Origin of the sequence: Pseudomonas sp. BJP69, from assembly GCF_007633355.1 — a bacterium.
GTDB lineage: Bacteria > Pseudomonadota > Gammaproteobacteria > Pseudomonadales > Pseudomonadaceae > Aquipseudomonas > Aquipseudomonas juntendi.
This window is the reverse complement of the sequence record NZ_CP041933.1, coordinates 3,025,335-3,251,837: the sequence shown is the minus strand read 5'-3', so window position 1 is coordinate 3,251,837 and position 226,503 is coordinate 3,025,335. Positions and strand designations below refer to the sequence as shown.

Below are 226,503 nucleotides of genomic sequence, written 5' to 3'. Positions count from 1 at the left end.
GTTACGGCCATGCAGGTGGTAAGCCGGGCGCTCGCTCAGGCGCTCGTAGTAGTCGCGCACAGCCGGTAGGTGTGGGTGCTCGAACGGCGTTTCGAACCAGCGGTTGACCGACAGGCCGATAGGAATATCGGCCAGGGTGAACTGGGCACCGGCCACGTAGGCGCCGGTAGCGGCCAGTTGCCGGTCGAGGATGTGCATGTAACGCGCCCAGTCCGCGCAACTCGCCGCCAGCGCCACAGGGTCCTGGTGGGCGGGCGAATGCCTGACCAGCGACATGAAGGCGTAGCTCCAGGCGCGGTTCAAGTCTGACGCCTGCCAATCTATCCACTGGTCGATCCTGGCCCGTGCCTGTGCTTCGCCGGGGTAGAACGCGGTGGCGCCATAGCGGTTGGCCAGGTAGCGGATGATGCTGTTGGACTCCCACAGGGTGAAGTCGCCATCCTGGATCACCGGAACCATGGCGTTGGGGTTCAGCGCCAGGAATTGCGCGGTGTCGGTGGCCTTGAAGCCCGTACCCCAGTCTTCGCGTTCGAAAGCGACCTCGAATTCGGCACAGGCCCACAGGACTTTTCGCACGTTGATGGAAGAAGCTCTGCCCAATATCCGTAGCATGATGTTCGTCCTGAATGGGGGGTGGTTGATCGTCCGCCACTGCCCGGTCTCGGTCAAGGGGCAGGGTGCAAGGGGGTTCTGCACGGTAACTTTGTAGGGCATTTCCGAAAATGAGCCGTTCCAGGCCCAAGTCATTGTGGTGGCCCAGGCCGCCGCCTAGTCTCGGCACGCTCACCCCCCCGAGGAATGAACATGGAAAACGACACCCCCGAAGACAACAACACGCTCAATGTGGTGGCGGCGGCCAGCCGTTTCGGCCACCCCGATGCCGAACTGGTGCACATGCGGCCGCAGTTGCCGATACGAACCGCGCTAACGGAAGCCTCGGCGATCATGGGCTGCATTACTGAAATCACGCGCAAGGCCATCGACCGGCCAAGTGACCGCAAGGTGATGATCAAGGCCACGTTCTACCTGGCGGGCATGGCCAAGGCACTGGTCGATGGCCAGCTGCTGCAGATGCGCCAGGCGCGCGAGAAGGAGGGCATCGAGTAGACAGGGTTGCCTGGGGGCCATGAACTTGGCACCCTTGGGCGATTTGAATCGTCTGCATCACCTCAAAAGGAGGTTCGCATTGAGTTGGGACAAGGTGGGGAAGCTCCTGGTCGCGGTGCTGGTTGGCCTGATGGTCCTGTCGGCCGCCTACGCGTTGTTCAGGGGCAACCCGCGGCTGGAAGCGTCACTGACGTATGCCTACCTCACCTATCCTGGCCAGTTCAGCGAGCGCATCAGCAAAGCCAGCGACCAGCTCAAGTATGAGCAGTTGCAGGGGCGTATCAACAGCATCAGCCAGGGGCAGTTGAGCCACGATCAGGTCGAGCGCCTGGTCGAACTGGCTCAGTTGCCGTACGCCCAGCTGTTCGCCAAACCGTTCGAGGCGGGGTTGGTGGACCACCGTACCGGCTTGCTCATCGAGCTGCACAACAGTGGCGATGCGCCGGTGCGCCAGGTCAAAGTGCGCCTGCCAGGCAAGGGCCTGGTGCAGGTGCGCGATGCTGCTGGCAACGACACACTGCTGGAGCAGGCTACCGCGCAAGTCGACATCCCTGTCATCGAGCCGGGTAGCCGGTGCAAGGTGTGGGTGTATTTCGACGCCGATTATTCCCAGATCCGCCAGGGCGGCGTCAGCATTACCCATGCCGACGGCGCAGCCAATGTGCAGGTGTATCACGAAGTGATCGGCTTCCCGGCAACCGTGGCCCGCTACAGCCGCGAGCTCATGGGGCTGCTGGTGGTACTGGCGCTGGGCGTGCTGGGCCTGGGTTACGCGCTGCTGGCCCGCAGCGCAGCGCAGCGTTAGGCGCTGCGCCGCAGCGCCCAGGCGCCTGCCTTACTGTTGAACCTCGCGGCTGGCCGTCTGCTGCTCGCCCGCGGCCTTGCCCCCAGGCAGCTGATCGAACGGGTGCAAGCCGTCTTTGCGGTAGGGGTCGCCGATCCAGCGCGGCGCGGCCAGGAACTGCGCGCTCACCAGGCTCTTGGCCGGCTCGAAGCCGTCGTAGCTCAAACCGGCAAGGTCCGACAGCGTATGGATCAGGTGCGAGCTGCTGTACGGGCGCTTGGCCATCGCCTGCAGGTCCCGCGGGTGCTGGGCCTGCCAGCTGGGTGAGGTCCACACCAGGAACGGAATGGTGTACATCGGCCGGGTCGGCGCGCTTTCGTTGCGCCCCAGCCGGTCGTGGTTGCCAGAACTGTATACGTCCTCACCATGGTCGGACAGGTAGACCAGGAAGCCATTCGGGCTGCCGGCAGCGTAGCGCTTGATCAGGCTCGACACCACGAAGTCGTTGTAGCGCACTGCGTTGTCGTAGAAATTGTAGGTTTGCACCTGGTCATCGGTCAGCGCACTCGGTGCGCCCTGCTTGTCGGTGAAGTGGGCATAGGCGTCCGGGTAGCGGTAGCGGTAGTCCATGTGGGTGCCCAGCAGGTGCACGATGATGAACTTGTTGGGGGCCGGGTCTTGCAGGGCCTTCTCGAACGGCGCGAGCACCACGTCATCGTACTGGCTGGCATTCTGGTTGCGCTGGTTGTTCAGGTACACCGGCACGTCCGTCTGCTGCGAGAAGGTGGTGAGCATGGTGTTGCGCTTGGTCATGGTTTGCTGGTTGGTGATCCAGAAGGTCTTGTAGCCTGCCTGTTTCATCAGGTTGATCAGCGAGGGGTCGGTGAGGAACCGGTCCGGGGCCTGCTCATCGCCGAAGGTCAGAATCTGCTGCATCACTTCGATGGTGTAGGGGCGGGGTGACACCACATCGCGGAATACGGTCAGCCCTTTTTCATTGGCAGCCAGCGCGTCGAGGTTGGGGGTGGTGTCACGGTTGTAGCCATACAGGTGCATGTGCTCGCGGGTGGTCGATTCACCCAGCACCAGAACCAGCGTGCGCGGTGCCGAACCGCTGTGGTCACGCAGGTTCTGCAGGGGCGGCAGGGCAGCATTCTGCGCCAGTAGCGCCTGCATGTTGTCCAGTTGCTGGCGGTACTGGCGGTAGCCGACCAGCAATTGCCAAGGCACAGCAGGTTCCATGCGCTGCTGTACCTTCTCCAGCGCATCGGCAAAATTGCGCTCCTGGGTGACCATTTGCTTGTAGAACGGCAGCACCAGGTTGGCTGCCAGCAACAGCACCACCACTGGTAGGCGGCTGCGCAGCGGCAGGTAGACCGGGCGCACGCGGCGCCACAGCAATACTGCCCCCACGGTGTACAGCAGCAACGCCAGGCCCAGCCAGGCACTGAAGTACTGGCTGAAGTACTCACCGGCCTCGGCGGTGTTGGACTCGAACATCACGAAGATGACGCTCTGCGAGAACTCCTGGCGATAAATGCCGAAATAGCTCAGGCCAACCAGCGAAGCAGCCCACAGCAGCAGGCCGATGAGCGCCGCAGTGGCGCGGGTAAGGCGGGGCAGCAGCAGCACTGGGGCCAGCCACAGGCTACTGAGGAAAAACGCATCACGGAAACCCGAGAAACCGGTAGTGCCACTGAACAGCAGCAATGCCTGGGTGATGCCAGAGAAATACCAGAAGAACAGCAAGAGCCAGCCCAGGCCGGCCCAGTCCACGCGGGAAGGGGAAGTGGTGTGTGACACGTGTGCCTCGTCGTACCTTGGTAGCCCGCAACTGTGTGCGTGGCCGGAAAGGGCGTGACGCTAATCTGTGGACTGTGAAAATAACGTCAAGGCGAGCAGCCATCGGGCCTTGGTCGTAGCCCGCTGCGCAGCAGCCGTGCGCAGCGGGTTGCTTGCACGGGTATGATGGCGGCAGCTAAACCGTACTCAAAGGCCGTGTGGACCATGAACCGTCGTAAGAAGATCAAGCAGCTGTTGCAGGCGCACCAGAAGAAAGCCAGCGCCAAACTCGCGCCGCGCAAGCCCAGGTACATCTGCAAGGCTGACCGTTTGAAGCTGGAAACAGAAGGGGTGGAGGCGGCCCCACCCCAGGCTGACTGAAGCGCCAGCAGCCGGTGTGTCGGCTTCAGCGGCGGTAGTGCCGGTGTTCGTCATAGTGGCGTTGGTGCATCGCCCGCTCATGGCGGCGCTCCCAATCCCGGCGGCGTTCCCAGTCACGTCGCCGCTCCCAGTCGCGCCGGGCCTGCTCGCGACGCCACTGCTCGCGGCGCCAGTCGCCCCTGTGGTCGTGCCAGCGGTGGTCATCATGGGCCAGCAGGGGCGCCGGCTGAACAGCGGCGGCATTGGCCACGCTCGACCAAGGGTTGCTGGCCGCAGGCAACGCTGGCTGAACGGCCGGTTTCAGTGGCAGGGCCGAAGCCGTGCCCGCTGCTGCAAGCGAGAACAGACCGAACAGCATCCACCTGGCGACTTGTATTTTCATGAGCGAAGCCCACCTCTGATCACAATTGAGCTATCAGGCCAGCGGTGAGGCAAGCTGCTTCGCCTGCCGTGACCGTTCTGTGCCACCCTCATAGACCAGCAACCAGGAAAAAGTTCGCTGCAGCAATAACTTGTACAATTATGCGGCAAGCAACCCGCGCGGCCCAAACCGGATCAGCGTTCGGCAAACACTGCGCGCAGGTGGCTGCGGTAATGCTCGAACGCAGCGATTGCGCCGGTGATCGCCTCGGCCTCTTGCTGTTCATCCAGCGCCAGGGCGTCCACACGGGCCACAAACTCACGCCAATGCAGCGCACGGCCATCAGGGTGCGGGGCCAGGTGGCTGGCGCCCTGGTCTTCACCCAGGCCCAGGCGTTGGGTGTACTTGAACAGAAACGCAGCCCCCAGGTTCGACCCCTCGCTGCAATACAGCCAGCCCAACGCCTGCGCCGGGCTGGCGCACACCGAAGGTGGTGGCGGTGGCGCGGGCAGGCCCAGGTCCAGCAGGTCGGCCTGCACCGCGGCAAACCGTGACAAAGCCGACAGCCCCGGTAGTTGCCGGTTGAGCTGCGGGTCCTGATACAACGCCAGCAAGCTGCCATGAAAACCATGCTGCACCTGCAGGAACCGGCCGTAGCGCTCGCGGCTCTCAAACGGCCGTGCCGCCATGACCAGCTGATCGACGCTGTCATGGTCGCGGCTGCTGGCCGCTTTCAAGCGTTGGCAGCGGCCTGGCTGCGAAACAGAGGGGGGGGCTGCGGTCATCGGCATATCCGTGGCATGAACGTAATGCGCCCATCATGCTTGCCACCCCGGCCAGCAGCAAGCGTTGCGCGGTTTCAGGAAGCGTTGCGCGGTGTCAGGCGCCTGCCCGGCTGGAGCCCTTGCGCGAGCCGGCTGAGCCGTCGCGGGCGAACAGCCCATGGACCACTGCGCGCAACCAGCGGTTACCCCCGTCCTGGTGGTAGCGGGCGTGCCAGTGCTGCTTGACCGTGAAACCCTCGACCGCGAACGGGCAGTCGTGCACCTGCAAATCATGCATGTCGGCCAACGTCTGGCCGATATGGCGGGGCAGGGTGGCGATCAGGTCGGTGCTCCCGAGGATCATGCCCAGGCCCAGGAACGCGGGTAGCTCCAGCACGATGCGGCGCTCGATGCCGGCCCGCGCCAGTGCCGTTTCCAGCAGCTTCTGGCCGGTCCCGGCGCTGATCTGCACATGGCCTTCGGCGTGGTAGCAGGCCATGCTCAGGCCGCCGGCCAGGCGCGGGTGCCCGCGCGCGCTCAGGCACACCCAGTCCTGGTCGAACAGCACTTGCTGGTACATGCCACCGCCCAGCCACGGTACGAAGCCGATCGCCAGGTCAGCTTCACCCGACCCCAGCGCGCTTTCGCTGTTGCCATCGATGCGTACCGCCTCCAGGCGAATGCCGGGCGCGTGGCTGCGCACGTGGTTGAGGATGCTGGGCAGCAAGGTGATGTGGCTGGCATCGCTCACACACAGGCGAAAGCGCCGTTGTGCGGTAGCGGGTTGGAACTGCGGTTCCCAGGCCGCGAGCCGGCGCAGTGATTCGAGGACTTCGCGGCACGGCCCGATCAACTGGTCGGCGCGCGGGGTAGGCGCCATGCCCCCAGGGGTGCGCACGAACAGCGGGTCGTTCAGTTGTTCGCGCAGGCGGCCCAGCCAGATGCTGATGGTCGGCTGGCTCTGCCCCATCTGTTCAGCGGCGCGGGTAACGCTACGGCAGTGGTAGAGCACATCGAACAGTTGCAGCAGCTTGGGTTCGGGCAGTACCGGGGCAGTGGTCATTATTGCGAATCTCAATGGGGCTATTTGCTGCATTGTATAGCGCTAATAAGCGCGGCTGCATAAGGTGATCGCAAACCACGGAGGTCAGCGATTTGAAAATCTGCATTCTGGGCGCCGGCGCCCTGGGCTGCGCCATCGGCGCGGCATTGAGCGAAGCCGGGCATGAAACCTGGCTGCTCAACCGAGGCCGTGCGCATGTCGAGGCCATCAACCAGCACGGCCTGCAGGTGCAGGATGAACGCGGCCAGCGCCAGGTCCGCGTGCATGCGGCGACGTGCGCCGATGAGGTGGGGGTGGCCGACCTGGTGGTGGTCCTGGTGAAGTCGTTCCACACCGCCGAGGCGATCGCCGGGGCCACGGCGCTTCTGGGCCCGCAAACGCTGCTGCTGTCACTGCAGAACGGCCTGGGGCACGAAGATATCCTGGCGCAGGCGGTCGGGCGCGAGCGGGTACTGGCTGGCAAGACCTATGTCGGCGGCGTGCTGCTGGCCCCGGGGGCGATCCGCGCCGGGGTGGCCGGCAAGCAGACCTACATCGGTGAACTGGACGGCCAGCGCAGCGCCCGCGTGCAGGCTATCGCCGAGGTATTCAACGGTGCCGGCCTGGCCACCACGGTCAGCGACAACATCCTCGGCACCATGTGGGACAAGCTGCTGGTCAACGTCGCCACCGGTGCGCTCAGCGCCATCACCAGGCTCAGCTATGGCCAGCTGTACAGCGAGCCGCTGCTGGCGAGCACCGCCAAGGCGGCCGTTGCCGAAGCGATCGCGGTGGCCGAGCGCGCCGGTATCCGCCTGAACCTGACCAGCCCCGAGGCAGCCTGGCAACTGGCCGCCGAAGGCCTGCCGGCGAGCTTTCGCACCTCGATGCTGCAGAGCCTGGAAAAAGGCTCGATCACTGAAATTGACTTCATCAACGGTTCCGTCGTGCGCTGGGGCCAGCGCCACGGCGTCGCCACCCCCGTCAACGCCACCCTGGTGGCGTGTATCAAAGGCATCGAACGCGCGATGGCCGACCAGCAGAACAAGGACAACCCATGAGCCAGCCGAAAGCCTACCTCGAACACGTCGCCTTCTGGGTGCGTGACATCAACTGGCATATCCGCTTTTTCAGCGAGGTGTGCGGCATGACCCTGCGCGAGTCGCAGGGTGACCCCGAGCAGCCGACCCAGTATTGGACCCTCGGCGGCCTGCAGTTCATCCACCAGCCCGACTTTGCAGGGCCTGAAGGGCGCATGGCGCACCTGGGGATCATGTGCGAAGACCTGGAGGCGGTGCTGGCGGCAGCACAGCGTTTCGGCGTCAGTGCAATGCCGCAGGGCCGCAACTGGCTGCGCTTGCCCGACGGCCTGGCCGTGGAGTTCATCCAGGCATTGCCCAAGGCGACGGTCGCCCAGGCACTGGCTATCAACCCACGTGCGCAGGTGCAGCCATGAGCGTGACTGAAAAGTACTGGGACGACGCCCGCGAGGGCGATGAATGCATCAGCCCGAGCTACACCGTCACCCGCGAACGCATCCTGGCCTATGCCGACCTGACCGGTGACCATACCCCGGTGCATGTCGATGAGGCGTATGCCAATGCCAGCCACTTTGGCTGCCTGGTTGCCCACGGCCTGTTCGGCCTGTCGATCGCCGATGGCTTGAAGACCCAATGCGATTACCGCTTCGTGCCGGGCATGTCACTGGGCTGGACCTGGGACTTCGTGTTGCCGATCAAGGTCGACGATGTGCTGCATGTGCGCATGCGCGTTGGCGCGATGCGCCTGAGTAAAAGCCGCCCGGGTTGGGGCATCGTGGTCCTGCCGTCGGAGCTGATCAACCAGCACGGCCAGGTCGTGCAACGCGGCGAGCACCGGCTGATGGTGCCGTGCAAGGGGGCAGCATGAGCCAGGCGTTGCCATTGGCGGGTATCCGCGTCATCGACTACAGCCATTTTCTTGCCGGGCCTTATGTAGGGCGTTGCCTGGCGGCGCTGGGCGCCGAGGTGATCAAGGTTGAACGGCCAGGCAGCGGCGACGCCGGTCGCCAGCACGCGTTCACCCTGGATGACCAGCAAAGCGGTTACTTCCTGCAACTGAACATGGGCAAGCAGGGCGTCAGCGTCAACATGAAGGACCCACGGGGCAAGGCCTTCATGCAGCGCCTGACCGATTCGGCCGACGTGTTCATCGAAAACTACCGGCCGGGCGCGCTGGACAAGCTGGGGTTGGGCTATGCCGAGCTGGCGGCGCGCAACCCGCGGTTGGTGTACTGCTCGATTTCCGCCTATGGCCACACGGGGCCGGATGCACACCGTGCCGGCTTCGGGCTGATTGCCGAGGCCAAGAGCGGGATCATGCAGATGGTTGGCGTACCGGGCGAAGCACCGCCGTTGCTACGCATTTCGCTGGGCGACATGTACACCGGCATCCACGCCGTGGCAGCCATCAATGCCGCCTTGCTGGGGCGCGTCAGCAGTGGCCGTGGCCAGCACATCGACATGGCCTTGTACGACACGCTGGTGTCGATGCATGAGTACGCGGTGCAGTGCTTCACGCTGTCCAACGGCACCGTACTGCCCGAGCAGACCGGCCATGACATGCCCACCTCGACGTTGTATGGGGTGTTCCGTGCCGCCGACGGCGACCTGGTGATCGCTGCCCAGGTCGATGACGCCTGGCGGCGCTTTGCCGCCATGCTTGAAGCCAATGGTGGCCCGGCAGGTTTTGCCAGCGACAGCCGCTACCACAGCGTGAATGGCCGCAATGCCCACCGCGAGGCAATTCTGGCGGTGGTGCGCGATTGGGTGGGCGCGCGGCCAGTGGCGGCTATCCTGGCCTTGCTCGATGCCATCGACGTGCCCAGCGCCAAGGTACAGCGCATCGACGAGGTGCTGGCCGACCCGCAGATTCAGGTGCGCAACATGGTCGTCGAACAGCATCACCCGCGCTATGGCACGCTGCGCCTGCCCAACCTGCCGTTCCGTTTTTCCGACTGCGACACCACCATCCACCAGGTGGCACCGGACCTGGGCCAGCACAACGCCGAAGTCGCCGCCGGGCTTGGCTTCAGCGCCGAAGAAATCACCGCCATGCAGGCAGACGGGGTGCTGTTCACCCATGGAGAGGCACGATGAGCGACCGCTATGCAGTGATCGGCCGACCGATCAACCACACCAAGTCTCCGCTGATCCACGGGCTGTTCGCCCAAGCCTGTGGCCAGCAGCTGGAATATGGCGCAATCGAGGGGGCGCTGGAGGGCTTCGAGGCCCAGGTGCTGGCGTTCCGCGGTGAGGGTGGGCTGGGCATGAACATCACGGCACCGTTCAAGCTGCGCGCCTTTGAACTGGCCGAGCGCTGCAGCGAACGAGCGCAACTGGCCCGGGCAGCCAACGCCCTGAAGTTCGAGAACGGCGGCATCGTGGCAGAGAACTTCGATGGTATTGGCCTGCTGCGCGATATCGAGGTCAACCTCGGGGAGCCGCTGCATGCGCGTCGTGTGCTGGTACTGGGGGCGGGTGGCGCGGTGCGTGGGGCGCTGCTGCCGTTCCTGCACGCCGGCCCTGCCGAGGTGGTGATCGCCAACCGCGACATGGCCAAGGCGGTGGCGCTGCGCAATGAGCTGAATCACCCGCGGCTGCGAATCAGCCGGTACGAAGAACTGCCGGGGCAGGCTTTCGATATCGTGGTCAACGCCACCTCTGCCAGCCTGGTCGGTGAGTTGCCACCGCTGCCGGCCGGGGCCCTGGCCGAGGCCCGGCTGGCCTACGAGCTGGCTTACGGCAAAGGCCTCACGCCATTCCTGCGCCTGGCCCGTGACCAAGGTGTGGCGCGCCTGGCCGATGGTGTGGGCATGCTGGTCGAGCAGGCGGCAGAGGCGTTTGCCTGGTGGCGCGGGGTGCGCCCCGAAACCGGTGCCGTGATCGATCGCCTGACCATCCCGCTGGAGTAGGCCTATGGTTGCCAACGTGCCCGTGCAGAACCGCGCCCACGAACGGCGGCTCGGTTGCCCATGACCGGGCAGCCAACGCAACGCCCTGGCACCCTGGCCCACACGGCAGCCGCCCAGCGCTCGCGCCAGACCACCTGCATTGCCTTGCTGGTGGCCATCACGTTCTTCATGGAGAACCTGGACGCCACCGTCATTGCCACCGCGCTGCCGCAAATGGCCAGCGACTTCGGCCAGAGCGCGGTCAGCCTGAACATCGGTATCAGTGCCTACCTGCTGGCCGTGGCGGTGTTCATCCCGCTCAGTGGCTGGCTCGCCGAGCGCTTAGGCCCGCGCCAGGTGTTCGCCGGGGCTATCGCCTTGTTCACTGCCGCTTCGTTGCTGTGTGGGCTGGCCGCCAGCCTGGAAACCTTCGTGGCTGCACGGGTGTTGCAGGGCATCGGCGGCGCCCTGATGGTTCCGGTGGGGCGGTTGGTGGTGTTGCGCACCACCGAGAAAAAAGACCTGGTGAAGCAGCTCGCGGTCATCACCTGGCCGGGCCTTGTGGCACCGGTACTGGGCCCGCCGCTCGGTGGCCTGATCGTCACGCACGGGTCGTGGCCGTGGATCTTCTACCTGAACATTCCCCTCGGTTTGCTGGCCCTTGCCGCCGCCTGGCTGTTGATACCCGACACCCGCTGCGAGGCGCCGCGCCGCTTCGACACGCTGGGCTTCGTCTGGTTGGGCTCGGCCTGTGCGGCCTGGCTGGTGGGCCTGGAGCTGCTCGGGTCACTGGCCGGCGACAGCCTGGGGGCAGGGCTGGCACTGGTAGTGCTTGGGGCTGTGCTGACCGGGTTGGCCATCCGTCACGGTCGGCGCCACCCGGCCCCCCTGTTGCCCCTGCACACCCTGGCCATCCGAACCTTCAGGGTCAGCATCGTGGGCGGCACCCTGTTCCGCCTGTCGATCAGCGCGTTACCGTTTCTGATCCCTTTGCTGTTGCAGGTCGGCTTCGGCCTGCCACCGTTGGACGCCGGCCTTTTGGTGCTGGCGATCTTTGCCGGCAACCTGGCGATGAAGCCCTTCACCAGCGGGTTGTTGCGGCGCTTTGGTTTTCGCCGCGTGTTGCTGGGCAACGGCCTGGTCGGCGTGGCCTGCATCCTGGCCTGCCTGGGGTTGCAGCAGGGCATGGCGTGGTACTGGATGGCGCTGGTGCTGTTCATGGGCGGGCTGTCACGGTCGATGCAGTTCACCACCTACAACGCGGTGGGGTTTGCCGATGTGCCGCAGCAGCAGATGGCCGAAGCATCGACGCTGTTCAGCATGTGCTTCCAGCTGGCCATGGCGTTGGGGGTGGCGGTGGTAGCGCTGCTGTTGCGCGTGGCCATGCAGCTGCGTGGCGGCGAGAGCGGGTTGACCGTTGCCGACTTCCACTGGGCGTTGCTTGGCCTTGCACTGATTGCCGGTGTGGCCCTGCTGGACGCCCTGCGTTTGCCGGCCAATGCCGGCGACCAGGTGTTGCGCAACTGAGGCAACGGGCTGCGTTGCAGCCCATCGCCGGCGAGCCCACAGCACGCGGGTGCAGCGCAAACGGCTGGCTTGCCGTCGCGTTCAGGCGCCGCTGACCAATTGCAGGGCCAGCTGGTTGTGGCGTTCCAGCACCCGCGGCAGGTCGACCGTGGCCAACTGGCCGTCCTTGACCACCACGCGGCCATTGATGACGCTGGTGTGGACCTGGGTCGGGGTGCAGAACACCAGCGCGGCCAACGGGTCGTGGTGGCCGCCGGCGTAAGCCACATGGCCGAGGTCGAACGCGACGAAGTCGGCGACCATGCCCGGTGCCAGGGCGCCGATGTCGTTGCGGTTGAGCACTTTGGCGCCGCCCAGGGTCGCGATTTCCAGCGCTTCACGGGCGGTCATGGCGTCGGGGCCGAAGCCAACCCGCTGCAGCAGCAGGGCCTGGCGCACTTCGCCGATCATGCTGGCGCCGTCATTGGAGGCCGAACCGTCGACGCCCAGGCCAACCGCAACGCCGTGGTCACGCATCTTGCGCACCGGGGCGATGCCGGAGGCCAGGCGCATGTTCGAGCAAGGGCAGTGGGCAACCCCGGTACCGGTACGGGCGAACAGCTCGATGCCATGCTGGTCGAGCTGTACGCAGTGGGCGTGCCAGACGTCGTGGCCGACCCAGCCGAGGTCTTCGGCATACTCGGCGGGCGTCATGCCGAATTTTTCACGGCTGTAGGCGATGTCGTTGACGTTCTCGGCGAGGTGGGTGTGCAGCGAAACGCCATACTGGCGCGCCAACACCGCAGCTTCGCGCATCAGGTCGCGGCTGACCGAGAACGGCGAGCAGGGCGCCACGACGATACGGCGCATCGACCCGTGACTGGCATCGTGGTAGTCCTCGATCAGGCGCTGCGACTCCTTGAGAATGTCGGCTTCCTTCTCGACCACTGCATCTGGCGGCAGGCCGCCCTGGCTTTGCCCTACGCTCATGCTGCCGCGCGCGGCATGGAAGCGCATGCCGATCTCGCTGGCGGCATGAATGCTGTCGTCGAGCTTGCAGCCGTTGGGGTAGATGTACAGGTGGTCGCTGGAGGTGGTACAGCCGGACAGCATCAGCTCGGCCATGGCGGTCTGGGTCGACACCGCGATCATTTCCGGGGTCAGCCGAGCCCAGATCGGGTACAGGTTGGTCAGCCAGTTGAACAGCTCACCGTCCTGAGCCGCCGGCACCACGCGGGTCAGGCTCTGGTACATATGGTGGTGGGTGTTGACCAGGCCCGGGATGACCACCTTGCCGGCCATGTCCAGCACCACGTCGGCGTGCTGCGGCAGGCTATCGCTGGGGCCCACTTGCTTGATCAGGTTGTCTTCGATGTACAGGCCGCCGTTTTTGATTTCGCGGCGTTCGCTGTCCATGGTGACCAGCAATTGGGCGTTTTTGACGAGAAGGGTTTTCTTGGTAGCGGTAAATGACATGGCTTAAGCCCGTCGCAATACGCCTGGGCGATTACCGAGGTCGTAGGCGAACGCGTATGTAATCAGGAATCCTGAAAGTTGTATACATCAACGCTCGATTGATGAAATCTAGTCATCCGATTAGTGAAATAACACCAGAAATACGAATTAAGTTTACCAATAGACTGGTGACCTTATTTCTGGAGCCTGTCTTGATGTCCGCTTTCGAACCAAGCCCTGGGGTCGCCACCCCCAGCCGGCACGCTGCAATCAGCATTGCCATTCTGGCGTTTTCAGCCTTTTTGATCGTGACCACCGAATTTCTGATCGTTGGCTTGTTGCCCGCGCTTAGCCAGGACCTGGGTATTTCCATATCGCTGGCGGGGCAGTTGGTCACCCTGTTCGCATTCACCGTGATGCTGGCCGGCCCGCTATTGACGGCGGCGTTGGCGCACCTGGACCGCAAGCGCCTGTTCATCGGCATTTTGCTGGTCTTCGCCGCAGCCAATGCGCTGGCTGCTGCCTCCGGCAGTTTCTGGGTGCTGGCCGTCGCCAGGGTGATACCGGCACTGGCGCTGCCGGTGTTTTGGGGCACCGCCAGTGAAACCGCCGGCCACCTGGCTGGGCGCGACAGGGCCGGGCAGGCCATTGCCAAGGTCTACCTGGGTATCTCGGCGGCGATGTTGCTGGGTATCCCGTTGGGGACCGTGGCAGCAACGGCGGTGGGGTGGCGCGGTGCATTCTGGATCCTGGCTGCGTTGTCGCTGCTGATGGCGCTGGCGATGTGGGTATGGATGCCGCACGTGGCGCGCACGGCGAAAGTCGACTTCATGCAGCAGGCGCGCATTTTCAAAGAGCGTTTTTTCCTGGCCAATGTGCTGCTGTCGGTGGTGGTGTTCACGGCCATGTTCACGGGCTACACCTACCTGGCCGACCTGCTGCAGCGGGTAGCGGGCGTGGCCCCGGCGCATACCGGCTGGTGGCTGATGGGCTTTGGCGCGGTCGGCTTGCTCGGCAACTGGATCGGCGGACGGGCCGTGGACCGCTCACCGCTCAGGGCCAGCGCGCTGTTCCTGGTGCTGTTGGCCATTGGCATGGCGGCGCTGGTGCCGCTGGCCCAGGGGGCCGTGCTGTTCTGCCTGGCGCTGGGGCTGTGGGGCGTTGCCAACACGGCACTGTACCCGGTGAGCCAGGTGCGGGTGATGAGTTCGGTCACCCATGCCCAAGCCCTGGCGGGTACCACCAATGTGTCGGCGGCCAACGCCGGTATCGGCCTGGGGGCCGTGCTGGGTGGCATGACCATCTCCCACCTGGGGGTCGGCTACGTGGGCTACGTGGCGGCTGGCATCGCCTTGCTGGCGCTGGCGTTGGTGCCCGTGGTGGGCCGGCTCGCGCCTCAGCCCGGTGCGCAGGCCCGGCTGCCGTGAGGCGCCAGGCGCGGTAGCAGGTAGTCGAGCAAGGCGCGAACCTTGGGTAGCCCTTCGCGGCTTTTCAGCCACACCAGGTTCATTGGCAAGCCGTCGGTGGCCAGCGCCGGCAATACTTCGACCAGGCGCCCCTGGTCGAGGTACTGCTGGGTCAGCCAGGTGGGTAGCTGGCCGATGCCATGGCCGGCCAGCACCGCTGCCACTTCGCCTTCGCCATCGCCCACGGCAATGCGCGGCTGCACGGTACGCCGCTCCATTTCGCCCGGGTGGCGGCCTTTGAAATACCACGGGCTGACAAGGCCGTCGGTGTGGCCATAACCCACGCAGTGGTGGTGCTCCAGGTCGCGCTCGTGTTGCGGCACGCCATGCTTTTCCAGGTAGCCAGGCGCGGCACAGAACATCAGGCGCTGGGCACCGAAGTATTGGTGGCCCAGCGCCGCCGGCCAGGCATCTGGGCCACCGATGCGCACCACGATATCGATGCCCTCGTGCACCGGGTCGACGAAACGGTCGGAGAACGACACATGCGGCTGCAGCAACGGGTGCAGGCGGATGAAGTCGAGGATCAGCGGCAGCACATGCAGGCGACCGTAAGAGGCGGGCAGTTCGATCCGCACTTTGCCATGGGGTTGGTCATCGCTGGCCGCCAGGGTGTGCTCGACTTCTTCCAGGTCGGCCAGGACCGAGGTGCAAGTGCGATAGAACACCACGCCCGCCTCACTCAGCGACAGGCTGCGCGTGGTGCGGTTGAACAGCCGTGCGCCCAGGCGGGCCTCCAGCCGGGCCACGCTCTTGCTGATGGCCGAGCTGGTCAGGTTGAGCCGCTCGGCAGCTGCCGTGAAACTGCCCAAGTCAGCGACGGCGACGAAAACGTCAATGCCTTTGAGGCGTTCGGAAGAGTACATGGGTGGCTTCTTTGATGAACTGGGTTCCCGGTTCGGGTGTGCCTATTGAAGCCTCGCACGTGGATTTCATCAATGAGTTTCGCCTGGCCTGGCCGGCAACGTGACCCGAAACGCCCGGGTAAGCCCCAGCAGTACCAGCAGGCCCATGCCCATCCAGCACAGGCCAATGCTGAACGACAGGCTGGTCAGGCTACTCCACAGCCACAGCGTGCTGAGAAAACCCAGCCCCGGTATGGCGCCGTACAGCACCACATTACCGGCACCGCGCAGCTTGCGGTCGATGAGGTAGTGCTTGACCACCGCCAGGTTCACCGCCGAAAAGGCGAACAGTGCGCCGAAACTGATCATATTGGCCACGGTGTCGAGGGTAATGACCAGGGCAATCAGCGACAGCAGGCTGACCACCAGGATGGCGGTGGCCGGTACGCGCTTTTTCGTTGCGAGCTGGCCAAACGCCCGCGGCAGCACGCCGTCTCGGCCCATCGCGAACAGCACCCGTGACACGCTGGCTTGCGACACCATGGCCGAGGCGAAGCAGCCGGCCACGTAAGTGGCGGTGAATGCGCTGACCAGCAGTTCGCCGCCTACCCGGCGCATGACGTCCACCGAGGCCGAGTCCGGGTCGGCAAAGCTGCCCCAATCGGGGAAGACCAGTTGTGCGCAGTACGACACCACCAGGAACAGCAAGCCGCCGATCAGGGACACAGCAAGGATCGCCAGCGGAATACGGTAGGTCGGGTTGCTGGTTTCCTCGGCCATGGTCGAGACCGCATCGAAGCCCAGGAATGACAGGCACAGTACGGCCGCGCCGGTCATCACCAACGGCACGCTGAAACCGTCGTGGTGGAACGGCGCCAGCAGCGAAACGGGTTCGGCCTGGCCGCTCAGCCTGAGCACGGCCAGGCCGACGAAAACCACGATGAACACCAGTTGCGTCACCACCAGGATCCAGTTGACCCGGGTGATCGACTCGATGCCGATCAGGTTGAGGAAGGTGACCAGCGCGATGGACCCCGCCACCCACACCCAGGCATGAATGGCCGGGAAGTATTCCGACATGTAGATGCCGATCAGCAGGTAGCTCAGCAGTGGCAGGAAAATGTAGTCGAGCAGCAGGGTCCAGCCGGTGATGAAACCGATGTGGCTGCCAAAGGCCTTGCGGGTATAGGTGTAGACCGAGCCGGAGTAGGGGTGGGCCTGGACCATGCGGCCGTAGCTGTAGGCGGTGAGCAGCATGGCGGCGAGGGTCAGCAGGTAGGCAGTGGGCAGGTGCCCCTTGGTCATCTGGGTGACCAGCCCATAGGTGGTGAAGACCGCCAGCGGCACCATGTATGCCAGGCCGAACAGCACCAGGGCGGTCATGCTCATGGACTGGCGCAAACGCCCGCTGCTGGCGGCAAGTTGCGCGGTGGCGGGCGGGGTGGTGGCGGGCGGGGTGGTGGGGTGAGCTGTACTTGTTGTTGTATGCATTGCTAACTCCTGGAAAGGGATGCAGGCCACCGCGGTAGGCGAGCAGGCTCGTTACCGGGGGTGTCGTGCAAGGAGGTCGAGCGCAAGGCTCGCAGCGCTGGGGCGGGTTGATGCTCCCACACCCCGCCAGCACCCGGAATCACCCTTTGGGGTGAGCCCAGGCAGCGGCCAGCCGGCTCACCCCAAAGGGTGATTCCGCAGGTTCCCCTGCCATGGGAGTATCTGCCCAACCACGCACCGCACTGGCGGCGGTGCCTTACTCCATATGGCAGGCCGACTGTGACTATCCAATTGCTTTCAGAACAGTGGTTCGAGCACCAGGCCAAGGTCACCGAGGCAATCGGCCGGCCTGGCTTTGCCGCCAACCTGTTTGCAGCACTGGGCGTGATCCGGCCGATCCAGGCCACCACGGTGTACCTGTACCCGCACTACGGCATGCCCTGCGCGCTGTTCGAGCAGGACGACAAGGCGCCCTGGCAGCCCGAGGGCAACGTCAGCCGCTACCTGTCGGGTTTCTACCTGCTCGACCCGTTCTACGGTGCTTGCGTGGAGCAGCTGGGGTCTGGCTGCTACGGCCTGTTCGAGGTGGCCCCCGACCATTTTGAGGTCAGCGAGTACTACCAGTCGTTCTACCGCCACTCGCACCTGGCAGACGAACTCAACTACATCCTGCAGCTGGCCCCCGGCCAGAGCCTGGCCGTGTCGCTGGCCTTCACCGACAAGCTCGACCCGCAAACCCGGGCGCTGTTCGGGCACATCACGCCCTGGGTGCTGGCGCTACTCGGCAAGCATTTCGCCGGCGTCGACAGCCGTGCCGGGCGCTTCGAGAACATCCTTGAGCAGCGTATTCACGCTGCGCTGAACAACTTCGGCAGCTCGTTGCTGACCGAGCGCGAATGCCGCATTGCCCAGCTGATCTTGCGCGGCCATTCGACCAAGTCGCTGGCCGAGCGCCTGGGCGTGTCGGAAGACACCATCAAGTCGCACCGCAAGAACGTCTACGCCAAGCTCGATATCGGCACCCAGTCCGAGCTGTTTTCCCTGTTCATCGACGCGCTGGCCAATGCCCAGGGCGTGCTGGGCAAGGACCCGCTGGAAAGCTATATGGGCAAGCGGCGCTGAGCGCCGCTGCCGTGCACCCCACCGCAAAGGAAAACCAACAATGAATGCGCCTTTCGCCCCGCAACGCCAGACCCGTGACTACCAGGCAGCCGACGCCGCGCACCACATCCATGCCTTCCTTGACCAGAAGGCGCTGAACGCCGAAGGGCCGCGGGTGATCGTCGGTGGCGAGCGCCTGCACCTGTGGGACAGCGAGGGCAAGCGATACCTGGATGGCATGTCCGGGCTGTGGTGCACCCAGCTCGGTTACGGCCGCCGCGACCTGACCGCCGCTGCCGCCAGGCAGATGGACCAGCTGGCGTACTACAACATGTTCTTCCACACCACCCACCCGGCGGTGATCGAGCTTTCGGAGTTGCTGTTCAGCCTGCTGCCCGGGCACTACAGCCACGCGATCTACACCAACTCCGGCTCCGAGGCCAACGAGGTGTTGATCCGCACCGTGCGCCGCTACTGGCAGGTGGTCGGCCAGCCAAGCAAGACGATCATGATCGGCCGCTGGAACGGCTACCACGGCTCGACCCTGGCGGCCACGGCGCTGGGTGGCATGAAGTTCATGCACGAAATGGGCGGGCTGATCCCGGATGTGGCGCACATCGACGAGCCTTACTGGTACGCCGAAGGCGGTGAGCTGAGCCCGGCCGAGTTCGGCCGCCGCTGTGCCTTGCAGCTGGAAGAAAAAATCCTGGAGCTGGGCGCCGAAAACGTTGCTGGCTTCATTGCCGAGCCGTTCCAGGGCGCAGGCGGCATGATCTTCCCGCCCGAAAGCTACTGGCCGGAAATCCAGCGCATCTGCCGCCAGTACGATGTGCTGCTGTGTGCCGACGAGGTGATTGGTGGCTTTGGTCGTACCGGCGAATGGTTTGCCCACGAATACTTCGGCTTCCAGCCCGATACCCTGTCCATAGCCAAAGGCCTGACCAGCGGCTACGTGCCCATGGGCGGGCTGGTGCTGAGCAAGCGCATAGCCGAAGCCCTGGTGGAGCGGGGCGGGGTGTTCGCCCACGGCCTGACCTATTCCGGCCACCCGGTGGCAGCGGCGGTGGCCATCGCCAACCTGAAAGCCCTGCGTGACGAAGGCATCGTGCGCCAGGTGAAGGACGACACCGGCCCCTACCTGCAGCGCATCCTGCGTGAGGTGTTTGCCGACCACCCGCTGATTGGCCAGGTGCAGGGCGCAGGCCTGGTGGCGGCGCTGCAACTGGCAGAGCACAAGCCTACCCGCAAGCGCTTTGCCAATGAAAACGACCTGGCCTGGCAGTGCCGGACCTTCGGCTTCGAGGAGGGGGTGATCATTCGCTCCACCCTGGGGCGGATGATCATGGCGCCGGCCTTGATCGCCAACCACAGCGAGCTGGATGAGCTGGTGGAGAAAACCCGCATCGCCGTTGACCGCACGGCGCGCCTGGTTGGCAAGCTCTGACAGTCCGTCAGCACAACCGCTTGAAAGGAGTACAAATGTACACCCTCGAATTCTGGCAACAACGCGCGGCGGACCTCTACTTGCCGGCCAGCGCCCTGATCGCTGGCAAAGCCGTGAAGGCCCAAAGTGGCGCGACCTTTGCCGCCATCAATCCCGCCACCAACCAGGTGCTGGCGCAGGTCGCCGCCTGCGCCCAGGCCGACGTCGACCTGGCCGTGGCCAGCGCACGGCAGGCCTTCGAGCAGGGCCCGTGGGCACGCATGGCCCCCGGGCAGCGCAAGCAAGTGCTGCAGCGCCTGGCCGAACTGATCATGGCCCACCGCGAAGAGCTGGCATTGCTGGACTCGCTGAACATGGGCAAACCGGTCATGGACGCCTACAACATCGACGTGCCCGGGTCGTCGCAGGTATTTGCCTGGTACGGCGAGGCGCTGGACAAGCTCTATGACCAGGTGGCGCCGACCGCCGCCAATGCATTGGCCACCATCACCCGTGAGGCCCTGGGCGTGGTGGCGGCGGTGGTGCCGTGGAACTTCCCGCTGGACATGGCCGCCTGGAAGCTGGCCCCGGCCTTGGCCGCGGGCAACAGCGTGGTGCTCAAGCCGGCCGAACAGTCGCCGTTCTCGGCCTTGCGCCTGGCTGAACTGGCCCTGCAAGCCGGTTTGCCCGAAGGCGTGCTGAACGTGGTGCCGGGCCTGGGCGAGCAGGCCGGGCAGGCCCTGGGCCTGCACCCAGACGTGGATTGCCTGGTGTTCACAGGCTCCACCCAGGTGGGCAAGTACTTCATGCAATACGCGGCGCAGTCCAACCTCAAGCAGGTATGGCTGGAGTGCGGTGGCAAGAGCCCCAACCTGGTGTTCGAGCACTGCCAGGACCTGGACCTGGCTGCGGAAAAGGCGGCCTTTGGTATTTTCTTCAATCAGGGTGAGGTCTGTTCCGCCAACTCGCGGCTGTATGTGCAGCGTTCCATCCACGATGAGTTCATCGAGCGCCTGCAGGCCAAGGCCCGGCAATGGCAGCCTGGCAACCCGCTGGACCCGGCCAGCCGCGCCGGGGCGATTGTCGATGCCGGCCAGGCAGCGCGTATCCAGGCCGCCATCGACCGCGCGCGGCAAGAGGGCGCGCGGCTGGTGTGTGGCGGTCGGCGGTTGCATATCGGCGGTTCGGACAACTACATCGAGCCGACCATCTTCGCCGAGGTCGATGCCAGCATGAGCCTGGCGCAAGAAGAAGTGTTCGGGCCGGTACTGGCAGTGAGTGCCTTCGACAGTGAAGAGGAGGCGGTGCGCCTGGCCAATGACAGCATCTATGGCCTGGCGGCTTCGGTGTGGAGCGACGACTTCAACCAGGTGCACCGCGTGGCACGGGCGCTGAAAGTCGGTACCGTGTCGGTGAACACGGTCGATGCACTGGATGTCACGGTGCCTTTCGGTGGCGGCAAACAGTCGGGGTTTGGCCGCGACCTGTCGCTGCATGCGTTCGACAAGTACACGCAGCTCAAGACCACCTGGTACCAGCTGCGCGGCTGAACCCGGGCCGGCGGCAAGCACGACCTGCCGCCGGCCGCTCACTCATACGCCTGCACCCCGGCAATATGCCGCCCGGCCACGTAGCCGAAGGTCAACGCGGGCCCCAGGTTGATGCCGCCAGACGGGTACCAGCCACCGAACACACTGGCCATGTCGGTACCTGCCGCGTACAGCCCGGTGATCGGTTGGCCGCTGGCATCCAGTACCCGTGCCTGGCCATCGGTGCGCAACCCGGCAAAGGTGCCAAAGCAACCCGGCTTCACCTTCACCGCGTAGAACGGGCCCTGTTCGATCGGCGCCACACACGGGTTGGGGCCTGGGTGTTGCGGGTCGCCCTGCTTGCGGTTGAATGCGGTGGAGCCGCGGCCGAAGGCCGGGTCCTGGCCGTGGCGTGCAGGGCTGTTGAAGGCCTCGACGGTGGCGCGCAACCCGGCCGCATCGATGCCGCAGGCAACCGCCAACGCTTCGAGTGTGGCGCCACGTTTCAGGTAGCCACTGCGCACATGCGGCCACACCGGCAGTGGCGCCGGGCGGGCATGGCCCAGGCCATAACGGCGCAGGAAACGGTGGTCACACACAAGCCACGAACACACCTCCTGGTCTGCTGGCACTGCCGCGACCATGGCTGCCACATAGTCATAGTAACCGTGCGCTTCATTGACGAAGCGCTTGCCGTTGGCCAGCACCCCGATGATGCCCGGTTTGCCCCGTTCGATGATGTGCGGGAAATGGCCGACAGTGCCATCGCCATGCGGCACCTGCGAAACCGGCGCCCAGGCCACCGGTGACTGCAGGTCGGTGGCCACCACGCCACCTGCTGCCTCGCCCAGGCGCAGGCCATCGCCAGAGCAGCCCTTTGGCGGCAGGGCCAGGGTGTCGTGGCCGCTGGCGTCGCGGGGGAACAGCTGCCGGCGCCGGGCAGCGTCGTGAGGGAAGCCGCCCGCTGCCAGTACCACTGCCTTGGCGCGGATACGCTGCTCGCCCTGCGGGGTCGTCACCAGCGCGCCGCACACCTGGCCCGCTTCGACTAGCAAATGCTTGGCCGGCGCCGACACCTGCAGCTGCACGCCCAGGTCCTGCGCCGACTTGGCCAGCCGCGCTACCAGTGCCACGCCGTTGACCAGGTGCATGGCCCGGCCATGGCGCGCCAGGTGGTACAGGTGCCGGCCGAAGCGCTTGCACACGTGCAGCAAGGCCTTGGGCGAACGGGTCATGTTGAGGAACGCGGCAAGGTCGGCGCCGGCCATGATCGGCATGCCCATGAACGAGGTTTCGCGCAGGGTCTGGCGCAGGCGTGGCAGCAGTGCACCCACCTCGCGGGCATCGTACGGTGCGGCAATCACCTGATGCCCACCTTCGGCGGCGCCAGAGGTGTGGCCGTGCATGTCCGGTATCGCATTGCCGTCGGCAAACTGCAGCGCCGTATGCTTCTCGAAAAACGCCACCATGTGCGGGCAGGCTTCAAGGAAAGCGTCCACCCGTTCGGCATCGTAATGGGCACCCAGCTCATTGCGCAGGTAGGTCCGTGGCTGCTCGATGTCTTCATCGATGCCGGCGCGGCGCGCCAACGGGTTGCGCGGGACCCATGCCCAGCCACCGGACCAGGCCGTGGCGCCGCCCAGCACTGGCTCCTTTTCTACCAGAATCACCTTTTGCCCATGCCAGGCAGCTGTTACAGCGGCGGCCAGCCCGGCGGCGCCTGAACCTATCACCAGTACATCGCATTCGGTTTCGAAGGGGGCAGGGGGCATCGCACAAATCCTGTATTGTTATTGGAACGTGGTTCTATATTCTTATTTGGCCCGTGTCGATCCGCAAGGGCAGGGCTGACCGCCCGCGCAACAAGCGGGCGATAATCGAACAATTGGCAGGAGCTGGCATGTGTACCCTGTCGGCAATGTGGAATCATCTTCTAGAATTCGCAAAACGTAGCAAGGACCTGTGTCATGGCTGGTAGTCAGATCGAACGCGCCTTCAATCTTGTTGAGAGCCTTGCCGGTGAGCCCCAGGGCCTGGCATTGCAAACCCTGGCCGAGCGCCTGGATATCCCTAAAAGCGCCGCGCACCGCATGCTGGCCGAGCTGATGCGGCTGGGCTACGTACGGCAGAACCGTGACAACAGCCGCTATCAGCTGTCGGCCAAGCTGGTCGCCCAAGGCTTCCGTTACCTGGCCAGCAGTGGTGCCGATGTCATTCAGCCGATTCTCGACCGCCTGGCCCAGGACAGCGGTGAGCTGGTGCGCCTTGGTGTCATCGATGGGGGGCGGCAGACCTGGATCGCCAAGTCCCAGGGCGCGCGCTCCGGGTTGCGTTACGACCCGGACATGGGGCGCGACGCGCCGCTGTTCTACACCGCTTCCGGGCACGCCTGGCTGGCCAGCCTGGACGATGAGCAGGCGCTGCAGATGGTGCTGCGCCAAGGCATCGCCGACCCGGGCCAGTTCGGCCCGAATGCGCCGCGCACCACCGATGAGTTGCTCGCCTACCTGCACCGCGCCCGCGAGCGGGGTTATGCCTGGGTCGAGCAAACCTCGGCGGTGGGCACCTCGGCGCTGGCTGCGGTGGTACGGCGCCCGCAAAGCGGCGAGGTGACTGGCGTGCTGAGCATTGCGGGGCCCAGTGCACGCCTGGCGCCAAGCCGTTTGGCCGAGCTGGCCCCTCTATTGCTGGCGGCCACCGAGGAACTGTCTGCCGCCAGCCACGCCAGCGAACTGTTTGCCTGAGGGATATTCCGGTCGATTACCGCACAGTCTGTTCAGCAGGCTCTTCTGAAAAGTTGAACCTGGTTCTAAATTGCTGAGGGTGAATTGTGGAACGCTGTTTCATATTCGCACCACAACAATGACAAGAGGACAGGCTGTTGAACGCACCCCTTCGTATCGCCCTGGTCGGCGCTGGCATCATGGGCCGCCAGCATTACCAGCACTTGCGCAATGTACCCCAGGCCCAGTTGTGCGCGGTGGCCGACCCCGGCCCGCAGGCCGAAGCCTTCGCCGTCGACTGTGGCGTGCCGTACTTTGCCGACCATCGGCAGATGCTGCAACGCGTGCAGCCCGAAGCGGTGATCATCGCCAACCCGAACAACCAGCACGTGGCCACTGCGCTGGATTGCGTCGAAGCCGGCGTGCCGGTACTGGTGGAAAAACCGGTGGGCGTGCAACTGCAGGAGGTGCGGGCGCTGGTCGAGGCGTCACGGCGCTGCAAGGTACCGGTATTGGTCGGCCACCATCGTCGGCACAATCCATTGATCGCCAAGGCGCACCAGGTGATCAGCGAAGGCAAGTTGGGCCGGCTGATCAATGTCACCGCACTGTGGCAGTTGCAAAAGCCCGACAGCTACTTCGACACCGCCTGGCGCCGCGAGCCGGGGGCGGGTTTTTTGCTGACCAACCTGATCCATGACCTCGACCTGCTGCGCTACTTGTGCGGCGAGGTGGTACAGGTGCAGGCCTTCACCCGCAACGACGTGCGGGGGTTCGCCAACGAAGACAGTGCCGCCGTGCTGTTGCAGTTCGCCAATGGCGCCTTGGGTAGCCTGACCGGCTCGGACGCCGTAGCGGCGCCCTGGAGCTGGGAGCTCGACTCGGGTGAAAGCCCGGTCTACCCGCGCCAGGATGGCCAGCCGTGTTATCTGCTGGCCGGCACCCAGGGCTCGCTGAGCATTCCTCAGCTCAAGCACTGGCACTACGCCGAGCCGGGTTCGGGGTGGCACACACCGTTGTTGCAGCACCAGCACAGCATACTCGCCGGTGAAGCATTGACCCTGCAGTTGCAGCACTTCGTGCGGGTCGCCCGCGGTGAACAGCCGCCTTTGGTCGATGCCGCCGACGCTGGCCGCACCCTGGCACTGATCGAAGCGATCCGCCAGGCTGCCGCCAGCGGCCGCGCCTGTGCGCCCGAGCACATTGCCTGATACCCTCTTTCTGGTGACGACGAATGACTGATCGAATATTTTCCCTCGCGGCCCTGACGGTACTCGAACTGTCCCCGCCAGACATGGTCGAGGCTGCTGCCCGCGCTGGCTACAGCCATGTCGGCCTGCGCCTGGTGCCGGCCACCGAGCAGGAACAGCACTACCCGCTGGTGGCCGATGCCGATCTGCGCAGGCAGACCCAGGCACGCCTGCGCGATACCGGCATCAAGGTGCTGGACCTGGAGATCCTGCGCCTTAAGCCGGACACCTGCGTGGCGGATTTCGAAGCCATCCTGGCGGTGGGTGCCGAGCTGGGGGGCACCGAACTGCTGGTGGCCGGCAACGACCCGGACGAAGCACGGCTCACCGAGCGCTTTGCCGCGTTGTGCGAACTGGCGGCGGTCCATGGCATCCACCCGCACCTGGAGTTCATGCCCTGGACCGACGTACGTGACTTGCGCCAGGCCATGCGCGTGGTAGCCAACGCCGATCAGGCCAATGGTTGCGTGCTGGTGGACGCGTTCCATTTCAACCGCTCCGGCTCTGCGCTGAGCGACCTGGCGCAGTTGGCACCGCAGCGCATGCGCTATGCCCAATTGTGCGACGTGGCGGGGCCAGTGCCGGCCGACATGGACGAAATCCTGCGCCAGGCGCGTAACGAACGGCGCTTCCCGGGTGATGGCGATGCCGATCTGGTCGGGCTGCTGCGCGCGCTACCGGCCACCCTCCCGCTGAGCCTGGAAATACCTACCCGGCAGTTGCTGGAACAAGGGATCAGCGGCGAACAGCGTGCGCGCATGGCGCTGGCCCACGCCAGGGCGGTATTGGCCAAGGTCTGACAGTGGCCAGTGCGGCGCGGCGCCTTCGTTGACCGGTGGCGCAAAAAAAGGGCCCGCAAGGGCCCCGTAGAGGTAACTGAGCAGCGCCTCAGGCGCTTTCGACCTGGCGCGGCGCCATGAAGTACATCCATACCAGCGCCAGGAAGTACATGGCCGGGATCATGGTGAACAGCACGGCATAGTTATTGTGGGTAGCCGTCAGCACGCTGCCGACGATCTGCGTCATGAACATCCCGCCAATGGCTGCGCACATGCTGCCGAAGCCGAACACGGTACTCACCAGGTGCTTGGGCGTGTAGTCCATCACCAGGCTCCAGATGTTCGCCGTCCAGGCCTGGTGCGCCCCCACCGCCAGCGAAATGGCCGCCACCGCGACCCAGAGGCCGCTGGCGTTGGCAGCCAACACCACGCTGACCATGGTGCAGGCGAAGACCAGCATGGACAGCAACCGCGCCGTCGTGGCGCGCACGCCGCGGCCGATCAACCATGACGACAGAATGCCACCGCCGATGCTGCCAAAATCTGCCGTCAGCCAGATGATGATCAGTGGGATACCCATCTGGGTCACATTGATGCCCAGGCTGTACTGTTGGTTGAGGAAGGGCGGCAACCAGTACAGGTAGAACCAGAACACCGGTGCGGTGATCGCATAGGCCATCGCGAACGCCCAGGTCCCGCGCAGGCGCAGTATGCGGCTGAACGGCACCCGGGTCGGCTCGGGCTCGACAGCTTGCTGGATGTACTGCACCTCGCTCTGCCGCACTGTCGGGTGGTCTTCAGGGTTGTAGTACTTGAGCAGCCATAGCGCTACCCACACCAGGCCCAGGCAGCCCATGGCGATGAATGCGGCCTGCCAGCCCCACACGGCCAGAATCAGTGGCAGCAGCGCTGGGGTTACCATGGCGCCGACATTGGTACCGGCGTTGAACAAACCGGTGGCGATAGCCCGCTCGCCGGCCGGAAACCACAGGCGCACGGTTTTCACGCAAGCCGGGTAGTTGGCGGCTTCGGTCAGGCCAAGGATAAAGCGGCAAACCATGAAACCGGCAGCCGAGGTGGCCAGGCCATGGGCGCCGGTGGCCAGGCTCCAGAGCAGCACGGCAAAGAAAAAGGCCCGTTTGACGCCGACCTTGTCGATCAGCCGGCCTTGCAACAGAAAGCCGATGGCGTAACCGACCTGGAACCAGAAGTTGATGTTGGCGTAGTCCATCGCCGTCCAGCTCATTTCCTTGGCCAAGACAGGCTGCATGATGCCAAGGGCGGCGCGGTCGATGTAGTTGAGGGTGGTGGCGAAGAACACCAGGGCCAGCATGCCCCAGCGGGTCTTGCCAACGCCGAAGGCGGCGCGAAGCTTGTCGCCGATCGAACCCTGGGGCATCCGGAGCGCGGCGGGGTGAGTCTTGGAGTTGTTCATGACGGCTCGTTTCTTGAAATTGTATTCAACTGCGGTGCTGCGGGTGCGTGACCATTTCCCAGGCAAGGGTGCACGCAAGGCCGCTGCATGGTGAGCAGTGCGGGCGGCAGCGTCAATTCAAGAGGCGGTCTAATGTTCGGTTACCGAACGCTTGCGAGTGCTGGCGAGGCGTCAGGGCGAGCGCTGAGCCGGCGCTGGTTATTCGCGCAGGCTGCGTGGTAGCAGGGCACCTGGTATTACCCATCTTTCCACTTCGGCGCGGCTGTACTGCCTGATCCACTGGCGCAAGGTCTTGTGCAAAGTGCTCTTGGCTTCGACAACTTCACCGGTATAGGGGTTTTGATAAAACTTGCTGAGCCGCGCCCGGAAACCGGTCGGTGAAACCAGTGCGTGGGGTTGCCGGGTGAACAGGTCGAACGTGTGGCGCTGCTCAGGTGCCATGATGCTCAGCACCTGCCTTAAACCGAATTGATATTCGGCCAGCAGGTCGTGCAGTTTGCTTTCGAATTCCAGCTCGCGGCGAAGCTGGGGGTCAACCTTGATGAACTGAAGTTCGTCTTTCTTGTTGGCGAGTAGCCATTCGAGGGCGCGGAACTGGGCAAGATGAGACATGGGGCTTCCTCCAGTGCGTGATGGCACCAGTGTTAGCGCGCCGGTCAGAGCAACGCAAGTGGGGAAATAATTTGAGATTTTTGCAGGGCATTGTTCGTTGTTGGGTTGTACGAAAGTTCAGTTCTAAGTTGGGTTGTCAGTAACTTCCTACAGCGGCGCCTTCAACAACTTCAATAAATGAATGTCTGAATGCTTTGACTGTTATGGCATCTGCTGAGGCCCTGCTGGTTGCTTGAGCCCAATGGTGTGCACGCAGGGGATCGGTTCTTACAAGATGTTTCATTGCAGCGAAGCGGTGAACTATCGGCGATGCGCAGGGCTCCTTTGCTAGGCGCACCCTGCGCACGGCTGATGGCACCCCCCATCAGCCTGGGTCACTGAATGAAAAGGAGGCACCGTGACCACATCCGACCACACCCTTTACCGGCGCACCCCCAGCCCGCTGCACGCCCTGTTGTTGGCCGGCAGTGTGCCGTTGTTCCTGGGCGCGCTGCTGAGCGATATCGCCTACTACAACAGCTACCAGATCCAGTGGAGCAACTTCGCCGCCTGGCTGATCGCCGGGGCTTTGCTGTTCTGCGGGCTGGCGCTGCTGTTTGCCTTGGCCAACCTGATCCGCGCTGAGCGCAAAGGTGGGCGCCCGACGCTGTATTTCGTGCTGCTGCTGGTGACCTGGGTGCTTGGCCTGATCAATGCCTTCGAGCATGCCAAGGACGCCTGGGCGGTGATGCCGGCAGGGCTGGTGCTGTCGGCGGTCGTGAGCGTACTGGCGTTGGCCGCAGCCTGGACCGGCCTGAGCAACCTGCGTTCTGGAGGTGAAGCATGAAGCCCTTGCACGCGTTGAGTGTATTGAGTGTGGCGCTGCTGTTGAGTGCCTGTGGTGGCGATGGCGAGCCTACGCAGGCCCATGGCCCGGACCCGCGCTTGCCCGAGCCACAACGTGGCTTGTTGCCGAGCATGAAGATCGCTCAGCCGGTGGCCTGGGGTGAGCAGAAACCGACCGTTCCCGAAGGCTACAGTGTCACGGCCATTGCCACCGACCTGAAGATCCCGCGCCAGAGCCTGGTATTGCCCAATGGCGACATCCTGGTGGCCGAAGGCAGGGGCGGCAGCGCGGCCAAGCTCAAGCCCAAGGATGTGATTGCCAGCCAGATCAAGGCCAAGGGCAACACCCAAGTCAAAGGCGGTAACCGCCTGACCTTGCTGCGCGATGCCGACGGCGACGGCAAGTACGAGGTGCAGACGGTATTCGCGGAAAACCTCAACGCGCCGTATGGCCTGGCTTTTGCCGACGGCAAGTTGTACGTGGCCAACCAGGACGCCCTGGTGCGCTTCAACTACACCGAAGGCCAGACCAAGGCCGACGGCCCGCCGACCAAGGTCACCGACCTGCCATCGCAGATCAACCACCACTGGACCAAGGCGCTGACGATCAGCCCCGATGGGCGCTACCTGTATGTGGGCATCGGCTCGAACAGCAATATCACCGAGCGCGGCCTGGAAGTGGAGATCGACCGCGCCATGGTCTGGCAGGTGGATGCCGAAACCGGCGCGCACCGGCCTTACGCCACAGGCCTGCGCAACCCCACCGCACTGACCATTGAGCCGCAGACCGGGCAGTTGTGGACAGTGGTCAACGAGCGCGATGAGTTGGGGCCTGATTTGGTGCCTGACTACCTCACCTCGGTGCGTGACGGCGGCTTCTACGGCTGGCCCTACAGCTACTGGGGGCAGAACGTCGATGAGCGGGTAAGGCCGCAGGCCCCGGAAAAGGTCGCCGCGGCGATCAAACCCGACTACAGCCTGGGCTCGCACGTGGCGGCACTGGGTGTTGACTTCTCCATCCCGGCCATGGGGGAGGGTTTTGCCGACGGGGTATTCGTGGGCGAGCACGGCAGTTGGAACCGGCCGAACCCGGTGGGCTACAAGGTCATCTTCGTGCCGTTCAGCAATGGCAAACCAGCTGGGGAGCCGATTGACTTCGCGACGGGTTTCCGGGGTGAAGATGGCAAGACCCGCGGTCGCCCGGTGGGGGTGACGGTGGACCCACGCGGTGCTTTGATCATTGCGGATGACCTGGCCAATACCGTGTGGCGGGTTACGCGCAATCGGTGAAGGTGGCCGGCTTCGCGTGCGGCCACTCATCGCGAAAGGCGGGGGCCGCGTTGCGGCCCATCGCCGGCAAGCCAGCTCCCACAGGGATCGCCTTAGGGCTGACAGGTGTTTGCCACAAGGTATGGCAGCGCCTGTGAGATCGAGCGCCGCCCGCGCGGCGCAATCGCGAGCTGCGCTCGCTCCTACGTTTGTTTCGGGCCAATTATTCCTATGGGATTCGCGCGCGAACCCCTTGGTGCATGCCTCAATATCGCGCCGTACAAACAAGGCGGCCGCGCGCGCCTGTCACAGGCGTTACTGGCCCTAAACAAACGTAGGAGCGAGCGCAGCTCGCGATTGCGCCGCGCGGGCGGCGCTCGATCTCACAGGCGCTGAAGATGCTCCGGCTACCCTTGCCAGGAACCATAGAATCTCTCACAAGTACGGCGCATGAAATGCTTTAGCTTTAATCCATAACCGCTTGAAACAAAACACCTATCTCTTCGCAACTGCATGGTGCACGCACTGCTCGTAATAGGTCTGCCGGATTGCCGCAGGCTTGAGCCTGGAGCGGCTGTTATAGGTTTGTTCAGTAATGCCGAAGGCGGTCATGCGCATCCACGGTTTGGCGAACTTTCGCACCTGAAGCTTCTTGCGCGTAGCGTACAGGGTGACCCCGGCAAGCTTGGCCTGCTGGGCTTCACCGGCTATTTGCGCACCCCACTGGCAGGTGTGGCGATCATTCTGGCTGAGCGCCCTGGCCTGGGCGCCGAAAGCGAATGTGGCGAGCAGGCAGCCGGCCATCGTAGCTAGAAGTACTCGCATATTGCTGTCCTAAGCAATTGAAGGGGAACGAAGTTTGCCCTCACTTGCAAAGGTAGGGGGCCAGCAAATTGCCGTCAGCGGGCGGGCCTGTGCAATGATCCAGCAGCCGGGTTGCGCAGGCTAGCCCAGGCAAGGCAGGCGATCCACAGTACCGACACCCCGTAGTTGAGGCGCTGGTACAGGCCGAACAGCTGCCCGGTTTGTGCCGCCTGGGCCATGAGTGCGATGGTGACGATGGCCAGTATCAGGCTGGTGGCGGACAGCAGCGCGACGGCCTGGCTGCCGGCCAGACGCGTCCCGAGCCACGCCCACAGGGCGCTCGCCAGGGTCAGTGAAAGGAACATCAGCAACCCCGACAGGTTGTGCAGCAGCTGTGAGCTGGAAGGTTGCGCCGGAGCGCAGCCTGGGTCGCAAGCGAACCAGCCTGTGCCCAGGCTACCGAGGCCGTGCACCAATACCAGAGCTGCACTCGACAACGCTACCTTCGAGCCGTGCCAGCGCCGCGCCAGGCCCAAGGCAAACAAGATGAACAAGACCGCGAGAGGATAATTGTTGACCCATGGCGACCAGCGCTGCACGGGCGAGCCAACCGCGCCGAGCTGGCTCATGGCTTGTTGGAAATGGTCGTAGCCGGGGTACGCCAGTGCAGTGAGCCAGACCCCGCCCAACAGCCACAACGGGATCAGTAAGCCGCAGCCGAGCAAAAGGCGGTCATAGGTTTTCATACGGGCAGTTCCTTCCATGGATGCGTGAGGTGGAAACGCACAGTATCTTGCAGCGCAGGCTCTGTGCCAGCACTTCCAGGTGTTGTCGGGTAGGTGCAGCCCCAGGCAGGCAATGAAATCCGCACGCGGCATATGTGATCGTACAACTGCTTGCGCTATGATAAGCGCTGTCTTTCAAGGTGAAACACAGGGCGATGACAGAGCAGCAGGTACAGGCAAGGACCCGGCGCAAGCCACGCAGTCTGGCCCAGGAACTGGTTACGGTGCTGACCGAGCGTATTCGCAGCGGCCAGCTCAAGCGCGGCGACAAGCTGCCGACCGAATCGCAGATCATGGTTGAAGAGGGCGTCAGCCGCACGGTGGTGCGTGAGGCCATTTCGCGGCTGCAAGCCGCCGGGCAGGTGGAAACCCGCCACGGCATCGGTACGTTCGTGCTGGATGCGCCGGCGACCGGGGGCTTCCGGATCGACCCGGCTACCGTCGTTACCCTGCGTGAGGTGCTGGCGGTGCTGGAGTTGCGCATTGCGCTGGAGATCGAATCGGCAGGGCTTGCCGCACAACGCCGCAGCGATGACGAGCTGGCCGGCATGCGCGCGGCGCTGGATGAGCTGAACGAGGGGGCGGCCCACGCCACCGATGCGGTGTCGGCCGACTTCCAGTTTCACCTGCGCATTGCCCAGGCCAGTGGCAACCATTACTTCGCCGACATCCTCAACCACCTGGGCACCAGCATCATCCCCCGGACCCGGTTGAATTCAGCGCGGTTGGCGCGTGATGACCAGGCCCATTACATGAGCCGGCTGCGCCATGAGCATGAAGCCATCTATGAAGCCATTGCACGGCGAGACAGCGAAGGGGCCAAAATGGCCATGCGCATGCACCTGAGCAATAGCCGTGAGCGTTTGCGTCAGGTGCATGAAGAGGCTGAGGCGCAAGGGGCCTGAGGCCCGTGCCGCAAAGGGGCGTCAGATCGCCCCGTCGCGCCACTGCCCATTCACCAACCGCCGCAGCCCCAGCGGGTTGCTGTCACGCAGGGCCTCGGGCAACAGCGCCTGCGGATAGTTCTGGTAGCACACGGGGCGCAGGAAGCGGTCGATAGCCAGGGTGCCGACCGAGGTTCCGCGGGCGTCGGAAGTTGCCGGGTACGGCCCGCCGTGGACCATGGCGTCGCATACCTCGACACCTGTCGGGTAACCATTGAGCAGAATCCGCCCGACTTTCTCTTCCAGCAGTGGTACCAGCCAGGCAAAGGCTTCAAAGTCCTCAGGCTCGCCGATCAGTGTGGCGGTCAGCTGGCCGCGCAGGCCAAGCACGGCAGCGCGCAACTGGTCGTTATCCTGAACTTCCACGGCCACGGTGGTGGGGCCGAACACTTCCTCCTGCAGCAATGGGTCGGACTCGACCAGCAACCGGGCATCGGCCTTGAACAGCTGGGCGTGGGCCTGGCTGCCGTGCTGTGCCTGGCCGGCCAGGTGCTCGATACCGGCATGGGCGTGCAGGTGCTCCAGGCCAGCGACATAACTGCGCAGGCCGCCGGCGTTGAGCATGACCTGGCCGGCCTGCTGGCCCAGGTGCTGACCCAGCTCAGCCAACAGCTGGCTGTACGGTGGCGATTGCAGCCCGATGACCAGGCCCGGGTTGGTGCAGAACTGCCCTGCGCCCAGGCACACCGAACCGGCCAGCTCACGGGCGATGGCGTCGCCACGCTTGGCCAGGGCGCCCGGCAGGATGATCACCGGGTTGATGCTGGACATCTCGGCGAACACCGGAATCGGCCGGGGGCGCTCTGCGGCCATGCGGCACAGGGCGTCGCCGCCTTTCAGCGAACCGGTGAAACCCACGGCCTGGATGGCCGGGTGCTTGACCAGCCACTCGCCCACGCCGCCACCGAACACCATGTTGAACACCCCATTGGGCATGCCGGTACGCTCGGCTGCCCGGGTGATGGCGCAGCCGACCAGGTCGGCGGTTGCCATGTGGCCGCTGTGCGCCTTGAACACCACCGGGCAGCCGGCGGCCAGCGCCGCGGCGGTGTCGCCACCTGCGGTGGAGAACGCCAGCGGGAAGTTACTGGCGCCGAACACCGCGACCGGGCCAACGCCAATGCGCATCTGGCGCAGGTCCACGCGTGGCAGTGGCTGGCGTTCGGGCAGAGCGAGGTCGATGCGTGCGCCAAGGTAGTCGCCACGGCGCAACACCTGGGCGAACAGGCGCATTTGGCCGCTGGTACGGCCGCGCTCACCCTGGATACGTGCGGCGGGCAGTGCGGTTTCGCGGCAGACGATAGCGATGAAGGCATCGTCCAGCTCGTCCAGTTCGGCAGCGATGGCATCCAGAAATTCGGCGCGGCGCGCCGGGGCTAGTTGGCGGAATTCGGCGAAAGCGGCGGCCGCGGCTTTGGCGGCTTGGTCGACTTCGCCCTCGGTAGCCTGGGCAAAGTTGTACGGCAGGGCTTCGCCAGTGCTGGCGTCCAGGCTCTGCAGGCGCTGTGCGCCAGCGGCGCTGCGCTGGCCGGCGATGAAGTTGTGGCCGAGGATTTCAGGCATGGGGTGCTCCTGTGAGGGTGGCTGAATGAAGAGTGCTGGGCGAGCCTGCCCAGGGCATCAGGTAATTGGCGCCGGATTGAACAGGGTGATGTCGTTGTGCAAGCGGTGCTGCTCGGCCCAGGTCTGCTTGCGGCCACTGGCGACGTCGAGGTAGTAGTGGAACAGCTCCCAGCCCAATTCCTCGATGGTCGCGCGGCCGCTGGCGATGCGTCCGGCGTCGATGTCGATCAAGTCGGGCCAGCGCTGCGCCAGCTCGCTGCGGGTGCACACCTTGACCACGGGCGCCATGGCCAGGCCATACGGCGTGCCGCGGCCCGTGGTGAAGACATGAAGGTTCATGCCTGCGGCCAGTTGCAGGGTGCCACAGACAAAGTCGCTGGCCGGGGTGGCGCAAAAGATCAGCCCCTTGCCCTTGACCCGCTCGCCTGGGCCAAGCACGCCCTGGATGGCCCCGCTGCCGGACTTGACGATCGAACCCAGCGACTTTTCGACGATGTTCGACAGGCCGCCTTTCTTGTTGCCCGGTGTGGTATTGGCGCTGCGGTCGGCGGCGCCTTGCTGCAGGTAGCGGTCATACCAGTCCATTTCGCTGACCAGCGCGTCGGCCACCGCCTGGTTTTGCGCGCGCGAAGTCAGCATGTAGATGGCGTCGCGAACCTCGGTCACTTCCGAGAACAGCACGGTGGCACCGGCACGTACCAGCAGGTCGGCGGCATAACCCAGCGCCGGGTTGGCGGTAATGCCCGAAAAGGCGTCGCTGCCACCGCACTGCATGCCGAGGATCAGCTCGCTGGCCGGTACGCTTTCGCGTCGACGCTGGTCGAGTTTCTTCAGGCGGGTTTCGGCCAGCGCCATGATCTGCTCGATCATTTCCACAAAGCCCAGGCTGGCGTCCTGCAGGCGGTACAGCCACGGGTCGCTGAGATCTACCGACGGGTCGTTGTCGTGCATCACCTGGCCGGCCTGCAGCTTTTCGCAGCCCAGGCTGATGACCAGCGCTTCGCCGCCCAGGTTGGGGTTGCGCGCCAGGTTGCGCACGGTGCGGATCGGGATATAGGCGTCGCGGGCGTTGATGGCCACGCCGCAGCCGTAGCTGTGGGTGATGGCTACCACGTCATCGACGTTGGGGTATTTGGGCAGCAGTTCGCTGCGGATGCGCTTGACCGCGTGCTCCAGCACGCCGGTCACGCACTGCACGGTGGTGGTGATGCCAAGGATATTGCGCGTGCCGACCGTGCCGTCGGCGTTGCGGTAGCCTTCGAAGGTGAAACCTTCCAGTGGCGGCAGCGGCTGTGGCACGGCATCGCAGCGTGGCAGGCTGTCCAGTTCCGGGGCAGCGGGCATGGCCAGCTGGCTTTCCTGTACCCAGCTGCCCTGGCGCAGGTCTTCCAGCGCATAACCGATGATTTGCCCGTAGCGGCGCACCGGCTCGCCCTTGGCGATGGTCACGGTGGCAACCTTGTGGCTTTGCGGTACGCCCTCGACCAGGGTCAGGCCGTCGGCAAAACGGGCACCTTCGCCCAGGCCGCCGTCATTGACCACGACCACGACGTTGTCATCGTCGTGCAGGCGCACGTAGCGGGGCGAGTCGGAATGTTCGATCAACTGCATGTTTGGGCCCTACTTGTCAGGTTCTCAGGCTTTTTTTGTACATCCGCCCGCACCGAAAGAGCCGGGGCGGGCGTGTCACTCAATGGCGCGAGCTGGCCAGTTCGCCGTTGGCAGCAGGCTCAGCCTGTGGCCTCGGCGCGTCGTCGCGCAGTTCGATACGCTTGATCGGGCCAACGATCACCAGGTAGCTGAACACCGCTACCAGGGCGTTGGCGCCTACGTAGACCAGGGCCCACTTGAACGAACCCGTGGCGCTGATGATGTAGCCGATGACGATAGGCGTAGTGATCGAGGCGATGTTGCCGAAGGTGTTGAACAGGCCGCCCGACAGGCCGGCGATCTGCTTCGGCGAGGTGTCTGCCACTACCGCCCAGCCCAGCGCGCCGATGCCTTTGCCAAAGAAAGCCAGGGTCATGAAACCGACGACCATCCACTCGGCGTCTACGTAGTTGCAGAACACCATGGTGGTCGACAACATCAGGCCGCAGACGATCGGCAGCTTGCGCGAGAAGGTCAACGAGTTGCCACGGCGCAGCAGCCAGTCCGAGATCACCCCACCCAGCACACCGCCGATAAAGCCGCATACCGCCGGCAGCGAGGCGATGAAGCCGGCCTTGAGGATGGTCATGCCGCGTTCCTGCACCAGGTACACCGGGAACCAGGTCAGGAAGAAATAGGTGATGGCGTTGATGCAATACTGGCCCAGGTACACGCCCAGCAGCATGCGGCTGGTCAGCAGCTGCTTGATGTAACCCCATTTCGGGCCATCGTTGCCGCGCTTGTGGTCCATGTCGACCAGGCCGCCGTTCTGCTCGATGTGTTCGAGCTCGGCCGGGCTGATGCGTGGATGCTGGCGCGGGTTGTAGATGGTCTTCAGCCACACCATCGAGAAGATGATGCCCAGCGCCCCCATCACCACGAACACGTGCTCCCAGCCGAAGCTGAACACGATCCAACCCATAATCGGTGCGAACAGGGCGGTGGCGAAGTACTGCGCGGAGTTGAAGATGGCCGAGGCGGTACCGCGTTCCTGGGTCGGGAACCAGGCCGCGACGATACGGGCGTTACCCGGGAACGACGGGGCTTCGGCAAAGCCGACGAGGAAGCGCAAGGTGAACAGGGTCACGACTGCCCAGGCAACCGGAAGGCCGCCGACAAAGCCCTGCAACAGGGTGAACAGCGACCAGGTGAAGATGCTGAAGGCGTAGACGTTCTTGGAACCGAAGCGGTCGAGCAGCCAGCCACCCGGAATCTGGCCAGCCACGTAAGCCCATCCGAAGGCGGAGAAGATATAACCGAGGGTTACGGCGTCAATGCCGAGGTCTTTCTGCAGGCTGGAGCCTGCGATTGCAATGGTCGCGCGGTCGGCATAGTTGATCGTGGTCACCAGGAACAGCATGAACAGGATCAGGTAGCGCACATGCGTCTTTTTAGTCGCTTGCATGCTGGTTGTACTCCCACTAGTTATTTTTGTGCGGGCTCACGAATGGTAACCGGAGCGGGGCAGGCCCACTCCGGGCGCGGCATATGGCAGGCCGCAGGCAGCGCTTACTGCGGGCCCATCTTGTCCATCAGCGCGGCGAGCATTTCGTACTCTTCGGCGGTGAGGTCGGTCAGCGGGGTACGCACCGGGCCTGCGTCGTAACCGGCCAGCTTGGCGCCGGCCTTGACGATGCTCACGGCGTAGCCAGCCTTGCGGTTGCGGATGTCCAGGTAGGGCAGGAAGAAATCATCGATCAGCTTGGCCACGGCAGCGTGGTCGTCGCGGGCGATGGCGTTGTAGAAGTCCATCGCTGTCTTCGGCACAAAGTTGAACACTGCCGAGGAGTAGACCGGCACGCCAAGGGCCTTGTAGGCAGCAGCATACACTTCGGCGGTTGGCAGGCCACCCAGGTAGCTGAAGCGATCACCCAGGCGGCGGCGGATCGACACCATCAGCTCGATATCACCCAGGCCGTCCTTGTAGCCGATCAGGTTAGGGCAGCGTTCGGCCAGTTTTTCCAGCAGGTTGGCGTTGAGGCGGCAGACATTGCGGTTGTACACCACCACGCCGATCTTCACCGACTTGCACACGGCTTCCACGTGGGCGGCAACACCGTCCTGGCTGGCTTCGGTCAGGTAGTGCGGCAGCAGCAGCAGGCCCTTGGCGCCCAGGCGCTCGGCTTCTTGCGCATATTCGATGGCCTGGCGGGTGGAGCCACCCACGCCGGCGAGGATCGGTACCGAAGTGGCGCAGGTATCGACTGCGGTCTTGATGACCTGGCTGTATTCGCTGGCAGCCAGGGAGAAGAACTCACCCGTACCACCGGCGGCGAACAGGGCACTGGCGCCATAGGGGGCCAGCCACTCCAGGCGCTTGATGTAGCCCGCCGGGTTGAAGTCGCCCTGGGCGTTGAAGTCGGTGACCGGGAAAGACAGCAGGCCGTGGGAGAGGATGGATTTGAGTTCTTGTGGGTTCATTGTTGTTGGCATCCTGTGGCGCTTGGGTGGAGGTGTTGTTTTACGTTGGAGGTAAGTTATCGTACAACCTCAGGGATGACCAGTGCTTTCTTGGAATTTTGTTTTCCGCGAGGGTGTACGCGTCGGGGTGCCCGCCTCGATATGTGTGGTGGGTTGCAGATCGAGCGCAGCTCGCGATGCGCCGCGCGGGCGGCGCTCGATCTCACAGGCGCTGAAAAACCGACGACTACCACCCGGTAGTCATCGTATCTCTCAAGACCAAAGAAAAAAAACGATCGCAAAGACAGGCACAAACCCGCCGCCCGATTCCACGGCAGATATTCTGGGACCAGCAGAGGGTGACCGGGGGAGGCGGGGGCGGCCTTGCGCCGCCCCGCGATCAAAGCAGGGGAAACTGTAGGTCAGGCAGCGCGCTTGACCTGCGCCTTGCGAACCTGGGCGCGGCACGCGTCACCGAACGCCTGGAAGATCTTGATCGAGTCGGGGTTCTGCGCAGCTTGCCATTCTGGGTGCCATTGCACGGCGAACAGGAACGGCGAAATGCTTGGCGCATGAATGGCCTCGACCAGGCCGTCTTCCGCATGCGCGATGGCCTCGATGCCGGCGCCGAGCGTGTGCAGGCCCTGGCCGTGCAGCGAGTTGACGCGGATTTCGTCGCAACCCAAAGTGTCGCGCAGCCAGCTGCCTGGCTTGATCTTTACGCTGTGAACCTGGGCGTACTGCACTTCGACCGGGTCTTCCGGGTTTTCCCGGTGGTCATTGAAACCCGGTTCGGCGTACACCTTCTGGTAGATGTCGCCACCCAGCGCCACGTTGATTTCCTGCATGCCCCGGCAGATGCCGAAGATGGGCAGGCCACGCTTGATCGCCGCCTTGACCAGCGGAATGTCGAACAGGTCGCGGTTCTGGTCCTGGCCTTTGCCTGGGGTCTGGTTTTCCTGGCCGTACAACGCCGGGTCGATGTTGCTGCCAGCGCCGGTCAGGTAAACGCCGTCGGCCATGTCCAGATAGGTCTCGAGGTCGTCAATGCCGCAGCAGGTGGGCACCAGCACCGGGACACAATCGGCGAACTCGACCAGCGGGGTGATGTATTTGTGGGTCATGACCTGGTAGTCATGGCCTTTGCGCTCTTGGCTGCCCATGGTCATCAGGACGACGGGTTTGCGCAGGGAAGGTTGCTTGTTGCCAATGTTGCTGTTGGACATATGTCACCTTGGGACAGGTTCGACCTGTCGTTGTTGTGCAGGCGCACGGCGCGGGGCTCTGAGTGGCGCCTGGAGCCCCGAGCACTGCCGGCTCGTCGAGCTGACGATGCCGGTCGGGGCCTGTAGATAGCTTGCCAGAGCCGTTCGATATGTCAAACGACTGAAAGGGGCTGCAAGGCGGGAAATGCGCCGGTTTTGGGTGGGTTGAACCGATGCGGGCCTGTGGCGGCGTGGGTTTGGCGGGAGGTTCGGTCAATAATATTTAACGACGCAGTCGGGTCTTTGCAGCCGTGCAATGAAATAGGTGGCTTGAAGCCAACGCGGTCGTTGTGGGAGCGGCCTTGTGTCGCGAAAGGGCCGCATAGCGGCCCCCGGATTTCAGCACTGGTGCATACATTGCCGGGGCTGCTGTGCAGCCCTTTCGCGACACAAGGCCGCTCCTACAAGTTCAGTGACAGGTCTGCACTCAGTGCAGGATCTGCGCCAGGAACCCCTTGGCCCGCTCGGTGCGCGGGTGGTTGAAGAACACCTGCGGCGGGCTGTCCTCGATGATCTGCCCACCCTCCAGGAACAGCACCCGCTCGGCCACCTGCCGGGCAAAGCCCATTTCGTGGGTGACGCAAAGCATGGTCATCCCCGTGCCGGCCAGTTGCACCAGCACATCCAGCACTTCAGCGACCATTTCAGGGTCCAGTGCCGACGTAGGCTCGTCGAACAGCATGATCCGCGGTTTCATGCACAGCGCGCGGGCAATTGCCACGCGCTGCTGCTGCCCGCCGGACAACTGGCTGGGGTACTTGTGCGCTTGGCTTGCGATGCCCACTTTGGTCAGGTACATGCGCGCCCGCTCCTCGGCATCCTTGCGCGATAGCCCACGCACGCTCGTGGGGGCGAGCAGGCAGTTGTCGAGCACGCTCATGTGCGGGAACAGGTTGAAGTGCTGGAACACCATGCCAATGTCGCTGCGTACCTGCGCCGCCTCCCGGGTGTTGGTCGCAAGGTCGACGCCGGCGACCTCGATAGCGCCCTGCTGGGCGATTTCCAGGCGGTTGATGCAGCGGATCAGCGTCGACTTGCCCGAGCCGGAAGGCCCGCACAGGACGATACGTTCGCCTTCGCGTACCTGCAGGTCGATGTCGCGCAAGACATGGAACGCCCCGTAGTGCTTGTTCAAGCCTTCGATGCGGATCAGCACCGGGCGCGGGTCGGTTTCAGGGGTTGCGGTGGCATGGCTCAAGAGTGCGGTCATCGTGTTGTGCTCCCGCGGGGGTCAGTCGAAACGGGTTGCGCTGTAAGGCGCGGGGTCGGTGAAGGGGCGTTCCCCTGTCACCAGTTCGGCCAGCAGGCGGCCGCTGACCGGGCCAAGGGTGAGGCCATGGTGGGCGTGACCAAAGTTGAACCACAGCCCCGGGTGGCGTGGCGCCGGGCCAATGACCGGGCGCATGTCGGGCAGGCACGGGCGCCGCCCCAGCCACGGTGCGTCGTCCAGGCGCTCGCCCAGCGCGGGGAACAGCTTGCGCGCCAAGGCTTCGCAACGGTCCAGCTGGATCTGGTTGGCGGGCGCATTGGAGGCATCGAACTCGATACCGGTGGTCAAGCGCACGCCGCGCGCCATCGGTGCCAGCACATAACCGCCCTGGGTGTCGCAGATCGCGTGCTCCAGTTGCGCGCCGCCACGGGTGCCGTAGTGCATGTGATAGCCGCGCTTGATCGCCAGCGGTATCTGGTAGCCCAGGCCCCTGAACAGGTCGGCCGACTGGGGGCCCAGGCAGGCGACAACCTCGTCGGCAGTGATCGGGCCACGGCGGCTGTCGACCTGCCACTTGCCGTGGTGCTGACGCAGGCTGCGCGCATCGCCATGCAGGAACTGCCCGCCGCGTTGCTGGAACAAGGCTGCATAACCACGGGTGAGTGCGCCGGGGTTGATGACGGTTTTTGGGTCAAGCCAGTGGATACCGCCGACCACGGTGGCATCCAGCTGGTGTTCGCGGGCCTGCAACTGGCCGCATTCCAGTATTTCGAACTGCAGGCCGTAACGGCTCAGGCCTTTGGCATCGGCCTTGGCCTGGCTGAACAGCGTCGGATCGCGGAACACCTCGATCCAGCCTTTGGCCTGCACCAGCCCTTGCAGGCCGGCAGCTGCGATCAGCACGTCGTGTTCCTCCACGCAGCGCTGCACCAATGGCAGCATATCGGCGGCGGCACCTGCCAGGCGCCCGGGGGCGGACTGGCGCCAGTAGCGCCACAGCCACGGTGCCGCCTTGGGCAGATGCGCCAGGCTGTAGCGAACGTCGGGCTGGCGGTTCAGGCCATAGCGCAGCAGGGCGCCCAGTTGCCGTGGGAAGGCATAGGGGATGACGCTGGAGCGCTCGATCAGCCCGGCGTTGCCGTGGCTGGTACCGCTGCCCGGTTCGTCGCGGTCGAGCAGTACCACCTGGCGCCCGCGGGCTTGCAAGTGCAGGGCGGTGCTGACGCCGACGATGCCGGCGCCCAGGACTAAGGTCTGGCAATGCATGGAACGTATCCTTCGGTCAGTTCAGGTGGCGGCCCAGGCGGGCTTCCAGGTGTTTCAGCAGGCGCCGCACCACCTCGACGATCACCAGGTAGAGCACTGCGGCCCACAGGTAGATCTGGAAGTCGAAGCTGCGCGAAAAGGCCAGTTTGGTCACGCCCATCAGGTCGTAGATGGTCACCAGCGAGGCAATGGCGCTGGCTTTGATCATCAGGATCAATTCGTTGCCCAGCGGGCCGATGGCAACCAGCAGCGACTGCGGCAGGATCACCTTGAAGAAGGTCGTCGAGCGCTTCAGGTTCAAGGCCCGCGCCGCCTCATACTGGCCCGGGGCGACGGCCATCAGGCTGCCGCGGAAGATCTCGGCCTGGTAGGCGGCGGTGTTCAAGGTGAACGCCAGCAAGGTGCAGAACCACGCCTCGCGGAAGAACCACCACAGGCCCACTCCCTGCCAGAAGCTCTTGAACGAGCCCAGGCCGTAGTACAGCAGGAACAACTGGGCCAGCAATGGCGAGCCGCGGAAGAAGTACACATAACCTGCCGCCAGGCGTTGCAACAGCAGGTTGTGCGACAGGCGCGCCAGCGCCAGCAGCAGGCCCAGCAGCGCGCCCAGGCTGAAGGAAATGGCGACCAGCTTGGCAGTGACCAGCAGGCCGTCGACAAAGCGCGGGCCGTAACGCTCCAGCAGGTCAGGGTCGAGCACCAGCGCCAGCAATTGGTCGAGGCTCATGCGCGCGCTCCTTGCAGGTGGCGGTTGCTCCGCCGCTCGATGTAGGCGAACACGCGCCCGGACAATGCCGCGAACAGCAAGTAGCCCAGGCACGCCACGCCATAGAAGAACATGGGCTCTTTGGTCACGCTGACGGCCAGGTTGGTCTGGCGCATCAGGTCGACCAGCGAGATGGTCGACACCAGCGAGGTGTCCTTGAGCAACGACAGCCAGTTGTTGGACAAGCCGGGCAGGGCAATGCGGGTCAACTGCGGCAGCAGCACCTTGAAGAACCCGGTGCGTTTGCTCAGCCCCAAGGCCGAACAGGCCTCCCACTGGCCTTTGGGCAAGGTCTTGAAAGCGGCCAGCCAGATCTCGCTGGAAAATGCGGCAAACACCAGGCTGAACGCGATCATGGCGGCCACGAAGGTATTGATCAGGAACTCACCTTCATAGCCCAGGGCGGCAAGGACCTTCTGCGCGGCGATCTGGCAGCCGTAATAAATGATCAGCAGTGTCAGCAGCTCGGGCAAGCCGCGGAACACGGTGGAAAACGTGGTGGCCCAGGCCCGTGGCAGGCGTTTGCGCGAGCGGGCCGCCAGGGCGACTACCAGGCCCAGCGGCAGGCCGATGGGCAGGCAGGCCAGGGCCAGTGACACAGTGACCAGCGCGCCGGCCAGCAGCGCCTGGCCCCAGCCACCGCTGGCCAAGGACAGCAAGGACAATTGATCGAGCATGACGAACACCTTGTGTTGACCTCACCGGCCTCATCGCCGGCAAGCCAGCTCGCACAGGTAAACCGCTGTTCTTCAGGTCCGTGGGCAACCTGTGGGAGCTGGCTTGCCGGCGACAGGGGCCGGTCAGGCAATGAGGGCTTGAAGATCAGTTGTAGATATCGAATGCAAAGTACTTGCTGGCGATCTTCTGATAGGTGCCGTTGGCCACGATCTGTTGCAACGCGGTGTTCAGGCGTTGGCGCAAGGCTTCATCATCCTTGCGCACGGCAATGGCGGCATCGGCCTTGGTGTTGGCTACATCACCCAGAATCTTGCAGCAGTCACCGCCGTTCTTGCTGATCCATTCCTGAAGCGGAAATTTGTCGGCAATCACCCCGTCGAGGCGGCCGGCGGCCAGGTCCGCGTTGGCTTCGTCCATGGTCGGGTACAGCTTCACGTCAGCGCCGGCCTTGGCGTAAACGTCCTCGGCATAAATGGCCTGGGTAGACGACGACTGGGCGCCAACCGTGTAGCCGTCGAAGTGGGTTTGGGCATCGGTGATCTTGCTGTCCTTGGCCACGGCCACGGTCAACGGGGTACGGTAGTAATGGTCGGTGAAGGCAATTTTCTTGCGCCGTTCCTCGGTGTCGATCATCGAGGCCACCACAGCGTCGTACTTGCGCGCCATCAGCGCCGGGATGATGCCTTCCCAGTCCTGAGCCACCAGCGTGCACTCGACCTTCATCTGTTCGCACAGGGCATGGGTAATGTCGACGTCGAAGCCATGCAACTGGTTATCGGCGTCGACATAGTTGAACGGCGGGTAGGCACCCTCGGTGGCGAAGCGCAGGGTTTCGGCACTGGCAGCACCCGCCAGCAGCAGGGCGCACGCACCCAGCAAGGCCATGGACTTGTTCATCTCGCACCTCATTGCACTCTTGCTATTGTTGTTTGCCCGCCGACCACGTGGTGTAGCCGACGAACTCGTTATGTAGAGCGGCAGTTGCTTCCAAGCGCTTTTCAACATCCGGCCCGAGTTTCTTGCAGACCTCGTTGACCATCAGGTGTACCCACGACAGCATGGCCGAGGTGGATTCCCAGAACAGATTGAATTCGGTGGGTATGCGGAACACCTCGTCGGCGTTGGCATCGGCCCAGTCACAGAAAGTGTCGGTCACCAAGGTGACCGCAATGCCCGCCTCGCGCGCCTTTTGACACAGCAACAGGGCATGGCGGGAATAACGGCGCGCCTCGAACACCACCAGGGCGCTGTCTGCGGCGTTACCGAGCAGCACGTCGGCAAAGTGCCCGGCACTGAGGTCGACCAGTTGCACCCCATCGCGCAGGTATTGCAGCAAGTGGCCCATGCACATGGCCAGGCCGCGCTCGGTCTGAAAACCTGCAACAAAGACCCGGCGCTTGCTCGCCAGGCGTTGGGCCACGTTGTGCCAGGCCGGGCCTTGGCGGTACTCATGCACGCGCACCAGGGCGGCCATTTCCAGTTCCAGGCTGCCGCCGTTGTCGGTGGCGTCCTGGCGCTGGCGGTAATCGTGCAAGCGGTCGCCCACCAGCCACGGGCCATCGCCCAGGTCGCTCTGCAGGTCTTGCTTAAGTGCCTTGAGGTGGGCATAACCCAGGGAGCGGCAAAACCGCCCGACACTGGATTCGCTGACGCCCAGCTTGGCGGCGATGCTGGCCGAGGTCTGGAACGGCAGTTCGTGCAGGTTGGCGAGCATGTAGGTGGCGATCTTGCGGCCTGACGCTGCGGCCCCGTCGAGGCTGGCTTCCAGGCGTTGCTTGATCGGTTGGCTCATGCTGGGGCTCCAGAAGGTAAGGCTTGGGAAGAAAATGAATGTTTTCTGCCACTAAGTCAACATTTGACAGATAGCTGTCACTCGCGGGAAAGTTTTGCCGTTGCAACGCTGTAGCCACTCCAAAATCAACAAGGAGCTTCAGATGTCCGCACCGTCCACCGGCACCGTCGTGCGCGTGCCGTTTACCGAGCTGCAAGGCCTGCTGCAGGCTATCTTCCAGCGCCATGGCTGCAGCGACAGCGTGGCCAGGGTGCTGGCCCACAATTGTGCGAGCGCCCAGCGCGATGGTGCCCATAGCCATGGGGTGTTCCGCATGCCGGGGTACGTGTCCACGCTGAACAGCGGCTGGGTCGATGGGCGGGCCGTGGCCAAGGTCAGTGACCTTGCCGCCGGCTATGTCAGCGTCGATGCCGCTGGCGGGTTCGCCCAGCCCGCACTGGCGGCGGCCCGCGACCTGTTGGTGGCCAAGGCGCGCAACGCCGGCATTGCCGTGCTGGCGATCCACAACTCGCACCATTTCGCCGCCTTGTGGCCAGACGTGGAGCCGTTCGCTGAAGAGGGCCTGGTGGCCCTCAGCGTGGTCAACAGCATGACCTGCGTGGTGCCGCATGGGGCCCGCAAGCCTCTGTTCGGCACCAACCCTATCGCCTTTGCAGCACCCTGCGCCGGGCATGACCCGATCGTCTTCGACATGGCCACCAGCGCCATGGCCCACGGCGACGTTCAGATTGCCGCGCGTGCCGGCCAGCCGCTTCCCGAAGGCATGGGTGTCGATGCCAATGGCGAACCAACCACCGAGCCCAAGGCGATTCTCGAGGGCGGTGCCTTGCTGCCATTTGGCGGGCACAAGGGTTCGGCGCTGTCGATGATGGTCGAATTGCTGGCGGCGGCGCTGACAGGCGGGCACTTCTCCTGGGAATTCGACTGGGCGGAGCACCCGGGGGCGAAAACGCCATGGACCGGGCAACTGATCATCGTCATCGACCCGAGCAAGGCCGAGGGCGAGCGTTTTGCCCAGCGCAGCCGCGATCTGGTGGAGCAGATGCAGGCGGCAGGGTTGACGCGCATGCCGGGTGAACGGCGTTACCGCGAGCGCGAGGTGGCAGACGAGGAGGGGGTGGCGCTGACCGAGCAGGAATTGCAAGACCTGAAAGCGTTGCTTGGTTGATCCGGCCTAATCGCCGGCAGGCCAGCTCCCGCAGTGGGAGATTCTAGGGTTTGTGGCAAGGGTAGCCGTAGCATCTTCAACGCCAGTGAGATCGAGCGCCGCCCGCGCGGCGCAATCGCGAGCTGCGCTCGCTCCTACGTTTGTTTCGGGCCAGTAACGCCTGTGACAGGCGCGCGCGGCCGCCTTGTTTGTACGGCGCGATATTGAGGCATGCACCAAGGCGTTCGCGCGCAAATCCCACAGGAATAATTGGCCCGAAACAAACGTAGGAGCGAGCGCAGCTCGCGATTGCGCCGCGCGGGCGGCGCTCGCTCTAACAGGCGCTGCCATACCTTGTGGCAAACACCTGCCAGCCCTGATGCGATCCCTGTGGGAGATTCCATGGTTCCTGGCAAGGGTAGCCGCTGCATCTTCAGTGCCTGTGAGATCGAGCGCCGCCCGCGCGGCGCATCGCGAGCTGCGCTCGCTCCTACGTTTGTTTCGGGCCAGTAACCCCTGTGCCAGATGCGCGCGGCCGCCTTGTTCGTACGACGCGATTTTGAGGCATGCGCCAAGGCGTTCGCGCGCAAATCCCACAGGAATAATTGGCCCGAAACAAACGTAGGAGCGAGCGCAGCTCGCGATGCGCCGCGCGGGCGGCGCTCGCTCTAACAGGCGCTGCATACCTTGTGGCAAACACCTGTCAGCCCTGATGCGATCCCTGTGGGAGATTCTATGGTTCCTGGCAAGGGTAGCCGTAGCATCTTCAACGCCAGTGAGATCGAGCGCCGCCCGCGCGGCGCAATCGCGAGCTGCGCTCGCTCCTACGTTTGTTTCGGGCCAGTAACGCCTGTGACAGGCGCGCGCGGCCGCCTTGTTTGTACGGCGCGATATTGAGGCATGCACCAAGGCGTTCGCGCGCGAATCCCACAGGAATAATTGGCCCGAAACAAACGTAGGAGCGAGCGCAGCTCGCGATGCGCCGCGCGGGCGGCGCTCGCTCTAACAGGCGCTGCATATCTTCTGACAAACACCTGCCAGCCCTGATGCGATCCCTGTGGCTGGCTTGCCGGCGATTAGGCCATCACTGCCAGCATAAAACCCTGGCCATGCAATGTTGCATAGACAACCTTGCACATTAGTGGATGTTCCTGAGCCGTATGTGCGGGTATGCTCAGGGCTGACTTTTCGTACTGTCCTGATCCAAGGAGCTGCACGCTGTGTTCAAACATGTCGATGCCTATGCCGGCGACCCGATCCTCTCGTTGATGGAAACTTTCAAGGCCGACCCGCGCGCCGACAAGGTCAACCTGAGCATCGGCCTGTATTACGATGAGGCCGGCGTGGTGCCGCAATTGGCGGCGGTGGATGCGGTGGAAAAGCGCATCGCCGGCCAGGACCATGAAGCGTCCCTGTACCTGCCTATGGAAGGCCTGGCCAGCTACCGTCAGGCGATTCAGGCGCTGCTGTTCGGCGCCGATCACCCGGCCGTGACGGGTGGGCGCGTGGCCACGGTGCAGACCGTAGGTGGCTCTGGGGCGTTGAAGGTCGGCGCCGACTTCCTCAAGCGCTACTTCCCGCAGTCGGAAGTCTGGGTCAGCAACCCGACCTGGGACAACCACCGTGCCATCTTCGAGGGTGCCGGTTTCAAGGTGCACACCTACCCGTACTTCGATCAGGCCACCCGCGGCGTCGACTTCGACGGCATGCTGGCCACCCTGCAAGCGCTGCCGGCCAATAGCGTGGTCCTGCTGCACCCGTGCTGCCATAACCCGACCGGTGCCGACCTGGCCCAGAACCAGTGGCAGCAGGTGGTCGAAGTGGTCAAGGCCCGCCAGTTGATCCCGTTCCTCGACATCGCCTACCAGGGCTTTGCCGAGGGCCTGGTCGAAGACGCCTACGCCATCCGCGAAATGGCCCGTGCCGGCGTACCGTGCCTGGTCAGCAACTCGTTCTCGAAAATCTTCTCGCTGTATGGCGAGCGGGTCGGTGGCTTGTCAGTGGTGTGCGACGACGCGGCCACCGCACAGAGCGTGCTGGGCCAGCTCAAGGCCACCGTGCGCCGCAACTATTCCAGCCCGCCCAACTTCGGTGCCCAACTGGTGGCTGGGGTGCTCGGCGATGCCGGCCTGAATGCCCAGTGGGCCGAGGAAGTCGAAGTGATGCGCAAGCGCATTCTGGATATGCGCCAGGCGCTGGTCGATGCCCTGGCCGTGCTGCTTCCAGGCCAGGACTTCCAGTTCTTCCTGCGACAGCGTGGCATGTTCAGCTACACCGGCTTCAGCGTCGAGCAGGTCCGCCGCCTGCGCGACGAATTTGGCGTGTACCTGATCGATAGCGGCCGCGTGTGCATGTCCGGCCTGCGCCCAGCCAACCTTCAACGGGTAGCCGAGGCGTTTGCTGCCGTGCAGAAGTAACCCTGCATCGGGGTGCTGAGCACCCCGTTCGCGCTGCAAGGCAGCTCCTGCATCCACCGCGCAACACCCGCGATGCCTGCCACTTGTAAAGACAAGTGCAACCGCCCCTCGGAAAAGGGCTTCGCAAGTGCAACCTTTCCGTGCACAATCGCGCCCCTCTTTTCCGGTTGAGTTGGGCGAACGCACTGTTTCGCCATTCTCAGCCTGTTGCAGTCTTGCGAGTGGAGCTTCACCCGGAATGAATGAGCAGGCCCCAAGCGTTGAACAACGCTTTGCAGAATCGACCCCCGCCACCCTCGGTAACTGGGCGCGGCACGACACCACCTGGATGCTGGGCCTGTTCGGCACCGCCATCGGTGCTGGCACCCTTTTCCTGCCGATCAACGCCGGCCTTGGCGGCTTCTGGCCGCTGCTGGTCCTGGCCGTGCTGGCATTCCCGATGACCTATTTCGCCCACCGTGGGTTGACCCGTTTCGTGCTTTCCGGGCGCACCGGTGGTGATATCACCGAGGTGGTCAAGGAGCATTTCGGCAGCACTGCGGGCACCTCGATCACCGTGCTGTACTTCTTCGCCATCTTCCCGATCCTGCTGATCTACAGCGTGGCGCTGACCAACACCGTGTCCAGCTTCATCGAGCACCAGTTGCACCTGCAGCCACCGCCACGGGCCATGCTGTCGTTCGTGCTGATTCTTGGCCTGCTGGCCATCGTGCGCTGCGGCGAGCAGGCCACGGTCAAGGTCATGAGCCTGCTGGTATACCCGTTCATCGTTGCCCTGGCGCTGCTGGGCCTGTATCTGGTGCCGCACTGGACTGGCGGTATCCTCGATAGCGCCACCCAGGTGCCACCGGCCTCGGCCTTCCTGCACACCTTGTGGCTGGCCATTCCGGTGATGGTGTTTTCCTTCAACCACTCGCCGATCATTTCGGCCTTCGCCGTGGACCAGAAACGCCGCTACGGCGACCACGCCGATGAGCGCAGCGGGCAGATTCTGCGCCGTGCCCACCTGTTGATGGTGGTGATGGTGCTGTTCTTCGTGTTCAGTTGCGTGCTGACCCTGAGCAGCGCGCAGCTGGCTGAAGCCAAGGCGCAGAACCTATCGATCCTGTCGTACCTGGCCAACCACTTCAGCAACCCGACCATCGCGTTCGCCGCGCCGCTGATTGCCTTCGTAGCCATCGCCAAGTCGTTCCTCGGCCACTACATCGGTGCCAGTGAAGGCCTCAAGGGCATTATCGCCAAGACCGGCGCACGCCCGGGCGCCAAGGCCCTGGACCGGGTGGTTGCAGGGTTGATGCTGGTAGTGTGCTGGGTCGTCGCCACCCTCAACCCGAGCATCCTCGGCATGATCGAATCGCTCGGCGGCCCGATCCTTGCGGTGCTGCTGTTCCTGATGCCGATGTACGCCATTCGCCGTGTACCGTCCATGCGCAAGTACAGCGGCGCGGCGTCCAACGTATTCGTGGTGGTGGTTGGTCTGGTTGCGCTGACTTCGGTGGTGTACGGCCTGCTGGGTTGAGTCACGGCTGACTATGAAACAAGCCCGGGTTGGCTGGCGCCGCCCGGGTTTTTTTGCGCGTTAAACTCACCCGGCAAGCGGCGAGAAAGCCGGAAGTTTGTTCACAAACATTATCCGGGAATAGAACAAATTCACCCGCCCCCATAGGCACTCGGCCGCCTTCATGCTTAACTCGGTGTCCTTTTCAAACCCCGCATAAGGATTTCGTCATGGCTCAAGTGACTCTCAAAGGCAACCCGGTTCAGGTCAACGGCAACCTGCCACAGGCCGGCGCCCAGGCTCCGGCTTTTTCCCTGGTGGGTGAAGGCCTGGCTGACAAGTCGCTGAAAGACTACGCCGGCAAGCGCAAGGTGCTGAACATCTTCCCGAGCGTCGACACCCCAACCTGTGCCACTTCGGTGCGCAAGTTCAACGCCCAGGCCAACGATGTAGCCAACACCGTGGTGCTGTGCATCTCCGCCGACCTGCCGTTTGCGCAGGCACGTTTCTGCGGCGCCGAGGGCCTGGAGAACGTGAAGAACCTGTCGACCCTGCGTGGCCGCGAGTTCCTCGAAAACTACGGCGTGGCCATCGCCGATGGCCCGCTGGCTGGCCTGGCCGCCCGCGCCGTGGTGGTGCTGGACGAGAACGATAAAGTGCTGCACAGCGAGCTGGTCGGCGAAATCGCTGAAGAACCGGACTACGAGGCTGCACTGGCGGTACTGAAGTAAGCAGCGCGCCTGTCGCGGAGCGCTTTGATGTTGTGATAGCCCTGTAGGAAAGAGTGCAGCTCTGCTCTGCAGGGTTGTCAGTGCTCGCCGTGGCATCTTTAGCGCTTGTGAGATCGAGCGCCGCCCGCGCGGCGCATCGCGAGCTGCGCTCGCTCCTACGTTTGTTTCGCGCCAATTATGCCTGTGTGATTTGCGCGCGAACGCCTTGGGGCATGGCTCGATATAGCGCCGTGCGAACAAGGCGGTCGCGCGCGCCTGGCCCAGGCAATACTGGCCCGAAACAAACGTAGGAGCGAGCGCAGCTCGCGATGCGCCGCGCGGGCGGCGCTCGTTCTGTGGAGCCCCGCAGCCCTCAGCGCGCTCCAAGCAACACCCTGTAACGGCCTGGAACACGTTCCGGGCCGTTTTCATTTAAAATTCCGCATCTTGGCAACGTCAGCCAAAGGTAAACCTCTGGTAAAGGCCCTTTGCTAAAACGATGCCAGTGCTTATCGTTCACCCTCCCCAAGCCGTCATTCCGAACAAGGTTCGTTCAACCCATGCAAGCGTCCAATTCCCGTTCCCCTCGTCGCTGGCTGCTCGGCCTGCTGATCCTGCTGCTGGTGGCTGCGCTGGCCTGGTGGCTGTGGCCTGCAGCAACGCCTGGGCATAAGGACGCCAGCGGCGGGCGTGGTGGCAAAGGCATGGGCATGGGCGGCCGCCCGGGCTTCGGTGGTTCAACCGATCCGGTGCCTGTGCGCGTCGAACCCGTGACCGTGGGTGACTTCCCGCTGTATTACAAGGCGCTGGGTACAGTGACTGCGACCAACACCGTCAACGTGCGCAGCCGCGTGGCAGGCGAGCTGGTCAAAATCCACTTCAAGGAAGGCCAGCAGGTCAAGGCCGGCGACCTGCTCGCCGAAATCGACCCGCGCACCTACCGGATCGCGCTGCAGCAGGCCGAAGGCACGCTGGCACAGAACCAGGCGCAGTTGAAGAACGCCCAGGTCGACCTGGCCCGCTACAAAGGCTTGTACGCCGAAGACAGTATCGCCAAGCAGACCCTCGACACGGCCGAGGCCCAGGTGGCGCAGTTTCAGGGCCTGGTCAAGACCAACCAGGCGCAAGTCAACGATGCCCGGCTGAACCTGGAGTTCACCCAGATCCGCGCCCCGATCAACGGCCGGGTGGGCCTGCGCCAGCTCGATCTGGGGAACCTGGTAGCGGCCAACGACACCAATGCCCTGGTGGTCATCACCCAGACCGAGCCCATCAGCGTTGCCTTCACCTTGCCGGAAACCGAACTGGACACCGTGCTGCAGCGTTACCGCAGCGGCGCCAGCCTGCCGGTCGAGGCCTGGGACCGCAGTGACAGCAAGCTGCAGTCCAAGGGGGTACTGGCCAGTATCGACAACCAGATCGACACCACCACCGGCACCCTGAAATTCAAGGGCCGCTTCGAGAACAAGGACCTGGCCCTGTTCCCCAACCAGTTCGTCAACGTGCGTCTGCTGGCCGACACCCTCAAGCAGGTGGTCATGGCCCCGGCGGCAGCCATTCAGTTCGGTAACGACGGCACGTTCGCCTACGTCGTCAACGACCAGAGCACGGTCAATGTACGCAAGCTCAAGGTCGGTGCCAGTGATGGCGAGCACAGCGTCATCCTCGATGGCCTGAAGGCCGGCGACCGCCTGGTACTGGAAGGTACTGACCGCCTGCGCGAGGGCACCAAGGTCGAGGTGGTCGAAAACAGCTCGCAGGTGCCGACGACCCCAGGCCAGAAACTGCAGGGCCAGGATGCCAAAGGGTCGGCAGATGCCGGTGAGGGCCAGCCAGGGCAAGCGCAGCCTGGTGCCGCAGCAGGCAAGGCGGGCGCATGAACCTCTCGCGCCTGTTCATCCTGCGGCCGGTCGCCACCACGCTGAGCATGCTGGCCATCGTGCTGGCCGGCCTGATCGCCTACAAGCTGCTGCCGGTTTCTGCCTTGCCGCAGGTGGACTACCCGACCATCCGCGTCATGACCCTGTACCCCGGCGCCAGCCCGGAGGTCATGACCAGCGCGGTGACCGCGCCGCTGGAGCGCCAGTTCGGCCAGATGCCCGGGCTTGAGCAAATGGCCTCGACCAGCTCCGGCGGCGCATCGGTGCTCACCCTGCGTTTCAACCTGGACATGAACATGGACGTTGCCGAGCAGCAGGTACAGGCCGCGATCAACGCCGCCAGCAACCTGCTGCCCAGCGACCTGCCGGCGCCGCCGGTGTACAACAAGGTCAACCCGGCCGACACGCCGGTACTGACCTTGGCCATTTCCAGCAAGACCATGCCGCTGCCCAAGCTCAACGACCTGGTCGATACCCGGGTGGCGCAGAAGCTTGCGCAGATCAGCGGCGTGGGCATGGTGAGCATCGCCGGGGGCCAGCGCCAGGCGGTGCGGATCAAGGTCAATGTCGATGCCTTGGCGGCCAATGGCCTGAACCTTGAAGATGTCCGCACGCTGATCGGCGCGTCCAACGTCAACCAGCCCAAGGGCAACTTCGACGGGCCCACCCGCGTGTCGATGCTCGACGCCAACGACCAGCTGCGCTCCCCCGAGGAATACGCCAACCTGATCCTGGCCTATAACAACGGTGCGCCGCTGCGCCTGAAGGACGTGGCCGAAATCGTCGACGGTGCCGAGAACGAGCGCCTGGCAGCCTGGGCCAACGAAAACCATGCGGTACTGCTGAACATCCAGCGCCAGCCGGGTGCCAACGTGATCGAAGTGGTAGACCGCATCAAGGCGCTGCTGCCGTCGATCACCGACAACCTGCCTGCGGGCCTGGATGTGTCGGTGCTCACCGATCGCACCCAGACCATTCGTGCCGCGGTCAAGGATGTCCAGCACGAACTGCTGATCGCCATCGTGCTGGTGGTCATGGTCACGTTCGTCTTCCTGCGCCGGGCCAGCGCCACCCTCATTCCGTCCATCGCGGTACCGCTGTCGCTGATCGGCACCTTCGGCGTGATGTACCTGGCCGGCTTCTCGGTCAACAACCTCACGCTGATGGCGCTGACCATCGCCACCGGCTTCGTGGTCGACGACGCCATCGTCATGCTGGAGAACATTTCCCGCCATATCGAAGAGGGCGAAACGCCCATGCAGGCCGCGCTCAAGGGCGCCCGGCAAATTGGCTTCACCCTGATATCGCTGACGTTCTCGCTGATTGCGGTACTGATCCCGCTGCTGTTCATGGCCGACGTGGTCGGCCGCCTGTTCCGCGAGTTCGCCATCACCCTGGCGGTGGCCATCCTGATTTCCCTGGTGGTGTCGCTGACCCTGACGCCAATGATGTGCGCGCGCCTGCTCAAACGTGAACCCAAGGAAGAAGAGCAGGGCCGGTTCTACCGTGCCAGTGGCGCCTGGATCGACTGGCTGATCAAACACTACGGCAGTGCCCTGCAATGGGTGCTCAGGCACCAGCCGCTGACCTTGCTGGTGGCGGTGGCAAGCCTGGTGTTGACGGTGTTCCTCTACATGGTGGTGCCCAAGGGCTTCTTCCCGGTGCAGGACACCGGGGTCATTCAGGGCATCTCCGAAGCGCCGCAGTCCACTTCGTTCGCCGCCATGAGCGAGCGCCAGCAGGCCTTGAGCAAGGTGATCCTGCAGGACCCGGCCGTACAAAGCCTGTCGTCCTATATTGGTGTCGATGGTGACAACGCCACGCTCAACAGCGGCCGCTTGCTGATCAACCTCAAGCCCCACGGCGAACGCGACGTCACGGCCAGCGAAGTGATCAGCCGGCTGCAGCCGCAAGTCGACCGCCTGGTGGGTATTCGCCTGTTCATGCAACCGGTGCAGGACCTGAGCATCGAAGACCGCGTCAGCCGCACCCAATACCAGTTCAGCCTGTCGTCGCCCGATGCCGACCTGTTGGCGCAATGGAGCGGCACACTGGTGCAGGCGCTGCAGCAGCGCCCCGAGCTGGCCGATGTGGCCAGTGACCTGCAGGATAAAGGCCTGCAGGTGTACCTGGTCATCGACCGCGACATGGCCAGCCGTTTGGGCATCACCGTGTCGCAGGTCACCAACGCCTTGTACGACGCGTTTGGCCAGCGGCAGATCTCGACCATCTACACCCAGGCCAGCCAGTACCGTGTGGTGCTGCAGGCCAAAGATGCCGCGGTCATCGGCCCGCAGGCGCTGGAGTCGGTCCACGTCAAGGCTGCCGATGGCGGCCAGGTACGCCTGTCGGCATTGGCGCGCATCGAGCAGCGCCAGGCCCAGTTGGCGATCTCGCACATTGGCCAGTTCCCGGCCGTGACCCTGTCTTTCAACCTGGCCCATGGCGCGTCACTGGGTGAAGCGGTGCAGGTGATCGAGCAGGTACAGCAGGACATCGGCATGCCGCTGGGGGTGCAAACCCGCTTCCAGGGGGCGGCGGAGGCCTTCCAGGCCTCGCTTTCGAGCACCTTGCTGCTGATTCTGGCAGCGGTGGTCACCATGTACATCGTGCTGGGCGTGCTGTACGAGAGCTACATCCACCCGGTGACCATCCTCTCGACGCTGCCGTCGGCGGCCGTCGGTGCCTTGCTGGCCTTGCTCATCAGCGGCAACGACCTGGGCATGATCGCGATCATCGGCATCATCCTGCTGATCGGTATCGTCAAGAAGAACGCGATCATGATGATCGACTTCGCCCTCGAAGCCGAACGGCATCAAGGCATGAGCCCCCGGGACGCCATCTACCAGGCGGCGCTGTTGCGCTTCCGGCCAATCCTGATGACCACCCTGGCGGCGCTGTTCGGGGCCGTGCCACTGATGCTGGCCACAGGCTCCGGCGCCGAGCTGCGACAGCCGCTGGGCCTGGTGATGGTCGGTGGCTTGCTGGTCAGCCAGGTGCTGACGTTGTTCACCACGCCGGTCATCTACCTGTACTTCGACCGCCTGGCGCGCCGCTGGCGCCCGGCCGATAGCGCGAAGCAGGCCGAAGCATGAATCTGTCGGGGCCGTTCATTCGTCGCCCGGTGGCGACGATGCTTCTGAGCCTGGCGATCATGCTGCTGGGTGGGGTCAGCTTCAAGCTGCTGCCGGTTGCGCCACTGCCGGAAATGGATTTCCCGGTGATCGTGGTGTCGGCCAACCTGGCCGGTGCCAGCCCCGAGGTCATGGCCTCTACCGTGGCCACGCCACTGGAGCGCAAGCTGGGCAGCATCGCCGGCGTGACCACCCTGACCAGCAGCTCCAACCAGGGCTCGACGCGGGTGATCATCGGTTTCGAGATAGGCCGTGATATCGACGGTGCGGCGCGTGAAGTGCAGGCGGCCATCAATGCCACCCGCAACCTGCTGCCCAGCGGCATGCGCAGCATGCCTACCTACAAGAAGATCAATCCATCGCAGGCGCCGGTCATGGTGCTTTCGCTGACCTCGGACGTGTTGCAGAAGGGGCAGCTGTACGACCTGGCCGACACCATTCTGGCGCAGAGCCTGGCCCAGGTGTCCGGGGTAGGGGAGGTGCAGATCGGCGGTAGTTCGTTGCCGGCGGTGCGCATTGCCGTCGAACCGCAATTGCTCAACCAGTACGGCCTGTCACTGGATGAAGTGCGCACCGCGGTGGCCAACGCCAACCAGCGCCGGCCCATGGGCTTTGTCGAAGACGCCGAGCGCAACTGGCAGGTGCGCGCCAATGACCAGTTGGAGAAGGCCAAGGACTACGAGCCCATCGTCATTCGCCAGCAGAACGGGACCATTCTGCGTCTGTCCGACGTGGCTGCGATTACCGACGGGGTCGAAAACCGCTACAACAGTGGCTTCTTCAATGACCAGTCGGCAGTGCTGCTGGTGGTCAACCGCCAGGCTGGCGCCAACATCATCGAGACGGTCGGGCAGATCAAGGCGCAGCTGCCGGCCCTGCAGTCGCTGCTGCCCGCCAGCGTGCAACTGAACGTGGCCATGGACCGGTCGCCGGTCATCAATGCCAGCCTCAAGGAGGCCGAGCACACCCTGCTGATCGCGGTGGTGCTGGTGATCCTGGTGGTCTACCTGTTCCTCGGCAGCCTGCGCGCCTCGTTGATCCCCAGCCTGGCGGTGCCGGTATCGCTGGTGGGTACTTTCGCTGTCATGTACCTGTGTGGTTTTTCGCTCAACAACCTGTCATTGATGGCGCTGATCCTTGCCACCGGCCTGGTGGTGGACGATGCCATCGTGGTGCTGGAGAACATTTCCCGGCACATCGAAGACGGCCAGCCACCCATGAAGGCGGCCTTCCTGGGTGCCAAGGAAGTCGGCTTCACCTTGCTGTCGATGAACGTCTCGCTGGTGGCGGTGTTCGTTTCCATCCTGTTCATGGGCGGCATCGTGCGCAACCTGTTCCAGGAATTTTCCATCACTTTGGCGGCGGCCATCATCGTGTCGCTGGTGGTGTCGTTGACCCTTACGCCGATGCTCTGCGCGCGCTGGCTCAGGCCGCACAACGCCGAGCAGACGCGCCTGCAACGCTGGAGCGACAAGCTCCACCTGCGCATGGTCGACGCCTATGACCGCAGCCTGGGTTGGGCCCTGCGCCACAAGCGCCTGACCCTGTTCAGTCTGCTGGCGACCATTGGCCTGAATATCGCGTTGTACGTGGTGGTGCCCAAGACGCTGATGCCCCAGCAGGACACCGGCCAACTGATGGGCTTTATCCGCGGTGACGATGGCCTGTCGTTCAGCGTGATGCAGCCGAAGATGGAAACCTACCGTCGCGCCTTGCTCGCCGACCCTGCGGTGCAGAGCGTTGCCGGCTTCATCGGCGGCAACAGCGGTACCAACAACGCCATGATACTGGTGCGCCTGAAGCCGATCAGCGAGCGCAAGCTGGACGCGCAAAAAGTGATCGAGCGCCTGCGCAAAGAGATGCCCAAGGTGCCGGGTGGGCGGCTGTTCCTGATGGCCGACCAGGACCTGCAATTGGGGGGTGGCGGGCGTGACCAGACCTCGTCGCAGTACCTGTACACCCTGCAAAGCGGCGACCTGGCGGCGTTGCGCGAGTGGTTCCCGAAGGTGGTCGCGGCGCTGCGCGCGCTGCCGCAGCTGACTGCCATCGACGCCCGCGATGGGGGTGGCACCCAGCAGGTGACGCTGGTGGTGGACCGCGACCAGGCCAAGCGGCTGGGGATCGACATGGACATGGTCACCACGGTGCTGAACAACGCCTACAGCCAGCGCCAGATTTCCACCATCTACGACAGCCTCAACCAGTACCAGGTGGTGCTGGAAATCAACCCGAAATACGCCTGGGACCCCAGCACCCTCGAACAAGTGCAGGTGATCACCGCGGACGGTGCCCGGGTGCCGTTGTCGACCATCGCCCACTACGAAAATACCCTGGCCAACGACAGGGTCAGCCACGAAGGCCAGTTCGCTGCCGAAGACATCGCCTTCGACATTGCCGAAGGCTATAGCCCCGACCAGGCCCTGGCCGCGGTAGAGCGGGCAGTGGCGACCCTGGGCCTGCCGGAGGGGGTGATCGCCAAGCTCGGCGGCAGCGCCGATGCCTTTGCCAAGACCCAGCAGGGCCAGCCGTTCATGATCCTGGGTGCATTGCTGCTGGTGTACCTGGTGCTGGGTATTCTGTATGAAAGCTACATTCACCCGCTGACCATTCTCTCCACGTTGCCGTCGGCCGGCGTCGGTGCCTTGCTGGCGCTGTACCTGACCGGTGGCGAGTTCAGCCTGATTTCGCTGCTGGGGTTGTTCCTGCTGATTGGCGTGGTGAAGAAGAACGCCATCCTGATGATCGACCTGGCCCTGCAGCTTGAGCGTCATCAGGGGCTGTCTCCGGAGGAGTCGATTCGCCGCGCGTGCCTGCTGCGCCTGCGGCCCATCCTGATGACCACCTTGGCGGCCATCCTCGGTGCCTTGCCGCTGCTGCTGAGCCAGGCCGAAGGCGCCGAAATGCGCCAGCCGCTGGGCCTGACCATCATCGGTGGCCTGGTGTTCAGCCAGATCCTGACCCTTTACACGACGCCGGTGGTCTATCTGTACCTCGACCGCCTGCGCCACCGCTTCAACCGTTGGCGCGGTGTGCGCACCGACGCCGCCATGGAAACCCCGCTATGACATTTGCCCACTCCCCACTGCATCGTGGCCTGCAGGCGTTGACCCGCGGGCGTGGCTCGCGCCTGCTCAGCGCCGGGTTGTGCGTGGCCATGCTCAGTGCCTGCACCCTGAGCCCGGACTACCAGCGCCCGGCGCTGGACAGCACGGCGGCGCAGTTCAAACACGCCGAGGGCTGGACCCAGGCCACACCGTCCGATGCCATCGCCCGTGGCGCCTGGTGGGAAATCTATGGCGACGCCGGGCTCAATGCGCTGGTCGAGGAATTGAACCGCAGCAACCAGACCGTGGCGCAGTCCGAAGCCCAGTACCGCCAGGCCCAGGCGCTGGTGCGCAGCAGCCGTGCGTCGCTGTTCCCCAGCCTTGACCTTAGCGCCAGCAAGAACCGCTCGGCGCAGGGTACTGGCAGCTCCAGCTCCAGCCTGTCCAACAACAGCAGCGGCATACGCGACACCTACAATGCGCAGTTGGGCGTGAGCTGGGAAATCGACCTGTGGGGCAAGTTGCGGGAAACCCTGAGTGCCAACCAGGCCAGTGCCCAAGCCAGCCTCGCCGACCTCGCCTCGATCCGCTTGAGCCAGCAGTCGGAACTGGTGCAGAACTACCTGCAACTGCGGGTGCTCGACGAGCAGAAGCGCTTGCTCGAGGCGACCGTGGCCGCTTACCAGCGTTCGTTGCGGATGAATGAAAACCAGTACCGCGCCGGCGTTGCCGGCCCCGATGCGGTTGCCCAGGCGCGCACCCAGCTGAAAAGCACCCAGGCTGACCTGATCGACCTGATCTGGCAGCGTGCGCAGTTCGAGAACGCCATTGCGGTGTTGCTGGGCAAGCCTCCGGCCGACTTCAACCTGGCCGACAGCAAGGCTATCCCCGCGCTGCCGCGCATTCCGGTGTCACTGCCTTCGCAATTGCTCGAGCGTCGGCCAGACATTGCTGCGGCCGAGCGCAATGTAATGGCTGCCAACGCCAATATCGGCGTGGCGCGGGCGGCGTACTTCCCGGACCTCAGCCTGAGCATGAATGGGGGGTATTCCAGCAGCAGTTTCAACAACTGGATCGAATTGCCCAACCGCTACTGGTCGGTGGGGCCGCAACTGGCGCTGACCCTGTTCGACGCCGGCAAGCGCAGCGCCGAGGTTGACCGCACCGTGGCAGTTTATGACCAGACCGTGGCGCAGTACCGGCAGACCGTGCTGGACAGCTTCAAGGAAGTGGAAAACCTGCTGGTGCAGTTGAAGGTCTACGGTGATGAAGCGGTGGTGCGCCAGGAGGCGCTGGATGCCGCCCGTGAGTCGCTGCGCCTGACCGAAAACCAGTACCGCGCAGGCTTGATCGGTTACCTGGACGTTGTCAACGTGCAGGCCACGGCGCTGAGTAACGAGCGCAGTGTGCTGAACCTGCTGCAAGGGCGCCTGGTGGCCAGTGTGCAACTGGTGGCCGCGCTAGGCGGTGGCTGGGATGCCGGGCAGGCGTTTGCCGAGCAGGATTGACGGCACCGCCCAGTGCGGGCCATTGACCTGGCAGACGAGCCCGCATTGCTCAATTACCTGGTGAGTGGCGCCCGGCACTGAGCGCCACCGGCGCGGCCCCCGGTCAGCTATTCCAGTCCGGGGCAAAGGGCGGGCTGACCACTCGCTGGTCTTTCGGTAGTTCGGCAATCGCAGCGCGGTCCTCGTCATCCAGTTGCACGTTCAGCGCCGCCAGGTTGGCCAACTGGTTTTCGCGGCTGCTGGCCTTGGGGATCGCCGCCACACCGTCCTGGTCCAGTAACCATTTGAGCGCCACCTGGCTGGGCAGTACGCCGTGCTTGCCGGCAATCGCCTGGATCACCGGGTGCGCCGCCGCCTGGCCGCGGGCCAGCGGGGTATAGGCGGTGAGCAGCAGATCATGGCTACGGGCGTAATCGAGCAGCGGCTGCTGGCCGAGCAGCACGTGGTACTCCACCTGGATCGCCGACAACGGCGCCCCGTGCTGTTCCACGACCTCGCGTAGCAAGCCCAAGGGGAAGTTGGCCACACCAATGTGGCGTGCCTTGCCTTCTTCACGCAGGGCCACCAAGGTCTCGATACTGCGGGCCAGGTCTTCATGCTGGCCGGGCCAGTGAATATGGAACAGGTCCACCTGCTCGGTACCCAGTGCCCGCAGGCTGGCTTCCAGCGACGCGCGCATGGCCTTGGGTTGCAGCCGGTCCCACCAGACTTTGGTGGTCAGGTGGACCTGCTCGCGCGGGACGTCGCTGTCGCGCAGGGCCTGGCCGACGGCGGCTTCGTTCTCGTAGGCGGTGGCGGTGTCGATGTGCCGGTACCCTAACTCCAGTGCCTGGCGCACGGCCTGGGTGCACGCGCTGCCGGTCATTGGCCAGGTGCCCAGGCCCAGGGCAGGCAGTTTCAGGCCGTTACAGGTTGTGAGCCTTTGCATGTCGATTCCTTGTACAGTGTGCCGGGTGAGGCTCCATGGTCGATGATCACTGCGGCACGGGCCATGCGCGCGGCGCGCAAAGTGGTCGATCAGCGAACGGAAAATGCGTTCGGCCCCGGCCTGGGGCAAATGAACTTCCTTATGTTGCGGCATCTCTTCTAGAATCCCAGCTGTTGCATCCGCCAGGCTCCGCCTGCGCGGTCATCCCCCTGGCGCGGCCTATGGCGGCGTCGTCATCGAGAGAGCCATGAGTTCCAGTACACCGTTGTCCGGCGTCAACAAACCCTTGCGTGGCATCGCCCTGGTGGTGGTTGCGACGTTCCTGTTCGCCAGCCACGATGCCTTGTCCAAATTCCTCGGCGGCCTGTACCCGATCGTGATGGTGGTATGGGCGCGCTATGTGGTGCATACCCTGCTGATGGCCGGCATTTTCCTGCCCAAGGCCGGCCTGAACGTCCTGCGTACCCGCCGCCCGCTGTTGCAGACCCTGCGTGCCCTGAGCCTGCTGAGCACCAGCCTGCTGTTCACCACGGGCTTGCAGTACCTGCCTCTGGCCGAGGCAACGGCGGTCAACTTCCTGGCCCCGGTGCTGGTCACCGCACTGTCGGCGCCATTGCTCAAAGAGCGGGTTACCGTGGCGCAGTGGGTGGCGGTGGTGCTGGGTTTCATCGGCGTGCTGGTGGTGGTGCACCCGGGTGGGGCCATGTTTACCCCGGCGATTCTGTACCCGTTCGGCTCGGCGTTGGGCTTCTGCTTCTATCAGTTGCTGACGCGTATTCTGGCCGCGCATGACAGCCCCACCACCAGCAACTTCTATGCGGGGCTGTGCAATACGCTGGCGATGAGTGCGCTGGTGCCGTTCTTCTGGCAAGTGCCGCGCTGGGACCATGCCTTGCTGATGTTGGCGCTGGGCGGTTTCGGCATGACCGCGCACCTGTTGCTGACCCAGGCATTCCGCCATGCGGCACCCGCGTTGCTGGCACCGTTCAGCTATTGCCAGATCGTGTTCGCCGGCTTGCTTGGCTTGGTGGTGTACAGCCAGGTACCGGATACCTTGAGCCTGGTGGGTATCGCGGTGATCTGCCTCAGCGGCCTGGGGGCGGCGTGGATGCAGCGGGGCAAGTAAGCCTGGCCATCGTCAAGGCTGGCTGGCCATGAACTGCATGATGCGCTCGCGCAGCCAGCGCTCGGCCGGGTCGTTGTCCTGGGCGCCACTCCAGACCATCGACAGCTCGGCCTCGGTGATCTCGAACGGTGCAGGGTCGGCGCGTAGACAACTGTCTTCGACCAGTGCACAGGCAGCGTAGTCAGGTACCGTGGCGATCAGTTCGGTGTTGCGCAGCAGGGTGCGCAGGCTGCCGAACTGCGGCACGGCCAGCACCACTTTGCGGGATCGACCGATCCGCGCCAGGTCGAGGTCGATGTTGCCGCTCATGTCACCGGAAAACGATACCATCACATGCGGCCGGGCACAGTATTCGTCGAGTGTCAGCGGCCCCGGCCGATCGTCGGCGCGCAGCACCCGCACGCCGATATCGCGCAGCTTGCGGCGCTTGGCGGTTGCCGGCAGGTCGGTGGTGTAACTTACCCCCACCGAGATCTCGCCGCTGGCCAGCAAGCCCGGCATCAACAGAAAGTTGGCCCGCCGGACCACCACGCTGATGTCCGGCGCTTCTTCACGCAGGGCCTGCAGCAAGGCCGGAAACAGGCCGAACTCGGCATCGTCCGACAGCCCCAGGCGGAAGACGTTGCAACTGCTGGCCGGGTCGAACTCGCGGGCGCGGCTGATGGCCGCGGAAATCACATCCATGGCCGGGCCCAGCTCCGCGAAGATCTGCATCGCCCGTGGCGTGGGCTCCATGGCGCGCCCGCTGCGGATCAGCAGGGGGTCGTCGAACAGTTCGCGCAGGCGGGCGAGGGCGGCGCTGACGGTGGACTGGGTGATGAACAGCTTTTCACCGACGCGGGTGAGGTTGCGTTCGATCATCAAGGCTTCGAACAGCACCAGCAGGTTCATGTCGACGCGGCGCAGGTCGTTGCGGTTCATGAGGCTTGGGTTCCGGAGCTAAGGGTTTTGCGCTGTATTGAAGCATGGGCCGCCGCGTCGTGCCTTGTATGGATGTGCCGGCGGCCTGGTCTGAAGCTGCGGCGCTGAAAGAGCCAACCTATCGCGGCCAAACAGCCCCTCTATTAGACCTGCGCTCAGGCTCGGCTAGTCTTTCTCCTGGCCCCGCGAATTCCGCGCACCGGTGGGGGCAGCACGCCTGTGCAAGACCGCACCCACCCGTTGTGACAGCTTCGCGAGCCCCCGTTTACACCTGATCAGGCATGGCACGCGCGCCTGCTCGGCTGAGCGAACATCTGGCACAGACCGGAAATCTGGATAATCGACCTAAAGGTACCCGCAGATGTCGAATGAATCGAAATGCCCGTTCCATCAAACCGCAGGTGGCGGCACCACCAACCGTGACTGGTGGCCTGACCAGCTCAACCTCAGAATCCTGCACCAGCACTCGTCCAAGTCTGACCCGATGGACCCGGACTTCGACTATGCCAAGGCCTTCAAAAGCTTGGATTTCCAGGCCCTGAAGCAAGACCTGACCGCGTTGATGACCGATTCGCAGGACTGGTGGCCGGCCGATTTCGGCCACTACGGCCCGCTGTTCATCCGCATGGCCTGGCACAGCGCCGGCACCTACCGCATTGCCGATGGTCGCGGTGGCGCAGGCTCTGGCCAGCAACGATTCGCACCGCTCAACAGCTGGCCAGACAACGTCAGCCTGGACAAGGCCCGGCGCCTGCTGTGGCCGATCAAGCAAAAGTATGGCAACAAGATTTCCTGGGCCGACCTGATCGTGCTCACGGGCAATGTGGCGCTGGAGTCGATGGGCTTCAAGACCTTCGGCTTCTCTGGCGGCCGCGCCGATGTGTGGGAGCCGGACGAAGATGTCTACTGGGGCTCGGAAAAGGTCTGGCTGGGTGGCGATACCCGCTATGGCAAGGAGCAGGTCAAAGCCCAGCCGCCAGGGCAAGGGGACCTGGTGGCAGAGCCCGCCAAGCACCCGCAGGAACAAAGCCGAGACCTCGGTGGCGAGCGTAACCTAGAGAACCCGCTGGCGGCCGTGCAGATGGGCCTGATCTACGTGAACCCGGAAGGGCCGGAGGGCAACCCCGACCCGGTCGCCTCGGGCAGGGACATCCGTGAAACCTTTGGCCGCATGGCCATGAACGATGAAGAAACCGTGGCGCTGATCGCCGGCGGCCATGCCTTCGGCAAGACCCACGGTGCCGGCCCGGCCGACAATGTCGGCCCCGAGCCGGAAGCCGCTGGGCTGGAACTGCAGGGCCTGGGCTGGGCCAACAGGTTGGGTACCGGCAAGGGCGGCGACACCATCACCAGCGGCCTTGAAGTGACCTGGACTTCGACGCCGACGAAGTGGAGCAACGAGTACCTGAACAACCTGTTCGACTTCGAGTGGGAGCTGACCAAAAGCCCCGCTGGTGCCCACCAGTGGACACCGAAAGAAGGCAAAGGCGCGGGCACCGTACCGGATGCCCACGACCCGGCCAAACGCCACGCGCCGTCGATGCTCACGTCCGACCTGGCGCTGCGCTTCGACCCGGTCTATGGGCCTATCGCCAAGCGCTTCAAGGACAACCCTGAGCAACTGGCAGATGCTTTCGCCCGCGCCTGGTACAAGCTGATCCACCGCGACATGGGCCCGCTGGCGCGCTACTTGGGCCCGGAAATGCCCAATGAAGAGCTGCTGTGGCAAGACCCGATCCCGCCAGTCGACCACCCGCTGGTGGGCGAGCAGGACATTTCCGCGCTCAAGGCCAAGGTGCTGGCCACGGGCCTGAGCGTGGGCGAGCTGGTGGCCACGGCCTGGGCTGCAGCATCGACCTTCCGGGGCTCTGACAAGCGCGGCGGTGCCAACGGTGGTCGCCTGCGCCTGGCACCGCAAAAAGACTGGGTGGCCAACCAGGGCACCGGCAAGGTCGTTGCCGCGCTTGAGCACATCCAGGCCGAGTTCGCTGCCAGCGGCAAGCACATTTCCCTGGCCGACTTGATCGTGCTGGCCGGTGCCGCTGCCGTGGAGAAGGCCGCCAAGGACGCCGGTCATGACCTGAGCGTGGCGTTTCACCCGGGCCGTGCCGATGCTACGCAGGCACAGACCGACGTGGAATCGTTCGCCGTGCTGGAGCCGCTGGCGGATGGTTTCCGAAATTTCAGCAAGGGCCGCTACAGCGTCAAAGCCGAGAAGTTGTTGCTGGACAAGGCGCAGCTGTTGACCTTGACCGCGCCGGAAATGACCGTACTGATCGGCGGGCTGCGCGTGTTGGGTGCCAACCATGCGGGGAGTCAACAGGGCGTGTTCACCGACAAGGTTGGCACCCTGAGCAACGATTTCTTCCGCAACCTGCTGGACATGGGCGTGGAGTGGAAGCCGACTTCGGCAGACAACGAAGCGTTCGAAGGCCGCGACCGCAAGAGCGGGCAGGTGAAATGGAGCGCGAGCCGCGTCGACCTGGTGTTTGGGTCGCATGCGCAATTGCGGGCGTTGAGCGAGGTGTACGGCAGCAGTGATGGCGGCGCTAAGTTCGCGCGCGATTTCGTTGCCGCCTGGGAGAAGGTCATGGAACTGGACCGTTTTGACCTGAAGTGAGGAACCTGCGGGGGCTGCTGGGCAGCCCCCTTTGCCATTGGCGATCCCGCCAATTCCAGGTCGGATAGATACAAAAGTGCCCTTGTCGGTTCTGTTGCAATGCTTCTCAGGCGGCCGGCCTGAACAGCGTGCTCACAACGACAAGGAAACCCGACCATGCAAATGCCCAAGACCCTGAAAATCCGCAACGGCAACAAGGTGCAGCCGACCTTTTCTGCCCAGGAATATGCCGCCCGCCACGCCCGGCTGCGGGCGTACATGGCGGAACACGACATCGAAGCGGCCATTTTCACCTCGTACCACAACGTCAACTACTACAGCGACTTCCTCTATTGCTCGTTCGGCCGCCCCTATGCGCTGGTCGTTACCCAGGACAAGGTCGTCTCGGTCAGCGCCAATATCGATGGCGGGCAACCGTGGCGGCGTACGGTAGGTACCGACAACATCGTCTACACCGACTGGCAACGTGACAACTACTTCGTCGCGATCCAGCAGGCGTTGCCCCTGGCCTCGCGCATCGGGGTGGAGTACGACCACCTCAACCTGCAGAACCACGCCAAGTTCGCGGCCTGCTATCCGAAAGCCGAACTGGTGGATATTGGCGCGCCCTGCATGCGCATGCGCATGATCAAGTCGGCCGAGGAACAGGCGCTGATCCGCCACGGTGCACAGGTAGCCGATATCGGCGGGGCTGCGGTGGTGGAGGCACTGCGTGACCAGGTGCCAGAGTACGAGGTGGCGCTGCATGCGACCCAGGCGATGGTGCGCGAAATTGCCCGACGCTTCCCGGATGCCGAACTGATGGACACCTGGACCTGGTTCCAGTCCGGGCTCAACACCGACGGTGCACACAACCCGGTCACCAGCCGCCGGGTCGGCAAGGGGGAGATCCTGAGCCTCAACTGCTTCCCGATGATCGCCGGCTACTACACCGCACTGGAGCGTACGCTGTTCCTCGACCACTGCCCGGAGGCGCACCTGCGGTTATGGCAGGCCAACGTCGAGGTGCACGAAGCCGGACTGAAACTGGTGCGCCCAGGCATGCGCTGCAGCGACATTGCCCGTGAACTGAATGACATTTTCCTGCGCCATGACCTGCTGCAATACCGCACCTTCGGCTATGGCCACTCATTCGGCACCTTGAGCCATTACTACGGCCGCGAGGCCGGGCTTGAACTGCGTGAAGACATCGACACAGTGCTGGAGCCGGGGATGGTAGTGTCGATCGAGCCGATGATCATGCTGCCCGAAGGGCGGCCTGGGGCCGGTGGCTATCGCGAGCATGACATCCTGATCGTCAACGACAGCGGTGCCGAAAACATCACCCGGTTCCCGTATGGGCCGGAGCACAACATCATTCGCAAATAAGACTGATGCCGGCTTTGGCGCCGGCACGCCAGCGCCCTGTGGGCGCCGGTGAGTCGGCGCCAAGGCCACTACACACAACAACAATATCCCGTATGACCACCACACCCTGCCTCCAATTAGAACAACCATGGGGTACCCGTCATGTCCAGCACCACCCTTGACCCATCCGCCGTCGCTGGCGTTTCGCACAGCGCCGAACGCCAAGCCCTGTGCAGGGCTGCCCGGGCCAGTTTCATGGGTAACTTCGTCGAATGGTTCGACTACGCAGCCTATGGCTACCTGGCCACCATCATCGCCGCCACCTTCTTCCCGCAGGCCGACAAGGCCACCAGCCTGTTGGCAACCTTTGCAGTGTTCGCCCTTTCATTTCTGGTACGCCCATTGGGCGGCATCGTCTGGGGCCATTTCGGCGACCGGTATGGCCGGCGCACGGCGCTGTCGTGGTCGATCCTGATCATGTCGCTGTCCACCTTCTGCATCGGCTTGCTACCCGGTTACGCCCAGATCGGTCTATGGGCGCCGGCGCTGCTGTTGTTGATTCGCCTGGTGCAGGGGTTTTCCGCTTCGGGTGAGTATGCCGGTGCAGCAGCGTTCCTGGCCGAGTACGCGCCGCCGGGCCGGCGTGGCTTGTACACCAGCATTGTGCCGGCCAGTACCGCGGCGGGCCTGTTGTTTGGGGCAGCGTTCGTCGCGCTGTTGCATGAAGGGCTCAGCAGTGAAGCCTTGCACACCTGGGGCTGGCGCCTGCCGTTCCTGCTGGCGGCGCCATTTGGCCTGGTGGGGCGCTATATCCGCATCAGCTTGCAGGACACGCCCAAGTTCCTGGAAATGGAGCAGCGCCTGGAAAACAAGGCCGGCATGGCTCCGGCGCCCTTGCGCGAACTGCTCGGCCAGCATCGCCGCAGCCTGGCTATCGGCATGGGGGTTACGTGCCTGAACGCGGTGGCGTTCTATTTGCTGCTCAGCTACATGCCGACCTATCTGTCCACTGAAATGGGCATGAGCGAGCGGGATTCATTCATTGCGTCGACGGTGTCGCTGGCCACCTATATCGGCCTGGTTTTCCTGATGGGGCGGCTGTCTGACCTGTTTGGACGCAAAACCATGCTGGTGGTGGCATCGCTGTTGTTCCTTGGCCTGACAGTGCCGCTGTTCAGACTGCTGGACGGGCAGCCGCTGCTGGTGATCCTGGCGATACAAATTCTGTTCGGTGCGATGCTGGCGATGAACGACGGGACCTTGCCGTGCCTGCTGGCAGAGCTGTTTCCCACGCGGGTGCGCTTCAGCGGTTTTGCTTTGAGCTTCAATGCGGCCAATGCGCTTTTTGGCGGCACTGCACCGTTCATTGCCACTTGGCTGATCCAGTTGACCGGCAGCAAACTGGCGCCGGCGGGTTACTTGCTGGCAGCGGCACTGGTGGCGCTGGTGGCCATGCTGATGTGCCGGGAAACAGCCCACGCTGCGCTGGAAGATTGAATCACCTGGCCCCCACATCGCGCAAAGGGGGCGAACCTGACCTAGCCCATGACCCCGGTCAGTGCAACGAGGCCTGCCGCCGCTCGCCCAGTGGTGACAAGCCGAAGAATCGGCTGTAGCTCTTGGAAAAATGCGCTGGCGAACTGAACCCGCACGCCAGCGCCACTTCGCGCACCTGCACATCGCTGCGCAGCAGCAGCTCCCGTGCGTGTGACAGGCGCAGTTCCAGGTAGTACTGGCTGGGGGTGCGTTGCAGGTATTTGTGGAACAGCCTTTCGAGCTGGCGCACGGTCACCTCGTTGAGGCTGGCCAGCTCTTCGAGGGTCAGCGGTTCCTCGAGGTTGGCCTCCATGATCGCCACCACCTGGCTGAGTTTGGGCTGGGCACTGCCGAGCAGGGTGCGCAACGGCACCCGTTGGCGGTCGCGCTCGCCACGCACGCGATCACACAGCAGCAGTTCGGCGGCCTTGGCGGCGATAGCCTGGCCACCGGGCTCGCGGGCTACCAGTTGCAGCATCATGTCCATCGCCGCCACCCCGCCCGAGCAGGTATAACGGTCGCGGTCCAGTTCGAACAGCTGGCTGGAGATGACAATGCCGGGAAAATGCGCTTGCAGGGTTGGCAGGTCTTCCCAGTGGATGGTACAGCGGTAGCCGGTGAGCAGCTCGGCCCTGGCCAGCAGGTAACTGCCGGTGCAGATACCGCCCAGGGGCAGGTGTTGCCGTGCCAGGTGGCGCAGCCATTCGATCAGCGGGCGGTTGCCGCGGCCACGGTCGATCGGGTTGGCGCCTACCACCAGCAGCGTGTCCAGGGCAGGGGCGTTGGCGATGCTGTAGTCGGGCAGTACGCGCATGCCGTTGCTGGCCACGACCGGTGCCTCATCCGCCGCAATCAACACACTGCGAAACAAGGTTTGATGTGCGGCCAGGTTGGCCATGCGCAGGGTTTCGACGGCCGATGCCAGGCCGATCGTGGTGAAATTGGGCAAAATCAGAAAGCCGAAGGTCTTGACCGAACAACGCTTTACACTTGAAAGCGGCGGGTTTGCAGAAACGGGGTGGACCATTGCGCTGTACCTGTGCAAGCTGAGCCGTGGTTTATCAGGGGCAGTGAAAAACAGGGCCTCGCGTGGTGCTTGTTGTTATAGGTCGTTGCCGGGTCGATCTTACACCCAGGGCGCAGCGGCCAGGAATGGCCATGCCCGTTGGCAGGGCCGACAGTGATCGCATAGAGAAGGTGATTGTCAGTGAACCCCGAAACCTTGCTGGCAAGCCTGCCAGGCTACGCTATCGCACCTGAGTCGATTCAGGTGCTGCCCGATGCCAAGGCCTACCGTGCCTGCCTGCTCGAGCGTATCGGCATGGCCACCCGGCGCATTGTCATTGTGGCCCTGTACCTGCAGGAAGACGAGGCAGGCCAGGAAGTACTGGACGCCTTGTACAAGGCCAAGGCCGCGCGCCCAGGCCTGCAAATCACCGTCGTGGTCGACTGGTTCCGCGCCCGCCGCGGGCTGCTGGGGGCCGGGCATCAACCGGGCAATGCGGCCTGGTACCAGGCCCAGCGCCAGTTGCACGGGCTGGAGATCGCCATCCATGGGGTGCCGGTGCAGACCCGCGAGCTGTTTGGGGTGTTGCACCTCAAGGGCAGCATCATCGACGACTGTGTGATCTATACCGGTGCCAGCCTGAACAACGTGTACCTGCACCGTTTCGATCGCTACCGCCTGGACCGCTATCACCTGTTCCAGTCACCGGCACTGGCGGACGCCATGGCCGACCTGGTGCAGCGCCTGCTGCATCCGGCCGCCACGCCGCGTCTCGATCTGCCGGCGCCACCTTCTACCCGTAGCCTGCGCGGTGACATCCGGCGCTTGCGCGCGCGGTTGCGGCGCATGGCCTATCAGGCCCCGGCCCCTGAGCCAGGGCAGGGCCTGCGGGTCATACCGCTGCTGGGCGTGGGCCGAGGCAACCGGTTGAACCGGGCCGTGTGCGCATTACTGGCGGCGGCGCAGGCGCAGATCATCATCAGTACGCCGTATTTCAACCCGCCACGTGTCGTGATGCGCGAGCTTGACCAGGCGTTGGCGCGTGGGGTGCGGGTTGAGTTGATTGTCGGCGACCGCACAGCGAACGACTTCTATATCCCCCCAGGCGAACCGTTCAGCGCCAGTGGCGCGCTGCCTTACCTGTACGAGGACACCTTGCGCGCCTTCGTTCGGCGCCGCCAGGCGGCGATAGCCGGCGGGCAGCTACAAGTGCGCATCTGGAACGACCCGGGGCATACGTTCCATGCCAAGGGGGTGTGGGTCGATCAGCGTTATTCGCTGCTGACCGGCAACAACCTGAACCCGCGGGGGTTCAACCTGGACCTGGAGAACGGCTTGCTGATCGACGACCCGCATGGGCAATGGTTGGCGCCGCGTGAAGCGGAGCTCGACGGGTTGCGCCATTTCGCGCCGCCGATCGATTCGCTGGAGGCCCTGGGGGTGAAGGCCGAACACCCCAAGGAAGTGCGCCGGTTCCTGCGGCGTTTGCGCTACAGCCGCCTGGAACCGTTGATCAAGCGGGTGTTGTGACACCGGCTGAAGCACGGCGCGGTAGCGCAACGATCTGGCGCAAGGAAATGGCTGCCTGGGCCTGACCGAGGGCTTCATGAAGGGAAGCTGACTGATCGTCAGGTCAGCTATTCAGTCTGCGATGATATCAATATGATATCGGTGCTGCCGCAGGCGTTCCTGCGGTTGAGCTATGATTTACGGGCTCCCGACCAGGGCCCCTCTGAAAAGTCATCACAAGCGCATACAATCGCGCCCTTTTCCTTATTAACCAGATAGGCCAAAGCGTATATGGCGCTAGATCCACCTACGATGCTGACCATTTCGGTTGCCCTGGCAGCGGCGGCTGCCCTGTATTTGGCAATTGAATGGCGCAGTGTTCGCGAGTCCTCGCTACTGTTCTGGAGCGCAGGCTTCGCCACCATCACGGTCGGTTGCATGCTGGCCTTGTTGCGCGGGATCGGTTTGCTGTTCATCGGCATCTGGTTCGCCAATGGCTTGCTGGTAGTGGCCCATGGGTTCTTCTTGTGGGGTGTGCTGCGCTTTACCCAGGAGCGTTTGTCACGGGCCTGGCTGGTCATCGTGCTGGTCTGGTTCGCCCTGCTGCTGTTGCCCGTGGGGCCGCAGTGGTCGAAGGTGATGTTGATGGTCAACTCGTTGCTGGTAGCGGCGCTGACCCTCAAGGCGAGCTTCCTGTTGCGGCCGCATGGCAAGTCGTTGAGCGTTGGCGCGGTGCAGCTGCGCTACGTGCTGTTGCTCCATGGTGTGTTCTACGTGGTCAAGGCAATCATTGCGATTGCACCGGGTACCTTGATCGACCTGGCCACGTTTGGCGGGCTGATCATTCAGGTTTCGCTGGTGGAGGGGGCGATGGCGATCATGCTGATTGCCTTGTCGATGACTGGCACCGTGCGTTACCGACGCGAGGAGCGGATTGCCCGGTTGGCGGCACGCGACCCGCTGACCGCGCTGTACAACCGGCGGGCCCTGGAAGTGCGGGCAGCCCCTTTTTTCAAGGACGTCAGCCCAACCCAGCCTGGTGCATTGCTGCTGATCGATATCGACAATTTCAAGCTGGTCAATGACCTGCATGGGCATATTGCCGGGGATCGGTTGCTGGTCGCCCTGAGCGAGATGATCCGTACGGTGCTGCCGGAGCGCTCGCTGGCGGCGCGTTTGGGCGGGGACGAGTTTGTCATATTGCTCAGTGGCACCAGCAATGAGCGGGTATTGGACCTGGGTGGGATCTTGCGGGAACAGTTCCAGCTGTATGCGGGCAAGACGGCGCCGACGCCGGAGGCGGTAACGCTCAGTATTGGCGCCAACCTGTTCGACCAGCCGCCGGCGAGTCTGGCGGCACTGATCGAGCAGGGTGATGTGGCGTTGTATCAGTCCAAGCGGGGTGGGCGGGACAGTATTCGTTTTGTCGAGCGGTCGATGGTGGGGGTTGGCCAGTGAGGCTTCAGCCTTGGTCAGCCCTGATACGATCCCTGTGGGAGATTCTATGGTTTCTGGCAAGGGTAGCCGGAGCATCTTCAGCGCCTGTGAGATCGAGCGCCGCCCGCGCGGCGCAATCGCGAGCTGCGCTCGCTCCTACGTTTGTTTCGGGCCAGTAACGCCTGTGACAGGCGCGCGCGGCCGCCTTGTTTGTACGGCGCGATATTGAGGCATGCACCAAGGCGTTCGCGCGCAAATCCCACAGGAATAATTGGCCCGAAACAAACGTAGGAGCGAGCGCAGCTCGCGATGCGCCGCGCGGGCGGCGCTCGCTCTAACAGGCGCTGCATATCTTCTGACAAACACCTGCCAGCCCTGATGCGATCCCTGTGGCTGGCTTGCCGGCGATGGGCCGCAACGCGGCCCCAAGTTGCATGACTGACGCGCATTAGCGCAAGGCGCTGTCAGGTCACGACCTGATAGCACGGTACATACGCCGCCCCGCCCGGCAACTTCATCCGGTGCTGGTCGACGAACGCCTGCAGCAACCGCCCCAGCGGATCGAGCACAGCGCTGTCGCCACGAATCTGATAAGGGCCGTGCTCCTCGATCAGGCGGATACCCTTGTCCTTGACGTTGCCGGCCACGATGCCGGAAAACGCCCGGCGCAGGTTGGCCGCCAGTTCGTGCGGTGGCAGATCGCGGCGCAGGTCCAGTTCTGCCATGGCCTGATGCGTAGGGTCGAAGGGGCGCTGGAAGCTCTCCTCAATCTTCAGCAACCAGTTGAAGTGGAAGGCGTCGTTGCGCTCGCGGCGGAACTGCTTAACCGCCTTGAGCCCGTCGACCATGTGCCGGGCAACTTCTGCCGGGTCGTCGATGATGATCTCGTACAAGCGGTGTGCCGCCTCGCCCAGCGTGGCACCGACAAAGGCATGCAACTGCTGCAGGTAGGGTTCGGCACTGCGTGGGCCGGTGAGCACCACCGGGAACGGCAGGTCGTGGTTGTCCGGGTGCATGAGGATACCCAGCAGGTAGAGGAATTCCTCTGCCGTACCGGCGCCACCGGGGAAGATGATGATGCCGTGGCCGACACGCACGAAGGCTTCCAGACGCTTCTCGATGTCCGGCAGGATCACCAGTTCGTTGACAATCGGGTTGGGCGCCTCGGCAGCGATGATGCCCGGCTCTGTCAGGCCCAGGTAGCGGCTGCCATGCATGCGCTGCTTGGCATGGGCAATGGTCGCGCCCTTCATCGGGCCCTTCATCACGCCCGGGCCGCAACCGGTGCACACGTCCAGCTTGCGCAGCCCCAGTTCGTGCCCGACCTTCTTGGTGTACTGGTATTCCTCGCTGCTGATCGAGTGGCCGCCCCAACACACCACCATCTTCGGCTCCACACCCGGGCGCAGGGTGCGGGCGTTGCGCAGCAGGTGGAACACGTAATCAGTGATGCCCTGGGAGCTTTCCAGGTCGATGCGCTGGCTGGCCAGTTCGCTTTCGGTGTAGACAATGTCGCGCAGGGCGCTGAACAGCATTTCGCGGGTGCTGGCGATCATCTCGCCATCGACAAAGGCGTCGGCCGGGGCATTCTGCAGCTCCAGGCGCACGCCACGGTCCTGTTGGTGGATACGCACCTCGAAGTCCCGGTAAGCCTCGAGGATGGTCTTGGCGTTGTCGACATGGGCGCCGGTGTTGAGGATGGCCAGGGCGCACTGGCGGAACAAGGTGTAAAGGCTACCGGTACCGACTTCACTCAGTTGCTGCACTTCACGTTGTGACAGCGTCTCCAGGCTGCCTTTGGGGCTGACGGATGCATTGATGACATGGCGTTGAGGCATCTAAGTCTTTCCTGTGCGGGTAAAACATCCTTCTTGGACAACACCATACCGAGAAATGTGGGCGGCCACGAGGGGGGCGGTGAAAAACCTTTGCAGCGCTACGCCTGCTTCGCCGCCCGGTTGCCGATCAGCTCAACAACTTCTGCACCCCGAGGGTGATTGCCAGGCCGCCGCCAACCAGCCACAGGTTGAGCAGCGCCCCGGTCGCCAGCGCCCGTGGCCCGGCCTGACGAATCTGGCTCAAGCGCGTCTCCATGCCCAGCGCGGTCATCGCCATGGTCAGGGCGAAGGTGTCCAGGCCGTTGAGCGCCTGGGTCACGCTGCCGGGCAGCACCTGCAGCGAGTTCACCAGCACCAGGCCGAGGAAGCCGAAGGCGAACCAGGGCATGGCGATGCGGCCGTTGCCTTTGCCCTGGCCAGCCTGGCGCGAACGGCTGATCCACAGGCCGACCACCAGCAGCACGGGTACCAGCAGCATGACCCGGGTCATCTTGACGATGGTCGCGATGTGGGTGACTTCCGGGCTGACGTTGCTGGCGGCGCCGACCACCTGGGCCACTTCGTGGATGGTGCCGCCCAGCAGCAGGCCGGCACCCAAGGTGTCCAGGTGCAGCCAGCCAGCGTTGATCGCCAAGGGGTAGACGAACATCAACAAGGTGCCGAACAGCACCACACTGCCCACCGCCATGGCGCTCTTGTGCGGGGCGCTGCGCAGCGCCGATTCGAATGCCAGCACGGCGGCTGCCCCGCAGATGGCGCTACCGGCGGCCGTCAGCAGCGCGGTGTCGCGGTCGAGCTTGAAGACTTTCATGCCGCACCACAGGCCGATCAGCAATGTGCTGCCAACCACCAGCAGCGAGACGATTAGCCCCGACCAGCCTACCTCGGCAATTTCCTGCAGGCTCACCCGCAGGCCGAAGAACGCCACGGCAATGCGTAACAAGCCGCGAGCGGAAAAATTGATACCCCCGGCCCAGCTTGCCGGCACGCCGTCACGCAGCGCGTTGCCATACAGCGCACCGGCGACGATGCCGACAATCAGCGGGCTGATGCCAAGCCTGGCGATGGCGGGTATGGCCGCCAGTTGCGTGACAGCCAGCGCGAACAGCGCGACGAACAGGATGCCATTGAGCCGCCCTTTGGTAGAAAGGGTAGGGGTGTAGGCAGGATGGGACGGTACCGTGGCCATTTGAGTCCTCCGGGCAATGATTCGACGAGGCCTACGTTAATCCGGTTATAAGCTTATAAAAAATCGTAATTTGGGATGGCAAATATCCGCTTTACTGATATTTTTGGGTTCATGACCCCAGAACAGCTGATAACATTCGCCACCGTTGCCGAGCATGGCAACATCAGCCATGCGGCCCAGGCCCTGCACCTGTCGCAGCCTGCGGTTTCCGGGCAGCTCAAGCTGCTGCAGGAGGCGTTCGGCGAACCCCTCTACCAACGGGCCGGTCGTGGCGTGCGCCTGACAGCGGCTGGCGAGCAACTGCTCGCACACGCCGAGCGCCTGCGCGATACCTTCCGCCAGGCCCAAGCCCTGCGCGAGGCCATGCGCGGGTTGGAGCGCGGCACCTTGCGCATTGGCGCCAGCACTACGCCCGCCAGTTACCTGTTGCCTTACCTGATTGCCGATTTTCATCGGCAGTACCCGGACGTGCTGGTGACGACCTCGCATGGCAACACGGCGGAGATCGTGGCGGCACTGGACAGCGTTGATATCGCCCTGATCGAGGGGCCGCCCGGCCATGAGTTGCCCCTGGGCACGCACACCACGCCGTGGCACGAGGACGAAATCGTGGCGATCGTGCCGCGCGGGCACCCCCTGGCAGGTACGCACAAGCAGCCATTGGCGGCGCTGGGGGCCTATCCGTTGGTGTTGCGTGAAAGCGGCTCGGGGGTGCGGCAGGTCGTTGAGCGGGCATTCGCCCGTGATGGCGTAGCCATGCGTGTGGCGCTGGAAATCGCCGGTGTGGAGGGGGTCAAGGAAGCAGTGCGTGCCGGCATGGGCATCGGCTTTGTTTCAGCCATGTCCATACGCCACGAGGACGGTGCTTTGCAACGCTTGCAGGTGCATTCCCAGGCATTGGTGCGTCGTTTTTCCATATTGATGCCGCACGCCGCTACGCCCTCGCGGGCGGCGGCGCGGTTTCTGGCGTTGTGCATGGCCATGCCACAGGTGGCGTGACGGTGCCGGCCTAGTGGGCGCAAGCTAACCCGCGATGAAGCCGGCACAGCCGCCATCAATTCACCTTGAAAACGTGTTTCATATAGGCCACGAAATTCTCGTCCCGGCACTGGGTCTTGCCAGGGCTATCGGAAATTTTCGCCACCGGCGCCCCATTGCACGCGGTCATCTTGATAACCATGTTCATCGGCGCTACCCCCGGGATATCGCACGTCAACTGGGTACCAATGCCGAAGCTCACATTGATCCGTTCATGCAACGCCCGGTACAGCCCCAGCGCCTTGGCAAAATCCAGCCCATCGGAGAAGATCAGGGTCTTGCTCTTTGGGTCGATCCCCAGCCGCTCATAATGGGCAATGGCTTTTTCCGCCCACGCCAGTGGATCGCCAGAGTCGTGCCGCAAGCCATCGAATAGCTTGGCGAAATACAGATCGAAATCGCCGAGGAAGGCATCCATGGTGATGCAGTCGGTCAACGCTATGCCGAGCAGCCCTCGGTACTCCCTGACCCAGCACTCCAGTGCGGCGGCCTGGCTGTCGACCAGGCGCGGGCCCAACTGCTGGTGTGCCATAAACCATTCGTGGGCCATGGTGCCCAGCGGCTTGAGCTCGAACTCACGCGCCAGGTGCACGTTGCTGGTGCCAACGAAGCGCCCCGGGAAATCATGCTTGAGGATATGCACGACTTCTTCCTGCACCCGGTAGGAGAAGCGCCGGCGCGTGCCGAAGTCCGCCAACTGGAAACCGGCCAGCTCTTCGGCACTGGCCTCGGCCTTCAGCCAGTCGAGCTTCTGGTACAGGCGCTCGCCGACCTGTTCGATCACCACGTCACGGTAGCGGTAGCGGTTGCGCACCTCGCTGATGATCGCCAGCAGCGGGATCTCGTAGAGAATCACATGCAACCAAGGCCCGCGTACGCGCACTGCCAGTTGCCCGGCGGCGTCCAGGCCCACCTGTACATAGCGCAGGTTGAAACGGAACAGGCTTAGAAAGCGAATGAAATCCGGTTTGAGGAAGGGGATTTTCTCCAGATAGGCCAACTGGTCGTGGGTCACCGTGACCTCGGCCAGTTGTTCTACCTGGTAGCGGATTTCAGCCAGGTAGGGAGACAAGTCTTCGTCGTTGCGGCAACGAAACTCCCATTCCACCTCGGCGTTGGGGTAGTTGTGCAGCACTGCCTGCATCATGGTGATCTTGTAGAAGTCGGTGTCCAGCAGGTTCTGGATGATGCGTGGGCCGAAAACACTTTCGCTCATGGGCGTTGTTCCTTGATCAGGGCAAGCTGGTGGTCGAGCGCGGCTTCGTCGCCGCAGAGGATGACCCCTTCGGCGGCCAAGGCGCCGCACGCCTCGATAGCGCCTGCCTGAGTCAGCGCACGGCAGGCCGGCAGGTACAGCAGCACCTCGAAGCCGGCCTGGCGCAGTTGCCGGGCGGTGGTCTTGACGCAGTAGTCCAGGGCCAGGCCGCCGACGATCACCGCGCCGACCTGCTGCACCTTGAGGTATTCGATGACCCCTGTGGAACGGCGTTCGGCGAGGTCGTGATAGCAGGCGCCGTAGGGGTGCAGGTCGGGTTCGACACCCTTCCACACGAAGTAGTCGTAATCGATGGGCGCCGGCAGGCCAGGCAGCAGCTCGAACCCTGGGGTGCCGGGGACGCAGTGGCTGACCCAGGTCAGGTCGGCGTTGGCCATTTGCAGGGGCTGCAGCATGTGCGCCGGGTCGGCGACAACCCAGGCGGCATTGGCCGGGTGGGCATCTTTGCTGCCCAGGCGCAGGTCGGCGCGCAGGGCCATGGTGTTGAGGTCAACCGCAATTTCATGGCCTTCGGGAACCGGGAGTTCCTGCGGCGCGTTGCCGGTGAAGCCGTTCTGCGCATCGACATCGAAACTGGCGATTTTCATGGCAGTTCTCCTTGCTGGACTGGCTACATAATCTACCTGGTGATCTAAGTCTGTCAAGCGTATATCCCTATGGATTTGCTTGTTGATTTACTTAGTGTCTCTGGTGGATTATTAGGCCAGTGAACGAGGAGCAACCCGGTGAGTACAGTTGAAGTCCTGGCCAGTGTCGATATCGTGACCCTGCGCCTGGCCCCCGATGCGCAGCATCTGCAAGTGTTGTTGCACCGCCGTGAGCGCGAACCGCACGCCGGCCAGTGGGCGTTGCCGGGGGTGATCGTCAATGGTCGAACCCCTGACATCAGCCTGGAGGCCGCGGCCGAGCGCGCGTTACGCGAAAAAACCCGGCTGGTGCCGTGCTACATGGAGCAGGTGGGTACCGAGGGCAATGCGTTTCGCGATCCGCGGGGCTGGTCGCTGAGCACCTATTACCTCGCCTTGATCGGCCCTGGGCAGGCAGCCTTGGGTGAGCAGTTGGCGTTTTTCGACCTGGACAGTGTGTTGGCGCGCAAGGTGCTCTTGCCTTTCGACCACACGTTGCTGGTGGAGCGGGCCCGCGAGCGGCTGGCGGCAAAGACCGTGTACAGCAGCCTGCCGCTGTACCTGCTGGCGGAGAAATTCACCGTGCTCGATGCCCTGGGGGCGGTTCAGGCATGCCTGGGGCAGACGGTGAACAGCACCTCGCTGCGTAAACGCCTGGAGCGCTTGCGTGAGCTGGGGTGGGTGAAGGACACCGGGGAGAAGAACCAGCCCAGGCTGGGCCGGCCGCAACAGTTGTATCAGCACACGCCGCTGGGTGGGCGGGTGTTCATGTTTGATCGCAGCCTGTTGCCGGAGGGAGGGTAGAGTTCTGCTTGAGGGGCAGGGGGCGCTGCGACCGAGCGCCCCACCTGCGGTGCTCGGTCATGTATGGGTCAGCTTCCGGCATCGGAGCTCCCAGCGATGGTGCACAACCATCTGCTGGGATTTGCCGGCGCAGCAAACTCAGTGCCCCATGGCCAGCTTGGCACTCAGCTGCCGGCGCCGGTAAGCACTGTCACGGCTGGCCAGCCACCAGTACAGCGGCGAAGTCACCGCCAGCCCTACCAGCCACGACAGGTCGGCGCCGTTGATGTGCTCGGAAATCGGCCCCACGTACAGCGGCGTGTTCATGAACGGGATCTGCACCACGATACCCACCGCATAAGCGAGCAGAGCCTGCGGGTTGTAACGGCCATAGATACCGCCATCGACCTGGAAGATCGACTGGATGTCGTAGTCGCCCTTGTGGATGGCATAGAAGTCGATGAGGTTGATCGCCGTCCACGGCACCAGCACCACCAGCAACACCAGCACCATGTCGACGAAGTGGCCAATGAAGTCCGCCGAAGCGAACACGGCGACCACGCAGCACGCCGACAGCACGATCAGCGACAGTACCGCGCGGCTCTTGGCGGTAGGGATCCAGCGGTAGGCGAAGGTTTGCACCAGGGTGATGATCGACAGCACCGCGCCATACAGGTTGAGGGCGTTGTGGCTGATGACGCTGAGCAGGAACAGCACCAGCATGACGGGGCCGAGGGTCCCGGTGGCCAGTTTGACCGCATCCATGGTGTCCATGCCGGCCGGAATGGCCAGCACCGCCACGGCGCCGAAGATGAACGACAGGCTCGAACCCAGGGCCGAGCCCAGGTAGGTGGCCCAGAAGGTCGAGCTGACTTTCACGTCTGCCGGCAGGTAGCGTGAGTAGTCCGACACGTAGGGCGCAAAGGCGATCTGCCACAGCGCCGCCAGCGACACGGTGGCCAGCCAGCCGGCCAGGTTGAAGCTGCCGCGGCTGAGGAAGTCGTCGCTCTGCACATGGGTAAAGATATAGCCGAAGCCGACCACGATGCCGATACCCAGCACCCAGGTGCCGATGCGGTTGAGGACGTGGATGAAGCGGTAGCCGATGATGCCGATGATGCCCGAACCCAGCGCGCCGATGACGATGCCGACCGGCACCGGTACGGCGTCGACCACACCGTGCAAAGACTTGCCGGCGAGCACGATGTTGGAGGCGAAGAAGCCGATGTACATGACCCCGGCAATCACTACTACCAGCAGCGCGCCCAAGGTACCGAACTGGGCACGGCTCTGGATCATCTGCGGGATGCCCATTTGCGGGCCCTGGGCCGAGTGCAGGGCCATCAGCACGCCACCTAGCAGGTGGCCCACCAGGATGGCGACGATGCCCCATACCAGGTTCAGGTGAAACAGCTGCACGCCCAACGCGCCGGTGACGATGGGCAGCGGCGCAATGTTGCCGCCGAACCACAGCGTGAACAGATCCCTTACCTTTCCATGGCGGTCTTGCGGTGGCACATAGCCGATCGTGTGTTTTTCTATGAGGGGTGCCGAATTGGCTGCACTGGTCATGACTGACTCCAAGGCAAGGTAGGTCATTGGCAACTGCCCGGGTGCGTGCCGGCGATGGGCAACGCGTTCTTGTTGGAGCGATGATGCGGGCCGCTGGGGGAACGGGAAATTAGTAAATATGTACCTATAAGCCTTAAAAAACCTAAGGCTGACAAAAGCTTAAGCGGATGACGGTAGCAAGGAGGGTGCCAGTTGGCTGAGGGGCTTGGGGTAGAGGGGTTGCGCGTTATGTGCGCGGTGATGGGTGAGCTTTGTTGGTGCGACCCGGGCATTTTTGGAGCACAGGGCCAGCACCGGCTAACGCATGAAGTGCACCTTGCCGGTGTCGTCATTGCCCATGTACATGCCATACACCCCAGCCTGCCGCTCCAGGATGTAACGTTCGAGAATCTGCCGGATCGCCGGGTAGTAGATCTGATCCCAAGGGATCTCATCCGGTGCGAAGAACTTGTACGCCAGCGTTTCCGACCCGTATTGCCCGGTTTCTTCGGTCACGATGGCGCGGAAGATGATGTAGACCTCGCTGATTTTCGGCACGCTGAAAATCGAGTACGGCGAAATGATGTCGGCCCGCACGCCGCTTTCTTCCCACACCTCGCGCAGCGCCGCCTGCTCGGTGGTCTCGCCAGCCTCCATGAAGCCCGCCGGCAAGGTCCAAGTGCCGGGGCGTGGCGGGATGGCACGCTGGCACAGCAGGTACTTGCCGTCACGCTCGATGATGCAGCCGGCGATGACCTTCGGGTTGATGTAGTGGATGTAGCCGCAGCCGCCACAATGCAGGCGTTCGTGGGTGTCACCTGCAGGAACGCCCCGGGCCAGTTCCTTGGTACAGTGCGGGCAGTAGCGCGGGGCGTTGGGCATGATCAGCGGCCTGTGGGTGGCGTTAAATACGTGGATCCTTCAGCGCCAGGGGCTCGACGATGTCGCGCACCTTGACGTGGTCTTCCTGCTTCTGGCGCAGGTAATCCAGGGCTACCTTGGCAGCCGCACGCACATGGTCGACCGAGGCCTGGTGGGCAACCAGCGGGTCGCCACCCTTGATTGCCTCGACCATCTTTTCCATCTCGCGGTTGCTGGCGCCGCGGCGGTTTTCCTGCGACACCGAGGTGGCGCGCAGGTAGCTGATGCGTGCCTGCAACTGGCGCAACTGCTGCGCCGCCACCTGGTTGCCGGAGCCTTCCAGCAGCACGTCGTAGAAGCCTTGAACCGAGTCCAGCACCTGCTGCAACTCGCCTTCTTCCAAGGCTTCGCGGTTGACCTCCAGCGCGCGTTCCAGGGCACGGATGTCCTTGGCCTTGGCGTTGAGGGTGAACAACTGCACGATCAGGCCTTCGAGTACGCAACGCAGCTCGTAGATGTCGCGGGCGTCTTCCAGGGTGATGATGGCCACCCGTGGGCCCTTGGCGTCGGCGAATTCCACCAGGCCTTCGGATTCCAGGTGACGCAGCGCTTCGCGTACCGAGGTACGGCTGACCCCAAGGCGGTCGCAGAGGTCGCGTTCGACCAGGCGGTCGCCAGGCAGCAGGTGGAAGTTCATGATCGCCGCGCGCAGCTTGTCTAGCACGATTTCGCGCAGGGTAACGGGGTTGCGGTTGACCTTGAAGCTGTCGTCGAGTGGCTGGCGTTTCATCAAGTGCGCTCTTAAAGAGGCTGCCCGGCCGCAACCGCAATAGCACCACGAACCTTGGGTGCTCCTTGCGTGGGTTCGAACAGCCCGGTGTTAACGGGTTGGCTCCGCATCGGCTTCAGCGAACGCTTCGCGGGCCAGGCGGAAGCTGTCCACCGCCGCGGGCACGCCGCAATAAATGCCGACCTGGAGCAGGATCTCGCGAATCTGTTCACGGCTCAGGCCATTACGCAATGCGCCGCGAATGTGCAGCTTGAGCTCGTGGGGCCGGTTGAGCGCGGAAATCATGGCCAAGTTTATCATGCTGCGCTCTTTGAGCGAGAGGCCTTCACGGCCCCAGACGTGGCCCCAGCAGTATTCGGTGACCAGTTCCTGCAACGGCTTGGTGAAGTCGTCGGCGTTCTGGATCGAGCGGTTGACGTAGTCTTCGCCCAGTACCTGGGTGCGGATTTGCAGGCCTTTCTCGTACTTATCATTGCTCATGCGCAGTGCTCCGGAATGAAACAGGGACATCGGCGGTGGCTTGTTCGCGGGCTTGCCCGCTCCCACAGGTAATGCGCAGGTCTCGGGAACTGCGCCGCCCCTGTGGGAGCGGGCAAGCCCGCGAAGAAGCCAACACCGGCTTAAAGGTCTATCAGCCCAAAGGCGGCAGGGCGCCCAGCTTGCCCTTGTGGTACACCATCGGCGTGACCGGCTGCTCGGGCAGCACCAGGTTCTTCACCGCACCCACGATGATCGCATGGTCCCCGCCGTCATACTCGCGCCACAGTTCGCACTCGATGATCGCCGTGGCCTTCGCCAGCAGCGGGTTGCCCAGCTCGCTCAGGTGCCACTCGATGCCCTTGGCCTTGTCCTTGCCCTTGCCGGCAAACGCATAGGCCTCGGCGGTTTGCTCGGCCGACAGCAGGTGGATCGCGAACTGCTTGCTGTCGCGCAGGATCGGGTAGGTGTCAGAGGCGTAGTTGGGGCAGAACAGCACCAGCGCCGGGTCGATCGACAGGGCGCTGAAGGCACTGGCGGTGATGCCGACGATGCCACCGTCGGCGTCAAGGGTGGTGACAACCGTGACGCCGGACGGGAAGGAGCCCATCACGTCTTTGTAGATGCCAGGTTCCATCATCTCGTGCTACCTCTTAGCGCATCACAAACGGGTCGGGCATGGGCGCGGTGGACAGGTTGATCCACACGGTCTTCAGCTCGGTATAGGCCAGCACCGAATCGATGCCACTCTCACGGCCGTAGCCGCTGTTCTTGAAACCGCCGATCGGGGCCATGGCCGACACGGCGCGGTAGGTGTTGACCCAGATGATGCCCGAGCGCACGTCACGGGCCAGGCGGTGGGCGCGGCCCAAGTCGCGGGTCCAGATACCGGCCGCCAGGCCGAACTGCGAGTCGTTGGCGATTTCCAGCGCCTGCTCCTCGGTCTTGAAGCGGATGACCGCCGCGACCGGGCCGAACACTTCTTCCTGCATGATGGTCATCGAGTTGCTGTCGCACTCGAACAGGGTCGGTTCGTAGAACCAGCCTTCGCCTTCGACCTCGGCCCGCTTGCCACCCATGTGCAGCTTGGCGCCTTCAGCCTTGGCCGCAGCGACCAGGCCTTCGACCACGGCCAACTGCTGAGCGGTCGCCATCGGGCCCATTTCGCTGGCATCGTCCTGCGGGTTGCCGATGCGGATGCGCTTGGCGCGGGCAATCAGGCGCTCGACGAACTCGTCGAAAATCTCGTCCTGCACCAGCAGGCGCGATCCGGCGACGCAGCTTTGCCCTGAGGCGGCATAGATGCCGGCCACGGCGCCGTTGATGGCGCTGTCCAGGTCGGCATCGGCGAAGATGATGTTCGGCGATTTGCCGCCCAGCTCCAGCGACAGCTTGGCGAAGTTCTCGGCACTGCTGCGCACCACGTGGCGGGCAGTGGCTGCACCGCCGGTGAAGGCGATCTTGCGCACCAGCGGGTGGCGGGTCAGCGCCGCGCCGGTGCTTGGACCGTAACCGGTGACCACGTTGACGACACCCGGCGGGAAGCCGGCTTCCAGGGCCAGGCGGGCCAGCTCCAGGATGGTCGCCGAAGCGTGCTCGGACGGCTTGAGCACGATGGTGTTGCCGGCCGCCAGGGCCGGGGCCAGTTTGATCGCGGTAAGGTACAGCGGGCTGTTCCACGGGATGATGCCGGCGACCACGCCGATCGGCTCGTGCACGGTGTAGGCGAACAGGTCGGGCTTGTCCAGCGGCAGGGTGCCACCTTCGAGCTTGTCGGCCAGGCCGGCGGTGTAGTGGAAGAACTCGGGCAGGTAACCGACCTGGCCGCGGGTTTCGCGAATCAGCTTGCCGTTGTCACGGCTCTCCAGCTGCGCCAGGTGCTCTTTGTTCTCGGCAATCAGGTCACCCAGGCGACGCAGCAGCTTGCCGCGCGCGGTGGCCGTGATGCTGCGCCACTGCTTGCTGTCGAAGGCACGCTGGGCGGCCTGCACGGCCAGCTCCACATCGGCCTCGTCGGCATCGGGCAACTGTGCCCAGGCCTGGGCGGTGGCCGGGTTGAGGCTGTCGAAGGTCTTGCCGCTCTGGGCATCGCGCCATTGGCCGTCGATGCACATCTGGAAACGAACGAGGGTCATGCAACAATCCCCTTGGCGGATTCGGTAAGGGTGCGGGCTTGCGCGAGGAAGTCCAGCAGCATCTTGTTGACTTCACGCGGTGCTTCCACCGCCATCATATGCCGTTGCTCGGCCAGCACCACACTGTGCGCACCTGGGATGCGCGCCGCGAGCTGGCGGGTCATGGCCGGTGTGGAGCCCGAGTCGAGCTCGCCGGTGGCGATCAGTGTCGGCACCTGGATGCTGCCCAGGTCGCTGGCGCGGTACATGTCCTGGGTGGCGAACAGCGAATAAGTGGTGTGGTAGCCCTGCGGGTCATTGCTCGCCAGGACCTGGCGGATAGCGGCGACCTGGGCCGGGTTGGCGGCCTTGTATTCACGGCTGAACCAGCGTTCGAGGGCGGCGTCGACGTTGGCGTCGGGGCCCAGTTCTGCGGCCTGGGCTGCGCGGGCGATAACGCCGGCGCTCTGCTCGGGGCTGCGGTTGAACACACTGTTGAGAACCACCAGTGCCGCCAGGCGCTGCGGGTAGTTGAGGGCAAAGGCCCGGGCAACCAGGCCGCCCATGGAAAAGCCGATCACCGTGGCCTGGGCGATTTGCAGGTGGTCAAGCAGTTCGGCGAGCTGGTCGGCATAGCTTTCCAGCGGCGTATCGGCAGCCGGCACGCGGCTTTGCCCGTGGCCGAGCATGTCATAGGCGATGACGCGGTAGTCGTTGGCCAGGCCAACGAACTGACCGCCCCACATTTCCTTGTTCAGGCCCACGCCGTGGATCAGTACCACGGGTTGGCCTTGGCCGACGGACAGGTAGCTGGTGCCGGCAGGTGTGCGTTCAGCGACAGGCTGAATCATGGAGGGCGCTCCTTGAAGGTCGGGCGCGGCGGGTAAGCACGCCACGCCCCGGCCCGTCTTGGTTGTTGTTATTGAGCGCTGGCTTTTTCGGCAGCCAGTTCTTCCAGGTCGATGTAGCGGTTGCCGATGCGCGGGTGCAGGCGGCCGCCGTCGGCAGCGCCCAGCACCACGACGATTTCATCGGCACGCGGTGCGTCTTCGATCTGCATCTCCAGGGTGATGTAGTGCGAGCGCAGGCCCTCGTCGTCTTTCTGCATCATCGGGATCTGGATCGAGGTGCCTGGGCCACCACGTTTGTTGGTGAAGCTCAGGTAGCTCTTGGCCTGTACCGCTTCGCGGTAGTGGTTGCCAAAGCGCAGGGTGTGGATCACCGCCGAGGCATGCTCGATTTCGCCATCGGCACCCACCACGGCGGCCTTGCCGTAGGCCTCGATCTTGTCGGCCCCACCAATGGCGGCAGTCAGGCGCTCGACCATCAGCGCGCCCAGCTCCGAGCAGTTGGCGCGGATTTCCGGCTTCAGATCTTCAACGAAACCGCGACCGGCCCATGGGTTCTTGATCACCACGGCCAGGCCGACCATGGTCACCGGCTTGTCGGTGGCCTTGCCGCCTTCGATGCGGGTCTCTTCGGAGTAGGTGACGATCTTGCGGATTTCGAAACTCATGGGTGGCTCCTGGTGAGGGTTATCAGCTCTTGTTGTCTGATGGTATACCATAATATTTGTTGTGCAAGAGGGGGGTGGAAATTTCTCTTGCGGGGGGACGGGAGGCTGCAAGTCGTAAGCTGCAAGTCGAAAGTCGAAAGTCGAAAGCAGATCTGCTTTTGCTTGCAGCTTGCAGCTTGCAGCTTGCCGCTAAAAAAGCCCGCTCGCGCAAGCCGCATGGGCCTACGGGAGCGGGCTGTGTCCCGCAATGTTTCAGGCAATGGGAATTCAGGCGAACGCCGGTACCACTTCCTTGATGAACAGTTCGAGGGACTTCTTCTTCTCGGCGTGGGGCAGGCTGTTGTCGCACCAGAAGCTGAACTCGTCGACACCCAGCTCCTGGTAATAGCGGATGCGCGCGATGATCTCTTCCGGGGTGCCGATCATGGTGTTCTTGCGGATGTTCTCCAGCTGGAACGCCGGCACTTCGGCAAACTTGGACTCCGGGCTTGGCTCCAGGAAGCCGTTGACCGGGGTGGTCTTGTTGCCGAACCAGGCATCGAAGGTGCGGTAGAAGCGTGAAATGGCCTGGGCCCCGACCTTCCAGCCGTCCGGCTCGGCCGGGCTGTGCACGTGGGTGTGGCGCAGCACCATCAATTGCGGGCGCGGTACGTCGGGGTTGTTGTCCAGGGCGGCCTGGAACTTGTTCTTCAGGTCGAGTACTTCCTCGTCGCCCTTCATCAGCGGCGTGACCATGACGTTGCAGCCGTTGGCCACGGCAAAGTTGTGCGAGTCCGGGTCGCGGGCGGCGATCCACATGGGCGGCGTAGCGTTGAACGGCTTCGGTACGCTGGTGGAAGTGGGGAATTTGTAGACTTCGCCGTCATGGGCATAGTCACCTTCCCAGAGCTTGCGCACCACCGGCACCATCTCGCGCAGGGCCTTGCCGCCGTCGGTGGCCGGCATGCCACCGGCCATGCGGTCGAATTCGAACTGGTACGCGCCACGGGCCAGGCCCACTTCCATGCGGCCGTTGCTGATCACGTCGAGCAGGGCACATTCACCTGCCACGCGAATCGGGTTCCAGAACGGCGCGATGATGGTGCCGGCACCCAGGCGGATCTTTTCGGTGCGTGCCGCCAGGTACGCCAGCAATGGCATCGGGCTTGGCGAAATGGTGTATTCCATGGCGTGGTGTTCGCCGATCCACACGGTGCTGAAACCGCCGTCTTCGGCCATCAGGGTCAGTTCGGTCAGGTCTTCGAACAACTGGCGGTGGCTGACCTGTTCATCCCAACGTTCCATGTGTACGAACAACGAAAATTTCATGGGGCTTTCCTCAACGCTTGAAAGGGGCTGGCGCCAGGCAGGGGGGGCGCCAGCTGTCTCGATTCACAATGGGCTTCAGGCCAAGGCCGGCAGGCTGGCCATCTTGCCGCGGCAGTACACCATCGGCCGCGGCGCCTGGGCTGGAACGATCAGGTTGTGCACCTTGCCGACCATGATGGCGTGGTCGCCACCTTCGTATTCGCGCCACAGCTCGCACTCGATGACCGCCGTGGCGCCGGCCAGGATCGGGTTGCCCAGCTCGCTGAGGGTCCACTCGATACCGTTGGCCTTGTCTTTGCCTTTCTTGGCGAACGCATAGGCGTGTGCCTGCTGCTCACCCGAGAGCAGGTGAATGGCGAAGCGCTTCTGCTTGATCAGTACCGGGTAGGAGTCGGAGCTGTAGTTGGGGCAGAACAGCACCAGCGGCGGCTCCATCGACAGGGAGGAAAATGCGCTGGCGGTCAGGCCGACGACCGAGCCGTCGTCGTCCAGGGTGGTGATGACGGTAACGCCGGACGGGAAGGAGCCCAGGACGTTCTTGTAGACGGTTGCGTCGATCATCGGGTTTACCTCTAAAAGGCTGCGGTGGTCCGCGGTTTTTATCGTTGATGTGTCTGATGGTATACCGTAATACCTATTTTGCAAGCAGAATTTTCAGCCGCACATTTTCACGATGAGCGGCGAAAAGCCACGGAATACGGGGCTTTGCTCGGTGTGGTGGTTTGTCGAAGGGGTTTTTCAAGCAGAACAGAGGCCGCTTTTTCGTGCGGATCAGTGTTGTCAAAAGTCTGGAATACCATAATATGGTCCGCAGCTGAGAGGCCGCCTAGATGCGGTTTCCTTACAACGATAAAAACGACCTTTCGAGCTGAAAACCATGTCCCAACCGTCGTCGCAACACCAGTTTGTCGAGAATCACACGGTCGATTATGTGCCACCTGCCGAGCGCCATGGGAAGGCGCGCGACCTGTTCACCCTCTGGTTCAGCACCAACATTGCGCCACTGCCGATCGTCACCGGTGCCATGGTGGTACAGGTGTTCCACCTGAACCTGTTGTGGGGGCTGGTGGCCATCGTGCTGGGCCATCTTGTCGGGGGCGTGGTCATCGCCTTGGCCTCTGCGCAGGGACCGCAGCTGGGCATTCCGCAGATGGTGCAGAGCCGTGGCCAGTTCGGCCGCTATGGCGCCTTGCTGATCGTGTTCTTCACGGCGTTGATCTATGTTGGCTTCTTCATTTCCAACATCGTGTTGGCCGGCAAGACCATCCACGGCATCAGCCCGAGCGTGCCGATGCCAGGGGCGATCGTGATCGGCGCCTTGAGCGCCACCGCCATCGGCGTGGTCGGCTACCGTTTCATCCACATCCTCAACCGTATCGGCACCTGGGTGATGGGCTCGGCACTGCTGGCCGGCTTCATCATGATGTTCATCCAGGACCTGCCTGCCGATTTCTTCAGCCGCGGCGCCTTCAACCTGTCGGGCTTCATCGCCACCGTCTCGCTGGGTGTGATCTGGCAGATCAGCTTCTCGCCGTATACCTCCGACTACTCACGCTACCTGCCGCGTGAAGTCGGCATTGCCAAGCCGTTCTGGGCGACTTATTTCGGCGCTACCCTGGGCACCATCTTGTGCTTCAGCTTTGGTGCGGTGGCGGTGCTGTGCGTGCCGCAAGGCACCGATGCGATGGACGCGGTGAAGCAGGCCACCGGCTGGCTGGGGCCGATCCTGATGGTGCTGTTCCTGCTCAACATCATCAGCCACAACGCCCTCAACCTGTATGGCGCGGTGTTGTCGATCGTGACTGCAATCCAGACCTTCGTTGCCCAGTGGACCCCCAGCGTGAAGGTTCGGGTGATCCTGGCCTCGGTCATACTGCTGGGCTGCGGTATGGTCGCGCTGAACGCCTCGGCAGATTTCATCGGCCAGTTCATCGGCCTGATCCTGGCGCTGCTGTTGGTGCTGGTGCCGTGGGCCTCGATCAACCTGATCGACTTCTACCTGATCAAGAAGGGCCAGTACGACATCGCCTCGATCTTCAGTGCCGACGGCGGCATCTATGGCCGCTTCAATCACCATGCAATCGTTGCCTATGCCTGCGGCATCCTGGTGCAGCTGCCGTTTGCCAATACCTCGTTGTATGTCGGGCCGTACTCCAACCTGGTCGAAGGCGCCGACTTGTCCTGGCTGTTCGGCTTGCTGGTGACGGTGCCGCTGTACTACTGCCTGGCCACGCGCAGCAAGGCTGGCGAGAAGGCGGGGCGGGTTTTGAGTGTGAACGACTGATAGTCACGTGTGGCTGCAACAGGGGCTGCTTCGCAGCCCATCGCAGGCAAGCCAGCTCCCACAGGGGACGCATCAGGGCTGATAGGTGTTTGTCACAAGATATGCAGTGCCTGTGAGATCGAGCGCCGCCCGCGCGGCGCAATCGCGAGCTGCGCTCGCTCCTACGTTTGTTTCGGGCCAATTATTCCTGTGGGGTTCGCGCGCGAACGCCTTGGTGCATGCCTCGATATCGCGCCGTACAAACAAGGCGGCCGCGCGCGCCTGTCACAGGCGTTACTGGCCCGAAACAAACGTAGGAGCGAGCGCAGCTCGCGATTGCGCCGCGCGGGCGGCGCTCGCTCTAACAGGCGCTGCCATACCTTGTGGCAAAAACCTGTCAGCCCTAAGGCGATCCCTGTGGGAGCTGGCTTGCCTGCGATGGGCCGCGATGCGGCCCCGGCTATCTCAGATCAGACCTTGAACTGTGCCACCATGCCATTCAGGTCCACGGCAAGGCGCGACAGGTCCTGCGCTGCCGCACTGGTCTGGTTGGCCCCCGCCGAGGTCTGCATGGCCAGGTCACGGATATTCACCAGGTTGCGGTCCACCTCACGGGCCACCTGCGCCTGTTGTTCCGAGGCACTGGCTATCACCAGGTTACGCTGGTTGATCGAGGCCATCGCTTCGGCAATCACCTCCAGCGCCTGCCCGGCGCCCTCGGCCACTTCCAGCGTGCCCGTGGCACGCCCCTGGCTGCTGTGCATCGCGGTCACCGCGCGCTCGGTGCCGTTCTGGATCCCGGCAATCATCTGCTCGATTTCGGCCGTCGACTGCTGGGTACGGTGGGCGAGGGCACGAACTTCGTCCGCCACCACCGCAAAGCCACGGCCTGCCTCACCGGCGCGGGCGGCTTCGATGGCGGCGTTGAGCGCCAGCAGGTTGGTCTGCCCGGCAATTGCACCGATCACATCCAGCACCCGGCTGATCTCGTTGGCATTGCTGGCCAGCTGTTCGATTTCGCTGGAAGTGCCGGTCACGTCCGCCACCAGGTGCTGGATGGAGGCCAGCGCCTGGTTGACCCGGTCGCGGCCATCGCGGGTAGTCTGGTCGGCACCTCTGGAGGCGTCTGCGGTGCTCACCGCATTGTTGGCCACTTCTTCGACCGCCGCGGTCATCTGGTTGACGGCCGTTGCCGCCTGGTCGATTTCGGCACTTTGCTGGTGCAAGCCGCGGCTGGTGTCTTCGGTGACGGTGTGCAGCTCTTCGGACGCCGAGGCCAGTTGGTCGGACGAGGCGGCTATCTGCCGAATGGTGTCGCGCAGGCTGGTCTGCATGCGGCTCAACGCGCGCAGTAGCAAGGCCGGCTCGTCGCGGCCCACCACCTGGATTTCGCGAGTCAGGTCGCCGGTGGCCACGCGTTCAGCCACGGCCACGGCCTCGGCCAACGGCCGCACGATACTGCGGGTGAGCAGGGTGGCGATGGCGGCAAGCGCCAGAACAATCACCAACAGCGCGCCTATCAGCGCCTGGAACGCTTCGTCAGCCACATCGCTGCTGCGCTGCGAGGCTTGCTCGGCACTTGTGCCGTTGTAGGCAATCAGCGCGGTCATGGCCTGCATCATGCTATCGGCGCTTTGGGTCAGCGGCCCGCTGATCAGTTGCCTGGCGTCGTCCATCCGCCCGCTGGTGAGCCCCTGCAGCACACGCCCCTGTACGTCGGAATACTGCTGATGGGCAGTCATGAAAGCGTTGAACAGGTTTTGGTCATCGGTGGCAGCCACCATGCCAGCGTAATGCTTCAAGCCCTTGGAAAGCTCGATGTTGATGCTGTCCAGCATCTGCAGGTTGCGCTTGCGATCATCGCTGTTGTCGTCGAGCGCGGCACGTAACGTAAGGGCGCGGGCGCGGCCCAGGTCGGTGCTGATTCCACTGAGGGCTACCACTGCCGGCATCCAGGTCACCCGGATCTCGTCCGTAGCGCTGTCCATCTGCCGGGTTTCGTAAAGTGCGATCAGGCCCATCACCAGCACCAGAACGCCCAACAGGGTGAATGCGCTTGCTGCGCGAATGCCGATCTTCAAATTCCTTAACTGCATGAAGTACTCCTTGATGGTGGCGTGCAGGCCTCGAGAACGCAGGCGGCTACCGGTGTAAACGCAGTGGCGCCAGGCTCGGGATGCACCGCAAAGTCGTTTGTAGGTCTCACCCTCTTTACTGTTTTTGGATGCGATGATGCCATATGGCCATCATCCTTGAACAGACATTCAAGTTACGGGATCTGCTGATAAAACCAAGGAAAATTGTCAGTTTTATCCGGGAAGTCAGCTTCAACGTGGCGCCTCGCAAGTCGGCTTTCGGCGCAGTAGAGCTGCTTAACGCCCTTCGTGGCCCCGCCGGTAGGCCCCTGGCTGTATGCCCACTGCCTTGGCGAAGGCCCGGGTAAAAGCGGCCACCGATTGGTACCCCACCTGTGCACCCACTTGCTCCACCGTGTTGCCCGCCTGCAGCAACCGGCAAGCATGGCGCATGCGCAACGCCAGCAGCACTTGGCCTGGCGACTGCCCGGCCAGCTCGCTGAAGCGTTTGAAGAAAGCCGAGCGCGACAACCCGGTGCAGGCCGCCATGCTCTCCAGTGTCCAGGCTTTGCCGGGTTGCTCGATCAGTTGCTCGAGCAACCCGGCGAACGCCGGCTGCCGAGCAAGCGCGATCAGCCCGCCCAGGGGCTGCCCGGCATCCACTTGCTGGCGCAGTGCATACAGAAAGAGCAAGTGCGTCAGGCGCTCCAGAAAGGTTTGCGAAGGCCCGGTTTGGCGTTGGCATTCGTCCAGGATCAGCCCGAACAACGCCCCCGCCGCGCTCCCGGCGGGGTCTTCGGCACGCAGCAGGATCCAGTCGGCCAGGCCCTCGACAATCAGCGAAGACAAACCCGACTGGAAACGGAAGAAGCCACAGACCAGGCCGACCCCATCGCTGGCGTCGCCGTCCAGCGCCTGCATGGTTTGACGCGGTTGCGCACAGGCGCCTGCCGCGTCCTGGTCGCTGGACAGGCGATAACCCAGGTCGCGCAACAGGAATACGGCGTCGCCTTTTCTCAGGCACACCGGCTGCGCCTGGCCGTCGAGGTGCAGCCAGCAATCGCCCTGCACCACCAAGTGGAAGCTGGCACGGCCCATACCCTGGGTGCTGGCGTGCCAGCCGCCACAGTAGCGGCCGACATGAAACAGGCTGGCATCCAGCTCCAGACCTTCTAATAACCAATCGACGAGCGCGGCGGACGAAATCATCTAATGCAAAGACTCAGGAGCAAGGAAAGGCGACTGATGAATATGGAGGGTACTTCTTATAACCACCAGACTGTAGTGACATCCATCAGGGAGACCACTCCATGTCCTCGCGCATTACCTTACACACCCTGGAAAGCGCCCCGGAAGCAGCGCGCCCGTTCCTTGAGAACGCGCAGAAGAATTCGGGCTTCATCCCCAACCTGCTCGGGGTGCTGGCCAACGCGCCAGCGGCACTGGAAACCTACGTGACCGTTTCGGCATTGAATGGCAAGTCCGACCTGAGCCTGGCCGACCGCGAAGTGGTGCAACTGATTGCCGCCACCCAACATGGCTGTGATTTCTGTGTGGCGGGGCACACCGCCGTGGCGTTGAACAAGGCCAAGCTGCCGCAGGAGGTGGTCGATGCCCTGCGGGCCCGCGGCGAGCTGCCCAATGCCCGTTACGAAGCCTTGGCCGCCTTCGCCCGCGAAGTGATCGCGACCCGCGGCAATGTGAGCCAGGCCACGTACCAGGCATTCCGGGATGCCGGCTTCAGCGAAGGCAATGCGCTGGAAGTGATTCTTGGCGTGAGCCTCGCAACCCTGTGCAACTTTGCTAATGTGTTCGCCCAAACGCCGCTCAATGACGAGCTTGGCAAGTACCGCTGGCAGCCCACTGCATGATCTGCCTCTGCTAGCGGCGGTACAGCGGTAGTTGTAGGAGCGGCCATGTGCCGCAAAGGGGCCGCCAGGCGGCCCGGCGTTCTCAAAGGAGCAAGACCATGCAGGATTGTGCATTTCGACAGTGGCTGGATGCCAATGCCGAGGCCATAGATCGGGGCCTGTGCGAGCCGCAGCACGTGCTGGCGCAAATCGCCGAATCGCAACTGCTGCGCGTGGGCGTCGACCCTGCCCTGGGCGGTACGGGCGGGCAGGTGACCGACGCCGTCGAGGCCATCGCTGCCATTGCCAGCCGCTCGCTGGCTGCCGCTTTCGTGTGTTGGGGCCAGCGCGCCTTTATCGAGTACCTGTTGCAAAGCCCCAACCAGCCGCTGCGCGCGCGCTTGCTGCCACAGCTGTTGGCCGGCGAGCTGGCCGGTGCCACCGGCCTGTCCAATGCCATGAAGTTCCTCTCTGGCATCGAAGCCCTGCAAGTGCGCGGCCGCCCGGCGGGCGATGGCTGGCACCTGGAGGGCCGCCTGCACTGGGTGACCAACCTGCGCAAGAGTGGGTTCGTGGTAGCGGCGGCCATCGAGGACGACGCGGGCGGTGCTCCGTTCGTACTGGCCATTCCTTCGGATGCCCAAGGCCTGCAACGTTCTGACGACTTGCAACTGATGGGCTTGCAGTCGAGCAACACCGCTGCCTTGGCCTTCCACCAGGTGCCGCTGGCACGTGACTGGTTGCTGCACGACAATGCCCGCGCTTTCCTGCCGCAGGTCCGCCCGGCCTTCCTGGCGTTGCAGTGCGGCATGGCCATTGGCCTGGCGCGCCGGGCACTGGACGAAGTGCAGGCCCACCTGCAGGGGCGTGCCTCATTCCTGGACGAAGCCCGCCAGGTGCTCAGCGAGCGCCTGGAGAATACCGTCAGCGAGCTCAAGCAAGGTTTGCTCGATGGCCGCTTCCTGCAACAACCGGCGGCCTTGTTCAAGCTGCGCATCACCCTGGCCGAAAGCGCCGCCGACGCGGTGCAACTGGAATTGCAGGCCAGTGGTGGCAAAGCCTACCTCAGCGAGTATGGCGAAGGTTTTGCCCGCCGCTGGCGCGAATCAGCGTTCGTGCCGATCGTCACGCCCAGCCTGGTGCAGCTGCGGGCCGAGCTGCACCGCCAGGCAGCCGGGGCATGAGTGCAATGTTGCTCGAAGCCCGTGACATCAGCCTGGGCTACCCGGGCGAGGGCGGCTGGCAGCAAGTGCTGGCGCAGTTCGACCTGCAGCTGGGGCGCGGCGAGGTGGTGAGCATTCTGGGCCCCAGCGGTGTTGGCAAGTCCAGCCTGTTGCGGGTATTGGCCGGCCTGCAGCAGCCGGGTGGTGGCAGCGTGCGGCTGCATGGCCAGCCGCTGCAGGGCCCACACCCGCGCCTGGCGGTAGCCTTCCAGGACCCCAGCCTGCTGCCTTGGCTGAGCCTGGAGAAAAACGTCGCCTTCGGCCTGGACTTCGCCCGCCAGCCCAAGCTGGCGGCTGCCGAACGCCGTGCACGTATCGACCACGCTATCGCCGCCGTGGGCCTGGGCCACGCCCGCAGCCACTACCCGGCGCAGCTGTCTGGCGGCATGGCCCAGCGGACCGCGCTGGCCCGTTGCCTGGCACGGCAGCCCGAAGTGCTGTTGCTCGACGAACCGTTCGGCGCGCTGGATGAAGTCACCCGTGCCGACATGCAGCAATTGCTGCTGCAATTGATCGCCACCCACAACACGGCGGCGGTGCTGATCACCCACGATATCGACGAAGCCCTGTTGCTGTCCGACCGTGTGCTGCTGCTGGGCGACCATCCAGCGCACATCCTCGGCCAGTGGCACATCGGCCTGCCGCAGCCGCGCACGCAGCGGGTAGAAGAACTGGGCGCCCTGCGCATTGAAATTCTCAAGACGCTCCGGCGAGCAAGCCGCACGGTCGAACCCACCCCAATCCCCCAGGCCTCGGAGGCTGCCCATGTGCATGGATGACTGCTGTTCCTCGTCTTCACGACGTGATTTTCTCAAGCTGGGCGCCATGCTCACCGCCGCCGGTGCACTGCCGTTGCTGTCGAGCCTGCAGGCCCGCGCCGCTGCCGAGCCGGACGCGCCGGTACGTATCGGCTACCTGCCGATCACCGACGCAACGCCCTTGCTGGTGGCGCACAACAACGGCCTGTTCGAAGCCGAGGGTATCAAGGCCGAACGCCCGGTATTGCTGCGCAGTTGGGCACAGGTGATCGAGGCGTTCATCTCTGGCCAGGTGAACGTGATTCACCTGCTGTCGCCGATGACCGTGTGGGCGCGCTATGCCAGCAAGGTGCCGGCCAAGGTGGTGGCGTGGAACCACGTGGGCGGTTCGGGCCTGACCGTCGCCCCCGACATCACAGACATGAAGCAGTTGGGTGGCAAGACCGTGGCCATACCCTTCTGGTACTCGATCCATAACGTCGTGCTGCAGCAGATGCTCAACGACAACGGCCTGACACCGGTGTCGAAGCCGGCCAATGCGGCATTGGCAGACAATGAAGTGAACCTGCTGGTGTTGCCGCCCTCCGACATGCCACCGGCCCTGGCCAGCAAGCGCATAGCCGGTTACATCGTCGCCGAGCCGTTCAACGCCCTGGCCGAGAACCTCAAGGTTGGCCGCGTGCAGCGCTTCACGGGCGATGTCTGGCGCAACCATGCCTGCTGCGTGGTGTTCATGCACGAACACGACCTCGACAACCGCCCCGAGTGGTCGCAGAAGGTGGTCAATGCCATCGTCAAGGCCCAGCACTGGACCCGCGACCACCGCGCCGAAGCAGCAGCCTTGCTGTCGCGTGCTGGCGCCAACAAGTACACGCCCCATGACCCGGCGGTGCTGGCCAAGGTCCTTGCCCCGGCGGCCGAGGACCGTGCCGGCTACATCGCCAGCGGCGCTATTCGCCACCAGCAGTGGGACGAAAAGCGCATCGATTTCCAGCCTTACCCGTTCCCGAGCTACACCGAAGCACTGGTCCAGCGCTTGCAGCACACCCTGATCGAAGGTGACCACGCGTTCCTCGCCGGCCTGGACCCGGCGCAGACTGCCCGCGACCTGGTGGATGACCGCTTCGTGCGTAACGCCATTGCCGCCGTGGGCGGGCCGTCGGTGTTCGGCATAGCCGACAACTACGAGCGCAGCGAGGAGTTCGCCGTCTGATGCGTACGCACGTGGTACATGCCGGGCTTGGCCTGGCCGGCTTGCTGGGCTTGCTGGCACTGTGGTGGGCCGGGGTCGCCGTGTTCGGCCAGGCCGATGGCCTGTCGGCCCGGTTTGCACCGCAGGCCACGTTGGCCAGCCTGGTCGAGCTGTTGGGGCAGGGCGAGGTCTACGGGCATATCTGGGTCAGCCTCAAGCGCATCCTGGTGGGTTTGTTGCTGGCGTTGCTGATTGGTGTGCCGTTGGGGTTGCTGGTAGGTAGCTACCGGCACCTGGAGGCGGCGACCACGCCGGCATTCCAGTTCCTGCGCATGATCTCGCCGTTGTCGTGGATGCCGGTGGTGGTGATGCTGATGGGCGTGGGTGACCAGCCGATCTACTTTTTGCTGGCGTTCGCCGCGTTGTGGCCGATCCTGCTCAACACCGCCGCCGGGGTGCGGCAACTGGACCCGCGCTGGCTGCAGTTGAGCCGCAGCCTGAGTGCCACGCGCTGGGAAACCTTGTGCAAGGTGATCGTGCCGGGGGTGATTGGCCACGTGCTGACGGGTGTGCGCCTGGCCATCGGGATCCTGTGGATCGTGCTGGTGCCCTGCGAAATGCTGGGGGTCAGTGCAGGGCTGGGCTATTTCATTCTCGATACCCGCGACCGCCTGGCGTACTCCGAGCTGATGGCCATGGTGCTGTTGATCGGTGTGCTGGGCTTTCTGCTCGATGCCCTGGCGCGCGGGCTGCACCGGCGCTGGGTGCATGGCTGAGCCGCCGGGCCGCGCCGAGCTTGAGCGGTGCGGCCCTGAGCGTTGTGCTTGACGGTGCGATCAGTGCACGTGCTGGCGCTGGCGCACACACTCCTGCGCCTGTGCGGTCAGCGCGTCCAGCCGCTCGTCGCGCATCTGCTCCGCTTCGATCATCGCATCTTCGCCTTGCTGGTTGAGCAGGTAGGTATGAATCTGCAGCACCTCGGCGGTCTGGTAGATGGGGGCGATGTCCAGGCGGCCGATCAGTGCTCCGCTGGCCTGGCCGGTGCTGCTCATCAGCACCTGCGGACCCTTGGCGGCCACCACCTGCATACCCATGGCTTCGAACCACGGTACCTGGTTGGCGAAGGCGTTCAGCTCGACGCAGGCATGGCGCGCCTGCAGGTCGCCCAGCAGCGCCCGGGCGATGCCCTGGCGCCGATGGCTGGCGCGTACGGCCATGAATGCCAGGGCACAGGCCTGCTCATCGTCCTCGGCGGGTAGCGACAAGGCAAAGCCCAACAACTGGTCAGGCGCTTCGGCATCCAGTGCCAGGGTCAGCGCCACGGCCAGCCCGCGAGTGCCGTCCAGGGCTTGCAGGTACTGGTGCACCTCCATGCCGACGCCGTACTGGTACAGCGGGTACAGCGGGTTGTCTGCACTGATCGCGACACTGCTCAATTCACCGACGTTGTGAATCACCAGCTCGCGGATCTGGTTCTGGAAAGACTCGGGCGGCACGCTGTCAAGGCGGCTCAGGATGAACATCGGGGGGCAGGCTCCGGCGGTTGGACTGTACAGCCCGCACCGGGAGGGCGCGGGCTGTACAGTCTAACCGGTTTTGACCCATCAGCCGCGTGCCTGTAGTGCGCCGAGCATCAAGTCCAGGTTTTGCACCGCCGCGCCCGACGCGCCTTTGCCCAGGTTGTCGAAGATGGCGGTGAGCAGCACCTGGCCGTGTTCAGGGTTGGCGTACAGCGCCAGGCGCAGGTCGTTGCTGTCGTTCAAGGCTTCAGGGTCGAGGTTGGCCGCGCCACCTTGTTGGTGCAGGGGCATTACCTGAACATGGCGAGCCCCCTGATAGTGCTGTTCCAGGCAGGCTTGCAGCTGTTCGGCGGTGACCTGCCCGGGCAGCAGGCGTAATTGCAGCGGGATGCTCAAAACGATGCCCTGGCGGTAGGCGCCGTAGCCAGGCATGAACAGGGGCCGTGCCGAGAGCCCGGCGTGCTGCTGGATCTCGGGCACATGCTTGTGCGCCAGGTCCAGGCCGTACAGCTGCAAGGCCGGAGCTTTGTCGGCAGCGGGCTGTTCATGCCGTTCTACCGCCGCGCGGCCGCCGCCGGAGTAGCCGGAAATGGCGTGGATGTTCAGCGGGTAATCGGCAGGCAGCAGGCCGGCCTTGACCAGCGGGCGCAGCAACGCGATGGCGCCCGTGGGGTAGCAGCCGGGGTTGCTGACGCGCTTGCTTTGGGCAATGCGTTCGGCTTGGTGCGGGTCCAGTTCGGGCAGGCCATACACCCAGCCTGGGCTGGTGCGGTGTGCCGAGCTGGCGTCGATCACCCGCACCTGCGGGTTGTGGATGGCGGCCACCGCTTCGCGCGCGGCGGCATCGGGCAGGCACAGCAGGGCGATGTCGGCGCTGTTGATCGCCTCGCCACGCCGTTGAGGGTCTTTGCGTTCGGCTTCGGGCAGGGTCAGCAGGCGCAAGTCGCTGCGGCCTTGCAGGCGAGCGTGGATCTGCAGGCCGGTGGTGCCTTGGTCGCCGTCGATGAAGACAACAGGGGTATGCATGGTCGGGGTCCGGGTTGGGGAGGGGATGGCCTATGTTCGCGGGTGGCGTTTATAAAGAAAATTTGAATATCATGACCACCGCATTCAGATTCTCTGAACGATGTGCTGGCCTTTTGGCGGTGAACCTGCCCCTGAAAGCTGCCTTGGCATTCAGCCGTCAGTCTTTGTTTTGTGAGGAAGCCGCAGCGACCATGCGCGAAATCAGCCTCGACCGCCTGCGTACGCTGGTGGTCATCAGCGACCTGGGTTCATTTGCCGAGGCGGCTCGCCAGCTCAACCTGGCGCCGCCCACCATCAGCCTGCACGTGGCCGAGCTGGAGGCGCGCGTCGGCGCCCCGTTACTCAACCGTACCCGCGGCCAGGTACGGCCCACGGCCATCGGTGAAACGCTGCTGGCCCGCGCCCGCCGCTTGCTGGCCGACGCGGACCTGGCGTTGGACGAAGTTCGCCGCCAGGTGCAGGGCCTTAGCGGCCGGGTACGCCTGGGGGCCTCGACCGGGGCCATCGCCCACCTGCTGCCACAGGCGTTGGCCGCCTTGCGGGTGGAGCATCCGGGGATCGATGTGCAAGTGCAGGTGCTCACTTCGCAAGCGTCGCTGGCGCGTTTGCGCGAGGGCACGCTGGATGTCGCGCTGGTGGCGTTGCCGCAGGTGGCGGTCAAGGGGCTGGCCGTAACACCCTGGCGGCGCGACCCGATCCTGGCCTACGTCCCGGCCGACTGGCAGCCCCCGGCCAAGATCGCGCCGGCGTGGCTGGCGCAACGGGCGCTGATCCTGAATGACAGCACTACCCAGCTGTCGCGGGTGACAAACGAGTGGTTTGCGGCGGCGGGGTTGCACCCGGAGCCGCGTATCGAGCTGAACTACAACGATGCCATCAAGAAGCTGGTCGGTGCCGGGTATGGCGCGACGTTGCTGCCGCAAGAGGGGGAGGCCGCCGAGCTTGATCAGCGCATTGCCCACCGGCCGCTGCGGCCCGGGCTGTGGCGGCAGTTGGGTATCGCCTGCCGGGAAGGGCAGGTGGAGCGCGCTACCGCGTTCGTGCTGCAGGCGCTGGAGCGGCTGCGCCAGTAGCGCCCGCCAACGGTTTCAACCAACCGTTTCGTGCAGGGCCAGGCTCTGGCGCAATTGCGCCAGCATGGCCAGGCGCAGCGCTTTGGGGGCCTGCACGCGGATAGCGCCGGCCTGGGACAGTAGCCAGCTCATCAGCGCCCGGTTGTCGTCTACCGTGGCCACCAGCACAGCGCCACCGTCGGCTTGCGCGGTCAGTTGCATGTCGGCCGACAGCGGCGCCTGCTCCAGGCGCCGGGCAAGGGCGTCATCGACCCAGGCGCGCAGCTCCACCTGGGCCGCCGGGCATAGCGCGTCGGGTTGCAACTGGTGCGCTTGCTCCAGGCTCAGGCCCGGTTGCCAGTACCAGCCATAGGGCATGCCCTTACTGTTGCATTGCAGCGGGAACAGGGCGGCCAGTTCGACCAGGTCGCGCTCTACGGTACGCTTGCTGGTGGTGTGGCCCACGCCGCTCAGGGCACGTTGCAACTGGGTGGAGCTCACGCCCGGGTGGCGCCCTGGCAGCAGCTTGAGCAATTGCCACTGGCGGGCAATGGTATGGCGGGTAGGGTGGCTGGGCAAAGGGTTCGTCCTTGAAGGCAGGCATCGCGCCGGCCTGGGTGATGGCATTTAGCTATGTATCAGCATACCCTTTCCCCTGATCGGATCCAAGTTGCACTACAAGGCGGCCAAGGCCACCGGCGCGATGCGCGCTTGGCAGCGCCGGTAGTGGCGCTGCAGGTCAGTCAAGGCGCTGTTGCAGCCCCTCGATGAACACCTGTTCGGCCCGGCTGAAGCGCTGCTCCCGGTTCCACAACAGGTGAATGTCCACATCGGCAATGCCCTCCTGCGGGTGCAGCTTCCACAGCAGCCCAGCTGCAACATCCGGCGCTACCACGTGCTCGGGCAGGCAGCCGATGCCAAACCCGGCAATTACCAGGCGGCGCACTTCCTCAAGGCTGGGTGACGAGGCCACGATGCGCCCGGCAAAGCCCTGCTGGTCGCGGAAAATGGTCAGTGGCGACAACATGCCGCCAATCTGGTCACTGGTGAAGCTGACGAAGTTCTCCCGCTGCAAGTCGCCCTCAGCCTGGCCGAACAGTGCATGGTGCTTGCCACAGAAAAACGCGTAACGCTGGCGCAGGAACAGCCGTTGCTCCAGCCTGGGCTGGGCGCGCCGGTTCAAGCTCAAGCCTGCGCTGGCAGTTTTCTCTTGCAAGGCTGCGACGATGTCGGAGCTGCGCATCACGTCGATTTCCAGGTCCACCCGTGGGTGCTGGCGATGGAAGTCGGCCAGGAAGTCGTCGAAGCGGTCGCTGACGATGCGGCTGATCATCAGCAAGCGCACCTTGCCCACCAGTTCGTCGGTGGGCTGCGCCAGCAGGCTGCCGATCTGCGACATCTGCCCGTACACCTCGCCGGCCAGCTGGAACAGCTGTTCGCCCATTTCGGTCAGCACGAAACGCGGCCCACGGCGGGCGATGAGTTGGCGGCCAAGCTGTTCTTCCAGGCGCTTCAAGGCCTGGCTGACTGCCGGCTGGGTGAGATGCAGGCGGGCAGCGGCGCGGCTGATGGACAGTTCCTGGCCAATGACGCGGAAGGTACGCAGGAGGTTCCAGTCGAGGCGGTCGTTGAGCAGGCGGTCAGACATGGCAAGGCTCTATGATAAGCAGGGTTAATAGTTGGAATAATAAATAGAAAATTGACTAATCATAGCCCTGGCCCGATAAATCACAGGCATCGAGGCCCGCAAGCCAAGCGCCGCCAGAGCGCGACCGTGAATTCCCGTCACTCCTGCCAGAACAACAAGCAAAGGAGCCCCCATGAAGCCCGCCACTTGCGCCCAGCCACGCCGTGCCGCTGCCGCCGCTTTCATCGGTACCATGATCGAATGGTACGACTTTTACATCTATGCCACCGCCGCGGCCCTGGTGTTCGGTGCCGTGTTCTTCCCCTCCGATGACAGCCTGTTCAGCACCATGGCAGCGTTTGGTACCTTCGCCGTGGGCTTCTTCGCCCGGCCGCTGGGCGGAATCGTCTTCGGCCATGTGGGCGACCGTATCGGCCGCAAAAAATCGCTGGTCATCACCTTGCTGATGATGGGCATCGTCACGGTGTGCATCGGCCTGTTGCCGACCTATGCGCAAATCGGCGCCAGCGCGCCGGTGCTGCTGGTGCTGCTGCGCATCGTCCAGGGCATTGCGGTGGGCGGCGAGTGGGGCGGGGCCGTGCTGATGGCCGGCGAGCATGCCCCTAAAGGGCGGCGCAACTTCTTCGCCTCGTTCGCCCAACTCGGCAGCCCGGCGGGCCTGATTCTGTCACTGCTGGCTTTTGGCGCGGTCACCCGCCTTCCGGAAGAAGACCTGATGAGCTGGGGTTGGCGCGTGCCGTTCCTGGCCAGCGCCTTGCTGCTGTTGGTCGGCCTGGCCATTCGCCTGGGGGTGAACGAGTCGCCCGAGTTCATCGCCAGCCGCGAGCAGGCAGAAACGGCCCGGCGCAAGGAGCAGGCCCCGGTCTTCGAGGTGCTGCGCAGCGCCTGGCGCCCGCTGTTGCTGTGCATCGGTGCCAACACCCTGGGCATTGCCGGGGTCTACTTCACCAATACCTTCATGATCAGCTACACCACCCAGCAGCTGCACCTGGAGCGCTCGCTGATCCTGGAGTGCCTGTTCTTCGTGGCGATCATCCAGTTTTGCGTACAGCCCTTGGCTGCCTGGCTGTCGGAAAAGCTCGGCGCCACTCGCTTCCTGGCCTTGGTGGCCGTGCTGGCCATGGCCTCGCCTTACCCCATGTTCACCCTGGTCAGCTCGGGCCAAGGCCCGTTGATCGTGCTCGGCATCGCCTTGGCCGCTGCCTGCATGGCCTCGTTCTACGCGGTCATCGCAGGCTACGTCAGCGGCATGTTCGACACCCGTGTGCGCTATACCGCCATTTCCCTGGCCTACCAGGTGTGTGGCGCCATCGCCGGGGGCCTGACCCCGTTGATCGGCACCTGGCTGGCCTACCATTTCACAGGGCAGTGGTGGCCGATGGCAGTGTTCTACACGCTGATCGCCACCCTTTCGCTGGTCTGCGTGCTTGCCCTGGCGCGCCAGTACGCGCGCAGCCAGCAGCTTGAGCTGGCCTGAGCGAACCAATTCATTCTGGAGTACCTGCACATGTTGAAAAGCAATGGCGAACGCCTCTGGGCGAGCTTGATGGCCATGGCCGAAATCGGCGCCACCGCACGCGGTGGCAGCTGCCGCCTGGCCCTCAGCGACGAAGACAAGGCTGGCCGTGAGCTGTTCAGCCACTGGTGCCGCGAAGCGGGCCTGACGCTGAGCGTGGATGCCATTGGCAACCTGTTCGCGCGCCGCCCTGGCACCGACCCCGATGCCGCCCCGGTGATGATCGGCAGCCACCTGGATACCCAGCCGGAGGGCGGCCGTTTCGACGGTGTCTACGGCGTGCTGGCGGGGCTGGAGGTGGTGCGCCGCCTCGACGAGTTGGGCATCAGCACCCGCAAGCCGCTGGAGCTCGCGGTGTGGACCAACGAGGAAGGCGCCCGGTTTACCCCGGCGATGTTCGGTTCGGCCGTGTTCACCGGCACCCTGGCGCTGGAGCAAGCCTTGGCCATACGCGATGCGCAAGGCATCAGCGTCGCCGACGCGTTGCAGCGTACCGGTTACGCTGGCCAGCGGCCGCTGGGCGGGCCGGTGGATGCCTATTTTGAAGCGCATATCGAGCAAGGCCCGATCCTTGAAGATAACGCCAAGGCCATTGGTGTGGTCAGCGGCGGTCAGGCTATTCGTTGGCTGGATGTGACCGTCGAAGGCATGGCCGCGCACGCCGGCACCACGCCGATGCCGTTGCGCAAGGACGCCTTGTACGGTGCGGCGCAGATGATTCAGGCGCTCGAGCGGCTGGCGGCAGACTATGCCCCCGAGGCGCTGACCACTGTCGGCGAGCTGACCATCGCCAAGTCGTCACGCAACACCATTCCCGGTGTATTGCAATTCACGGTGGACCTGCGCCACCACCGCGATGAAACCATCGAGGCCATGGAACGCGACCTGACCCTGGCGCTGCAGGCCATCGCCCGCCAGCGCGGTTTGCAGGTGCGCATCGAGCGGCACTGGGTCAGCCCGGCCACGCCGTTTGACGTGGACTGTGTGGCCGCTGTTCAGCAAGCGGTGGATGCCCTGGGTTATGCGCAGCAGTCGATCGTCAGTGGCGCTGGGCACGATGCCATCCTGTTGGCCCGCTATTGCCCGACGGCGATGGTGTTCATTCCCTGCATCGGCGGCCTCAGCCACAACGAAGCCGAGGATGTGCTGCCCGACGATGCCCGCCAGGGTGCCGATGTATTGCTCAATGCCGTGCTGGCCCGCGCCGGCCGTGTCGAACCAGGAGAAGCCTGATGCGTTGCTACTTCCACCCTGAACAATTGCTGCATCACCCGCGCAGCTACTACTCGCGTGGCGCCATGCGCACCCCCCAGGAAGTGCCCGAGCGCGCCCAGCGCCTGTTGCAGGCTGCCAAGGACCTTGGCTTCGACATCCGCCAGCCAGAGGATGCTGGCCTGCAGCCGCTGGCGGCGGTGCATGGCGAGGCCTACCTGGCCTTTCTCGAAGAAGCCCATGCGCGCTGGAAGGAAGTGCCCGAGGACTGGGGCGACGAGGTCATGTCCAATATCTTCGTGCGTGAGCCCAACGCCTTGCGTGGCATTCTCGCCCAGGCCGCGCGCTACCTGGCCGATGGCAGTTGTCCGGTAGGCGAGCGTACCTGGCATTCGGCCTACTGGTCCGCGCAGAGCGCGGTCGCTGGCGCCAAGGCCATTGCCGAGGGTGAGCCCGCGGCTTACGCGCTGTGCCGGCCTCCGGGGCACCATGCGCGGTTCGATGCGGCGGGTGGCTTCTGTTACATCAACAACGCTGCCGTCGCTGCCCAGGCCTTGCGCGGCCGCTACAGCCGGGTGGCGGTGCTCGACACCGACATGCACCACGGGCAAGGCATCCAGGAAATCTTCTACGACCGGCGCGATGTGCTGTATGTGTCGGTGCACGGCGACCCGACCAACTTCTACCCAGGCGTGGCCGGGTTCGAGGACGAGCGCGGCCGTGGTGAGGGGGAGGGGTACAACCTGAACCTGCCGATGCCCCACGGCGCCAGCGAAGCGGACTTCCTGAGCCGGCTGGACACGGCACTGGCTGCGGTGAAGGATTTTGGTGCGCAAGTGTTGGTGTTGTCGCTGGGCTTCGACATTTATGAGCTGGACCCCCAGAGCAAGGTGGCGGTGACGACCGAGGGCTTTGCCGTGTTGGGCGAGCGTATCCGCGCATTGCGCTTGCCATGCCTGATCGTTCAGGAGGGCGGGTACCATCTGCAGAGCCTGGAGGCGAATGCTCGGGCGTTTTTTGCTGACAAAGCGGATTGGCGGTGAGTGCTACCAGGCTGTTTATTTCGGGGATGAACCCCACAGGGATCGCATCAGGGCTGACAGGTGGTTCCCACAAGATATGCAGTGCCTGTTAGATCGAGCGCCGCCCGCGCGGCGCATCGCGAGCTGCGCTCGCTCCTACGTTTGTTTCGGGCCAGTGAGGTCTGGGAGAGGCGCGCGCGACCGCCATGTTTGTACGGCGCGATATTGAGGCATGCGCCAAATGGTTCGCGCGCAAACCCCACAGGAATAATTGGCCCGAAACAAACGTAGGAGCGAGCGCAGCTCGCGATGCGCCGCGCGGGCGGCGCTCGATCTCAAGTTCACACGACCGGTATGGCTTAAAGCCCAGCCCGACGCACATGCTTGACCAACACTTTCTCCAGCAACTCCCACATCGCCGGGTCGGTGCTGAACGCCACGTTGAAGCGCATCCAGCCGGTGGCTTTGGCATCGACCATGAACAACTGCCCAGGCCCGAGCATGATGCCTTTCTCCAGCGCGTCGTCCAGCAATGCCGCGCTGTCCGGGAGCGCCGGATGGCGGGTCCAGATGTACATGCCTTCGTCGGATTCGATGAACAATTCGAAGCCCAATCGATGCAGATGCCGGCCAACTTCCTGATGCGCCTCCGCCAGGCGCTGGCGCAGACGCTTGAGGTGCTTGCGCCAGCGGCCGTCGATGACCGCGGCATAGACCACACGCTCCATCACCTGCGATGTGGTTAGGCCCGAACGCATTTTCAGCTGCAGCAGCTTCTGCATCAGCTCGGGGTTGGCCAGCATGTAGCCGACGCGCACATTGGGCGAAATGCTCTTTGAGTAGCTGCCTACGTACACCACCTGCTGCAGGTGGTCGAGGCTGGCCAGGCAGGGCTGCGGCTCGGCGACCATGTCGGCGTACAGGTTGTTCTCGACCAGGCGGAAGCCGTGCTGGCTGGCCAGCTGCAACAGCCGGTGCAGCTGCGGCAGCGGGGTGCGCGAGCAGGTCGGGCTGTGCAAATGCGGCTGGGTGAAGAACGCCGTCGGGCGGTGATGGGCGAGCAACTGCTCCAACTGGTTCAGGTCGTAGCCCGCCGGGGTACGCGGGACGCCGACCAGCGTCGCGCCCTGGGTACGCAAGATGCTCATCAGGTTCGGGTAGCCCGGGTCGTCCACCAGTACCACGTCCCCCGGCCGGACCAGCGTGCGTGCGGCCAGGTCCAGCGCCTGGCTGGCGCCGTGGGTCAGCATCAGCTGTGCCGGGTTGGCCACTATCGACAATTCCTGCTGCAGGTTCTGCGCGGTCAGTGCACGCAGCTCCGGCAGGCCCATGGGGTCGCCATACCCCGACAGTTCCAGCGGGCTGCCAGCCACCTGGCGCAGGCCACGGCGCAGGCCCTCTTCGTACATCCAGTCGTTGGGCAGCCAGCCACATCCGGGTTTGTAGGGCAACTGACGGATCTCGAAGATCTGTTGCAGGTACCACTCGGAGTTGAACGTTGGTCGACTGGTGTCGGCCTCGGCGTTGTGCTGATCCAGCAGCTCGGCTGCCGCGCGGTTGACGAAAAAACCTGCATTGCCCCGGCTCACCAGCAAGCCCTGGGCCACCAGGCGATCGTATGCCTCGACCACGGTGAAGGTACTCACCGAGTAGCTCGCGGCAAAGGCGCGAATCGAGGGCACCTTGGCGCCAGGCTTGAGGGTCTGGTTATCGATCAGCTCGCGCAGCGCGTCGATGATCTGGTTCACCAACGGGGTCGAGGAGTCTGGATGTAGTTCGAGCATTCGGGGCCTTCAGGGTGCGTATCGCCAGGCAATTGCAGGGTGTACTGCATAGGCGACCTGTACAGTGCAGTGCGAGTTTGATGCCACTGTGCATGGCTCTCTGCGTCGGACATTTTTACATTAGGTGTCAGATATCGCCACCAATAGCATGTTCAGTTCGCGCCAGGCGCCAGCCCTGGGGCGCGTCAGCAGGCCGCCATGGAAGGCCTGCGTGTGTTCGCGCACACCATCCTGCCCGCATTAGCACTGATGTACAGGTGAAACCGCCAGCCATCGGGGTTTCACGGTTTTCCTTGGATAAAAAGAAGCACGGGGTACACAACTGATGGACGCAACATCCACTACCACCACCGCGAAAAGCGGGCACGAGAGCAAGCTCAGTGCCTCGCTGAAGTCGCGCCACCTGACGATGATGTCGATCGCCGGGGTTATTGGCGGCGCCTTGTTCGTCGGTTCCGGCAGCGTGATCCACAGCGCCGGCCCAGCCGCTGTCCTGGCCTATCTGGCAGGCGGCATCCTGGTGGTGCTGATCATGCGCATGCTCGGTGAAATGGCGACTTCCTCGCCTGATACCGGCTCGTTCTCCACTTACGCCGACCGCGCCATCGGCCGCTGGGCCGGCTTCACCATTGGCTGGCTGTACTGGTGGTACTGGGTCATTCTGATGGCCTGGGAAGCTTACGTAGCCGGTAAGATCCTCCATGGGTTCTTCCCGGATGTGAGCGTCAACGTGTTCGTGCTGGCCACGACCCTGTTGCTGATCACCGTCAACTTCTTCAACGTCAAGCACTACGGTGAGTTCGAGTTCTGGTTCGCCCTGATCAAGGTGATCGCGATCGTCTGCTTCCTGATCGTGTGTACCGCTGCGGTAACCAACGTCTGGCAATTCGGTGAAGTGCGCGGCATCAGCCACCTCACCGCCGAAGGGTTCATGCCCAACGGCATTACCACGGTCATTGGCGCCTTGCTGGGGGTGATGTTCGCCTTCCTCGGCGCAGAAATCGTCACCATTGCCGCTTCCGAAGCCAAAGACCCGGCCGCACAGATCGTCAAGGCGACCAACTCGGTGGTGTGGCGGGTGTGCCTGTTCTACGTCGGTTCGATCTTCCTGATCGTCTGCCTGGTACCGTGGAACGACCCGCACCTGGGGGTTTCCGGCTACGGCGCCTACCGCCGTACCCTGGAGCTGCTGGGCGTGCCGTACGCCGAACTGCTGATGAACTTCGTGGTACTGACCTCGGTCAGCAGCTGCCTGATCTCTGGCCATTACACCGCTTCGCGCATGCTGTTCTCGCTGGCCCAGCGGGGCGATGCACCGTCGTTCTTCAAGATCACCCGCGCCGGCACCGGTGTACCGGTGTACGCGATCATGGGTTCGTGCGCGGTGGCCGTGGTCTGCGCGCTGATCAACTTCAGCGAGACCCTGCGCCCCAAAGACGTGCTGGAAACCCTGATGAACACCACTGGCATGATTGCCCTGCTGGTGTACCTGGTGATCGCTTTCTCGCAGCTGCGCATGCGCCGCAAGCTGATCGCCGAGGGCAAGGAAGTGCGCCTGAAGATGTGGTTGTTCCCTTGGCTGACCTACCTGGTCATCGCCTTCATCGTGGCGGCACTGGTCACCATGGCCTTCATGCCTGACTACCAGATCCTGGTGATCTCCACCGGTGTGGCGGCGGCCATCGTGGTGGCCATGGGTGTGGTGCACCAGATCCGCTCTGGCAGCAAGCAGCACTAAGCGTCACTCGCGCTTGGAAACGGCCGGCTCCCGTGGGGACCCGGCCGTTTCGCGTTGTTGGGCCTGGGTTTTTTCGGCGGGCAAGTGAAAGCCCTGGTTCATCCACGGTGAGCCGAGCAGGGCGGCGGCCGCGATCAGGGCCAGGATGGCAATGGCGATATAGGTTTTCAGGTGGCTGCGCATACAGCAGATGACCCTGCACCCAGCCAGACAGTTCATTGCGTGTGCCGCAACGAACGCGCCGGCCGCCACATGGCGTATGCTCCACTTATCACCCGCCTGGAGGAGCTGCACATGGCCTGGTCCGCCACCCAGTATTCGCTGTTCGAAGACGAACGTACCCGCGCCGTGCGCGACCTGCTGGCCGCCGTGCCGTCACGCCCGGTACGCCACGCCACCGACCTGGGTTGCGGCCCTGGCAACTCCACCGAGGTACTGCTGCAACGTTACCCCGATGCCCAGGTAATGGCGCTGGACAGCGACCCGGACATGATCGCCAAGGCCCGGGAACGCAAACGCCTGTGCATCCCCCGGGTGCGCACGGTGGTTGCCGACATCAGCGGCTGGTCGGCCCCGGAGCCGCAGGACCTGATCCTTGCCAATGCCTCGCTGCAGTGGGTGCCCGAGCATGCCAAGCTGTACCCGCACCTGGTGCGCCAGTTGAGCGAAGGCGCCAGCCTGGCGGTGCAGACCCCGGACAACCTCGATGAGCCGGCCCACCGGCAATTGCGCGAGATTGCCAGCCAGGGCCCGTGGGCCGCGAAGTTCGCCGACCTGCAACTGCCACCCCGGCACGGGGCGGCCTTTTACTACGACCTGCTCAGCCCGCTGTGCGCGCGGGTCGATGTGTGGCGCACCACCTATCACCACCCGCTGGTGGGCGGCGCCGAGGCGGTGGTGGAGTGGTTCAAAGGTTCGGCTTTGCGCCCTTACCTGGCCAGGCTCGATGAGCGGGCGCAGGGTGATTTCCTGCAGATGTACCTGCAGGCCATGCAGCGCGACTATCCGCCGGCCACCGATGGCAAGGTGCTTTTGCCGTTCCCGAGGCTGTTCGTGATCGCTACCCGCTAGGGGCAGTTCAGTGCCAGGCGGCTGCCAGGGCGGCAGGCAAGCGGATCGAGGCTGATGAGATTTCTTGTCGAACCCATGCGCGAGGGCGTATAAACTGCACCCACTTTTGGCCGGTCGCTTCCTGAACCGGCCGCTGAAACAAAGAGAGTCGACATGGGCGCACAGTGGAAAGCCAAGCATAGAGAAACAGCTGCCAATGCCAAGGGCAAGATCATGGGCAAGCTGGCCAAGGAAATTCAGATTGCGGCCAAATCTGGCGCCGACCCGGACATGAACCCGCGCCTGCGTCTGGCCATCGTCCAGGCCAAGAAAGCCTCGATGACCCGTGAAACCCTGGAACGCGCCATCAAGAAAGGCGCTGGCCTGGACGGCGAGGCCGTGCAGTACCATGCCGTCAGCTACGAAGGGTTTGCCCCGCACCAGGTGCCGCTGATCGTCGAGTGCCTCACCGACAACGTCAACCGCACCGTTGCGCAGATCCGCGTGCTGTTCCGCAAGGGCCAGCTGGGCGCAAGCGGTTCGGTGACCTGGGACTTCAACCATGTCGGCCTGATCGAAGCCACCCCCGAAGGCGATGCCGACCCGGAAATGGCCGCGATCGAAGCCGGTGCCCAGGACTTCGAAGAAGGTGAAGAAGAGGGCTCGACCCTGTTCATTACCGACACTACCGACCTGGACGCGGTGCAGAAGGCCCTGCCCGAGCATGGCTTCACCGTGACCTCGGCGAAAATCGGCTATACCCCGAAAAACCCGGTGAGCGCGGCCAGCCTGAGCGCCGAAGCGCTGGCTGAGGTTGAAGCGTTCCTCGAAGCGATCGACGAGAACGATGATGTGCAGAATGTTTATGTTGGTCTGACCGACTGATCTGTGCAATTGGGGCCGCTTTGCGGCCCATCGCGTCGCAAGACCGCTTCTGTAGGCGCGGCCTTGTATCGCGAAACGAGGGCGAAGCCCTCGCAGCGGTCCGGAGCCGAACCCGATGAACCCCACCTTCGCCTCCCTCAGCCTCGCCCACCTGCGCACCCTCGACCACCTGCTGCAGCTGAAGAACCTCAGCCACGCTGCCGAGCGCCTCGGCGTCAGCCAGCCGGCCCTGAGCCGCCAGCTGGCCCTGCTGCGCGAAGCGTTCGGCGACCCCTTGCTGGTCCGCCAAGGCCGTGGCTACGTGCTCAGCGAACACGCCGAAACCCTGGTCGAGCCCCTGCGGCAAGTGCTTGAAGAGCTGCAGGCCCTGCGTCAGCCTGCAGTCTTCGACCCGGCCCGCTGCGAACGGCGCTTCTGCCTGGCTGCCTCGGACTACGTGGCCGAACACATGCTGCCGTTGCTGGTGGCTGCGCTGGAACAGGAAGCGCCTGGGGTTTCCCTGGAATACCGCACCTGGCAGGCCGGCCAGTACGCCTTGCTGGCCAGCGGCGAGATCGACCTGGCGACCACGCTGTTCGACGAGTCGCCACCCAACCTGCACGGGCGCCTGCTGGGTGAGGACCGCGCGGTGTGCCTGATGCGCCGCGACCATCCGCTGACGGCGCAAGCCACCCTCAGCCAGGCGGACTACCTGGCGCACAAGCACGTGCGGATTTCCGGTGGCGGCGACAAGGACAGCTTCATCGACCGCCACCTGCGCGCCCAGGGCCTGCAGCGGCGGGTCAGCCTGGAGGTGCCGTTCTTCTGTGCCACGGTCAAGGTGGTTGCCGGCAGCCAGGCCGTGGCGACCGTCCCCGAGCACATCGCCCGGCAACTGAGCCGCTTGCATGGCCTGGCTTGGCGGCCGCTGGGCTTTATCGACCATAGCCAGCGCTACTGGGTGGTGTGGCACCAGCGTTTGCAGGCCTCGGCCGAGCACCGCTGGTTACGCAACCGGGTATTCGAGTTGTGGCGCCAGTCGCAGTTCGGCGTGCAGGGTGGGCATGCGCGTTTGCCATAGCAACTATGCGTGACATGGGGTTATTCGTCTGGGCATAGGCGCCTAGACTGGGGGCATTGTGTTGCCTGCGCTGGCCCTGTCCAAGCCAGCGTCCTGTTCTGTGGGCGCTGGCTTGCCTGCGATAGGGCCATAACAGGCTACGGATGACCCAAAGGAGAGCCCGCGTGACCCCCGAACAATTCCGCCAATACGGCCACCAGTTGATCGACCTGATCGCCGACTACCGCCAGACCGTGGGCGAGCGCCCGGTCATGGCCCAGGTCGAACCCGGTTACCTCAAGGCCGCCTTGCCAGGGCAAGCCCCCCAGCAAGGTGAACCCTTCGAGGCCATTCTCGACGACGTCAACGCACTGCTCATGCCTGGCCTGTCCCACTGGCAGCACCCTGACTTCTATGGCTACTTCCCCTCCAATGGCACCTTGTCCTCGGTACTGGGTGACTTCCTCAGTACCGGCCTGGGTGTGCTTGGCCTGTCATGGCAGTCCAGCCCGGCCTTGAGCGAACTGGAAGAAACCACCCTCGACTGGCTGCGCCAGTTGCTGGGTTTGTCCAGCCAATGGAGCGGGGTCATCCAGGACACCGCCTCGACCAGCACCCTGGTGGCGTTGATCAGCGCGCGCGAACGCGCCACCGATTACGCTTTGGTGCGGGGTGGCCTGCAGGCCGAAGCCAAGCCATTGATCGTGTATGTCAGTGCCCACGCCCACAGCTCGGTGGACAAGGCCGCGCTGCTGGCCGGCTTCGGGCGTGACAACATTCGCCTGATCCCCACCGACGAACACTACGCGCTGCGCCCGCAGGCCTTGCAGGCGGCCATCGAGCAGGACCTGGCTGCCGGCAACCAGCCCTGCGCCGTCGTGGCCACCACCGGCACCACCACCACCACAGCGCTGGACCCGCTGCGCCCGATCGGCGAAATTGCCCAGGCCCATGGCCTGTGGCTGCACGTCGACTCGGCCATGGCCGGTTCGGCGATGATCCTGCCGGAATGCCGCTGGATGTGGGACGGCATCGAGCTGGCCGACTCTGTGGTGGTCAACGCGCACAAGTGGCTGGGCGTGGCGTTCGACTGCTCGATCTATTACGTGCGTGACCCGCAGCACCTGATCCGAGTGATGAGCACCAACCCCAGCTACCTGCAGTCGGCAGTGGATGGCGAGGTGAAGAACCTGCGCGACTGGGGCATCCCGCTGGGGCGCCGGTTCCGCGCGTTGAAACTGTGGTTCATGTTGCGCAGCGAGGGCGTGGAAGCGTTGCAGGCGCGGCTGCGACGCGACCTGGACAATGCCCGCTGGCTGGCAGGGCAGGTCAGCGCTGCGCAAGGTTGGGAGCTGTTGGCGCCCGTGCAGTTGCAGACCTTGTGCATTCGTCATCGGCCGCAGGGGCTGGAGGGCGAGGCGTTGGACACGTACACCCAGGCTTGGGCGCAGCGGCTCAACGCCAGCGGCGATGCCTACGTGACCCCGGCGACGCTGGATGGCCGCTGGATGGTACGGGTGTCGATCGGCGCCTTGCCGACCGAGCGGGGCGATGTGGAGCGGCTGTGGGCGCGCTTGCAGGGCGTGGTTCAGGGCTGAAATGGCTGGGGCCGCTTTGCGGCCCCGCGCCTGTCAGTGGCTTACCGCCTGGACGCTGCCTTTGCGGCTGGCTTCATAGGCTTCCTTTTCCATCGGCTTGGCCTGCGGGTTACCCAGGTCTTCCATCGCCAGGCGATGGGTTTCCGGGGCAATGTAGGCCGCCAGGGCACACACGCAAGTGATGAAGAACGCCAGCCCACCGATCACCAGCGGGATGTTGTCCGAGCCGGGTGGCGCAACCAGGGCGAACAGCGCCGGCAACATGGCGGTCAGCATGGTGCCGATGTTCTGCGCAATGGCCATGGCCGAAACGCGGTAGCGGGTTTGGAACAACTCAGGGTAGAAGCTTGGGAATACCGCGTTGTAACCCTGGTAGACCATGCCCCACATGACGATCGAGGTGATGAATGCCAGTGGCACGTTCTGAATGCTGATCGCATACAGGTAGACGAACGCCAGCAAGCCCGAGCCCAGGCAGCCGGCAATCATGGTCGGACGGCGGCCGATCTTGTCCGACAGGTTGCCGACGAACGGAATCACCAGTACCGCGACGATGTTGCCGACCACGGGGATCCACAGGTAGACGCTCTTGTCGAAGCCGATGCCATAGGCCGGCTGCACCGCGTAGGCCGCACCGAAGATGGTGGCGACTACCGGAATCACGTTCATCAGGGCCATGAACATCACCAGCACCATGTGCTTCCAGCTGTGGCGGAACGCTTCGCTGATCGGCGACTTGGCCACTTTGTCCTGTTTCTCTTCCTTCACAAATGCCGGGGTTTCATGCACTTCCTTGCGGATGATGAAACCGGCGATCAGCACGATGGCGCTCATCAGGAAGGGAATGCGCCAGCCCCAGTCATTGAAGGCCTCGCTGGGCATGAAGTACGCCAGTGGCAGGAAGACCGCCGCTGCCATGACCTGGCCCGCCTGTACACCCTGCAGGGTGAAGCTGGCGTAGTAGCCCCTTCTGCCGAAGGGCGCGTGCTCCATGATCATCGAACTGGCGCCGGAGATTTCCCCGGCTACGGCGAAGCCCTGGATCAGGCGCAGCACTACCAGCAAGGCCGGTGCCAGGAAGCCGATGTCGTGGTAGGTGGGCAGCAGGCCCACGGCCATGGTCGACAGGCCCATCAGGAACATGCACAGCAGCAACACGTTCTTGCGGCCACGGGTATCACCCCAGTGGCCCAGAACGAAGGCGCCCACTGGGCGGGCCAGGTAACCCACGCCATAGGTGGCCAGCGAAGCGATGATGGCCATTTTCGGGTCGGTATTGGGGAAGAAGATCTGCGGGAAAATCAGTGCAGCGGCCTGGGCATAGATGAAAAAGTCGTAGTACTCGAGTGCCGAGCCTATCCATCCACTGGCGGTCGCTTTTTTTGCTTGCGAGCTGGAGTGAGCCATCGTTGTCTCCGTTGTTATTGTTGTTTGCGCAGGTTCCGCCAGGGGTGTTTGCCAAGGCAGGAGGCAGCGGTCGGTGTGCCTGCGTCTGTGGATCATGTTGACCATGGGCCAGTTGACTGGCAATTCGCTAAAACGGGTTTTGTGCGATAATCGAACGCAAAACTAACCATTCCGTACAAAGAGATTGAAGCAGCGACTCTACCTGCGAATAATCGATCGTGCCATAAACTGTGACAGGTCTTTCTGCCTGTCTGGCACTGTATACCTTCCAAACAACAAGGAACTCCCGCCATGCAGCGTTCGATCGCTACCGTGTCCTTGAGCGGCACCCTGCCGGAAAAGCTCGAAGCCATCGCCGCCGCCGGTTTCGACGGCGTCGAGATCTTCGAAAATGACTTGCTCTACTATGCCGGCAGCCCCCGCCAGGTGCGGCAGATGTGCGCCGACCTGGGTATTGCCATTACCTTGTTCCAGCCGTTTCGTGATTTCGAAGGCTGCCGCCGCGACCGCCTGCAGAAAAACCTGGACCGCGCCGAGCGCAAGTTCGACCTGATGCAGGAGCTGGGTACTGACCTGGTGCTGGTGTGCAGCAACGTCCAGGCCGATGCCCTGGGCGATGAACAGGTGCTGGTCGACGACCTGCGGCTGCTTGCCGAACATGCTGGCAAGCGTGGCCTGCGTATCGGTTACGAAGCGCTGGCCTGGGGCCGCCACGTCAACACCTACCAGCAGGTCTGGAACCTGGTGCGCCAGGCTGACCACCCGGCCCTCGGGGTGATCCTCGACAGTTTCCATACCTTGTCGCTGAAGGGCGACCCGCGCGCGATCCGCGACATCCCTGGCGACAAGATTTTCTTCGTACAGATGGCTGACGCACCGATCCTGGCGATGGACGTGCTGGAGTGGAGCCGCCACTTCCGCTGCTTCCCGGGGCAAGGCGAAATGGACATGGCCGGCTTCCTCGCGCCGATCCTGGCCACCGGCTACCGTGGCCCGCTGTCGCTGGAAATCTTCAATGACGGGTTCCGTGCAGCGCCCACCCGGCAGAATGCCGCCGACGGCCTGCGCTCGTTGTTGTACCTGGAAGAGCAAACCCGGCTGCGCCTGGAACAGGAAAATACCCCGATCGAGCCTGGGGTACTGTTCACCCCGCCCGCGGCCAGTGGCTATGACGGCGTCGAGTTCCTGGAATTTGCGGTCGACGAGGCCGTTGGCGCGCGCCTGGGCAGTTGGCTGAAACGGCTGGGCTTTGCCGAAGCGGGCAAGCACCGCAGCAAGGAAGTGCAACTGCTGCGCCAGGGCGATATCAACATCGTGCTGAACGCAGAGCCTTACTCCTTTGGCCACAACTTCTTCGAAGCCCATGGCCCGTCATTGTGCGCCACAGCGCTGCGGGTCAAGGACCAGCAGGCTGCGCTCAAGCGTGCCACTGCCTACCGTGGCCAGCCGTTCCGCGGCCTGGTCGGCCCCAACGAGTGCGAGGTGCCAGCGGTACGCGCACCCGATGGCAGCCTGTTGTACCTGGTAGAGCAGGGCACCGCCGGGCATACCCTGTATGACACCGACTTCAGCCTGGACCCGAGCGTGACCGCCACCGGTGGCCTGCGCCGCATCGACCACATGGCCCTGGCGCTGCCAGCCGAGTCGCTGGACAGCTGGGTGTTGTTCTACAAGAGCCTGTTCGATTTCGCCGCCGACGACGAGGTGGTGCTGCCCGACCCGTACGGTCTGGTCAAGAGCCGCGCCCTGCGCAGCCAGTGCGGCACCTTGCGCCTGCCGTTGAACATTTCGGAAAACCGCAACACCGCCATTGCCCATGCGCTGTCCAGCTACCGCGGTTCCGGGGTGCACCATATTGCCTTCGATTGCGACGACATCTTCAGCGAAGTGGCGCGCGCCAAGCTGGCCGGTGTGCCGTTGCTGGAAATTCCGCTGAACTACTATGACGACCTGGCGGCCCGCTTCGATTTCGACGACGAGTTCCTCAGCGAGTTGGCTTACTACAACGTGCTTTATGACCGCGACGCCCAGGGTGGCGAGCTGTTCCATGTGTACACAGAGCCCTTCGAAGAGCGCTTTTTCTTCGAGATCATCCAGCGCAAGGGGGGTTATAGCGGCTACGGTGCGGCTAACGTCGCGGTGCGCCTGGCGGCCATGGCCAAAGCGCGGAGCGGCGCGGTGCGCAAGCCGGTGCTCTGACTACACGGTGGCCTGGAGCCTGGGGCGTCATGCGCCCCATGGCGACACCAGGCCGCGCCAGTTTCAACGGCGCTCGGCTACCAGGAGCAGCGACTGCGGCACCGCGCGTTGCGGGTGCTGCGGTTCCTGCAGGCCAACCAGGCGCAACCCGGCCATCTCCAGCGCGTTCAGCCAACTGCCAAGGGTGCGGAAATACCATGGCATCGCCTGCCAGTGCCCGGCGAACCCGGCAAACGATTCCTCACGCCAGCCGTCCTGATAGTCGCCCTCAGCGACGCTCCAGGGGTGCAGGGTCTGCATCACCAGTGCACCACCCGGCACCAGCAACTCACCCATCGCGGCCAGCAACGGGATGATGTCCTGGTGCAGCAAGGCGAAGTTGGCGCAGACCAGGTCATAGTCCTTGCCCACCTGCACCTGTGCAGCAGCCAGCTGCGCATAACTGGCCACGTGCACCTGCGCGGCGCCTTCAGCCCGCGCAGCCGCCACCAGCGCCGGATCACCATCGACACCCACCGCCTCGATACCCCGGGCATGCAGCGCGCGCAGCAACCAGCCTTCTCCGCAGCCAACGTCGAGTACGCGGCTGGGCTGGCGGCCTAATATCGCCAGTAGGATGGCGGCGTCAGTCACCTCGCGGCGGCTCTCGATGGCGCCGCTGCGTACCGCGTCAATCCAGGCCTGGGCATTGTGCTGCCAGCTGACGAGCAAAGCGTCTTCAGGGTCGCGCCTGTTCATCTGTGTTCAGCCTGCCGCGGTGCGTTGCCGTTTGACCCGGTACATGTGGCCGTCAGCATGGCGCAGCAGCATGTCGGCATCGGCGCCGTCTTCGGGGAAGCGCGCGATGCCGATGCTGCAGGAAGGTGCCTGGAGCCCGGCCAACTCGGCATCCAGCGGCTCGGCCATGACGGCCAGGATATGCTGCACCTGTGCGGCCACGACCTCGGCTGACGGGCAATCGGGCAACAGCACGGTGAACTCGTCACCGCCCATCCGCGCCACCGTCGCGCTGCCCGCTACGCAACTTTCCAGGCGCCGGGCCAGTGTGCACAGTACCCGGTCGCCCACGCTATGGCCGTGGTTATCGTTGATCTGCTTGAAATCGTTGATATCGATAAACAGCAATGCCAATGGGCGGTCATGGCGCCGGGCGCTGGCCAGGGCGGCGTCCAGCCGTTGGTTGAACATGGCCCGGTTGGCCAGCCGGGTCAGCGGGTCGTGATGCGCCAGAAAGCGCAGCTCGGCTTCGGCCTGGTGCTGGGCGGTAATGTCACGCGCTACGCCGATGCGGGCCTGAGCCTCATCTGACCAGCAGGCTGCCCAGAGTATATGCACCACGCCACCGTCCTTGCGGATGTAACGGTTGTGGAAGTCGTAATGCGGTTGGCCATTCATGACCCGCAGGATCGAAGCGCGAGTGGTTGCCAGGTCTTCGGGGTGCATGTAGTCGGTAATTGCGGTACCGACCAGCTCGCATGCCCGGTAGCCCAGCAGCGCTTCGCAGGCATCGCTGACAAAGATGATCTGGTTGTCCCGGTCGACCACGAAGACCGTGTCGAGCATCAGGTGGATCAGCCTGGGGTACAACGCGTGCAGGTCTACGGGCATGGTTCACGGCGTCCTCGGCGGGATGCCCGATCATAGCTGAAACAGCGCCGGATGTGACCGGGGGCAAGCCTCTGCAGGGTGGTTTGGCCGTGCCTGAGCGCCAGCCAGGCGTGGGCAGCCACCGCGGCCGTGCAGGCGCGGTATACTCCGCGCTTTTGCCCGTGCCGGAATTCGCCCATGCGCCAGGTGTTGTTAATCGTCGATGTCCAGTCCACCTTCAGCCCACCAGAGTGGCTGGTCGATGGGCTGCGGCGGTTGTCAGCCAATATTCCTACCGTAGCCTCGGTCGAATTGCACGACGAGCGGGTCACGCCGTTTGCCCGCCAGCTCGGCTGGCACCCGGCGGCAGAGGACGAAAGCCTGGTGGAGGCTGACCAGGTGTTCGTCAAGCATGGTTACGGGCAAAGCGCCGAAGCGATCGCGTACATCCGGCAAATGGGCGTGGAGCGCGTGCTGGTGTGTGGCCTGCAGACCGAAACCTGTGTGCTGGCCGCCGGCTTTGCCCTGTTCGATGCTGGGCTGATGCCTACACTGGTCACCGACATGACGGTCGGCTCCTCGCTGGACCGTTCCGGCAAGCTTGGCATCGAGCTATGGCAGCACCACTTCCGCCAGGTCACCACGTCGGCTGAAGTCCTGGCTGAACTGGCGGGCTAGGTCACGCGTTGCACCCCGTCATCATCCCCGCGCGTTTTTCGGCCAGCCCGCCAGCGGCTGAGCAGCCAGCGCGTGCTCGTATTCCACGCGACACTCACGGCCACGCCCCCGGCGATGGCCAAGGCAACCTCGAACAGCAGGTAGGGGGCGATACGGTCCGCCACCGACTGGAACTGGAAGTGCGTCAGGTAGATGAACAGGGTGGCCGAAGCAATCACCGCACCCGCACGTGCCAGCCAGGCCGGTACGGGGACTGCGCGCAGCCAGATCAGCGCCAGCATCGCCGGCAAGGCAATATCGACATAGAGGGTGACGGCCTGCCAGCCAATACCGGCCACCGCCATCAGGTCCAGTTCTGCGACCACCAGCACCGCTACCGCGCTGGCCACCGCTTTGCGGGCGGGGGTATCGGCATGGTGCACGGCCATGCCCAGCACCATCACCGCCAGGAAGTGTTGCGGCACCCGGTGCAGCAGGCCACTGGCGTCGAACACCCAGCGGTCGAGTAACACATCCACCGCTACCAGCGTACAGGCAGCCAGGATCAGCCAGCGGAACGGGGCGGCGTTGACGGCCTGGCGTACCCGCTTGCTCGACAGCACCAGGCCAATGATCACGATCATCTGCACCAGCACTTCGATATACCAGTAGTTGAACAGGCCAACCTCGCCGGTCGCAAACCAGTTGGACACCAACAGCAGCGATTGCCAGTGCACCCGGTCGAACACCAGTTGCAGCAGCGCGGTATACAGCACGGTCGGCACCACGATGGCGGCCAGGGACGGCAGCAGTGTGCGTGCATCCCCCCGGGTTTCAATGGCCTTGAGCTGGAAACGCGCCAGGCTGATGCCAGAGACCAGGAACAGTACCGACGTTTCGCCCACGATGGGCCAAGGGGTCATGCCGCTGAGGTGGCCGACCACGATCAGGATGATGGCGAGCATACGCACGAACACCGGCATTTCCATGACCCGCCACCCGCCTTCATGCGGTGCGCTGAGCTCGGCCAGCCGGTTGACCGGCAGGCTTTCCCAACGGTCTGGCAGGTGGCCGATCAACCGCTCGAGCACCCTCGAGGCCTGTACGAATGAAAGCGAGTCACCGCCCAGCTCGACAAAGCTCAAGCGTGGGTCCAGGCGCGGCACCCGCAGTATTCGTGCCCACTCGCTGCACAGCTTCTCGGCCAGCGCTGACGAGGGTTGGCTGGTCGGCGCTTGAACCGGGGCGGGCAGGGCGCGTTTGTCGACCTTGCCGTTCGGGGTGAGCGGTATGGCCTGCACGAAGATGAACAGTGCCGGCACCATGTAGTCCGGCAATTGGCGGGCGATAGCCAGGCGCAGGTCGTCGGCGCTGCCGGGCTGATGCAACACGCAGTAGGCAATCAGGCGGGGCAATGGGTGGTCATGGTTGGCCAGTACTACGCACTGCCGGACGGCAGGCAGGCGGCTGATGGTGTTTTCTATCTCCGCCAGTTCCACGCGGTGCCCCCGCACTTTCACCTGGCCGTCAGCCCGGCCGAGGAAACAGGCACTGCCATCGGCCAGGTAAGTGCCCAGGTCGCCAGTGCGGTAGCAGCGGTCGCTGGCCAGCCCGGTGAACGGGTTGGTGATGAACCTGGCTTCGGTCAGCGCCGGGTCGCCCCAATAGCCAAGGGACAGATAGGGGCTGCGGATCAGGATTTCGCCGGTTTCACCTTCGCCCACCAGTTGCCCGGCCGCGTTCACGACCAGCAGTTGCGCATCGGCGATGCCTTTGCCCAGGGGCACCCGGGCCTGTTCCGCGGTCGGGTCGAGCGTGTGGTACGCCATGGCTTGCGGGGTTTCGGTGGTGCCATAGAAATTTACGTTGACGGCATTCGGCGCCACGGCACGCATTTGCTGGTACAGCGCCGGGCTGAGTGCATCGCCGCCCCAGAACAGGTAACGCAGTTGCCTGAACAGCTGGCCCTGCAGCTGCGCGCCGGTCTCGATCAGCTTGCCCAGCGGTGGGGTGAGGTGAACGACGCTGACGCGGTGCAACGCAATCCAGCTGGCCAGCTGTGCAGGGTCGGTAAGGCTGGCCTGGGCCGGGCAGGCAATGCTGGCGCCCAGCGACAGTGGCGTGAACACATCGCGGTAAACCGGGTCGTGGCCGAGGCCGGACAGTAGCGAGAACGTATCCGCCTGGGTCAGCCCGTGCTGGTGCACATGCCAGTCGATGAAGTGCACCAGCGGCGCGTGATGGGTAACGATCGCCTTGGGCTCGCCGGTGCTGCCCGAGGTGAAGGTGATGTAGGCCGGTTGCCCTGCGCTGACCGCGGGCAGTTGCGCCGTTGGCCGGTCAAACGCATGCAGTGCCTCGACCGGGTCCTGAGGCACAGTTACCACACAGGCGTCTGCGGCTTCGACGTGTGCCTGGCCACAGCGCAGGACTACCCGAGGTGCCAAGCTGCTGGCGAGCTGCTGCAGGCGGGCGGCAGGGTACGCCGCATCGGCCACGCTGAACGCCCGCCCGGCGCGCAGGCAGCCAAGCATGGCGTAGACCAGTGCCGCGCCCCGCTCGGCAACAATCAGCACACGGTCGTCGCTATTGACGGTTTTTTCCAGCAAATACGCAGCGATACCTTGGCTGATCTGCGCCAGCTGGGCGTATGTGCAAAGCCTGTGCGCGGTGATGATTGCAGGGGCTTCGGGACAACGCTCAGCCTGTTGCAGGAAGGCTTGGTGAATAGGCTGCTCGGCACGGTACTGCAGGCACAGCGTCGGGTTCGGGCGCAGGTCCGGCATGATGGGTTGGGGCTCCGCATGAACGTTTTGCCTGGCTGGTAGCACAACGCTAGTGCAGGCTGGCCCATGGCGCCAATGGGTGCGAACAACAGGCGATGTTCAGCGTTCGCGCATGAAGAACCCGGCAACGAACTTGCGGAAGGTTTCCGGGCTCTTGAAATCGGCGTAGCGCTTGAAGTTCTCCGCGTCCGGCTCGGGGCCCAGCGGTTGCTCCAGGAGCGATATCGACAATACCCGGTCCTGATCCGAGGTCATCACCAACTCGTCTGCCAGCGCGCCGCCGATCACCGGCCGGCGCATCTGCACTTTCACACCCTTGCTGGCCATCCAGTCGACCAGCGACACCAACGCCTTGAGCGGCTCGCGCTCCTCGTCGCGGTACACGGGGAACAGGTGGGCGCGGGACAGCACGGGTACGCTGGCCACATGGATCAGCTCGTAGTAGTGGCTGCCGGCACTGGTCGGCGAGTACAGCATCAGTGCCAGCAGCGGTCCGCTGGTGCGGCTGCCGCCCCAGTACAAGTGATGCCCCTGGAAATCGAACCCGTCTTCGTTGCGGTTGTTGAACAGCTTGCGACCCTTGATCTTATCGACGCAGTCAAGCAACAGGCCGTGCCGGCGGTGGTTGCCGAACACCTTGGCTTCGCGCAACCGCGCCTTGAGCATCATCATGTGCTTCATGTCCAGGCGGGTTTCCAGGTAGTTGCTGGCCGGCACCCGCTCCAGCAGCGGGTAGCGGCTTGCCACGCTGCGCAGTTCGGCAAACTGCCCGGTCAGGTCCTTCTTCAGGTGCGTGGCATACAGGTTCAGGCCACTGGTCTCAATCCAGGTCAGCAACAGCGCCAGCAGGCGCTGCTGTGCGCGTCGCTCGCTGCCTTCGCCACCCTCGCCAGGGCCGCCGGCACGGAAGTCGCCAATCAGGCGCAGGGGCGTGTCGGGTGGCAGCCAGGCGGCGGGTGGCGCGGGGTCGTTTTCGCGCTCGGCGGCTTCGCGCTCGTCTTTGCTGAAGGGGCAACCGGGCGCATGCTCGGCGGTCCCCGGGTTGTTCTTCAGGAACAACGTGCCGGTGTTGCCATTGAGCGTGACATTGAGCACCGGCAAGGCGTCGTTACGGCAATCGCAGGCCAGCCACTGGTTGGCATTGCGCACGTTCATCAGCAGCTGGTTGGCCTGCAGCAGGCGCGGGCCGCCCAGGGTGCCGGTGGCAAAGCCGACCAGCAGCTCTTCTTCGGCGGGGGTCAGGCTGCGCACCTGGGTCGCGGTTTTGTCGATGATTCGCATGAAGCAGCTCCAAGCTACGAGCCTCAAGCTTCAAGCAAAGCGCTGCCGCTTTCAACTGGCCGCTCGGTTACCGCCGAGTCGATGCTCCTGGGCAATGGGCACCGGTGCGGTGCCCTGTTGCCGGGAATCGGTCATGCAGGCGCAAAAGCGAGCGGTCAGAAGATGTAGTCCGTGGTCAGGAAACTGGACTGGCGATTGCGAATGATGTCGCTGATCAGTTCCTTGTTGGCGTCCTGGAAGCGTGTGGCGACCAAGGTACGGATCGAGAATACCCGCAAGGCATCATCCACCGACAACGTGCCTTCGGCGCTGTTCTTGCGGCCGTTGAACGGGTAGGTGTCAGGGCCACGCTGGCATTGCGCGTTGATGTTGATGCGCCCGACCTGGTTGGCGAATATATCGACCAGGCTGCCGATGGTCTGCGGGTCGTTGCCGAACAGGCTCAGTTGCTGGCCGTAGTCAGAGTCCAGCACATAGTCGATCACCGTTTGCAGGTCGCGGTAGGGCACCACCGGTACCAGCGGGCCGAACTGTTCTTCGTGGTACACCCGCATGCTGTGGTTGACCGGGTACAACAGCGCCGGGAAGAAGAACGAGCCGCGGCTGTGGCCGCCGCCTTCGTTGAGTACCTGGGCGCCCTTGGCCCTGGCATCGGCGACCAGGCCATCGAGGTAGTCGACCTTGCCGGGTTCGGGCAGGGGTGTCAGGGCCACCCCAGGTTCCCACGGCATGCCGGGCTTGAGCGCGGCCAGCTTGCGCTGGAACATGTCGAGGAAGGCCTCGACCACGTCCTCGTGCACAAACAGGATCTTCAGTGCCGTGCAGCGCTGGCCGTTGAATGACAGCGCACCGGTCACCGCTTCTTCGACCGCGTTGTCGAGGTCGACCTGCGGCAGCACGATGCCCGGGTTCTTGGCATCCAGGCCCAGGGCCGCGCGCAGGCGGTGCGGGCGTGGGTGCAGTTTTTTCAGGTCGCTGGCAGCCTTGTGCGTGCCGATGAAGGCGAACACGTCGACCTTGCCACTGGCCATCAGTGCGCTGACCGTTTCGCGGCCGCGCCCGTAGATGACGTTGATCACCCCAGGCGGGAAGCTGTCGCGGAACGCTTCGAGCAGTGGGCGGATCAGCAGCACGCCGAACTTGGCCGGTTTGAACACCACGGTGTTACCCATGATCAGCGCCGGGATCAACGTGGTGAAGGTTTCGTTCAGCGGGTAGTTGTAGGGGCCCATGCACAGCGCCACGCCAAGCGGGGCCCGGCGGATCTGGCCCAGCGTGCCTTGTTCCAGTTCGAAGCGGCTGGAGCGGCGGTCGAGGTCTTTGAGGGCGTTGATGGTATCGACGATGTAGTCGCAGGTACGGTCGAATTCCTTTTCCGAGTCCTTGAGGTTCTTGCCGATCTCCCACATCAGCAACTTGACCACCGCCTGGCGCTGTTCGCGCATACGGGCGAGGAAGGTCTCCACGTGCTGGATACGCTCGGCCACCCGCATGTTCGGCCAGGCGCCACGGCCCTTGTCGTAGGCCTGCACGGCGGCATCGAGGGCGGTGAGGGCGGTATCGGCATCGAGCAAGGGTGCGCTGCCCAGTATGACCTGCTGTTCCTCGTCACCCTGCTTGAGCCACACGGGGCTGCGCACCGTGGCCAGGGGGCCTTCCCAGCGTCGCAGTTGCCCGTTGACCAGGTATTCGCGTTGTTCCAGTGGGCCCCCCAGGCGCCAGGTTTCCGGGATGCTATCAGCGGTGGGGAAGAGTGAATCGAGCAGACGGTCCATGGTTACTGCACCTCACGTTACAGGGCGGATTTCAAGCCAGGTGAATCGCTTCAGCACTGAGCATGCACCGGCGCCGGTAAAAACACCAGTGTGGTACACCCGTGAGCGCAGCGCCTGGCAGTTCGACCAGGCGCTGCGGATTGCTCAGAGCGCCAGGGTGAACAGTGCCTGGGCCGGGCGCATCAGGCCTTGCTGGCGCAGCGCCGGATCGGCGTCGAGCACGGCCAGCCGTCGCCAGAACTCCACGCGTGCATGCTGCGGTTGAGACTGGAATGGCTCCATGTCCAGCAACGCTCTGAGGTCACGGCGGTACGGCAGCGGCAGGCGCTGCCACAGCGCCGCTTCGTCGGGGCCTGTTTCGTCGAAGAAATCCAGGTAGTCGCTTTCGCTGACCAGCAGGTCGACCTGGTGCGCGGCGTTGTAGGCGTCGATCTGAGCCCGCACGGGCGTGCCCAGCCACTCGCTTTCAAGGCGCAAGGCATCGGCGACAGGCCGGGTGACCGCGAAGTTTGCAGGCAGGTGCTGGAACTGGTTGGAAGCCAGGTCCAGCACGAACGGTTCGCTGATCTGGTCCAGGCCTTGCGGCAGTTCGACGAGGCTGCAACCGGACAGGAACAAGGTTTTCAGTTGCGCAAGATTGCGCAGGTCCGGTGCGCTGATCAGCGGGTTGTCCGACAGGTCCAGTTGCACCAGCCGCGTGTAGCGGTCCAGTGTTCGCTGGGCATTGGCATCCCAGGTAATGCGGTTGCTGTCCAGGTCCAGCCAGTGCAATTGCCACGGCTGGGGCAGGCGCGGTACACGGTCGAAGCGGCAATCCGACAGCATCAGGCGCCTGAGGTTGGGGAAGCCCCAGGGCAATGGCACTTTCGGGTGTGAAGGTTTCATCATCGGCGAAGTTCTGCAGGGCAGCCTGCAGCAGGCTATCGCGACGATGGCTGTAAAGATGACGCAGCCCCAGCCAATGCCAATCATGCTCGACCCGCAGTAGTTGGGTATGGAGCAAGGGCGTGTCCAGCCCATGTTCTGCCAGGCGGCCTTTTAGCAGTGGTTCGGCAAACTCACTGATCTGCTTGAGCCCTTTAAGCGCCTTTGCCAAGGCCGCTTGCGCATGCAGCAACTGGTTCTGGCTGGCGCAAACCGCCTCGCGCAGGTCTGGTGCGGCATTGTCGAACCAGTCCTGCAACTGCCAGGGGCATTTTGACTGGCCTGTAAAGCGCCCCATTGCCCGGGGCTGGCACAGCGTGCCCAATGCGGCAGTTGTGCCGCGAGCAGGGCGTGGTGTGGATTGTTGCCTATCATGATGATGCACCTCTTTATGCAAAGAAGGCATCAAACGCCAGTTATCAATAGCGAAGTGGTAACCGCTTCTCGTGATGTCGGCACGCTTATAGCAATCTGTTGCAACTAAACGCAGTGGCGGCAGGAAATTTGACGCCAGAATAATTCAGACAAATACCAGCCAAGTGCCACTTGCCAAAGTGATTTCGCCCACCTTAAATTGTTACTGAATGTGAAGTTAATGTGCGGCCTAACCTCTGAATATCAATGCGTTAGATGTTTTTCCGCTGTTTATCTGTCTTGTTCTGATACACCCTGGCACTTCAAAGGACGTGGAAGAAGAAATGAAAGCGACCTTGACCGCAGCGGCGCGAAAATTCATATCGCCCTCCACCCGTTACGAAATCAGACAGTTGGGCAGCCAAGTGCGTGAGGTAATGGCGCGCGCCTGTTTGTGGCGCTGGGAAGTTGCCAGGTTTCGGCTGCAACAGGAAAGCCCTTACGAGATCCTTTACATCGGCCGCAAGCACCAACGGGAAATGGCCAAGCTGCTGATTGGCGGCAAGGGGCAGGGCAGTGCGGCGATCGTGGAAAGCGCCAGTGCCAGCGCACCTGCCGACCATGTGGTGCTGATCAGCGAAATGCCCACTACTGGCGCGCTGTTGGTGCCGCACTATCTGAGCGCCGTGGTGCCACTGGGGCGCCCCCTGGAAGACATCACCGCGCGCTACGACAGTGAACTGCGGCGCAGCATTCGCAAGAACCGCCCGCTTTACCAGATGCGTCAGGCACTTGCCGATGACGAAATTGCCATGGCCGACCGTGAGCTGTTGCGGCCGTACGCGACTGCCAGGCAGGGCATCCATGCGGCGCAGTTTCCCACCGACGAAGTGTTCCGCATTGCCCAGAGTGTCGGGCGGCTCGACCTGATTACCTGCGGCGATGAGGTTATCGGCTGCCACCTCGGTTGCGAGGTGGTGCGCGATGGCAAGCGTTACTGGAGCACCTTGCGCTTCGGCTATTGCGAAGCGGTGTTTTCAGACGCCAGGAAGTTGCGCGAAGTGAACTCGATCACCACCTTCATGGCCCTGGAATGGGCGCTGGAACACGGCTTCGATTATTACGACATCGGCCTGTGCCTGGCGCGCCCGGACGACGGCTTGCTGAAGTGGAAGCGGCGGCGTGGGGGCGACATCGATTCGTTGGGCAACCATGCTTACCTGTTCGTGCGGCTGCCAAAGACCGGTACGGCGAAGTTTCTGTGGGACACGCCCATGTTTGCAATGGAAGGCGACAAACTGACCCTGCACCTGGGCCTGCCAGCAGGCCCCAGCGATGACGAAGTTGCCAGCCGTTACCATGAGATGGTGTTCGGCGGCCTGCACAAGATCTACCTCTACGGCGACAACGCCACTGGCGAAACCTTCGTGCAAGCCCTGCGCAACCGCTACGCCAACCAGCAGTCACCCCCCATCATGCAGCGCGTCATGTGCAGTTGAAGGGGCGCATGGATGCGTTGAGTCATCCTATTGCGCCATGCGCTGAACCTCGCCATCAAGGGGGACGCTTCATGACAAGCGATATCTCGCAGTTCAATGCTTCGCCGGCCGCTGCGCCACGCAGCTGGACCCTGGCTGCCTACCGTTACATCGCCCGCAAACGGTTGGGCAGAACCCCGCCAATCGACGTCAAGAGCCTTGCCAGCAAAAGTTGGGACATCGCCCCGGGCGAGACCACGGTGTCGCCACCGGCCATTTACCTGCCGGGGCAGTTGGAGCGGGTCACCGGATGGGAAGGCAAGCGGTTCTACCCCTACGTGCACCCGGCGCGCACCATGGAGGGTGGCATCAGTGCGCTGCAAGGGCCGACCCGTGGCTACCTGATCAAGGATGTATGGCTGGTCGACGGGGCGTTGTACAAGGGTAAGGCCAGCCACTGGCTGTCGCAGAAGCCGAACACCTTTCCGCGCATTGCGGTGGACCATGAAATCGACCGCGCTGCCATCTACTGCACGCAGAATGGCAATTCATGGTTCGGCACCTGGCTGATGGAGGATTGCCCCACGTATGCGCTGGCCTGCAACGAGGGCGTGCCGGTGACCACGGCACCGTCGGCCAGGTACCCCTTGTTCACCCAGGCACCGGCCTACGAAGACTGGTTGGACATGCAGCCGCTGCGCCTGCGCAGTGCGTTTTTCCGGGAGCTGGTGCTGTTCGACGATCAGAGCAACAACCGCAGCCGGCATGCCCGCTACCGTGCCATGGGCGACAAGCTGTTGGCGCATGTCGCCCATGCGCCGCACCCGGGTGTGTTCCTGCTGCGCGGCGGTGATGGTGACCTGCGCCTGCTGCGCAACGAGCTGGCGCTTGCCGAGCACCTGCGGGTTACTCGGGGTTTTCGCATCGTCAACCCGCTCAAGTCGGATGTGCCGAGCATCATCGCCGCCTGCGCCGGGGCCAAGGTGGTGATTGGCGTGGAGGGCAGCCAACTGGTGCATGGCGTGAATGTGCTGCAGCCCGGCGGCTGCCTGCTGACGCTGCAGCCGCCGAACCGCTTCGTCAGCTACTACAAGTACCTGACCGACCGTGATCAGCAGCACTTCGGCTTCGTGGTCGGTCTGCCGGAGGGCGACGGGTTCAGGGTCGATATCGGTGAAGTGGAACGCACTCTGGACCTGTTCCCGCAATAACTGTGTAGTATCCAGGCACACGGCAACTGGGGATGGCAATGATCGAGGTATCACGGTTCTGGCGCGACCCTGCGCTACCCTTTGTCGAGGCCCGCAAGGTAGGCGACGGGCGCCAGGTGTGCTACGCCGCGCATTCTCATGAAAGCTTTTCCATTGGGGTGATCACCGGTGGGCGTAGCACCTACCTCAATGGCGATCAGCGCCATGAGGTTGCGGCGGGCACTACCGTCCTGATGAACCCTGGCGTCGTGCATACCTGCAACCCGATTGCAGGGGAGCCGTGGTCCTATCTGATGCTGTTCGTCGACTGGCCGTGGCTGCAGGCGCTGGGGTTCACCTTGCCGGTGCAGACACTCAGCACCTCTGCCGTGCTGTACCAGCGGCTGTTGCAGGCTTTTGCCGAGCTGTTCGATGCCAGTGTGCCGGACCGCGAGGCGCGCCTGGCCACGCTGTTCCGCGAATTGCCCGCCCTGCTGCAGGGCAGTGCGCAGGCCGCCGAAGTGCGTAACCCACGGCTGGAGGCCGCAGCCGCGTTCATCCGTGCCCATCGCTGCGATGCACTGCGGCTTGAGGATATCTGTGCTGCCTGTGGCCTTTCGCGTTCCTACCTGATCCGGGCGTTTGGCCAGCATTTCGGGCTGACCCCCCACGGCTATCTGCTCGACCAGCGCGTGCAACTGGCGCGGGCGCAGCTGCGCCAAGGGCGGGCTATCGCCGAGGTGGCACAAGCAGCCGGTTTCGCCGACCAGGCGCACCTGCAGCGCGCCTTCAAGCAGCACCTGGCGGCAACACCGGGGCATTACCGCAATGCTGGCACCCGCGCGCGCACGCCTGCATAGGCCAGCGTCTGCCGCCAAAGGCGGGGCCGGGTCGGTCTCAGATCACCAGGTAAAGCGCACTTCCGACCAGCAGCACGGCCAACCCTCGGTTGAGCAGGCGCATATGCCGCGGGTTGCCCAGGTACTGGCGGATAACGCTGCCGGCCCAGGCCCAGCACGCTACCGAAACGAAACAGATAGGCCCGTAGATCCAGGTGAACAGCCACAGCAGCTGCTGCTCGCCGCCCGTGTAGGCGCCAACCCCGGCCACCGCTGCCAACCAGGCCTTGGGGTTGAGCCACTGCATGGCGGCGCCGTGCCAGGCCGACGGTGCCTGCTCGGGGTGCGTGCTGCCCAGCTCGCCGCTGTCACTGGCCAGTTTCCATGCCATGTACAGCAGAAACGCCACACCGCCCCAGTGCAACAGCAGCCCCAGCACCGGCCAGCGCACCAGCAGTTGGTGCAGGCCCAGGCCGACCAGCACCAGCAACACACAGAAGCCCAGCGTGGCGCCGGTCACATGGCCCAGGCTGGCCCGCAGGCCATGACGGGCACCGCTGCCAAGCGCGACGATGTTGACCGGGCCGGGGGAGATGGAGGCCGCCAGTGCGAAGGCGGCCATGGAGAGGGACAAGCTCATGAAGGAGATCCATTTTGTTGTGAGGCGGCTATGCTGGCCGGTCACGGGGTGGGGTGTATTGAACAAAAGTACCCGCACCAGGCGACCCGTCGAAATGCGCGCCCAGCGGCCGGCCTCATTCCGCCCGCCGGCCTGTTACAGGTTTTGTAATAGTTTTACGCTGTCAGACAATCCTGATGTCCTTGTAGCATCATTCTCCCTAATTGTTATCAAGGTCTATATGAGCACCTTCGCGGAGCCCCCCAGTTCGTGGCCGTCCTGGCCAAACCTTCCCCGTCCTCGTGACGCTGCCCTCGTGAGTACCCGCTAATGGAATGGCTAGCCGATCCTACGGCCTGGCTAGGCCTGTTGACGCTTATCGTCCTCGAGCTGGTGCTGGGTATCGACAACCTGGTGTTCATCGCCATCCTGGCGGACAAGCTGCCCCCGCATCAACGCGACCGTGCCCGGGTCATTGGTCTGAGCCTGGCGCTGATCATGCGTCTGGGCCTGCTGGCCAGCATTTCCTGGATGGTCACCCTCACGGCACCGCTGTTCGAGGTGTTCGGCAAGAGCTTCTCTGGCCGTGACCTGATCATGCTGTTCGGTGGTGTGTTCCTGTTGTTCAAGGCCACCATGGAGTTGCATGAACGCCTGGAAGGGCATGTGACCCAAGCCAGCGGCACCTTGCGTCATGCTGCGTTCTGGCCAATCGTCGCGCAAATCGTGGTGCTGGATGCGGTGTTCTCGCTGGACGCCGTGATCACTGCGGTGGGTATGGTCGAGCACCTGTCGGTGATGATGATCGCGGTGATTTTCTCGATCGGCATCATGATCGTTGCCAGCAAGCCGCTGACCCGCTTCGTCAACGCCCACCCCACGGTCATCATGCTGTGCCTGGGCTTCCTGATGATGATCGGTTTCAGCCTGACCGCCGAAGGCCTGGGCTTCCACATACCCAAAGGCTATCTGTACGCGGCCATTGGCTTCTCGATCCTGATCGAGCTGTTCAACCAGCTGGCGCGTGCCCGGCGCAAGCGCAGCCTGCAGCAGCACAAGCCGCTGCGTGAGCGCACTGCGCATGCCGTGCTGCGCCTGCTGGGCGGCCGCCGCGTCGAAGCTGACGAGGTGGGTGAGGAAATCGCCGACTTGGTCGAGGGTGGCGAAGAACAGGTGCTGTTCGACCGCCGTGAGCGGGTGATGATCAGCGGCGTGCTGAACCTGGCCGAGCGGCCGATTCGCACGGTGATGACCGCGCGTACCGAGGTCGACGTGATTGACCTGGCGCAGCCGCCCGAGGCCATTGCCCAGGCCCTGGCCAACTCGCCGTATTCGCGCCTGCCGCTGATACGCGGCGGCCGAATCGACGAGCCTTTGGGCTTCGTGCACAAGAAAGAGCTGCTCAAGGAGGTGCTGTCGGGTAACCAGCCCGACCTGGAAGGCATGGCCCGGGTACCGCTGAACCTGCTGGAAAGCTTCAGTATCCTCAACGCCCTGGAGCAGATGCGCGCCCAGTCCACGCACATTGCCTTCGTGGTCAACGAGTTCGGTGACTTCACCGGCCTGCTGACCATGACCGACATCCTGGAGTCGATTGCTGGCGAACTGCCGGATGCCAGCGAGGTTGACGGCCCTGGCATCGTGCAGGAAGGTGAGGGTTTCGTGGTCAGTGGTGCCTTGAACCTCAGCCAGGTGCAGGCGCGTACCGGCTTCAGCGCCCGGGCCACCGAGGACTATCAGACCCTCGCCGGGCTGGTGATGAGCCTGCTCGACCGCCTGCCAATGGTGGGTGATCAGTTGCGCTGGAATGGCTGGACGCTGACCGTGGAGGCGATCGAAGAACGGCGGGTAAGGCAGGTGCGCCTTACACCGAACGGCGACGCTGACGCAGCAGGTGCTTGAAGCCTTCGAGCACCAGCACCAGCACGGCGGCCCAGATCGGCAGGTATGTCAACCACTGGTCTGGGCCGATGGTTTCGCCCAGCAGCAACGCCACGCCCACCAGCAGTACGGGCTCGACGTAGCTGAGCAGGCCGAACAGGCTGAACGGCAACAAGCGGCTGGCCAGCACGTAGGCGATCAGGGCGCAGGCGCTGATCGCCCCCAGCAGCGGAATCAGCGCATACAACCCTGGGTGCGCCTGTAGGTCAGCGCTGGAAAGCGGCCCCTGCATCACGAAATACAGCGCCCAGGGCAGCAGCAGGCACATGTCGCACCATAGGCCACCGAGGTGGTCGGTGCCGCAGCGCCGGCGCAGTACGAAGTAGACGGGGTAGCCGGTCACCACCACCAGGGTTTCCCAGGCGAAACTGCCATGCTGGTAGAGTTCGTGGCCCACACCCAGTGCGGCGCAGGCCACGGCTACTGCCTGCAGGCGTGACAGGCGCTCGCCGTACACCAGCCGCCCGGTCAGGACCATGGCCAGTGGCAGCAGGAAGTAGCCCATCGACACTTCCAGGCTGCGCCCGTGCAGGGGCGCCCACAGGAACAGCCACAATTGCACCCCCATCAGCCACGAAGTGCCGAGCATGCCGAGCAGTAGCATCGGCGTGCGGCGCACGCGCCCCAGCAATTGGCCGACGCGTTTCCAGTCTTTCGAAACCACCATGAACAAGGTCAGGCAGGGCAAGGTCAGCAGCGTGCGCCAGCCGAATATCTCTTCGCCATCGAGTGGCCTGAGCAACGAGGTATAGAAGTACATCACGGCGAACATGCAGGACGCCACGACGGATGAAACAATGCCTTTTGACACGAATGCCTCGAATACAGGAGTGGAGCGGTTAGGTCAGCCGCCAATGATCTCAGGGGGCGCGGCTTGCGGCAACCGCGAGGCGCCGGGGCGGGTGGCCAGCGCTTCGAGAAACTGCTGTGCAGGCATGGGCCTGGCGAACAGGTAGCCTTGCTGATAGTCCACGCCATGGCTAGCCAGGTAATCGCGCTGCGTTTCGGTTTCCACGCCTTCGGCGACAATGCCCAGGCCCAGTTTGGCTGACAATTCGATGATGGTTTCCAGGATATGCACCGACAGCGCATCGGCACCGATCATGGCCACGAAGCGCTGGTCGATCTTCAGGTAATCGACCTTGAACTGAAGCAGGTAGTTGAGGCTGGACTGGCCGGTACCAAAGTCGTCCAGTGCGATCTTCACCCCCATGGCATCGAGCTTTTCGAACAGCTCGAGCGCCACGGGCGTGGGTTCGATGAGCTTGCGCTCGGTCAGCTCCAGGGTCAGCACTACCCGGCCTGGGGGAAAGTGCTGCAGGAACGTGCGGCAGTCCTCCAGCAAAGTCAGGTCGCGGCAGTGGTCGGCCGTGATGTTGATGCCGACGTGGAAGCCGTCCTCCAGCAGCGTTGCATAGGGCGCCAGGGCTTGCGCAGTGTGCATCATCAGTGCCTGGGTCATGGCCACGATCTGCCCGCTGTGCTCTGCGTAGGGGATGAACAGGTCTGGGCGTACCAGCCCCTCTTGAGGGTGGTTCCAGCGCATCAACACTTCGACGCCGGCCCAACGGTAATCACCCTTGCGCACCACCGGCTGGAAGTACGGCAGGAATTCGTCGGCCTCCAGCGCCCGCCTCAGCTCGGCGCGGGGTGAGTTGGCGCGGCGCACCTGCCAGTGGCTTACCAGGCCGGCGATCACGCCCAGCACCAGCAGCATGCCGAGCAGGGCAGGGTAATGGCTGCGCCACAGCCGGCTTTGCTCGGCGGCGCTGTACCCGCCCTGTACGCTCAGCGGATAACGCGTGGAGGCCAGCTGCACATTGGCGTGATCAGCGACCGGCGGCTGGCCATGGTGCACGATGCCGTCCTTGCCCATCCAGGCGTCGCCGACGCGGATGTACAGCGCTTCGTCGGCGCCTATCAGGCGCAGCGCCGTCAGCAGGTGATCGCCGTCGACCGTGCTGATCGCACCGTGGTCCCCTTGGCTGGCCCTGTACACCAACAGTGGGTGACCGGGGGTGACCGAGTTGCCATCCATCAGCCACAGTTTGCCATCGACATAGTCGGCGGGGTTGACTGGCTCATCGAATGCGCCGAACAGCGACGTGCAATAAATGCTGTTGTGCCTGAACAGGTTGGTGGAGCGCACGAAGGCGTTGCGCGTGACCTGGGTGCGTAGCAGCAACTGGGCTTGCTCGCAGGGGACATCGGTGTGCGCCAGCAAGCTGTCGGCGGCGCTCGACAGGTTGTCGAGGATATGTTCGATATGGCCGAGCACCTGCTGCGTGGTGGTGTGGCTGCTGGCCTTCATTTCCCGTTCGATCTGCCAGTGCATGATCGCCAGGCCGCTCACTACCGGCACCATACCGACCACCAGCGGTAACAGGGTGCGCCAGCTGAAGACGCTGCGGCGTTTGGCTGTAAGGGGCATGCTGGGTGGCTACGTTGAAAGGCTACGCTGAAGGGTTAACAGAGCATAGCCGTTAGTCGGGCAGGGGCCTTAACAAAAACGCGACAAAGGCATTTACGCAATGTAGAATCGGTTTACGAATAAAACAATAAGGTCCTTCAGTGCCGAAGGATCAAGCCCGCCGAGAATGGGTCCATATGACATACCATGGGTTCAAGCTGATCATTGGTGACTTCCTCGCCCGCAGCGTGCGAGGTATCCCGTGTGCCCCGCCATTTCTGTTCCGCATCCCACGCAATCATTAATTTTTAGCTGCAGATGAGGACACGAACATGGCTGATATCTTCGAAAATCCAATGGGCCTGATGGGCTTCGAATTCATCGAACTGGCGGCCCCGGCCCCTGGCGTACTGGAGCCGGTATTCCAGATGCTGGGCTTCACCAAGGTCGCGACCCACCGCTCCAAGAATGTGCACCTGTATCGGCAGGGTGGCATCAACCTGATTCTGAACAACGAACCCAAAAGCCTCGCGTCGTATTTTGCCGCGGAGCATGGCCCATCGGTATGTGGCATGGCCTTCCGTGTGCGCAATGCCCATGAGGCCTATGCCCGTGCGCTGGAGCTGGGCGCGCAGCCGGTAGAAATCGAAACTGGCCCGATGGAACTGCGCCTGCCGGCGATCAAGGGCATTGGCGGTGCGCCGCTGTACCTGATCGACCGTTTCGAGGAAGGCAGCTCGATCTACGACATCGACTTCAACTTCATCGAGGGTGTCGACCGCCACCCGGTCGGTGCCGGCCTCAAGGTCATCGACCACCTCACCCACAACGTTTACCGTGGGCGCATGGCCTACTGGGCGGGCTTCTACGAGAAGCTGTTCAACTTCCGTGAAATCCGCTACTTCGACATCAAGGGTGAGTACACCGGCCTGACCTCCAAGGCGATGACCGCCCCGGATGGCATGATCCGCATTCCGCTCAACGAAGAGTCGTCCAAGGGCGCCGGGCAGATCGAGGAGTTCCTGATGCAGTTCAACGGTGAGGGCATCCAGCACGTTGCCTTCCTGACCGATGACCTGCTCAAGACCTGGGACGCGCTGAAGGGGTTCGGCATGCGCTTCATGACGGCGCCGCCACAAACCTATTACGAAATGCTCGAAGAGCGCCTGCCCGGCCATGGTGAGCCGGTCGATCAGTTGCAGGCGCGGGGTATCCTGCTCGATGGTGCCTCGCAGCCGGAAGACAAGCGCCTGCTGCTGCAGATCTTCTCGGAAACCCTGCTCGGGCCGGTGTTCTTCGAGTTCATCCAGCGTAAAGGCGACGACGGGTTTGGTGAAGGCAACTTCAAGGCCCTGTTCGAATCCATCGAGCGTGACCAGGTGCGTCGCGGCGTGCTGAGCACCGACTGACACGCTGGTAGTGGCGCCGCCGTCATGTCCCTTCGGCGGCGCGGCTACGCCTGTTCGCGCGCCCTTTCATCAGCGCCAGGAAAACCACCGAGGCGGTCAGAACCCCCACCAGTAGCAAGGAGGGCAGGGTCTGGCGCATCGACTGGCGAATCTCCCGCGCGGTGAAACTTTCGGCATAGCCGCCTACGACCCGGTAGCCGTATTTCTGCGAAAGCATGCTGGTCGAAAACTCGTCCTGCGAGGGGCGGGCGCCGGCGCGGCTGTCGCCGCCACTCCACAGGTAGCGGTCGTCGAATTCCAGCAGCAGCGTCAACCCGTCCTGGAAAGCGTCCAGCTCGCTGCGAAGCTGCGAGGCATACGCCGTGACAATGACACCCTGACTATTGTCGGCCGTATACAGGTTCACCAGCAGTTTGCGGCGGGTGTCGGCGAGCCCATAGGAAATCTCCACCTGGCGGCCAGACGTGGCAAATGCGGTCAAATCCTCCAGCGGGTCCGGCGTGGTACTGCAATAGGCCTGCTCGCCCTCTACCAGCGTGAGGGACCTGAGCATGGACAGGCTGGTGACATGATCCTGCAAGGTGTTCAGGGCGCTGGCACAAGGCTGCCCGGCCAGCGGCAGTGAACGCAACGCGGTTTCCTGCATGCGGTTGAATGCCTGATCGACACTGTAAACCGCTTCCTTCACGGAAACAGCCGCATTCTCCGCAAGTTTCGTTTGCAGTTGCAGGATCATCACCAGCAACCCGGATACCACGGGTACCAGCCCCACCACGATGAGCAACAGCAACTCCAGCATGCTACGCCCGGCGTTGACGATGTACGACATAGACCTATTGCGCTCCGCTGCAACGCTGTTCCAGTTGAACAGCCGAGCCCAAAGCCTAGGTCTTCGATGGTCGTTCGGCTGTAGGCCGAAGAAAGCGCGCGTGACAGTAATTGCGCAAACCTGCGTAAGCCCTATCGGCCTGCCGGCCGGGCCAGCACCTTGAACTCCGCCATGGTGGGCCGAACGTGCTGTGCTAACTTCAATAGCATTACCCGCAGTCCCCTTGGCCATGCTGGAGCCATGACATTGGTCGCCAAAAAATCATCACTTGGCCTTGAGCCACAGATCCGCCTTCACCCGCCTGCTGCCGCAGCCCGCAGGCCGGTTGACGACCGGATCGTGCAGCTGGACTGGAGCCGCACCTCGCTAGGGCCGCTGCCGCGCTGGCCGGCTTCGTTGCGCATCGCGGTGGATATGATGCACCTGTCGCCGTTCCCCTGTGCCGTGGTCTGGGGGCCAGACCTGACGGTGGTGCACAATGATGCCTACCATGCATTGCGCGGCGGCGCTGCGGATGGGCTCGGCCAGGCGTTCGATACACTGTGGCGCGAAATCTGGCCGACAGTGGGGCCGTGGGTTTTCAAGGCCCTGGAAGGGCAGTCGAGCTTTGTCGAGGACCCTCCCTTGCGCATCGGCAGTGACCCATGCGGCGAGCCCCTCTGGTGCGCATTCGGTTACGCGCCCCTGCACGATGAGCAAGGCAATGTCGCGGGCTTTCTGCACACGGTGATCGAGACCACTGCCAGCGTCGAGGCACACCGGCATTGGCGCGAGCAGGCGCAAGGCTTCGAGCAGCAGATCGAGCGGCATGTGCTGGAGCGCGAGCAGATCTGGCAGATGTCACGCGATGCGATGATGAGGGTAACCCCGGAGCTGAAGGTGCATGCCGCCAACCCCGCCTGGCACCGGGTTCTGGGTTGGGACGAACAGCAGATCCAGGGGGTGTCGGTACTGGAACTGGTGCACCCGGCAGATCGGACCGAGGTGCAGGTGGTGGTGTCGGCGTTACTGCAAGCCAGCAGCGCAGACCCGATCGAGACCCGCTTGCGGCACCGCGATGGGCATTACCATACCTTCCGCTGGAGCGCGCGCTTCGATGGGCGCTTGCTCACCGTAGTCGGCCAGGATATCAGCGAGGACCGCGAAGAGGCGGCGCGCCAGTCCGAAGCGCTGATGCGCAACACTGAACGGATGGAAGTCGTGGGGCAACTGGCCGGGGGCATGGGCCATGAGTTGAATAACCTGCTTTCTGGTATCGGCGGTAGCCTTGAGCTGCTCCAGCGCCGCCTCCAGGAGGGGCGCCCGGAGCGGATCGGTGCTTATGTGGATGTTGCCCGCGATTCGGTGATGCGGGCCATGGAGCTGACCCACCGTTTGCTGGCCTTTTCCCGCCACCAACCCTTGGCGCCAAAGCCGCTGGATTTCAACCGGCAGTTGCGCCTGTGCGAGCCGTTGTTGCGCAGGACCTTGGGTCCGGAGTTGTGCTTGCACTGGCAACTGGACGTCGCCCCGTGGGTGGTCAACCTGGATGTCACCCAGCTCGAAAATGCATTGATCAACCTGTGTACCAACGCCCGCGAGGCGTGCCTGGAGCGGGGCAACGTCACGATCCGCAGCGTCAACGAACGCTTGATCGCGGCGTTCCCGGACGAGAACGGGCTGCCGCCGGGTGACTATGTGGCCTTGCATGTTGAGGACGATGGCCACGGCATGGCGGCTGCGGAAATCGCCAAGGCGTTCGAGCCTTTTTTCACCACCAAGCCCATCGGCCGTGGCTCCGGCCTGGGGCTGTCGATGGTCTACGGTTTTGTCGGCCAGTCGGGGGGCTATGCGTGGATCGAGTCTGCGCCGAACCAGGGGACCAAGGTGTCGATGTTGTTCCCCAGAACGTTCGAGCCGCTTCCTGATGAGTGCAAACCGGTGCAAAGGACGCAACGCATGGCCCAGGGTGAGCGGCTGCTGCTGGTGGATGACGAACTCAATCTGCGCGCGGTGATGCGTGAATACCTGGTTGAGCGCGGTTTCCAGGTGGTTGACGCAAGCGACGCCAATACCGCATTGGAGCGGTTTCGCCATGACGGTCCGTTCGACCTGGTGATCACCGATATCGGTTTGCCGGGCGGCTTCAGCGGGCGCCAGGTGGCCAAGGCCATGCGCATGCAACTGCCACAGCAGAACATCCTGTTCATCACAGGCTATGCGGGGCAACCGGTGGAGCCCCAGTTGCTCGAACAGCCTGGCACTGCGTTGATGAACAAGCCGTTTTCGCTGGCAGACCTGGCAGACCAGGCGTTGCGCATGCTTGAACAGTGAGCCCCTCAGGGTTGGCCAAGGATCACGGCCACCTGTTCCTGCAGCTGTCGCAGTTCGAATGGCTTGCAGATCAGGTGCATATCGCACCCCAGAAATCCCTCGCGCGCCATCGCGGTTTCCGCATAGCCGGTAATGAACAGCACCGGTAACCGGGGGCGCAAGCTACGTGCAATCTCCGCCAGTTGCCGACCGTTCATGCCGGGTAAACCTACGTCGCTGATCAGCAGGTCGATGGGTTGCGAGGCGCGTAGCACCTCAAGCCCCTCCTCGGCGTTGGCCGCACTCAGGCACGTGAAGCCATTGTCACGCAGGGCCTGGCACAGCAGTTCGCGAACATGCAGGTCGTCCTCGACCAACAGCACCCGGTAGCCGTGTGTCGCTTGCGCAGGTACCAGCGGTTGGGCGGGCGAGGGTGCCTGGTCGATGTGACGCGGCAGGTACAGGTCTACCCGCGTGCCCTTGCCAATTTGGCTGTGCAGGGTGACATGGCCATGGGATTGCTTGCTGAACCCGTACACCATCGACAAGCCCAGGCCGATGCCTTGGCTGGTCGCTTTGGTGCTGAAGAAGGGTTCGAATGCGTGCTCCAGTGTGCTTGGCGCCATGCCCTGGCCGTCATCGATCACGCTCAGGCGCAGGTAATCGCCAGCGGTCAGGGGGCCGTCGGCCATGGGGCTGCTGTAGATAGGATGGTTGGTTGCCTCGATTCGCAGCAGGCCACCGCTGGGCATGGCTTCACAGGCATTGAGGATCAGATTGTCGAGGGCCTCGCGCAATTGCTGGTCGTCAGCTTCCGCGTTCCACAGGCCTTTGGCGATGCTCACCTGCAGCTTTATCCCAGGCTTGAGTTGAGCCTTCAGCTGCTTGGTCTGCAACAGGGTGTGCAGGTTGACGCATCGGCTGTGCAACGACTGCCTGCATGAGAAGGCCAGTAGACGGTGGGTCAGGCGGGCGGCGCGTGACACTGCTTCGCGGCCCAGGCGCAATACACTGTCCAGGCCGTCGGCGCGGCCTTGCTTGAGGCGCCGGTCGATCAGCTCGAAACTGCCGCCAATACTGGTGAGCAGGTTGTTGAAATCGTGGGCCACGCCGCCAGCGAGTTGGCCGATAGCTTCCATCTTGCGCGCCTGGAAGCGGGCCTGGGCGTAGCGCTCCGTCGGCTCATCAGGCTGGGCGAGCCCGTTATCCAGCCGCTGCTGCAGGTTTTTGAGCTGGTCGCGGGTCAGGTATTGCCGACGCCTGTGGCGCAGCGCGGACTGGGTCATGTGCAGCAGTTGGTCGTCGCCGAAAGGGGGCACCAGCAGGGTAAGGTTGCCGACCGGGTGATTGTGCACGCGGCTGGCCGACCATGCACCCTGGGTCACCAGCACGATGGGCAGATCCGACCAGTGCGGTTGCTGGTCGATAAAGGCCTGCAGCAGGGCACTAGGGCCTGCGTTGAACACCTGCTCGGCGATGATCGCCAGGCCGGCGCCTTCTGCCAGGCGCGCATGCAGGTGCCCCAAGTCGGTGGCACACAGGCAATCGATGCCGGCCGCCGACAGCAGGTGCGAGGTTTGCGCCGCCAACGGCGGTGGGGCGAGGATCAACGCACGTTCATCCAGCGCCAACGAACTGGCCAAGGCAATTCTCCTGCAGAGTGGCCTGATAACCACTGGACCCTGGGCACAGGCTCAGGGTTCAACAGGTTTCAGGCAGGCCTAGAGGCCTTGCTGCAGGGCGGGGTCATCCGGGTTTTGCTGCTCCAGCTCGGCCAGCAGCACCTGCACGTTCTGAAGTTGGCCGGATTCTTTCCAGTACTGGATCAGCAACACCCGCGCGCGACGGTTGGCCGGTTGCTGGCTGAGCACGGTTTCCAGCTGCTTCTGCGCCGCATCAACTTGCTCCAGCGCATGCAGGGTCACCGCCAGGGTATAGCGGTAATCGACGTTGTCCGGGTCCAGTTCAACCGCGCGGGACAGTGCCAGCAAGGCGTACTCACGTTGCTGGTGGCGGATCAGCCAGCGCCCCAGCTGGTATTGCAGGAAGGCCGAGTCCGGGCTCAGGGCCAATGCCTTGCCGAGCACCTGGCGTGAGGCATCGTGCTGGCCTTGACGTTCCAGCAGGCGCACCTGGGTGGCCAGCGCATCGAGGTTGCCTGGGGCGACGGTCAATGCACGTTGCAGGGCTACCGCAGCTTGGGTGTAGTCATTTTCGTGCATATACAAGCGCGCCAGGTGCACTTGCGCGTCTGCTTCCTCGGGTTGTTGCGCCAGCGCTTGCTGGTATTGCTCCAGGGCCGCCTGCAGCGGGCCGAAATACAGGCCTATGTCATCCGGGGAAAGGCCAAGCAAGGCGTCCACGGCAGCGAAGCGCACACTTTGGTCGTCATCGTCCAGCAGCGGGCCAAGCACAAGGCTGCGCTGCGCCGCAGGCAGCAGCCGGCGGATACCTGCGATGGCGGCACGGCGCACCAGTGGCTCGGCGTGTTCCAGGTCTTGCCGGGCGATTTTCAAGGCCAGTGGCGAAGGGTAGTTGGGCAGCTCGGCGTACAGGGCTGCGCGCCGGATGGCGGGCAAGTCGGTGCGTTGCAACTGCTGATAAAGCACCCTGGCCGCGCCAGGCCGACCGTCGTGGGCCTGGCGCAGGGCCTTGGCATAGCTATGCGCCGGCAAGGCCGGCTGGGCTGGCGGAGTATCGCGCCACAGGTACCCGAACAGGGCCGATACCAGGATCAACAGCAGCACGGCGATCAGGTAGCGGTTGCGTCTGGGCATCGGGGGGTCCATGGCGGCAAGAAGGGCTGAGCTTGGGCCAGGCGGTAGATAAAAGCAACGGCTTGGCTATCGACCGTTCGGTTTCCGGGCGTTTGTTCAGCCGGCTTCAGATTCCCTTCAGATTCGTCACTGATACTTCGCCCAACCCATTAATCAGGGGGGAGTCCCATGACCCATACCCTTTGGAGCCACCTGCTCCCATTGCCGATAGGCACCCATGCAGCGCATCACGGCTGTTTGTCCCTGCACCTGCCGGACGACCCTGACCGGGAGGCGCTCGAGCAGTTCATTCATCGCTGTTTCGCTGAAGTTCACCACGCCGATGTACACCATTACCTGCCCGAGTTGCTGGCCTTGCGTGATAGCCACGGGCACTTGATCGCGGCGGCGGGTCTGCGCCCGGCCAGCAGTGGGCCGCTGTTTCTCGAGCGTTACCTGGACGTGCCCCTGGAAACCGCGGTTTCGCGCCTGACCAGCCTGCCCGTTGCCCGCGAGTGCATGGTCGAGGTCGGCAACCTGGCGTCGCTGAGCGCTGGCAGCGCACGCATCATGATCACCGCCGTGACCTGGCTGCTTGCTACCCGTGGGTTGAAGTGGGTGGCGTTCACCGGTGCCTCCACCTTGATCAACAGTTTCCAGCGCCTGGGCCTGGCACCTACCGTGCTGGCGCAGGCCGACCCGGCACGCCTGGACGAGCCCGTTGCGCAATGGGGCAGCTATTACGCGCAGCATCCGCAGGTGTACGCGGGCGAAATCGGCCAAGGCTTCGACTTGCTGCGTAGCGCTGGTGTGTTTCGCCGCCTGGGCTTTCCGGTGCTGGACGAGGAGACCGGCCATGCCGCTTGAACTTGAACGTTTCTGGCAGGCATTGCTGGCCCATGGTGACGCGCCCGCGCTGGAAGGGGCCAGTGCACGCTACACCTACAAGCAGCTGCTTGCCGAGGTGCTACAGCGTGCCGAGGCCCTGCGCCAGCGTCAGGCCGGTGTGCTGGTGCTGGGGCTGGATAACGGTCCCGAACTGCTGTTGTGGGACCTGGCCGCGTTGGTCTCGGGGCGCGCCTGCGTGACGGTGCCCACCTTCTTCAGCCCAACCCAGTTGGAGCACTGCCTGCAACAGAGCGGCGCCAGCCTGGTGCTCGGCCCGCCCGCCTGGGAGAGCTTGCTCGGGCGGCTGGGTTTCGTCGACCAGCACGGCTTCTGGTCGCGGCCAGCGCTGCCTGCGGTGGCCCTGCCTGAAGGCACCGCCAAGGTCACCTACACCTCTGGCAGTACCGGCAACCCCAAAGGCGTGTGCCTGAGCGCGCAGGCCATGTTGCGGGTCGCACACGAACTGGAACAGGCCAGCCGCCCTACGCAGCCTCGGCGCTACCTCGCTGTGCTTCCGCTGGGCGTGTTGCTGGAGAACCTGGGCGTTTACGCCGCCTTGCTGGCAGGCGCCAGTGTCATGCTGTACCCACAGGCCCAGCTGGGCATGGGGGGGGCCAGCCAAGTCGATTTCAAGCGGCTGCTCGGGGCCATCGCCTTGAGCGGCGCACAAAGCCTGATTCTGGTTCCGCAACTGCTGCTGGGGCTGGTCACGGCAATCGAGCGCGGGCTGATGGGGGTTGGCATGCTGCGTTTCGTTGCGGTGGGTGGCGCCCGTGTGGCGCCCAGCCTGCTGGCGCGGGCCGAGGCCGTAGGCTTGCCGGTATTCGAGGGTTACGGGCTGTCGGAATGTGCCTCTGTGGTGGCGCTGAACCGCCCCGGTGCGGTGCGCCCGGGCAGTGTCGGCCGGCCATTGCCGCATGTGCAGGTGCGTATCGCCGAAGACGGTGAGGTGCTGGTTGCCGGGACCCTGCTGCTTGGCTATCTGGGCGACACGCCCAGCCAAACCGCGTGGTGGGCTACCGGCGACCTGGGCTTTTTCGATGATGAAGGCTACCTGCACCTGAACGGGCGCAAGAAACACCAGTTCATCACCAGCTTCGGGCGCAACGTCAACCCTGAATGGGTAGAAGCCGAGCTGACCCAGAGCGGTGTGATCGCCCAGGCGTTCGTTCATGGCGAGGGCATGCCGCGCAACGTGGCCTTGCTCTGGCCGCTCGACCCGGGCACCACGGACGCGGCTATCGAGCAGGCCGTGCAGCACAGTAATGCCAGTTTGCCCGACTACGCCAGGGTGCATGCCTGGCGGCGTTTGCCAGCGCCATTCTCGGTCGCCGAGCACACCCTGACCGCCAATGGCCGCCCACGCCGTGAGGCGATCCTGCAGCGTTATCAATCTTTGTTGTCCGACATTCCTTCATGAGGTCTACCATGTCATTTTTCGACACCCTGCAGCTGCAAACCAGCTACGAACGTCAGGCTTTGTTCGCCGTGCCGGTCATTCGCGAGGCGCTGGCCGGCCAGGTCAGCCGGGCCAGCTACATCGCCTTCCTCACCCAGGCCTATTACCACGTGCGCCATACCGTACCGCTGATGATGGCGTGCGGCGCGCGGCTGCCGGCGCGGCTGGAGTGGTTGCGCGGCGCGGTGTGCGAGTACATCCAGGAGGAGTACGGCCACGAGCAGTGGATCCTCAACGATATCAAGGCCTGTGGCGGTGACTGGGAGGCGGTACGCGACGGCCGGCCTGCCTTGCCCATCGAGTTGATGGTTGCCTATCTGTACGACCTTATCGCACGGGGCAACCCGGTGGGGTTGTTCGGCATGGTCAACGTGCTGGAGGGCACCAGCATCGCCCTGGCCACCCATGCTGCCGGGGCGATCCAGAGCACCCTCGGGTTGCCCAACCAGGCCTTCAGCTACCTCAGTTCCCACGGCGCGCTGGACCAGGACCACATGGTCACCTACAAAAGCCTGATGGACCGGCTGGACGACGTGGCCGACCAGCAGGCGGTGCTGCACGCCGCCAAGGTGGTGTACCAGCTGTATACCGCCATGTTCGAAGGTTTGCCACGCACTGAGCATGCCGAGGTGCAGCATGCGCTTGCATGAGTCGGTGGTGGTGCTGACCGGGGCCAGTGGCGGCATCGGCCTGGAACTGGCCGAGCAATTGTGTGCAGCCGGTGCCCGGGTCCTGGCGGTAAGCCGGCACATGGGCAAGCTGGCGGGGCTGATGAACCGCTACCCTGAGCGCCTGCGTTGGCAAACGGCCGACCTGCGTACGCCGACCGGGCGTGAACAGGTGGTCAGCCGCGCCCGTGAAATGGGCGGGGTCAATGTGCTGATCAATGCCGCCGGTGTAAACCGTTTTGCCTTGCTGGACCAGTTGGACGAGTACGCGCTGGATGAATTGCTCGACATCAACATCAAGGCGCCCCTGCAGCTGACCCGTGCCTGCCTGCCCCTGCTGCGCGAGCAACCCAAGGCGCTGGTGGTGAATGTCGGTTCCACTTACGGCTCGATCGGCTACCCCGGCTACGCCACCTACTGTGCCAGCAAGTTCGCCCTGCGCGGTTTTTCCGAGGCGTTGCGCCGTGAGTTGGCCGATACCTCGGTGAATGTGCTGTATGCCGCCCCGCGTGCCACCCGCACCACCATGAACAGCAGCGCCGCCACCGCGCTCAACCAGGCGCTGAAGGTCGGCATGGACGACCCGGCCGATGTCGCCCGCGCCGTGCTCGTAGCCGTCCAGTCGGAGCGCAGCGAGCTGTACCTGGGGTGGCCGGAAAAGCTCTTCGTACGCATCAACGGCATGTTGCCAGGGGTGGTCGACCGTGCCCTGCGCAAGCAATTGCCTGTCATTCGCCGCTACATTGGCGGCCATATCAAGGAGTCGAGCAAATGAAGCGACTGGCCTTCGTCAGCCTGCTGGCGTTCACCCCGTTCACCTGGGCACTGGACCCAGCCGGAAACCAGCAGCTCAGCGCGCTGCAACAGCGTTGGGCACAAATCCAGTATCAGACGCCCAAGGCCCAGCGTGCCGATGCTTTCGAGAAGTTGTCCGGTGAGGCGGCGGCATTCGTCAGGCAGCACCCCGGCACCCCCGAGCCGCTGATCTGGGAAGGCATCATCAACAGCAGCTGGGCTGGCGCCGTGGGTGGGCTCGGTGCGCTGGGCAAGGTCAAGTCAGCCAAGGCCAGCCTGGAGCAGGCCATGAAGCTGGACCCTGATGCCCTGCAGGGCTCGGCCTATACCAGCCTTGGCACGCTTTACGACCAGGTGCCGGGCTGGCCGATAGGGTTCGGTGACGGCGACAAGGCGGACCAGCTGTTGCGCGAAGCCCTGAAGATCAACCCCAACGGCATCGACAGCAACTATTTCTGGGCCGACCACTTGTACCGGCAAAAGCGCTACGCTGAAGCCACTGCTGCCTTGCACAAGGCCATGCAGGCGCCGCCGCGGCCGGGGCGTGAGCTGGCGGACCAAGGCCGGCGGGCGGATATCGCGGCTTTACTCAAGGCAATCAAGGACAAACAGGACTGAACATGCGGCTACTGCTGGTTGAGGACGATACCGCACTGGGGGAGGGGATCTGCGATGGCTTGCGCCAGGAGGGTTATACGCTCGACTGGTTGCGCGACGGCCAGAATGGCGTGCACGCGCTGCTGCATGAAACATTCGACCTGGCCATCCTGGACCTGGGCTTGCCGCGCCTGGATGGCATCGAGGTACTGCGGCGCGTGAGAGGCGCTGGCAATAGCTTGCCGGTACTGATCCTCACCGCGCGGGACGCCCTGGATGATCGCATCGCCGGGCTGGATGCTGGCGCTGACGACTACCTGATCAAGCCGTTCGACCTCAACGAGCTGAAGGCCCGCTTGCGGGCATTGCTCAGGCGCAGCGCCGGGCGTGCCAAGGTATTGATCGAGCATGCCGGGGTCATGCTCGACCCCGCTACCCAGCAGGTACATTACCAAGGGCTGGAAGTGATACTGACCCCCAAGGAGTACCGCTTGCTGCATGAATTGCTGGCGCAGCCGGGCAAGGTGTTCACCCGCGAACGCCTGACCCAGCTGCTGTATGGCTGGGATGAAGAGCCCGAGAGCAATACCCTGGAAGTGCACATCTACCACCTGCGCAAAAAGCTCAACAACGGCCTGATCCGCACGGTGCGGGGCATTGGCTACCTGGTCGAGGGCAAGGCATGACCTCGTTGCGGCGAAGGACGTTGTGGCGGGTCATGCTGCTGTTGCTGCTGGGGACCGGCCTGCTGACACTGTACAACTATCATGACAGTCGCCATGAGATCAACGAAGTGTACGACGCCCACCTGGCGCAGAATGCCCGCCTGCTGCAGGGGGTCATGAGCCTGCCGGTCCAGGGCGGCTCGCGCGAGGCCATGTACCAGGCGTTCAACGACGCCTTGGCCCAGGCCGGCCACCATCGGGTTGGCCACCCCTACGAAAGCAAGCTGGCATTCCAGGTATGGGGTGAGGGGGGCGTATTGCTGGTGCATACACCCAGTGCCCCGCAGCTGTCGCTGCCGCCGTCCGAACCTGGGTTTTACGACTTTTCCAGTGGTGACCGGCAATGGCGCGGCTTCGTGTTACCGGTGCCGGAAAAGCACTGGGTCATCTGGGTGGGTGAACGTGATGATGTGCGCTACGACCTGATCGACCGGATCGTGCGCCATACCTTGTTCCCCTTCCTGCTCGGCAGCCTGGCCCTGGTGTTGCTGGTCTGGGTCGCGATCGGCTGGGGGCTGCGCCCCTTGCAGAACATGGCCACGGTCATTCGCGCACGCCACGCCGATTCACTCGAACCCTTGCGCCTGGCGCCATTGCCCTCGGAGCTGGAACCCATGCAAGCGGCCATCAACCGCCTGCTGGCGCAGATCGAAGACATGTTGCGGCGCGAACACCGCTTCATTGCCGACGCGGCCCATGAGATGCGCACGCCGCTGGCGGTGTTGCGCCTGCATGCCCAGAACGCACTCGAGGCCGCGAGCGAGGCCGAACGGCGCAAGGCGCTGGGCTTTCTGATTGGCGGTGTGGACCGGCTGACCCGGGTGGTCAACCAGTTGCTGACCCTGGCCCGTGTCGAGCCGCGCCTGGGCCAGCACGCCGCGGTCAAGGTCGACCTGGGTGAGGTGGTCACCGACACCATGGCCGAGCTGACTCCCTGGATACTCGACCGCGGCCTGGAGCCATCGCTGGATATTGGTGAGGGTGATCACCACCTGGGCATCGACGCCGGTGCGTTGACCATCGCGTTCCAGAACCTGGTTTCCAACGCCGTCGAGCACTCGCCCCCGGGAGGGCGCATCAGCGTACTGCTCAGGCGCCTGGAAAACCGTTTCGAGCTGATCGTGGAGGATGAAGGGCCAGGTATCGAGCCGGCTGACATAGCGCGCGTGTTCGAGCGCTTCTACAGCCGTAACAGCCCCAACGGTGCCGGGCTGGGGCTGTCCATTGTCGCCACCATCATTGACCGCCTGGGCGGGCATGTTCACCTTGAGAACCGACCGAGCGGGGGCTTGGCAGCAACCCTGCGGCTGCCTTTTAACTGATGCAAAAAGCTGTACATTGAGGGTGACAAACCTGTACAAGGTGCTATGTTTGTACAATATTGGTCATGGCAGCCGAGGCCAGCATGGCAGTCCCAGCCCGATTCACATCCCTGTGTCTGTTGCTGACCGCTCTGGCCACGGCGGCTGTGGCGGACTGGCGCTCGGATGTGCCGGCCGCACAACGGCTGGGTGAAGGCGATTTCAGCTGGTGGGGCCTGCGTTTGTACAGTGCGCAGCTGTGGGCGGCCGGCCCCGTGCAGCGCTGGGATGAGCCGTTCGCGCTGGAGCTGCGTTACCACCGCTCGCTGTCCAGAGACACTTTGGTCGAAGCCAGCCTTGCAGAAATGCGCAGGCTCGACGGGGGCAGCATGACGGCGCAACGCAGCGCGCAACTGACCGCGCTGCTGCAACAGGCATTCGTCGACGTACGCCCTGGCATGCGCATAACAGGTGTTTACCTGCCGGGCCAAGGCTGCCGTTTTTACGTTGACGGCAAACTCAGCCGCGAAATCACCGACCCTGTCTTTGCCCGGGCATTCTTCGCCATCTGGCTCGGCCCGAATGCCAGGGACCCACAATTACGGCAGCGCTTGCTCGGGCTGGCCGGCACCGATGGAGAGCCGTGACATGAACGTTGGCAAAGCGCTGTTACTGGTTGGCTGCCTGCTGTTGGGCAGTTGCGGCAACGTGGGGGTCGAGCATTATGCCGGTGAGCAACCCAAGCTCGACCTGGCGGCGTTCTTCTCCCGGCCGGTTCAGGCCTGGGGCATGTTCCAGAAGCGTTCCGGCGAGGTGGTCAAGCGGTTTCATGTGCGCATCGACAGCCGCCGGGAAGGTGAGCGGCTGATTCTCGACGAGCACTTCGTGTACAGCGACGGCACGCGCCAACAGCGCACTTGGACCTTGGTGCCGGACGGGCCTGGGCGCTGGCGGGGCACGGCCGGCGACGTGATCGGCGAGGCCCGTGGCGAAGTGGCGGGCAATGCGCTGCGCTGGCGCTACCGGCTGGACTTGGCGGTGGACGGCAAGCACTGGGAGGTGGACCTGGACGACTGGATGTACCTGATGGATGACGACACGCTGATCAACCGCTCGAGCATGAGCAAACTAGGTGTGGAGATCGGCCAGATCACGCTGTTCTTCCGCCGCCTGCCGGAGGCTACGCCATGAACCTGAATGCATTGGCCCAGCACGTGGATGCTGGCGAAATCGAAGAGCTTGAAGTGCTGTCGCTGGAAGGTGGTTTCTACGTTTTGCGTGCAATTACCGCAACCGGCCCGGTTACCTTGAGCGATGCGCAGGGGCAGCCTGTGCGCCTGCGCTCCACTACCGAACTGCGCGACTTGCTGGCTGACATGGCGGAGGTGCCATGCGTGCTGGTGCAGCAATCGGTGCATGATGAGATGTGCGGGCAACGTGACGGCCCCATTGCACCGTTGCGCGTGCCGATTACCCTGGCCAGCCAGTGGTAGGCCGCCCCGTGCGCCTGGGCCTGGTGCTGGGTGACCAGTTATCGCTGGAGCTGCCAAGCCTCAAGGCACTGGACCCTGCCCACGACGCTATCCTGATGGCAGAGGTGGAGGGCGAGGCGCGCTATGTGCCCCATCACCCGCAAAAGATCGTGCTCGTTTTCAGCGCCATGCGCCACTTTGCCCAGGCGCTGCGCGAGCGCGGCTGGCAAGTGCACTACGTACCGATCGATGACAGCGACAACAGCGGCACCATCGTCGGTGAGCTGCGCCGCTGGCGCGAACGGCTTGGCGCGGCGCAGATCGACCTCACCGAATGTGGCGAGTGGAGGCTCGAGCACGGGTTGCGCGAGTCCGGGCTGCCCTTGACATGGCACCGCGACACCCGCTTTCTGTGCTCGCGTGAGGCGTTCGCGCGCTGGGCAGAGGGTCGCCGGCAGTTGCGCATGGAGCATTTCTATCGCGGTATGCGCAAGCGGTGCGGCCTGCTGCTGGAGCCCGACGGCAGCCCTGCCGGGGGCGCCTGGAACTTCGACAGTGAAAACCGTAAACCACTGCCTCGCAACCTGGGCGCTCCGTTCGCGGCGCGCTTCACGCCCGATGCCATTACCCTGGCGGTGATGGCGCTGGTACGCCAGCGCTTCGGCGACCATTATGGCGAGATAGACGGGTTCGAGTACCCCGTCACCCAGCAGCAGGCGGGTGAGCTGTGGCAGCATTTTCTCGACTTCGGTCTGGCGGCATTCGGTGACTACCAGGACGCCATGGCCGAAGGTGAGCCGTATCTTTTCCATTCACGCATCAGCGCGGCCCTGAACATAGGCTTGCTCGATGTGCGGCAGTTGTGCGAAGACGTGCAACAGGCTTGGCGCGAAGGCAGGGTGCCGCTCAACGCCGCCGAAGGCTTCATCCGCCAACTGATCGGTTGGCGTGAATATGTCCGCGGTGTGTATTGGCTGCGCATGCCCGACTACGCCACATTGAACCACTTCGGCAACGCCCGCGCCTTGCCCGAGTTCTACTGGACCGGCAACACCCGCATGCGCTGCATGGCGCAAGCGATAGGGCAAACGCTGCGGCTTGGGTATGCGCACCACGTGCAGCGGCTGATGGTGACCGGCAACTTTGCGCTGTTGGCAGGCATCGCGCCTGCCGCCATCTGTGAATGGTACCTGGCGGTTTACATCGACGCGTTCGACTGGGTCGAACTGCCCAACACGCTTGGCATGGTGATGCATGCCGACGGTGGCTACCTGGGCTCCAAACCGTATTGCGCCAGTGGGCGTTACATCCAGCGGATGTCCGACCACTGCAAGGCCTGCAGCTATCGGGTAGACAAGGTGGTGGAAGCCGATGCCTGCCCGTTCAATGCGCTGTACTGGCATTTTCTTATCCGCCACCGTCAACGCCTGTCAGCCAACCCGCGCCTGGCAATGGTCTACCGCAACCTCGACCGCATGGCTGCCGCGCGCCGTGATGGTGTGTGGCAACGTGGCGAGCAGTTGCTCGCCGAGCTGGATGCAGGCAGGCCGCTGTGAAGAAGCAAAACCTGCCAAGCAAGGTGTGCGTGGTGTGTGGCCGGCCATTCACCTGGCGCAAGCGCTGGGCGCGTTGCTGGGACGAGGTGCGCTATTGTTCCGAGCGCTGTCGCCGATCAGCGCCACGCGGCCAGGCGCACCAGCAAGGGCAGGGCCAAGGCCCAGATCGGCACTAGAACCAGGGTGGTTGCCAAAGGCCCCAGGGGCAGCGCGACATCGGCCAGCCTGGCGCCGCCCAGATATGCCAGGGGGCCGGCAACCGCGCCGACCACGGCACCGCGCAAAAACGGCCGACCAGCCCAGGCCAGGCTGTGGCGCAAACCGCTGGCCAGCACCAACCACATCGATGCCAGCCACAAGGGTAACGGCCAGGCATGAAAATCAAATACGCCAAAACTGCCAAGCAGGCTGTCCAGCAGGCAGCCAACCAGGGTTACGCGTAACAGCGCCCACGCTTCTGCCCGCGGCTGTGTGCATGTCCACAGGTGTAGCGCCAGGCCCACAGGTAACAGCACCAGCACCCCAGGTGTGCTGGCACCCCATATGCACAACCACCAGCCCAATTGCAGCCACAGCGCATTGGCAATCTGGCCGCGGGTAACCATCACGCTGGTACAGGCAGTGGCGCGCGACGCGCGTTCGGCGCCGCCCACAACAGCTGCGCCACGCCAATGGCACGCTCTTCGAAGCCGCCCTGGCAGTAGCACAGATAAAACTCCCACAGGCGCTGGAACGTCTCGTCATAACCCAACGCCGCGAGCGCGGCGCGCGACTGCTTCAGGTTGTCGTGCCAGTGCCGCAGCGTCAGGGCATAGTCGACACCGAAATCCTCCATGTGAACCAGGTTCAGCGCGGTCTGGCGGCTGGCCGTATCGACCAGCACGCTGAGCGAGGGCAGGGCGCCGCCGGGGAAAATATAGCGCTGGATGAAGTCCACCGAGCGCCGTGCCTGAGCATAGCGCTGGTCGCGAATGGTGATCGCCTGGATCAGCATCAGGCCATCGGGCTTGAGCAACGCTCCACACTGGCGGAAGTACGTGGGCAGGTAGCGGTGGCCTACAGCCTCGATCATCTCGATCGACACCAGTTTGTCGAATGTCCCGCGCAGGTCGCGATAGTCCTCCTGCAGCACCGTGATCTGCCGCTCCAGCCCCAGGTCTTTGACCCGTTGCAGGGTATGGCTGTACTGGGCCTGTGACAGGGTGGTGGTGGTGACCCGGCAACCATGATGGCTGGCCGCATGGATGGCAAGGCTGCCCCAGCCAGTGCCGATCTCCAGCAGGTGGTCTTCCGGGCCCAGTTCAAGCTTTTCGCAGATGCGTTGCAGCTTGCGAAGCTGGGCCTGTTCAAGGGGTTGGTCGGGGTGCTCGAACTGGGCAGCCGAGTACATCATGGTCGGGTCCAGCAGCTGTTCGAACAGTGCGTTGCCCAAGTCATAGTGGGCCAGTATGTTGCGTCGCGCACCGCGCTTGCTGTTGCGGTTGAGCCGGTGCAGCAGGCGCAGGGCGGGCCGGCCCAACCGCGCCAGGCCCCCTTCCAGGGCGTCGAGCACCTCAAGGTTGGCGACGAACAACCGCGTGACCAGGGCCAGGTCCGGGCTGCGCCAGTAACCATGGATATAACCCTCACCGGCACCGATCGAACCATTGCTCGCCAGCAGGTTCCAGGCAGCATCATCGAGAATTTCCACCTCCGCCTGCAGGGCACTGGCGGCATCACCGAAGGCCCATTGTTGCCCATGGCAGAGCACACGCAGGTGGCCATGGCGCAACTTGCCCAGCTGTGCCAGCACAGCGTTGCGCGCCAGCGCGCCCAACCAAGGGGCGATGCCTGCTGACTTGCTAACGCTCAGGGTGGGATTCGACATGATCGGAGTCCTCGCAAGGTTGGCCAAGTGCCAGGTCAGCCTGGCTGGCGGTGTGGTCGTGAATAGGCGTGCGCTTGCAGAACAGGCGCAGGGCTTGCCAGTAGATGCCCGTCAGGGTGCGCAGGCTCATCCAGGGGAAGGCCAGGATGTAGCGGTGCAAGGCGGGGCGGTCCAAGGGTTGGCGCCGTAGTGCCAGGTCGGCTTCGAAGACCTTGTGGCCGCTTTGCCAGTTTTCCATGTGGATGCGCACCCGGCTCTCGTCGAGGTGGAAGCGCAAGCGGTAGTCCATGTCCAGCGGCATGAACGGCGACACGTGAAAGGCCTTGTTCACCGCGAACGGCTGCGCCAGCCCGCCCTGTACGGGCAGCACATAGTGGAAGCGCTCTCGCCAAGGGGTGTTGCGTACTTCCAGCAGGATTGCCGCCAGGTGCCCATCGCGGTCGTGGCAGAAGTAGAAACTCACCGGGTTGAACGCCAGTCCCCAGCAACGCAGCTGGGTCAGCAGGCGTACCGGTCCTTCCGGCACCTGGCCCGTGGCCCGGCCCACCAACCGCCGCGCGGCGCCGGCCAGCGATTGCCCTTGGCCGGTAAAGGCCGGCAGGTAATCGGTTTCACGGAAGCTCAGCGGCGCCAGGCGCGAGCGCCGTAGCCAGCGCGACAGGGTCATCAGCCAGGCTTGCTCGTCCAGGTCCAGGTAGAACATGCCGACTTGGTAGCGGAAGGTGTGCGGCCGCGGGCTCAGGCGCCGGTGGCTGAGCCAGCCCAGGCACAGACCGCTGTTCATAGCTGTTCCCCAAAATGGCTGGCCACCTGCAGCGCGCTGGTGACGCCGTCCTCGTGAAAGCCGTTGCCCCAGTAGGCCCCGCAGAAATAGCTGTGTTGACCGCCTTGCAGCTGCGCATGCCGGGCCTGTGCGGCCAGCGCCGCCAGGCTGTATTGCGGGTGGGCGTAACTGAAGCGGGCGATGATCTGGGCGGGGTCGACCAGGGCGGTCTGGTTCAGGCTCACGCAGAACGTCACCGGCGCCTGCAGGCCTTGCAGGATATTCATGTTGTAGGTCAGCGCGGCCGGTGCCTGACCGTCGCCGGCCAGGCGGTAGTTCCAACTGGCCCAGGCTTTGCGCCGGCGGGGCAGCAGGCGGGTGTCGGTGTGCAGCACCACATCATTGTCGGCGTAGCCGATGGCGCCCAGTACTGCCTGCTCCTGTGTACTCGGTGCCTGCAGCAGGGCAAGGGCCTGGTCGCTGTGACAGGCGAATACCACTTTGTCGAAGCGCTCGGTGCCGGCAGCGCTGTGCAGGGTCACCCCATCCTGGTCTCGGTCGACCCGGTGAACCTTGCAGTCAAGCCGTACCTGTTCGGCAAACCGCCGGCTCAGCGGGCCGATATAGCTGCGTGAACCACCTTCTATCACCCGCCATTGCGGCCGCTTATTGACCGACAGCAGGCCGTGGTTGCGGCAAAAGCGCACGAAGAACTGCAACGGAAAAGCCAGCATGTCGGCCCGGGACATCGACCAGATCGCCGAGCCCATGGGCACCACGTAGTGATCGACAAAACGTTGCCCGTAGCCTTGCGCCTGAAGATAGCTGCCCAGCGTGGTGTGATCGTCTATGCGCCCTGCATCCAGGTCGGCGATAGCCTGCCGGTTGAAGCGCAGGATTTCGCGCAGCATCCCCCAGAAACCCGGTGACAGCAGGTTGCTGCGTTGTGCGAACAGGGTGTCGAGGCTATGACCGTTGTATTCCAGGCCGCTGAGTGGGTCGTTTACGGAGAAGCTCATCTGCGTGGGTTGTGAGCCCACATCCAGTTGCTCGAGCAAACGAATGAAGTTCGGGTAGGTCCAGTCGTTGAACACGATGAAGCCAGTATCGATGGCATAGCGCTCGCCTGCCCAGTCCACGTCCACGGTGTGGGTGTGGCCGCCGACCCAGCTCGCGGCTTCGAACACCGTGACCGCGTGGCGACGGGAGAGCAGGTAGGCACAGGTGAGGCCGGCAATGCCGCTTCCAATAATGGCGATGCGCATGGGTCAGTCCTGTTCGTGGCGGGCCAAGCGCAGGCCCAGGGCCAGGCGCAGACGCGGGGGCAGGGCCCCGAGCACACGCAGGCCCCAGGTGAAAAGGCTTGGGAAGTTGATTTCAAGCGGGCGCCGGGGCAAGCGCTTGGCAATATGTTGTGCCGCGCGCTCGGCAGACCACAGTTGCGGCATGGGGAAGTCGTTGCGGCGGGTCAACGGCGTATCGACAAAGCCCGGGCTGACCAACGTCACGTCGATACCCTCGCGTGCCAAGTCGATCCGCTGCGACTCCACCAGGTAACGCACGGCTGCCTTGGACGCCCCGTAGGCTCCGGCACGGGGCAAGGCCAGCCAGGTTACCGAACTGCCGACCACCACCAGGTGCGGGCGCACGCCTGCCCGCAGCAAGGGCAGGGCGGCGGCCAGGCAGTTGCTCACGCCCAGCAGGTTGGTGCGTACCACGCGTTCGACAAGCGCCGGGTCGAAGTGGCCGGGCTCCAGGTATTCACAAGTGCCTGCATTGAAGACCGCCATGTCCAGCCCACCCCAGGCTTGCTCGATGCGGGCGGCCATCTGTGCCACTTGTGCAGCGTCGGCAATGTCGCCCTCGGCCAACAGCACCTGCCCCGGATACCGCTCGGCCAACGGCAGCAGTGCCTGGCTGCGACGGCCACCCAACGCGACCTGGTGCCCTTGTTCCAGCAGCGCTTGCGCAAGGGCTGCGCCAAGGCCGCTGCTAGCGCCTGTCAACCAGCAGCGGCTCATGCCAGCCTGCCTTTGAGCCAGCGAATGGCCCCGCCCATCAGTGGAACGTGCTCATACAACAGGGCGCCGGCGTCGAAGAAATCCTGGTGAAAATGGACGCGGTCACGCCACTGCAGAAAACTGCAGCCTTGCACCGTTATCGGTTCGCCCCGTGCCAGCCGTGGGTGACGAAACTCGAGGGTCCAGCGCAGGTAACCCTGGCCAGGTAGCACCTCGTCCGCCGCGGCGAAGGCATAGCGGATATCGCGGGCATTGGCGTACAACTGGGCGAAATAGGCCTGCAGGGCGTCGAGCCCGTGAATTTGATGCAGGGGGTCGCGGAAGACAACGTCTTCGCTGTACAGGGTGTTCAGTGAATCGAGGCTGTCCACGTCAAGGTGGGCAAAGCGTTCGGCGAACTGCTGCAGGTAAGCGGACATGCTCGGCTCCGGACAATCCTGTACAACACCCGATTGTTGTACAGGTATACTCGAAGCCTACGACAAAAATTGTACAAGTCAAAGTTTTTGTATAGCTATTTCAGCTTTCGCGTTGCGCCAACTGCTGCCGCAGTTCAGCGACCTCGGCTTCCAGCGCCTTGATCCGCGCCTCGGCCTCTACCTGCCGGGAAACATCGTGCTGAATGCCGATGTAGTAGGTTAGTTGATCCGCCTGGTTGAACACTGGGCTGATGGACAATTCGTTCCAGAACGGGCTGCCATCCTTGCGGTAGTTGCGCAGGACTTCCCGGCACGGCTTGCCGTCACGAATCGCCTCGCGGATGCGCTGTACGGCTTCCTGGTCATGGTCGGCGCCCTGCAAGAAGCGGCAGTCCTGGTATAGGATGTCCTTGGCCTGGTAGCCCGTCAGTTGCTCGAAAGCTGTGTTGGCATAGATGAGGATGCTGTCTTCGCCTTCCTGCTCGGCTACGACGATGCCGTCGTTGGATTGCTCGACCATCAGTTGCAGGAGTTTTGCAGTGATCATGTAGCGCTACCTACGCAAATGTCATGTTCAGTAAGCGCAGCGTAGCCTCTGTGCAGGGCTTCGCGCGCAGTTTGCTGCATGATGACCCAGTTCGGCACTGCGCAGAAGGTGTGTATCGGTTTAGAATGGGGCACTTCCCGGACGACCCGTGCAATGACTGATACTACTCAAGCCGACCTGCTGCCCATGCGCGATGTGGTCACCCTGACGGGCATCAACCCGGTGACCCTGCGCGCCTGGGAGCGGCGCCATGGCTTGCTCCGCCCGCAGCGCACCGACGGTGGTCACCGGCTGTACACGGCCGAGGACGTGCAGCGTATCCGCGACATTCTGCACTGGACCAACCATGGGCTGCCGATCAGCAAGGTCGGTGAGCGCCTCGCCGCCCAGCCGAAAGCCGCCGTGCAGTCGGATTCGGCCTTTGCCCAATGGCGCGCAGCGCTGCTGCGTGCTACCCAGGCGTTCGATGCCCAAGCGCTGGATGCGCTGCATGGCCAGCTGTTCACGTTGTTGCCCAAGGCGACGGTGCTGCGCGAAGTGCTGATGCCGGTCTGGCAGCAACTGGCCGCCGGGCGAGCCTTCGGCCAACGCAGCCAATGGGTGTTCTTCGATAATTTCTTGCGTGCGCGCCTACTGATGCGCCTGCAGATGAACCAGGCCAATGCGCCGCGCGTGATAATGGCGGGCACTGAAGGGCATGCTGAAACGCAGTTGCTGTGCACCGGTCTGTTGCTGAGCAGCGAGCAACAGCGCATTGACGTGCTTGGCTGTGATCAGCCACTGGAAGAGCTGGCGCTGGTCTGCGCCGCCGTGCAGCCTGCAGCGTTGGTGATTGCCGTACAGGGCTCGGTGAGCGCAACACTGGCCCGCCAGCTGCGCGCCTTGCAGATGGATGTCGCGTGCCCGCTGGCGTTGGTCGGTGCGGACCTCGCCGGGTCACAATCGATCTTGCAAGGCATACCCTTGCGGCTGCTGGATGAACAGGGCGATGACCTTGCCGGGGTGCTGAGTGCCTTGCTGGCAGGCCGGTTGGAGCTTTGAGCACCCGCTGCATGACCGGGTGCGCAAAACTCACAGCATCAACGCGACCTCAGCCTGCCTTGGCTGACGCGGTTCATTCGCTCAGTGCTTTGATCAACTGATCGTTGAAGGCCGGGATATCGTCCGGCTTGCGGCTGCTGATCAGGTGGCCGTCTACCACCACCTTCTCATCCACCCACTCGCCCCCGGCGTTGCGAATATCGTCCTGCAAGGTCTGGTAGCTGGTCATCCGCTTGCCCTTTACCAGGCCCGCCGATATCAGCAGCCAGGCCCCGTGGCAGATCACTGCCAGTGGCTTGTTTGCCGCAGCGTGGCTTTTCACCAGCGCTTGCGCGCCCTCGATCAGGCGGATGGTATCGGAGTTCTGCACCCCGCCCGGCAACACAATGGCGTCGTACAGGTCCACCTGCGCGCTGTCGAAGGTGGCATCCACGGTAAACTCGTCAGCCGGTTTGTCATGGTTCCAGCCGCGTACCGTGCCGTCCTTTTCGCTCAGGATATCGACCACCGCGCCTTTTTGTTCCAGGGCTTCACGTGGGCCGGTCAACTCGACCTGTTCAAAACCGTCAGTCACCAGGAATGCCACGCGTTTGCCATTCAGTTTGTCGTACATCGTGATTCTCCGTTTTCGATAGGCCTGAGAAGGAGGCCATCGTCCCGCCGCGAAGTTCCAACGCTATTCACCGGCGGTGCTGGCTGATGACATCGCATCCATGCCCCCGAAACAAAACTGAACGCTGAGGTGCGGCCGCCAGTCGTACCGCTAACTTTCATGAAAAAGGATGTTGGCGATGAAGACGATGACTCGACTGTTCACTGGCCTGGCGCTGGCGACCGCGCTAGGCAGTACGGCGGCGTGGGCGGACCAGCCTGGTGCTGACTGGAAGGTGAGCAAAGACCAGGCGGAAGCGACGCTGAAGGGCGCTGGCTACACGCAAATCACCAAGATCGAGGCCGATGACGGCCATTGGGAAGGTGAGGGCATCAAAGCCGATGGCAAGCAGTACGAGTTCAAGGTCGATCCGCGCGACGGCAAGGTCGTCAAGGACGAACTGGATAACTGATCCAGAGCGGGTGTTGCTCACTGAGCGGCCCGTGCCTGGAGCACGGGTTTTTTTTGGGGCCGGTTCCTGCGCCGTTCTGTTGCGCAGTGACCGGCCGCGCTCGACCGCCGATGCACCCGGACTGAACATCGCGCGCTCGAGGTGCTCTCACCCTTAATGAGTGAGCGAGGGCAGCGCCATGAGTATCGAACGCAGCATTCCCGAGCTGGCAGCGTGGTACGCGCAGTACGACGACGTCAGTTACCGCAGCGAATCGCCAGACGCCTACCACCATGAACTGCTGCGCACCGCCGAGGCACTGCGCGACGATGGCACACTCGACTGGGACGACTGGCTGGCGCTCAAGGCACTGGCCGACGAAGCCCATGTGCGAGCGCTGGAAGACGCAGTTCAGGCCCACGTGAATGACCCTGACGCATGAAAAACCTCCGCATCGCCACGTTCAACATCAATGGCATCAGCAGTCGCTTGCCTGCGTTGCTGGAGTGGTTGAAGCGCGAACGGCCCGACATCGCCTGCCTGCAGGAGTTGAAGGCCGCCGATAACAAGTTTCCGCGCCAGGAAATTGAAGCGGCAGGTTACGGCTGTGTTTATCAGGGCCAGCCCGCCTGGAACGGCGTGGCCATTCTGGCGCGTGACAGCGAGCCGCTGGAGGTACGCCGTGGCCTGCCAGGCATGGAGGACGACACCCAGAGCCGTTACCTGGAAGCAGCGGCGCATGGGGTGCTGGTCGGGTGCTTGTATCTGCCCAACGGTAATCCGCAGCCTGGGCCGAAATTCGATTACAAGTTGCGCTGGTTCGAATGCCTGATCCAGCATGCGCGAACGCTCTATGCCAATGGGCACCCAGCGCTCCTGGCGGGTGATTTCAACGTGGTGCCCACGGACCTGGACATTTACGACACACGTTCCTGGCTCAAGGATGCCTTGTTGCAGCCAGAGTCCCGTGCCTGTTTCGAGCATCTGCTGACGCAAGGTTGGACGGATGCCGTTCGCCACCTGTACCCGGACGAGCGCGTGTACACCTTCTGGGATTACTTCCGCAACCACTGGGCGCGTAACGCCGGGCTGCGCATCGACCACCTGCTGCTCAACCGCGAGCTCTCCCCTTACCTGAAAGGGGCGGGGGTAGATGCCTGGGTGCGCAATGAGGCCAAGGCCAGCGATCACGCCCCTGTGTGGGTCGAATTGGGCGGCCGCCGCCGCAACTGAGGCAACGGGCAAAGCGCTCTGCCTCGGTGGCTACCGGAACAGCCGAGGCCCATTCCGGTAGCGCAGTCACGTGGTGCGTTACTTCTTGCCCGGCAGCACCGAGCTGAGCACCTGTTTGGCCGCCTGCACGATGACCCCGGCCTGGTCAGGGTCGCCCTTGAGCAGGCTGCTGGCGAAGTTCTTGGCCTGCTCCAACTTGATGTGTGGGGGCAGGGGAGGCACATTCGGGTCGGTCTTGAACTCGATCAGCACAGGCCGGTCAGCCGCCAGCGCCCGCTCCCACGCGTCGGCGATATCCGCCTCCCGCTCCACGTAGATACCCTGCAGGCCGATGGAGATGGCGAACAGGTGATAAGGCACATCCGGAATTGACTGTGAAGCCTCGAACTTCGGGTCGCCTTCCATGACCCGTTGTTCCCAGGTGACCTGGTTGAGGTCTTCGTTGTTGAACACCGCGCAGATCCACTGGGGGTTGTCCCATTGCTGCCAGTACTTGGCAACGGTAATCAGCTCGGCCAGGTTGCTCATCTGCATCGCGCCGTCACCTACCAGCGCGACCACGCCACGCTGCGGGTGGGCGAACTTGGCGGCGATGGCATAAGGTACCGCCGCGCCCATGCTCGCCAGGCCCCCTGACAACGAACACTGCATGCCTTGGCGCACCATGAGGTCGCGGGCATACCAGTTGGCGCAGGAACCCGAGTCGCTGGTGACAATGGCATGGTCGGGCAGGCGCGGGGAGAGTTCGTGCACGACCCGCTGCGGGTTGATGGGGTCTGCCTTGGCCATGGCCCGCTTGGCCAAGGTCTTGTCCCACTTGCCGCGCCAGCCTTCGACCTTGGCCCGCCAGCGCCGATCGGTCTTGTGCTCCAGTAGCGGCAGCAGGGCCTGCAGTGTTTCGCTGGCATCCCCCACCAAGTTGACTTCCATCGGGTAGCGCAAGCTGAGCATGTCCGGCTGCAGGTCGATCTGCACGCCACGGGCCTGGCCTTCCTTGGGCATGAATTCGGCGTAGGGGAAGCCGGAACCGATCATCAGCAAAGTGTCGCATTCGTTCATCAGGTGCGCACTGGGCTCGGTGCCTAGCAGGCCTATCGCCCCGGTCACCCACGGCAGGTCGTCGGGCAATACCGCCTTGCCCAACAGCGCCTTGGCCACGCCAGCACCCAGTGCTTCAGCCACCGCCATCACCTGTTCGCTGGCCTGCAGCGCGCCTGCCCCCACCAGTATCGCCACCTTGCGCCCCGCGTTCAGAACCTCGGCGGCGCGTTGCAGGTCGGCTGCGAAGGGCACTACCTTGGGTTTGCTGTAGCCAACGCCGGAGTGCACGGTGCCGTGGGCACGCGGTGGGTCCTCATAGGGCAGGTCCTGCAAGTCGTTGGGGAGAATGACAGCGGTAACCCGGCGCTCGCCGACGGCAGTGCGTACCGCGCGGTCAAGCAGGTGCCGCACTTGCGCTGGCGTTGACGCCTGCTGCACGAAGGCCCCGGCAACGTCCTTGAACATCGACACCAGGTCGAGCTCCTGCTGATAGTGCCCGCCGAGCGCGGCGCGCGCCTGCTGGCCGACAATCGCCAGAACCGGCTGGTGATCCATGCGCGCGTCATACAAGCCCGTCAGCAGGTGCGAAGCGCCTGGGCCGGAAGTTGCGATGCACACGCCAAGTTCACCGGTGAACTTGGCGTGTGCACTGGCCATGAATGCGGCCATTTCCTCATGCCGTGCCTGCACGAACTGGATCTTGCCCTCAGCCCGCCGCAAGGCACCGAACACCCCGTTGATACCGTCGCCAGGGTAGCCAAAAATACGCCGCACACCCCATTGGTGCAGACGCTCCACCAGAAAGTCACCTACTGTGCTGCTCATCATGTTCCCCCTAGGCGTGATCGATAGGGGTCTGGACTGAGCAGCTGGCGGTAAAGTTTCAAGTGAGTGCGCGCGGGCCACCCGAGTGGGCACATACCGCGCTACGGCTGGCTGGCTCAACCACCGGCGCCATTCCCGCCGCTGCCACCTGTGCCAGATCCGCCACCCTGACCCATTCCGGTGCCGTTCCCTGTCCCGCCACTACCCGAGCCCTGGGTGGTGCCATCTCCACCTGTTTTATCCGTGTCATTGCTGTCGGTACCGCCGGCGCCGGTACCCATGCCATCGCTTGGTGTGCCGGACCCGGTAGCGCCGCCGTTGCCGTTCATGTGGCCGCTGTCATCCGTGTGGGTAGCAGGGGCACGCTGGTTATTCATGTCGGTGGCGGCCAGGGCCAGCGGCGCACTGGCTCCAAGGCATAGCGCCAAAAACAGCGTGTGGGGCTTGTGAGTCTTCATGGTGAGTCTCCATCGAGGTTGATCACCTTTATTTGGTCCTGGTCAGCGCACCTCCCGTGCGTTGCTGCCGACGGATGGCGCAACGCTGGATTCAACCGTCGGACTGTTCCTCAGGCGGAACCTGGTCTTCCGGCCAATCGGGCGCCTGCCTCGGTGGCTCGGGTTCGGGTACCGGCTCGCCGGGGTTGTGGGGTATCTCGTCAACATAGGGGTCGGGATGAGAAGGGTCGATCATGGTGGTTCTCCTGTGGGTGAGTGGGTACGGCGTTAGGCGGTGTGGCCGCGTTGACCGTTCCATTCAATCTGCCCATGGGTACACGAACTGACCATTCGGCAACGCCGGCGCTTGGCCTTGAGGGAAGGCAAATCAAACTTTTGCCAGCCTGCATGCTCTTCTGAATACACCTGACGTAGCTGAGGAGAAACTCATGAAACACACCGATGGCAAGACCGGCGACAAGGTTCCACGCCCCGTTTCCTCGGAAGAGGCACAACGTGGCGAGCAGGTGCCTGGGCCTGTGCTCGAGAAACCCGACCCCAAGACCGAAGCGGTTGACAAGGTGATTACGCCCACGTCCATCAAAGAGCAGGAAGCAGAAACCGAGGCCATCAAGCGGCAGTTGGCGCAGGTCGATGGAAAGCTGCGCGAATGATCAAACGCACGTCACGGTTCTGATCAGGACCACGTATCCAGCCCTGGGGCAGGCCGATATCTGGATTTTCTCCACCCATCGGCTCGCCCGAATTGATGGCTCAAGCGCTCAACCATCCCGATGAAAAGGAACAGCTCAATGCCTACCGCAGCAGGCAAGATCCGCTATGGCGTAGTGGCCGGTGGTTCGATTTCCCAAGGCGCGTTCATGCCCGGCATCGGCCAGACCGACAACTCGGTAATCACCGCACTGGTCACCGGCGATGCGCAGAAGGCTGCTCACCTGGCCGCCCAATATAGGCTCAAAGCCTATGCCTACGAGGAGTATGCGACGCTGTTAAGCGCCGGTGAGGTGGACGCGGTGTATGTTGCTACACCTAATTTCCGCCATCGCGAGTTTGTGATCCCCGCACTGGAGGCCGGTATCCACGTGCTGCTGGAAAAGCCGATGGGCACCAGCGAGGCGGATTGCAAAGCGATGATCGAGGCGGCGAACCGCTTGGGGGCAAAGCTGATGATCGCCTACCGCTTGCACTGCGAGCCTGGCACGCTGGACATGATCGAGCGTGTGCATGCAGGCCATTTCGGCGACCCGCGGTTGTTTACCTCGACCTTCACCCAACGGGTTAAACCTGGCAACCACCGGGCACAGAACGGTTTTGCTGCCGGGCCGGTGCCCGACATGGGCCCTTATCCGCTGAACATGGTCCGCCAGTTGTTCAATGCCGAACCGATCGAGGTCAGCGCGGCGGGGGTCCACTCCCCGGGCAGCACCCTGCAAACCTGGGACACGGTCACTGTGAGCCTGCGCTTTCCCGAAGAGCGGCTGGCGCAGTTCACCGTCAGCTACACGTTGCCAGACACCGAACGCTTCCAGCTGTTGGGTACAGAAGGCGAGATCGAAGCTTCGCCTTGCTTCGGCTACGGGGAAGGGGTCGCTATCAGTTACCGTGCCACGATCGGTGGCGAAACGCGTGTGCACGTCAACCCGATTGTCGACCAGTTTGCCGGGGAGACCGCTTATTTCTCCGACTGCATTCTGCGCAACGAGATGCCGGAACCTGACGGTGAGGAAGGCTGGCGCGACGTGCGGGTAGTGGCGGCAATCGAGCGCGCCTTGCTGACTGGCCAGCCACAACGCCTGGAGCCGTTGCCTGCGCGTGCGTTTGCCCGTCGGCGTGAGCAGCGCCGGGCCTTTGCGCTGGCAGAGGCGGCACTGATGATCAACACTGAATCGCCTACTGAATAAAGCCGGTGGCTGCGCGCCCGGGGAGGGCGCGCAGGCCAAGGTCAGGCCGCTCGCTGCTCTTCCTTGAGCAATTTCTTCTGCGCCTCCATGGCCAGCCCCATTTCCTCCAGCTCCTGCTTGCCCAACAGCTTCCGGGCAGTGGGGAACAGCTCGCTTTCTTCCTCCTCAATATGGTGTTCGAGCAGCTCCTTCATCACTTTGACCCTGCCGGCGAACTCTACAGTGCCGGTTTCGGTGTGCAGCAAGTCCGGGATGACCAGCGAGTCGACAGTGCGGTGTTCCTCTTTGGCCTCGTAATACATCTTGGCCTCTTCCTTGCCACCGGCCTGCTTGATCGCCGGGTACAGGATCTCTTCTTCCAGGGCCGTGTGGATGTCGACTTCCTGCTTGATCCGTGCAAGCAGCTCGGCACGCTTCTTTACCGCGCGCTCGGTAGTCGAGGACAGTTCTTCGAGCAGTTTCTTCACCAACTGGTGGTCCTGGATCAACAGTTCGATTGCGTTCATGTGGTACCCCTCATAGGCGGGAAAAAGGTCACGGTCGCGAAGTGTTGAGCCAGCGGCAAGCGGCAAGGTTCAATGCGGTTGATCAGCGAACCGGCATACTGAGCAGGGGAATGACCAAGTGGTCAAAAATTTCTGAATTTTCTAGCGTCGGTTCACTCCATTAACCTGAATCGATGGAGGAGAGTCCAATGGCAGGGCAGCAGTTGTATGTGATCGAGTATGAGCTTCACGGTGAATTCCGCACCTTCATTATCCGCCTGGGGCGTATGGACAACGCCGAGGCCTGGCACTGGGCGAGCTGTGATGCAGGCGTAGGAATCATTCCCCGCTTTGGCCAGCACACGATCAAGAAGGTCAGCCGCCCCATGGCTGAGCGCTATGGCATCGGGAATGTGCGCTGGCGCGCCTCGGGGGATGGCCCGGAGTTCGTTGCCCAGCCCATTGATGTGAAGAAGTTCTCGAATGGCGGGCCGGGCAAAAGCTGATACCGCCTGCACGCCGCCTGCCGTTGATCCTGCTTTGGCAAGACTCGCTTAACTTCGTCGGGGGCTACAGATTCATGTTACCGGCCCTCATTACCACCACACAGCAGAGGATAAGCACCATGACAGCGTCAGAGAAGGACAAAGCCACCGAGCAGGCCGAAACCACCGGCGAACAGGAGCGCGACAACGATGCCCAGCGCCCGGATGGCTCCGGGGGCACTTCGCATGACTCCACCGCCCAGAAGGAAGCGCGCGAGAAGGGTGAGCACGGCGCCTGAGGCTGGGCGTGCTTGCAACCGCCAGGGTTCATTAGATCTCACCCATCAGGAGCCGACCTGTGCCGCGCATCATAACCCCCACCACGCCGGAGCATGAGGTCAGCGCGCACAACGCCCATATGTTCGGCTCACCCAAGGAGCGGCTGGATTTCTATCGCGGTGAAATCCAGTATGAGACCAGTATTCTTGCCAACCGCACCGACGCCTACCTGGCCGCACAGTCATTTCTGGTCATCGCGTTCGTGTCATCGATGGGTAACCTCAACCAGAGCTGGGGCGAAATGTTCACCCTGATGGTGCCGCCGTTTCTGGCCCTGCTTGGCATACTCAGCTCGCTCAATGCCTGGCCCGGTATCCGCGCGGCCTATCGCATCATCGAGCACTGGCAACTCAAACAGAGCCATTTGCTGCGCAGCGAGCCGTTGATGGGCCTGGCCTATGACGAGTCGCCTCTGTTCAGTGAGACGGAAACATCACAGGCCGGGCACCGTAAGTCGCTGTTGTTCTCGCTGCGTACACCGTGGATATTCCTGGTGTTCTGGCTGATCCTGGGTGCCTATGCGGTGTTCATCCAGCTGGCCTGAGCAACGCCGCCGGTAGCAGACCTCGCCTCAACGATGGCGTGGTAACCCTGTGCCAACGCTCGCGGCCAGGTTACTTGGCGCAGCACCTGGAACCAGTATGACCTTGCGGCAGTCGTGGCTCTTCTGATCGAACATCTTGTAGGCGAAGGCCGCCTCCTCCAGGGCCATGCGATGGGTCACGATGAGTTCGGGTTGCAGGCGCCCGTTCTCGATACAGGTGAGCAGTTCGGGCAGGAACTTCTGCACATGGGTCTGGCCCATCTTGAAGGTCAGGCCTTTGTCGAAGGCATCGCCGAACATGAACCCGTGTACGTACCCGGCGTATACCCCCGGCACACTGACGATGCCCCCGCGGCGTACAGCGGCAATGCTCTGGCGCAGCGCCTTGCCGTTACTGCCCTCGATCTTCAGTGCGGTCAACACCGCTTCGGCGGTACTGCCTTTGGCTTCGAAACCCACCGCGTCAATCACGGCATCTACCCCACGCATACCCGGGGTGAGGCGGATGATGCTGTCGGCCGGGTCGTCGTCGTCCTCGATATTGATCGGCACTACGCCATAGGTGTCGTGGGCGAAGGCCAGGCGGTGCTGGTTGGCATCGACCATGAAGATGGTCTGGGCGCCCAGCATCCGCGCACAGGCGGCACTCAGCAGCCCGACCGGCCCGGCACCGTAGATCGCCAGCGTCGAACCCTGGCCCACCTGGGCGTTGGTAACCGCCTGCCAGGCGGTGGGCAGGATATCGGAGAGGAACAACACCTTGTCGTCGGACAGTGCCGTCGGCACCTTGAACGGGCCGACATTGGCCTTCGGCACGCGCACATACTCGGCCTGGCCGCCGGGCACGCCACCGTAGAGGTGGCTGTAACCGAACAGGGCGGCGCCGGGTGGGATGCTTTTCTTGTTGACGATGGCGCCGCGGCCTCGGTTGGTGGTTTCGCAGGCGGCGAACTGGTCGAGCTGGCAGAAGAAGCAGCTACCACAGGCGATCACGAACGGGATCACCACGCGGTCACCGACCTGCAAGTGGGTAACCCCGCGCCCGGTTTCTTCGACGATGCCCATGAATTCGTGGCCGAAAATGTCGCCAGCTTCGGTCTCCGGAATCCTGCCGTGGTACAGGTGCAAGTCAGAACCGCAAATGGCTGTGGCGGTGACTCGCAAGATGACGTCGTCGTCTTGCTCGAGGATGGGATCCGGAACATTGTCGACGCGAACGTCCTGTGGCCCGTGGTAAGTCAGTGCTCTCATGGATACGACTCCTGCGGTGGCTGCTTTCAAGATGGTCCATGCCGGGGAACTCGGCAAGTCGGCAATGTTCAGAAACGGCAATTTATTGGCAAATTCGGTGGGCCACATGCGCCGGCAGCGCAGGCCCGGCAGCGCTGCTGTCTGCATTGAGCAATCTGCCCGCTGTCGTTGTCCAGATTGGACCTGCATCGGTAATGATCGAGGAGTTTTCCGTGAGCAGTAAAAAGGCCCGCGTCAGTAACCAGGCTTGAGGGGATATTTCCGAGCTGCCCCACGACATGTTCTTCGCGGCCGTGGAAACCACGCGGATGCCCATGATCGTCACCGATCCCAACCGTGACGATAACCCCATCATTTTCGCCAACCGGGCGTTCCTCGACATGACCGGCTATGAGCTGGCAGAGATCCTCGGGCGCAATTGCCGGTTCCTGCAAGGCCCGGAAACCGATACCGAGGTGGTCGCAACCTTGCGTGAGAGCATCGAACAGCGTGTGGATATCGCCACGGAAATTCTCAATTACCGCAAGGATGGCTCCAGCTTCTGGAACGCGCTGTTCATCTCGCCGATCTTCAATGAGCGCGGCGACCTGATTTATCACTTTGCCTCGCAACTGGACGTCAGTCGCCGTCGCGATGCCGAGGACGCCTTGCGCCAGGCCCAGAAAATGGAGGCGCTGGGCCAACTTACCGGCGGCATCGCCCACGATTTCAACAACCTGTTGCAGGTGATGGGTGGGTACCTGGGGCTGATCGCCAATGAGGCTGACAAGACTCAGGTCGACCTCAATCGCATCCGCCGCAGTGTGGGGCACGCGCAGACGGCGGTGGAGCGCGCCAGCACGCTGACCAAGCAGTTGCTGGCCTTCGCCCGCAAGCAGAAACTGCATGGGCGCGTGCTCAACCTCAACCACCTGGTCGAGGACCTGCGGCCCATGATGGAGCGGACCTTCGGCGCCGATGTTCTGGTGGAGTTCGACTTCGAGGCCGACCTGCGCAATTGCCGCATCGACCCCACGCAGGCCGAAGTGGCACTGCTCAATATCTTCATGAACGCGCGCGACGCGCTGATAGGGCGCAAGCGCCCGCACGTGTTCATTGAAACCCGCAATGTGCTGGTCACCGACATCAACCATTCCTTCGACGGCCTTTTGCCCGGCAACTATGTCAGCCTGTCCGTGACCGACAATGGTATAGGCATGCCGGCCAGCATCCGTGACCGCGTCATGGACCCGTTTTTCACCACCAAGGAAGAGGGCAAGGGCTCGGGGCTGGGCCTGTCGATGGTCTACGGCTTCGCCAGGCAATCCGGGGGTGCTGCGCGCATCTACACCGAAGAGGGGGAAGGCACGACCCTGCGCCTGTACTTCCCCGTCGACGACGCCAAGGTCGTCCAGCAGCCCGCCGTGAAGACCGCCGAACGCAGTGGGGGCTCAGAGCGTATCCTCATCGTGGAAGACCGGCCGGATGTGGCAGAGCTGGCAAAAATGGTGCTCGAGGACTACGGCTACGCAGCCGACATGGTGCTCAATGCGCGGGAAGCGTTGAAGCTTATCCAGGCTGGCGAGCGCTACGACCTGTTGTTCACCGACCTGATCATGCCAGGCGGCATGAACGGCGTCATGCTTGCCCGGGAGGTGCGCAGGCTGCAACCGCAGATCAAGGTATTGCTCACGACTGGCTATGCTGAAAATTCGATCGAGCGCACCGACATCGGCGGCTCGGAGTTCGAGGTGATATCCAAGCCTTGCCAGCCCCATGACCTGGCACGGCGGGTCAGGCAGGTGCTGGATGGGCCTACCGGCGTCACCTGAGCCGCGGCCAGCGGCTGCACGACTGAGCAAGCCCTTGCAAGTTATTGAATTGTTTGCACCTGCTTGTGGTCCAACACTTGCGCTAGGGTCATAGGCTCTGTACACCTTCGTCTACAGCCTGGTCCGTGACCTGTACCAGCGTCACATGTCGGTGAGCAGCGGCTGCCGACATTGCCAGGATTATGACGCTCCCACAGAGGTGAATCATGAATAAAGAGGGGGTTGCCGCACCGTCGGCATTGAATACCCGTTCTGAATTACTCTCTATTGCAGATGATTCCTCGGAAAAATTGCGACTTGTGCTGGAGGCAGCCGCTATCGTCGGTACTTGGGTCTGGGATATTCCCAACGATCGGGTCACTGCAGACGAGCGTTTCTCCCGTTCGTTCGGCATTCCTGCGCAGCAGTGTCAGGCCGGCATCCCCTTGGCTGAAGCGTTTTCGGCGATTTACCCCGATGACCGTGAGCGGGTGCATCAGGATATCCAGCGGGCAGTGGCCAACGGCGGAGCGTTTCGCTGTGAATACCGCGTGCGTAACGAGGAGGGTGTCTACCACTGGATCGAAGCCAACGGCCATGCCGAGCTGGACCATAGCGGGCGAGCCGTGCGGTTCCCGGGTGTGCTCATGGACATCGAAGCGCGCAGGGCCGCCGAAGCGGAACGCGATCGGGTCTCGGCGCTGTTGCGCACATTCACGGCCGCCGTGCCGGGCGTGGTCTACGCCAAGGATCTCGACGGCAGGATGCTGATTGCCAACCACGGCGCGACGCAGCTGATTGGCAAACCGCCCGAATTCTACCTGGGCAAGACCGACCTGGAGTTCCTGGAAGACAAGGACCAGGCGCGCCAGGTGATGGAAACGGATCGGCTGGTGATGGGCAGCGGCAAGACCGTGCAGGTTGAAGAGCGGGTCGACATGCCCGATGGCTCGGCAACCACTTGGTTATCAGTCAAGGCCCCGCTGGTCGATGAAGCCGGGCAGATCATCGGCCTGATCGGCTCATCGATTGACGTTTCCGGGCGCAAGCAGGCGGAAGCTGAACTGCTGGAGCTGAACCGCACGCTGGAAAAGCGGGTCTGCGAAGCGGTTGCCGAGCGTGAGGCGGCGCAGGAGGCACTGCGCCAGGCGCAAAAAATGGAAGCCATCGGTCAGCTCACTGGTGGCATCGCCCACGATTTCAACAACCTGCTGGCAGGCATCATTGGCAGCCTTGACCTTGCCCGGATGCGCGGCAAGGCTGGGCGCACTGCAGACGTTGAGCGCTACCTCGAAGTCGCGCACCGGGCAGCGCAGAAGGCCGCAGCGTTGACCCACCGGTTACTGGCGTTTTCCCGTCGGCAGCCGTTGCTGCCCGTGCGCACCGATGTCAATGAGCTGGTCGAGGGTTTGAAGGACCTTATCAGCCGCACGGTCGGACCGTCGATTGCCCTCAAGGTCAATCTGAACGCGCAGTTGGCCACGTGCCTGGTTGACCCGGTACAGGTCGAAAACTCCCTGTTGAACCTTTGCATCAATGCCCGCGATGCCCTGGCGCAGAAGCCTGGCACGATCACGATCGCCACGGCCAACCATACCTTGGAGGCAGGCCCTGGGCTGGATGCCGAACTGCAGCCAGGCGAGTACCTGACCATCAGCGTCAACGACAACGGCATGGGCATGTGTGCAGATACGCTCGCCAAGGCGTGCGAGCCGTTCTTCACCACCAAGTCGATAGGCGAAGGCACTGGGCTGGGCTTGTCGATGGTCTACGGTTTTGCCAAGCAATCGGGTGGCCAGGTAAGGATCAGTTCTGAGGAGGGGGTAGGGACGCGGGTTGAATTGTCCCTGCCGGCAGAGAGGGGCCAGCCGCAGTTGGCGGGCCGTGCAGCACTCGAGCATGGCCTGTGTGGCCGATGGTCTGACCGTACTGTACTGGTCGTTGACGATGAACCCTCCGTGCGCCTGTTCGTCAGTGATGTGCTCGGCGGTTTGGGGTGTACGGTCATCGAGGCGGCGGATAGCCAGGCGGGCTTGCAGCTGTTGTCTTCCGACACACGCATCGATTTGCTGGTAACGGATGTCGGGCTGCCTGGCGGCATTGACGGTCTTCAGATGGCGTCGTCCAGCCGCCAGATTCGCAAGGCGCTGCCCGTTATCTTCATGACGGGTTTCACCAACCCGGCATTGTTCGAGCACGAGCTTCTGCGCGACCCATCGGCTTTACTGACCAAGCCTTTCGCCGTAGACGAACTGGTGGCCAGGGTACATGCCATGCTGGGCGCGCAGCCCGAAGGATAATGCCGGGGTTGGCAGGGCGGCTCTGCCCTCAAAGAATCGGTTTACCACCTGTCACGGCATAGCGCGACCCGCTGATGTAGCTGGCTTCGTCAGATGCCAGCAGCACGTAGATCGGCGCAACCTCGACGGGTTGCCCAGGGCGCCCCATGGGGTAGCCGGAGCCGAAGTTCCGGACCGCCTCATCGGGCATGGTCGCCGGAATCAACGGGGTCCAGATGGGCCCCGGGGCTACGCTGTTCACGCGAATGCCCTTTTTGCCCAGCAACTGCGCCAGGCCGGCCGTGAAGTTGGCGATGGCACCTTTGGTCGCCGCATACGGCAGCAAGCTGGGGGAGGGGTCGTCGGAGTTCACCGAACTGGTATTGATGATCGAGCTGCCCTTGGGCATGGAAGGCAACGCCGCCTTGCAAATGCGGAAAATGGCGGTGATGTTGATATCGAAGGTTTTCACCCATTCATCATCGTCAATTTCCTCCAGGGTTTCGTGGGCCATCTGGAACGCGGCATTGTTCACCAGGACATCGATGCGGCCAAACCGCTCGACGGTCTTGGCCACGATGGCCTGGCAGTGTTGCTTGTGCGCCAGGTCACCAGGCAGCAGCAGGCATTGGCGGCCTGCCGCCTCGACCCAGCGTGCGGTTTCCTGCGCATCCTCATGCTCGTCGAGGTAGCTGATGGCAACATCTGCACCTTCCCGGGCATAAGCGATGGCCACCGCCCGGCCGATGCCACTGTCGGCCCCTGTAATCAGGGCGATCTTGCCTGCAAGCCGGCCATGGCCGGTATAGGACTGCTCGCCGCAATCCGGGTATGGCTCCATCTTGCGCTGCGTACCAGGAACGCTCTGCGGTTGAGACGGGAACGGCGGGGTAGGGTAGTCGCGCATGGTAAAAGCTCCTGCAGTTGAGAATGCTCATACCCGTTCGAGGAGGCTGGTACCTGCGCGTTGGTTCCAATGCGCCGAGGAAGCGACGAGCGGTGCCACCCCTGCTCGTGAACCAAGGCGCGATTGCTTCGCGCTCCGGTCAGAAGCTTTCCAGCACGATCTTGCCCCGGGCCCTGCCGCTCTCGATGACGGCGTGCGCACGCCGGAGGTTCTCGGCATTGATTGCACCGAAGTGCTCGCCCAGGGTTGTCCGCAGCACGCCCTTGTCGACCAGGCTGGAGACACGTTCGAGCAGATGATGTTGCTTGATCATGTCGTCGGTCTGGTACAGCGAGCGGGTGAACATGAGCTCCCAATGCAGCGACAGTGACTTGCGTTTGAGGGGCACGACATCCAGCTGCGCCGGATCGTCGATCAGCGCCAGCTTGCCTTGTGGGCGAAGCACTTCTACCAATTGGCCCAGGTAGGTATCGGTGTGCGTCAGGCTGATCACATAATCCACGCACTCGAGTTCATGCGCTGCAAGCTGAGCGGCGATCGGCCGGGTGTGGTCGATGACATGATCCGCACCCAGTTCCTCGATCCACTGTTGGCTTTCAGCCCTGGAGGCGGTACCGATCACCGTCAATTGGGTAAGCTTGCTGGCAAGCTGGATCAGGATGGAACCCACCCCGCCGGCAGCGCCGACCACCAGCAGGCTTTGCCCTTGGCCAGCCTGCTCTGCAATGCCCAGGCGGTCGAACAGCAACTCCCAGGCGGTGATGGAGGTCAACGGCAACGCCGCAGCATCAGCGTTATTCAAACTACGGGGCTTGTGCCCGACGATACGCTCGTCAACAACATGCAGCTCGCTGTAGCTGCCCGGGCGGTCGATGGCGCCGGCGTAGAACACTTCGTCGCCGGGCCTGAACAACGTCACTTCAGGGCCCACCTCGCGCACAACCCCGACAGCGTCCCAGCCAAGCACCTGTGGCTGTTGGCCGCCACGGCTTGCCCGTATTTTCGTATCGACCGGGTTTACCGCAATGGCCTTGACCTCGACCAGTAGATCCCTGGCACCCGCCTGGGGCGCGGGCAATTCTGTGTCGTAGAGCGACTGTGGGTCCTGAATGGGCAAACCGGGTTGGGTATAGACGACGGCTTTCATGGGTTGTATCCAGAGGCTGGGAAAGTGGGTGCAGGCTAAGCATTTCAATTGATTGGAAAAACAGCCTGCATGAAGCAAGACTTTCTCTGCAGGCGTGAAAATGCATTGAGGGCCTCGCGACCCGGCCCCGGTTTGCGCTTGCCCTGATGGGGCTGTGAAGTGATCAGGCATTCACTTACATGAATAGATAATGTGCAAATTCTGGAGAATCAGAATAAACAATCGAAAATCTTTTCGGCGGTGGCGTTTTTAGGCAGCACATTCCCCGGCGGGCGCAACATCATATTGACCAGCATGTGGCCTTACACGGGCCGCTTGCCTGCGGGGTGAATCTCACCCCAATCGAACCTCCCAAAAGGAACGCCATCGTGCACCACGTCAAATATGACCTGTCCGAAGCCCAGACCAGCCTTGAGTACATCCTCGAACAAGTCATCTATGGCACGGTGGTTGTCATCGTGCGCAATGGTATTGAAATTGCCCGGGTTACCGCAGTAGAAGGTTTGAGCCAGCGTGCTACGCGGCCCATGGCCACCCCGTATGAGCTGTAGCAACGCTGCAGGGGGCGCCACCCACCGGCTGAACAGGCACAGCGCTGCTGCACGCCTCGTCATAATATGCACCGCCCCCTGAATTTACCGCGTAAAGTGACCATTGAAGTCCAGCCCTACGCTGGCGCAGCGGGGCGAGCACTGGCGCGCGTACATCGATTAGCGGCTATTGTAGGAGGGCGGTAAGCGAACCGCCTTCGCCGCGTATGGAGGCTGGACGCGTTCCTGCACACTACAAAGGGAACCCTATGCAGCAGCTACCTACGGACGAAACGATCCGTGCAGCCTTGAATCGAACCCATGCACGCCTTCACCGACAACATGAGCTGGTTGTCGAGTTTGGCGTGGTGTCGTTGCAGGTCACAGAACTCGACCTGCTGCTGACGCGCGCCTGTGAAGTGGTTGCCGAGGGCATGAATACGCGCTACGCCAAGGTGCTCCAGCCTGAATTGGACGGCGACGGTTTCGTCCTGTCCCATGGGGTTGGCTGGGATGCTGCAGACATCGGCAGGGCTACCGTGGGTGCAGATGAAGCCAGCCCGGCAGGGTATGCGCTGGCCACCTACAGGCCGGTACTGTCGAACCATCTGGGCATGGAAAATAGGTTCCGCACCCCTGAGCTGCTGAAAAAATACGGTATCGAGCGCGCGATCAATGTACCGATTCGCGGTGTACTCGGCCCATTCGGCGTGCTTGAGGCCGACAGCAGCAAGGGTGAGGATTTCGTGGAAAGCGACCTGGTGTTCCTGGAAGGGATCGCTACCGTCATTTCACTGGCTGCCGAACGGATTGCCGCAGGGGTCGAGGCGCCTCACCCCGACCCCTATTCCGAGACGATCCTCAATGCCAGCCCTGACTGGGTGGAGATCATGTCTGCCGACGGGCACATCGAATTCATGAACGAAGCTGGCCTGACCTTCATGAACACCAGCGCTGCCGAAGTCACAGGCCAGCGCTGGCATGAGCTGTGGCCAGAGGAATCGAGGTCGATTGTGTGGGAGGCGCTGTGTAAAGTCGGCGCTGGCGAGACCATTCGGTTCGAAGCGTATTGCCCGTTATCGGCTACTGAGCCGAAATGGTGGGATGTGACGGTGGCGCCGATCATGGGCGTGAATGGCCAGGTTGAGCGAGTGATCGCCGTTTCGCGCGACATCACCGCACGGCATCAGTACGAGGCCCAACTGCTGTCCCTGATCGAGGCGCAGAACACCAGGCAAGACCGCAGCGACCTCTATCTGGAGGAGATTCATCATCGGGTCAAGAACAGTTTGCACCTGGTGAACACACTGCTGCTGCTGCAGGCAAACCTGGCAGCCGACGCGGCGGTCAAGCTGCAGCTTGAAACCGCGGCTGGCCGGGTAGTCACCATTGCCAGTGTTCACGAGCGGCTGTACCAGACCGCTGAAGACCAAGGCGTGCATGCTGAAGAATATCTGAATGCATTGCTCGGCGATTTGGGCAAGGCCTTGGCAGACCGCAAGATCGTTCTGGAGGCAGATGATTTCGTGCTGCCGCCTGAACGTATGGCGCCCCTGGGCCTGGTCATCTCCGAGCTGATCACCAATGCGCTCAAGTACGGCAAAGGCACCATTGAGGTGCTGGTCAAGCATGCAGGCGACCATGCACTGCTCACCGTTCGCGATGAAGGTGATGGCTTCCCGGACAACTACCCCAAGCCGACGGGCACCGGCTTGGGTATGCGCTTGGTCAAAAGCTATTCCGGGTATGGTAGCGCCGCGGTGACCATTGACCGGCAGGCCAGCAAGAGCTGTATTCATGTCCGCTTCAAGCTCTAGCCTTGCCGGCGTTGGCAGCCTGCTTTATCGACTGCGCAAGGTGTCCAGGGCCGGCGACCAGACGCCATGGCCACAACGTTCGCAGCAGCGCGTATCTTCAGCCTCATGGTAGGTCGCAAATCCCCAGCCTACGCAGCTGTATAGCCCGGCCGCAGGCGGCGAGCTGTATTCGGGCCGGTGTTCGGCGGGCAGTACTGACAAGCCCGGGCGGGTGACCTCGGCAGGGTACAGATACTGGCTGAGGTCGCCATCGGTCGCCAGCAGCGTGCGACCGCAGGTAACCTCGCAATGCTCCGTGCGCAGCGGCCTGCGGCAATCGCTAAGCGGGCTGATTACCTTTATTCGCTGGCCTGCAGTTTCGCCCATTGGCGGTAGGCCGCTTTCAGGCTGGCAGGCAAGCAGGGCGGATCACCCTCGATTTTACTGTGTGCCGGGTGGCTGCCCTTCCATTCCATCAGCCACGCGATCAGCGCTGGGCGCGTACCGGGGCAGGGGCCAACCTGCTGCTCGAGGGCATCGGCGATGGGGCCGAGGGTTTCGATGTAGTGGTCGAGTTTGGCGAGTGGGTCGTCCATGCTAGTGAACCTCTATCGATTGCGCAGCAGCGGCGCTACTGCCATCAGCGTATCTAGCATGGCACGGTCAGGGCTTGCAGTCTTCCATTGGCAGGCTCGCCTTTCTCCAGGGCCAGCAGAGCCGGCATGTCGAGTGTTTCCACCAGGCTGCCGCGCAGGTTGACGATACCTTGCCTGACGGGTGAGGGCGTTGCGATGGGGTCAGGTTGTGCCTGGCGTCCGGCAACCGGTTGATCTGCGTCAAATACCCGCGTTGGGATGAATGCCGTTGTCGTGAGCGCGTCAGTTGACAAACGTCAAGTCTGCCGAGCATGGCCCCGCACCATCCTGGCGGCGGTGGACTTGTCCAGGCCAGAGGATCAGATCGAGGGTTTCAATGACCAGATCATCAGCGAGGCGCTGAAACTGGCCTTGCAGTGCAATGCGCAAATCGAGTTGCTCTATGCCTACGACCTGGGCTCGATGTACCTGGACGCCGACGGTAGTCGGGAACACGCCTTCCTGTTCGACTCCAACTTGGCGCACACACTTCATGAAGCCCAGAGCGATGCCTTCCAGGCGCTGGCCGAGCGCAACGGCATAGCGGCCGAGCACCGCCATATGCGCATCGGTGACCCGGCCAAGGCGCTGGCCCTGTTCATGGACAACCATGACACCGACGTGCTGGTGATGGGCAGCTATCACCACCGCGGTATTGGCTGGTTCATTGGCAGTACGGCCGAACGGGTACTGCACCGCTTGTCGTCCAGTGTGCTGGTGATCTCGCCCGAGCGTTCTCAAGGTTGACTTGGCAGTTGTGATGGGCTGCACGACAGCACCTGCGGTGCGTTGGCACAGGCACTGTTCGCGACCGTCAATGGAGGCTGCCTGCCAGCAATGCCATAATGTCGACGTCGGTGTTTCCCTTACGTGGCATTTTTCGAGGCGTTGTGCATGAACGATTTCACCCCTTGGACGGCGCTGGCAGGTGGCGCCTTGATTGGCCTGGCTGCTGCGCTGTTTGCCGTGGCCAATGGGCGTATCGCGGGTATCAGCGGCCTGCTCGGGTCGTTGCTGCAACGTGGCGGAGAGGGGCGTGGCGAGAAAGCGTCATTCCTGCTCGGCATCCTCGCCGCGCCGTTGCTGTGGCAACTGTTTACAGCCCTGCCGTCTGCGCACTTTACGGTTTCGCCCGGGTGGCTGGTGGTCGCCGGGCTGCTGGTCGGCCTCGGCACCCGTTACGCTGCAGGCTGCACCAGCGGCCATGGTGTGTGTGGCCTTTCCCGATTGTCGCCGCGCTCGGCAGTAGCAACGCTGAGTTTCATGGTGGCCGGGTTTGCCACCGTCTATATCCTTCGTCATGTGCTGGCAGGTAACTGACATGCAGCGGCTCAGTGGTTTTCTGGCTGGCGTGTTGTTCGGCCTGGGGTTGTTGCTATCCGGCATGGCAAACCCCGCGAAAGTGCTCGGGTTTCTCGACCTGGCCGGGCGCTGGGATGCCTCGCTGGCGCTGGTCATGGTTGGCGCCATCGGCATCGTTTTGCTGCCCATGACCTGGGCGCGGCGGCACAGCGTGGCGTTGCTGGGTGGCCGGATGCAGTTGCCGACGCGGCGCGACATCGACCGGCGGCTGGTGGGCGGCAGCCTCATGTTTGGGGTCGGCTGGGGGATCGCTGGCATCTGCCCGGGCCCGGCACTGGTGCTGCTGGTTGGCGGCTACTGGCAAGCCTGGCTGTTCGTGGCGGCCATGCTCGTGGGCATGCTGGTATTCAGCGCCGTGGAAGCGTCACGCCGCTGAATTGACAGGCGCGCCCACGCGCCTGCGCCGACTAGTTCGCGGGAACGAGGATCACGAAGTTCTTTTTCATGTCCTCCAGAACAGTCCACTTGCCTTTGGCGCCGGGCTCGATGATGAACGTGTCGCCAGCGGCGAGGGTGGCCGGCGCACAGCCGTCGAGCTCGATCACGCAGCGCCCGCTCAACACATGGCAGAATTCCCAGACTTTGTAGTCGATACGCCACGCTCCGGTACTGGCCTCCCATTCGCCGGAAATACGACCTTGCTGTTCATCGTGGTAGTACTTGGACGTCAGCGTGTGCGGGTCGCCTTCCACCACCTCTTCGAAGAAGGGCAGGTCGCGCACCGGTTGGATATCCATTTCGCGGAACACGGTCAGTTTCTGGGTCATGGTTATTTCTCGTGCGGGTTGGGGGTTAGGGCGATACATCAAATAGGCTTCGCCGGTGACGGCGAGCATCGGGTGCGGCACGATCTGGCAGGTTTTCACGATCTTGAAGCCATGGCGTTCGTAGAAGCGCCGTGCACCGTGGTTTTCCGCGTAGTCGATCAGGCACAGGCCCTGCAAGCCGAGGTCCTCGGCGCGTTGCTGGGCGTGGCGAAGGAACTGCACGCCCAGGCCCTGGCTGCGCCAGGCCTCATCCAGGGCCAGGCTGGAGATGTACAGGGTGTCGGGTATTTCCATGTCGGCGTAAGGCGCGAGTACCGGGTCTGTCTCGACCTGCCGGTCAGGGGCCGCATGCAGTGCATAGCTGTGCATCATGCCGATGACGCGACCTTCGCAGGTGGCCATCAGGCAATTCCTGTATGAAAAATCGCCCTGTTCCCTGGCATAGCGAGCCGCGCCCACACTCAGCAATGCTTCTCCCGGCGCGGCCAGCTTGCTCCATATGTAATCGGCCATGCCTTCTGATGTCAGTTGAAAGAAGCGCGCGATATCGGGCGCGTCCGAGGCCTCGGCAGGTCTGAAGTGGGTAAGCATGTCCAGGGCTTCCATGGGATCGGGTGGCGGGGTGGCGGGTTTACACCGTTGACCGGGGGAGGGTAGGTGCTTTGCAAGGCGGGCATGATGCTCCAGGCGAACACTGTCGGCACAATGCGCGACGGTACGAACATGCACTTGGGTGCATCCGCTGGTCAGGACCTTGGCCAACACCAATTTTTCGGCCCGGATGCTCGAGTCCCAGGCGCGTGTCATCAGGCGGGAAAAGCAGGATTATTCACTGCTCGCGAGCGCCAGGTTTGGAAACGGCCGGCGCCGGAACCTGCAGCTTGTCGATGATCTGCCTGGCCAGAGCATGATAGAGCGAGACGGGCGATACCCAGCCAGAGATGGCGGCCGCCATCAGTGTCGCTGCCAGCATGGGAATGGCCAGGTCCGGGCTGTGCGTTAGTTCAAGCACGATGACCGAGGCAGTGAGTGGTGAGCGCGTGACACCCGCCAGGTAGGCACCCATGCCGAGCAGTGCGCATGCTTGCGGGTCGACACTGGGGATCAAACCCAACACGGGCGCAAATGCCGCACCTATGCTGAGCGAGGGCGAAAACAGACCGCCAGGAATACCGGAGAGGTAGGAAACGACATTGGCCAAGAACTTCCACAGCAGAAAGCTTGAGTCCGTGATGGGCTGGCCTTCAAGCAAAGCGCGTGTTTCTTCGTACCCAGTGCCAAATACATGATTGCCAGACACGAGCCCCAAAGTGGCCAGCAACAGCCCACAGAACGCAGCGAAACGCACGGGGTAACGCCCGCGTGCCGCACATAGGCGGCCTAGCAATCCCTTGTCGGTTGGCAGCACAAGCTTGGCGTAAAAGCCACCCAGCAGCCCACCCAACACTGCACAAGCCGGTACGACGCTCCAGCCCCAGCCCGTCGGCACACGACCGCTGATTTCGCCAAAATAGGCGTAATGCCCCATCAAGCCGAGGGTGACGGCGCCGCCGATCAGTACCGCAGTGAGCACCAGCCCGCTAAATCGTTGCTCGAACGTGCGGCTCAATTCCTCGATGGCAAACACAATGCCTGCCAATGGGGTATTGAAGGCCGCTGCGATACCTGCTGCGCCGCCGGCGAGCACCAGGCCTGCGATTGTTCGTCGGCCATGCAGGCCCAGGCGCCGGCCAAAGGTATAGAGCACAGCCGCGCCGATGTGCACGGTGGGGCCTTCGCGGCCAACCGAGCCTCCGACCAGCAGCGCGCCCAAAGTCAGGCTCATGCGTGCGGCAGCCACAGGGAGCGAGAGTAACCGGGCTCGCAGCCGTCGAGAGGGTATTTCCAGGGCAGCGATGACTTGGGGAATACCACTGCCTTTGGCATTCTCAAACCAGCGTTGCGTCAGATAGGCCAGCAGGGCGAAACCCACTGGGGTTATCAGCAGGGGAGCCCAGGGTGCCCGGACCACCAAGCGCTTGAACGAGGCGAAGGCCTCGTCGGCCAGCCAAGCAAAAGCCAGTGCAACCAGCCCTACCAGCAGCGCCCCGATCCAGAACGCCAGCCGCTGACGCCATTCTCGCCAGCGTGAATGACGAAAGAGGGAATGGACTGGACGGCTGGGTTCGGACATTGCCCACACATGGCTGAGTTGTAAAGCCGTGAGTATGGCGTGTTTTCGCAGGCTGGCCTACTCAAATACGGCGCAGGGATCGGATGTGCTGTGTGGATAGGCTTGGGCTTTTCGTCGTTCAGCATCCCCTGTCGAGCCGAGGCGTTTCTCGCAAGCCAGCTTCTGTCGTCGCGCTCACTTGCTCGCAAGATTCGCCCGAGCCCACTGCTCTGCGGTGGTTACTGGAATCCCCTGCTGTTCGTTGAAGGTTACCGCTTTTGGCCAAGCCACCCCTCTGCCTTGAGCGAATACAGCACGGTACTTTTTGATGTGATGAGTAGGGTCTTTTCTCAATTCGTCCATCAGGTGCGGGACAGTCCACACGTTGGTTTTGAAAGGACGACCCAGCGCGTGCTCGAGGATGTGCGCGACTTGCCCATACGAAACCGTGTCGCCTGCAAGATAGACAATCTCGTTGCGCAAGCGAGGTTCGAAGAAGACGATTTCCGCCGTGAGAGCGCCGATGTCGTCTGGGGTAGTCAGCGTCACGCTGTTCTCGAGACCGCCGAGAGCGTTAACGGTGTCATTGTCGAAATCGACGACTTCAAACACGGGCTCGAAAAGGAAGCTGGTGAACATGCCCGTCGAGATAATTACCCATTCAGTTTTATCTTGCGCGCGAAGCGCCTCGCGTACGTCGAGTTGAGCATCGAAAAGATCCTGGGGGCTGCCCCGACCGATCACTTCGAAATCCACACCAAACTGCCACGGGAAGTAGCGCTTCACGCCCGACCTCAGCGCTGTTGTTGCCAACTTCATGGGGGTTTCCCGACCCGCGACCATGCCGGCACAGCCTATGACGGTATCGAACCCGGCGAACACGCCTGCTAGGTGTTCAATTGAATCGTTTACCAGATCCGCAGTGACCATCTGAATGCCCAGCCCCCGAAGCTCGTCTATTTCGGCCTTTTTCTCCGGCACCTGGGTGTTGATGGTCGAGCCCCGGAGAAGAACGCTAATTTGGGAGCCGGGTGCGCGTTTGGCCACTCGCGCGAGGTTGCGCAACACCGGGAGACCCAGTTCACCGGCGCCGAGAACCAGAATGGATTGAGGGGATAGCGGGGTTGTTTCGATCATGATTTCTCCTGAGGTGTAAGGCCTGTACCATGAGCGAATGCTGGCATGGCCAAGCCGTACTCGTAAGAAGGCACACGTGTGATACCTGGGAGGAATAAATGGCTAATCAGGATGCTCTGAGCCAGGCAGAAGCTATCTGCCAAACGCTCCGAGAAGAGGATGATGGCGTCAGGCGGGAAGTCCTCGCTCACGCAGGTAGCCGATGGTCATTGGGCATCCTGCATGCCTTGGGTGTGTACGGCTCGATGCGCCACGCCGAGATAAAAAGGCAGATGACCGGGGTGACCCAGCGAATGCTGACCAAAACGCTCCGCGCCATGCAACGGGATGGATTACTGCTTCGACGGGAGTTCGGGGACATTCCGCCGCGCGTCGAATATGAGCTGACGCCGCTGGGGATGGAACTGTTGGTACGGATGTCCCCCGTTTGGATGTGGGTTGTCGAAAACGCTGAGGAATTTCGCGCGGCGCGTCGCGCTTTCGACAGTCAAGATGACAGAAAGCCCGCCTGGCAAATCCCCACCCCGGCACGCTTTGATCCGGAATAATCGTTAGGGTTGCTCTCAAATCCTTGCGGGTCGTTCTGCTCGGCCTGGGCGGCGGCTTCTTGCAATTTGCGTAGCTGTAAAGTCACACCGTCATGCAATAACAGTGTCCAGCTATGTCGCACCATCAGAGCGCGACCTCACCGTCGATATCTTCGTCCAGGTTTACGGAGTGGTTTGCGTTGGCGAGCATGGTTTGCGCCATGTCTTCCTGTAGGGTGGTGAGGTTGGGTCCGCTTCGGATATCAGCCTCCAGCAAACCCAGGAATGCACTGATGGCAGGGTCTTCATGGGTGGTCTCTACGCGGCTGATTCGGCGCCTCTCACATAACAACCCACAACTTATTGATTTAGCGGGGGCTTGTGGGAGCGGGCATGTCGAGGCGTCGAACCGCCGCGAATACCGGCGTAGCCGGTGCCAGCTACCGCGTTGGATTCTTCGCGGCGGTTCGACGCCTCGACACGCCCGCTCCCATACAACCCGCGAGGCGCTTACGAATTGGGATTTCTGCGCGACAGCGCAACCCCTAGGGCTGTGTGATCGCCCAGGTAGTGAGAACTGTGCAAGCGATGTATGGATGCTTGTATTGAAGTTCAGCCATTAACCGGACCCAGATAATCAGTTCGCATTGGATCGCAGTCGAAGGGCAACTCAACGCAGGCAAATATCCATAGCAACGTTTTCACTGCTTCACTGCGGTGGAGGTTGCTCAAATGGGGAAGTGTTTGTGGGGCTCTGTGCCGGCTGATGCTCACGCCGTCCCCCAGGTAGAAGTAGCCACTCTGGCTTGTACCTCCCCAGCACGCCGTATGGATCCCCGGCGGCACGTCGCACAGTTGCCGCGTAACCGAAAACGCCCGTACCTGCTTTCTGTTCGTTGAGCCCACCTGCCAATATCAGACAACCCCAAGATCAAACAGATCGCAGATACGCTCTTTGCAGAGCCCGGTGACCGAACCACTTTGCGCGAGGGGGCCACTAGGCTTGCAACCAGCGAACGAACGCTGGCAAGGCTGGTAGAGAGCACGACCGGGCTGAGCTTCGGGCGCTGGCGCCAACAGTTGCATTTGATGATCGCACTGAGTCAATTGGCGGAAGGGGTAGCCGTGCAGCGTGTGGCGGGCATTCTGGGCTATGACTCTGTAAACGCTTTTATCACGATGTTCAAGAAAGCGCTGGGTAAATCGCCTACCCAGTATTTTTCCTCCCTGCGTCGATACTTTGCTACAGATGCAACGCGAGGCTGTAGAGCGATCACGAAGCACCGTTATTGGTCCATCGCGCTCGGTTAGTTGTCGATCATCTGCGCCGCTTGCTGAGTGGCTTGGCTGGTGCGCGTGGCCAGCTTGCGCACCTCGTCGGCGACCACAGCAAAACCGCGTCCGGCTTCACCTGCCCGCGCTGCCTCGATGGCGGCGTTCAAGGCCAGCAGGTTGGTCTGGCTGGCGATACCCTGGATGGTGGCGACGATATGGGTAAGCTTGGCGAGGGTCTCCTGCATCACCTGGTGCTGTTGCGCCTGGGCCTCGCGAATGGTGCTTTCCTCATGGCGGGCATGGATATCGGTGATAGCCCCGACTACCCGCAGCGGTGCCCCGTCCTGACCCCGGCGGGTTTGCCCGCGGCCGCGGAACCAGCGGTAGTTGCCGCTCTGGTGCTTGAGCCGATATTCCACATCGAACGGGGTATTGCCGCTGTGGTCTTCCACGTGGGCGACGAAGGCTGCAATGGCGCGCGCGCTGTCGTCGGGATGCAGGCGTGAGGTCCAGCTTTCCAGGGTATTGGGAAACTCTTCGACGGTGCTGCAGCCCAGCAGCCTGCGCATCTGCGACGACCACCAGATGGTGTTGCCCGGGTTGGCCGGATCGCCCGCCACCACTTCGATATCCGATAGGCCGTCGTGAAGCATCTCGCGGGAAATATCGAAACGTTCGGCGGCCAGCTCCAATTCCTGGATACGCAGGTACTGCTCGTGGATGTCGCGCAGGGTGCCCGCCGTGGCCACTGCGACACCGTGGGCGTCGCGCTGCGAACTGCCGCTGAACCGGCACCAGCGATAGTTACCGCCGGTCGCGAGTTTCATCCGCACGTCCAGCGCAAACGGCGTGCGCCCGCTGCGATCGGCCAGGTGCCGGGCCAGTGCTTGCATATGGGGTTGCCGGTCGGCAGGGTGCAGTTGCTCACTCCACTGTCCCAACCGGGCCAGGCGTGGTGCCTGTAGCGAGGCCGAGCCTGTCCACTGCATGGCACAGTCCGGCGTCGGGGTGGCGGCGATCGTTGGCTGCAGTTGCCAGAACAACTCATCCGCGCCCTGGGTGACCAGTGTCCAGCGCGCCTCCAGTTGCTGCACGAGTGCCTCGCGCTCAGCCAGGCGCTGCTCCAGCTGGCTGACCTGCGAAGCAAGCGCGCGAGCCTGTTCCTTGAGTTCCCGTCGCTCCTGCAGCACGCGCTCCACGCCTGCCAGGATCCGCCGCAACAGCGGATTGGCCGAAGACAACGGCGCGCTCGGCTGGTCGGGCTGCTCCAGGCGGTCGGCCAGCTGGGCCAACACCCAGCGGCTGGTGCGATTAAACAACAGCATGCGACACCTCCGGTTGTATGGCGGCATCAGCCGACGGTGCCTGCGCCTGCCGGATCGACAAGGCCTGGCTGTCGAAGTCGGCCGCCCCGGGCAACGCTGGCCAGGCCGACGGGCCACTGGCGATTTCCTGTGGGCTCAACAGGCAGTGGTCGAGCTCGCGTTGCAGCGCCTGGATGTCCAGGTCCTGGCCGATGAACACCAGTTCCTGGCGGCAATCACCGACGATGCTGTCCCACTTGGCCGTGATGCCCTGCAGGCGATATTTGTCTTGCGGCCATTGCGACGGGTCGATGAAACGCCACCAATGCCCCACGTAATCCCACTGGAATTGCTTGCCGCTGTGTACCAGCAGTGCGGTTTCGCGGTGGCGACTGGCGAGCCAGAAATAGCCTTTGCTGCGCAGCAACCGACCGTTGCGCCAGGGACGGGCAAGAAACTCGAGCAAGCGTTGCGGATGGAACGGGGCGCGCTCGCGATACACCCACGAGACCACGCCATAGGTGTCCGACTCGGCTACCGGCGTATCGTGCGCGTCCATCCGTTTCATCCAGCCGGGCGCTGCGGCAAAGCTGGGCAGATCGAACAGCCCGGTGCCAAGGATGCTCGACAGCGCTACGTTGCCGGAGACCATTGGCAGGATCTGCGCCCCCGGATTGAGTCCGGCCAGAATCGCCCGCAACGCCTGGTAGCCGGCCTCATCGACCAGGTCGCACTTGTTGACCAGGATCACATTGGCGTACTCGACCTGCTCGATCAGCAGATCGGCCAGTGGGCGCCTGGGGGTATCGGTCGTGGCGTCGGCACGGGCGACGGTTTCGGCCGAGTCGAGCAAGGCCATGAACTGGCTGGCATCGACCACCGTCACCAGGGTATCCAGGCGCGCCAGCTCGCTAAGGCTGAAGCCGTTGGTGTCGAGAAAGGCAAAGGTCTCGGCGACCGGCATCGGCTCGGAAATCCCGGTGGACTCGATCAACAGGTAATCGAAGCGCTGCTGGCGCGCCAGCGCGCTGATCTGCTCGAGCAGGTCGGCGCGCAGGGTGCAACAGATACAGCCGTTGCTCATCTCGATCAATTCATCCTCGCCACGGTGCAGCGCAACCTCGCGCTGCACCTCGGAGGCATCGATGTTGACCTCGCTCATGTCGTTGACGATAACCGCCACCTTCAGGTCCTGGCGGTTGCGCAGGATATGGTTGAGCAAAGTCGTCTTGCCTGCGCCGAGGAAGCCCGAAAGGACCGTCACCGGCAGTCGGCCCGCCTGGGCGCTATTGCTCATGGGCGCGCCGCTCCCGAACCTTCGACCTTGTCCAGGTAGCTTTCGAACAGGTCTACCACCACCCGCCCATCGTCTGCGGCATCGCCCCACAGGTCGCGCACGCGAAACTCGACATGGTAGGTCGGTTGGTGCGCAGCGCTCTGGTCGCCATGCCCGATCGCATCCGGGAACGGCCACTGTTCGGTGGTGCGGTGCAGCACCACGCCTTGCTTGCCGCGCACATACCCCGGCATGCGCACATGCCCGGCCACGTATTCATCGCGCACGATGACCCGGTCGCCCACTTCGAAAGGCGCTCGCCCGGTGATCGCCGCGCGCCCTTTCGCGTGGGCGGGGTTGGCCAGCTTGAAGTGCGAGCCCAGCGCCTCATCCAGTTCGGCCTGGGTGATGACGCCGGTCTCGACCAGCAACGTGGCGGTGGCGATCACATAACGCTCGTAGTACTCGGTACCGACATGCTGGCGCACATCAATGCGTTCGACCGCGTGACGTATTTCGTCGACGCTGAACTTCTTCATGTGATCGGCGCCGATGAACATCAGGCTGTAGGCCAGGTGTTCCCAGTCCTGCTTGAATACCTGCTTGTAGCTCAGGCTGTTGATGCGATGGGGCACTTTGCCAAAGCCCTGGAAACCGCCGAGATCGTGGAAGCCATCCATATTGAATACTCCGGAAGGTGAATGAAGTGGGTGGACCGGCTCAGCCAACCCGGGGCACGGCGACACCGATAAGCACGTCCTTGGTGACCAGTTGCCGCAACTGCTCTTCGCTCATGTCCTCCGAGCCCGCGGGCCGTTGCGGCAGCACCAGGTAACGGCTTTCGGCGCTGGTGTCCCAGACCTTCACCAGCACGTCGTCGGGCAACTCGGTGCCCAGCTCGCGCAGTACCGTACGCCCCTCCCGGACCAGCCGCGCACGGAACTCGAAGCCCTTGTACCACTCCGGCGGCAGGCCCAGCACCGGCCAGTTGGTGCAGGAGCACAGGCTGCAGACGATCACGTTCTTGACCTGCGGGGTGTCTTCCAGGGCGACGATGTATTCGCCTTGCGGGCCGGTGAAACCGAACTGGGCGCAGGCGGCGGTACCGTCCTTGAGCAGCAGTTCGCGGAACTGCGGGTCGACCCAGGCCCTGGCGACGATGCGCGCGCCGTTTTCCGGGCTCCAGCCATGTTCCATGAGTTCGGTGAGCTGTTCGATGTAGCCCTCGGGAATGAGGTCCTTGTTCTTGAGCACTGCAAACAGTGCCCGCGCCCGCTCGCCAGGGGTTGAGGTTGCCGTCATGGGATTACTCCTCTCGTTCGACACGGTTATCGGTGGTTATTGCTGTTTTGGTTGTTTTTGCAGGGGCGCAGCCCCTACAGCGTGCGCCAGTCCACTGCGTTTTCGAAGGCTGCCGCGGCCCGGTAGATCGTGCCTTCGGCGTAATGCTTGCCGACCAGCATCAGCCCGACCGGCAGGCCGTCGACCAGGCCACAGGGGATGGACATGGCCGGGTGGCCGGTGATGTCCTGTGCGGCGGTGTTGCCGAGCATCTCCAGTGCCCGCGAGACATTCTCGGTGATCGAGCAATCCGGCGCGGGCAGCGGCTGGGCGACGATGGGCACGGTCGGCATCACCAGCAGGTCGTAGCGCTGCAGTGCCTTGTCGTAGCCGGCACGGGCAAAGCGCGCGAGGTTCTGGGCCTTGGCGTAGTAACGGCCGTGGTAGTGCTCCAGGCCGAACTGGCCAACCAGCATGCACAGCTTGAGCGAAGGCGACAGGGCGTCGGCCTGGGTCCGCCAGCCGGCCTGCTTGTCGAGCAGGCCGACGTCGTACAGGCCCTTCCAGTTAAAGCCCGCGCCGTTGCCGTGCATCATCTGCATGGTCAGGCCTTCGCAGCCGATCGGGTTCCACAACGTGCCCGCCAGCGTGTGCTCGGGCACCGACACCTCCTCGACCACCGCGCCCAACGCCTCGAGCCGGGCGATGGCGCCGCGGACCGTTTCGGCCACCCGCGGATCAAGGTTGGCGAGCTGGAAACCTTCCTGGAGGATGCCGATACGCAGCCCGCCGACACCGCGCCCAAGGTAGTCGCTGTAGCTATCGGCCTCCGGCGCGCCCTGGCGCGGGTCAAGCCCGTCGGTACCGGCCATCACTTCGAGCATCAGTGCGTTGTCGCGCACGCTGCGGGTCATCGGGCCGACATGGTCGAAGGTGGCCTCGATGGCCATTACCCCGGTATAGGGCACCAGCCCGAAGGTCGGCTTCATGCCGTAGATGCCACACCAGGCCGCAGGAATACGCACCGACCCGCCCTGGTCACCGCCCACCGCCAGGTCAACTTCGCCCGCCGCGACCAGCGCCGCGCTGCCCGACGACGAGCCGCCGGTACTGAAGCCGGGGCGCAACGGGTTGTGCACGGGCGCCGGATCGGAGGTGTGGCTGGCGCCAGACAGGCAATAGTGTTCGCAGGTGGCTTTGCCGAGAATCGTTACCCCTGCGTCGAGCAGGCGCGTCACCACGGTGGCGTCGAACGATGGCACGAAACCGGCCAGTGGCGAGGCGCCGTTCATCATCGGCACGCCTGCCAGCGAGATGTTGTCCTTGAGCGCGACCGTCCTGCCGAGCAGTTTGCCGCTGCTGGCGCCCATCACCTCGGTGCGGTAGTACCAAGCGTTCAGCGGGTTTTCCACGCTGGAAGGGCGATAACCCGCCGTGCGCTCGTAGCGCACCAGCGGCGTGAAGTCCGGCAGCTCATCGACCAGGTCGTAGGCGTCGAGGCTGCCCTGCATTAGCGCCAGGTACTCGCTGGCTTGCTCGGGCGTCAGTTGCATGTGCAGGCGGCTGGCGAGCGCCTGCAGTTGTTCGAGCGTCGGGCGGGTGATGGCCATGGGGTGTCCTTTTTCCTTTCCGGTGCCGGGCCAAGGGGCCGGCAATTAGCGGTTCGTGGGCTCGCCGCGGTTGGGCCTGGTACTAACCTAGCGCCAGCGCGGGGAGCCGACTTGGTTGAGCAGGACAGTCGCTGTGTTGAGCAGGACTGCGTTGCGCCAGGTCGCAGGCCTACTGCTCCAGCTTGGGCACCCCGGCCTGCCCGGCCGCATCGCCGCGTGCGGGCCAGACCACGCCGACGCTATTCATGCCCTTGGCCGGGTCCATCGTCGGGTTGGCCAGCACCACGTCGCGGTAGGACGGGCTGCCGATCACGGCGGGCTTGAACTTGACCAGGAAATCGTTGACCTCCTTGCGCAGCTCCGGCGCCAGGTTGTAGTCGTTGTAGCACTCCTCCAGGCAATCCAGCGTGGCTTGCCAGTGCACCTCGGTCAGCCCCATGCCGCGATGTGCGGTGACCATGTCCCGCCCGCGGTATTTGGCGCTGCCGCCCCAGTGTTGCGCGAGGAAATCGACGAAGTTGATGTGTTCCTTCTGGAAGGTCGACTCGGACATATGCGCCCAGATATGGCCGATCGCCGGGTGGGCCATGGTCTTGCGCAATACCGCGCCGGCGAACTGGTAAATGGCGTCGTAGCCACCCAGGCGGGTATACAGCGAAGGTTGTCGCTCGGTGGAAGCGTTTGGCTCAGTCATGTTCGAATGCTCCGTTTCAGCTGGGAATGTGCAGGCGGTTAAAAGACCCGGACGTACCTGAGGTTCAGTCGGAAGTTTTCCTTCGGCCCGTTTTCTACCGCGAGGTCACGCCCCAGCTGCATCTGCAACTGGTCCTGGGTGGTAAAGAACTTGGTGGCGGTTAGGCGGAAGTTGGTGGTTTTGCCGCGGTCATCCTGGGAGGTGCCGTCTATCCGGTTTTCCCCACCCCAGGTGTGGCCAAAACCGACTGCCAAGGACGTACCCGGGTCGATGATGTAGCGCCCCATCAGTTGCGCGGCGTAGGACGTCTCCTGTTCGCGGCGTACCGAGTTGGCGCCGAAGTCGTCGTTGTCGCCATACCAGATCGCATCGCCCACCAGGTCGAGCGCCCACTTCTCGCCGAAGTGCTTGATGTACGCGGCCTGAAGATCCACTTTCCAGCGGTTCTCGCCCAGGTTCAGCGCGTCCTTGCGGTCGTAGTTGCCGGTAGGTGCGACCAGGTAGACCGTGGCGCCGACCGTGTCGTTGGCCTCGTTGAGGCGGTACTTGAGCGGCGCGGTGAGAATGAGGTCGCCGATGCCGCTGGCGCTGCCCAGGGCCGAGGCGTCACCGCCGCTGGAAACATGGCCGAACGGCAGCAGGAACTGCGGCTCGATGGTCAGCCGGTCGGTCAATTTAAAGACGTGCAGCAAACGCAGGATGCCGACATTGGAGGTCAGGTTGAAGTCGGAGCTGACCTTGTGGCCCTGGGCGTAGGCACTGTCGGTAGTGGAATGCTGGTAATAGACTACACCGATGGTTTTATCCGCCGGCAGCACTTCATAATCCCCCGGCGAAACTTCAACTGCCTGCGCAGACAGGCACGGCACGGCCGCCGCAAGCATCAGGTAACGGAGTTGTTTCATGACCCAAGTCCTTCTTGGTGGTAAAACGCGGGCAAAAAGAGCCCCGCTGTCGTAACAACGACAGGTGCAGGGCTAAACGTGGAGTTCGTTGGTTAGTTGGCGCTTGCTTGGGCGTCGCGCAACATGCCGGTGTGCGGGTGGCAGTTGATGTATTCGAACACCTGGCTGCTCGCATCCGACACCGACACTTCGTGGTAGAGCCGCAACTTCTGCAGCCCCGCGGCCACCCGGAAGAAGGTGACGAAGATACGCAGATGGGTCGGATGGGATTCCGCCCAGCGTTCGAGTTTTTCCACCGAGCGCCAGTGACCGATGTTGTAGCTCTTGTCGAGCAGGTTGCCGTCCGCATCGATATTGCGCACGAAGCGGTTGCTGTAGCAGCCCAACGCCTGGCCGTTATCGCGCAGGAAATCCATGCCGTCCTGCAAGGTCGGCAGGATCTCGTCCAGGTACAGCGAGCGCTCGGCCTGTTCAGCCGCGGCCCAGTCCTGGCCCGAGCGAATCAAGGCGATATTGTCGTGGCCGACCACCACCACCCGCCCGCCCTTGACCGGGTCGCCGGACACCACCCGCAGCTCGCCGTCCGGGTTCATCCAGTCGGTTTGCGACACCGGGAAGCGGTCGCGCATCGAGCCCCAGTAACCGTGCTCCTCGATCTCGCCGCTGATGCTGCCCATGACCGCCCCGACCCCGGGCAGATCGCTCTGGAATGCATACAAGGTCTCGAACTGCTCGGCCCGCGGCGCACTGATCTCGCGGTAGTAACCCAGGCCATCGCTCAAGCGTTGCGGCGAACTCCACCAGCCATCCACCTCGGCCGAGCGCATCCAGCGGCAATACGCCCTGGCGTCTTTCCAGTAGCCCACCACCATCAGGTTGTCGTAGCCGCTGCTATCGACATGGTGCGTCAGGTCGTGGGTCAGCGGGCCGTCGGCCAAGCTGAAGCTGGCGACGATCTCGCGCAGCGCCTGCAAGGCCCGCTCGCGCTGGCCATCGCCGTGATACTGCACACCCAGGTAGGCCATCACCACCTGGGTCAACTGCGCGTCAGCGCGACCGACCCACATCGGGAACGGCGGCTGGTAATCGTCAGGCACCCGGCGCGACAAGGTGCGCGGGCACTTGAGGTGTTTGTCGATTGCGGACTCCATCACAGGCTCCTTGTTATTTTGGCTTCGGACACACGCTCGGCATTACCACGGGCACGCAACGCGCACGTTCCCCACTCGATCAGCCACGACAAAAACTCTTCGGGCGCCAGGTCGCGCATATGCAGCCACCTGAACTCGTCGACCATTCGTTGTTGTTGAACTCGCATGGGCTTTACCTCATCGGCGCAGGTTGCTGGAAATGCCGTGAGGTCAACGTTAGGCACGCCACAACAGCGTCGCTTTGTTGGTCAGGACAACCGTTTGGTTGGTAAAGACAGCGCGAAAATACCCGCCAGGACACGAACCGCGATGGTGCAATGCACAGGGATAAAAAGGGTTTTTGCCCCGGAATGGGCAGACCCAAGAGGTGCTTTTGCGATGGACGCCGCCGCGGCATTCACACCGCAGGCCGGGTTGGCCACGGCCCGCGCCAGTGAGTCGCGCTGGCGTGGATATTGCCTGTCGCAACCTCGGTAACAGTGCTTCGTTCCTCAAGTAGTAGCATCAAGGTGAGCGCCATCATGGCTGAGACCAATCACTATTCCACCCTTACCGTTTCGCCAGCCCGTCGCTTCGACTACTGGCGGGAAGTGGTCTGCCGGCATTGCCTGTCGGCGGACAGCAAACCCTCGTTGCAGAGCAATTTCGAGGGTGCGCTACAGGTCCACGGAATTGGCCCCCTGGACATCACCACCCTGTCTTCGCCACTGCACCACTGGGTGCGTTCCGAGCAACACCTGCGCGGCGACCCAGCCGAAGATATCTGGCTGGGTTTCACCCTCGACGGTTACGGCGAAATCGAACAACACACGCGCAAGGCCAGCCTGACGACCGGCAGTGTGTTTCTTTACGACGCAACCCAACCGTTCCGCTTCAGCCTGGGTGGTACCGAAAACCACCTGATCCGCATCCCCCGACCGCTGCTCTCGCAGCGCCTGCCAGGCATCGCCGACCTCACCGCGCGGGTGCTGGACGAGTCCCGCCCCGGAGTGATTCCGCTACGGCAGATGATCGGCCAGGCCGCCAGTTCCGCCGCGTTGCTGCAGAACGAAAGCATCTCCCGGCGCTACTCCAGTACCATCATCGACTTGCTGGTACTCAGCCTGGAGCTGCAGGACCTCAAGACCACCCATCAAGAGCTGGACCTTTACGGGCGGATCATGAACTACATCCAGCGGCACCTGACCGAACCGGAACTGTCGATCGAGTCGATTGCCGTGGCCCACCACGTATCGACGCGCACGGTCACCCGGGCGTTTGCCCGGCACCAGAAATCCCCGGTCGCCGAAATCTGGAAGGAACGGCTCAACGCCAGCCGCGCAGCGATCGAACGCGGCCAGGTAAGAAGTGTTTCCCAGGCCGCGCTGGAATTCGGGTTCTCCGATTTCTCGCATTTCAGTCATGCGTTTCGGAAGGCTTTTGGAGAAGCGCCGCATTCGTTGTTGCGGCGGAGTAGGGGGTAAGTCCGGCGCCCTCAAGGTAAAGACCAGGCTGCGTATTATCGGCCTTGAAGCTCGGTCATGCCAGGTTGGGCTATACCGCCGAGGAGAAGTGGGCGGAGCCTGACACAAGGCTGGTGCTCTTGCAGATTGCGGCTCGCTGCAGAGACTTATGGATCTCAGTGGAAGTCAGTCACAAGCTATCGGGATCTCCGTAGGGTATTTTCGTCGTTGACCCGTGCATAGACGATGACCTTGGATCTTGAGTCGTAGCTAAAGAACAGCGGAAAGCGCCTGCCGATTTTTGCTCGGCGCCAATGCCGTTAGGCAGTGCCCAGCGTGTTGCCTTGGCGGAACTCATCACGGCCCGGGTCGGCCGGTACAGCCTCCATGATCAGATGGCTCAATGCCCGAAACAGCTTCACGTTGGCGTTGCTCTCAAAACCTTGCGGGTCGTTCTGCTCGGCTCGGGCGGCGGCTTCTTGCAATTTGCGTAGCTGTAAAGTCACACCTTCATGGAACAACAGTGTCCAGCCATGTCGTAGCATCAGATCGCGACCTCACCGTCGATATCTTCGTCCAGGTTAACGGAGCGATTTGCGTTGGCGAGCATGGTTTGCGCCAAGCCTTCCGACAGGGTAGTGAGGTTGCGTCCGCTTCGGATATCAGCCTCCAGCAAACCCAGGAACGCAACGATGGCAGGCGGGGAGGACGCTCAATAGCGCCGCAGGATGAGTTACACCACTTCCAAGGATATGATAGGTTTCTCGGGATTGCGTACAGACCCTAAGGCGCTTCCTGTTCGACACTAAACCCTGCCTCGAACAATTCCTCACCCAAGCTTGCCCAGCCCGCTAATTCGGCGAAATGCTTCATCCGGGTCAGTGTCCGTTTCGAAGCATCTACGGGCCGTCGTTCGGTGCGTTTCTCGAAGCCAGCGAGGCGCTGGCAAGCCAGGCGACCACAAGCGAGGAAGATTTCGCCCAGGTCATCCTCGAGGTCTTGAGCTGCGCGGCGCCTGACACGCACTACTGCGTCGGTGCGGACGCCGCCGAGTTCGTGCGCATGGCGCGCACCCAGGGCGCACGCGAGCTGGATGCCTTGTTCAGTGCGCAGATGCCGGGCCGCGAAGCCTTTGCCATTGCCGTGGAAACGGACGGCGCCGCATGAACGCGCGCAAGCTCAAGGCCTGGCTGGCGCATCATGGGCCACTGCTGGAGGCGGCCATCGAGGCCGTGCGCACACGGCAGCCGTTCAGCCCGTTTTCCGATGAGCTGGGCGACTACGACAGTGCACAGATAGAGCAAGGCGAGAGCCGTTTCAGGCGCCTGCTCGACGCGCCGTTCCACGTCACCCCGCAGGTGCCGGCCGACGTGGACCCGCGCTGGGCAGGTGGCGAACGCTCGCCCTACGGCTTCGAGCTGGGTATCCGCTACCGGGTCGAAGCATTCCCGCTGCTGGCGTGCCGGGCCGAGGCGGCCAAGCGCAAGTGGCAGCAGCTCGATATCGGCCTGCGTTGTGCCTTGCTGTGCGAGGTCATCACCCGCCTGCACGAGGATACCTTCCTGTTTGCCCATGTCGGCATGCACACCAGTGGGCATGGCCTGTTCATGGGGTTTCACGCCAATGCGGTGCACGCCCAGGCACGTGCGCTGGAGTCGGTGGCCCAGGTGCTGGCGGCGGCTCGCGAACTGAGTGGCGGGTTCGAGGCAGAGCTGGTGGTGGGGCAGGGCGCCAGCCAACGCCTGTCACGCCAGTTCGCGACCATGCCGGTGGGCCTGTCGCTGGTCTACGCCGGACGGGTGGTGCCGACCTGGGGCGCTTATCCCGGGTTGTTCGCTTCGCTCGCGGCGGGTTGCCCGGTGGTGGTCGTCGGCCATGACCAGGCGGTGTTGCCGATGGCCCTGACGGTCAAGGCACTGAAGGCGGCCTGTGCGCAGGTCGGTGTGCCCCATGACATCGTCAACCTGTTCCACAGCGACGACCCGGCCGCCTATCGGCAGGCGGCGCTGCACCCCGACGTGCGACTGATCGACTACATGGGCGCGGCGGAGTTCGGCAGCTGGCTGCGCCAGCATGCCTGGCAGGCGCGGGTGATGACCCAGCAAAGCGCCCAGACGCCGGTGTTCCTGCATTCGACCCACGACTACGACGGCATGCTCGAGAATCTGGCCTTTGGCTTGTGCTCGTTTTCGGCGCAGCTGTGCACCTCGCCACAGACCTTGTACGTGCTGCCTGAAGGCATACGCCTGGCGGACGGCGTGGTGTCGGTGGCGCAGTTCGAACGTGACCTGGTCGAGCGGGTGGAGCAGGTGCTGGCGCGCTTCCCCAGTGCCCGCGAGCTGCTCGGGGCATTGCTGGACGCGCAGAGCCTGGCCGAGATCCGCACCTGTGAAGGCGCCCGTTTCGCCCGTGTGCTGCGCCGCGCCGAAGCTGTACAGGACCCCGATTACCCACACGCCTGCATCGTCACGCCTTCACTGATTGCCGTGCGCCAGGGCTTTGCCAGCAGCGTCGAACACTATGGCCGGGAAATCCGCGGGCCGGTGTCGTTCCTGGTCCAGCCGCCTGACCTGCGGGCCCTGCTTGCGGAACTGCGCGTCATTGGTCAGCACCATGGCGCATTGGGCCTTGGCCTGTATACCGTCGATGCCGGGGTGGAGCATGCGCTGCGCCAGGTTTCGCAGGAGATGGGGGCGCTGCTGTCGATCAACTTCTGCAAGAACTTCTACATCAGCCAGTGCGCAGTGTTCACCGATATCCATGGTGGCGGCACAGGGGCCGCGGCCAATGTCACCTATGGCGCGCCGGGCTACTACCACGCCCGATTGCGCATGACCGAGCAGAGGAAGCTGTTGTGATGCGTGAGGCGCAGCCGGTCTGGCCATTCCGGGGGCCGCCCCCGGCGGGGCTGGCGCTGTTCGCCCTGGACCTGGAGGGCTACCGCACGCCGTGTGACGCGGTGTTGCATGACGCTCGCTGGCTGGGCCCGGCACTGGCGCCCCGTCGGCGCGAGTTCGCCGGTGGCAGGGTGTGTGCGGCGGCGGCGCTGGGGGCGCTGGGCCATGAGCAGGGTTGGTTGCCGATTGCCCGGCCTTATCGTTACGCGCGTTTTCCGCTGGGCACCGTGGGGTCGATATCGCACACCCGGAAGCTGGCGCTGGCGTGCGTGGCCGATGCCGGGCTGTGTCTTGGCCTGGGCATCGATATCGAGGACATGGTCGGCTACCCGGAATTGTCCGAGATGGCCGAGCATGCCATGCACCCGGAGGAACGCGAGCGTTTCCAGCGGATGCGGGGTGACGAGGCGCTGCGGTTCTTCTACCTGTGCTTCAGTGCCAAGGAAGCCTTCTACAAGGCAGTATTTCCGCTTTGCCACGTGGAGCTGGAAATGGACGAAGCGCAATTGACCGACTGGGACGACCAAGGGCGTTTCGAGCTGGCGCTGCGTTCGCAGCGCCTGGGCGAAAGGTTTTTCGATGGCCATGTGTTTCACGGTAGCTGGGCCGTGCAGGGCGAGACGCTGTACGTGCTGCTGACCATCGACCACGCGGCGTCGACGCGACCGCGCGCCGGCTAAGCAACGCTCGACGGGTGGGCGGTTGTAGGGGCCTGGGAGGCGTGGTAGTGTCTTTTTACATACATTCCGTATGTATGATGCCGGCAGGGCACCTACGCCTTGTCGCAGGGAAGTTCGAATCATCCGTGGGCGCCACCGGGCCTCGTGTCATCGGCGACGCCTGATTTTCATTCAAGGGATCTGCAATCATGAGCGCATCTGCAAACACCGCCAGTGCACCGAACGTCCGCCACCCCTGGCTGGCGGTCGCGGCCGTCGGGCTCGCCACGTTCTCCGTGGTCACCACTGAAATGCTGCCGGTCGGCCTGCTGACCACCATCGCCGAAACGCTGGGTACCACGACGGGCACCGCTGGCCTGATGATCACCTTGCCAGCCTTGCTGGCGGCCTTCTTCGCACCGCTGGTGGTGATGGCCGCGGGCAATCTGGACCGCCGCTGGATTCTCTGCGGCCTGCTGGGCTTGCTGGTGGTCGCCAATGTCGCCTCGGCGTTGGCGTCGAGCATGGCCTGGATGTTGGCCGCGCGGGTGCTGGTCGGGTTCTGCATGGGCGAGATCTGGGCCATTGCCGGCGGCCTGGCCGCACGCCTGGTACCTGGGCAATCGATCGGCCTGGCCACTTCGATCATTTTCGGTGGGGTGGCGGCCGCCTCGGTGCTGGGCGTGCCGCTGGGGGCGCTGATCGGTGACTTCGCCGGCTGGCGTTGGGCGTTCGGCAGCATGGCGATACTCAGTGCCCTGGTGTTGCTGATTCACCTAGCGGTCATCCCGTCATTGCCGGTGCACGGCTCGGTGACACTGCGCCAGTTCGCCGAGCAACCGGGCAATCGCAAGCTTCAGGCGGGCTTGGCACTGACCCTGTTGCTGGTGGCCGGGCACTTCATGGCGTTCACGTTCGTGCGCCCATTACTGCTCTCGGTATCCGGTTTCGACCCGCAGTGGATCGGCGCCTTGCTGTTCGCCTATGGCATCGCCGGCATCATCGGCAATTTCCTGGCCGGCATCATCGCTGCGCGACGCACCACGCTCACCCTGGTAGCCATCGCCGTCGGGCTGCTGCTGACCCCGCTGCTGTTTCTCGGCATCGGTGCCAATCAGTTCGGTGGCAGCCTGGTGCTGTTGGCCTGGGGGCTTGCCTACGGCGGGGTGTCGGTGGGTCTGATGACCTGGATGATGAAGGCGGCGCCCGCCGCGGTGGAAATTGCCACGGCACTGTACGTCGGCGTATTCAACGTCGGCATTTCGCTGGGGTCCTGGGCAGGCGGGCAGACCGTCGATGGCCTGGGCCTGACCACCAACCTGTGGCTGGCGGCCGGCCTGGCCGCACTGGGGTTGCTGCTGGCGCTGGGCATGGGCGGGCACAAGCCCGAAGCGCTGGCCGCCCAGGCCAACGGCGCAAAATGACGCACGGCCCGGGCGGCGTCACGCCCGGGCGTTCCACACCATGTACGTGCACGTCTCCCGTCGCAGGAGAGGCGTGCTCGCGCCTGGAAGGTCTTTACAGAATTGGGGAGAGGGCATGAGGGGTACACGGATGTTCACCCGCACACTGTCGGGCGGCGTGGCGCTGATCGGCGTGACGCTGCTGGTTGGCGGCGTATGGTTGCTGATGCTGGGCGGCAGCGGGTTCTATGCCTTGGCTGGGCTGATGCTGGGCGCCGTCGCCCTGGGGCTGTGGCGGCAGCGCCGCTACGCGCTGGGTGTCAGCCTGGCGCTGCTGGCCGTAAGCGTGGCATGGGCCTGGTGGGAAGTAGGCCTCGATTACTGGCAATGGGTGCCGCGGGTGGCGATGTTCCTGGTGGTGGCGTGCATCGTCACCGCCTGTTACCCGCAACTTCGCGACACCGCAGGCTTGGCTGGGGCGCGCGCCGTGCGCAACCGGCTGCTGCCGGTGTTGCTCGGTGTGCTGCTGGTCGGTGGGCTGGGCGCTTTCCAGCCGCATCCGGGGAGCGCTGCGCTGCCTGGCGTGGAAGTGGCGCAGGCGGCGCCGGGCGAACCCTCCCTTGAGGCGGGCGACCCCGACTGGCCACAATACGGCCAGAACACGCGTGGCAGCCGCTATTCCGCGCTGAGCGAGATCGATACCTCGAACGTCGCCGGCCTGGAAGTGGCCTGGCAATACCGCACCGGTGACCTGCCCGTTGGCGAGGCCGCGTTCCAGGGTACGCCGATCAAGCTCGGCGAGCTGCTGTATGTCTGCACGCCCTACAGCAAGGTGGTAGCGGTCGACGCCGAGAGCGGTGAGCAGAAATGGGCCTACGACCCCCAGGCCCAGTCGAAGGAATGGCAGCGTTGCCGTGGCCTGGCGTCCTGGCAAGCGCCCGCCGGCGAGGTGGAAAAAAGCGAGGCCCTGTGCCGCACGCGCATCGTGCTGACCACCCTCGACGCCCGCTTGATCACGCTGGACGCACACAGCGGCGCGGTGTGCCCTGGGTTTGGCGAGAATGGCCAGGTCAACCTGCTCACGGGGCTGAGCGAACGGGCCAAGGCTTCCTATTACCCGACATCGGCACCCCTGGTGGCAGGCGACGTGATCGTCACCGGCGCACGTATGCAGGACTGGGCCGCTCGTGGTGAACCTTCAGGTGTGGTGCGCGGCTGGGATGTGCGCACAGGCAAGCTGGTCTGGGCCTGGGACCCCGCCGCACCGAAGCGCGGGAAACCGCTGCCGGCGGGGCAAGTCTACCCGGATGAGACGCCCAACTTCTGGGGGACTGCGTCCTACGACCCGGCGCTCGGCCTGATCTACGTGCCTACGGGTAACCAGATCCCTGACTTCTGGGGCGCGGACCGTTCCCTGGCGGCCGAAACCTACAATGCCTCGGTGGTCGCTATCGACGTGCGCACCGGGATCGACCGCTGGCACTTCAGGACGGTTAATCATGACCTGCACGACTACGACGTGGCCGCTCAGCCCATCCTCCACGACTTGCCCACCGGCAATGGCGATACCACCCCCGTTGTCATCGTGCCGACCAAGACCGGCCAGGTCTTCGTGCTCGACCGGCGCGATGGCCGGCCGGTCTTCCCGGTCGAGTCGCGCACGGTCAGTGCCGAGGGCGCGCCCGCTGGCCAGCGGCCGGCGCCACAACAGCCGTACTCCAGTGTGTCGCTGGGATATGCGCCCCTGACCGAACAACGCATGTGGGGCATTACCGCCCTCGACCAGTTGTACTGCCGTATCCAGTTCAAGCGGATGCACTACGTCGGTGACTTTACCCCGCTGAGCACCCGCAAGAGCCTGATGTACCCCGGCTACTACGGCGGCATCAACTGGGGCGGTGGCGCGGTCGACGAAGCCTCTGGCCTGTTGCTGGTCAATGACATCCGCATCGCCCACTGGGCACAGTTCATCGAACACGAGAAGGCCCTGGCGGCCGGCTACAACCCCACCGGCGCATCGGGCAACTATGCCGAGCAGCGCGGCGCACCCTATGGCGTCATCCACGGCATGTTCACCTCGCCGTTGGGCGTGCCTTGCATCGCCCCGCCCTACGGGACCCTGACCGCGATCGACCTGAACTCAGGGCAGATCGCTTGGCAGGTGCCCATGGGCAGCACCGAGGATACGCCGCTGCCTGGAGGGCTGCCGGGGCTGGCGATGCCCATCGGCATGCCCACCATGGGCGGGCCGCTGGTCACCCAGGGAGGGCTGGTGTTCTTCTCAGGCTCCATGGACCACTACCTGCGGGCCATGGACAGCCGCACCGGTCATGTGCTGTGGAAGGGCCGACTGCCCGTCGGGAGCCAGGCTACCCCGATCAGCTACCAAGGCAACCGCAGCGGGCGCCAGTATGTGGTGGTGACCGCTGGCGGCGCCCAAGGCCCCGGCAAGGCGCGTGGCGACTACGTCATCGCCTACCGCCTGCCCTGACCGATAACCGGGGCCGGCAGTCGGCCCCATTCGACCCTTGCACTCGGCCTGGCCGAGGGAGCGCGATTCATGAACGCAGAAATTTTCGAACTGGGTGACATCCAGCTGCAGTCCGGCCGGTGCCTGCGCCAAGCCAGGCTGGCCTACCAGACCTACGGTGAACTCAATGCCGCAAAGGACAATGTCATCGTCTACCCGACGTCGTTCGCCGCCACCCATGACGACACCGCGTGGCTGATCGGCGAAGGCCGGGCTCTGGACCCGAACAAGTACTTCATTGTCGTGCCTGACGCGTTCGGCAATGGTGTGTCCAGTTCCCCCAGCAACACGCCGGCGCCGCACAACGGCAATCGCTTCCCGCGCATCACCGTGCATGACAACGTGATCCAGCAGCAGCGCTTGCTGAGCGAACGCTTCGGCATCGGCAAGATCCGCCTGGCCATCGGTTGGTCGCTGGGCGGTTCCCAGGCGTTCGAGTGGGCGGCGGCCTATCCTGACCAGGTCCAACGGCTGTTCACCTTCCAGAGCGCTGCACGGACGTCGCGGCACTTCCAGGTATTCTTCGACAGCGTGCGGGCCGCGATCGAACTACACCCGGCCTTCGACCAGGGCTTCTATGACCAGCCGCCGCACCGTGGCCTGCGGGTCGCGGCGCGTATCTATGCCGGCTGGGGCTTCTCCCAGGCGTTCTACCGTGAACGCCTGGACCAGCGGGTGCTGGGTTATGCCTCGCTCGAGGACTTCCTGATCGACTTCTGGGAGGGCTGGTTCCTTAAGCGTGATGCCAACGACCTGCTCGCCCAGCTGTGGATGGGGCAGCATGCGGACATCAGTGCCAACCCGCGCTATCGCGGCAACATCGACCAGGCACTGGCGGCGATCAAGGCCGACACGGTGATCATGCCGTCGTCCAGCGACCTGTATTTCCCGGTGCTGGATGCCGAGCAGGAGGCTCGCGGCATCGCCCGTGCCGAGCTGCGCGTGCTTGAGTCCGACTGGGGCCATGTGGCCGGTGAGGGCCTGAACGATGCCGATACCCAGGGGATCGAGCGCGCGATCAGCGAGCTGCTCGCACGTTGAGCCCGCGGTGCTGGCGCGCTTGTCACGGCGCCAGCAGGCCGTGAGAATGCCGGGATCGCATCGACGACGATGCTCCCGTCATGCCGCAGAACAAGGAAACCGCCGGATGGCTCGCCGTACCCGTGCCGAAATGGAAGCAACCCGTGCCACCTTGCTGGCCACCGCGCGCCAGCTGTTCGGCGAGCGCGGCTATGCGCAGACCTCGATGGATGACCTGACTGCCCAGGTTCAGCTCACGCGGGGGGCGCTCTATCACCACTTTGGCGACAAGCAAGGCTTGCTGGCGGCCGTGGTGGCGGAACTCGACGCTGAAATGGACGCACGCTTGCGAGCGATCACCGACAGCGCCGAAGATGCCTGGGAGGGTTTCTGCCGGCGCTGCCACGCCTACCTCGAAATGGCCGTCGAACCACCGATCCAGCGCATCGTCCTGCGTGACGCCCGGGCGGTGCTGGGCGGTGCGTCGCCGGATGCGCAACGCCATTGCGTGGACTCGCTGCAACACCTGATCGCCAATCTGATAGAGCAGGGCATTGTCGTGCCTGTCAACCCGCATGCCCTGGCGTCACTGATCTACGGCAGCCTGGCCGAGGCTGCGTTTTGGATCGCCGAGGCCGAAGAGGGCCAGGCACGCCTGGCCGAGGGTGGAGTGGCGTTGAGTTTGTTACTGGATGGCTTGCTGGTAAGGTGACTCGTTCAAAGCTACGGCCAGGTAGACATCCCCATCTTTGTTCCGGGCTGCAATCGTTTTTTGTTCTGTGGTACCTAGTGGCCAGTCGACAGCGCCCCCGCCATCAGCGTACTTGCCGGGTTCGGCAATGGCGCGCAGGAAAGCATCGCTGAGTTTTCGCCGCAGTCCGGGCGTAGGGAGGGAAGTCGTGATGTGCGGGTACTTTTTTTCGAAACAGAAAAAGTACCCAAAAACCCGCAGACGCGTTGGAAATGGGCGGAATACGACGGGCGGCATTGGGCTTGAGTTTAAGTTAAGCTAATGAATTTATTGTAATTTCTGGATCTCTGTGGAAGCCATTCCCAAACTATTGGGATCCCCAAAAAACATTTGGACATTTATATAAATCCAATGGTTATGAATGGGAAATTGGATTTGTACCCGCAGATGTACCCCTTTCAACAGCAGCTACGAGTGGGTTGCAGTGGACGTAACAAGGAGGGATCGGTTTCAAAGGTGCAATCCCTCACCCACTCGCGCAATTATGCTTTGGGCTCGTCCCAGTCGCTACGCGTCGCAGCAGTCAGCGCATCCCAGTCATCAGGCGGGTTGCCGCGGCCCAGCATCTTCTCAAATACGGCGTAGGGATCAGATTTGCTGCCTGCAGACCGTAAGGTATTTTCGTCGTTGACCCATGCATAGACGATGACCTTGGAGCTTGAGTCGTAGCGAAAGAACAGCCGAAAGCGCCTGCCGATTTTTGCACGGCGCCAATGTCGGTAGGCGGTGCCCAGCGTATTGCCTTGTCGGAACTCATCACGGCCCGGATCGGTAGGCACAGCCTCCATGATCAGATGGCTCAGCGCCCGAAACAGCTTGACGTTGGCGTTGCTCTCAAAACCTTGCGGGTCGTTCTGCTCGGCCCGGGCGGCGGCTTCTTGCAATTTGCGTAGCTGTAACGTCACACCTTCATGGAACAACAGTGTCCAGCCATGTTGCAGCATCAGATCGCGACCTCACCATCGATATCTTCGTCCAGGTTTACGCAGTGGTTTGCGTTGGCGAGCATGGTTTGCGCCAAGTCTTCCGGCAGAGTGGAGAGGTTGCGGCCGTTTCGAATATCAGCTTCCAGCAAACCCAGGAATGCACCGATGGCAGGGTCTTCGTGGGTGGTTTCTACGCGGCTGACCACGATTTCACCGCCGCGTACGTCGAATGCAATCTTGCCACCGGTGTCAATGCCCAGTAGCTGGCGGACGGATTTGGGCAGTGTGACCTGTCCCTTCGAGGTCAGCGTGGCGATTTCGTGGATGGCAGGCATGAGCATTCTCCCGGATGTATTGACTGGATGGTAAGGAATAATCCTTACCTGGTCAATATTGATTCTTTGCTGATGAAGCATAGGTGGGGGAAGGGCGCTCAGTAGCAGGGGAGGACGATTTACACCACCTCTTAGGACATTAACCGGTATCGGGTGGGGCTCATTTCTCGACCGAAAGGGGCATCATCGTGCGCTGCTGGAACTCCAGTTTGCCGCCTGGCATTAGATGCTCTGTTGATGCTCGGGCGGATTATTTTCTCCATTGCTCAGATCGTCCAAGAGGTTGCTGGCAACCGCTTCCTCTGGAATTGCGAGCCCTTGGGTGTCCATAGCTATGTGCAGCGCGCTGTCCCATAGAGCCTCGACTCCGTTGAGGGCCAAATCGCGCGGTTGCGTCGGCGCTACCATCACCGCTTCGAAGTAATCTCTGCAGCCGAATCGCCAAGGGACTGCTTGCCAATTACGCATGACGTGATTGCCGATGGCGATCCCTGGCCAGTCGTAGTCGCCATGGTAGTGCCGGTGTGCGCCGGCGGCGGCCAACTGGTCGAGTAGAATTCGCTGCGCAGCGGCGGGCATGCCATCAGTGCAGACCGATGGAGCACTTTGGGCACCTAGACGGTCGGCGACGATGGTTACTATGTTCGGATTCTCACACACGTAGACATTCCGACCCTCTACTTGCCAAGAATATGGTTTGCGAACCAATTGCCGTAGTGAGAGGTAGGCGGGCTCGCCAGGCAGCCAGGTGCGGGGTGTGTCTGGCACCACTGGCAAATCCGCTGATGCTCCCGGCCAGGATGAGTTGTGAATCACCAAATTCAGCCTCGGTGACCTTCCGTGATCGATGAGACCATTCTTCAGTCCTCTTCGCTATTTGCCAAGCTTTCCCTGCGAGCCAAATACTTGGGAGTTTTTTGTGCCGGGGGTGCTGAGCATCTTCGGTTGGGGGCATCCTTTTCGAACCATCCAAAGTATGCCCTCAAATATGCCCGAAATGTAGCAATTTGCTGGAAGTAAATGGTTGTTCGAGGCTAGAAAACGCAGAAATGATCAGCTAACGAGCATGCGCGAAGCCCCTAAAGACTGTCAGGGTCGCCGAAGAACATCTGTATCCGTGACCGCAGCCAGCGCTCCGCCGGGTCGTTATCCTGCGCGCCACGCCAGGCCATGTGCAGCTCGAAACTACGTACCGGTATCGGCAAGTCCTCCGCCCGCAACCCGCCGGCAGCCGTCAGCGCATCGGCGGTGTAGTCCGGTACCGTCGCCACGATATCGGTCCCCGCCAGCAAGCTCCCCAACCCGTTGAATTGCGGTACCGCCAGCACGACATGGCGCTTGCGACCCAGCTCGTCAAGCGCCTCGTCGATAAAGCCAGACAAGTCCCCGGCAAACGACACCAATGCATGTGGCCGCGCGCAGAAGTCGTCCAGGGTGATGCTGCCAGGCACGCTGTCGGCGCGCAGCAGTTTCGGCGCGCTGCGGCGCAGCACCTTGCGCTTGGCGTTGGCGGGCAGTTCGCTGGTGTAGCTGACGCCCACCGAGATTTCCCCTGAGGCCAGCAGGGTCGGCATCAGCAGGTAGTTCACCCGGCGCACCACCAGCACGATGCCAGGGGCCTCGGCGCGAATGCGCTTGAGCAGTTGCGGCAGCAGGGCGAACTCGGCGTCGTCCGACAGGCCGATGCGGAATACGGCATTGCTGGTGGCAGGGTCGAATTCGGCTGCGCGGCTGACCGCGGTGGAAATCGAATCCAGCGCGGGCGACAGCAGCGCGAAGATCTCGTGAGCCCGTGCCGAGGGCTCCATGCTGCGGCCAGTGCGTACGAACAACGGGTCGTCGAACAGGTTGCGCAGGCGCGACAAGGCCGCGCTGATGGCCGGCTGGCCGAGGAACAGTTTTTCCGCTGCACGGGTCACGCTGCGCTCGTGCATCAGCGTTTCGAACACAATCAGCAAGTTGAGGTCTACACGACGCAGGTCGTTTCGATTCATCGGTGCGCTTCGCCTGAAGGGGGGCAGGGGTGAATCTTAAGGCCAAAGGCTGTTACCCTGCACGGCTTTACGGGAGCCAATTGCAGGGAATGTCAGGTGCCCAATCGATGACAGGCATGTCGACTATTAATGACCACTGGTGGTCTAACAGCAAAAGCCCGGATAGAGTCAGTGGTAATTAGAGGTTCACAAAGGCGAGGTTTGCGATGTCCCGCATGATCCGTTTCCACAAGTTCGGCGCTGCCGATGTGCTCCGTTGCGAGGAGCAGGCCGAACCGTCTCCCGCTGCCGACGAAGTGCAAATTCGCGTCGAGGCGGTTGGCGTCAGCTGGTATGACGTGCTCTGGCGGCAGAACCTGGCGCCCTCGCAGGCACGCCTGCCGGCCGGTATCGGCCATGAGATGGCCGGTGTGGTGACGGCGGTCGGTGAAGGGATCGAAGACATTACCGTGGGTGACCGGGTCGCCAGTTTTCCCGCTACCAGCGCCAATGACCACCCGGTATACGGGGATGTCATCGTGCTGCCACGGACCGCGATCACACGCTATCCGCAGGTGCTTACCCCGATCGAGGCCAGCGTGCACTATACGCCGCTGCTGATTGCCTATTTCGCCTACGTGGACCTGGCACGGGCCAAGGCCGGGCAGACTGCCCTGGTTACCGACGCCAGCCACTGCGCCGGCCCCGCTTTCGTGCAGTTGGGCAAGGCGCTGGGGCTTAAAGTGTTCGCCGCCACCAAGGATGCCGAGCAGCGTGACTACCTGCTGGGCCTGGGCGCCGACAAGGTGATCGTCACCGAAGAGCAGGACCTGTTGATGCAGGTCGGCAAGTACACCGATGGGCGCGGCGTGGACATGGTTCTGGACGGCATGGGCGGGCCGCAGATGTCGTTGCTGGGCGATGTGCTGGCACCGCGGGGCAGCCTGGTACTGTATGGCCTGCAAGGCGGCAACCAGACGCCGTTCCCAGCCTGCGCGGCCTTCCAGAAGAACATCCAGTTCTACGTGCACTGCATCGGTAACTTCACTGGCAAGCCGGAACTGGGTATCAGCCAGGACCAGGTGGCGCTGCAGCGTGCCTTGCGTGACATCAACCAGTTCACCGCCGACCAGTTGCTGACCCCGCAGATCATCAAGGTGTACCCGTTCGAGCAGGTGGTGGAGGCGCATCGCTACATGGACCAGTGCCCCTGCGGTGGGCGCGTGGTGTTGGATATGGCGCAGCATTGACCACTGCAGTTCACCGTGAACCCGGGCCAGCCCCGGGTTTTTTGTGCGCGGAATAAAGTAACGTCATCGTTGAAGTGGGAATATTCCTACAATAAAAGACGAAGCGGACTACATATAATTCATTAATTAAATGCCAATGGAAACATGCCGCCAATCATTTGCGGTTGCATGTGCGTGGTTAGAGGGTCAAGGTGAATTTGGCGCTTTGCTGAATGGTTTTTTTACCGTGATCTGTATCTTCAATTCGCTTCGCATCACTCGATAATGGCGCAATGATACTTTGTGCAAGGAGTAAGGGATGCGTACGGCTAGGCCTGAATCAGAGCATTGCAGGGGTGAATTCTTCTCCATGGCCTGGCGACAGTGAAGGCTCACGTCACTTTATTCAATTGTAGGAAGTTTCTTCTGTAAAAGCCTGGCGCAGTGTAAGCCTGAACAACTTGCTTGGGCGTGCGCCGGCGACTTGAAGTGGTGAGGTGATCCGTGACTGCTATTCACGACCAGGCAATGCATTATATCTACCAGCAAGTACTCGAACGCTTGCTCGCCCATATGTCACAGGCGCAACGGGCCTCTTTGCAGTTGTTGATACAACGTTTATTGGTAGCCGCAGGCGGGCCTGAATATATCGGCACCTTTCGCCTGCAGGTATTGCAAGGCAGTGACCGCCAGGGTGCGCGGCTGCTGGCGATGTTGCGTGCTGCGCAGCTGAGCATCGCCATGCGTGCACCGGTTACTTTTCAACTGCGCGTGCTGGTGGTGAGCTTGCCGGTGGCCGGCAGCCCTACGCTGCAAGGGCTCGATCGAGGCTTCAGTGCGCTGTTCATGCAGGATGACCCGCGGGTGCAACTGCAAATGATCGAGGGGCGCGAAGTGGTGCCGTTCAGTTGCCGCCCCCGTGTGGCGTCCGAGCGCTGGTTGCCGACCAGGGAAGCGCTGCTGATGTTTGGCCACCTGATCGATGCCAGGCCAGAAGCGTTGCTGGGTAGCCGCCTGCACCTGGAACTGGCGGCGGCCGTAAGCTTCGCGCTGCAGGCTCAGGCGCCCGCCGACGCAATGGTCACCGCCTTGCCCGCAGGGCAGCGCCGCCGCTACCTGGCGTGGGCGCTGCGTAGCCAGCGCCTGGCGGGGCAACGTGGCCCTTACCTGGCCCACCATTGCCTGTCGACGCTGGCCGAGGGCCTGGCGCGCTTGCATGGGGCCACGGGGCTGGCGCCCGGCAACCCGGCGGATCAGCCTGCGGGGGCTGCGCTCAAGGGGGGGCCGGTGCGTTTGATAGCCATTGATGACCTGCTGCCGCCGTTGCTGGGCGGGCAGCAGTTGGATGCCATGCTGGGCTGGCACTTCGCGGCGGCCGAGACGGCCTGCTCGCCGTTGGCCGCGTTCGTCGACCCATTGGCCTTGGCCCAGTTGCAGGAACTGCGGGCCCGCAGCCTGGAGCCTCAAGCCACCCGGCCGCCCTTGAGGCTGGCGGGGGTGCCGGGCGACAGCAAGCCTGCCGACGAACCTGTGCTGCAGTTTGGCAAGGCCTATGGCCTCAGCCAGGCCCAACTGGAATGCCTGCTCTGCAAGCCGTTCGCCAGGCAGGGCAAGAACCTCGAGCGTTTTCTGCGCGCTCGCCATGCCGACATGCTGGTGGCGTTGCCTTACCTGCACCGGGCCATGCAAGGCAAACCTTGCCCTGCGGCGGTCAAAGCCTGGCTGGTGAACACCAGTGGGCTATCACTGGCGCAACTGCGGGCAGTCTACGGCGGTAAGATGCCGCTGCCTGCGTGGCGCCTGCTCAGTGCGTTGGCGCGCCGCGACGCGCACTTGCGGCTGTTACCGCGCCACGCCGCTGAACGGCGGCACAGCCCCGCGAGGCAACCTTGATGGCGCGAACAGCGGCCGGCGAGTTCGCTTATCGGCGGGTCTACCGCTACCTGGAAGCGTTGATTGGCCAGGCGACGGCTGGTGGTCCGAACCGGCTGCCGTCCTTGCGTGAGCTGTCGCGGCGGCTGCGGGTATCGCTGGCAACGGTGCAGAGCGCCTACAGCCTGCTGGAGGAGGAGGGTCGTGTGCACTGCCTGCCACGCTCGGGCTATTTCGTTCGCCTGGCTGACCTGCAGCAAGGTGGCATGCCCCGGCAGGCGCCCCAGCTCGCACAACCGTTGCTGGAGCGCGCCTTGTTCACCCACGAGCGGCGCCTGGCCCGCCAGCGCGAGCGCGGCGCTGGCCCTTGGGAAGTGCAGGGCAGTGCGCGCCTGCGCGACGCGCTGGCGGAGCGATACACCCGTTGCTCGCGCCAGTACTGGCGGGCCGATGACGTTCAGGTGGCCCCGGATGTTCCGGCGTTGCTGGAAACGCTGCTTGCAGCGCTGGCCCTGCAAAGCGGCACCACGGTGCTGGTACAGTCGCCCTGTTGCGGGCACGTGCTGCGTGCTTTGGCGCGCGCTGGCATGCGGGTGTTGGAGGTGCCACCCGATCCACGTGGCAACCCGGACCTGCAGGCCGTGGCCAGGCTGTTGGGCTGCGAGCCGGTCCGTCTGCTGGTGATGCCGTCCTGCCTTGGCCTGCCGCAAGGGCGGCTGGTCTCCCTGCATTATCAGCAGCAGCTTGGCCTGCTGTTGAGCCAGCACAGCGTATGGCTGCTGGAGAACGACCTGGACAGCGAGCTTTGCTACAGCGGCCCACCCGCGACCCGCCTGCGCGATTGGGTCGATCCGCGCAGGTTGATGATCATGGGGGCGTTCGAGGCTGCAGTAGGGCCCGAAGCGCCGTATGCCTACGTACTGAGCCTGGATACCGCCCTGGCCAAGGCGTTCTGCGAGCGGGCGTTCCGCCTTGCGCCGCTGCGGCTGCTGGCGCTGGCCCACCTGTTGGCCAAGGGCGATATCGAAGCGCAACTGGTGGCGTTGCGCAGCAACCTGCAGCAGCGCACGCAAAACCTCGCCTGCGCGCTGACCGCGCAGTTTGCCCAGCGGGTGGTGCTGGAGCCCCCGCAAGGCGGGCGCATGCTGTGGGTGCGCTTCGAGCAGCCGCTGGCCTGGGATGCCATTGCCACGGCCTTGGCAGGTTGCGCATTGCATGCATTGCCGGGGGAACAGTTCAGCTTGCACGGCCGCTACCGGCAGCACCTGGCGCTGATGTGGCTGGGCGACTGCCCAGGCGACCTGCAACAAGCCGTGCAGCGCCTGGCCCAGGCCCTGGAACTTCGCCGCAGGCGGGTGCGGCGGTTCCCCCCTGAATCATAGGGCACTGCATGCCCAAGGGCGCGTTCGCGGCCGTTCTTGCAGAGGCGAGCTGACCCACGGCACTTGCCAGGCCCCTGGGTCTGTATGTATAACCAGTGCCTTGTTCCCGCTACCTGACCCAGTCCGTGATTGCCCACTCCGTCGACGACCCGTTCTATTACCTGCACAACTTCCGCCAGGTACTGCTGTGGGTCGAACAGCGCTACCAGGACCTGCTCGATGAACAGGAACTGGCGTTCATCCATGCCTTCGGCCAACTTAGCGCGCCAGCCCAGGCCTTGATGGTGCGCATGGTAATGCGCAAGGGCGAACTGTTTCGCAGCGACCGCCTCGTCTATGAGGAAATAGGCGACACCGAACTGGCCCTGCAGCCACTCAAGGCCCTGGGCTGGGTCCGCGAGCCCGAGCAACTGCACTTGGAGCAACTGTTCGCCTTGCTGCGCAAAGACGAACTGGCGTGCTGTTTCGCCGCCCAATTGAGCCGCCCGCGTGCCGCCAAGCATGACTTGCTGGCCCAGCTGCAGCCGCTGCAACTGGCCGCCCGGTCTTTGGCCGAGTGGTACCCGGGCAGTGAGTTGCGCATCTTGCGGTGGTGCCTGCAACCGCTCTGCGACCGCATGCGGCTGCTGTTCTTCGGCAACCTCTACCAGGACTGGTCAGAGTTCGTGCTTGCCGACCTGGGGCTGCTGCGCTACGAGCAGGTGCCCTTCAGCGCCGATTCGCGTGCCCTGCAGCAACGCGCCGATATCGACCTGGCCATGGTGCTGCATGAGTGTGCCGAGCGCCTGGAGCAGGGCGAACACCCTCAGTCGGTAATCACGGCAATACAGCACCTGCACTGCGACAACCCTTGGCTGGCCCGGCGCCGTGCGCGGTTGCAGTTCGCCCTGGGCCAGCAATGCGAGCGCCTGGGTGACTGGGACCAGGCCATGGCGGTTTATGCGCAGTGCAGCCATGCCCAGGCGCGTATTCGCCAGGTGCGGGTGCTGGAGCGCAGCGAACGTTGGCCGCAGGCCCATGCCCTGGCGTTGCAACTGGCAGCGGCACCGGCCAATGCACTGGAGGTCCAGGCGCTGGAGCGTATGCTGCCACGCCTGGCCCGCAAGCTCGGTGGCCCGCCACAGCGCCGCCAGCGCGTGGCGTCGCTGGCACTGATCGAACTGGAATTGCCCCGTGAGCACGCCGCGCTAGGCGTTGAAGAGGCCGTGCGCCAGCACCTGGCCGCCGAGGGCGGGCAAGCCCACTATGTGGAGAACACGCTGTTCAACAGCCTGTTTGGCCTGCTGTGCTGGGAGGCGATCTTCGCCCCTGTGCCTGGCGCGTTCTTCAACCCGTTCCAGGCCGCGCCGCAGGACCTGCACGACAGCGACCTCCAGCAGCGCCGTAGTGCTCTGTTCGAGCAATGCCTGGCGCGGCTCGACGATGGTAGCCACCACCAGGCGATCCTGGATTGCTATGCAGCCAAACACGGGCTGCAGTCACCGTTCGTGTTCTGGTCGATGCTCAGCGAGGCGCTGCTGCAGCAGGCCCTGGCCTGCCTGCCGGCTGCGCAGTTGAAGCACTGCTTCGTGCGCCTGCTGCAGGACATTCGCAGCAACCGTGCGGGCATGCCCGACCTTATCCAGTTCTGGCCCGAGCAGGGGCGTTATCGCATGGTCGAGGTCAAAGGCCCCGGTGACCGCCTGCAGGACAACCAGTTGCGCTGGCTGGCGTTCTGCCAGGAGCACGGCCTGCCCGTCGCGGTCTGCCATGTGCGCTGGAGTGACGCCGCTTGAGCTACAGCGTGGCGGTGCGTGCCTTGTGCGAGTTCAGTGCCAAGGTCGGCGACCTCGACCTGCGCTTCACGCCGTCGCCCACCGCCCAGGAGGGCATCGAGGGCCACCAGCGGGTAGTGGCCCGGCGTGCGGCCGGCTACGAGTCGGAAATTACCCTGGAGGGCCAGTTCGAAGGCCTTCGGGTGCGGGGGCGTGCTGACGGTTACGACCCTGCCTGCAACCGGCTGGAAGAGATCAAGACCCACCGTGGCGACCTGGCCCGGCAACCGGCCAACCACCGCCAACTGCACTGGGCGCAGGCCAAGGTGTACGGCTGGCTGATGTGCCAGGCCCGGCAACTGGCGAGCATCGAGGTGGCTTTGGTGTACCTGGACGTCGACAGCGATAGCCAGACCCTGTTCAGTGAGCACTGCACGGCCGCTGAGTTGCAGGCATTCTTCCAGGTCCAGTGCCAGCGCTTTCTGGGCTGGGCCCAGTTCCAGCAGCAGCGCCTTTCCGAACGTGACCACGGCCTTCAGGCGCTGCGCTTTCCCTACCCAGCGTTCCGCCAAGGCCAACGGCAACTGGCAGAAACCCTGTACAAGGCGGTGAGCACTGGCCGTTGCCTGATGGCCCAGGCCAGCACCGGCATCGGCAAGACCCTGGGTACCTTGTTTCCGTTGCTCAAAGCCATGGTGCCCCAGCAACTGGACAAACTGTTCTTCCTCACGGCCAAGACCCCGGGCCGGGCGCTGGCCCTGGATGCCATGCGCCAGATCACCACGGGCGATACCCAGCCTGGGTTACGCACCCTGGAACTGATCGCCCGCGACAAAGCCTGCGAGTACCCGGACAAAGCCTGCCATGGCGAGTCCTGCCCGCTGGCGGCCGGCTTCTACGACCGCTTGCCGGCCGCGCGCACGGCCGCCGCGGCCGTGCCGATGCTGGACCGTACCCAGCTGCGCGAAGTGGCCTTGGCGCATCAGGTGTGCCCTTACTACCTGGGCCAGGAGATGGCCCGCTGGGCCGACGTTCTGGTTGCCGATTACAACTATTACTTCGACGCCCACGCCTTGCTGTTCGGGCTGACACAGCTCAACCAGTGGCGGGTCGCGGTTCTGGTTGACGAGGCTCACAACCTGGTCGAGCGCGGGCGGGGCATGTACAGCGCCAGCCTCGATCAGGGGCAGTTGCTGGCGTTGCGCCAAAGCAAACCCCATGGGCTGGGCAGTGCGCTGGACCGCCTGAACCGCCAGTGGAACGCCCTGTACAAAGAGCAACGGGCACCGTACCAGGCCAGCGAAGCGCTGCCGCATGACCTTTTGCGCGCCCTGCAGCAGTGTATCGGGCTGATCCAGGAGCAGATGAACCAGGCGCCCACGCACATCGACCCGCAGGTGCTGCAGTTCTTCTACCAGGCCTTGCAGTTCAGCCGGGTAGCCGAACTGTTCGACGAGCATTTCCTGTTCGATATCAGCCAGCGCCAAGGGCCGCGCAAGCGCCGGCTGGCGACCTTGTGCCTGCGCAATGTCACCCCGGCACGGCTGCTGGCACCGCGCATGCGCGCAGCGCGCAGCGTCACCCTGTTCTCTGCCACGCTGAGCCCGCGGCAGTTCTACAGCGACCTGCTGGGCATGCCGGCCGATACGGCGTGGCTGGAAGTGGCAGCGCCGTTTCGTGCCGAACAACTGCAGGTGCGCATTGCCAGCCAGGTGTCTACCCGGTACCAGCAGCGCCAGGCTTCGCTGGCGCCGATCGTAGAGTTGATTGCCCATCAGTATGAGCGCCAGCCGGGTAATTACCTGGCGTTCTTCAGCAGTTTCGAGTACCTGCAGCAGGTCGCCGGGCTGCTGGCCGAGCGCCACGCGCAGATCCCATTGTGGGCCCAGGCCCCGGGCATGGACGAAGCGGCGCGGCAGGCGTTCCTCGACCGCTTTGTCGCCGACGGCCAAGGCATCGGCTTTGCCGTGCTGGGTGGTGCGTTCGGTGAAGGGGTGGACTTGCCGGGCACCCGCCTGATCGGCGCCTTCGTCGCCACGCTCGGGCTGCCCCAGGTCAACCCGGTCAACGAGCAGTTCAAGCAGCGCCTGGGTCGGCAATTTGGCGCGGGTTTCGATTATGCCTATCTCTACCCTGGGGTGACCAAAGTGATCCAGGCAGCGGGGAGGGTGATCCGGGGGGACCAGGACCGTGGCGTACTGGTATTGATCGATGAGCGTTTCGCCGAGCCGAGGGTGCAGCAGATGTTCCCGGGCTGGTGGCCGCAAGGCGAGCAGTGTACCTGACCGCTGCGTTGAGCACCTGGCACTGCGCAGGCAGGCCCAAGGTCGTTTAGGGGGCTCGATTGGGGTAAGATCACCTCCATGCCTGATACAAAGTCCTTGTATATCAAGATGATGGCACTGTCTTGGGCCAGAATGGCCCGACCGTTAGTTTGTCATGCAGACTCGCTGGCATGCCGTTTTGATCTGCTCCAGCGTCGGCCCGCTGTGCTGCCGGCCAACGCCCCGCTACAGGATTCACGTTTTGTCCGACCTCTCGAAAAATCCGCTGCTGCAGTACATGGCCCGCCTGGCCCCATCCAGCCAGCAAACCATGCGCTACATCCTTCAGGACGCCGCCGACCGCTTGGGGTTCGTCGACTGCAATATCGTCGACGTTCCCTGGCATCGGCTCGAGCCCGGCCATGTGATCGCTCTGGTGGCCGCCCTGCGGGCCGATGGTTACGCGCCTAACAGCTCTTCGCTGTACGTCAACGCCATCCGTGGGGTGATGAACGAGGCCTGGCGCCAGGGCCTGATCGACCACGAGCAGTTGCTACGCATCCGCGAGGTCAAGCCGGCAACCGGCACCCGCCTGCCGCCCGGGCGCAACCTGCGGCGTAGCCTGATTCGCGAACTGATGGACGTGTGCGCTGCCGACCCGCGGCCGCAAGGGGTGCGCGATGCGGCGATCATTGCCTTGCTGTATGGCACAGGCATGCGCAAGTCGGAATCGGTCGACATCGACCTTGCCCAGGTTGATTTCGCCGCGCGCAGCCTGCAAGTGGTGGGCAAGGGCAACCACCAGTTGATCAAGTACGCGCCGCCCTGGGCGTTCGAGAAGCTGCAGGCGTGGCTCGACCTGCGTCGCCAGGCCCTGCCGGCCGGTGTCGAAGACGACCCGTTCCTGTTCAACCGCATCCGCCGCGGCAACCACATCACCCGGGCGCGTATCACCAAGCATGCCATCTACTACATCGCCCGCCAGCGCGGGGCGCAGGTGGGGGTCAAGATCATGCCGCACGACTTCCGCCGCGCGTTCATCACCCGGGTGATCGAGGAGCACGACCTGTCGATTGCGCAAAAGCTGGCACACCATGCCAATATCCAGACCACGGCCATCTACGACCGGCGTGACGACAACGAACGCCGACGTGCGGTAGACCGTTTCGACTACTGAGCGCCGACCAGCGTAGGCTTCGCCAGCACCGAAACAGGGCCTGGGCACGCCCCCGCTTTGTGCGGCCCCCGCGGCGGTGCCCGATGGCGGAGCGAGCGGTAAAAATAATTCATCTGCCTTCACCTGCGGAGTTGGCCCGCAACCTGCTATATCCAGCCTGCGAATTTGATCGAGTGGTCAGGCCGTGCGCACTAACCGGCGCCCGCCGCTGACCCTCTTACCGGCCAGCAGGCCACGAATTTCAGGGGCCGCAGGATGTCGCTCGCGGAGCAGATCGAACACCACCAAGACGATGCAGGCTGGAGCGCCCACCTGCAATTGCGCTTTGTCCAGCGTGCGGGCACGACCCGCCTTGGTGCATGGAAACATTTCGGACCTCTTTTGGTGCAGCGCCCGTTCTATCCGGAAGGTGCACCCTGCCATGTGTATGTACTGCACCCGCCGGGTGGCATCGTTGCCGGCGATCGCCTGGAGCTCGACATTCAGCTGGAAGCTGGCAGCCACGCCCTGCTGACCATGCCCGGTGCCAGCAAGTTTTACCGCAGCATCGGCCCGACCGCACGGCTGACCCAGCGCTTCCACCTGGCCGCTGGCAGCACCCTGGAATGGTTGCCCCAAGACAGCATTTTCTTCTCCGGTGCCCGTGCCAGGCTCGCCAGCCACTTCACCCTTGAGCCCGGCGCCCGGTTGCTGGCCTGGGAAACGCTGTGCCTGGGCCGCCCGGTGATGCTCGAACGGTTCGACCAGGGTGCCCTCGACAGCCTGTTGCACATCACCCTGGCCGGCGAAACGGGCCTGCATGAGCGCCTGCGTATCGAAGGCGGCCAGCTGGGCAAGCTCGGTGGCCACCCACTGCTAGCCACCTTCTGTGCCGCGCCGGCCGATCAGGCATTGCTGGAGCAGGTAAGGCCCATGCTCGATGAGCTGGGCACCCCTGCCGGCGCGACGCTGCTCGGTTCGCTGCTGGTGATCCGCCTGCTCGACCATGACAACCAACAATTGCAACGCACCCTGCAACGCCTGTGGCATGTGCTGCGCCCGGCCGTTCTCGGCCTGCCTGCCTGCCCGCCACGTATCTGGGCCACCTGAGAGAGCGCCATGGAGCTGACCCCAAGAGAGAAAGACAAACTGCTGCTGTTCACTGCCGCCTTGTTGGCAGAACGGCGCCTGGCCCGTGGCCTGAAACTCAACTACCCGGAGGCCGTAGCGCTGATCAGCGCCGCCGTGCTGGAAGGGGCCCGTGATGGGCGCACCGTCGCTGAGCTGATGAGCATGGGCCGCGAGGTGTTGAGCCGTGACCAGGTCATGCCTGGCATCGCCGAGATGCTTCACGACGTACAGGTCGAAGCGACCTTTCCGGATGGCACCAAGTTGGTGACCGTGCATGACCCGATCGTCTGAACCTGCCGAGGAACGCCGCATGATCCCAGGTGAAATCCAGGTCGCCGCTGGCGACATCGAATTGAACAGTGGCCGCGCCACGGTCAGTGTCAGCGTAGCCAACCATGGCGACCGCCCGGTGCAGGTCGGCTCGCATTACCACTTCTACGAAGTCAACGAGGCGCTGGTGTTCGAGCGCGGGCCAACCCTGGGCTTTCGCCTGGATATCCCGGCCGGCACTGCCGTGCGCTTCGAGCCGGGCCAGGCCCGTACCGTGCAACTGGTGGCCTACGCTGGCAAGCGCGAAGTCTACGGCTTTCAGGGCAAGGTCATGGGCGCACTGGAGGGCAGGGCATGAGCCGAATTTCCCGCCAGGCCTATGCCGACATGTTCGGCCCTACCGTGGGTGACCGTGTGCGCTTGGCCGACACGGCATTGTGGGTCGAAGTAGAGAAGGACTACACCGTTTACGGCGAAGAAGTGAAGTTCGGCGGCGGCAAGGTCATCCGCGATGGCATGGGGCAGGGCCAGATGCTGGCCGCCGAGGCCATGGACCTGGTGTTGACCAACGCGTTGATCATCGACCACTGGGGTATCGTCAAGGCCGATATCGGCATCAAGCACGGGCGTATTGCCGTGATCGGCAAGGCCGGCAACCCCGACGTGCAACCAGGCGTCAACATACCCGTAGGGCCAGGGACCGAAGTGATCGCCGCCGAGGGCAAGATCGTCACAGCCGGGGGGGTCGACTCGCACATCCATTTCATCTGCCCGCAGCAGGTGGACGAGGCGCTCAACAGCGGTGTAACCACCTTCATCGGTGGCGGCACTGGCCCGGCTACCGGAACCAACGCCACCACCTGCACCCCGGGCCCGTGGTACCTGGCGCGCATGCTGCAGGCTGCCGACAGCCTGCCGATCAACATCGGTTTGCTGGGCAAGGGCAACGCCTCGCGCCCTGAAGCGTTGCGCGAGCAGATCGCTGCCGGGGCGGTCGGGCTCAAGCTGCACGAGGACTGGGGCTCGACACCGGCGGCCATCGACTGTTGCCTGGGCGTAGCCGAAGAAATGGATATCCAGGTGGCGATCCATACCGACACACTCAACGAATCGGGCTGTATCGAAGACACGCTGGCGGCGATCGGTGACCGCACCATCCACACCTTCCACACCGAAGGTGCCGGTGGCGGCCATGCCCCCGACATCATCCGTGCGGCCGGGCAGGCCAACGTGCTGCCGTCCTCGACCAACCCGACACTGCCGTACACCATCAACACGGTGGACGAGCACCTGGACATGCTCATGGTCTGCCACCACCTGGACCCAAGCATTGCCGAGGACGTGGCGTTTGCCGAGTCGCGCATCCGCCGTGAAACCATCGCTGCCGAAGACATCCTCCACGACATGGGCGCTTTCGCCATGACCTCGTCCGACTCCCAGGCCATGGGCCGGGTGGGCGAGGTGGTGCTGCGCACCTGGCAAGTGGCGCACCAGATGAAGCTGCGCCGTGGCCCACTGGCACCGGATACCCACTACAGCGACAACTTCCGGGTCAAGCGCTACATCGCCAAATACACCATCAACCCGGCGCTCACCCATGGCATCGGCCACGAGGTGGGCTCGGTCGAAGTGGGCAAGCTGGCAGACCTGGTGCTGTGGTCGCCGGCATTTTTCGCGGTCAAGCCCGCCTTGGTACTGAAGGGCGGCATGATCGTCACCGCGCCCATGGGCGATATCAACGGGTCCATCCCTACGCCCCAGCCGGTGCATTACCGCCCGATGTTCGGCGCGTTGGGCGCAGCCCGCCATGCCACGCGCATGACCTTCCTGCCCAAGGCCGCCATGGACCGTGGCCTGGTCGAGCAATTGAACCTGCGCAGCCTGATCGGCGTGGTGGACGGGTGCCGCCGGGTGCGCAAGCCGGACATGGTCCACAACACCCTGCAACCGCTGATCGAGGTCGACGCGCAAACCTACCAGGTGCGTGCCGATGGCGAGCTGCTGGTCTGCGAACCGGCCAGTGAACTGCCGCTGGCCCAGCGCTATTTCCTGTTCTGAAGGAGCACCGATGATTGTCTTGACCCAGCGGATTACCGAACCCGGCGCACGTGCTGTCACGGGTACCGTCACCCTCGATGTGGACAGCCGCATCAAGAGCCGCCTGCGGGTGACGCTGGACGATGGTCGGGAAGCCGGCCTGATGCTGGAGCGTGGCCACCTGCTGCGTGGCGGCGAGCTGTTGGCCGATGCCGAGGGCACCCAGCTGATCCGCGTGCTGGCAGCGCCCGAGGCGGTGTCCACCGTGCGCTGTGCCGACCCGCACCTGCTGGCGCGCGCGGCCTACCACCTGGGCAACCGCCATGTCCCGCTGCAGATCGAGCCCGGCCTGTTGCGCTTCCAGCACGACCATGTGCTGGACGAGATGCTGCGTGGCCTGGGCCTGACTGTCGAGGCCGAGCAGGCCCCGTTCGAGCCCGAAGCGGGTGCCTACCAAAGTGCGCCACACAGCCACAGCCACGCTCACGGCCACGATCACCCGTTCGTGCGCTTGCCTGCCCATTCCTGAACTGCCCTGGAGCAACCGATGAAAAAGACTTTCGCCCTGTTTCTGCTGATGCTGGCCGTGCCGGCTTTCGCCCACCCCGGGCATGACAGCAACCCTTTGCATGACGGCCTTCTGCACCCGCTGACCGGGCTCGACCACCTGCTGATGCTGCTGGGCACCGGCGTACTGGCGGCGCTGACCCGGCGCAACCTGACCTTGCCACTGGCGACCCTGGCCGCGATGTTCGGCGGGGCGGTATGTGGGCATCTGTTCGGGGACGTGCTGGGCATGGAAACGCTGATCGCTGTGTCGCTGCTGGTGGCCGCAGGTGCCGTGCTGCTGCCTGGCCGGCAACAGCTGCTGGCCTTGGCGATGCCGGTGTTCGCGCTGTTCCATGGCTGGGCGCATGGCGTCGAGGCCACGCCAAGCGCGTTCTGGCAGTTCAGCGCCGGCTTTGTCACGGTCAGCGGGCTGTTGCTGGCCGCCGGCTTTGCGGTCGGTTGCCTGCTGCGCCGCCATGCTGGCCTGCAAAAAGCTTTCGGCGGTGGCCTGCTGGCCGGCGCCGCGCTGGTACTGGCCGGCTGATGAACAGCGATCTGGCGTTGCTGCGCCTGCTGCAACTGGCCAGCCCAGGCCTGCCGGTAGGTGGCTTCACCTATTCACAGGGCCTGGAGTGGGCCGTGGAGGCGGGCTGGGTAAGGGATGTGCACGGGTTCACTGCGTGGCAGCGTGAGCAGTTGCACGACACCCTGGTCGGCCTGGACTGGCCGGTGCTCGCCCGCTTGTACCAGGCCTGCCAGGCCGAGGATGCGCAGGCCTTCGCTCATTGGAGCCGCTTTTTGCTGGCCAACCGTGAAACCGCCGAGCTGCGCCTGGAAGAACAGCAGCGCGGGGCGGCCCTGGCACGGCTACTCGACGGCTGGCAGCTGGGCCAGGCGCCGGCGTGGCGTACCAGCCTCGAGCTGACCCAGTTGGGCGGCATGGCCTGGTTGGCTGTGCACTGGGCCATCCCCTTGCGCCAACTGGCCCTGGGGCATGGCTTTGCCTGGCTGGAGGGCGCGGTCATGGCCGGTGTCAAGTTGGTGCCGTTCGGCCAGCAGGCGGCCCAGACCCTGCTGCGTGACCTGGCCACCGATTTGCCCGCAGCCATCGACCAGGCCCTGACCCTGGGCGACGACCAGCTCGGGGGTGGCCTGCCGTTGCTGGCCATTGCCTCATCGCGTCACGAAACCCAATACACCCGTTTGTTCCGTTCTTGAGGACTGCCTGCATGCATAGCTATCAACAACCCCTGCGCGTCGGTGTCGGCGGCCCGGTCGGCTCCGGCAAGACCGCACTGCTCGAAGCCCTGTGCAAAGCCATGCGCGATCACTACCAGATTGCCGTGGTCACCAACGACATCTACACCAAGGAAGACCAGCGCATCCTCACCGAAGCCGGCGCGCTGGAGCCGGAGCGCATCGTCGGGGTGGAAACCGGCGGCTGCCCGCACACGGCGATTCGCGAAGACGCCTCCATGAACCTGGCGGCGGTCGAGGCGCTGGCGCGCAAGTTCGGCAACCTCGAAGTCATTTTCGTGGAAAGTGGCGGTGACAACCTCAGCGCCACATTCAGCCCGGAGCTGGCCGACCTGACCATCTACGTGATCGACGTAGCCGAGGGCGAGAAGATTCCGCGCAAGGGTGGCCCGGGCATCACCAAGTCCGACTTTCTGGTGATCAACAAGACAGACCTGGCACCTTATGTGGGGGCTTCGCTGGAGGTGATGGAGCGCGATACCCAGCGCATGCGCCCACAGCGCCCATGGACCTTCAGCAACCTGAAGAAAGGTGAGGGGCTGCAGGCAGTGATCGATTTCATTGTCGAACGCGGAATGCTGGGTGTGCGCGGTTAAACCGCCGCGCACACCCGCGTAGGCGGTGCCACGCACCGCAGAGCTGTCGCCTGTTCAGCCAGAATGGGCGATAGGCTCGTCACCCAGTTCCTCGGCTGCCTCTTCATCGCCAGGCAGCGCGGTTATCACGCTGAAGTCGCTGACTTCCACCTGGCCGCCGCCATAACCCAGCAAGTGGAAGGAAAACGCCTTGCGATCGGTCGGGTTGTCGAAGCGGAAGTCCATCTCCAGTGGCTGATCGGTGGTGACTTGCACCTCGGCAGGCAGGCCCAGCGGTACGTCCTGTTCCAGTTGCTTGGCCTTGAGCTGGATATAGGCCACGTGCCTCGGGTCCAGCGAGCGGACCTTGATGCGTACCCGGGTACGCGAGCCCCCTGGCATTTCCAGGTACTGGGCACCGATCAGGTTGTCGGCCCAATCATCCTGAATGTGCTTGCGCAGCCTGATCGGCGCAGGGCCGCCAAACTGGTAGCGCAGGTTCAGCGGCGTCTGCAGCAGCGACTGGTCGAGCACGCCGGCCAGGGCACCGATCTGCTGCCCGAGCAGGTTGTCGCCGCTGCCAAGGTAGCGGGCCTGCCCGGCGATGAAGCCCTCACTGGCGTAGCGCCGGCACCGTTGTTGAAAATCGCACTCGGTAAACACCCCTTGGCCATTGTGGTAGCGCAGCATGCCGTTGGTGTAGGCGATCATTTCGCGGCCGGTGTCGTAGTCGCGGTACAGCGAGCGACCGCCCAGGGCCATGGGGATCGGCAGCGAGAAGTAGTCGAGCAGTGAAGCGGCAAGGTCGATGTGGCCATAAGTCCCTTGCTTGAGCCGTGGCAATTGGGCCTGCTCCGGGGCCAGGGTCAGGTTGAAGCCCCAGGAGGACGCCAGGCGCACACCGTCGATGCCATGCGACTCGTCGGAGGTCAGCACCACCAGCGTGTCCTTGAGTACCCCCTGGTGTTCGAGGCTGTCGAGGAACGCCGCAACCGCGTCGTCCAGGTAGGCCACTGCCGCCTGTTTCGGCGTGTCGAACCGTTCGAGGTACTCGGCCGGCGCGGAATAGGGCTGGTGGGTACCGACGGTCAGCAACGTGAGCATCCAGGGTTTGTCCTGCTGCTGCAAATGGCCCACGTAGCTCAAGGCGCCCTCGAAGAATGAGCGGTCATCCTTGCCCCAGGGGAAGTCCAGGTAGTTCTTGTTGGCAAACCACTCCAGGCCATGTACAGCCTCGAAACCGACATGCGGCATGATGCGGTCCTTGGCCATGAAGCGCAGGCCCGCACCTTGGAGGTAATGGGTGGTGAACCCGGCCTGGCGCAACTGCGCCGGCAGGCAGGCCTGGTTCCGTTCGTTCTGGGTCAGCAGCTCAACGCCCTTGGGGGTGCCGTTGGCCAGCTTGTCGTAGTCGCCACACAGCATGGCGTACAGCCCACGAATGGTCTGGTGGGTGTGCAGTACGTAGTCCGGGGTATTCATGCCGCGCTCGGCCCACCTGCTGAGCTTGGGCATGAGCTCTTCGTCGAAGGGGCTGTTCAACGCCTGACGGTTGGGCCGCAGGTAAGCGCCGGGGATGCCTTCCAGGGTGATCACCAGCAAATTGCGCGCACGGCCCGGGCCGTCCAGCAGTCGTTGCCCGTGCAGGTCGGATTGTGTCAGGCCAATGCTAGGCAGGGGGGTGAAGGGCTGGGAAGTGCCCAGCCACTCATCGGCCTGGCGCTGTACCTGGCCCACCCCGGCAGACAGCAACTGATGGCCCAGGTTGTATTGCCGCCACTGGTCGGCATCAGAAGGTGCCAGTTGCTGGCTGCCCCAATGGGCGCCGAACAGCACGACCGGGATGGCCCAGGCCTTGCGCGGCAGTGCCCGGCCGCGCTGTGCACGGCTGCGCCAGGCAAGCACCAGCCAGGCCAGCAGGCCGCCACCCATCAGCCAGGGCAGCCAGGCATGGGCCAGGCCGCCGCCGGTGGAGTTTTCCATGAACTGCGGGTCGGCCAGGTAGGCCAGGTCGGCGCTGGTTGGCAAACGGCCCACCGCGCTGACCAGTTCGGCCGAGGCGACCCACAGGGCCGCCCAGGCCAGCAACACCGGCAGCGCCAGCCACCACGGGCGGCGCTGCAGCAGTAACAGCAGCAGGCTGCCAAGGGCGAGGTCTGACAGGTAGCCCAGTGGGTTGGACCAACCCAGCATGGCGCGCGCACCCAGTGGGATCACCAACAGCAGGCCTGCCAGAGCGGCAAGCCGGGCCTGTGGGTGGTCGGACAGGTTCTTCACAAAAACTTCCCTTTTGCCATTGAATCGTCATGAAACTGTGCTGAATGATAACAGGCGGGCGGGCGGGAAGGCGGGCGCTACAAGGGTGGTTACCAAAAGTCGGGCCCGTAGTCGCGGGCCCGGCTGATGGCATAGGTCAGAAGTAGTAGGGGAATTTCAGGCTGAAGGAAAAGTCCGGGGCGTCGTCGGTCAGTCCGATGGACAAGTTGGGCACGATGGTCAGGTTGTTGCTGGCGGCGAAGGTCAGGCCGATGTTGAAGTTGGCGGCGTTGTAGTCACTGTTGGAAATCGACTGCCAGTCACCGCCATCCGGTTTGATCTTGCTCTTGCGGGCAAACTGGTCCGACACCGAGAACGACATGCTCATCTTCTCGTTGAGCGCGAACGCGATGCCCCCGCCGATTTGCCAGGAGTCGCCAAGCTTGACGTCGCCCGGAACCTTGCTGTTGACCTGCGGGCTGATGTCGCTGAACGAGTCCTGCATGTTGTAGGTGTAGGACAGGCTGCCGAACAGCACGGCCGGGTCAAAGGTCTTGACCAGCGAGATGCCTGGGGTGATCGACCACACGCCGTTGCCCGTCGGCAGGCTGTCCGGTACCGCCAGGTTGTTGTTGCCGTCCACCTCGCGCAGCTTGATGCCATAAGGGTCCTTGCCGGTCGGCGCCTTGACCCGCAGGGTGGCCACGGCATCCGGCCAGGTTTCGTCTTCGTCAAGGAACTTGTAGGCCACGCCAACGTTGATATCGCCGATTTCCGGGTCACGCGTGACGGTGGCATCGGAGGTGGCCGCGCCCGAGCCGCCGGCACCGCCGGACGAGTAGGTGGATTCGCGGTACACCACCGGCACGTTGATGTCGAACTGCCAACGTTGCGCCAGGTTGTAGCGCGCGGTCATGTCCAAGGTCCAGTTGTCGGCCTTGATGCGGTCGAGGTTGATGCTGCCCAGGAAAATCGAGTCCAGCGCCAGGAACCCGTTGAGGGTCAGTGCACGGGTGTCGTAGTGGGTATAGGTCAGGCCGGTCTCGAAGCTGAACTTGCCGCCACCGAAGAAGCCGCTGGCCTCGTCATACAGGTTGGACACGCTCTGCGCCGGCTCCGAGTCGGCAGCCAGGGCCTGGCCATAGGAACTGCCGGTGGTGCCAGGGGCGCCGGACGCTACCGTCTGGCCACCCTTCACGCCTTCGGCAGGCGACTTGACCAGGCGTTTGGGTGGGGCCGCCGCCGGGGCTTCTTCAACCTGGCGCACGCGTTGTTCCAGCACC

General features: G+C 63.7%; 204 protein-coding genes and 6 pseudogenes (2 of these 210 running past the window's edge). 110 read left to right on the top strand and 100 right to left on the bottom strand.

Translation table 11 applies throughout. The features are described from left to right. A protein-coding gene (locus FPB55_RS15095) for a glutathione S-transferase (RefSeq protein WP_029886082.1) crosses the window boundary here: on the bottom strand, window positions 1-612 show its 5' portion. It extends 12 nt beyond the left edge of the window; the window shows 612 of its 624 coding nt (coding positions 1-612); its start codon is at window positions 610-612; the stop codon falls past the left edge of the window. A gap of 192 nt (window positions 613-804) precedes the next feature. Here FPB55_RS15095 and FPB55_RS15090 point away from each other — a divergent pair, with 192 nt between their 5' ends. Next, window positions 805-1,107 (top strand): DUF3077 domain-containing protein, encoded by a 303-nt coding sequence (locus FPB55_RS15090; protein WP_009685125.1) that lies wholly within the window; start codon window positions 805-807, stop codon window positions 1,105-1,107. Window positions 1,108-1,186: 79 nt separating this feature from the next. Continuing rightward, window positions 1,187-1,912, top strand: coding sequence for a hypothetical protein (locus tag FPB55_RS15085; RefSeq protein ID WP_009685124.1), 726 nt, complete (start codon window positions 1,187-1,189; stop codon window positions 1,910-1,912). Window positions 1,913-1,942: 30 nt separating this feature from the next. Here FPB55_RS15085 and FPB55_RS15080 read toward each other — a convergent pair whose 3' ends face one another. Then, on the bottom strand, window positions 1,943-3,694 hold the full coding sequence (locus FPB55_RS15080; protein ID WP_115294193.1) for a phosphoethanolamine transferase CptA: 1,752 nt from the start codon (window positions 3,692-3,694) through the stop codon (window positions 1,943-1,945). 204 nt (window positions 3,695-3,898) lie between these two features. On the opposite strand from FPB55_RS15080, the gene FPB55_RS15075 reads away from it, so the two are divergent. Next, window positions 3,899-4,054, top strand: coding sequence for a DUF2986 domain-containing protein (locus FPB55_RS15075; protein ID WP_009685121.1), 156 nt, complete (start codon window positions 3,899-3,901; stop codon window positions 4,052-4,054). A 25-nt stretch (window positions 4,055-4,079) separates the two neighbouring features. Here the strand turns inward: FPB55_RS15075 and FPB55_RS15070 are convergent, their stop codons facing one another. The 3 genes from FPB55_RS15070 to FPB55_RS15060 form a co-directional block, all read right to left on the bottom strand. Then, window positions 4,080-4,436, bottom strand: a complete 357-nt coding sequence (locus FPB55_RS15070; protein ID WP_238706590.1) for a hypothetical protein — start codon at window positions 4,434-4,436, stop codon at window positions 4,080-4,082. A gap of 173 nt (window positions 4,437-4,609) precedes the next feature. Further along, entirely contained in the window at window positions 4,610-5,200 is a 591-nt protein-coding gene (locus FPB55_RS15065; RefSeq protein ID WP_115294195.1) for a biliverdin-producing heme oxygenase, read from the bottom strand. A gap of 94 nt (window positions 5,201-5,294) precedes the next feature. Then, window positions 5,295-6,242: a LysR family transcriptional regulator gene (locus FPB55_RS15060; protein ID WP_115294196.1), complete on the bottom strand. Its 948-nt coding sequence runs from the start codon at window positions 6,240-6,242 to the stop codon at window positions 5,295-5,297. Between the two features lie 92 nt (window positions 6,243-6,334). Here FPB55_RS15060 and FPB55_RS15055 point away from each other — a divergent pair, with 92 nt between their 5' ends. Genes FPB55_RS15055 through FPB55_RS15030 form a run of 6 tightly spaced genes read left to right on the top strand, consistent with a single transcriptional unit; the run spans window position 6,335 to window position 11,679 of the window. Then, entirely contained in the window at window positions 6,335-7,282 is a 948-nt protein-coding gene (locus FPB55_RS15055; RefSeq protein ID WP_115294197.1) for a ketopantoate reductase family protein, read from the top strand. Next, a complete protein-coding gene (locus tag FPB55_RS15050; RefSeq protein ID WP_029886075.1) occupies window positions 7,279-7,677 on the top strand; it encodes a VOC family protein in 399 nt (132 codons plus the stop codon). The genes FPB55_RS15055 and FPB55_RS15050 overlap by 4 nt, the downstream gene beginning before the upstream one ends. Beyond that, window positions 7,674-8,129 carry a MaoC family dehydratase gene (locus tag FPB55_RS15045; RefSeq protein WP_029886074.1) on the top strand — a complete coding sequence of 152 codons (456 nt, stop codon included), beginning with the start codon at window positions 7,674-7,676 and terminating at the stop codon, window positions 8,127-8,129. The genes FPB55_RS15050 and FPB55_RS15045 overlap by 4 nt, the downstream gene beginning before the upstream one ends. After that, window positions 8,126-9,358, top strand: coding sequence for a CoA transferase (locus FPB55_RS15040; protein ID WP_115294198.1), 1,233 nt, complete (start codon window positions 8,126-8,128; stop codon window positions 9,356-9,358). The genes FPB55_RS15045 and FPB55_RS15040 overlap by 4 nt, the downstream gene beginning before the upstream one ends. Further along, on the top strand, window positions 9,355-10,173 hold the full coding sequence (gene aroE / locus FPB55_RS15035; protein WP_115294199.1) for a shikimate dehydrogenase: 819 nt from the start codon (window positions 9,355-9,357) through the stop codon (window positions 10,171-10,173). Before FPB55_RS15040 ends, aroE begins: the two co-directional genes overlap by 4 nt. A gap of 60 nt (window positions 10,174-10,233) precedes the next feature. Beyond that, complete coding sequence (locus tag FPB55_RS15030; protein WP_258869089.1) at window positions 10,234-11,679, top strand: MFS transporter; 1,446 nt, start codon at window positions 10,234-10,236, stop codon at window positions 11,677-11,679. Window positions 11,680-11,760: 81 nt separating this feature from the next. Here FPB55_RS15030 and FPB55_RS15025 read toward each other — a convergent pair whose 3' ends face one another. After that, on the bottom strand, window positions 11,761-13,134 hold the full coding sequence (locus FPB55_RS15025) for an 8-oxoguanine deaminase (protein ID WP_115294200.1): 1,374 nt from the start codon (window positions 13,132-13,134) through the stop codon (window positions 11,761-11,763). Between the two features lie 194 nt (window positions 13,135-13,328). On the opposite strand from FPB55_RS15025, the gene FPB55_RS15020 reads away from it, so the two are divergent. Further along, window positions 13,329-14,540, top strand: a complete 1,212-nt coding sequence (locus FPB55_RS15020) for an MFS transporter (RefSeq protein ID WP_115294201.1) — start codon at window positions 13,329-13,331, stop codon at window positions 14,538-14,540. On the opposite strand, the gene FPB55_RS15015 is transcribed toward FPB55_RS15020, so the two are convergent. Then, entirely contained in the window at window positions 14,510-15,445 is a 936-nt protein-coding gene (locus FPB55_RS15015; RefSeq protein ID WP_009685106.1) for a LysR family transcriptional regulator, read from the bottom strand. The two genes, FPB55_RS15020 and FPB55_RS15015, sit on opposite strands and share 31 nt — an antisense overlap. 69 nt (window positions 15,446-15,514) lie before the next feature. Next, window positions 15,515-16,915, bottom strand: a complete 1,401-nt coding sequence (locus tag FPB55_RS15010; RefSeq protein WP_115294202.1) for an APC family permease — start codon at window positions 16,913-16,915, stop codon at window positions 15,515-15,517. Window positions 16,916-17,194: 279 nt separating this feature from the next. On the opposite strand from FPB55_RS15010, the gene FPB55_RS15005 reads away from it, so the two are divergent. The 3 genes from FPB55_RS15005 to FPB55_RS14995 are packed head-to-tail and all read left to right on the top strand — an operon-like array spanning window position 17,195 to window position 20,989. Then, entirely contained in the window at window positions 17,195-18,037 is an 843-nt protein-coding gene (locus FPB55_RS15005; RefSeq protein WP_029886066.1) for a helix-turn-helix transcriptional regulator, read from the top strand. A 40-nt stretch (window positions 18,038-18,077) separates the two neighbouring features. Then, entirely contained in the window at window positions 18,078-19,460 is a 1,383-nt protein-coding gene (locus FPB55_RS15000) for an aspartate aminotransferase family protein (RefSeq protein WP_009685103.1), read from the top strand. A gap of 35 nt (window positions 19,461-19,495) precedes the next feature. Continuing rightward, window positions 19,496-20,989: an aldehyde dehydrogenase gene (locus FPB55_RS14995; protein WP_115294203.1), complete on the top strand. Its 1,494-nt coding sequence runs from the start codon at window positions 19,496-19,498 to the stop codon at window positions 20,987-20,989. A gap of 38 nt (window positions 20,990-21,027) precedes the next feature. On the opposite strand, the gene FPB55_RS14990 is transcribed toward FPB55_RS14995, so the two are convergent. Next, complete coding sequence (locus tag FPB55_RS14990; RefSeq protein ID WP_115294204.1) at window positions 21,028-22,740, bottom strand: FAD-dependent oxidoreductase; 1,713 nt, start codon at window positions 22,738-22,740, stop codon at window positions 21,028-21,030. A gap of 195 nt (window positions 22,741-22,935) precedes the next feature. Here FPB55_RS14990 and FPB55_RS14985 point away from each other — a divergent pair, with 195 nt between their 5' ends. From FPB55_RS14985 to FPB55_RS14975, 3 genes are all read left to right on the top strand, one after another. Further along, a complete protein-coding gene (locus tag FPB55_RS14985) occupies window positions 22,936-23,712 on the top strand; it encodes an IclR family transcriptional regulator (RefSeq protein WP_115294205.1) in 777 nt (258 codons plus the stop codon). Between the two features lie 137 nt (window positions 23,713-23,849). Beyond that, a complete protein-coding gene (locus tag FPB55_RS14980) occupies window positions 23,850-24,902 on the top strand; it encodes a Gfo/Idh/MocA family oxidoreductase (protein ID WP_115294206.1) in 1,053 nt (350 codons plus the stop codon). Window positions 24,903-24,925: 23 nt separating this feature from the next. Then, on the top strand, window positions 24,926-25,741 hold the full coding sequence (locus FPB55_RS14975) for a sugar phosphate isomerase/epimerase (RefSeq protein WP_115294207.1): 816 nt from the start codon (window positions 24,926-24,928) through the stop codon (window positions 25,739-25,741). A gap of 88 nt (window positions 25,742-25,829) precedes the next feature. Here FPB55_RS14975 and FPB55_RS14970 read toward each other — a convergent pair whose 3' ends face one another. Together FPB55_RS14970 and FPB55_RS14965 are read right to left on the bottom strand one after the other, a co-directional pair. Further along, complete coding sequence (locus tag FPB55_RS14970; protein WP_009685095.1) at window positions 25,830-27,155, bottom strand: MFS transporter; 1,326 nt, start codon at window positions 27,153-27,155, stop codon at window positions 25,830-25,832. Between the two features lie 198 nt (window positions 27,156-27,353). Then, window positions 27,354-27,767 (bottom strand): histone-like nucleoid-structuring protein, MvaT/MvaU family, encoded by a 414-nt coding sequence (locus FPB55_RS14965; RefSeq protein WP_115294209.1) that lies wholly within the window; start codon window positions 27,765-27,767, stop codon window positions 27,354-27,356. Window positions 27,768-28,164: 397 nt separating this feature from the next. On the opposite strand from FPB55_RS14965, the gene FPB55_RS14960 reads away from it, so the two are divergent. Then, window positions 28,165-28,593, top strand: a complete 429-nt coding sequence (locus tag FPB55_RS14960; protein WP_009685093.1) for a DUF2231 domain-containing protein — start codon at window positions 28,165-28,167, stop codon at window positions 28,591-28,593. Next, window positions 28,590-29,882, top strand: a complete 1,293-nt coding sequence (locus FPB55_RS14955; RefSeq protein ID WP_009685092.1) for a sorbosone dehydrogenase family protein — start codon at window positions 28,590-28,592, stop codon at window positions 29,880-29,882. The genes FPB55_RS14960 and FPB55_RS14955 overlap by 4 nt, the downstream gene beginning before the upstream one ends. A gap of 474 nt (window positions 29,883-30,356) precedes the next feature. Here FPB55_RS14955 and FPB55_RS14950 read toward each other — a convergent pair whose 3' ends face one another. Together FPB55_RS14950 and FPB55_RS14945 are read right to left on the bottom strand one after the other, a co-directional pair. Further along, window positions 30,357-30,686: a hypothetical protein gene (locus FPB55_RS14950; RefSeq protein WP_047149831.1), complete on the bottom strand. Its 330-nt coding sequence runs from the start codon at window positions 30,684-30,686 to the stop codon at window positions 30,357-30,359. 74 nt (window positions 30,687-30,760) lie between these two features. Beyond that, window positions 30,761-31,411, bottom strand: a complete 651-nt coding sequence (locus tag FPB55_RS14945; RefSeq protein WP_125855510.1) for a DUF998 domain-containing protein — start codon at window positions 31,409-31,411, stop codon at window positions 30,761-30,763. A gap of 194 nt (window positions 31,412-31,605) precedes the next feature. On the opposite strand from FPB55_RS14945, the gene FPB55_RS14940 reads away from it, so the two are divergent. Then, on the top strand, window positions 31,606-32,355 hold the full coding sequence (locus FPB55_RS14940; RefSeq protein ID WP_009687013.1) for a FadR/GntR family transcriptional regulator: 750 nt from the start codon (window positions 31,606-31,608) through the stop codon (window positions 32,353-32,355). A gap of 21 nt (window positions 32,356-32,376) precedes the next feature. Here the strand turns inward: FPB55_RS14940 and FPB55_RS14935 are convergent, their stop codons facing one another. The 11 genes from FPB55_RS14935 to FPB55_RS14885 form a co-directional block, all read right to left on the bottom strand. Beyond that, window positions 32,377-33,957 carry an aldehyde dehydrogenase (NADP(+)) gene (locus tag FPB55_RS14935; RefSeq protein ID WP_115294212.1) on the bottom strand — a complete coding sequence of 527 codons (1,581 nt, stop codon included), beginning with the start codon at window positions 33,955-33,957 and terminating at the stop codon, window positions 32,377-32,379. A 57-nt stretch (window positions 33,958-34,014) separates the two neighbouring features. Further along, entirely contained in the window at window positions 34,015-35,568 is a 1,554-nt protein-coding gene (gene garD / locus FPB55_RS14930; RefSeq protein WP_054906141.1) for a galactarate dehydratase, read from the bottom strand. A gap of 79 nt (window positions 35,569-35,647) precedes the next feature. Continuing rightward, window positions 35,648-37,012 (bottom strand): MFS transporter, encoded by a 1,365-nt coding sequence (locus tag FPB55_RS14925; RefSeq protein ID WP_029886749.1) that lies wholly within the window; start codon window positions 37,010-37,012, stop codon window positions 35,648-35,650. Window positions 37,013-37,116: 104 nt separating this feature from the next. Further along, window positions 37,117-38,028, bottom strand: coding sequence for a 5-dehydro-4-deoxyglucarate dehydratase (gene kdgD / locus FPB55_RS14920; RefSeq protein WP_009687018.1), 912 nt, complete (start codon window positions 38,026-38,028; stop codon window positions 37,117-37,119). A gap of 401 nt (window positions 38,029-38,429) precedes the next feature. Next, a complete protein-coding gene (locus FPB55_RS14915) occupies window positions 38,430-39,233 on the bottom strand; it encodes a type 1 glutamine amidotransferase (RefSeq protein WP_125855508.1) in 804 nt (267 codons plus the stop codon). Between the two features lie 466 nt (window positions 39,234-39,699). Next, entirely contained in the window at window positions 39,700-40,482 is a 783-nt protein-coding gene (locus tag FPB55_RS14910) for an amino acid ABC transporter ATP-binding protein (RefSeq protein WP_144188570.1), read from the bottom strand. Window positions 40,483-40,503: 21 nt separating this feature from the next. Beyond that, window positions 40,504-41,748, bottom strand: a complete 1,245-nt coding sequence (locus tag FPB55_RS14905; RefSeq protein ID WP_144188568.1) for an FAD-binding oxidoreductase — start codon at window positions 41,746-41,748, stop codon at window positions 40,504-40,506. Between the two features lie 16 nt (window positions 41,749-41,764). After that, the gene (locus tag FPB55_RS14900; RefSeq protein ID WP_144188566.1) at window positions 41,765-42,475 is read right to left on the bottom strand and encodes an ABC transporter permease subunit; all 711 of its coding nucleotides are present in this window, start codon (window positions 42,473-42,475) and stop codon (window positions 41,765-41,767) included. Further along, entirely contained in the window at window positions 42,472-43,191 is a 720-nt protein-coding gene (locus FPB55_RS14895; RefSeq protein WP_009687024.1) for an ABC transporter permease subunit, read from the bottom strand. The genes FPB55_RS14900 and FPB55_RS14895 overlap by 4 nt, the downstream gene beginning before the upstream one ends. A 145-nt stretch (window positions 43,192-43,336) precedes the next feature. Then, a complete protein-coding gene (locus FPB55_RS14890) occupies window positions 43,337-44,089 on the bottom strand; it encodes a transporter substrate-binding domain-containing protein (RefSeq protein WP_009687025.1) in 753 nt (250 codons plus the stop codon). 22 nt (window positions 44,090-44,111) lie between these two features. Next, window positions 44,112-44,984, bottom strand: a complete 873-nt coding sequence (locus FPB55_RS14885) for a MurR/RpiR family transcriptional regulator (RefSeq protein WP_115294216.1) — start codon at window positions 44,982-44,984, stop codon at window positions 44,112-44,114. 142 nt (window positions 44,985-45,126) lie between these two features. On the opposite strand from FPB55_RS14885, the gene FPB55_RS14880 reads away from it, so the two are divergent. The 8 genes from FPB55_RS14880 to FPB55_RS14845 all read left to right on the top strand — a co-directional run bounded on the left by FPB55_RS14880 (window position 45,127) and on the right by FPB55_RS14845 (window position 60,322). Then, on the top strand, window positions 45,127-46,152 hold the full coding sequence (locus FPB55_RS14880; RefSeq protein WP_009687028.1) for an Ldh family oxidoreductase: 1,026 nt from the start codon (window positions 45,127-45,129) through the stop codon (window positions 46,150-46,152). Window positions 46,153-47,351: 1,199 nt separating this feature from the next. Then, entirely contained in the window at window positions 47,352-48,548 is a 1,197-nt protein-coding gene (locus FPB55_RS14875; protein WP_054912301.1) for an amino acid aminotransferase, read from the top strand. Between the two features lie 238 nt (window positions 48,549-48,786). Further along, entirely contained in the window at window positions 48,787-50,067 is a 1,281-nt protein-coding gene (locus tag FPB55_RS14870) for a serine/threonine transporter (protein ID WP_047150160.1), read from the top strand. Window positions 50,068-50,276: 209 nt separating this feature from the next. Then, window positions 50,277-50,777 (top strand): thiol peroxidase, encoded by a 501-nt coding sequence (gene tpx / locus FPB55_RS14865; RefSeq protein ID WP_054881982.1) that lies wholly within the window; start codon window positions 50,277-50,279, stop codon window positions 50,775-50,777. Window positions 50,778-51,316: 539 nt separating this feature from the next. Then, entirely contained in the window at window positions 51,317-52,636 is a 1,320-nt protein-coding gene (locus FPB55_RS14860; protein WP_054905889.1) for an MdtA/MuxA family multidrug efflux RND transporter periplasmic adaptor subunit, read from the top strand. Beyond that, a complete protein-coding gene (locus FPB55_RS14855) occupies window positions 52,633-55,731 on the top strand; it encodes an MdtB/MuxB family multidrug efflux RND transporter permease subunit (RefSeq protein ID WP_144188564.1) in 3,099 nt (1,032 codons plus the stop codon). Before FPB55_RS14860 ends, FPB55_RS14855 begins: the two co-directional genes overlap by 4 nt. Beyond that, a complete protein-coding gene (locus FPB55_RS14850) occupies window positions 55,728-58,835 on the top strand; it encodes an efflux RND transporter permease subunit (RefSeq protein ID WP_009682404.1) in 3,108 nt (1,035 codons plus the stop codon). Before FPB55_RS14855 ends, FPB55_RS14850 begins: the two co-directional genes overlap by 4 nt. Then, window positions 58,832-60,322: an efflux transporter outer membrane subunit gene (locus FPB55_RS14845; RefSeq protein WP_115294220.1), complete on the top strand. Its 1,491-nt coding sequence runs from the start codon at window positions 58,832-58,834 to the stop codon at window positions 60,320-60,322. Before FPB55_RS14850 ends, FPB55_RS14845 begins: the two co-directional genes overlap by 4 nt. A 103-nt stretch (window positions 60,323-60,425) precedes the next feature. Here FPB55_RS14845 and FPB55_RS14840 read toward each other — a convergent pair whose 3' ends face one another. After that, a complete protein-coding gene (locus FPB55_RS14840; RefSeq protein ID WP_125855352.1) occupies window positions 60,426-61,250 on the bottom strand; it encodes an aldo/keto reductase in 825 nt (274 codons plus the stop codon). 247 nt (window positions 61,251-61,497) lie between these two features. Here FPB55_RS14840 and FPB55_RS14835 point away from each other — a divergent pair, with 247 nt between their 5' ends. Beyond that, window positions 61,498-62,376 (top strand): DMT family transporter, encoded by an 879-nt coding sequence (locus tag FPB55_RS14835; RefSeq protein WP_029886916.1) that lies wholly within the window; start codon window positions 61,498-61,500, stop codon window positions 62,374-62,376. Window positions 62,377-62,388: 12 nt separating this feature from the next. On the opposite strand, the gene FPB55_RS14830 is transcribed toward FPB55_RS14835, so the two are convergent. Continuing rightward, a complete protein-coding gene (locus FPB55_RS14830; RefSeq protein WP_144188562.1) occupies window positions 62,389-63,297 on the bottom strand; it encodes a LysR family transcriptional regulator in 909 nt (302 codons plus the stop codon). A 361-nt stretch (window positions 63,298-63,658) separates the two neighbouring features. On the opposite strand from FPB55_RS14830, the gene katG reads away from it, so the two are divergent. From katG to FPB55_RS14815, 3 genes are all read left to right on the top strand, one after another. Then, the gene (gene katG / locus FPB55_RS14825; protein ID WP_144188560.1) at window positions 63,659-65,917 is read left to right on the top strand and encodes a catalase/peroxidase HPI; all 2,259 of its coding nucleotides are present in this window, start codon (window positions 63,659-63,661) and stop codon (window positions 65,915-65,917) included. Window positions 65,918-66,073: 156 nt separating this feature from the next. Next, entirely contained in the window at window positions 66,074-67,285 is a 1,212-nt protein-coding gene (locus tag FPB55_RS14820; RefSeq protein ID WP_029886918.1) for a M24 family metallopeptidase, read from the top strand. Window positions 67,286-67,426: 141 nt separating this feature from the next. Then, a complete protein-coding gene (locus FPB55_RS14815; protein WP_144188558.1) occupies window positions 67,427-68,761 on the top strand; it encodes an MFS transporter in 1,335 nt (444 codons plus the stop codon). Between the two features lie 58 nt (window positions 68,762-68,819). Here FPB55_RS14815 and FPB55_RS14810 read toward each other — a convergent pair whose 3' ends face one another. Beyond that, window positions 68,820-69,827, bottom strand: coding sequence for a GlxA family transcriptional regulator (locus FPB55_RS14810; RefSeq protein ID WP_054881981.1), 1,008 nt, complete (start codon window positions 69,825-69,827; stop codon window positions 68,820-68,822). A 180-nt stretch (window positions 69,828-70,007) separates the two neighbouring features. Between FPB55_RS14810 and pssA the strand changes: the two genes are divergently transcribed. Together pssA and FPB55_RS14800 are read left to right on the top strand one after the other, a co-directional pair. Beyond that, entirely contained in the window at window positions 70,008-71,336 is a 1,329-nt protein-coding gene (gene pssA, locus FPB55_RS14805) for a CDP-diacylglycerol--serine O-phosphatidyltransferase (protein WP_144188556.1), read from the top strand. 291 nt (window positions 71,337-71,627) lie between these two features. Further along, window positions 71,628-72,773, top strand: coding sequence for a GGDEF domain-containing protein (locus FPB55_RS14800; RefSeq protein WP_144188554.1), 1,146 nt, complete (start codon window positions 71,628-71,630; stop codon window positions 72,771-72,773). A 443-nt stretch (window positions 72,774-73,216) separates the two neighbouring features. Here FPB55_RS14800 and ppnN read toward each other — a convergent pair whose 3' ends face one another. Next, window positions 73,217-74,590, bottom strand: coding sequence for a nucleotide 5'-monophosphate nucleosidase PpnN (gene ppnN / locus FPB55_RS14795; protein ID WP_009683717.1), 1,374 nt, complete (start codon window positions 74,588-74,590; stop codon window positions 73,217-73,219). 127 nt (window positions 74,591-74,717) lie between these two features. Further along, window positions 74,718-75,779, bottom strand: coding sequence for a YeiH family protein (locus FPB55_RS14790; protein ID WP_144188552.1), 1,062 nt, complete (start codon window positions 75,777-75,779; stop codon window positions 74,718-74,720). A 111-nt stretch (window positions 75,780-75,890) separates the two neighbouring features. On the opposite strand from FPB55_RS14790, the gene FPB55_RS14785 reads away from it, so the two are divergent. Then, window positions 75,891-76,778, top strand: coding sequence for a LysR family transcriptional regulator (locus FPB55_RS14785; protein ID WP_144188550.1), 888 nt, complete (start codon window positions 75,891-75,893; stop codon window positions 76,776-76,778). Between the two features lie 55 nt (window positions 76,779-76,833). Here FPB55_RS14785 and pncB read toward each other — a convergent pair whose 3' ends face one another. Together pncB and FPB55_RS14775 are read right to left on the bottom strand one after the other, a co-directional pair. After that, window positions 76,834-78,033 (bottom strand): nicotinate phosphoribosyltransferase, encoded by a 1,200-nt coding sequence (gene pncB / locus FPB55_RS14780; protein ID WP_054905965.1) that lies wholly within the window; start codon window positions 78,031-78,033, stop codon window positions 76,834-76,836. Continuing rightward, window positions 78,030-78,680 carry an isochorismatase family protein gene (locus tag FPB55_RS14775; protein ID WP_009683721.1) on the bottom strand — a complete coding sequence of 217 codons (651 nt, stop codon included), beginning with the start codon at window positions 78,678-78,680 and terminating at the stop codon, window positions 78,030-78,032. The genes pncB and FPB55_RS14775 overlap by 4 nt, the downstream gene beginning before the upstream one ends. A gap of 138 nt (window positions 78,681-78,818) precedes the next feature. On the opposite strand from FPB55_RS14775, the gene FPB55_RS14770 reads away from it, so the two are divergent. Continuing rightward, a complete protein-coding gene (locus FPB55_RS14770; protein WP_047150249.1) occupies window positions 78,819-79,523 on the top strand; it encodes an NUDIX domain-containing protein in 705 nt (234 codons plus the stop codon). A gap of 138 nt (window positions 79,524-79,661) precedes the next feature. On the opposite strand, the gene FPB55_RS14765 is transcribed toward FPB55_RS14770, so the two are convergent. From FPB55_RS14765 to FPB55_RS14720, 10 genes are all read right to left on the bottom strand, one after another. Further along, a complete protein-coding gene (locus FPB55_RS14765; RefSeq protein WP_144188548.1) occupies window positions 79,662-81,074 on the bottom strand; it encodes a cytosine permease in 1,413 nt (470 codons plus the stop codon). 297 nt (window positions 81,075-81,371) lie between these two features. Continuing rightward, window positions 81,372-81,935 carry an NUDIX hydrolase gene (locus FPB55_RS14760; RefSeq protein WP_054905968.1) on the bottom strand — a complete coding sequence of 188 codons (564 nt, stop codon included), beginning with the start codon at window positions 81,933-81,935 and terminating at the stop codon, window positions 81,372-81,374. Window positions 81,936-81,957: 22 nt separating this feature from the next. Next, window positions 81,958-82,704, bottom strand: coding sequence for a GntR family transcriptional regulator (locus FPB55_RS14755; RefSeq protein WP_009683726.1), 747 nt, complete (start codon window positions 82,702-82,704; stop codon window positions 81,958-81,960). Window positions 82,705-82,794: 90 nt separating this feature from the next. Then, window positions 82,795-83,184: a carboxymuconolactone decarboxylase family protein gene (locus FPB55_RS14750; RefSeq protein ID WP_009683727.1), complete on the bottom strand. Its 390-nt coding sequence runs from the start codon at window positions 83,182-83,184 to the stop codon at window positions 82,795-82,797. A gap of 151 nt (window positions 83,185-83,335) precedes the next feature. Next, window positions 83,336-83,821, bottom strand: coding sequence for a flavin reductase family protein (locus FPB55_RS14745; protein WP_144188547.1), 486 nt, complete (start codon window positions 83,819-83,821; stop codon window positions 83,336-83,338). A 13-nt stretch (window positions 83,822-83,834) separates the two neighbouring features. Then, a complete protein-coding gene (locus tag FPB55_RS14740; RefSeq protein WP_054912259.1) occupies window positions 83,835-85,316 on the bottom strand; it encodes an aldehyde dehydrogenase in 1,482 nt (493 codons plus the stop codon). After that, complete coding sequence (locus FPB55_RS14735) at window positions 85,313-86,146, bottom strand: alpha/beta fold hydrolase (RefSeq protein ID WP_115294232.1); 834 nt, start codon at window positions 86,144-86,146, stop codon at window positions 85,313-85,315. The genes FPB55_RS14740 and FPB55_RS14735 overlap by 4 nt, the downstream gene beginning before the upstream one ends. A gap of 68 nt (window positions 86,147-86,214) precedes the next feature. After that, complete coding sequence (locus FPB55_RS14730) at window positions 86,215-86,811, bottom strand: amino acid synthesis family protein (protein ID WP_029613156.1); 597 nt, start codon at window positions 86,809-86,811, stop codon at window positions 86,215-86,217. Window positions 86,812-87,078: 267 nt separating this feature from the next. Then, on the bottom strand, window positions 87,079-88,119 hold the full coding sequence (locus tag FPB55_RS14725; RefSeq protein ID WP_009683733.1) for an LLM class flavin-dependent oxidoreductase: 1,041 nt from the start codon (window positions 88,117-88,119) through the stop codon (window positions 87,079-87,081). A gap of 75 nt (window positions 88,120-88,194) precedes the next feature. Next, window positions 88,195-88,680, bottom strand: a complete 486-nt coding sequence (locus tag FPB55_RS14720; protein ID WP_009683734.1) for a flavin reductase family protein — start codon at window positions 88,678-88,680, stop codon at window positions 88,195-88,197. 316 nt (window positions 88,681-88,996) lie between these two features. Here FPB55_RS14720 and FPB55_RS14715 point away from each other — a divergent pair, with 316 nt between their 5' ends. Further along, the gene (locus FPB55_RS14715) at window positions 88,997-90,403 is read left to right on the top strand and encodes a cytosine permease (RefSeq protein WP_009683735.1); all 1,407 of its coding nucleotides are present in this window, start codon (window positions 88,997-88,999) and stop codon (window positions 90,401-90,403) included. Window positions 90,404-90,852: 449 nt separating this feature from the next. Here FPB55_RS14715 and FPB55_RS14710 read toward each other — a convergent pair whose 3' ends face one another. After that, window positions 90,853-92,478: a methyl-accepting chemotaxis protein gene (locus FPB55_RS14710; protein ID WP_033690930.1), complete on the bottom strand. Its 1,626-nt coding sequence runs from the start codon at window positions 92,476-92,478 to the stop codon at window positions 90,853-90,855. A 276-nt stretch (window positions 92,479-92,754) separates the two neighbouring features. Then, window positions 92,755-93,666 (bottom strand): AraC family transcriptional regulator, encoded by a 912-nt coding sequence (locus FPB55_RS14705; RefSeq protein ID WP_125855504.1) that lies wholly within the window; start codon window positions 93,664-93,666, stop codon window positions 92,755-92,757. Window positions 93,667-93,767: 101 nt separating this feature from the next. Here FPB55_RS14705 and FPB55_RS14700 point away from each other — a divergent pair, with 101 nt between their 5' ends. The 5 genes from FPB55_RS14700 (at window position 93,768) to FPB55_RS14680 (ending at window position 98,256) form a co-directional block, all read left to right on the top strand. After that, window positions 93,768-94,328, top strand: coding sequence for a carboxymuconolactone decarboxylase family protein (locus FPB55_RS14700; protein WP_009685599.1), 561 nt, complete (start codon window positions 93,768-93,770; stop codon window positions 94,326-94,328). Between the two features lie 98 nt (window positions 94,329-94,426). Then, complete coding sequence (locus tag FPB55_RS14695) at window positions 94,427-95,491, top strand: acyl-CoA dehydrogenase family protein (protein WP_110677277.1); 1,065 nt, start codon at window positions 94,427-94,429, stop codon at window positions 95,489-95,491. Further along, window positions 95,488-96,309: an ABC transporter ATP-binding protein gene (locus tag FPB55_RS14690; protein ID WP_144188545.1), complete on the top strand. Its 822-nt coding sequence runs from the start codon at window positions 95,488-95,490 to the stop codon at window positions 96,307-96,309. The genes FPB55_RS14695 and FPB55_RS14690 overlap by 4 nt, the downstream gene beginning before the upstream one ends. Further along, window positions 96,296-97,501: an ABC transporter substrate-binding protein gene (locus FPB55_RS14685; RefSeq protein ID WP_144188543.1), complete on the top strand. Its 1,206-nt coding sequence runs from the start codon at window positions 96,296-96,298 to the stop codon at window positions 97,499-97,501. Before FPB55_RS14690 ends, FPB55_RS14685 begins: the two co-directional genes overlap by 14 nt. Beyond that, window positions 97,501-98,256 carry an ABC transporter permease gene (locus FPB55_RS14680; RefSeq protein WP_009685594.1) on the top strand — a complete coding sequence of 252 codons (756 nt, stop codon included), beginning with the start codon at window positions 97,501-97,503 and terminating at the stop codon, window positions 98,254-98,256. Before FPB55_RS14685 ends, FPB55_RS14680 begins: the two co-directional genes overlap by 1 nt. 60 nt (window positions 98,257-98,316) lie before the next feature. Here the strand turns inward: FPB55_RS14680 and FPB55_RS14675 are convergent, their stop codons facing one another. Next, complete coding sequence (locus FPB55_RS14675; RefSeq protein WP_054912268.1) at window positions 98,317-99,003, bottom strand: GNAT family N-acetyltransferase; 687 nt, start codon at window positions 99,001-99,003, stop codon at window positions 98,317-98,319. 81 nt (window positions 99,004-99,084) lie between these two features. Then, window positions 99,085-100,026 (bottom strand): N-acetyl-gamma-glutamyl-phosphate reductase, encoded by a 942-nt coding sequence (argC, locus tag FPB55_RS14670; RefSeq protein WP_144188541.1) that lies wholly within the window; start codon window positions 100,024-100,026, stop codon window positions 99,085-99,087. Between the two features lie 191 nt (window positions 100,027-100,217). Here argC and FPB55_RS14665 point away from each other — a divergent pair, with 191 nt between their 5' ends. Beyond that, window positions 100,218-101,099 carry a LysR family transcriptional regulator gene (locus tag FPB55_RS14665; protein ID WP_009685591.1) on the top strand — a complete coding sequence of 294 codons (882 nt, stop codon included), beginning with the start codon at window positions 100,218-100,220 and terminating at the stop codon, window positions 101,097-101,099. A gap of 15 nt (window positions 101,100-101,114) precedes the next feature. Here the strand turns inward: FPB55_RS14665 and FPB55_RS14660 are convergent, their stop codons facing one another. Further along, a complete protein-coding gene (locus FPB55_RS14660; protein WP_009685590.1) occupies window positions 101,115-101,657 on the bottom strand; it encodes a WYL domain-containing protein in 543 nt (180 codons plus the stop codon). Window positions 101,658-101,817: 160 nt separating this feature from the next. Next, window positions 101,818-102,726, bottom strand: a complete 909-nt coding sequence (locus FPB55_RS14655) for a LysR family transcriptional regulator (protein ID WP_009685589.1) — start codon at window positions 102,724-102,726, stop codon at window positions 101,818-101,820. A 172-nt stretch (window positions 102,727-102,898) separates the two neighbouring features. Here FPB55_RS14655 and FPB55_RS14650 point away from each other — a divergent pair, with 172 nt between their 5' ends. The 3 genes from FPB55_RS14650 to FPB55_RS14640 are packed head-to-tail and all read left to right on the top strand — an operon-like array spanning window position 102,899 to window position 106,497. After that, window positions 102,899-104,203: an MFS transporter gene (locus FPB55_RS14650; RefSeq protein WP_144188539.1), complete on the top strand. Its 1,305-nt coding sequence runs from the start codon at window positions 102,899-102,901 to the stop codon at window positions 104,201-104,203. A 30-nt stretch (window positions 104,204-104,233) separates the two neighbouring features. Beyond that, window positions 104,234-105,475, top strand: a complete 1,242-nt coding sequence (locus FPB55_RS14645; protein ID WP_115294239.1) for a Zn-dependent hydrolase — start codon at window positions 104,234-104,236, stop codon at window positions 105,473-105,475. After that, a complete protein-coding gene (locus FPB55_RS14640) occupies window positions 105,475-106,497 on the top strand; it encodes a histone deacetylase family protein (RefSeq protein WP_047150259.1) in 1,023 nt (340 codons plus the stop codon). The genes FPB55_RS14645 and FPB55_RS14640 overlap by 1 nt, the downstream gene beginning before the upstream one ends. Before the next feature lie 338 nt (window positions 106,498-106,835). Here FPB55_RS14640 and FPB55_RS14635 read toward each other — a convergent pair whose 3' ends face one another. After that, window positions 106,836-108,260 (bottom strand): PLP-dependent aminotransferase family protein, encoded by a 1,425-nt coding sequence (locus FPB55_RS14635; RefSeq protein ID WP_054881119.1) that lies wholly within the window; start codon window positions 108,258-108,260, stop codon window positions 106,836-106,838. A gap of 325 nt (window positions 108,261-108,585) precedes the next feature. Between FPB55_RS14635 and FPB55_RS14630 the strand changes: the two genes are divergently transcribed. Then, window positions 108,586-109,998 carry an amino acid permease gene (locus FPB55_RS14630; protein ID WP_009685581.1) on the top strand — a complete coding sequence of 471 codons (1,413 nt, stop codon included), beginning with the start codon at window positions 108,586-108,588 and terminating at the stop codon, window positions 109,996-109,998. A 3-nt stretch (window positions 109,999-110,001) separates the two neighbouring features. Here FPB55_RS14630 and FPB55_RS14625 read toward each other — a convergent pair whose 3' ends face one another. Further along, entirely contained in the window at window positions 110,002-110,181 is a 180-nt protein-coding gene (locus tag FPB55_RS14625; protein WP_029885534.1) for a hypothetical protein, read from the bottom strand. 111 nt (window positions 110,182-110,292) lie between these two features. On the opposite strand from FPB55_RS14625, the gene tam reads away from it, so the two are divergent. From tam to FPB55_RS14605, 4 genes are all read left to right on the top strand, one after another. Further along, entirely contained in the window at window positions 110,293-111,069 is a 777-nt protein-coding gene (tam, locus tag FPB55_RS14620; protein WP_110677259.1) for a trans-aconitate 2-methyltransferase, read from the top strand. Window positions 111,070-111,222: 153 nt separating this feature from the next. After that, complete coding sequence (locus FPB55_RS14615; RefSeq protein WP_009685578.1) at window positions 111,223-111,933, top strand: YebC/PmpR family DNA-binding transcriptional regulator; 711 nt, start codon at window positions 111,223-111,225, stop codon at window positions 111,931-111,933. A 115-nt stretch (window positions 111,934-112,048) separates the two neighbouring features. Then, window positions 112,049-112,993 (top strand): LysR family transcriptional regulator, encoded by a 945-nt coding sequence (locus FPB55_RS14610; RefSeq protein ID WP_054903811.1) that lies wholly within the window; start codon window positions 112,049-112,051, stop codon window positions 112,991-112,993. Between the two features lie 164 nt (window positions 112,994-113,157). Further along, on the top strand, window positions 113,158-114,570 hold the full coding sequence (locus FPB55_RS14605; RefSeq protein ID WP_144188537.1) for a DOPA decarboxylase: 1,413 nt from the start codon (window positions 113,158-113,160) through the stop codon (window positions 114,568-114,570). Between the two features lie 33 nt (window positions 114,571-114,603). Here FPB55_RS14605 and FPB55_RS14600 read toward each other — a convergent pair whose 3' ends face one another. Beyond that, entirely contained in the window at window positions 114,604-115,977 is a 1,374-nt protein-coding gene (locus FPB55_RS14600) for an MFS transporter (protein WP_054881118.1), read from the bottom strand. Window positions 115,978-116,268: 291 nt separating this feature from the next. Between FPB55_RS14600 and quiC the strand changes: the two genes are divergently transcribed. Then, complete coding sequence (quiC, locus tag FPB55_RS14590; RefSeq protein WP_009685572.1) at window positions 116,269-118,176, top strand: 3-dehydroshikimate dehydratase QuiC; 1,908 nt, start codon at window positions 116,269-116,271, stop codon at window positions 118,174-118,176. Between the two features lie 63 nt (window positions 118,177-118,239). On the opposite strand, the gene FPB55_RS14585 is transcribed toward quiC, so the two are convergent. Further along, window positions 118,240-118,914 (bottom strand): class I SAM-dependent methyltransferase, encoded by a 675-nt coding sequence (locus FPB55_RS14585; protein WP_144188535.1) that lies wholly within the window; start codon window positions 118,912-118,914, stop codon window positions 118,240-118,242. A 6-nt stretch (window positions 118,915-118,920) separates the two neighbouring features. Further along, entirely contained in the window at window positions 118,921-119,784 is an 864-nt protein-coding gene (locus tag FPB55_RS14580) for a sensor domain-containing diguanylate cyclase (protein WP_029885541.1), read from the bottom strand. 177 nt (window positions 119,785-119,961) lie between these two features. On the opposite strand from FPB55_RS14580, the gene FPB55_RS14575 reads away from it, so the two are divergent. Then, window positions 119,962-120,441 (top strand): isochorismatase family protein, encoded by a 480-nt coding sequence (locus FPB55_RS14575; RefSeq protein ID WP_009685570.1) that lies wholly within the window; start codon window positions 119,962-119,964, stop codon window positions 120,439-120,441. Here FPB55_RS14575 and FPB55_RS14570 read toward each other — a convergent pair. The 4 genes from FPB55_RS14570 to FPB55_RS26350 form a co-directional block, all read right to left on the bottom strand. Continuing rightward, window positions 120,438-123,206, bottom strand: coding sequence for an amino acid adenylation domain-containing protein (locus FPB55_RS14570; protein WP_144188533.1), 2,769 nt, complete (start codon window positions 123,204-123,206; stop codon window positions 120,438-120,440). The genes FPB55_RS14575 and FPB55_RS14570 overlap by 4 nt on opposite strands. A gap of 99 nt (window positions 123,207-123,305) precedes the next feature. After that, window positions 123,306-124,487 carry a hypothetical protein gene (locus tag FPB55_RS14565; protein ID WP_125854246.1) on the bottom strand — a complete coding sequence of 394 codons (1,182 nt, stop codon included), beginning with the start codon at window positions 124,485-124,487 and terminating at the stop codon, window positions 123,306-123,308. Between the two features lie 155 nt (window positions 124,488-124,642). Beyond that, complete coding sequence (locus tag FPB55_RS14560; RefSeq protein ID WP_144188531.1) at window positions 124,643-126,262, bottom strand: NADP-dependent glyceraldehyde-3-phosphate dehydrogenase; 1,620 nt, start codon at window positions 126,260-126,262, stop codon at window positions 124,643-124,645. Between the two features lie 144 nt (window positions 126,263-126,406). Further along, window positions 126,407-127,150, bottom strand: a complete 744-nt coding sequence (locus tag FPB55_RS26350) for a leucine-rich repeat domain-containing protein (RefSeq protein WP_178097512.1) — start codon at window positions 127,148-127,150, stop codon at window positions 126,407-126,409. 734 nt (window positions 127,151-127,884) lie between these two features. Between FPB55_RS26350 and FPB55_RS14550 the strand changes: the two genes are divergently transcribed. The 3 genes from FPB55_RS14550 (at window position 127,885) to FPB55_RS14540 (ending at window position 131,068) form a co-directional block, all read left to right on the top strand. Beyond that, window positions 127,885-129,039 carry a hypothetical protein gene (locus FPB55_RS14550; protein ID WP_144188527.1) on the top strand — a complete coding sequence of 385 codons (1,155 nt, stop codon included), beginning with the start codon at window positions 127,885-127,887 and terminating at the stop codon, window positions 129,037-129,039. 71 nt (window positions 129,040-129,110) lie between these two features. Further along, entirely contained in the window at window positions 129,111-130,229 is a 1,119-nt protein-coding gene (locus tag FPB55_RS14545) for a glycosyltransferase family 61 protein (protein WP_125854249.1), read from the top strand. A 38-nt stretch (window positions 130,230-130,267) separates the two neighbouring features. Next, the gene (locus FPB55_RS14540) at window positions 130,268-131,068 is read left to right on the top strand and encodes an AraC family transcriptional regulator (RefSeq protein ID WP_009685562.1); all 801 of its coding nucleotides are present in this window, start codon (window positions 130,268-130,270) and stop codon (window positions 131,066-131,068) included. 37 nt (window positions 131,069-131,105) lie between these two features. On the opposite strand, the gene FPB55_RS14535 is transcribed toward FPB55_RS14540, so the two are convergent. Then, a complete protein-coding gene (locus tag FPB55_RS14535) occupies window positions 131,106-131,687 on the bottom strand; it encodes a LysE family translocator (protein ID WP_009685561.1) in 582 nt (193 codons plus the stop codon). Window positions 131,688-131,996: 309 nt separating this feature from the next. On the opposite strand from FPB55_RS14535, the gene FPB55_RS14530 reads away from it, so the two are divergent. After that, window positions 131,997-133,568, top strand: a complete 1,572-nt coding sequence (locus FPB55_RS14530; RefSeq protein WP_144188525.1) for a TerC family protein — start codon at window positions 131,997-131,999, stop codon at window positions 133,566-133,568. On the opposite strand, the gene rarD is transcribed toward FPB55_RS14530, so the two are convergent. Together rarD and FPB55_RS14520 are read right to left on the bottom strand one after the other, a co-directional pair. After that, window positions 133,531-134,418 carry an EamA family transporter RarD gene (gene rarD, locus FPB55_RS14525; RefSeq protein WP_144188523.1) on the bottom strand — a complete coding sequence of 296 codons (888 nt, stop codon included), beginning with the start codon at window positions 134,416-134,418 and terminating at the stop codon, window positions 133,531-133,533. The two genes, FPB55_RS14530 and rarD, sit on opposite strands and share 38 nt — an antisense overlap. 33 nt (window positions 134,419-134,451) lie before the next feature. After that, window positions 134,452-136,038, bottom strand: a complete 1,587-nt coding sequence (locus tag FPB55_RS14520) for an EAL domain-containing protein (RefSeq protein ID WP_115294248.1) — start codon at window positions 136,036-136,038, stop codon at window positions 134,452-134,454. A 311-nt stretch (window positions 136,039-136,349) separates the two neighbouring features. Between FPB55_RS14520 and hppD the strand changes: the two genes are divergently transcribed. Beyond that, complete coding sequence (gene hppD / locus FPB55_RS14515; protein WP_115294249.1) at window positions 136,350-137,426, top strand: 4-hydroxyphenylpyruvate dioxygenase; 1,077 nt, start codon at window positions 136,350-136,352, stop codon at window positions 137,424-137,426. Window positions 137,427-137,448: 22 nt separating this feature from the next. Here the strand turns inward: hppD and FPB55_RS14510 are convergent, their stop codons facing one another. Next, complete coding sequence (locus tag FPB55_RS14510) at window positions 137,449-138,255, bottom strand: CSS-motif domain-containing protein (protein ID WP_144188521.1); 807 nt, start codon at window positions 138,253-138,255, stop codon at window positions 137,449-137,451. A 240-nt stretch (window positions 138,256-138,495) separates the two neighbouring features. Between FPB55_RS14510 and FPB55_RS14505 the strand changes: the two genes are divergently transcribed. Next, entirely contained in the window at window positions 138,496-140,568 is a 2,073-nt protein-coding gene (locus FPB55_RS14505; RefSeq protein WP_238706589.1) for a PAS domain-containing sensor histidine kinase, read from the top strand. A gap of 5 nt (window positions 140,569-140,573) precedes the next feature. Here FPB55_RS14505 and FPB55_RS14500 read toward each other — a convergent pair whose 3' ends face one another. Further along, window positions 140,574-142,190, bottom strand: coding sequence for a response regulator (locus FPB55_RS14500; RefSeq protein ID WP_144188519.1), 1,617 nt, complete (start codon window positions 142,188-142,190; stop codon window positions 140,574-140,576). Window positions 142,191-142,268: 78 nt separating this feature from the next. Beyond that, the gene (locus tag FPB55_RS14495) at window positions 142,269-143,324 is read right to left on the bottom strand and encodes a HEAT repeat domain-containing protein (protein WP_144188517.1); all 1,056 of its coding nucleotides are present in this window, start codon (window positions 143,322-143,324) and stop codon (window positions 142,269-142,271) included. 168 nt (window positions 143,325-143,492) lie between these two features. Between FPB55_RS14495 and FPB55_RS14490 the strand changes: the two genes are divergently transcribed. The 12 genes from FPB55_RS14490 to FPB55_RS14435 all read left to right on the top strand — a co-directional run bounded on the left by FPB55_RS14490 (window position 143,493) and on the right by FPB55_RS14435 (window position 152,940). Then, complete coding sequence (locus tag FPB55_RS14490; protein ID WP_009685551.1) at window positions 143,493-144,170, top strand: thermostable hemolysin; 678 nt, start codon at window positions 143,493-143,495, stop codon at window positions 144,168-144,170. Next, window positions 144,160-145,611 (top strand): AMP-binding protein, encoded by a 1,452-nt coding sequence (locus FPB55_RS14485; protein WP_115294253.1) that lies wholly within the window; start codon window positions 144,160-144,162, stop codon window positions 145,609-145,611. Before FPB55_RS14490 ends, FPB55_RS14485 begins: the two co-directional genes overlap by 11 nt. An 8-nt stretch (window positions 145,612-145,619) precedes the next feature. Then, the gene (locus FPB55_RS14480; RefSeq protein ID WP_115294254.1) at window positions 145,620-146,300 is read left to right on the top strand and encodes an iron-containing redox enzyme family protein; all 681 of its coding nucleotides are present in this window, start codon (window positions 145,620-145,622) and stop codon (window positions 146,298-146,300) included. Continuing rightward, complete coding sequence (locus FPB55_RS14475; RefSeq protein WP_115294255.1) at window positions 146,287-147,093, top strand: SDR family oxidoreductase; 807 nt, start codon at window positions 146,287-146,289, stop codon at window positions 147,091-147,093. Before FPB55_RS14480 ends, FPB55_RS14475 begins: the two co-directional genes overlap by 14 nt. Then, entirely contained in the window at window positions 147,090-147,731 is a 642-nt protein-coding gene (locus FPB55_RS14470; protein WP_029887140.1) for a hypothetical protein, read from the top strand. The genes FPB55_RS14475 and FPB55_RS14470 overlap by 4 nt, the downstream gene beginning before the upstream one ends. A gap of 2 nt (window positions 147,732-147,733) precedes the next feature. Continuing rightward, on the top strand, window positions 147,734-148,396 hold the full coding sequence (locus FPB55_RS14465) for a response regulator (RefSeq protein WP_054903833.1): 663 nt from the start codon (window positions 147,734-147,736) through the stop codon (window positions 148,394-148,396). Further along, entirely contained in the window at window positions 148,393-149,757 is a 1,365-nt protein-coding gene (locus FPB55_RS14460) for a sensor histidine kinase (protein WP_033690926.1), read from the top strand. The genes FPB55_RS14465 and FPB55_RS14460 overlap by 4 nt, the downstream gene beginning before the upstream one ends. Window positions 149,758-149,840: 83 nt before the next feature. After that, window positions 149,841-150,383 carry a chalcone isomerase family protein gene (locus FPB55_RS14455; protein WP_144188515.1) on the top strand — a complete coding sequence of 181 codons (543 nt, stop codon included), beginning with the start codon at window positions 149,841-149,843 and terminating at the stop codon, window positions 150,381-150,383. A 1-nt stretch (window position 150,384) separates the two neighbouring features. Next, window positions 150,385-150,927, top strand: coding sequence for a DUF3833 domain-containing protein (locus FPB55_RS14450; protein WP_144188513.1), 543 nt, complete (start codon window positions 150,385-150,387; stop codon window positions 150,925-150,927). Continuing rightward, a complete protein-coding gene (locus tag FPB55_RS14445) occupies window positions 150,924-151,229 on the top strand; it encodes a DUF6482 family protein (RefSeq protein WP_054912788.1) in 306 nt (101 codons plus the stop codon). The genes FPB55_RS14450 and FPB55_RS14445 overlap by 4 nt, the downstream gene beginning before the upstream one ends. 8 nt (window positions 151,230-151,237) lie before the next feature. Continuing rightward, window positions 151,238-152,764, top strand: a complete 1,527-nt coding sequence (locus FPB55_RS14440; protein ID WP_144189639.1) for a cryptochrome/photolyase family protein — start codon at window positions 151,238-151,240, stop codon at window positions 152,762-152,764. Continuing rightward, a complete protein-coding gene (locus tag FPB55_RS14435; RefSeq protein ID WP_009685540.1) occupies window positions 152,761-152,940 on the top strand; it encodes a DUF2256 domain-containing protein in 180 nt (59 codons plus the stop codon). The genes FPB55_RS14440 and FPB55_RS14435 overlap by 4 nt, the downstream gene beginning before the upstream one ends. On the opposite strand, the gene FPB55_RS14430 is transcribed toward FPB55_RS14435, so the two are convergent. The 7 genes from FPB55_RS14430 to FPB55_RS14400 all read right to left on the bottom strand — a co-directional run bounded on the left by FPB55_RS14430 (window position 152,881) and on the right by FPB55_RS14400 (window position 158,381). Next, the gene (locus FPB55_RS14430; protein ID WP_033690927.1) at window positions 152,881-153,369 is read right to left on the bottom strand and encodes a DUF2878 domain-containing protein; all 489 of its coding nucleotides are present in this window, start codon (window positions 153,367-153,369) and stop codon (window positions 152,881-152,883) included. The two genes, FPB55_RS14435 and FPB55_RS14430, sit on opposite strands and share 60 nt — an antisense overlap. Further along, the gene (locus FPB55_RS14425) at window positions 153,369-154,631 is read right to left on the bottom strand and encodes a cyclopropane-fatty-acyl-phospholipid synthase family protein (RefSeq protein ID WP_029887146.1); all 1,263 of its coding nucleotides are present in this window, start codon (window positions 154,629-154,631) and stop codon (window positions 153,369-153,371) included. The genes FPB55_RS14430 and FPB55_RS14425 overlap by 1 nt, the downstream gene beginning before the upstream one ends. Then, window positions 154,606-155,415: a DUF1365 domain-containing protein gene (locus tag FPB55_RS14420; protein ID WP_009685536.1), complete on the bottom strand. Its 810-nt coding sequence runs from the start codon at window positions 155,413-155,415 to the stop codon at window positions 154,606-154,608. Before FPB55_RS14420 ends, FPB55_RS14425 begins: the two co-directional genes overlap by 26 nt. Beyond that, window positions 155,412-156,659 (bottom strand): FAD-dependent oxidoreductase, encoded by a 1,248-nt coding sequence (locus FPB55_RS14415; protein WP_144188511.1) that lies wholly within the window; start codon window positions 156,657-156,659, stop codon window positions 155,412-155,414. Before FPB55_RS14415 ends, FPB55_RS14420 begins: the two co-directional genes overlap by 4 nt. A 3-nt stretch (window positions 156,660-156,662) precedes the next feature. Continuing rightward, a complete protein-coding gene (locus FPB55_RS14410; protein WP_009685534.1) occupies window positions 156,663-157,415 on the bottom strand; it encodes an SDR family NAD(P)-dependent oxidoreductase in 753 nt (250 codons plus the stop codon). Continuing rightward, entirely contained in the window at window positions 157,412-157,834 is a 423-nt protein-coding gene (locus FPB55_RS14405) for a nuclear transport factor 2 family protein (RefSeq protein WP_009685533.1), read from the bottom strand. Before FPB55_RS14405 ends, FPB55_RS14410 begins: the two co-directional genes overlap by 4 nt. A 100-nt stretch (window positions 157,835-157,934) precedes the next feature. Then, entirely contained in the window at window positions 157,935-158,381 is a 447-nt protein-coding gene (locus tag FPB55_RS14400) for a PAS domain-containing protein (protein WP_115294260.1), read from the bottom strand. A 153-nt stretch (window positions 158,382-158,534) separates the two neighbouring features. Between FPB55_RS14400 and FPB55_RS14395 the strand changes: the two genes are divergently transcribed. Then, window positions 158,535-159,422, top strand: coding sequence for a MerR family transcriptional regulator (locus FPB55_RS14395; RefSeq protein ID WP_144188509.1), 888 nt, complete (start codon window positions 158,535-158,537; stop codon window positions 159,420-159,422). A gap of 73 nt (window positions 159,423-159,495) precedes the next feature. Here the strand turns inward: FPB55_RS14395 and FPB55_RS14390 are convergent, their stop codons facing one another. Continuing rightward, window positions 159,496-160,035, bottom strand: a complete 540-nt coding sequence (locus FPB55_RS14390; RefSeq protein ID WP_047149910.1) for a type 1 glutamine amidotransferase domain-containing protein — start codon at window positions 160,033-160,035, stop codon at window positions 159,496-159,498. A gap of 178 nt (window positions 160,036-160,213) precedes the next feature. Here FPB55_RS14390 and FPB55_RS14385 point away from each other — a divergent pair, with 178 nt between their 5' ends. From FPB55_RS14385 to xth, 3 genes are all read left to right on the top strand, one after another. Beyond that, a complete protein-coding gene (locus tag FPB55_RS14385; protein ID WP_047149911.1) occupies window positions 160,214-160,486 on the top strand; it encodes a PepSY domain-containing protein in 273 nt (90 codons plus the stop codon). A 178-nt stretch (window positions 160,487-160,664) separates the two neighbouring features. Next, window positions 160,665-160,907, top strand: coding sequence for a hypothetical protein (locus FPB55_RS14380; RefSeq protein WP_009685528.1), 243 nt, complete (start codon window positions 160,665-160,667; stop codon window positions 160,905-160,907). Further along, window positions 160,904-161,698: an exodeoxyribonuclease III gene (gene xth / locus FPB55_RS14375; protein WP_009685527.1), complete on the top strand. Its 795-nt coding sequence runs from the start codon at window positions 160,904-160,906 to the stop codon at window positions 161,696-161,698. Before FPB55_RS14380 ends, xth begins: the two co-directional genes overlap by 4 nt. Window positions 161,699-161,776: 78 nt before the next feature. Here the strand turns inward: xth and FPB55_RS14370 are convergent, their stop codons facing one another. Both FPB55_RS14370 and FPB55_RS14365 read right to left on the bottom strand, forming a co-directional pair. Continuing rightward, complete coding sequence (locus FPB55_RS14370; RefSeq protein WP_125854262.1) at window positions 161,777-163,564, bottom strand: thiamine pyrophosphate-requiring protein; 1,788 nt, start codon at window positions 163,562-163,564, stop codon at window positions 161,777-161,779. A 116-nt stretch (window positions 163,565-163,680) separates the two neighbouring features. After that, window positions 163,681-164,022: a hypothetical protein gene (locus FPB55_RS14365; protein ID WP_064314493.1), complete on the bottom strand. Its 342-nt coding sequence runs from the start codon at window positions 164,020-164,022 to the stop codon at window positions 163,681-163,683. A 428-nt stretch (window positions 164,023-164,450) separates the two neighbouring features. On the opposite strand from FPB55_RS14365, the gene FPB55_RS14360 reads away from it, so the two are divergent. Together FPB55_RS14360 and FPB55_RS14355 are read left to right on the top strand one after the other, a co-directional pair. Then, window positions 164,451-164,675, top strand: coding sequence for a hypothetical protein (locus FPB55_RS14360; RefSeq protein ID WP_009685524.1), 225 nt, complete (start codon window positions 164,451-164,453; stop codon window positions 164,673-164,675). 138 nt (window positions 164,676-164,813) lie between these two features. Next, window positions 164,814-165,923: a Gfo/Idh/MocA family oxidoreductase gene (locus tag FPB55_RS14355; RefSeq protein ID WP_144188507.1), complete on the top strand. Its 1,110-nt coding sequence runs from the start codon at window positions 164,814-164,816 to the stop codon at window positions 165,921-165,923. A gap of 41 nt (window positions 165,924-165,964) precedes the next feature. Here FPB55_RS14355 and FPB55_RS14350 read toward each other — a convergent pair whose 3' ends face one another. Further along, complete coding sequence (locus FPB55_RS14350) at window positions 165,965-166,429, bottom strand: hemerythrin domain-containing protein (protein WP_009685522.1); 465 nt, start codon at window positions 166,427-166,429, stop codon at window positions 165,965-165,967. A 188-nt stretch (window positions 166,430-166,617) separates the two neighbouring features. Here FPB55_RS14350 and FPB55_RS14345 point away from each other — a divergent pair, with 188 nt between their 5' ends. The 3 genes from FPB55_RS14345 to FPB55_RS14340 all read left to right on the top strand — a co-directional run bounded on the left by FPB55_RS14345 (window position 166,618) and on the right by FPB55_RS14340 (window position 167,776). Further along, window positions 166,618-166,914, top strand: a complete 297-nt coding sequence (locus tag FPB55_RS14345) for a DUF6555 family protein (RefSeq protein ID WP_009685521.1) — start codon at window positions 166,618-166,620, stop codon at window positions 166,912-166,914. A gap of 119 nt (window positions 166,915-167,033) precedes the next feature. Further along, window positions 167,034-167,192, top strand: coding sequence for a hypothetical protein (locus FPB55_RS26345; RefSeq protein ID WP_009685520.1), 159 nt, complete (start codon window positions 167,034-167,036; stop codon window positions 167,190-167,192). 59 nt (window positions 167,193-167,251) lie between these two features. Further along, window positions 167,252-167,776 carry a hypothetical protein gene (locus FPB55_RS14340; RefSeq protein ID WP_115294265.1) on the top strand — a complete coding sequence of 175 codons (525 nt, stop codon included), beginning with the start codon at window positions 167,252-167,254 and terminating at the stop codon, window positions 167,774-167,776. A 27-nt stretch (window positions 167,777-167,803) separates the two neighbouring features. Here the strand turns inward: FPB55_RS14340 and FPB55_RS14335 are convergent, their stop codons facing one another. Beyond that, entirely contained in the window at window positions 167,804-169,027 is a 1,224-nt protein-coding gene (locus FPB55_RS14335; protein ID WP_115294266.1) for a zinc-dependent alcohol dehydrogenase, read from the bottom strand. 257 nt (window positions 169,028-169,284) lie between these two features. On the opposite strand from FPB55_RS14335, the gene FPB55_RS14330 reads away from it, so the two are divergent. Together FPB55_RS14330 and FPB55_RS14325 are read left to right on the top strand one after the other, a co-directional pair. Beyond that, the gene (locus FPB55_RS14330) at window positions 169,285-170,838 is read left to right on the top strand and encodes a histidine kinase famiy protein (protein ID WP_238706641.1); all 1,554 of its coding nucleotides are present in this window, start codon (window positions 169,285-169,287) and stop codon (window positions 170,836-170,838) included. Between the two features lie 206 nt (window positions 170,839-171,044). After that, complete coding sequence (locus FPB55_RS14325) at window positions 171,045-173,117, top strand: PAS domain-containing sensor histidine kinase (protein WP_178097511.1); 2,073 nt, start codon at window positions 171,045-171,047, stop codon at window positions 173,115-173,117. A gap of 28 nt (window positions 173,118-173,145) precedes the next feature. Here FPB55_RS14325 and FPB55_RS14320 read toward each other — a convergent pair whose 3' ends face one another. Continuing rightward, entirely contained in the window at window positions 173,146-174,003 is an 858-nt protein-coding gene (locus FPB55_RS14320; RefSeq protein ID WP_009685514.1) for an SDR family oxidoreductase, read from the bottom strand. A gap of 139 nt (window positions 174,004-174,142) precedes the next feature. Next, the gene (locus tag FPB55_RS14315; RefSeq protein WP_115294267.1) at window positions 174,143-175,150 is read right to left on the bottom strand and encodes a zinc-binding alcohol dehydrogenase family protein; all 1,008 of its coding nucleotides are present in this window, start codon (window positions 175,148-175,150) and stop codon (window positions 174,143-174,145) included. Window positions 175,151-175,518: 368 nt separating this feature from the next. Between FPB55_RS14315 and FPB55_RS14310 the strand changes: the two genes are divergently transcribed. After that, entirely contained in the window at window positions 175,519-175,701 is a 183-nt protein-coding gene (locus FPB55_RS14310) for a hypothetical protein (protein WP_009685512.1), read from the top strand. A gap of 248 nt (window positions 175,702-175,949) precedes the next feature. Continuing rightward, a complete protein-coding gene (locus tag FPB55_RS14305; protein ID WP_144188505.1) occupies window positions 175,950-177,497 on the top strand; it encodes a PAS domain-containing protein in 1,548 nt (515 codons plus the stop codon). 338 nt (window positions 177,498-177,835) lie between these two features. Here the strand turns inward: FPB55_RS14305 and FPB55_RS14295 are convergent, their stop codons facing one another. Continuing rightward, complete coding sequence (locus FPB55_RS14295) at window positions 177,836-178,072, bottom strand: hypothetical protein (RefSeq protein WP_009685509.1); 237 nt, start codon at window positions 178,070-178,072, stop codon at window positions 177,836-177,838. Between the two features lie 315 nt (window positions 178,073-178,387). Between FPB55_RS14295 and FPB55_RS14285 the strand changes: the two are divergent. The 3 genes and pseudogenes from FPB55_RS14285 to FPB55_RS14275 all read left to right on the top strand — a co-directional run. Then, window positions 178,388-178,858 (top strand): annotated as a pseudogene (locus FPB55_RS14285) (universal stress protein); the annotation flags it as partial. A 147-nt stretch (window positions 178,859-179,005) separates the two neighbouring features. Beyond that, on the top strand, window positions 179,006-179,431 hold the full coding sequence (locus FPB55_RS14280; RefSeq protein WP_054903857.1) for a YeeE/YedE family protein: 426 nt from the start codon (window positions 179,006-179,008) through the stop codon (window positions 179,429-179,431). 1 nt (window position 179,432) lies between these two features. Continuing rightward, window positions 179,433-179,849, top strand: coding sequence for a DUF6691 family protein (locus tag FPB55_RS14275; RefSeq protein ID WP_144188503.1), 417 nt, complete (start codon window positions 179,433-179,435; stop codon window positions 179,847-179,849). Between the two features lie 31 nt (window positions 179,850-179,880). Here the strand turns inward: FPB55_RS14275 and FPB55_RS26340 are convergent, their stop codons facing one another. The 4 genes and pseudogenes from FPB55_RS26340 to FPB55_RS14260 all read right to left on the bottom strand — a co-directional run bounded on the left by FPB55_RS26340 (window position 179,881) and on the right by FPB55_RS14260 (window position 183,529). Further along, complete coding sequence (locus FPB55_RS26340) at window positions 179,881-180,240, bottom strand: cupin domain-containing protein (RefSeq protein WP_174824177.1); 360 nt, start codon at window positions 180,238-180,240, stop codon at window positions 179,881-179,883. Between the two features lie 27 nt (window positions 180,241-180,267). Beyond that, window positions 180,268-180,831, bottom strand: a pseudogene (locus FPB55_RS26335) (GNAT family N-acetyltransferase); the annotation flags it as partial. A 238-nt stretch (window positions 180,832-181,069) separates the two neighbouring features. Beyond that, entirely contained in the window at window positions 181,070-182,413 is a 1,344-nt protein-coding gene (locus FPB55_RS14265; protein ID WP_238706588.1) for a chloride channel protein, read from the bottom strand. A 174-nt stretch (window positions 182,414-182,587) separates the two neighbouring features. Continuing rightward, window positions 182,588-183,529 carry an aromatic alcohol reductase gene (locus FPB55_RS14260; RefSeq protein WP_144188499.1) on the bottom strand — a complete coding sequence of 314 codons (942 nt, stop codon included), beginning with the start codon at window positions 183,527-183,529 and terminating at the stop codon, window positions 182,588-182,590. 98 nt (window positions 183,530-183,627) lie between these two features. Here FPB55_RS14260 and FPB55_RS14255 point away from each other — a divergent pair, with 98 nt between their 5' ends. Further along, entirely contained in the window at window positions 183,628-184,077 is a 450-nt protein-coding gene (locus FPB55_RS14255; RefSeq protein ID WP_144188497.1) for a helix-turn-helix domain-containing protein, read from the top strand. Here FPB55_RS14255 and FPB55_RS26705 read toward each other — a convergent pair. Together FPB55_RS26705 and FPB55_RS26915 are read right to left on the bottom strand one after the other, a co-directional pair. Then, a pseudogene (locus FPB55_RS26705) lies at window positions 184,020-184,202 on the bottom strand (hypothetical protein); the annotation flags it as partial. The gene FPB55_RS14255 and the pseudogene FPB55_RS26705 overlap by 58 nt on opposite strands. Continuing rightward, window positions 184,202-184,387 (bottom strand): annotated as a pseudogene (locus FPB55_RS26915) (AbrB family transcriptional regulator); the annotation flags it as partial. The pseudogenes FPB55_RS26705 and FPB55_RS26915, both read right to left, overlap by 1 nt. Window positions 184,388-185,037: 650 nt before the next feature. Here FPB55_RS26915 and FPB55_RS26330 point away from each other — a divergent pair. Then, window positions 185,038-185,367, top strand: a complete 330-nt coding sequence (locus FPB55_RS26330; RefSeq protein ID WP_238706587.1) for a helix-turn-helix domain-containing protein — start codon at window positions 185,038-185,040, stop codon at window positions 185,365-185,367. Here FPB55_RS26330 and FPB55_RS26835 read toward each other — a convergent pair. From FPB55_RS26835 to FPB55_RS26325, 9 genes are all read right to left on the bottom strand, one after another. Beyond that, window positions 185,364-186,656 (bottom strand): methyl-accepting chemotaxis protein, encoded by a 1,293-nt coding sequence (locus FPB55_RS26835; RefSeq protein ID WP_144188495.1) that lies wholly within the window; start codon window positions 186,654-186,656, stop codon window positions 185,364-185,366. The genes FPB55_RS26330 and FPB55_RS26835 overlap by 4 nt on opposite strands. Further along, window positions 186,643-187,932 (bottom strand): GTP-binding protein, encoded by a 1,290-nt coding sequence (locus FPB55_RS14230; protein WP_144188493.1) that lies wholly within the window; start codon window positions 187,930-187,932, stop codon window positions 186,643-186,645. Before FPB55_RS14230 ends, FPB55_RS26835 begins: the two co-directional genes overlap by 14 nt. Beyond that, window positions 187,929-188,591, bottom strand: a complete 663-nt coding sequence (nthB, locus tag FPB55_RS14225; protein ID WP_009685496.1) for a nitrile hydratase subunit beta — start codon at window positions 188,589-188,591, stop codon at window positions 187,929-187,931. The genes FPB55_RS14230 and nthB overlap by 4 nt, the downstream gene beginning before the upstream one ends. A gap of 40 nt (window positions 188,592-188,631) precedes the next feature. Continuing rightward, a complete protein-coding gene (nthA, locus tag FPB55_RS14220; protein WP_009685495.1) occupies window positions 188,632-189,213 on the bottom strand; it encodes a nitrile hydratase subunit alpha in 582 nt (193 codons plus the stop codon). Window positions 189,214-189,287: 74 nt separating this feature from the next. Further along, window positions 189,288-190,802 (bottom strand): amidase, encoded by a 1,515-nt coding sequence (locus tag FPB55_RS14215; protein WP_144188491.1) that lies wholly within the window; start codon window positions 190,800-190,802, stop codon window positions 189,288-189,290. Between the two features lie 169 nt (window positions 190,803-190,971). Then, the gene (locus tag FPB55_RS14210) at window positions 190,972-191,496 is read right to left on the bottom strand and encodes a group 1 truncated hemoglobin (RefSeq protein WP_144188489.1); all 525 of its coding nucleotides are present in this window, start codon (window positions 191,494-191,496) and stop codon (window positions 190,972-190,974) included. A 38-nt stretch (window positions 191,497-191,534) separates the two neighbouring features. Then, window positions 191,535-192,401, bottom strand: a complete 867-nt coding sequence (locus FPB55_RS14205) for a transporter (protein ID WP_009685492.1) — start codon at window positions 192,399-192,401, stop codon at window positions 191,535-191,537. Window positions 192,402-192,493: 92 nt separating this feature from the next. After that, window positions 192,494-193,552, bottom strand: a complete 1,059-nt coding sequence (locus FPB55_RS14200; protein WP_144188487.1) for a phenylacetaldoxime dehydratase family protein — start codon at window positions 193,550-193,552, stop codon at window positions 192,494-192,496. Further along, complete coding sequence (locus tag FPB55_RS26325) at window positions 193,552-193,719, bottom strand: hypothetical protein (RefSeq protein ID WP_178097510.1); 168 nt, start codon at window positions 193,717-193,719, stop codon at window positions 193,552-193,554. Before FPB55_RS26325 ends, FPB55_RS14200 begins: the two co-directional genes overlap by 1 nt. A gap of 354 nt (window positions 193,720-194,073) precedes the next feature. Between FPB55_RS26325 and FPB55_RS14195 the strand changes: the two genes are divergently transcribed. Then, a complete protein-coding gene (locus tag FPB55_RS14195) occupies window positions 194,074-195,015 on the top strand; it encodes a helix-turn-helix domain-containing protein (protein ID WP_009685489.1) in 942 nt (313 codons plus the stop codon). A gap of 182 nt (window positions 195,016-195,197) precedes the next feature. Here the strand turns inward: FPB55_RS14195 and FPB55_RS14185 are convergent. After that, window positions 195,198-195,539, bottom strand: a pseudogene (locus tag FPB55_RS14185) (type II toxin-antitoxin system YhaV family toxin); the annotation flags it as partial. Next, window positions 195,539-195,694, bottom strand: a pseudogene (locus FPB55_RS26690) (AbrB family transcriptional regulator); the annotation flags it as partial. The pseudogenes FPB55_RS14185 and FPB55_RS26690, both read right to left, overlap by 1 nt. 164 nt (window positions 195,695-195,858) lie before the next feature. Here FPB55_RS26690 and FPB55_RS14175 point away from each other — a divergent pair. From FPB55_RS14175 to FPB55_RS14145, 7 genes are all read left to right on the top strand, one after another. Then, the gene (locus tag FPB55_RS14175) at window positions 195,859-196,161 is read left to right on the top strand and encodes a hypothetical protein (RefSeq protein WP_177433778.1); all 303 of its coding nucleotides are present in this window, start codon (window positions 195,859-195,861) and stop codon (window positions 196,159-196,161) included. After that, the gene (locus FPB55_RS14170; RefSeq protein WP_144188483.1) at window positions 196,158-197,852 is read left to right on the top strand and encodes an aldehyde dehydrogenase family protein; all 1,695 of its coding nucleotides are present in this window, start codon (window positions 196,158-196,160) and stop codon (window positions 197,850-197,852) included. The genes FPB55_RS14175 and FPB55_RS14170 overlap by 4 nt, the downstream gene beginning before the upstream one ends. Next, window positions 197,852-198,571: a 4'-phosphopantetheinyl transferase superfamily protein gene (locus tag FPB55_RS14165; protein ID WP_144188481.1), complete on the top strand. Its 720-nt coding sequence runs from the start codon at window positions 197,852-197,854 to the stop codon at window positions 198,569-198,571. Before FPB55_RS14170 ends, FPB55_RS14165 begins: the two co-directional genes overlap by 1 nt. A gap of 188 nt (window positions 198,572-198,759) precedes the next feature. Further along, on the top strand, window positions 198,760-199,974 hold the full coding sequence (locus FPB55_RS14160) for an MFS transporter (RefSeq protein ID WP_144188479.1): 1,215 nt from the start codon (window positions 198,760-198,762) through the stop codon (window positions 199,972-199,974). Between the two features lie 130 nt (window positions 199,975-200,104). After that, window positions 200,105-202,444, top strand: coding sequence for a membrane-bound PQQ-dependent dehydrogenase, glucose/quinate/shikimate family (locus FPB55_RS14155; RefSeq protein ID WP_144188477.1), 2,340 nt, complete (start codon window positions 200,105-200,107; stop codon window positions 202,442-202,444). Window positions 202,445-202,513: 69 nt separating this feature from the next. Then, window positions 202,514-203,524 carry an alpha/beta fold hydrolase gene (locus tag FPB55_RS14150; RefSeq protein ID WP_144188475.1) on the top strand — a complete coding sequence of 337 codons (1,011 nt, stop codon included), beginning with the start codon at window positions 202,514-202,516 and terminating at the stop codon, window positions 203,522-203,524. Window positions 203,525-203,630: 106 nt separating this feature from the next. Continuing rightward, window positions 203,631-204,215 carry a TetR/AcrR family transcriptional regulator gene (locus FPB55_RS14145; protein WP_047149901.1) on the top strand — a complete coding sequence of 195 codons (585 nt, stop codon included), beginning with the start codon at window positions 203,631-203,633 and terminating at the stop codon, window positions 204,213-204,215. Window positions 204,216-204,736: 521 nt separating this feature from the next. On the opposite strand, the gene FPB55_RS14135 is transcribed toward FPB55_RS14145, so the two are convergent. The 4 genes from FPB55_RS14135 to FPB55_RS14120 form a co-directional block, all read right to left on the bottom strand. Further along, the gene (locus FPB55_RS14135; protein ID WP_144188473.1) at window positions 204,737-205,198 is read right to left on the bottom strand and encodes a type II toxin-antitoxin system YhaV family toxin; all 462 of its coding nucleotides are present in this window, start codon (window positions 205,196-205,198) and stop codon (window positions 204,737-204,739) included. Then, complete coding sequence (locus FPB55_RS14130; RefSeq protein WP_115295325.1) at window positions 205,198-205,515, bottom strand: type II toxin-antitoxin system PrlF family antitoxin; 318 nt, start codon at window positions 205,513-205,515, stop codon at window positions 205,198-205,200. The genes FPB55_RS14135 and FPB55_RS14130 overlap by 1 nt, the downstream gene beginning before the upstream one ends. Window positions 205,516-205,737: 222 nt before the next feature. Continuing rightward, window positions 205,738-206,283, bottom strand: coding sequence for a TIGR02679 family protein (locus FPB55_RS14125; RefSeq protein ID WP_202981960.1), 546 nt, complete (start codon window positions 206,281-206,283; stop codon window positions 205,738-205,740). 311 nt (window positions 206,284-206,594) lie between these two features. After that, window positions 206,595-207,509, bottom strand: a complete 915-nt coding sequence (locus FPB55_RS14120; RefSeq protein ID WP_029884809.1) for a LysR family transcriptional regulator — start codon at window positions 207,507-207,509, stop codon at window positions 206,595-206,597. 206 nt (window positions 207,510-207,715) lie between these two features. Between FPB55_RS14120 and FPB55_RS14115 the strand changes: the two genes are divergently transcribed. The 14 genes from FPB55_RS14115 to ureG all read left to right on the top strand — a co-directional run bounded on the left by FPB55_RS14115 (window position 207,716) and on the right by ureG (window position 222,985). Beyond that, window positions 207,716-208,738 (top strand): zinc-dependent alcohol dehydrogenase family protein, encoded by a 1,023-nt coding sequence (locus FPB55_RS14115; RefSeq protein WP_144188471.1) that lies wholly within the window; start codon window positions 207,716-207,718, stop codon window positions 208,736-208,738. 483 nt (window positions 208,739-209,221) lie between these two features. After that, window positions 209,222-210,610 (top strand): hypothetical protein, encoded by a 1,389-nt coding sequence (locus FPB55_RS14110; protein ID WP_115294284.1) that lies wholly within the window; start codon window positions 209,222-209,224, stop codon window positions 210,608-210,610. Then, entirely contained in the window at window positions 210,610-211,971 is a 1,362-nt protein-coding gene (locus FPB55_RS14105) for an aminotransferase class I/II-fold pyridoxal phosphate-dependent enzyme (protein ID WP_047149897.1), read from the top strand. The genes FPB55_RS14110 and FPB55_RS14105 overlap by 1 nt, the downstream gene beginning before the upstream one ends. A gap of 125 nt (window positions 211,972-212,096) precedes the next feature. Next, complete coding sequence (locus FPB55_RS14100; RefSeq protein ID WP_144188469.1) at window positions 212,097-213,746, top strand: VRR-NUC domain-containing protein; 1,650 nt, start codon at window positions 212,097-212,099, stop codon at window positions 213,744-213,746. Beyond that, window positions 213,743-216,010 carry an ATP-dependent DNA helicase gene (locus tag FPB55_RS14095; RefSeq protein ID WP_144188467.1) on the top strand — a complete coding sequence of 756 codons (2,268 nt, stop codon included), beginning with the start codon at window positions 213,743-213,745 and terminating at the stop codon, window positions 216,008-216,010. The genes FPB55_RS14100 and FPB55_RS14095 overlap by 4 nt, the downstream gene beginning before the upstream one ends. 241 nt (window positions 216,011-216,251) lie before the next feature. Then, the gene (locus FPB55_RS14090) at window positions 216,252-217,166 is read left to right on the top strand and encodes a tyrosine-type recombinase/integrase (protein WP_009685465.1); all 915 of its coding nucleotides are present in this window, start codon (window positions 216,252-216,254) and stop codon (window positions 217,164-217,166) included. 255 nt (window positions 217,167-217,421) lie between these two features. After that, window positions 217,422-218,255: an urease accessory protein UreD gene (locus FPB55_RS14085; protein ID WP_009685464.1), complete on the top strand. Its 834-nt coding sequence runs from the start codon at window positions 217,422-217,424 to the stop codon at window positions 218,253-218,255. Between the two features lie 9 nt (window positions 218,256-218,264). Next, window positions 218,265-218,567 carry an urease subunit gamma gene (locus FPB55_RS14080; protein ID WP_009685463.1) on the top strand — a complete coding sequence of 101 codons (303 nt, stop codon included), beginning with the start codon at window positions 218,265-218,267 and terminating at the stop codon, window positions 218,565-218,567. A 19-nt stretch (window positions 218,568-218,586) separates the two neighbouring features. Then, window positions 218,587-218,904, top strand: coding sequence for an urease subunit beta (locus FPB55_RS14075; RefSeq protein WP_009685462.1), 318 nt, complete (start codon window positions 218,587-218,589; stop codon window positions 218,902-218,904). Beyond that, window positions 218,901-220,604 (top strand): urease subunit alpha, encoded by a 1,704-nt coding sequence (gene ureC / locus FPB55_RS14070; RefSeq protein WP_009685461.1) that lies wholly within the window; start codon window positions 218,901-218,903, stop codon window positions 220,602-220,604. Before FPB55_RS14075 ends, ureC begins: the two co-directional genes overlap by 4 nt. Before the next feature lie 10 nt (window positions 220,605-220,614). After that, on the top strand, window positions 220,615-221,112 hold the full coding sequence (gene ureE, locus FPB55_RS14065; RefSeq protein ID WP_029884816.1) for an urease accessory protein UreE: 498 nt from the start codon (window positions 220,615-220,617) through the stop codon (window positions 221,110-221,112). A gap of 18 nt (window positions 221,113-221,130) precedes the next feature. Further along, window positions 221,131-221,676, top strand: a complete 546-nt coding sequence (locus FPB55_RS14060) for a HupE/UreJ family protein (protein ID WP_009685459.1) — start codon at window positions 221,131-221,133, stop codon at window positions 221,674-221,676. Beyond that, entirely contained in the window at window positions 221,676-222,350 is a 675-nt protein-coding gene (locus tag FPB55_RS14055) for an urease accessory UreF family protein (RefSeq protein WP_009685458.1), read from the top strand. Before FPB55_RS14060 ends, FPB55_RS14055 begins: the two co-directional genes overlap by 1 nt. An 11-nt stretch (window positions 222,351-222,361) precedes the next feature. Continuing rightward, window positions 222,362-222,985, top strand: coding sequence for an urease accessory protein UreG (ureG, locus tag FPB55_RS14050; RefSeq protein ID WP_009685457.1), 624 nt, complete (start codon window positions 222,362-222,364; stop codon window positions 222,983-222,985). Window positions 222,986-223,039: 54 nt separating this feature from the next. Here ureG and FPB55_RS14045 read toward each other — a convergent pair whose 3' ends face one another. Both FPB55_RS14045 and FPB55_RS14040 read right to left on the bottom strand, forming a co-directional pair. Further along, window positions 223,040-225,241, bottom strand: coding sequence for an LTA synthase family protein (locus FPB55_RS14045; RefSeq protein WP_144188465.1), 2,202 nt, complete (start codon window positions 225,239-225,241; stop codon window positions 223,040-223,042). Between the two features lie 136 nt (window positions 225,242-225,377). Then, window positions 225,378-226,503, bottom strand: partial view of a hypothetical protein gene (locus FPB55_RS14040; RefSeq protein ID WP_029884820.1) — the 3' portion only. The gene runs 155 nt beyond the window's last position; 1,126 of the gene's 1,281 nt are visible here — the last part of the coding sequence; its start codon lies beyond the right edge, outside the window; it ends in the stop codon at window positions 225,378-225,380.

What these genes read in the sequence shown, in the direction of transcription:
- FPB55_RS15090 (WP_009685125.1), top strand. Translation starts at nt 805, where the DNA reads ATGGAAAACGACACCCCCGAAGACAACAACACGCTCAATGTGGTGGCG.
- FPB55_RS15075 (WP_009685121.1), top strand. Translation starts at nt 3,899, where the DNA reads ATGAACCGTCGTAAGAAGATCAAGCAGCTGTTGCAGGCGCACCAGAAG.
- FPB55_RS15070 (WP_238706590.1), bottom strand. Translation starts at nt 4,436, where the DNA reads ATGAAAATACAAGTCGCCAGGTGGATGCTGTTCGGTCTGTTCTCGCTT.
- FPB55_RS15065 (WP_115294195.1), bottom strand. Translation starts at nt 5,200, where the DNA reads ATGACCGCAGCCCCCCCCTCTGTTTCGCAGCCAGGCCGCTGCCAACGC.
- FPB55_RS15060 (WP_115294196.1), bottom strand. Translation starts at nt 6,242, where the DNA reads ATGACCACTGCCCCGGTACTGCCCGAACCCAAGCTGCTGCAACTGTTC.
- FPB55_RS15050 (WP_029886075.1), top strand. Translation starts at nt 7,279, where the DNA reads ATGAGCCAGCCGAAAGCCTACCTCGAACACGTCGCCTTCTGGGTGCGT.
- FPB55_RS15045 (WP_029886074.1), top strand. Translation starts at nt 7,674, where the DNA reads ATGAGCGTGACTGAAAAGTACTGGGACGACGCCCGCGAGGGCGATGAA.
- FPB55_RS15040 (WP_115294198.1), top strand. Translation starts at nt 8,126, where the DNA reads ATGAGCCAGGCGTTGCCATTGGCGGGTATCCGCGTCATCGACTACAGC.
- aroE (WP_115294199.1), top strand. Translation starts at nt 9,355, where the DNA reads ATGAGCGACCGCTATGCAGTGATCGGCCGACCGATCAACCACACCAAG.
- FPB55_RS15030 (WP_258869089.1), top strand. Translation starts at nt 10,234, where the DNA reads ATGACCGGGCAGCCAACGCAACGCCCTGGCACCCTGGCCCACACGGCA.
- FPB55_RS15025 (WP_115294200.1), bottom strand. Translation starts at nt 13,134, where the DNA reads ATGTCATTTACCGCTACCAAGAAAACCCTTCTCGTCAAAAACGCCCAA.
- FPB55_RS15020 (WP_115294201.1), top strand. Translation starts at nt 13,329, where the DNA reads ATGTCCGCTTTCGAACCAAGCCCTGGGGTCGCCACCCCCAGCCGGCAC.
- FPB55_RS15015 (WP_009685106.1), bottom strand. Translation starts at nt 15,445, where the DNA reads ATGTACTCTTCCGAACGCCTCAAAGGCATTGACGTTTTCGTCGCCGTC.
- FPB55_RS15010 (WP_115294202.1), bottom strand. Translation starts at nt 16,915, where the DNA reads ATGCATACAACAACAAGTACAGCTCACCCCACCACCCCGCCCGCCACC.
- FPB55_RS15000 (WP_009685103.1), top strand. Translation starts at nt 18,078, where the DNA reads ATGAATGCGCCTTTCGCCCCGCAACGCCAGACCCGTGACTACCAGGCA.
- FPB55_RS14995 (WP_115294203.1), top strand. Translation starts at nt 19,496, where the DNA reads ATGTACACCCTCGAATTCTGGCAACAACGCGCGGCGGACCTCTACTTG.
- FPB55_RS14990 (WP_115294204.1), bottom strand. Translation starts at nt 22,740, where the DNA reads ATGCCCCCTGCCCCCTTCGAAACCGAATGCGATGTACTGGTGATAGGT.
- FPB55_RS14985 (WP_115294205.1), top strand. Translation starts at nt 22,936, where the DNA reads ATGGCTGGTAGTCAGATCGAACGCGCCTTCAATCTTGTTGAGAGCCTT.
- FPB55_RS14975 (WP_115294207.1), top strand. Translation starts at nt 24,926, where the DNA reads ATGACTGATCGAATATTTTCCCTCGCGGCCCTGACGGTACTCGAACTG.
- FPB55_RS14970 (WP_009685095.1), bottom strand. Translation starts at nt 27,155, where the DNA reads ATGAACAACTCCAAGACTCACCCCGCCGCGCTCCGGATGCCCCAGGGT.
- FPB55_RS14965 (WP_115294209.1), bottom strand. Translation starts at nt 27,767, where the DNA reads ATGTCTCATCTTGCCCAGTTCCGCGCCCTCGAATGGCTACTCGCCAAC.
- FPB55_RS14955 (WP_009685092.1), top strand. Translation starts at nt 28,590, where the DNA reads ATGAAGCCCTTGCACGCGTTGAGTGTATTGAGTGTGGCGCTGCTGTTG.
- FPB55_RS14950 (WP_047149831.1), bottom strand. Translation starts at nt 30,686, where the DNA reads ATGCGAGTACTTCTAGCTACGATGGCCGGCTGCCTGCTCGCCACATTC.
- FPB55_RS14945 (WP_125855510.1), bottom strand. Translation starts at nt 31,411, where the DNA reads ATGAAAACCTATGACCGCCTTTTGCTCGGCTGCGGCTTACTGATCCCG.
- FPB55_RS14940 (WP_009687013.1), top strand. Translation starts at nt 31,606, where the DNA reads ATGACAGAGCAGCAGGTACAGGCAAGGACCCGGCGCAAGCCACGCAGT.
- FPB55_RS14935 (WP_115294212.1), bottom strand. Translation starts at nt 33,957, where the DNA reads ATGCCTGAAATCCTCGGCCACAACTTCATCGCCGGCCAGCGCAGCGCC.
- garD (WP_054906141.1), bottom strand. Translation starts at nt 35,568, where the DNA reads ATGCAGTTGATCGAACATTCCGACTCGCCCCGCTACGTGCGCCTGCAC.
- FPB55_RS14925 (WP_029886749.1), bottom strand. Translation starts at nt 37,012, where the DNA reads ATGCAAGCGACTAAAAAGACGCATGTGCGCTACCTGATCCTGTTCATG.
- kdgD (WP_009687018.1), bottom strand. Translation starts at nt 38,028, where the DNA reads ATGAACCCACAAGAACTCAAATCCATCCTCTCCCACGGCCTGCTGTCT.
- FPB55_RS14915 (WP_125855508.1), bottom strand. Translation starts at nt 39,233, where the DNA reads ATGTCCAACAGCAACATTGGCAACAAGCAACCTTCCCTGCGCAAACCC.
- FPB55_RS14910 (WP_144188570.1), bottom strand. Translation starts at nt 40,482, where the DNA reads ATGACCGCACTCTTGAGCCATGCCACCGCAACCCCTGAAACCGACCCG.
- FPB55_RS14905 (WP_144188568.1), bottom strand. Translation starts at nt 41,748, where the DNA reads ATGCATTGCCAGACCTTAGTCCTGGGCGCCGGCATCGTCGGCGTCAGC.
- FPB55_RS14900 (WP_144188566.1), bottom strand. Translation starts at nt 42,475, where the DNA reads ATGAGCCTCGACCAATTGCTGGCGCTGGTGCTCGACCCTGACCTGCTG.
- FPB55_RS14895 (WP_009687024.1), bottom strand. Translation starts at nt 43,191, where the DNA reads ATGCTCGATCAATTGTCCTTGCTGTCCTTGGCCAGCGGTGGCTGGGGC.
- FPB55_RS14890 (WP_009687025.1), bottom strand. Translation starts at nt 44,089, where the DNA reads ATGAACAAGTCCATGGCCTTGCTGGGTGCGTGCGCCCTGCTGCTGGCG.
- FPB55_RS14885 (WP_115294216.1), bottom strand. Translation starts at nt 44,984, where the DNA reads ATGAGCCAACCGATCAAGCAACGCCTGGAAGCCAGCCTCGACGGGGCC.
- FPB55_RS14880 (WP_009687028.1), top strand. Translation starts at nt 45,127, where the DNA reads ATGTCCGCACCGTCCACCGGCACCGTCGTGCGCGTGCCGTTTACCGAG.
- FPB55_RS14870 (WP_047150160.1), top strand. Translation starts at nt 48,787, where the DNA reads ATGAATGAGCAGGCCCCAAGCGTTGAACAACGCTTTGCAGAATCGACC.
- tpx (WP_054881982.1), top strand. Translation starts at nt 50,277, where the DNA reads ATGGCTCAAGTGACTCTCAAAGGCAACCCGGTTCAGGTCAACGGCAAC.
- FPB55_RS14860 (WP_054905889.1), top strand. Translation starts at nt 51,317, where the DNA reads ATGCAAGCGTCCAATTCCCGTTCCCCTCGTCGCTGGCTGCTCGGCCTG.
- FPB55_RS14855 (WP_144188564.1), top strand. Translation starts at nt 52,633, where the DNA reads ATGAACCTCTCGCGCCTGTTCATCCTGCGGCCGGTCGCCACCACGCTG.
- FPB55_RS14850 (WP_009682404.1), top strand. Translation starts at nt 55,728, where the DNA reads ATGAATCTGTCGGGGCCGTTCATTCGTCGCCCGGTGGCGACGATGCTT.
- FPB55_RS14845 (WP_115294220.1), top strand. Translation starts at nt 58,832, where the DNA reads ATGACATTTGCCCACTCCCCACTGCATCGTGGCCTGCAGGCGTTGACC.
- FPB55_RS14840 (WP_125855352.1), bottom strand. Translation starts at nt 61,250, where the DNA reads ATGCAAAGGCTCACAACCTGTAACGGCCTGAAACTGCCTGCCCTGGGC.
- FPB55_RS14835 (WP_029886916.1), top strand. Translation starts at nt 61,498, where the DNA reads ATGAGTTCCAGTACACCGTTGTCCGGCGTCAACAAACCCTTGCGTGGC.
- FPB55_RS14830 (WP_144188562.1), bottom strand. Translation starts at nt 63,297, where the DNA reads ATGAACCGCAACGACCTGCGCCGCGTCGACATGAACCTGCTGGTGCTG.
- katG (WP_144188560.1), top strand. Translation starts at nt 63,659, where the DNA reads ATGTCGAATGAATCGAAATGCCCGTTCCATCAAACCGCAGGTGGCGGC.
- FPB55_RS14820 (WP_029886918.1), top strand. Translation starts at nt 66,074, where the DNA reads ATGCAAATGCCCAAGACCCTGAAAATCCGCAACGGCAACAAGGTGCAG.
- FPB55_RS14815 (WP_144188558.1), top strand. Translation starts at nt 67,427, where the DNA reads ATGTCCAGCACCACCCTTGACCCATCCGCCGTCGCTGGCGTTTCGCAC.
- FPB55_RS14810 (WP_054881981.1), bottom strand. Translation starts at nt 69,827, where the DNA reads ATGGTCCACCCCGTTTCTGCAAACCCGCCGCTTTCAAGTGTAAAGCGT.
- FPB55_RS14800 (WP_144188554.1), top strand. Translation starts at nt 71,628, where the DNA reads ATGCTGACCATTTCGGTTGCCCTGGCAGCGGCGGCTGCCCTGTATTTG.
- ppnN (WP_009683717.1), bottom strand. Translation starts at nt 74,590, where the DNA reads ATGCCTCAACGCCATGTCATCAATGCATCCGTCAGCCCCAAAGGCAGC.
- FPB55_RS14790 (WP_144188552.1), bottom strand. Translation starts at nt 75,779, where the DNA reads ATGGCCACGGTACCGTCCCATCCTGCCTACACCCCTACCCTTTCTACC.
- FPB55_RS14785 (WP_144188550.1), top strand. Translation starts at nt 75,891, where the DNA reads ATGACCCCAGAACAGCTGATAACATTCGCCACCGTTGCCGAGCATGGC.
- pncB (WP_054905965.1), bottom strand. Translation starts at nt 78,033, where the DNA reads ATGAGCGAAAGTGTTTTCGGCCCACGCATCATCCAGAACCTGCTGGAC.
- FPB55_RS14775 (WP_009683721.1), bottom strand. Translation starts at nt 78,680, where the DNA reads ATGAAAATCGCCAGTTTCGATGTCGATGCGCAGAACGGCTTCACCGGC.
- FPB55_RS14765 (WP_144188548.1), bottom strand. Translation starts at nt 81,074, where the DNA reads ATGACCAGTGCAGCCAATTCGGCACCCCTCATAGAAAAACACACGATC.
- FPB55_RS14760 (WP_054905968.1), bottom strand. Translation starts at nt 81,935, where the DNA reads ATGCCCAACGCCCCGCGCTACTGCCCGCACTGTACCAAGGAACTGGCC.
- FPB55_RS14755 (WP_009683726.1), bottom strand. Translation starts at nt 82,704, where the DNA reads ATGAAACGCCAGCCACTCGACGACAGCTTCAAGGTCAACCGCAACCCC.
- FPB55_RS14750 (WP_009683727.1), bottom strand. Translation starts at nt 83,184, where the DNA reads ATGAGCAATGATAAGTACGAGAAAGGCCTGCAAATCCGCACCCAGGTA.
- FPB55_RS14745 (WP_144188547.1), bottom strand. Translation starts at nt 83,821, where the DNA reads ATGATGGAACCTGGCATCTACAAAGACGTGATGGGCTCCTTCCCGTCC.
- FPB55_RS14740 (WP_054912259.1), bottom strand. Translation starts at nt 85,316, where the DNA reads ATGACCCTCGTTCGTTTCCAGATGTGCATCGACGGCCAATGGCGCGAT.
- FPB55_RS14735 (WP_115294232.1), bottom strand. Translation starts at nt 86,146, where the DNA reads ATGATTCAGCCTGTCGCTGAACGCACACCTGCCGGCACCAGCTACCTG.
- FPB55_RS14730 (WP_029613156.1), bottom strand. Translation starts at nt 86,811, where the DNA reads ATGAGTTTCGAAATCCGCAAGATCGTCACCTACTCCGAAGAGACCCGC.
- FPB55_RS14725 (WP_009683733.1), bottom strand. Translation starts at nt 88,119, where the DNA reads ATGAAATTTTCGTTGTTCGTACACATGGAACGTTGGGATGAACAGGTC.
- FPB55_RS14720 (WP_009683734.1), bottom strand. Translation starts at nt 88,680, where the DNA reads ATGATCGACGCAACCGTCTACAAGAACGTCCTGGGCTCCTTCCCGTCC.
- FPB55_RS14715 (WP_009683735.1), top strand. Translation starts at nt 88,997, where the DNA reads ATGTCCCAACCGTCGTCGCAACACCAGTTTGTCGAGAATCACACGGTC.
- FPB55_RS14710 (WP_033690930.1), bottom strand. Translation starts at nt 92,478, where the DNA reads ATGCAGTTAAGGAATTTGAAGATCGGCATTCGCGCAGCAAGCGCATTC.
- FPB55_RS14705 (WP_125855504.1), bottom strand. Translation starts at nt 93,666, where the DNA reads ATGATTTCGTCCGCCGCGCTCGTCGATTGGTTATTAGAAGGTCTGGAG.
- FPB55_RS14700 (WP_009685599.1), top strand. Translation starts at nt 93,768, where the DNA reads ATGTCCTCGCGCATTACCTTACACACCCTGGAAAGCGCCCCGGAAGCA.
- FPB55_RS14695 (WP_110677277.1), top strand. Translation starts at nt 94,427, where the DNA reads ATGCAGGATTGTGCATTTCGACAGTGGCTGGATGCCAATGCCGAGGCC.
- FPB55_RS14690 (WP_144188545.1), top strand. Translation starts at nt 95,488, where the DNA reads ATGAGTGCAATGTTGCTCGAAGCCCGTGACATCAGCCTGGGCTACCCG.
- FPB55_RS14685 (WP_144188543.1), top strand. Translation starts at nt 96,296, where the DNA reads ATGTGCATGGATGACTGCTGTTCCTCGTCTTCACGACGTGATTTTCTC.
- FPB55_RS14680 (WP_009685594.1), top strand. Translation starts at nt 97,501, where the DNA reads ATGCGTACGCACGTGGTACATGCCGGGCTTGGCCTGGCCGGCTTGCTG.
- FPB55_RS14675 (WP_054912268.1), bottom strand. Translation starts at nt 99,003, where the DNA reads ATGTTCATCCTGAGCCGCCTTGACAGCGTGCCGCCCGAGTCTTTCCAG.
- argC (WP_144188541.1), bottom strand. Translation starts at nt 100,026, where the DNA reads ATGCATACCCCTGTTGTCTTCATCGACGGCGACCAAGGCACCACCGGC.
- FPB55_RS14665 (WP_009685591.1), top strand. Translation starts at nt 100,218, where the DNA reads ATGCGCGAAATCAGCCTCGACCGCCTGCGTACGCTGGTGGTCATCAGC.
- FPB55_RS14655 (WP_009685589.1), bottom strand. Translation starts at nt 102,726, where the DNA reads ATGTCTGACCGCCTGCTCAACGACCGCCTCGACTGGAACCTCCTGCGT.
- FPB55_RS14650 (WP_144188539.1), top strand. Translation starts at nt 102,899, where the DNA reads ATGAAGCCCGCCACTTGCGCCCAGCCACGCCGTGCCGCTGCCGCCGCT.
- FPB55_RS14645 (WP_115294239.1), top strand. Translation starts at nt 104,234, where the DNA reads ATGTTGAAAAGCAATGGCGAACGCCTCTGGGCGAGCTTGATGGCCATG.
- FPB55_RS14640 (WP_047150259.1), top strand. Translation starts at nt 105,475, where the DNA reads ATGCGTTGCTACTTCCACCCTGAACAATTGCTGCATCACCCGCGCAGC.
- FPB55_RS14635 (WP_054881119.1), bottom strand. Translation starts at nt 108,260, where the DNA reads ATGCTCGAACTACATCCAGACTCCTCGACCCCGTTGGTGAACCAGATC.
- FPB55_RS14630 (WP_009685581.1), top strand. Translation starts at nt 108,586, where the DNA reads ATGGACGCAACATCCACTACCACCACCGCGAAAAGCGGGCACGAGAGC.
- FPB55_RS14625 (WP_029885534.1), bottom strand. Translation starts at nt 110,181, where the DNA reads ATGCGCAGCCACCTGAAAACCTATATCGCCATTGCCATCCTGGCCCTG.
- tam (WP_110677259.1), top strand. Translation starts at nt 110,293, where the DNA reads ATGGCCTGGTCCGCCACCCAGTATTCGCTGTTCGAAGACGAACGTACC.
- FPB55_RS14615 (WP_009685578.1), top strand. Translation starts at nt 111,223, where the DNA reads ATGGGCGCACAGTGGAAAGCCAAGCATAGAGAAACAGCTGCCAATGCC.
- FPB55_RS14610 (WP_054903811.1), top strand. Translation starts at nt 112,049, where the DNA reads ATGAACCCCACCTTCGCCTCCCTCAGCCTCGCCCACCTGCGCACCCTC.
- FPB55_RS14600 (WP_054881118.1), bottom strand. Translation starts at nt 115,977, where the DNA reads ATGGCTCACTCCAGCTCGCAAGCAAAAAAAGCGACCGCCAGTGGATGG.
- quiC (WP_009685572.1), top strand. Translation starts at nt 116,269, where the DNA reads ATGCAGCGTTCGATCGCTACCGTGTCCTTGAGCGGCACCCTGCCGGAA.
- FPB55_RS14585 (WP_144188535.1), bottom strand. Translation starts at nt 118,914, where the DNA reads ATGAACAGGCGCGACCCTGAAGACGCTTTGCTCGTCAGCTGGCAGCAC.
- FPB55_RS14580 (WP_029885541.1), bottom strand. Translation starts at nt 119,784, where the DNA reads ATGCCCGTAGACCTGCACGCGTTGTACCCCAGGCTGATCCACCTGATG.
- FPB55_RS14575 (WP_009685570.1), top strand. Translation starts at nt 119,962, where the DNA reads ATGCGCCAGGTGTTGTTAATCGTCGATGTCCAGTCCACCTTCAGCCCA.
- FPB55_RS14570 (WP_144188533.1), bottom strand. Translation starts at nt 123,206, where the DNA reads ATGCCGGACCTGCGCCCGAACCCGACGCTGTGCCTGCAGTACCGTGCC.
- FPB55_RS14565 (WP_125854246.1), bottom strand. Translation starts at nt 124,487, where the DNA reads ATGCGAATCATCGACAAAACCGCGACCCAGGTGCGCAGCCTGACCCCC.
- FPB55_RS14560 (WP_144188531.1), bottom strand. Translation starts at nt 126,262, where the DNA reads ATGGACCGTCTGCTCGATTCACTCTTCCCCACCGCTGATAGCATCCCG.
- FPB55_RS26350 (WP_178097512.1), bottom strand. Translation starts at nt 127,150, where the DNA reads ATGATGAAACCTTCACACCCGAAAGTGCCATTGCCCTGGGGCTTCCCC.
- FPB55_RS14550 (WP_144188527.1), top strand. Translation starts at nt 127,885, where the DNA reads ATGAAAGCGACCTTGACCGCAGCGGCGCGAAAATTCATATCGCCCTCC.
- FPB55_RS14545 (WP_125854249.1), top strand. Translation starts at nt 129,111, where the DNA reads ATGACAAGCGATATCTCGCAGTTCAATGCTTCGCCGGCCGCTGCGCCA.
- FPB55_RS14540 (WP_009685562.1), top strand. Translation starts at nt 130,268, where the DNA reads ATGATCGAGGTATCACGGTTCTGGCGCGACCCTGCGCTACCCTTTGTC.
- FPB55_RS14535 (WP_009685561.1), bottom strand. Translation starts at nt 131,687, where the DNA reads ATGAGCTTGTCCCTCTCCATGGCCGCCTTCGCACTGGCGGCCTCCATC.
- FPB55_RS14530 (WP_144188525.1), top strand. Translation starts at nt 131,997, where the DNA reads ATGGAATGGCTAGCCGATCCTACGGCCTGGCTAGGCCTGTTGACGCTT.
- FPB55_RS14520 (WP_115294248.1), bottom strand. Translation starts at nt 136,038, where the DNA reads ATGCCCCTTACAGCCAAACGCCGCAGCGTCTTCAGCTGGCGCACCCTG.
- hppD (WP_115294249.1), top strand. Translation starts at nt 136,350, where the DNA reads ATGGCTGATATCTTCGAAAATCCAATGGGCCTGATGGGCTTCGAATTC.
- FPB55_RS14510 (WP_144188521.1), bottom strand. Translation starts at nt 138,255, where the DNA reads ATGTCGTACATCGTCAACGCCGGGCGTAGCATGCTGGAGTTGCTGTTG.
- FPB55_RS14505 (WP_238706589.1), top strand. Translation starts at nt 138,496, where the DNA reads ATGACATTGGTCGCCAAAAAATCATCACTTGGCCTTGAGCCACAGATC.
- FPB55_RS14495 (WP_144188517.1), bottom strand. Translation starts at nt 143,324, where the DNA reads ATGCCCAGACGCAACCGCTACCTGATCGCCGTGCTGCTGTTGATCCTG.
- FPB55_RS14490 (WP_009685551.1), top strand. Translation starts at nt 143,493, where the DNA reads ATGACCCATACCCTTTGGAGCCACCTGCTCCCATTGCCGATAGGCACC.
- FPB55_RS14485 (WP_115294253.1), top strand. Translation starts at nt 144,160, where the DNA reads ATGCCGCTTGAACTTGAACGTTTCTGGCAGGCATTGCTGGCCCATGGT.
- FPB55_RS14480 (WP_115294254.1), top strand. Translation starts at nt 145,620, where the DNA reads ATGTCATTTTTCGACACCCTGCAGCTGCAAACCAGCTACGAACGTCAG.
- FPB55_RS14475 (WP_115294255.1), top strand. Translation starts at nt 146,287, where the DNA reads ATGCGCTTGCATGAGTCGGTGGTGGTGCTGACCGGGGCCAGTGGCGGC.
- FPB55_RS14470 (WP_029887140.1), top strand. Translation starts at nt 147,090, where the DNA reads ATGAAGCGACTGGCCTTCGTCAGCCTGCTGGCGTTCACCCCGTTCACC.
- FPB55_RS14465 (WP_054903833.1), top strand. Translation starts at nt 147,734, where the DNA reads ATGCGGCTACTGCTGGTTGAGGACGATACCGCACTGGGGGAGGGGATC.
- FPB55_RS14460 (WP_033690926.1), top strand. Translation starts at nt 148,393, where the DNA reads ATGACCTCGTTGCGGCGAAGGACGTTGTGGCGGGTCATGCTGCTGTTG.
- FPB55_RS14455 (WP_144188515.1), top strand. Translation starts at nt 149,841, where the DNA reads ATGGCAGTCCCAGCCCGATTCACATCCCTGTGTCTGTTGCTGACCGCT.
- FPB55_RS14450 (WP_144188513.1), top strand. Translation starts at nt 150,385, where the DNA reads ATGAACGTTGGCAAAGCGCTGTTACTGGTTGGCTGCCTGCTGTTGGGC.
- FPB55_RS14445 (WP_054912788.1), top strand. Translation starts at nt 150,924, where the DNA reads ATGAACCTGAATGCATTGGCCCAGCACGTGGATGCTGGCGAAATCGAA.
- FPB55_RS14430 (WP_033690927.1), bottom strand. Translation starts at nt 153,369, where the DNA reads ATGGTTACCCGCGGCCAGATTGCCAATGCGCTGTGGCTGCAATTGGGC.
- FPB55_RS14425 (WP_029887146.1), bottom strand. Translation starts at nt 154,631, where the DNA reads ATGTCGAATCCCACCCTGAGCGTTAGCAAGTCAGCAGGCATCGCCCCT.
- FPB55_RS14420 (WP_009685536.1), bottom strand. Translation starts at nt 155,415, where the DNA reads ATGAACAGCGGTCTGTGCCTGGGCTGGCTCAGCCACCGGCGCCTGAGC.
- FPB55_RS14415 (WP_144188511.1), bottom strand. Translation starts at nt 156,659, where the DNA reads ATGCGCATCGCCATTATTGGAAGCGGCATTGCCGGCCTCACCTGTGCC.
- FPB55_RS14410 (WP_009685534.1), bottom strand. Translation starts at nt 157,415, where the DNA reads ATGAGCCGCTGCTGGTTGACAGGCGCTAGCAGCGGCCTTGGCGCAGCC.
- FPB55_RS14405 (WP_009685533.1), bottom strand. Translation starts at nt 157,834, where the DNA reads ATGTCCGCTTACCTGCAGCAGTTCGCCGAACGCTTTGCCCACCTTGAC.
- FPB55_RS14400 (WP_115294260.1), bottom strand. Translation starts at nt 158,381, where the DNA reads ATGATCACTGCAAAACTCCTGCAACTGATGGTCGAGCAATCCAACGAC.
- FPB55_RS14395 (WP_144188509.1), top strand. Translation starts at nt 158,535, where the DNA reads ATGACTGATACTACTCAAGCCGACCTGCTGCCCATGCGCGATGTGGTC.
- FPB55_RS14390 (WP_047149910.1), bottom strand. Translation starts at nt 160,035, where the DNA reads ATGTACGACAAACTGAATGGCAAACGCGTGGCATTCCTGGTGACTGAC.
- FPB55_RS14385 (WP_047149911.1), top strand. Translation starts at nt 160,214, where the DNA reads ATGAAGACGATGACTCGACTGTTCACTGGCCTGGCGCTGGCGACCGCG.
- FPB55_RS14380 (WP_009685528.1), top strand. Translation starts at nt 160,665, where the DNA reads ATGAGTATCGAACGCAGCATTCCCGAGCTGGCAGCGTGGTACGCGCAG.
- xth (WP_009685527.1), top strand. Translation starts at nt 160,904, where the DNA reads ATGAAAAACCTCCGCATCGCCACGTTCAACATCAATGGCATCAGCAGT.
- FPB55_RS14370 (WP_125854262.1), bottom strand. Translation starts at nt 163,564, where the DNA reads ATGAGCAGCACAGTAGGTGACTTTCTGGTGGAGCGTCTGCACCAATGG.
- FPB55_RS14365 (WP_064314493.1), bottom strand. Translation starts at nt 164,022, where the DNA reads ATGAAGACTCACAAGCCCCACACGCTGTTTTTGGCGCTATGCCTTGGA.
- FPB55_RS14360 (WP_009685524.1), top strand. Translation starts at nt 164,451, where the DNA reads ATGAAACACACCGATGGCAAGACCGGCGACAAGGTTCCACGCCCCGTT.
- FPB55_RS14355 (WP_144188507.1), top strand. Translation starts at nt 164,814, where the DNA reads ATGCCTACCGCAGCAGGCAAGATCCGCTATGGCGTAGTGGCCGGTGGT.
- FPB55_RS14350 (WP_009685522.1), bottom strand. Translation starts at nt 166,429, where the DNA reads ATGAACGCAATCGAACTGTTGATCCAGGACCACCAGTTGGTGAAGAAA.
- FPB55_RS14345 (WP_009685521.1), top strand. Translation starts at nt 166,618, where the DNA reads ATGGCAGGGCAGCAGTTGTATGTGATCGAGTATGAGCTTCACGGTGAA.
- FPB55_RS26345 (WP_009685520.1), top strand. Translation starts at nt 167,034, where the DNA reads ATGACAGCGTCAGAGAAGGACAAAGCCACCGAGCAGGCCGAAACCACC.
- FPB55_RS14335 (WP_115294266.1), bottom strand. Translation starts at nt 169,027, where the DNA reads ATGAGAGCACTGACTTACCACGGGCCACAGGACGTTCGCGTCGACAAT.
- FPB55_RS14325 (WP_178097511.1), top strand. Translation starts at nt 171,045, where the DNA reads ATGAATAAAGAGGGGGTTGCCGCACCGTCGGCATTGAATACCCGTTCT.
- FPB55_RS14320 (WP_009685514.1), bottom strand. Translation starts at nt 174,003, where the DNA reads ATGCGCGACTACCCTACCCCGCCGTTCCCGTCTCAACCGCAGAGCGTT.
- FPB55_RS14315 (WP_115294267.1), bottom strand. Translation starts at nt 175,150, where the DNA reads ATGAAAGCCGTCGTCTATACCCAACCCGGTTTGCCCATTCAGGACCCA.
- FPB55_RS14305 (WP_144188505.1), top strand. Translation starts at nt 175,950, where the DNA reads ATGCAGCAGCTACCTACGGACGAAACGATCCGTGCAGCCTTGAATCGA.
- FPB55_RS14295 (WP_009685509.1), bottom strand. Translation starts at nt 178,072, where the DNA reads ATGGACGACCCACTCGCCAAACTCGACCACTACATCGAAACCCTCGGC.
- FPB55_RS14280 (WP_054903857.1), top strand. Translation starts at nt 179,006, where the DNA reads ATGAACGATTTCACCCCTTGGACGGCGCTGGCAGGTGGCGCCTTGATT.
- FPB55_RS14275 (WP_144188503.1), top strand. Translation starts at nt 179,433, where the DNA reads ATGCAGCGGCTCAGTGGTTTTCTGGCTGGCGTGTTGTTCGGCCTGGGG.
- FPB55_RS26340 (WP_174824177.1), bottom strand. Translation starts at nt 180,240, where the DNA reads ATGACCCAGAAACTGACCGTGTTCCGCGAAATGGATATCCAACCGGTG.
- FPB55_RS14265 (WP_238706588.1), bottom strand. Translation starts at nt 182,413, where the DNA reads ATGTCCGAACCCAGCCGTCCAGTCCATTCCCTCTTTCGTCATTCACGC.
- FPB55_RS14260 (WP_144188499.1), bottom strand. Translation starts at nt 183,529, where the DNA reads ATGATCGAAACAACCCCGCTATCCCCTCAATCCATTCTGGTTCTCGGC.
- FPB55_RS14255 (WP_144188497.1), top strand. Translation starts at nt 183,628, where the DNA reads ATGGCTAATCAGGATGCTCTGAGCCAGGCAGAAGCTATCTGCCAAACG.
- FPB55_RS26835 (WP_144188495.1), bottom strand. Translation starts at nt 186,656, where the DNA reads ATGCTGTTGTTTAATCGCACCAGCCGCTGGGTGTTGGCCCAGCTGGCC.
- FPB55_RS14230 (WP_144188493.1), bottom strand. Translation starts at nt 187,932, where the DNA reads ATGAGCAATAGCGCCCAGGCGGGCCGACTGCCGGTGACGGTCCTTTCG.
- nthB (WP_009685496.1), bottom strand. Translation starts at nt 188,591, where the DNA reads ATGGATGGCTTCCACGATCTCGGCGGTTTCCAGGGCTTTGGCAAAGTG.
- nthA (WP_009685495.1), bottom strand. Translation starts at nt 189,213, where the DNA reads ATGACGGCAACCTCAACCCCTGGCGAGCGGGCGCGGGCACTGTTTGCA.
- FPB55_RS14215 (WP_144188491.1), bottom strand. Translation starts at nt 190,802, where the DNA reads ATGGCCATCACCCGCCCGACGCTCGAACAACTGCAGGCGCTCGCCAGC.
- FPB55_RS14210 (WP_144188489.1), bottom strand. Translation starts at nt 191,496, where the DNA reads ATGACTGAGCCAAACGCTTCCACCGAGCGACAACCTTCGCTGTATACC.
- FPB55_RS14205 (WP_009685492.1), bottom strand. Translation starts at nt 192,401, where the DNA reads ATGAAACAACTCCGTTACCTGATGCTTGCGGCGGCCGTGCCGTGCCTG.
- FPB55_RS14200 (WP_144188487.1), bottom strand. Translation starts at nt 193,552, where the DNA reads ATGGAGTCCGCAATCGACAAACACCTCAAGTGCCCGCGCACCTTGTCG.
- FPB55_RS26325 (WP_178097510.1), bottom strand. Translation starts at nt 193,719, where the DNA reads ATGCGAGTTCAACAACAACGAATGGTCGACGAGTTCAGGTGGCTGCAT.
- FPB55_RS14195 (WP_009685489.1), top strand. Translation starts at nt 194,074, where the DNA reads ATGGCTGAGACCAATCACTATTCCACCCTTACCGTTTCGCCAGCCCGT.
- FPB55_RS14175 (WP_177433778.1), top strand. Translation starts at nt 195,859, where the DNA reads ATGCTTCATCCGGGTCAGTGTCCGTTTCGAAGCATCTACGGGCCGTCG.
- FPB55_RS14170 (WP_144188483.1), top strand. Translation starts at nt 196,158, where the DNA reads ATGAACGCGCGCAAGCTCAAGGCCTGGCTGGCGCATCATGGGCCACTG.
- FPB55_RS14165 (WP_144188481.1), top strand. Translation starts at nt 197,852, where the DNA reads ATGCGTGAGGCGCAGCCGGTCTGGCCATTCCGGGGGCCGCCCCCGGCG.
- FPB55_RS14160 (WP_144188479.1), top strand. Translation starts at nt 198,760, where the DNA reads ATGAGCGCATCTGCAAACACCGCCAGTGCACCGAACGTCCGCCACCCC.
- FPB55_RS14155 (WP_144188477.1), top strand. Translation starts at nt 200,105, where the DNA reads ATGTTCACCCGCACACTGTCGGGCGGCGTGGCGCTGATCGGCGTGACG.
- FPB55_RS14150 (WP_144188475.1), top strand. Translation starts at nt 202,514, where the DNA reads ATGAACGCAGAAATTTTCGAACTGGGTGACATCCAGCTGCAGTCCGGC.
- FPB55_RS14145 (WP_047149901.1), top strand. Translation starts at nt 203,631, where the DNA reads ATGGCTCGCCGTACCCGTGCCGAAATGGAAGCAACCCGTGCCACCTTG.
- FPB55_RS14135 (WP_144188473.1), bottom strand. Translation starts at nt 205,198, where the DNA reads ATGCTGCAACATGGCTGGACACTGTTGTTCCATGAAGGTGTGACGTTA.
- FPB55_RS14130 (WP_115295325.1), bottom strand. Translation starts at nt 205,515, where the DNA reads ATGCCTGCCATCCACGAAATCGCCACGCTGACCTCGAAGGGACAGGTC.
- FPB55_RS14120 (WP_029884809.1), bottom strand. Translation starts at nt 207,509, where the DNA reads ATGAATCGAAACGACCTGCGTCGTGTAGACCTCAACTTGCTGATTGTG.
- FPB55_RS14115 (WP_144188471.1), top strand. Translation starts at nt 207,716, where the DNA reads ATGTCCCGCATGATCCGTTTCCACAAGTTCGGCGCTGCCGATGTGCTC.
- FPB55_RS14105 (WP_047149897.1), top strand. Translation starts at nt 210,610, where the DNA reads ATGGCGCGAACAGCGGCCGGCGAGTTCGCTTATCGGCGGGTCTACCGC.
- FPB55_RS14085 (WP_009685464.1), top strand. Translation starts at nt 217,422, where the DNA reads ATGTCGCTCGCGGAGCAGATCGAACACCACCAAGACGATGCAGGCTGG.
- FPB55_RS14080 (WP_009685463.1), top strand. Translation starts at nt 218,265, where the DNA reads ATGGAGCTGACCCCAAGAGAGAAAGACAAACTGCTGCTGTTCACTGCC.
- FPB55_RS14075 (WP_009685462.1), top strand. Translation starts at nt 218,587, where the DNA reads ATGATCCCAGGTGAAATCCAGGTCGCCGCTGGCGACATCGAATTGAAC.
- ureC (WP_009685461.1), top strand. Translation starts at nt 218,901, where the DNA reads ATGAGCCGAATTTCCCGCCAGGCCTATGCCGACATGTTCGGCCCTACC.
- ureE (WP_029884816.1), top strand. Translation starts at nt 220,615, where the DNA reads ATGATTGTCTTGACCCAGCGGATTACCGAACCCGGCGCACGTGCTGTC.
- FPB55_RS14060 (WP_009685459.1), top strand. Translation starts at nt 221,131, where the DNA reads ATGAAAAAGACTTTCGCCCTGTTTCTGCTGATGCTGGCCGTGCCGGCT.
- FPB55_RS14055 (WP_009685458.1), top strand. Translation starts at nt 221,676, where the DNA reads ATGAACAGCGATCTGGCGTTGCTGCGCCTGCTGCAACTGGCCAGCCCA.
- ureG (WP_009685457.1), top strand. Translation starts at nt 222,362, where the DNA reads ATGCATAGCTATCAACAACCCCTGCGCGTCGGTGTCGGCGGCCCGGTC.